Origin of the sequence: Streptomyces sp. NPDC049040, from assembly GCF_043197715.1 — a bacterium.
Taxonomy (GTDB): domain Bacteria; phylum Actinomycetota; class Actinomycetes; order Streptomycetales; family Streptomycetaceae; genus Actinacidiphila.
On the sequence record NZ_JBICTO010000006.1, the window covers coordinates 57,672 to 288,357 of the forward strand.

Below are 230,686 nucleotides of genomic sequence, written 5' to 3' on the forward strand. Positions count from 1 at the left end.
CCCTGATGACTTCGATGACCCTGCGCTGGCGTTCTGTGAGGCCGGAGCTGTCGGCGCGAATACCCGGGGGCCGTCCGGGAAGGGAGCGCGCGGGCTTCGGGCTGTTCTCTTCGTTCATCACGTCCAACGGGCCGATTCGATCCGGGGAGCGGTCACGGGCGTTCAATGTCCCTGCGGCACTCTCTGCGGTGGTGGTCACGGCGGCCCCTTTCGAGATGTTCTCCCACCGCATGAACTGCGGGAGGCCCGCTTCGCAGCCGCGGGCAGTTAGTACAACGGTAGTGGGTTTCGAAAGGTTGCGCCAAACACACGTTCGAGTGAATTTGCATAAATCCGCTGACGTGATCAAGGTACCGGGTGTATTGATCGAATGGAAGTTCGACCTCCGCTTGTGTCGGCGGGCGGTCGGTCCGGGGTGCCGAATGCCGGCGTGACGCTCCGGTGGTGCCGCGTCCCAGTGTGTCACCGCCGCCCGGGTGAGCGTCCCGGTACCGGGTGTGTGCGGCCGTGCACGGGCGCAGGCCTGCGACACGCTTGACGGGGAACGTGAATCCATCGCACCACATCTAGTGGTTGGATAGGACCCGGCCCCCACCGGTTGTGGTCGGAACGGGGACCCGGCGGGTTCAACGCCGAGGGAATCACCTATGCTTGGGGCTGCTTCACGGGGTCGTCCGACTCCACGGAAGCCCTGTTGTCGCGCGCTCACCACGGGGTGAGGGAGGGAGTAGGAACGATGCACTGCCCCTTCTGCCGACACCCCGACAGCCGTGTCGTCGACAGCCGCACCACCGATGACGGCGCCTCGATCCGCCGGCGCCGGCAGTGCCCCGACTGCGGTCGGCGGTTCACCACCGTGGAGACCGCGTCACTGATGGTGATCAAGCGAAGCGGCGTCACGGAGCCCTTCAGCCGCAGCAAGGTGATCGCCGGTGTGCGCAAGGCATGCCAGGGCCGCCCCGTCACCGAGGACGCACTCGCCCAGCTCGGGCAGCGGGTCGAAGAGGCGGTCAGGGCCACCGGCAGCGCGGAGCTGTCGACCCACGACGTGGGACTGGCCATACTCGGCCCGCTCCAGGACCTCGATCTCGTCGCGTATCTGCGGTTCGCCTCGGTCTACCGCGCGTTCGATTCGCTCGAGGACTTCGAGAGGGCCATCACGGAGCTGCGCGAGCAGCTGCCGCCCACCACTCCTGGCGGGCTCGACGAGGACCTCGGCGTCCCCGCGCCCGCGTCCGCCGCCGACTGAGCGGCGCACAGGACACCGGATTTCGCCGGAGCGCGACGCGCGCCGAGGCTGTGGACAACACCGTGCTGCGGGAAGAACCGCGCACATCAGGGCGTTTTCGCCCGTATAGGGAGGCGGAATGACAGAGACGACGAGCGGCCCGGCACGCGGTTCCCGCACCAAGGGGTCCAAGACGAGCAAGGGCCTGCGCATGGAGCGCATCCACACCACCCCCGGCGTGCATCCGTACGACGAGGTGGTCTGGCAGCACCGTGACGTCGTCATGACCAACTGGCGCGACGGTTCGATCAACTTCGAGCAGCGTGGCGTCGAGTTCCCCGACTTCTGGTCGGTGAACGCGGTCAACATCGTCACCAGCAAGTACTTCCGCGGCGCGGTGGGCAGTCCGCAGCGCGAGAAGAGCCTGAAGCAGCTGATCGACCGGGTGGTGCTCACCTATCGCAAGGCGGGCGAGAAGCACGGCTACTTCGGCTCGCCCGACGAGGCCGAGGTCTTCGAGCACGAGCTGACCTACGCGCTGCTGCACCAGGTCTTCAGCTTCAATTCGCCGGTCTGGTTCAACGTGGGCACCGCACAGCCCCAGCAGGTCTCCGCCTGCTTCATCCTGTCCGTCGACGACTCCATGGAGTCGATCCTCGACTGGTACAAGGAAGAGGGGATGATCTTCAAGGGCGGCTCGGGCGCAGGCCTGAACCTGTCCCGGATCCGCTCCTCGAAGGAGCTGCTCTCCTCCGGCGGCAACGCCTCGGGACCGGTCTCCTTCATGCGCGGCGCCGATGCCTCCGCAGGAACGATCAAGTCGGGCGGTGCCACCCGCCGCGCCGCCAAGATGGTCGTCCTGGACGTGGACCACCCGGACGTCGAGGCCTTCATCGAGACGAAGGTCAAGGAGGAGGAGAAGGTCCGCGCCCTGCGTGATGCGGGCTTCGACATGGACCTGGGCGGCGACGACATCACGTCCGTCCAGTACCAGAACGCCAACAACTCCGTCCGCGTCAACGACGAGTTCATGAAGGCGTACGAGTCGTCCGCGAAGTTCGGCCTGCGCGCCCGTATGACCGGCGAGGTCATCGAAGAGGTCGACGCGCGGTCGCTGTTCCGCAAGCTGGCCGAGGCCGCGTGGGCGTGCGCCGACCCCGGCATCCAGTACGACGACACGATCAACCACTGGCACACCTCGCCGGAAACCGGCAGGATCACCGCCTCCAACCCGTGCAGCGAGTACATGCACCTGGACAACTCCAGCTGCAACCTCGCCTCGCTGAACCTGCTCAAGTTCCTGCGCGACGATGGCGAGGGCAACCAGTCCTTCGACGCCGAGCGCTTCGCGAAGGTCGTCGAGCTGGTCATCACCGCGATGGACATCTCCATCTCCTTCGCGGACTTCCCGACCGAGAAGATCGGTGAGACCACCCGCGCGTTCCGCCAGCTGGGCATCGGATACGCCAACCTGGGTGCCCTGCTCATGGCCACAGGCCACGCCTACGACTCGGACGGCGGCCGTGGGCTCGCGGGAGCCATCACCTCGCTGATGACCGGAACCTCCTACCGGCGGTCCGCGGAACTGGCGGCGGTCGTGGGCGCCTACGACGGCTACGCCCGCAACGCGGACGCACACAAGCGCGTCATGAAGCAGCACGCCGATGCCAACGGCGCCGCCCGCAGGGTCGACGACCTGGACAGCCCCGTATGGGCGGCGGCGACCGAGGCCTGGCAGGACGTCGTCCGGCTCGGTGAGAAGAACGGCTTCCGCAACGCGCAGGCCTCCGTGCTCGCGCCGACCGGCACGATCGGCCTGATGATGGACTGCGACACCACGGGTGTCGAACCGGACCTTGCCCTGGTGAAGTTCAAGAAGCTCGTCGGCGGCGGCTCGATGCAGATCGTGAACAACACGGTCCCCACCGCGCTGCGCAGGCTCGGCTACCAGCCCGAGCAGATCGAGGCGATCGTCGCCCACATCGCCGAGCACGGCAATGTGATCGACGCTCCCGGCCTCAGCCACGAGCACTACGAGGTCTTCGACTGCGCCATGGGCGAGCGGGCGATCTCGGCGATGGGCCACGTGCGCATGATGGCGGCGGCACAGCCCTTCCTCTCCGGCGCCATCTCCAAGACGGTGAACCTGCCGGAGTCGGCCACCGTCGAGGAGGTCGAGGAGGTCTACTACGAGGGCTGGAAGCTCGGCCTGAAGGCGCTCGCGATCTACCGCGACAACTGCAAGGTCGGCCAGCCGCTGTCGGCCAAGAAGAAGGACGACACGAAGGCCGTCGCGGCTGGCGAGGCGCCCGCGCAGGTCGAGAAGGTCATCGAGTACCACCCGGTGCGCAAGCGCCTGCCCAAGGGCCGTCCCGGCATCACCACGTCCTTCACGGTCGGCGGCGCCGAGGGCTACATGACGGCGAACTCGTACCCCGACGACGGCCTCGGCGAGGTCTTCCTGAAGATGTCCAAGCAGGGTTCCACCCTCGCGGGCATGATGGACGCCTTCTCCATCGCCGTGTCGGTCGGCATGCAGTACGGCGTCCCGCTGGAGACGTACGTCTCGAAGTTCACCAACATGCGCTTCGAGCCGGCCGGACTCACCGACGACCCGGACGTGCGGATGGCGCAGTCGATCGTCGACTACATCTTCCGCCGTCTCGCGCTGGACTTCCTGCCCTTCGAGACCCGTTCCGCCCTCGGCATCCACTCGGCCGACGAGCGGCAGCGGCACCTGGACACCGGCTCGTACGAGGCCGGCGAGGACGAGGTCGACGTCGAGGGGCTGGCCCAGTCCGCACCGCGGCAGGTCGAACCCCGTGCGCCGCTGACGGTGGCAAAGGCCCCCGCGGCGGCCACCCCGGCGCCCAAGGAGGCCCACAACTCCACGGAGCTGCTGGAGATCCAGCTCGGCCTCAACGCCGACGCCCCGCTGTGCTTCTCCTGCGGCACCAAGATGCGCCGCGCCGGGAGCTGCTACCTCTGCGAGGGCTGCGGCTCGACCAGCGGGTGCAGCTGATCCGGGGCGCGCTGACCGGATGAACGGCAGCTGACAGCGGTGGGGAGCCGGCCTCGATGGCCGGCTCCCCACCGTTTTCGCGTGCCGCCCGTCGTGCGGCAGGGCGCTGCCGCGGCGGCGGCGGGCGGAACCGAGTAGCGGGTCGGCACGTCCGCCGGCCTCCGCGCCACTACGATGGCGCGGTGTTGGTGAAGTGGATACGCTGCGGCGTCCTCGACCGGGCCGGTTTCGACCGGGGGCAGCGCAAATGGGCGGCGCTCAGGGAGCAGCCCGGGTTCCACGGCCAGGGCGGCGGCTGGAGCCGCTCCCAGCCCGGCGTGGTCCACCTCTTCGCCTTCTGGGATCGGCAGGCGTCCTACGACTCCTTCATGGCGGGGCCCCACGACGCCGTGGCAGCGCCCCAGACCGGTACCTTCGAGATGCTGGCGGCGCGGACCTTCACCCGGCGGCTCGACGTCAAGGTCGGCTTCGAGCCGCGCTTCTCCGACGCCGATGTGCTCAGGGTGGCGCTGTGCAAGGTGCGCCCCGAACGCGTCGACCACTTCGTGCAGATGCAGGAGCGCGTCTGGAATCCCGCGATGGCCGGTTCACCCGGCATGCTGCGGGGTGTCTTCGCCGAGAGTCCCGAGAGCGACTTCCTGGTCATGTCGGCGTGGAATTCCGCCACGGAGCGCGGCAAGTACCGGGAGGGAGCGGTGGCACGGCTATCCGACCGGGCCGACCTCGACGGCGACGTGCTGTCCGTGGCGGGGGACGTGGTCGACGTGGTGCAGGACTGGACGGTGTGAAGGCGGCGGCTCGCTCAGCCGCCGCTGCCGGCTCGGGCCGCGGCGCCCGGGCGTAGCAAGGCCGCCAGCGCCGCGGTGATCTGCTCCGCCAGCCCGGTGTCCACCGGGGCGTGCCGGCTGATCAGCCGATACCACATGGTGCCGAAGGCGAAGTCGACCGCGAGGTCGAGAGTGACCGCCTCGTCCGAGAGGGTGCCGTCCGCGACGCCGCGGGCGAGCAGCAGGAGCAGGGCGTGCCGTCGCGGGCCGATGACGGTGGCCTGGAGCCGATGCGAGAGCTCCGGGTCGTGCTGCGCCTCTGCCATCAGCCCGACCAGCGCATTTCCTGTGAGCGCTGTGGTGAGCGTGAAGGTGGCGTCGAGCAGGGTCCGCACGTCGCGCAGCGTGTCGCCGGTCTCCGGGTCCAGATGCTCCGCCTTGCGCAGCCCCAGGTCGCGCAGGGCGTCGATCAGCACGTCCTGCTTCGCGGGCCACCAGCGGTAGACCGTCTGGCGCCCCACCCCCGCGGTCTCCGCGATGCCCTTCATCGTCAGCGCCTGGTATCCGCCGCTCTGGCACAGCGCCAGGGCCGCGTCGAGCACGGCGCGTCTGGCCGTCTCGCTGCGGGGCCTGCCGCGTGCGGGTGTCTCATCCATGAAGCCACTTTACAAGGCACCCTGTCTCGCATATGGTTAACGAGTCAGCCTGTCTCGTAAATGGAGTGCGCAATGCCCGCATCGTCAGAACGTGTCGTCGTCATCGGTGGCACATCGGGAATCGGCCTGGCCACCGCGGAAGAGCAGCTGCGAGCCGGCCGCGAAGTGATCGTCACCGGCCGGGACAAGACCAGGCTGGACGCGGCCCTCGCGCGGCTCGGAGAGGGCGCGACCGGTGTGTCGCTGGACGCGCTCGACGAGACGGCCACCCACGATTTCTTCTCCGGCCTGGACCCGGTCGACCACGTGGTGGTGGCCGTGACCGGCAGCACCGCCGCAGGTCCCTTCGAGGCCCTGCCGATAGCCGAACTGCGGGCCGCTGCGGAAGGCAAGCTGGTCGCCCAGACCGTCGCGGCACAGGCCGCCCTCAAGGCGCTGCGCCCCGGGGGGTCGATCACCTTCGTCACCGCGGGATCCGCCGGTTCCGCGCGTCCGGGCACCGCGGGACTCGCCGCGGTCAATGCGGCGGTGGAGGCGATGGTCCCGGTCCTCGCCGTCGAATTGGCCCCGATCCGGGTCAATGCCGTGTCGCCCGGCATCATCGACACCCCCTGGTGGGACTGGATGGACGCCGAGACCCGTCAGCAGGCGTTCGACAGCTTCGCGTCGACGGCGCCCGCCGGGCGGGTCGGCCGCCCTGAGGACATCGCCGGCGCGATCGGCTACCTGATAGGGGCGACGTTCACCACCGGAGTGGTGCTGTCGGTCGACGGAGGGTCGCGCCTGCGGCCTGCCGCACTGTGACCGGCGACGGCCGGCGGACCGTCCTGATCACCGGTTCCACCGATGGAATGGGTCGCTGGCTGGCCCTGCGGCTCGCAGAGGCGGGCGACCGCGTCCTCATCCACGGCAGGCATGCGGACCGCGCGGAGGAGGTGCGCGGCGCGATCCGCCAGGCCACCGGCGAGGACCGGGCCGAGGTGCTGCTCGCCGATCTCGCGCGATTGTCCGAGGTCGACCGGCTGGCAGATGAGGTGGCCGCCCGCGTCGACCGGCTCGATGTGCTGGTCAACAACGCGGGGATCGGCGGCGCCTCGCCCGGCGGCAGAAGGGAGGTCGACGCATACGGGATCGAGCGCCGCTTCGCCGTGAACTACCTGGCCGGATATCGGCTGACCCGCCGGCTCCTGCCGCTGCTCATCGCGTCAGCGCCGTCCCGGGTCGTCAATGTCGCCTCGGCGGGCCAGCATGCCATCGACTTCGCGGACCCGATGCTTGCGGCGGACTATGACCCGACCCGCGCGTATTCCCAGAGCAAGCTCGCACAGATCATGTTCACCTTCGACCTCGCGGAGGAAGTGAGCGGGACGGGTGTCACGGTGGACGCGCTGCACCCGGCCACATTCATGGACACCACGATGGTGCGGGAGGTCGGCATCAGCCCCTGGAGCACCGTGGAAGAGGGCGGTACGGCGACGCTGCGTTTCATCAATGCCATCGAGCCGGGAAGCGGGCGCTATTTCAACGGCCTCGGCGAGGCGCGCGCCGACCGGCAGGCCTATGACGCCGACGCCCGGCGGAAGCTCCGGCAGCTGACGGACGATCTCATAGCCGGGCAGGCGACCGCCCGGCACTGACCCCCCGCACCGCACCGTCGCGCGGCCTGGAAAGCGGCCCACCGGCGCGAACGGCGGCATGGCATGCGGCCGGGTCGGCGGCGTCGGCGAGCCACCGGTCCGGTCGCACCATAGGCTGATCGTCATGGGACGTCCGCACCGCATCGTGCTCATCCGGCACGGCGAGTCCCAGGGCAACCGCGATGACACCATTTACGAAAGGGTGCCGGACCACGCCCTGGAGCTCACCCCGACCGGCGTGCGCCAGGCCACCCTGGCCGGCGAGAAGCTGCGGCAGCTGTTCGGCGAGGAACGGGTCCAGGCCTTCGTCTCGCCCTACCGGCGGACGTGGCACACCTTCCGGGCACTGGGCCTTGACCCACGCCTCACCAGGGCCAAGGAGGAGCCGCGGCTCAGAGAGCAGGACTGGGGCAACTGGCAGGACGTCGAGGACATCCAGCGGCAGCGCAAGGCACGCGACGCGTACGGCCACTTCTTCTACCGCTTCGCGATGGGGGAGAGCGGCGCGGACGTCTACGACCGGGTCGGGGCCTTTCTCGAGACCCTCTACCGCGCTTTCGACAAGGAGGACTTCCCGCCGAACGTCCTGATAGTCACCCACGGGCTCACCATGCGCCTGTTCTGCATGCGCTGGTTCCACTGGACGGTCGAGGAGTTCGAGGCGCTGTCGAACCCGAACAACGCGGAGATGCGCACCCTGCTGCTCGCACCGTCGGGGCAGTACACGCTGGACCGGCCCTTCGAACGGTGGCGGACACCGGGGCCTCCCGGTGGCGGGGACTGGTGAGCTTCGGCCGCTCGCCGGGATCGGCGCTCCGGCGGCATCATGTGCGCACCGGCGAGCCGCCGGTGGGGCGCGGCAGTCGAAGCCGCGGTGATGGCAGGTTGGTGCGTTCTGGTGCAGCTTGCTTCCCGGCAGTCCCGACGGGCCCACTGCGGGACCCCGCGCGAATGCGGACTGCGGCGCCGGCGGAGTCCGGGGGAGGCGAAGCTCTCGGCCCGCATCGAGGGTGCGGCGGGTCCGGTCACCGGCTCCTCACGGTGGGGGTGTCCGTGGACGCCGCGACCTCGTCGAGCAGGCTGAGGGCGTCGGCAACCGAGCCGGCCGGGTCCTGGACGGGGTAGAGCACCCCGCGCACGGTCCGTTCCGCGTCCAGCAGCAGTGTCAGACGCTTGAGGCGGTCCGTACCGGCAGCGCGGAAGGTGGGGAGCCGCAGCGACGTCGTCAGCCGCAGTTCGGCGTCCGACAGCAGCGGGAATTGGATGCGCGCGTGTTCGGCGAACGCCGCAAGCTGGTCGGGCCGTTGGGTGCTGACGCCGTAGACGCGGGCACCGCGCTCCTCGAACTCCGGCAATCTGTCGCGATAGGCGCACGACTCCAGGGTGCACCCCGCGGCGCCGGGGATGTCGCCCCAACCGGGCGGATAGCCCTGGGTGTCAGGGGCGAAGGCGCCGGGGAAGCAGTAGAGGACCGTCCATGGCGTAGCCGCGACCGGGTCGACCTCCGCTTCGCCCGCCCGGTCGGTCGAGGTGGCCGCCGCCAGCGCCGTCTCCGGCAGCCGGGTGCCGACGAGCGCGTGCACGCGCCGGGTCTCTGCCGAGTCGGCGGGGCTGGTCGCCGAGAGCGCGCCGTCGCCCATGACGTAGCGGCCGCCCCAGTCCTGAAGCGCGACCAGGACCGGTAGCAGGCCCTGGCCGGCGGCCGTGAGGTGGTAGCTGTAGCGCGGCGGGTGCGGGTGGTAGAGCCGCTTCTCCAGGACTCCGTCCGCGACGAGGGTGACCAGCCGTTCCGAGAGGACCTTGCGGCTGATGCCCAGGCTCTCGCGCAGCGCGTCGAAGTGGCAGGTCCCGCCGGCGATGTCGCGTACGACGAGCAGTGTCCACCAGTCGCCGACGACCGCGAGCGCCTGGGCGATGGAGCAGTCCGGGTCCGCGACCCTCGAAGTGCGCATGCCTCCACCTTGCCATCCGGACAACGCCCACCTCTATAGTGAGTCTCCTTTAGAGACTGACTATCTCGGGGGGGATCACGATGCCCGGCACAGGGGTGCGCCGCGGTCGCGACGTGCGGCAGGGTCCGAAGCGCTCGGCAAGCGGAGGGAACGTCGGCGGAATCGGACGTGCGGAGGGCGCGGCGTCCCCGGCCGGTGGGCGTGCCGCGATGTTCTGGCGGTACTGGACGGCTTCGGCCGTCAGCGGCGCAGGCGACGCGGTCACCTCCGTCGCGCTGCCGCTTGTCGCGGTGGGCGTACTGGGCGCCGGGGGCTTCCAGGTCAGCCTCGTCACGGCGGCGGGATTCGCCGCCTGGATCCTGATCGGGCTTCCCGCGGGAGTGCTGGTCCAACGGCTGCCGCTGCGTGGCACCCAGGTGGCCATGGACCTGGTGCGCGCGGTGGCGATCGCCTCGGTGCCGGTTGCCGCCGCCTTCGACGTGGGCAACGCGACCTTCCTGCCCTCGGTGGTGGCCAAGGAGGAGCTCACCTCCCGAAACAGCCTCACCTCCGGCACGCAGGCGGTGAACCAGCTCGCCGGGCCGTCGCTGGGCGGTGTGCTGGTGCAGTTGCTCGGCGCGGCGGGCACCCTGGCCGTCGACGCGGTCAGCTACCTGGCCTCGGGGGCGCTGCTGCGCACGCTGCCCCGCCCCGAGGCCCGCCACGGCAGGGCGGCCCCATCCGGGACCGCGCCGAGGACGTCGGCGCTCATCAGGGAGGGCTGGCAGTACGTGGTCCGCCACCGGGTGGTGGGCCCGTGCGTGGCGATGGCCACCTCGGTCAACTTCGTCTGCGGCGGACTCACCGCGCTCATCCCGGTCTTCCTGGTCAGGACCCTGGACGCCCCCGTGGCGTCGGTGGGCGTGCTGATCGCCGCGGAAGGGGTCGGCAGCCTGATCGGAGCCGCCCTGACGCCCAGGCTGGCAAAGTCGGTCGGCAGCGCGCGGGCGCTGCTGGTCGCGTGCGGCCTCGGCGCGTGCGCGGCACTGCTGATGCCGCTGGCGGGCCGAGGCGCCGGCCTGCTGCTGTTCGCGCTGGGCAACGCCGGTTTCGGGGCCGGGGTGGTGGTGCTGAGCATCCTCACCCGCACGCACCGGCAGATGACGACGCCGCCCGACCTGCTTCCCCGGGTGATGGCGACGGTGCGCTTCGTGTCCTGGGGCGCGATCCCCTTCGGCGCGCTGGCGGCAGGCGCCGCGTCCACGCTCTGGGGAACCCGCGGGGCGCTGTGGCTCGTCTGCGGGCTGGCCTTCGTCCCGCCGGTGATCCTGCTGGCCGGGCCGCTCCGACGGGTCCGCCGACTGGAGGCACCGACCGGCGCCGGGTGACGCAGCCCCTCGTCGCGCCCCGGTGCCCGCTGATAGACAGTGATCCACTAGACGGTGATCCACTGGGATCCACCTGTACATGGGGGTGCGCACATGATCGGCATCGGCGGGCTCGAGGCGTCGGACCGGGACGACTGGGAGGCGCTGTTCCGCGCCTACATCGACTTCTACCAGCGTGTCGAGCCGCCCGAGATGTACGAGAGGGCCTGGCGTGAATTCCGTGTGGGAACGCGTATGCACGCCCTCGGCGCGAAGCTGGACGGCAGGCTCATCGGCATCGTGCACTTCCTCGTCCACCCCAGTACGTCAGGGCCTGACGTCTGCTATCTGCAGGACCTCTTCACCGCGCCGGACGTCCGCGGCAAGGGCACGGCTCGCGCGCTGATCGCCGCCGTGTCCGACTGGGCGCGGGCGCGGGAGTGCAGCCGTGTCTACTGGAACACCCACGAATCGAACAGCACGGCCCGCCACCTCTACGACAAGGTCGCGGAGAACCGCGGCTTCATCCGCTACCAGATCGAACTGCCGCATTGATCCCTGTCGCCCGCCCCGGCCTGCCCGCGGCGATCACTGTCAGTGATGTCCGTGGGCGGAGTCGGACGCGCCGCCGAAAAGTCGTGCGACGGCCCTGAAGGGCAGTGTGACGACCGTGGCGACGGCGCTTCCCACCTTGGCGAACACGTCGCCGATTGCCTTCAGCATGATGCTCCTCTCCCGAAGACTGCGGGCCGCTTCCGGGATGGTCCGGTAAAGGTGCCCCAGCCCCCTGTCCTTGCGCCTTCCCCGGGTGGCCCGCCGCATGGCTCGTGGGGGGCGCCGATCTCCGGTGACCCGGGACGACCGCGCTCTCCGGGATGCGGTTTGGCGGGATCGGACCAGACTGGGACAGGAGCGGGAGGGGCGTCGACGCTCCGACCCGTCGGCGTGCCGGGTCTCTCTCCGCGCATGAGTGCGCGACGGACCACCGCGCTGCCGGAGACGTCGCGACGGGAGAGGCCGGAGAACGCCTGGTACGGCGCCTGAACGTGGCACCGCATCTCGCTGCGAGCACGCGCATCCCACCATGAGAAGGCGAAGCGTGATGGATGAACCGAGGAACCTCGGCCTGGCGGCAGCCCTCGCAGGCGGCTACCTGCTCGGCCGCGCCAAGAAGAACCAGATGGCGCTCACCGCCGCCGCCGTACTGGCGGGCAGGGGCCTGAGGCCCGGCTCCGCCCTCGCCGCCGGCGCCCGCAGGGTGCCAGGGCTTCCGGGATCCAAGGACGACGGGGGTGATGGTGACGACGGCGGAGAGCAGGGCAGCGGCAGCCCCAGGCGAGGACTTGCCCGGAAGGCGGCGGACCGCGGGGTGAACGCCCTGACCGAGGCCCTCCGTCAACGCACGCGCAGCCTGTCGCCGGAGGGGGCGGACGAGCAGGAGAATCCGCCGGAGGAAGATGACGGCGACTCGGAGGACGCGGACGAGGACGCGGTCGCGGAGGAGGACGAGGACGCCGAGGAGGACGAGGCAGTGGCGCCTCGCAGGCCGGCGGGGCGGCCCGGGAAGAAGTCGGCGAAGACGCCCAAGGCGAAGAAGCCCGCGGCCGGGAAACCCGCCGCGAGGAAGGCCCGGGAGAGCGCCGAGGACGAGCCGGCTCCGGCGAAGAAGCCCAAGAAGCGGGCCGCCTCCGCGAAGCCTCCCGCCGGGCGCTCAGGAGCTGCCGGGAAGGCCGCACCCAAGGCGAAGCCCGCGGCCAGAGGCAGGCCCGCGAAGAAGACGGCTGCACGCTCGAAACGGGACAGGTGATCCTTGATGGCCACCGGCAAGAAGACCTCACAAGCAGAGCAGACCCCGCTCAGCCAGCTCAAGCAGGAACTCGGGCGCTATCTGACCGCCCGCGCCAAGAGCGCTGCGCATCGAACGGGCAGCAAATTGATGGACAAGGCCGGCCACATCGTCCAGGTCGACGAGGACAGCGGCGTCGTCCCGAAGATGGGAGCACGCCTTCTGCACGGGGAGTCACCCGTCAAGGCGATCACGGAAAAGGCGTCCTCGGGCGCCGGAGGTGTCGCGGGCAAGGTCAAGGACGCGGTGACCGGGGGCGGGGACGGCGGTGGCGGCGATGACGGCGGCGGTGGTGGCGGCGGAGGCGGAGGCACCTCCGACGTCAAGGCCACGGACATCGTCGAGATGATCGATGTGGGCGTGCCGCTGCGGACTGCCTACGACCACTGGACCGAGTACGAGAACTTCAGCGGTTTCACCAAGGGCGTGAAGCGGGCCGAGAGAGGGGACGAAGCCACCAGCGAGTGGACCGTCAAGGTCGGCCCTTCCACCCGGTCGTGGAAGGCGACGACCCAGGAGCAGTTGCCCGACGACCGGATCGTCTGGACCTCCGAGGGCACCGCGGGCAGCACGCAGGGAGCCGTCAGCTTCCACGAGATCACCCCGACGCTGACCCGGATCGTCCTCGTTCTGGTGTATTCGCCCAGCGGCCTCGTGGAGAAGACCGGCAACCTGTGGCGTGCGCAAGGCCGTAGGGCGCGGCTGGATTTCAAAGGTTTCCAGCGGTACGTGACCTTCGCGGAGGACGAGGCAGAAGGCTGGCGCGGTGAGATCCGCGACGGTCAGGTCGTCCGCACCCATGAGGAGGCCATGGCGGAGGAGAACGAGGAGGAAGACGAGGAAGACGAGGACGAGGAGGACGAGGAGGACAGCGAGTACGAGGACGACGACGAATACGAGGACGGGGAGGAAGACGGGGAGGAGGACGAGGAGGACGATGCCTGACGACGGAGGGACCGTTGTGCCGCGGTCGGCACCGGGGAACGACATGTCGCACGCAGACGGGGATCCGGACGTCCACCTGGACGTCCCCACCCTGAATGTCGATGAAATCGACCTGCACGTCGAGGACCTGCGGGCCAGGGTCTCCCTGCACGCCGAGGTGCTGGACCTGCTCAAGCTGGACGTGGGGGTGGACGTCGTCCTCGGCGAGGTCGAGCTGGACATCAAGGGAGTCGAGGCCCAGGCACTGCTGAACGTCCGCCTGGACAACGTGGCTGCGATCCTCCACGACGTCCTCGACACGATCGACCGCAATCCGCAGATCCTGGAGCAGATCACCGCGCCCGCCGGGGAGGCCGTCGCCGCCGCCGGTCAAGGCGCAGGCAGGGCCGTGGGCGAACTGGGACGCGGTGCGGGGGAAGCGGTGGAGGAAGTGGGCGGGGGCGCAGGCAAGGCAGTGGACTCCGCGGGACACGCCGTCGGCGAGGCCGCAGGAGACGTCGCCGACCACGCGGGACGTGCCGTCGAGGATGTCGGTTCCGACGCGACCGACGCCGTCACGGATGCGGGCGACGTCGTCGAGGGCGCAGCGGAGATGACCAGCGACGCAGCCGAATCAGCCGAGGATGCCGCGGACGACACAGCTGAGACAGTCGAGGATGCCGCGGACGACGCTGCCGGGACAGTCGAGGATGCCGCGGACGACGCTGCCGGAACGGCTGGTGACGGGGCCCAGACCTCGGAGGATGCCGAAACGGCAACTTCGGAGGATGCCGAAGCGCCGGCGGGAGGCGCCGATCAAGGCGGCGACGCGCGGGAGAACGCCCCGGCTGCGGAGGAGACTGCGAGCACCCCCGAAATGCCCGCCCGCCGCCACGGCAGGCGCAAGGGTGGCAAGTCGTCCTCCCGCGGCACGGGTGCGCGCCGTGGCCGCGGGCGGCCGAAGGTCCGTGGCGAGAGCGACGCCCGCCGCCATGCACCACGCTCGCGCCACACGACCGGATAGCCCCAGGACCGCGCGGCGACACCTCGCACACCGCAGGTTGGTGACAGGCCGTTCACCCCGACGGACGCGCCCGGAAGTCGGCGGGCGCGAGGCGGGGTGAGGATGGAAACGGCCCCGGACCCCCCTCCGCACCGCGGAGCGCCCGGTCCGGCGTCACCTGTGACCGCCCGCCAGGGGTCCCGCGTGCGAAGGAGAGCTATGACCGAGACCGGCTCCGAGGGGGCTACGACCGTCGCTGCGGGAAACGGGGGCGGCCGTCCTGCCGAGCACGGGCACCTGGACGCGATGGGCCTGCGGGACCTGCGGCGCGTGGGGCTGAACCCGGACTTCTGGCACCCCGTCGCCGTCTCGGGAAGCGTGCGTCGGGGCAAGGCCTTCGCCACGGCCTTCGCCGGTCAGCGCATCGCGCTCTACCGGGCGCAGAGCGGCACCGTGCACGCGCTGGAGGACCGCTGCGCGCACCGCCAGGTGCCGTTGAGCATGGGTGTCGTGGAGGGCGAGGTGCTCCGCTGCTGCTACCACGCGTGGGCCTACCGCGGTGACGGCCGCATCTCGCAGATCCCTTACCTGTCCAAGGGCGACGGCCGGCCGCCGCGCGGTGTGCGCGCGTATCCCGTCCGCGAGGCGTACGGCCTCGTCTTCGTCTTTCCCGGCGATCCGGCCAAGGCGGCGGCCACCGCGCTGCCCGAAGTACCGCTGTTCGGCTCGCCCCGGCACAAGACCATGACCTTCTCGCGGGTGGTGCGCTGCCACTACTCGTTCATGCACGAGAACCTGCTCGACATGAACCACCAGTTCCTGCACCGGGGCGTCGTCGGCAGGCTGCAACCGAAGCTGCTGGGCCACGAGACGCGCGCGTCCTCGGTCGAGGCCCGCTACCTGTTCACCCACGGCGGAGGCAAGCGGAACCGCGGAGCCGCCCTGCTGGCCGCGGAGGGCATCGGGGGCGGCGACTCGGCGGACGTCATGACCATCCGCACGGAATACCCGCACCAGCGGCTCGAGCTGGTCCCGGAGAACGCCGAGCGCCCGGCGTTCAGCCTGTGGGTGGCCTACGTGCCCGAGGACGCCGAGCAGCGCACCTGCCACGCCTACGGCCTGCTCACCATCGAGAAGCCGCGCATTCCCGGCGCCCTGCAGCTGGCCTGGCCGTTGATCCGGCGCTTCACCGAGCGGGTCTTCGCCGAGGACCGTACGGCCGTGGAGGCCGAGCAGCGGGCGTGGGACGAACAGGGCAGGGACCTCAACCACGAGGTCTTCCCGCTGATCATGAACGTCCGCGAGGTGCTCCGCTCCAACGGCGTCCCCATCCGCCCGCAGGCCGCCCTGTGCGGCACCGACCGCGCATGCGGCGACGCGGCGGACGCCGGCGCTGCATCGACCGGCTGTCCTTCCGCGGCGCCTGAGGTCCCGGCCGGCCAGGTGCTCGCCTCCCCGCCGCCGGCCGGCTGAGCGCCCGAGTTCCGCGGGCGACCCGGGCCCAACGGGCCTGACCCGCCACCGGGACCGGGCGGGCCAGCGCGTCCCGACCCGCCACCGGGACCGGGCGGGCCAGCGCGTCCCGACCCGCCGCCCGCGATCGAGTCCTCGCAGACCAAAGCCGGTGCGTGACCGGATCGGCGCAGGTCATTACGATATGCCGAATGAAGTCGTCGCCGGTCTCCCGTGCTCTCGCCAGCCTCCGGGGGCTGGCCGTGGGCGACGCCCTGGGTTCGCAGTTCTTCGTCCCGGCCCACTACCCGGCACTCCAGAACGGCGAACTGCCGCCAGGCACCTGGCAGTGGACCGACGACACCGAAATGGCCTGCTCCGTCGTGGCCGTCCTCGCCCGGCACGGGCGCGTCGACCAGGACGCGCTCGCGATGTCCTTCGCCGAGCACCATGACTTCGACCGGGGTTACGGCCCCGCCGTCAACCGCATGCTCCGGCTGATCCGCCAGGAAGGTGCCGACTGGCGGGAGCTGGCGGCAGGTCTCTTCAACGGCCAGGGATCGTGGGGCAACGGCGCCGCGATGCGGGTCGCCCCGCTCGGCGCCTGGTACGCGGGCGATCCGGTGCAGGCAAGCCACCAGGCGGAGATCTCCGCGTACACCACGCACCAGCACCGGGAGGCGGTCGCCGGAGCGATGGCGGTGGCCGCCGCCGCGGCGCTCGTCGCCGACCCCGGAGGACCGCAGGATCCGTCCGACCTGCTCGGCGCGGTCGTCGGTCTCGTGCCGCGCAGCGCCGTGCAGGCGGGCATCCGCCGCGCGCGCGACATGCTCGACTACGCGGACGTCGCCACCGTCGCGGCGGTGCTCGGCTGCGGCCGCAGGACCAGCGCCCACGACACCGTGCCCTTCGCCCTGTGGTCGGCCGCGCGCCACCTCGGTGACTACGAGCGGGCGTTCTGGACCACCGCGAAGGCGGGCGGCGATGTCGACACGACCTGCGCGATCGTCGGCGGCATCATCGCAGCACGGCCGGGCGGCGAACCGCCGGCGGCATGGACCGATCGGACCGAAGCACTGCCGGACTGGGCCGTGATGTCCTGATGGGCCCGTGGAAGCGGAGGGAGACCGGCGGGTAGGCTGGTGTCCGCCATGGCGTACCAACCACCCACACACAGCGTCGAACGCTCGATGCGAGCCACCCTCGGCGTGAAAACCGTCGCAGGCATCGACGAAGTGGGGCGCGGCGCCTGGGCAGGACCGGTCACCGTCTGCGCCGCCGTCACCGGCCTGCGCCGCCCGCCGGAAGGCCTCACCGACTCCAAGCTGATCACCCCCAAGCGCCGCACCCGGCTGGCAGCGCTGCTCACCGGCTGGGTGACGTGCTACGCGCTCGGCCAGGCCTCCTCCGAGGAGATCGACGAGCTGGGCATGACAGCCGCCCTGCGGCTCGCCGCGCTGCGCGCTCTCGACGGGCTGCCCGAGCCGCCGGAGGCGGTCATACTCGACGGCAAGCACAACTACCTGGGCGGCGGCGGGCCGTGGCAGGTCAGGACGGTGATCAAAGGCGACCAGTCGTGCGTGTCGGTCGCCGCGGCCTCCGTCATCGCCAAGGTGCAGCGCGACAGCGAGATGGCCGAACTGGGCACGGACTACGTCCCGTTCGCGTTCGACGACAACGCCGGCTACCCCTCACCCGTCCACCGCTCCGCACTCGAGGAGCTGGGGCCGACGCCGCTGCACCGGATGTCGTGGTCGTACCTTGACTCGATGCCGCGCTGGCAGCACTTGAAGAAGGTCCGCAATCCGGACGACACAGGGGAACAACTCGGTTTCGATTTCTGATCCAGCCCCCACCCCCCGCTGCGCATTCGGTGCGCGTTTGATAGACATCAACCCATGCCTCTCACCCCCGAGGAGCCTCAGATTCACGAGAGCGTCCCGGGTCCTCGCACTGCTCCGACCAGCGGTCGGAGTGCGTCGACCCCCCGTCCTGTCCCAGGTCCGCCCCGGCCCGCCGCGCCGCGGCCGGCGCCGCCGAGGGCAGTCGCCGCTGTCGGCTCGACTTCCGGCCACGCCGGAACCGGCCGCCAGATCGGCACCCCCGGACCCGCACCTGCGAACCAGCCGGTCATCCCTACCGCTGCCGCAGCGGTGCCCGCGCAGCGCCCGGCCACCACGCAGACCGCACAGATCCAGCTCATCCCCGCCCCGGCAGACGGTGCGCTGGACGCGGCCGAGGAGGCCGTCGACCTGCTGCTCGACACCGGTCGCGCGCCCGGCGAGATCCTGCTGCTCACCACCGGAGAGCAGCACCCGTGGGCCGCGCACGAGCTCAGCTTCGGCGAAGCGTCCTACTGGGCGCAGCACGACGCGGCCGACGACGTCTTCTACGCCGACATCACCGCCTCACGCGCCACCGGCCGACCGGTCGTGGTCGTTGCGCTCAACGGCGGAAGCGACGACACGCTGCCGCGGGAGCTGGCCACCGCGCTGGCCCGTGCCGGTGTCCTGCTGATCGTGTGCGGCGACCCGGCCCGTATCAACAGCGCGCTCGGCGCCAGCGCCTGAGCGTTCCCGGGCGGGGAGGTCCCGCCCGGGAACCGCTCAGCGCGCCGAGGCGTGGCGCAGCGTCTGCGGTGTGCCGTTGGCGACCACGGGGGCCGGGTCGGTCCTCGGGCGCGACCACGAGGTCGCGTTCGGCGTACGCCCGGCGCGGTTCTCACCGATGACATGCCAGCCGTCGCCGGTGAGCGTCACGTACGAGCCGCAGCGCAGCCCGTGCAGCGTGCAGGCGTCGCGCAGGCCCCACATCCAGGCGCCGTCCTCGGCGGTCCACCCCGGCGCTCCTTCGCGGCAGATCATCAGCACCGCGGTGCGTACGGGCTTGCGCAGACGCAGGTCGTGCGGAATGACGCGACGCAGGTGGGACAGCAGCGCGTTGCGCCGTTCCCACCCGTCAACGACGCCGCTGCGGGCGCCGAACGAGGCGCTGGCCCGGATCCGCCCGTCCGGGTCGTACACCGCGACCACCGCGGTGGACGGCGGCGGAAGGTGTCTCGCGTGCAGGTCCTTGACCACTTCGCGTGGATTCGCGAGCAGGGGCACACCGATGTCGGTCCACTCGGTGGGTTCCAGACTGCGGGTTGCGGGAGAAACGATGGCGGAGGACGTCTCCGGAACGAAGCCGATGGTCACGGTCCTCCCTTCACGGATGCACCCGTGGACCGGCCGCGGGCGTGCGCCGGTCAGGTGGCTCGGAGAGCCGTTCGGGGATCCGCCTCCAATTCTTCCCCGCGTATTGCCCTGCGGCAACGGGCAATTGGCGTCCGCGACCGGAATGGTCCCGTCCGTCGGATAGATCCCGGCCTTCGCCCGGCGGCCGGGCCGCTCACCCCTGAACGGCCAGGACCAGCGGGAACACCGCCGTGGCGCCGGCCCGGCGGAGCAGCCGGGCGATGACAGCCAGTGTCCAGCCGGTGTCCGAGAAATCGTCGACCAGCAGCACTGGTCCTGACGCCGCCTTCACAGCTTCAACCAATTCCGGCGGCAGGACCCATGCTGCGTGCAGTGCCCGTACGCGCTGGGCACTGTTGCTGCGCGGCACACCGCCGGGGTCCGCGCCGTCCGCGTATTCGGCCCTGCCGAGCAGCGGCATCCGGCCGACCTCGGCGATTCGGGCGCTCAGCGTCTCCACCAGCACGCCGTGACGGCGCGAGGCGACCGAGACCACCCCGACCGGACGCGCCGGTGCGTCCGGCGCGCCACTGGCCCAACCGCCCGGGCCCTTGGCCCAGTCGGCCAGGACCTGCACCACTGCTTCCACCGCTTCCGGCGGTACGGGCCGGTCGGCGGCCCCCTCGGCGAACAGCGGTCGCAGGCGGTTGCCCCAGCCGATGTCCGACAGCCGGCCCAGGGCCCGCCCGCCGGACGCCTGCTCGGTGGCCGGAATGCGCCCCTTGAACGGGACCCCGATCGCTTCAAGTCCCGTCGGCCACATCTTGCGCGGCTCCAACTCCACGCCGGGGCGCCCCAGCGCCTGCCGCGCGAGGTCGAGCGACCCGGCGGAGACCTCCGTGGGGAAGCGCGCTCCCGCGCAGTTGTCGCAGCGCCCGCACGGCTCGGCCAGCTCGTCGTCGAGCTGCCGGCGCAGGAATTCCATCCGGCACGCGGTACTTCCCGCGTAGTCGCGCATCGCCTGCTGCTCGGCCTCGCGCTGGCGCGCGACCCACGCGTAGCGCTCGGTGTCGTAGGCCCACGGTTCGCCGGTGGACGTCCAGCCACCGCGCACCCGGCGGACCGCGCCGTCCACGTCGAGCACCTTGAGCATGATCTCCAGCCGGGAGCGGCGCAGGTCGACCCGGGTCTCGAGCGCGGGCACCGACAGCGGCCTGTCAGCCGCCTCGAGCGCCGCCAGGGTGCGGCGGACCTGCTCCTCGGGCGGGAAGGCGAGGGACGCGAAATACCGCCAGATCGACTCGTCCTCGCGGCCCGGCAGCAGCAGCACCTCCGCGTGGTCGACACCGCGGCCCGCGCGGCCGACCTGCTGGTAGTAGGCGATCGGCGATGAGGGGGAACCGACATGGACCACGAAACCGAGATCCGGTTTGTCGAACCCCATGCCGAGCGCGGAGGTCGCCACCAGCGCCTTGACCCGGTTGGCCAGCAGGTCCGCCTCGGCGGCCTGCCGGTCGGCGTTCTCGGTGCGGCCGGAGTAGGAGGCCACCGGGTATCCGCGCTGCCGCAGGAAGGCGGTGATCTCGTCGGCTGCGGCCACCGTCAGGGTGTAGATGATGCCTGAACCGGGGAGGGTGTCGAGGTGGTCGGCGAGCCAGGCCAGCCGGTGCGCCGCGTCGGGCAGCCGCAGCACCCCGAGTGACAGGCTCTCGCGGTCCAGTGGGCCGCGCAGGACCAGGGTGCCCTCGTCGTCCGCCCCCGTGACGCCGGTGCCCAGCTGCTCGGCGACGTCGGCGGTCACCCGGGCGTTGGCGGTCGCGGTGGTCGCCAGCACGGGCACTCCCGGCGGGAGGTCGGCGAGCATCGTGCGCAGCCGCCGGTAGTCGGGACGGAAGTCGTGGCCCCAGTCGGAGATGCAGTGCGCTTCGTCCACGACCAGCAGGCCCGTCGTCGCGGCGAGCTTCGGCAGCACCTGGTCGCGGAAGTCGGGATTGTTGAGCCGTTCGGGGCTGACGAGCAGGACGTCCACCTCTCCTGCCGCCACCTCCGCCTCGATCCCGCCCCACTCCTCGGCGTTCGACGAGTTGATCGTGCGCGCCGTGATCCCGGCCCGCGCGGCGGCCTCGACCTGGTTGCGCATCAGCGCGAGCAGCGGCGAGACGATCACGGTCGGGCCCGCGCCCCGCCCGCGCAGCAGCGCGGTGGCCACGAAGTAGACCGCCGACTTGCCCCACCCGGTGCGCTGCACCACCAGCGTCCTGCGTGCGTGCGCCACCAGCGCTTCGACGGCGCGCCACTGGTCCTCGCGCAGCCGCGCGGCACCCGCTTCCGCACCGACCAGCCGGCTCAGGACGATGTCGGCCGCAGCGCGCAGTTCGGTGGTCGATTCAGTCATGCCCCCATGCAACAGGACAGCACCGACAGAGCGCCAACCCCGTTCCGTGACCTGTGGACAACTCGGGACCGAAAGTTATCCACAGGTTTTGAGGGGGTCTGGTGCGGAGTGTGGTGACTGCGGCAAGCTCGACTCATGACACAGAGCAACCGAATTGACCACGAAGAGTCATCAGCGCCCGCGGGTGAGATGAAGGTCGTCCTGCACGGGCCGGACGAACTCGCGGACGCCCTGCCGTTCTTGCTGGGATACCACCCGGACGACTCGATCGTCCTGCTGGCCCTGCACGGCGAGCACGGGCGACTCGGCGGCAGACTGCGACTGAGGCTCCCGGAGGAGCCGCAGGATCCCACCGAGTGGCCGGACCTGGCACGGCAGCTCGCGGACTGCCTGGTGACAGGCAGCATGCGGCGTGGCGGCCGGCCGACCTCCATCGTCGTCTTCCTCTGCCGGGATCCGCGCGTCGGCGAGCGGTCCTCCGAGGTGATGGAGCGCCTGCGGCCGCTCGCCCAGCAGCTCCGCATCGCCTGCGGCGAAATGGACGTCCCGGTGATCGAGGCGCTGTGCCTCTCGGGGGGCCGCTGGTGGTCATACTGCCGGCCCGGGTCCGGGGGCGCCGGGCCGGAGGATCCCGACGACGGCGTCCCGGTCGCGGAGCCCGGCGGATCCGAGCTCGCCGCCGCGGCCGCCTTCCACGGCATCCGGATGCCGTTGTCGCTGAGCGACCTGGAGTCCCGCCTCCGCCCGGCCGAGCCGCGCGACCCGGCGCACGAGACGGCGCTCGACCTGGCCTGCGCGAGATTGGTGCCGCGCATGCTCGACAGGAGCGCCGGCGCGTCCGTCACGCAGCGCACCGTCGAGCTGGCACGCGGCTCATTGGAGGTGTTCGCCTCCGTGCCGCTGATCAACGACCCGGTGCGGTCCGACAGGAGGGACGACGAACTCCTCGACCACGGCCAAGCAGCCGAGATGATCCTCGGTCTCCAGGATCACGGAGCGCGCGACCAGGTCGTGGAGTGGGCGGATCCGGTCAGGGCCGACGCGGCGATCCGGCTGTGGCGCGCGCTGGCAAGGCGCTGCGCGGGGGTGTACGCGGAGCACGCCGCCGCGCTGCTGGCCCTGACCGGCTGGGTGGCCTGGTGCTCGGGCGACGAGGCGGAGGCGCGGGTCGCCTTGTGCGCGGCCCTGGACCTCGAACCGCACTGCACCTTCGCCCGCCTGCTGCAGCACGCCGTCCGCCAGGGGCTGGACCCGGAAGCGGTGCGGCGGTCCTTGCGGAGCACCCGCCGCAGAAGGCTCATGGAGGCGACTACAGTTCGCCGCGGACCAGCCGGACCAGCCGGTCCAGGACCCGGCCGTCGCTCACCCGGAGGCCGTCGTGCTCGTATTCGTCGGTGACCCAGGTGCGCAGACCCCTGATCGCGCGAGCGGTCTCCAGCGAATCGGCAGTGTCGACGTACATGTCGTCGTGGTAGACGGCCGCCGTGACGGGCACCTTGTTGGCCGCCAGGCGGTCCGGGTCGTAGAGATCCGGCCACTGCTCGCGCTGTGCCAGCAGCTCGGCCGCCTCGCGCAATGGTGCAAGCGCCGGATCGGTCTCGAACATCCACGGGTGGATGGTCTCCCCGGTGAAGAGCACGGGTTCTTCGCCGTCCAGTGCGGCGTCCGCGTCGAAGGCGGGGAATTCGCCGCGGACGGTTTCGGCCGCCCACCGGGTGCCCTGCGCGGAGGCGGACTCCTGGCCGTAGCAGGCCTCGTGCAGCAGGGCGTAGAGAGGATTCGCGGCGAAGGAGAGATGCCCCTGGACCTCGAAGAGGAAGGAGTCGGACAGGACGCGCCCGGCAGGGCCGGTGACGAAGGCGTCCTCGATCAGGTAGTGCAGGACGTGGGAGCCGCTGCCCGAGCCCAGCATCAGGCCGAGGGACTGGAAGGCGCGAGGAGTGAGCACACCGCCGCCCGGAAGCGCGACGGGGCTGTCCCGCAGATGGCGGACGATGTCACGGACCGCCTCCACGTCCTCGGGGTAGCGGGCGTAGTGCGCGGTGTTCTTCCGCTGGATCCGCGGGTAGGCCGCTCGATAGACGTCCTCCGCGGTCACCCGCAGCCCCGGCAGGCCGCCGGTGATCAGTACTTCGCTGAGCGCGTCGGGCGCGAAGGACAGGTAGTTGACGGCGCAGAAGCCGCCGAAGCTCTGGCCGAGGACGCTCCACGGCCGGTCCTCGCCGAGCAGGCTGCGCCGGATGGACTCGCAGTCGCGCACGATCGCGTCGGCCCGGAAACGGGAGAGGTATTCCGCCTGCGCGGCCGCGTCGCCGCGCGCGGGCAGCGTCAGGCGGTTCGCCGGAGTGGAGAGCCCCGTGCCGCGCTGGTCGAGCAGCAGCACGCGGTAGTCGTCCAGGGCGCGTGCGAGCCAGCCGTCCTTGCCCAGCGGGCGCGGGCTGCGGTTGCCCGGCCCGCCCTGGAGGAAGAGCAGCCAGGGCAGCCGGTCGGGATCCTTGCCCGCTGCCACCACTTCCCGCGCGAAGATCTCGATGCGCTCGCCGTCGGGCTCCGCGTGGTCGAGCGGTACGCGGAATCGGTGATCTGTGACGACGGTGCCTGGCAGGCGGTGGACGGGCATGCTGCCTCTTCTCTGCTTCGCGGGCCTCCGGGCCCTGCGCGTGTGCTCTCTCGTTCAAGAACCGTAGACGGCCCCGCGTCCCGGAGGCTCGGCGCGCCGCCCGTCAGCGGTGCGGCGACCACCCGGTGCGACTGCCGAACCGCTCCCGGCCGCAAGCGGACGCGACCACCGGACCTGGCGCGCGCCCACGGGACCACCGGACCTGCCGCGTCGGCGTGGCAGCGGGCGGGCGGCCGTCCGCCGTGCCCTGCGCCTCGGCGTCACGGGTCGGTCGGCCGGGGCCGGCGAGGGGCAGGGGAAGGCCGCGACGAGGCCGCAACCCGGTGTCCGGGGGCGAGCCGGACACCGGGAGAACGTGATCGCGGAGCAGGTGTCGATCCTGCTGATTATCGTCAAGCAGACGACTAAGATCGCTGCATGTCGCCCTACGACCCGTCGGCCTTCCCGCCCTTCGCCGTCACCGTCGATCTGGTCGTGCTCACCGTGCGGGACCACGCGCTGTGTGCGCTGTCGGTACGCCGTGGCGAGCCTCCCTACCAGGGCAGATGGGCACTGCCCGGCGGCTTCGTACGGGCCGACGAGGATCTGTCGCAGGCGGCGGCACGCGAGCTGGCCGAGGAGACCGGGCTGCGCGCGCAGAGCGGGGCGCACCTCGAACAGCTCGCGACCTACGGCGACCCGCAGCGTGATCCGCGAATGCGGGTGGTGAGCGTCGCGCACCTCGTGCTCGCGCCCGACCTGCCGGCACCGCGGGCGGGCGGCGACGCCCGCAGCGCGCGCTGGGCGCCGGTCGGCACACTGCTGGCCGAGGGCGCCCAGGAGCACACCGGCGAAGCGGCGCCGCTGGCCTTCGACCACGCCCGGATCCTGGCGGACGGGGTGGAGCGGGCAAGGTCGAAGATCGAGTACTCGTCCCTGGCCACCGCCTTCTGCCCGCCCGAATTCACCGTGGGCGAGCTGCGCCGGGTCTACGAGGCGGTGTGGGGGGTGGCGCTCGACCCGCGCAACTTCCACCGCAAGGTGACCGGCACGGTGGGGTTCCTGGTGCCGACCGGGGGGACGACGACACGTCAGGGCGGTCGTCCCGCACAGTTGTTCAGGGCGGGAGGGGCCACCCTGCTCAATCCGCCGATGCTCCGGCCCGAGGTGTAGTTCGTAGGGCGATTTACCCCTTTTCCGGCGTTATGGTGCTGGGGTGATCCAGGCCATCGGATTGACCAGCGTCCCTCGCCGCAGCGCCCCGCCGACCGTCGCCGACCTCACCTTCGACATCCGCCCGGGTGAGGTCACCGGTCTGCTCGGACCGGCGCGGTCGGGCAAGTCCACCGCCCTGCGCCTGCTGCTCGGCCTGGAAGCAGGCAGGGGCGCCACTCTCGTCGACGGCCGCCCGCTGCACGAACTGGCCAGGCCTGCCCGCGCCATCGGCGCGGTCCTCGGCGACGTGCCAGGACACCCCCGCCGTACCGCGCGCGGCCATTTGCGGATGCTCTGCGCCGCCCACGGCCTCAGGGCCGCCCGTGCCGACGACCTGCTGGAGACCGTCGGCCTCGACGCGGTGGCCGACCGGCGCCTGGGCACCTACTCGCTCGGCATGGACCGCAGGCTGGCCTTCGCCGTGGCGCTGCTGCCCGACCCGCACACCCTCGTCCTTGACGACCCGGTCCGCGAGCTGCCGCCGCGCGAAGCGGCCTGGGTCCACTCCCTCGCCCGCCGGCACGCGGCCGCGGGCGGCGCCGTGCTGCTGACCGGCCGGGACCCCGGAGCCCTGGCCAGGACTGCGGACCGCGTGATCGCCCTCGCGGACGGCCGGGTCGTCGCCGACCAGCCGGCGGCGCTCTTCGCCGGCACCCGGCTGCGCCCGCACGTGGCCGTACGGTCGCCCTACGCCCAGCGGCTGGCAGGACTGCTGGCCGAGGACGGCGCCGAAGTCGTCACGACCAGCGGGAGCCGCATCGCGGTCTACGGCGCCACGTCGGCAGCCGTGGGGGAGGTCGCCTACCGGCACGGGATCCTGCTGCACCAGCTGGCCGACGAGACGGCCGCGGGAGGAGCCGGGGACACCGGCCCGTCCCGGGACGAGAAGGACACCGCGCCGCGACCGGCCCCGAGGAAGCGCCCCGCGCCCCGCCGTACACCGCACAACCCGCTGTATCCGGTGCGCTACGAGCTGCGCCGCTGCTTCGGTGTGCGCACCCCCTGGCCCGCGGCGGCAGCCGCCCTCGTCGTGTCCGTGATCAGCACGCTGCTGCTGGCGCGCGGCGGCGCCGCCCACGTCTCGCCGCTGCGCCTGCTGTCCGGCTGGCCGGCGGCGCTCCCGCTGCCCGCCGCCGCGATCGGCGCGGGGGCGCTGGGCGCGCTGTCGTACGGGCAGGAGTTCGCCTTCCCCGCCTTGACCCCCGGCTTCGGACCTGAACCCCGGGCGCCGCGGCTGCTCGCGGCCAAGCTCGCGGTGAGCGGCGCCCTGGCCGTGGTCCTCGCCGGCCTGGCGGCTCTGGTGGACACCGCCGCACTGCGGCTGACCCTCGGTCCCGGCCGCGCCCCCGACATGACGGTGCTGTCGGCCGGCACGGCAGGCTGGGCGGCATTGGCCGTCGGATGCGCCTGGACCGGGGTGCTCGCGGCGTGCGCGTTCCGTACCACCGCACTCGGACTGTCCGCGGTCCTGTCGGTGCCGCTGCTTGTCGCACCCGGCGTACGGGCGCTGCTCGGTGGGCGGCCGGGGCGCGAATTCCTCGACGCGGGCGGTGCGTTGTGGTCGGTGCTGACGGGGGCGCCGCGCGCCGACGACCGTGCGGCGCTCGAAGCGCTGCACTGGGCCGCCCAACCGCTCTTCGTCGCCCTGGCGTTGTCGCTGTCCGTCCTGGTCATCGCCTATCTGGCAGGCGGATTGCGCGGGCGCAGGCGCGACCGGACGCCAACTCCCGTCCGGTCCCGGGGAGCTGTCCGCGTCGAGGGCGAAGAGGGTTGATTCGCCCCGATAAAACGTCAATTATCAGGTGATGAGCGCTCACCCTTTCGTGTGCTTTTCAGCAAAGCCCTCAAGGCCCGCTCCGGCATCGCCGACAAAGGATGCGTGAGTACCCTTGCGCACACCATGATGACCGCGGCTCGATCCGCCGACTCCGGCATCGCCGGCCCGGGCGAGCTGGACCGCTATTCCTATGCCGACGCCCCCGGCGCCGACCGCCCGGGGCTGGGCTCCTGGGACGGCATGGACCCGGACATGGGCCGGGTCGGCCGCCGGGCGGGCGGCAGCCGGGGCCGGGGACTGCACGGCCAACTCGTCCAGCAGCTCGGACAGATGATCGTGTCCGGCGACCTCGGCGCCGACCGCCCGCTGGTTCCCGAGGAGATCGGCCAGCGCTTCGAGGTCTCCCGCACCGTGGTGCGCGAGTCCCTGCGGGTGCTCGAGGCCAAGGGCCTGGTCAGCGCCCGGCCCAATGTCGGTACCCGGGTCCGTCCGGTCAGCGACTGGAATCTGCTGGACCCCGACATCATCGAATGGCGAGCCTTCGGTCCGCAGCGCGACGAGCAGCGCCGCGAGCTGCTCGAGCTGCGCTGGACCATCGAGCCGCTCGCCGCCCGGCTCGCCGCGGGGCACGGCCGCGAGGACGTGCAGCAGCGGCTGGCGGACATGGCCGAGATCATGGCCCACGCCGCCGCCCAGGGCGACGCGCTCACCTTCACGCGCGCCGACGTGGAATTCCACACCCTGCTCCTCCAGGTCGCCGGCAACCGCATGCTCGAGCACCTGTCCGGCATCGTGTCCTCCGCTCTGCATGTCTCCGGCGGCCCCGTCACCGGCTGTGAGCGGCCCGGCGACACATCGGTGGGGCTGCACCACCGGATCGTCGAGGCGCTCGCCGAGGGCGACGGCGGCACTGCGGAGGCGGCGATGCGCCAGCTGCTCACCGTCCCGTCCGATCAGTCCGCGGCTCCCGCCGACCATGTCGTCCCGGCCCCCCGAGAGCACTGACCGCCCCGCCCGGCCGCCGCCGGCCCCTTTGTCAGGGGCTCGCGGCGGCTCGCGCGCGTCACATGTCCGACTTTGCCGCTGATCTGCACAATTTGGGGTGTGACTCGGGCCACGTAAGCTGGGCGTAACGCCAGGCGAGGCAGTGCGATGACTTAAGAGGTGGCGGCCGTACGAGGAATATTCAGCATCGAACTTGACGCTGAGTCGCTGTGCGGTTCCACCGAGTCGTTCCCATCGTTCCGAGAGGTTGTTCGTGTCGGCCAGCACATCCCGTACGCTCCCGTCCGAGATCGCCGAGTCCGAGTCTCTGATGGCGCTCATCGAGCAGGGTAAGGCCCAGGGGCAGATCGCAGGCGACGACGTGCGTCGGGCGTTCGAAGCGGACCAGATTCCGGCAACCCAGTGGAAGAACGTTCTGCGCAGCCTCAACCAGGTCCTCGACGAGGAGGGTGTGACGCTGATGGTGAGTGCCGCTGAGGCGCCCAAGCGCACCCGTAAGAGCGTCGCAGCCAAGAGCCCGGCGAAGCGTACTGCCACCAAGACGGTCGCCACCAAGGCGGCCCCTGCCAAGAAGACCGTAGCGCCCAAGGCTCCCGCTTCCGAGGCGGCGGCCGAGGCCGAGACCACGGTGGAGCCATCGGTGGAGGCGGAAAACCCAGCAGCCAAGAAGGCGCCTGCGAAGAAGGCCGCCGCCAAGAAGACAGCCGCCAAGAAGGCCCCCGCGAAGAAGGTGGCGGCCAAGAAGACCGCTGCTTCGGGCGAGGACGAGGCGGTCGAGGCGGAAGAGGCGATCGAGGACGCCGCTCCCGGCAAGGCCGGCGAGGAAGAGACCGAGAAGACGGAGTCCGAGAGCTTCGTGCTCTCCGACGACGACGAGGACGACGCGCCCGCACAGCAGGTCGCGGTCGCCGGCGCCACCGCCGACCCGGTCAAGGACTACCTCAAGCAGATCGGCAAGGTCCCGCTGCTCAATGCCGAGCAGGAGGTGGAGCTGGCCAAGCGCATCGAGGCCGGCCTCTTCGCCGAGGACAAGCTCGCCGCCGCCGACAAGCTCGCGCCCAAGCTCAAGCGCGAGCTGGAGATCATCGCCGAGGACGGCCGCTGGGCCAAGAACCACCTGCTGGAGGCCAACCTCCGGCTGGTCGTCTCGCTGGCCAAGCGCTACACCGGCCGCGGCATGCTCTTCCTCGACCTGATCCAGGAGGGCAACCTGGGCCTGATCCGTGCGGTCGAGAAGTTCGACTACACGAAGGGCTTCAAGTTCTCCACCTACGCCACGTGGTGGATCCGGCAGGCGATCACCCGCGCGATGGCCGACCAGGCCCGCACCATCCGTATCCCGGTGCACATGGTCGAGGTCATCAACAAGCTGGCCCGCGTCCAGCGCCAGATGCTCCAGGACCTGGGCCGCGAGCCCACCCCGGAGGAGCTGGCCAAGGAACTCGACATGACCCCGGAGAAGGTCATCGAGGTCCAGAAGTACGGCCGCGAGCCGATTTCGCTGCACACCCCGCTCGGCGAGGACGGCGACAGCGAGTTCGGTGACCTGATCGAGGACTCCGAGGCGGTCGTGCCCGCCGACGCGGTGAGCTTCACGCTCCTCCAGGAGCAGCTGCACTCGGTGCTCGACACCCTGTCCGAGCGCGAGGCGGGCGTGGTCTCCATGCGCTTCGGCCTGACCGACGGGCAGCCCAAGACGCTGGACGAGATCGGCAAGGTCTACGGCGTCACCCGGGAGCGGATCCGGCAGATCGAGTCCAAGACCATGTCCAAGCTGCGGCACCCGTCGCGCTCGCAGGTGCTCAGGGACTACCTCGACTGACGCTCCCCGATCCGCCGCCCTGCCCGGCAGGGCGGCGGATCTCTGCGGATGCGGCCTCCGGCCCGATGGATGACTCTGGGTGTCCAGAGAGATCCACAGGGTCAGGAGGCCGTATGCGTTCCCCCATCCACGCCCGCTTGTGCCGTCGTGCCGTGGGCGGCCGCCGCACACTGATAACCGTGGCGGCCCTGCTGCCCGCGTTCGCCATTCCCTTGGCGGCGCCCGCAGCTCCGGCCGCCGCCAACGGAGTCGTGGTGGGAGGGGCCCCGACCACGACCGACAGCGAGCCGTGGGTGGTGGCGCTCGGCAGCCGCGAGCGTTTCGGCACCGGCCGGTCGGGCCAGTTCTGCGGGGGTGTGGCCGTCGGGCCACGCACGGTCGTCACCGCGGCACACTGCTTCGGTGAGGAGGCGCTGGGCGTCGCCGACTGGCGCAGCCTGCCGGATCTGCGGGTCATCGCCGGGCGCACCGACCTCAGCGGGACTGCGGGGGAGGAGATCCCGCTCTCCGATGTGTGGGTCAACCCGGGTTTCGACGCGGCGACCAATGCCGGCGACGTCGCGGTGATCACGTTGCCGCAGGCGCTGCCGGAGGGATCCGTCATACCGATGGCGGCCCCGGGGGACACTGCTGCGTACACGGCGGGGACCCGGGCGCAGGTCTACGGGTGGGGTGACACGACCGGGCAGGGCTCCTATCCGCAGTCGCTGCGGACGGCCGCGGTGGACGTCCTCGCCGATTCGGTCTGCGAGAAGGCCTATCCGGGAAATGCCGACGGTACGTATCTGCGCGCATCCATGGTGTGCGCGGGGGTGGAAGGCGGCGGCAAGGACGCCTGCCAGGGGGACAGCGGCGGACCGCTGGTGGCGGCCGATCGACTGATCGGTCTCGTTTCTTGGGGAGCAGGCTGCGCTGACGCCGCCTACCCGGGGGTGTACACGCGCGTCTCCGCGGTGTCTGAGCTGGTCGCCCAGCACATGTGACGGAAGGCCTGCGGGCGGACACCCCCTCTTGGGGTCCGTCCGCCCGCAGGTCCGAGCCAGTCGCTGATGCGATGTGTCAGCGCTCGTCGTCTCCCGCCGACGCCGGGGGGTCGGTAAGCCGTCCGGTCTCGTCCTGTATTTCCGCAGCGATCTTCTTGAGCTCCGGCTCGAACTTGCGTCCGTGGTGTGCGCAGAAGAGCAGCTCACCGCCACTGGTGAGCACGACACGCAGGTAGGCCTGAGCGCCGCAACGGTCGCAGCGGTCTGCCGCAGTCAGCGGACTCGCGGGGGTCAGAACAGTAGTCACGTCGCCTCTTCTCTAGCTCGACGAGCTGTCGTACCAGGGTCAACATCCAACCAGGCCGAAAACGTTCCCGCTGACGACTTTTCCTCGAAAACGGGCCTCGGTGTGACTGGGTGTTACCGATTGGCGGCGAATGGGAGTCAATGCGCCGGATGTCGCTTTTAGGGCTTTTGGTGCGCTTGTCCAAGCTTGGCCCCGGCCGGCTTGCCGGAGTGTTGGTGAGGACGTGCCCGGAGCCTAAATGGTTCATGCGTCTTTGGGAACGTGACATGTGTATCACTCGCGAGAGTTATCGAACGCTTGCTCGAAAAGGACTAGGATGGGCGCTCGGATACCGGGTCGCGGCGTAGCCGCCCTCCCCGACCTCGGTACCCTCTCACCGATACGGCCGAAGACCTTCAGGCCGTCCAGATCGAGGAGTTGTCCGCGTGACCGCCGAAACATCCGTGCCGTCCTCCGCGCTGCTGACGGGCGCAGATCGCGACGGCTCCAATTACACAGCGCGGCACCTGCTCGTTCTCGAGGGGCTCGAAGCGGTCCGCAAACGCCCCGGCATGTACATCGGCTCAACCGACAGCCGCGGCCTCATGCACTGCGTCTGGGAGATCATCGACAATTCCGTCGACGAGGCTCTGGGCGGCCACTGCGACCACATCGAGGTGATCCTCCGCGAGGACTCCTCCATCGAGGTCCGTGACAACGGCCGCGGAATCCCGGTCGACGTCGAGCCCAAGACCGGCCTGTCCGGCGTCGAGGTCGTCATGACCAAGCTGCACGCGGGCGGCAAGTTCGGCGGCGGCTCCTACGCGGCCTCCGGCGGCCTGCACGGCGTCGGCGCGTCCGTCGTCAACGCGCTGTCGGCCCGCCTCGACGTCGAGGTCGACAGGAGCGGCCACACCCACGCCATCAGCTTCCGCCGCGGCGTGCCCGGCGCATTCGGCGGGCCGGGCCCCGACGCGCCCTTCGAGCCCGCCAGCGGCGTGAAGAAGGCCAAGAAGGTCCCCCGCACCCGCACCGGCACCCGCGTGCGCTACTGGGCGGACCGCCAGATCTTCCTCAAGGACGCCAAGCTCTCGCTCGAGACCCTGCACCAGCGGGCACGGCAGACCGCGTTCCTCGTCCCCGGGCTGACCATCGTGGTGCGCGACGAGCGCGGCATCGAGTCGGACAAACCCGTCGAGGAGGTCTTCCACTTCGACGGCGGCATCAGCGAGTTCTGCGAGTTCCTGGCCCCCGACAAGCCGATCTGCGACGTCCTGCGGCTCACCGGCAGCGGCACCTTCAAGGAGACCGTTCCGGTCCTCGACGACCGCGGCCACATGACACCGACCGAGGTCACCCGCGAACTGGGCGTCGACATCGCGCTGCGCTGGGGCACCGGCTACGACACCACCGCCAGGTCGTTCGTCAACATCATCGCCACGCCCAAGGGCGGCACCCACGTGACGGGCTTCGAGCGCTCCGTCACCAAGACGATGAACGAAGCGCTGCGGTCCGCCAAGCTGCTGCGGGTCGCCGAGGACGACATCGTCAAGGACGACGCCATGGAGGGCCTGACGGCGGTCGTCACCGTACGCCTCGCCGAGCCGCAGTTCGAGGGCCAGACCAAGGAGGTGCTCGGCACCTCGGCCGCCAACAGGATCGTGGCGACCGTGGTGGCCAAGGAGCTGAAGGAGTTCCTGACCTCCACCAAGCGGGACGCCAAGGCACAGGCCCGCGCGGTGCTGGAGAAGGCCGTTGCCGCCGCCAGGACCCGTATCGCGGCCCGCCAGCACAAGGAGGCACAGCGCAGGAAGACGGCGCTCGAGACCTCCTCGCTGCCGGCCAAGCTCGCCGACTGCCGCAGCGACGACGTGGACCGCAGCGAACTGTTCATCGTCGAGGGCGACTCGGCACTCGGCACCGCCAAACTGGCCCGCAATTCCGAGTTCCAGGCCCTGCTGCCCATCCGCGGCAAGATTCTCAACACCCAGAAGTCGTCGGTCTCCGACATGCTCAAGAACGCCGAATGCGGCGCCATCATCCAGGTGATAGGAGCCGGCTCCGGGCGCACCTTCGACATCGACCAGGCACGCTACGGCAAGGTGATCTTCCTGGCCGACGCCGATGTCGACGGCGCCCACATCCGCTGCCTGCTGCTCACCCTCTTCCAGCGCTACATGCGCCCGATGGTGGAACAGGGCCGGGTCTTCTCCGCGGTCCCCCCGCTGCACCGGATCGAGCTCGTCCAGCCCAAGAAGGGCCAGGACAAATACATCTACACCTACTCCGACAACGAACTGCGCCAGACCCTGCTCGACCTCCAGCGCCGCAACGTCCGCTACAAGGACGGCATCCAGCGCTACAAGGGCCTCGGCGAGATGGACGCCAACCAGCTGGCCGAAACCACGATGGACCCCCGCCACCGCACCCTGCGCCGCATCAACATCAGCGACATCGAAGCGGCCGAGCAGGCCTTCGACCTGCTGATGGGCAACGAGGTCGCGCCGCGCAAGGAGTTCATCACCAACTCTGCCACGACGCTCGACCGCTCGAAGATCGACGTCTGACGTGCCGCGGAGGCCCCGGGGCGCCCCTGCGGCCCGCGCACCGTCCGCAAGCGTACTGACGGAACGTCAGTACGGGCAGTGGTTGCGCCGCCGCCCGGGCCTCTGGGTCGCCCTCTTCGGGTGGTCTGCATATTCTTCGTTGCGCTTTGTGCGTGAATGTCGTATGTCAGCCTGATTTGGAAGGACAAACCCGCTTTCCCCGAGTGATCACATGCCTCATTGGCACGGGATCCGACCTGCGTCATGATGGCCCGTCGGTGACTGAGCCGATACGGTGACAGGCCGAGTTCTCCGGGGGGAGTTAATTGGTGGCCCCTACCCATGACATGTCAGGTCCACCGCTTCGCCGGCACCGGGTGGTCCCCGCGGCCGGACCGTCGAGAGTCGGACGGCTGGACGACGAGGTGCCCTTTCTCGCCCGGCTGGAGCAGAAGCAGCGGGTGCTTCTTCTGGAGCTCGGGCATCCCATGAAGTACGGGCCACGTGCCACCCTGGTCCAGCAGGACGAGCCATCCACCCACGTCATCATCATCCTCAGCGGTTGGACCAAGGTCACCCGCTCAGCGGCGAACGGCTACGAGGCTCTGCTTGCGCTGCGGGGCCCCGGCGACATCGTCGGGGAGGCCTCCGCCGTCAGCGGCCGGCCCCGTTCGGCAACGGTGACCGCGCTCGGGGAGATGGATGCAGTCACCATCGATCGAGACAGCTTCCTGACCCACCTCTCCGCCTCTCCCACCACCGCCCTCCAGCTTCTCGGTCTGACTGCGGACCGTACTCGGGCGAGCGACCGACATCGCGTGGAGCAGGGCGCGCTCGGCGTCCGTGAGCGGCTGGCGATCCTTCTGCTGGATCTGGCCCGGGCTCACGGCGAGCAGGACCCGGAAGGCGTGCGCCTGACTACCGGGCTGAGCCAGCACGAGCTGGCGGGCTCGGTTGGAGCGTCACGGGAGGCTGTGGCCCGGCTCCTGAAGGACCTACGGGAGCGCGGCATCGTCCGGACCAGCCGCCGGGGGCTCGTCATCGTGCGCCCCGACCAGCTGCGCCGGATCGCACACGGCAGCTAGCCGTCCGACGCGGGGGTCATCGGCGGACGGCGTCTGTGCACTCGGTCACAGACGAGGTGTGCCATCGTTCCTCCCCGGCTGTCAGACCTCTGGGGGATAGTGCTGCGGACCGAGCCGACCCCCCCGAGAGGCACGCATGTCCTTATCCCTTGCCGAACCCGTCAACCGTACGTTCCTGCTTGTCGACATCGAGAGTTTCAGCAACCGGGACAACGTCGAGCAGGCGGTTCTGCGCCGAGAACTGCACAACGTGGTGGAGGACGTCCTCGCCGGAGCGGGTGTGGAACCGAACCTGCAGTACCAGGAGGACCGCGGAGACGGGCTGATCATCCTGGTCAGTGCCGACATCCCGAAAGCCGCACTGCTGCGAGCGCTGTTGACGACAGCTCCGGACTCGTTGCGCGCGTACAACCGCGTGGCGTCGAGCAGTGCTCAGATGCGGCTGCGGACCGTCCTGGCCTCGGGGGAGGTCGCCTTCGACCCGCGTGAGGGGACGGTCGGCGGCCTCGTCGGCCACGATCTGAACCAGGCGTGCCGGCTGCTCGACGCCGACGTTCTACGCCGAGCGCTCGAGCAGCGGGCCACCGACTGCGTCCTGTGCGTCTCAACGCCCGTGTACGAAGGCGTCGTCCGCCATGGCTATCGCGGTCTGCGGCCGGAGGAGTTCCACCGGGTGCCTGTGTCGGTGAAGAAGGACCACCTGAGCGCGTGGCTACACGGCCCGCTCCCGCTGGATACGTCCGCCGCGGCTTCCGCGTCGGATGCGAACGGCAGCGGCGAACCCGGTGGAACAACCCCGCAGACCCCAGACACTCAGGGCGGATCGACCGGCCGAGGCGGGACGAGCCTCACAGTCAACGGCGGCTCCCTGACCTTCGGCGGCAGCCAGGTCGGAGGTGACCAGATCGGCGTGAGCGGCGGAAACGTCACCGGCGAAGTCATCATGGGGAGCGTCCGACACGAGGACCGGGGCGGCCCCCGGTGAGCGAGCAACCCGCCCAAGACAAGCCGGACCATCACGGCCCGGGAGAGCCCGAGACGGCAACTGGTCGGCAGGAGCAGCCTGGTGAAGAGCAGGCCAAGGACACGGAACAGGAGAACGACACCCCGCAGGACCCGTGGACGGCTCGGCGCGAGCTGATCAATCACGTACCGGCTGCCCTCGGAGGCAGCCTGGTCGGCGGCAACCAGACCGGAGTCAGCGGCGGCAGCGTCCTCGGCGATGTCGTCCTGGGTACAAAGATCGAGCAGACTTTCCGCCTCGGAGTATCCAGTCACGCGTCCGGCGACATCCCTGCCGCCGAGATCGAGGAACGCGCCAAAGTCTTCGCGGGATATGAGGAGCTGGTGCACCCGCTGCTCGAGCGGCTGCGCGACGAACGAGTCCTCGTACTGTCAGGCGCGCCCTTCACCGGCCGCCACAGTGCCGCCCTGATGCTGCTGCACGCGCTGGAGGCCGTACCCGTACGCGCCCTCGACCCCAAGACCAAGCCCACCGCGCTCAAGGAGGAGGTGGTGGGGGCGTCGCTGGGCTACCTCGTCACCGACCTGGTCACGAGCCGGGATGAGCCGCTGCGCGAGATCGACCTCTGGTCGGTGCGGGACGAGCTGCGGAAGAGGAACGCTTACCTCGTCATCACGGTCGACCTCTACGCCGTCCTGCACGGCGTCAGAGTCGTGGAGTGGCAGCCTCCGTCCCCGGAGGCCGTGTTGCGCTCGCATCTTCACGCTCTGGTCGACGACCCACCGCGGGAGAGGTATCTGCTCGCTCTGCCCGCAGCCTGCGACTTCCTTGCCCAGGGGGACCATCAGCTTCGCGAGGCGGCCGTTTTCGCGGAGGCCCTCGCCAGCCACGCGGACGGCGAGACCGGCCAAGAGAAGCTGGACGACGTCGGTAGGGCACTGCTTCGCAACCAGGTCCAGGAATGGTTCAGCGAGGAACGGACACTCCTGCGGGACAAGGCCTTCCTCCTCTCCCTCGCGGCGTTCGACGAGGCCGCGTACGCCCTTACCGCAGAACTCAGTGACGACCTGTTCGCCCTGTTCCAGCGAACCCAGGACGCGGGATCGAGTCCGCGTGTAGGGATCTTCGGCACGTCGATAACCCAACGCCTGACCCTCGCGCGCGCCACGGAGTACCTCAAGGAGGAGCACACCGAATGGGGGCCGGTGACGCAGCGCATGGTCCGCTTCCGTGAGCCCAGGACGGCAGGCGAGATCCTCCGCGAGGTGTGGACGGGCCACCCGTCCGCCCGTCCTGCACTGATCCGCTGGCTGGAGCGGCTAGCCGAGGACGGCCGGCCGCTGGTGCGGACCAGGGCCGCAATGACCGCGGCGGTGCTGGCCATCGCCGACCTGCCCTCGGCTATGGCGCTGCTCATTGAACGTTGGGCGGCTTCGAGGCGCTACCGGACCTGTCTGGTCGCCGCCAACGCCCTCGCGATGGCCCATACCGTGGGTGCACCCAACATCCCGGGAATCCTCCGGGCCTGGTGCGGCGAACCGCCCGAGTCCCGGCTGCGGTGGACCGCGATCCGCGTCTACGGGCTGATGGGCGCGAACATGCCGCGGGAGGCGCTGGAAGCGCTGGCGGATGCCGCCCGGGGCGAAGACGACGAGGCGCGGGTCATGCACATCGCCGAGTCCGTCGCCCTGCTGCTGACAGATCAGTCACCCGCTGTGCGGACGGAGGTCCTCTGCGATCTGGTTCAGCTGCTCAAGGAGACGCCACCGGTCTCCCAGCTGGCGATGCACGCCTTCGTCCTGGCATGTCTCCACACCGACGACCGGCTGCTCCTGCGGTGGTATGCCGAGGCCGCTGCCCAGCAAGGCACCGAGGATGCCCGGCACCTGGCTCATCTTTGGCGGACAGTACTCAGTGACATGCGCTTCACCAACGGCGCGCAGCGGGCGCTGGGCGGTTGGGTCCGCGCGGCGGAGGACGACCTCCGATGCGAGCGAGAGTTGGCCGTGTTGCTTCCCGCGCTCGCGACGACCGCCGAGGATCGCAAACGGCTCGGCTACATGCTGCGCACCCTGCGCGACAAGCATGACGAGCAACCTGCCGTGGCGAAGCGCCTGCTGGACACGTTGACGGATCCCACGAGCACCGGCCGCCATTCTGTGCGGTGAACGCACACGGAGCAAGGAGAGGTGAACCATGGCGGATTTCCGCCGCAAACCGGACTGGGACCAGGACGCACACCGGCACAGCGTCCTCGTCGACCCCGTTGTGACGGTGCGGCAGTTAAGGCGGTTCGACCACAGCAAGAACTACAGCCGGATCGACAACGCCCTGGTCTTCACGACGAACAAGGGTGAGTACGACGTCTACCTTCCGCCGCGGCGTCCGACCCGGTCGGAGCTGGCCACACGGCGGTACACCGCCGTCTACGAGGTCGACATAGGTATTCACTCATGCACCTGTTCGCTGTCGCTGCCGAGCGACAACGACGCCTTCGAGTTCAGCGCTGAACTCGCGATGACGTGGCAGGTGGCCCGGCCCGACATTTTTGTGACCAGCCGCGAGCGGGACGTGCCCGGGCTCGTCACCAGGCGGCTGGAGCAGCTGGCACGCGAGGTCGGCCGCAAGTTCCCCATCGACCGGAGCGCGGATGCCGAACGCGCCATGAGCGAGGCGGTTGCCGCGGGCGGGCCTTTGGCGGGCGATGCCGGACTGCGGGTGTCGTGGACGCTGCGGCTGCGGCAGGACGACGATGCCGTCGCCCAGCAGCGCGAGTTGCGCGAGATCCGCTACAGCGATGAGAGGCTCGGCTCCGCCCACGATCTTGCGATGCGTGAGGACCGGCTGCGAGCTGAGCGGGACCGGGTGCAGGCTGAGCAGCAGCACGAACTCGCCATGCGGCGCAGCCGTCAGGAGGCAGAGCTGCGTGAGCTCGAGGCGAAGAAGATCGAGTATTACCAGTTGCACCTCCAGCGTGGTGGTGTGGCGTCCTGGGCCCTCCATCTGAGTCAGCATCCGGAAGACTCCCAGCTGGTCATGGAGAACCTCCGCAAGGATCAACTGCTGCTGATCCAAAGCCAGAAAGAGGTCGCCCTGCAAGTTCTGAAGGGCGAGAGCAGCCTGGAGGACTACCAGCGTTCCCACGTGAACGACTCCGCGATACGCGTCATCGAGGAGTTCCTCACCCGCGGCCTCCCCGGCGCCGATCCGGCTCCCCCGGTAGCAGGATCGCTGCCCTGGCAGTCGGCGAAGAGCGCAGAAGTCGACTCGGACGACGGTCCCGAGGACCAGCGGTGAACGAGCGGGCCCCGGACGGTTCGATGACAGGTTCGCGCCTCTTGTCGGAACTGCGCGCGGAGACCGCGCATGCGGACAACAAGGCGTCCTTGCTTCTGGGCGCCCTGAGTATGACGGCCGGCCTGCTCGGCGGTCTGCTCGCCACCCGCCGCTGGTCGGTGTCAGATCTGTCTCCCACTGGAACGGTGCTGTGGTGGGGAGCCGTGACCGCCCTGGCCGGTTCCCTGCTCTCCTTGCTTCTCGCCGTACGTCCCAGGTACAGCACCAGTGCCTGGAGCCCAGGGCGCCCGCTGACGTACTTCGATGACATCCGCCGAGCGGCAGGGCAGGGTCTCCTTGCCGAGGCACTCGACCACACCAGGGCGAGCTCTGACACAGGCCTACTCAGCGCACTGGCAGAGAACAGCCGCATCGTGGCCAGCAAGCACTTCTGGATACGCGTCGGCCTGGACTTCTACTGCGCGGGAGTGCTCCTCTTGCCGGTCGCGCTCGCCCTGCACTGACTTCTCCCGCCTAACTGCTGCCGCGACCTGTCGGCACGGCCGAACGCACGTATAGGAATTCGTCATCATGGCCACCCCGTCCGACCCCCTGCGTGTCCCTCCCGACATTCCCCCGTACCCCACCAGCCTGGCCCCGCCCCCACCGCCGTACCCCGGCACAGTGCTTCCGGGCTGCCCACCGAGCACGCGCCTTCCCCCGCCCCGTCGGCCTTCCGGCGCGGGCGACACCGACATTCGACGCTCGGGACGGGTGCACCTTGCGAGCCGGCAGCGCAACGTCGATGCTGCCGCAGTGGGTCAACTGCTGCTGCATCTGCCCCCGTTCGTCATGAGTCTGCTGATCGTGGCCACGATCTCGTACGCCCTTCTTCCGAGCGCGGGATGGGTGGCTGTGCTCGTCTGGCTCAGCTCGGGCACCCTGGCGTTCCACCGGCCCACGGAAAGCGTTCTCGCCCGGCACCTGCTGAACCTTCGCTACCCGACCCCGCGAGAGCGCGCACGGCTGGAGCCGATCTGGCGGGAGGTGACCGCTCGGGCGGGTATCGAAGGACGCGCCTACGAACTGTGGGTTGAGGAGAGCGACGACCTCAACGCTCTCGCCGCGGCGGGCCACATCGTGAGCGTCACACGTTTCTCCCTAGAGAACCTGCCCAGTGGTCATCTCGCCGCGGTTCTCGCGCACGAACTGGCTCACCACGTCGGCGGCCATGCGTGGTCTTCCCTGCTGGGTGAGTGGTACGGCGTGCCGGGGCGGCTGGCGTGGGCCGCTGTGCGCAGCGTCGCCCGGCTCGGTGTCAAGCTCAGCCGTCGCCTCAACGGCTGTCTGGTGCTTTTCCTCCTCCTCGCGGCGGGCAGCGCCGTGCTCGCATTCGCGGTGTCCTACTGGGTCGTCATCCTGGCAGTGCTCGTGGCTCCCTATCCGTTGGCCGCTGTGGCACGCCGGGCGGAATTACGCGCGGACCAGCACGCGGCGGCGCTCGGTTTCGGGCCGCTGCTCGCCGAGGTGCTCCAGATCATGCACACGCAGGAACCCGGAAACAACGCCCTGGCCGCTTCCTTCGCCGCACGCGAGGAAACGGGCGCCTTCGGGACGATAGTCCCGGCGCACGGCGTACGCCCCGGCCGGCTGGGCAAGCTCCTTGCTTCGCACCCCGACTACCACACGCGCATGCACCGCTTGGCTCCCTACCTTGAGCCGACGCGCTGAACCGCTTCGTGGCGGGCGCCTGGCGTGCCCCGCCGTCGGAGGCGCATTGGGTAGCGCCACGCCACCTGGCGGCCCGCGTGGAGCGGTCCGCAAACAGTCCGCAGGACAGTCGAAAACGGCCGTCGGGGGCCAACGCTGGCCATCGGGAAAATGCCTGGTCAGCGCCGAATCGGCGGCTTCGCCGCAGGTCAGAAGGGTGGGTGATTGGTTCATCACCAATTCGGCCTCCACCCTGGACCGGGCGCGGATCGACGTGTGAGGCACGGCGGAGCAGAGGGCGGGCGCAGCGTTCCCTCTGCGTTCCGCACGCTGTCCGCAGGCGAACTGATGTCAGTTCGGGGGAGTGGTTACGCCGCCGTCTCGGCCTCTATGCCACCCCCCGTCCAAGCGGTCCGCGTAGGCCTCGTCGACGGGAGCTTGGGGTCCGCCCGTCGAAGTCGGGCCACAGGTGGGTACGGGTGTTGGCCGTCATGGCCGCGTTGGCGTGGCCGAGGTGCTCGGAGAGTCTGAAACGCCCTGCTGGTCGCGCTCCACGTGCACCATGACTTTCGTGCGGTTGGCGTCGACCCGTGGAAGGCGACGACGCCCGGCGCTGCGCCTCGCCTGCGACGGTCGTTCCGGTGACCCGCTCGTCGGATATCTGCGTGTCGAAGTCGCGCTTGACCCCACCACTCAAGTCGCCCGATGGCTGAGGGTGTGGCGCGCTACTCGATGCGCCCAATGCCGTCCTTGAACTGCGGGAACTCTTCGGAACTGGGTCACTGGTCGTCCGCCACGCGCACACGCAGGCACCTGGACCTCGGCCGGTTCGTCCATGGTGTGCATCGAATTCGTGTTGCAACTCAAGCGCCTGAATTCGCGAATACTGAGCACTCGGCGCCCCGAACCTGGGCATTCGTCGCGTGTCGGTTGGCGATCATTGCCTGGCCCTAACCGCAGGGCCGGACCTGGGAGACTAGTGATCATGACCGACCGTCGACCGCTCTCGCTGCCCGCCTCTCCGAGCCCGCTTCCGACGCTCTCGTACCCGCCCAGGCGGGTGGGCGCCGGCTGATGCCGGTCGAGCAGGGCGCCGACTTCCGCCAGCCGCCCGGCGAGACCGAGCCCGCACCCGCCCCGGCCCGACGTCCGCTCGCCCCCGGCGGCCTCACCTTCTCAAACCCGGACCGCCATATCTGATCGTTACCACCACGGGTTGCGCCACGTCCAGGACCAGCTCACCACCTAGCCCCACCGCCCGGTGTGCCAGTGCCTCCACCTGGACAGTGGTCGTAGCCGGCCCGGCTCCCGCCTCGGATACCGTGTTCCTCTACGGGGTGCCATAACGGATGTGACGCCCCCCACCGGAGGTAGTCAGCGTATGAGTTCAAAGCGCAGCAAGAATCCAGCCCTGCCCGTACTTGACGACGCATTCCGACTCGCGTCGGTCAAGGACGCCGAAGAGTCCACCCGTGACTTGGCCGCGCGGCTGGCCACCACCGAGCTGCGCCGCGTTTCCCACCCGGGCCGGGTCACCTGGGAGCCCACCGATCAGGCCGAGCCCGTACCGGTCCCGCCGACTGTGGTCGACGGTGACGGGGACCTGTGGCTGCGGGACCGGGGCACTGGCACCTGGACCATGCCCGAGTTCGACCCGAAGGAATTCTCGGCCCGCTGTGGCGAGGTTCTGACGTGGAACCAGCTTGCCCACGAGTTCGGCCCGCTGACTGCACTGGCCGACGACCGCCGCATCGGCGGCGGCCGGCGCTGACCGCGCAGCCTTCAGGGATGACCGCGCCCCTGAAGCGCCCGTTACGGGTAGCTGGGAGCTCCAGCTCACCGCCGAGCTCGACGATGGCGGCGAGCAGGTGAGCGTGGTGGTCGGTCACGATGTCTCCATGTTGCAGCCGGATACGTCGTCGCTGTCCGTGGGGTCGGGGTGGAAGAAGCAGGGGTAGTGGAGTCCGGTCTCCGGAGTGATGTTGAACACCGCGCATAGGTGCTGTGGGTCAGCGCCGGTGACGGCGGCCTCTTCGAGGATTCGGTCCTCGCGAAGTTGCTGGGCGGTGACCGGGAGGCCGCGCAGCAGAGGCTGCATCCAGCCGGCTGTGACCGGGGCCCGGGTGTGCGCGGTCTGCGAGCTGCCTCGCGGGTGCGATCGAGGCTGGCGAAGGCCGCATCACCCGCCGCGTTGGGTGGCACCTGTCCGCACCAAGGACACGGCGTTCACGCGATCAGCGCCTCGCGGATCTGCCGCTGCGTCACCTTGTTCCGGGCACGGACCGACAGCCGCTCCAGTTCGGGGTGGCCCCGTTTTTGAGGGACGCGCGCCAAAGCTCGTATGGCAGTGCCGGTCAGCCGGGTTCGCGAGGGTGGACATTCGACCAGGGCGCCCAGGGTGCGGATGGATGCGGGGTGCGGTGGGAGCAAGGAGAGCAGCCAGGTGAGCCCGGCGAGTGCGGGCAGGTTGTACGGGTCGTAGCCACCGTCGCGGCGTCCGCCGCCGTTGGTGGCGAGATTCAGCCAGGCGGTCATCGTGCGCCGGAGCACTTCAGTGTCGATCGGAGCGGTGAGGGCCAGAGCCCGGCGGTCCCAGGTGCGGGTGGGACGCGCCACCGGTGCGAGCTTGGCGTGGTCGATGAAGCCGAGCCAAGGGTCGCCTAGCGAGCGCGAGTCGGCAAGAACAGCGTCAGCCCATGGTTCACCGGGGTTGAGTACTGGTTCGTGAAGGCGGGTGAGTACGGGCGCCGTGCACTCCGGGTGCCAGTCGTGCTCCAGCGCGGAGCGCCGGAGCAAGCCGACGACTGCGTCGGGCAGGCGCCTGTCGGCGTCCAGCAGAGCGTGGCTGCACGTCCAGAGCTCGTCCGCGATGCCGCTGGACCAGAGCTGGTCCGCCATCTCCACCAGAAGCGACTCCCACGCCGCGCACCAGCTGGCGTCGGCGACCTCACGCGAGACAGCGGCGAGCAGCACCAGCCCGCGGTTGCCAACTTCGGCGTCGACCGGGTCTGCTGCTGCGTGCTCGACGAAGGACTGGGCAAGCGCGACTCGGTCCGGCTCCGGGAGACCGCGCAGCACAGTCGTCACGCCGAAGCCCTCGTGCCATGGGTCTCTCGCGAGGAGCAAGGCGCGCGACAGCTCGGCGAGGTCGCCCTTGCCGACCAGTTCCCGGACGTATTCAACCCGCTCAGCCGACTCCCACGGGGACGTCACCAGATCCATGGCGGTGAGACTACGGGCTGCCACTGACAGCGCACGGGATGCGCCTTGAAGGGCTCGCTTGGGGTGCCGACCCCGCCCCTCACGACTCGTGCGGCCCGCCGAGCCGGTTGTGTGCTGACCACTTGGAAGTGCGGCGTGGGAGGAGGCGAGACCAGTCCGCAAACGGTCCGCAGGAAAGTCGAAAACGGCCGTCGGGGGCCAACGCTGGCCATCGGGAAAACGCCTGGTCAGCACAGGATCGGCGGCTTCGCCGCAGGTCAGAAGGGTGACCGAATGGTTCATCACCAACTCGGCCACGACGCTCGACCGCTCGAAAATCGACGTCTGAGCCCCGGGCGGGTGGCCCCGTTCTCGCTGTGCCGAGGGCCGGCACCGCGCTGACGTTCGGACGGCGGGGGGCGTTTGCATGCCGGGGGGGACGGCGTTCGGGTCGTGCGTGAGATCCTCACCGCCATGGTGGGGAACCAGCGTGGGCAGCGGGCGGTGGGAAGTGTGGAGACCCACGTTCGGGGCTTCTTTCAGGGACATTCGGTCACTGGCGAGGACTGGGACCTCGGGCCCGGGCGCAGGGAAATGGTTCCTGGCTTGAGGATTCTCACCGTGAGCCCGGGGCCGCGTGCCGACAGTTGGGCCTACGTCACTGCGGGCTGCTGGTCGGTGGCCGAGCGGGACGGTCACGGGGTGGAGTTCGTCCTCACGGCGCCTGTTCGTGACGAGCGGTTCGTCGACCTTCTCGCGATGACCGCCTATTACCACGCCGTTCAGCACCTGGATCTTGCGCACAGCCTGCCCATCGGGGAGCCCTGGCAACCCGGGTCCGAGTGTGACCACCTGCTGGTCAGCCTGCCGTATCTCCACGGCCCGGACCTGGAACACTGCCGGTTGCCTGACGGCAGCGCGCGCATCCTGTGGCTCGTGCCGGTTACCGCGGCCGAGATGGCGTACCGACGGGAGCATGGTCACGAAGCACTCGAGCAGCTCTTCGACGAGCGCGCGATCATCCCGACCGATCCGATGAGACGATCCGTCGTCTGAGGCCTCCGGCCCAACCGGCCCAACCGGCCCAGAGCGCAGGGGCCCTGCTCGGGCATCCCTCGCGGAGGCGACGGGCGCCGGCGCTGTCACCTGTTGTCGGGCGCGCCCGACAAGCCGTTCCAATTCAGGGTGGCCCCGTTTGTGAGGGACGCGGGCCGGCGCGCGTATGACGGCGCCGGTCAGCCCGGCTCGTCGCGACGCGTGGGGCCAGCCGGGTCAGCCGAGTCCCCGCCACGCGGAATCGCACCGTCGGAGGACGTCCCGGCCGGTCCGCCAACGGTCCGAAGGGCGGGCGGGAGAAGGTATGTTCTGGTCCGTCATCGGCCGGCGCCGATGCCATTGCTTGGCTTTCGGGCCGGAAATCGGCGCCGTCGCCGTGGCGTTGGGGTCGGCCACGGATACACGGGCCCACGTGGTCGCCGGATCCCAGCAATCCTGACGGTGGACACCTGGAGGCCGTGATGTCGGAAGCCCATGGCGAGGACCGCGTCCCGCGGAGCACGTTCATGTTCGTCTTTCGGGGAGGTGCTGTTGCGCGCAATGACCTGTCGCCGTCGGAGCTTCAGGCCCATGTCCGGAAGTGGTACCGCTGGTCGGAGGAGTTGGCGGGACAGGGCAGGCGTAACACCGGGACCGCTCTCGACGGTCCGGGGGCCACGCTTCGCGGTCGTGAGGCGGTCACCGACGGACCGTACGCCGAGTCGAAGGATCTCGTGACCGGCAGCATGATCTTCGAGGCGGCCTCCCTGGAGGACGCCATCGAGGTCGCCCGCGGCTGCCCGACATACGAGTTCGGCGGGTCGGTCGAGGTGCGGCCGATCCAGGATTCCCGGAGCTGACGCTCGTGGACGAAGCGCCCGAGTCGGCGTCATCGGCGGAGCTGGTCGAGGACCTGTTCCGCAAGGAGTACGCGCACCTGGTCAGCGCGCTGACCCGGGTCCTGGGCCTGTCGAACATCCCGCTCGTCGAGGATGTCGTCCACGACGCGCTGGTGAGCGCCATGCAGGCGTGGCGCTTCGGGCTGCCGCAGGACCCGAAGGCGTGGATCCTCCGGGTGGCGCACAACCGGGCGATCGACATCATCCGCCGGGAGCAGCGGCGCCGCTCCTTCCTGCCGGAACTGGCGACGGCCACCGCGCTGACGGACACCATCGAGGCGGCCCTGGCTCCGGCTGCCGAGGGCGCGGGCAAGTTGGCGATGATGTTCGCTGTGTGCGACCCCGGCCTGAGCCGCGAGACGCACGTCACCCTGATCCTTCGCTGGCTGTGCGGGCTGTCGCCCAAGGAGATCGGTCAGGCCTTCCTCGTGGACACCCAGACCATCGACCGGCGCTTGCACCGTGGCCGCGGACGCCTGCGGGAACTGGGCCGGTTGCCCGACGTGGACGACCTGCCCGACATCGACACCCGGCGCGGCTCGGTCCTGCGAGCGCTCTATCTGCTGTTCAACGAGGGCTACCACGGCAGCAATCCCCGGAATCCGGTACGCCCCTTCCTGTGCAACGACGCTCTGGACCTGACCGAACTGCTGCTGCAGGCGAAGGCGACCGCGCATCCGGATGTGCACGCGCTGGCTGCCTTGTTCTGCTTCAACGCCGCTCGTCTGTCCACACGCATGGACGAGCGGGGTGTCTTCGTCCCCCTTGAGGACCAGGACCGGCGCCGCTGGGACCGGGCGCGCATCGAGCGCGGTCTGATCCATCTGGCCGACGCGGCCACCGGGGATCACATGTCTCGTTGGCACCTGGAGGCCGGCATCGCCTTCGAGCACGTGATCGCGCCGTCGGTCCGGGAGACGGACTGGGACAGGATCGTCGGCTTCTACGAGGCCCTCGCCGAACGGTCCCGGAGCCCCATCGTGGCGCTCAACCGTGCGCTGGCCGTGGCCGAACGGGACGGCGTCGACGAGGGCCGCCGCGAGCTGACCGCCCTGGCGGAGGAGCCCAAGCTGTCCCGGTACCCGTTCTACTGGGCGGCCCTTGCCGACCTGGAACGGCGGGCAGGCCGCCACGCCGCGGCCCGGGAGTCCTACGAGCAGGCGATCGCCCTCTCCCGCAGTACCGCCGAGCGTGCCGCCTTCGAGCGGCGGATCGAGAGCCTGGAAATCTCCTAGCGGCGTGTCCGGTTTCGGCGTCCGCCGTTCGTCTTCCTCCTGAGATCACCCGATCACACTAGGAGAGACCGATGCAGGATTCGTCAACGGACGTCGTGAAGGACCCTCGCCGCCGGCGGCGCGCCGGGGGCCCGGACCAGCGGAGGCAGCCGTGACCGCGGGGGGCCCCGGCAACGACCTCGGCGGCGGCAAGGCCGCTCACTCGGGCGACGCGCACAGGTGGCGGGCGTTCTCGCTGCTGGCCGTGGCGTACTTCATGACGGCGGTCGACATGCTGATCGTCAACGTCGCGCTGCCGACGATCGGCCGCAAGCTGGACTTCGCGCAGGCGGACCTGCAGTGGGTGGTGACCGCGTACGCGCTCACCTTCGGCGGCTTCCTGCTGCTGGGCGGCCGAGCCGCCGACCTGCTCGGGCGCAGGCGGGTGTTCACCGCCGGGCTGGCGCTGTTCACGGCGGCCTCGCTGGCCTGCGCGCTGGCCACCAGCGGCATCTTCCTGATCATCATGCGGAGCGTCCAGGGCCTGGGCGCAGCCATGGTGCTGCCCGCCGCGCTGTCGATCGTGATGAACATGTTCCCCGAGGGCACGGAACGCAACAAGGCGCTCGGCCTGTGGGGTGCCATCGGCGCCAGCGGCGCGACCGTGGGCGTACTGGCGGGCGGTGTCCTCACCCGCTATGCCGGCTGGCCGTACATTTTCCACCTGAACGTGGTCGTCGGCGGGGCCGCGCTGCTCCTGACCAGGCGTGTGGTGCCGGAAAGCAGGTTGCGCGGCGCACGCCGCCGCTACGACCCGTTCGGGGCCGTCACCGTGACCGCCGCTCTGGTGATCATGGTCTACGCCATCTCGCAGGCGCCGACCGCCGGGTGGACGGCCACCAGGACCCTGGGATTGATCGCGACGTCGGCGGCACTGCTGGCCGTATTCGTGGCCATCGAGGCCAGGGCGCAGGCGCCACTGCTGCCGCTGCGGCTCTTTCGGCTGAGCACCCTCGCCGGGTCCAACGCCGTCGGGTTCCTGCTGGGCGCCGCCTTCTACGGGTACATCTTCGTCGGCACCCTCTACATGCAGCAGGTGCTCCGGTACTCCGCGCTGAGCACCGGCCTTGCCTGGCTCACCGTCGGCCTGACCGGAGTGGTCCTCGCGGGGCCGGCGCAGATGCTCGTCACCCGCACCTCCATCAGCGTGGTGATGGCGGCCGGGCTCACCCTGACCGGCGCCGGGATCCTCTGGGCGAGCCAGGCGTCCGCCCACACCGGCTTCTGGGCGGGCCTGGCCGGCCCCTTCTTCCTCACCGGCACCGTCACCTGGATCTTCATCCCGGTATCGATCGGAGCCCTGGTCGGCGTCACAGAGCGCGACGCGGGAGTCGCCTCCGGCCTCATCGACTCATCCCAGCAACTCGGCGGCGCGATCGGGATCGCCGTCGCCTCCACCGTGGCGACCACACGCACCCGCGACCTGCACGCCCAGGGGTACGCCATCGCCGACGCGCTCTCCGGCGGCCTCCACACCGCCTTGTGGGTCTGCGGACTCACCGCCCTGTCCGCCATCCCCCTGGTCTTCCTCCTCGTCCGGCGCACCCACACCACCCAGGCTGCGACCCTCCCGCACAACCGGGTCCCGGAACCTGCCCCCTCCGACTGACCACCGCCGGGGCGGCCGCACGCCTCATCCCCTCAAGGCAAGGAGCATTCCCGTGCGCAAACTCATCGAGTCGACGCTCGTCACGCTGGACGGCGTCATCGAAGCCCCTGAACGCTGGGCCCTTTTCGACGCCGAGTCCTCGGCACTGTCGCTTGAACAGCTCGACAGACACGAGGCATTCGTCATGGGCCGTACGACCTACGAGAACTTCCACGCGAACTGGGGCCACGTCACCGGCAACCCCTACATCGACCGCATCAACGCCATGCCCAAGTACGTCGCCTCCCGCTCGCTGAAGGAGACGACATGGAATGCCACCCTGCTGGGTCCCGACCCGTCCGACGCGATCGCGAGGCTGAAGCGGCAGCCGGGCAAGGACCTCGTCAAATACGGCACCACCCGTTTCGACGCCACCCTCGTCAGAGACCACCTGATCGACGAATTCCGCTTCTGGTACATGCCCGTCGTGGCCGGCTCGGGGCAACGGCTCTTCGAACACGTGGACACCGCAGGCCTGGATCTCCGGCTCACCGACGAGAGGCGATTGCGGAACGGGTCGGTCATCCTCACCTATGTGCCGCGCTGAGCGGGCCCGCCGAGTCCGACGAGCAGGGCGGCGTGGCGGTGGTGGCGCGGTCAGCGTTCCGCAGCCAGTTCGTCGTCCACCTCGTGGGCCCGGCGGAGGTAGTCCGTGTGGCGGGGATCGCCCAGATCGCGCAGGGTGTCCGCGGCGTCGGCGAGGGCCGCGAACAGCAGGTAGGTGGGCTCGTCCCATTGCTCGCACAGGTCCACCAGGGGGAGCAGGATGTCCCTGGCCTCCTCCAGGCGGTGCAGGCGGCGCAGGGCGTCGGCGCGGTTGAGCAGGATCTGCTCGATGCCGTAGGCGTCGGGCCCGGTGAGTTGCTCCGCCTCCGCCAAGAGGACCAGTGCCCGCGTCGCCGCCTCGGAGCCCGAGCCGCCGTGGCGCATGAGGTGCGCGGCGTAGTCGTTGAGTACGGAGGCCAGTTCGGCGGCGTCCTCCTGGGTTCCGCCGGCCGCGTGGCACTCGCGGGCGACGGCAAGGGCGTGGCGGAACTCCTCGTCGGCGCGTTCCGGCTGTCCCGCCGTGGCCAGGAGCGAGGCGTACAGGTTGAGCGCACCGGCGTACTCGTCGTGCGGTGTGTGCGAGGCGAGTTCCACCCCTTCCCGCATGGGCGCGAGCGCCGCGTCGGCGCCTTGCGCCCGCTGCACGGCGAGCGCGTAGTTGATCAGGTACGTCGCGTGCAGGCGTTTGACGGGCACACCGGCGGTCTCGTAAAGCCGTACGGCCCGAGCGCCCGCGGCCAGTGCCGCCTCCGGGTCCGCGTCCCTGACCCGGTGGTAGACGGACAGCCGGTCCATGAGGTTGGCGGCCTCGGGCAGCCCTTCGCCGTACTCCTCGGCCTGGTCGACCAGCCTGAGCACGTGCGGCTCCGCGTCGCGCCACTCCGGCCAGGAGTCGTGGTCGTGGGTGTCCTCCCGGAGCGCGACGCTCAGGAAGCGCAGCGCGATGTTCGCCCACCGGCGCCGCTCGGCCGCGTCGAGCCGTTCGGCGGGGAGCGCGTGCATGGCGGCAGGCATCACGACCCGCGCCACGCCGTCGTCGCACGGCGGCGGCAGCAGCAGTCCGCGGTCGAGCAGTTCGCGCAGCACCCCCGCCAGCATCGCGGTGCTCGCGGCGAGTTCGCGCAGCGGTGGCGGCAGCGGCCCCCAGGCGGCGGACAGGAAGGAGACGCGCAGCGGCTCCGGCGCCAGCATGCTGAGCAGGGTCAGCAGGTCGGTGCCTGCCGGCGGCCCCATGTGCCGGGCCCGGTGCCACTCGTAGCCGAAGTGACCGCGGGCCAGTTCTTCGGCCTCGTCGGCAATCTCGGGCGCGACGGCTGCGGAGCGGGTCGGAAAGCGATTCCGCAGGGCGGCCTGCACCTCGTGGAACAGCGCGGCCAGGCCCGGCCGGGCCCGGCCCGTCGGCTTGGCGCTCAGCCACATCCGGCCCTCGATCTTCTGGTCCAGGTCCCGCCCTGCCAGCGGCGGCTCGATGTCGTTGCGCTGCGCCCCGGCCAGATCCTCCAGGCGGACGCCGAGTACGACATGCAGCCACCACAGCACCACGGCCTGCTCGGGGGAGCCCGCCAGACCGCCGCGGACGACGGAGGGCAGCGCGTCCCGGGCCTGCTCGACGCCGCGTGTCACCCGGTCCACCAGCCAGCGGCCGCGCGCGAGGTCCGGATCGTCCCCGCGTCTCGCACGCTGGGACGGGTCCGTCCGCCGCGCTCCTCCGGCCGGGCCGAAGACCGCGAACGCGGGGGAGGCCGCGACTGCTCGCAGGGCCTCGGCCTCCGCCTGCGAGTCGCCGCCGATCCGCTGCGCGGCCACGGTGTGCACCAGCCGCAGTCCGGCCCGGAACGAGCGCCAGTGGGCCTCGACCGCGGCAACGGGATCGGCGTCCTCGCCGGTGGCGGCCGTTTTCACCTCGGGGCCGTCGATTTCACCCGGACCCTCGCGGTTCGATCTGCCCATGAACACCTCACCCCTCGTTCCGATGCACGTCCGACCCGCGTCCGGCCGATCCGGCCCCCGCTTCTTCATCAACTACCGCACCAGTGACGAGCCGTTCGGAGCTGCCCTGATCGACACCGCCCTGTGCGGCCGCTTCGGCTCCGACGCGGTCTTCTTCGCGTCGCGCTCGCTCGCGCCCGGCAGGGATTTCTCGGCGGGCATCCTGGATGCCGTCACCGGGGCCTCGGTGGTGCTCGTCGTCATCGGGCCGCGCTGGCTCGAGGCGGTCGACCGTTGCGGGCGGTCCAGGCTGGAGGACCCGGGCGACTGGGTGCGCAGGGAGATCATCGAGGCGTTCCGCGGTGGCGCCCGCGTGGTGCCCGTACTGCTGAACTGCGACCTGCCCGCCGAGCACCGACTCCCGGTTCCGCTGGCCCGGTTGAGCACCCTGCAATATCTGCGGCTGCACCACAGGAACGCCGGCGCCGACCTCGAGCGGCTCATGCGCGAACTCGGTTCGATCGTCTCCCCCCTCGCCCAACGATCTGCCGAATAAATCGGAAATATCATAGGACAGCGGCTGTTCTTCCGGCTATGGTCGCACCGTCAACCAGCTCAGGGAGGCGATCCGCGATTACCGGTACCGACTTCGGGCGTGGGTTACGGGAGCGCCGGATGCGCGCGGGGCTGTCGCTGGCGCAGTTCGGCGCTCTCGTGCACTTCTCCCCGTCCTACCTGTCCCGTATCGAGGCGGGCGAGCGCCCCGTCGGCGGGCGGCTCGCCGGCGCGTGCGACCGGGTGCTCGGCGCCGACGGCGCACTCGCCGCACTCGCGCCGGCCCGCAAGCCCCGCGCCGGGACACGCCCACCGCGCGAGGGGGCGACCCCGGACGACGTCCCGGCACCGGACTACACGGCGGCGCCGCCGCGCGGACACGACGACGAGGACGACCTCCGGCACTTCGTCGCACACCTCACCCGACTGCGCGGACTCGCCCAGCGGCTGCCGCCGGCGCTGGTGATGGAGCAGCTCGTCCCGTCCGTCCGCACCCTGGAAGTGCTCGCCCGCGCGGCCCCCACTGCGAAAGGCCGCCTCGGATACCTGGAGACCTGCGCGTTCTACTGCGACTTCGCGGGCTGGATGAGCCAGGAGGCCGGCGACGCCCAGGCGGCCGACCGCTGGATCGGCCGGACCGAAGTCCTTGCCGCCGAAGCCGGTTCGGCCGAGCTCGCCGACCATGCGCTGGTCCGCAGGGCGGGCCTCGCCCTCTACCGCGGTGACGCCGAGACCGTGGTCCGCCTGGCGGTCGAGGCCGGCCGCCGGTCCACCGCGAGCCCGCGGGTCCGGGCACTGGCCGCCTATCGGGAGGCGCAGGGGCTGGCGTTGGCCGGCCAGGCGTCCGCGTGCGCATCGGCCCTCGACCGGGGTGCCGGACTGCTGGAGCGGGCCCGCAGCGGTCGGCCGAGGCGTAACGGACTCTTCGTCGGCTCCGCCTCGACGTCCGGGAGGCACGGTCTGATCAGCGGTTGGTGCTTGTACGACCTGGGGCAGCCGGACGAGGGCGCGGCCGCCATCTCGGCGGAGCTGGAGACCTTCCCCATGGCGTCACGGCGGGCGTGGGCCCTCTTCACGGCGCGACTGGCGCTGTGCCATGTCGCCGCCGATGATCCGGGCGCGGCGATCCGCACCGTCGGCGACCTCCTGCGGGAGAGCGCGGGGTTGTCTTCCCATACCGTCCTGAGCCAGCAGCGCCTGCTCGCGGCACAGCTCCGACGCCACCTGGGGCGACCGGAATTGCGCGAGGTCTACCTGTCCCTGACGACCGCGGGAGTCTGAGCGAGCCGGGGCACCGCCGGCCCCGAGGCCGACTGCCGGAGCCGGTGGCTTTTGGCAACAGGCAAGGGGATGGCAAGCGGGAACGGCCTGCCTAGGCTCATCGGCCACAGGGGGGCAGCACGGTGGCCGCACCGGAAGGGGCGCGCGCCGGGGGCCGTGCGGATGCCCGACACCACCTCGAGACGAGGGAAAGACATGGGCAGCAAACAAGCGAGTCTGAGCACCACGCTCACGGTCAAGCAGTGCGCGGAGGTCTTCCGTGAGGGCGCGTCACAGGCGCGGGGCATCGGTTCGATGCTCGGGGGCATCGCCGCCAAAGTCGCGGGCAACGACCAGAGCGGCTTCTTCACCCCGACCGACAACTCGCCCTTCGCGGCGCTGGACGACGACCCGCCGGCCTTCTCGGTGGGAGCGCTGATCCCGAAGTTCAGCGCGGGGGCGCAGGGGAACGGCACCGCGATCCACATGTACGTGTGGGACCGGGGGGCGACGCGGGCGGTGGAGTTGTTCTCGCCGCACGGGATCGGCGGAGGAATGCACGCGAGCAAGCTCGTCACCAAGGTCGGCGCGGCGTTCGAGGCCGCCGACCCCAGGTGCCGCCGCACCGCGGGCTAGGCCCCGCTGTGCGATTCTTCACCCGCCGCGCGGCGCTACCGCCCACCCGCTACGGCTACCAGCCGCCGCGGGGGGCGGTCGGGCTGCGCTGGATCTGCACCGCCGACGACTGCGGTCGCGGCGGCCCCGAGGCCCCCGGCGACCCTTGGCCGCGCCGCTGCCCGGGGTGCCACCGGACGGAGATCGCGACGTTCGAGCTGGCCGAGCCCTGGCAGCACGCGGCCAGGCGGGCCGAGATCGACGCCCGCCTCGGCGCGTACCCGGGGTACGGGGACCCGGTGGCGGCGCGGGCCGACGATCTCGTCTGGCAAGCGGAGGAGGCGCTGCTGTCGGACTCGGCCCAGCGCGCCGAGGACGCGCGCACCGCGCTCGACCACTTCGTGGCGGAACAGCCGGCCGCAGGCGCCTTCACCGGCCACGAAGCGCGCTTCCGGCTCGTCGACGTCGCGATGCGGCACGGCGCACACGGGCTGGCCGCCCGGGAGCTCGTCGCCTGGCACGAAGCCCGCCCGTTCGACAATCCCGAGTCGAACCAGGACCGGGCGGACTGCCGCTCCCTCGCCGACCGCCTGATCGAGTATCTGGAGGATCCGGCAACCGCCGGCTCCCCCTACCGGGCGGAACTCTGGACGCGGCTGCGCGACCTGATGCCCCGTATCGCCCAGGTGGCGACGGCCGGGAACACGGCCGGCTTCAACCGGTTGGGGAGGCAGCACACCACAGGGAACCGGGAGGAGGAGCTGATGGTGGTGGAGTTGCGCCGCCTGGCCGAGGCCGACAGGTCGGGGAGCGGCGGCGCGCGCACCGGGCTCCCGCCCCAGGCGGCGCGCCGACTGGAGATCCTGGGCCGGGACAGGATCGCCGGGCAGGACAGCGGGGTGGACGGATCGCTGATCTTCGAGGTGTGCCTTCAGCCCTTCATGTCCAGCGACCCCGAGGACATCGCTCAGGCGGTGCTGCCGATCGGCGGATGGCCCGTCTACGGCGCCTCGCGGATGCTCCAGGACCTGAGGTCGCACGACGACAGCTCGGCCGCCTATCTGCGGGTGCTGGACGCGGGGCTGGACTTCCTGCACACGTCAGGCGTCGGCGCCGAGCACCTCAATGGCTGGGACCACCAGCGGTGGAACGAGACCCGCGGTCCCGGGACATGGTGACCACGGGCACCGCTGACACGAGTCCTCCGCACGGGCGCGGCCCGTGCGGGGTTCCATCCGAAACACCGCGCCCCTGCCGGAAGGCCGGGGCGGGATCCGATCAGGAGGACAGCAACATGGCATGTGCGTGCGAGAAGGACCGGGGTGCGGGCAACAAGTGCGCCCACTGCAAGGAGGGCAACCACAGGGCCTGTTCGTCGTTCGGCAAGTGCTCCTGAGTCGACTTCCGTAGGGTGGTGGCAGAAGCACGCCAACGCCGCACAGCGCCGGTCACGGGCCTGACCAGGTGCCCTGGCGCCGGGGCGGGCGAGCGTCCTGCCGACCGTCCGCGGACGCGCGAGGCACCCGCACCGTCGAGGGAGACATCGGAAGTCTCCACTCGTCGGCGCGGGTGCCTCGCGTGCAGGGCGCGCCGCTTTGCCTGAACCACCAGGCGGGCGGTCCGCAGCGGAGCCGGGAGCGGGCGGCCGAAGGGCCGGACGCCGTCCACCGGGAGATCGCCGGCTGCGCCCGAGCGACGACTTCGCCGCAGGTCGGACGCCTGTCGGATCGGTCGTCCTCACCTCTGCCACCACCCGCCCCAGCCGGGCCCGGCGTGCCTCCGCCGGCCCGCGAAGGTCCGCGGCCCCGCTGACGCCGGGCCCGTGCGGACGACGCCGGTTTCACCACCGCGGGTATCCCTGAGAGCACCCTGAAACCGCGCTGAACGGGCGGTCCGCCATGCTCCGCGGCATGACGACGGCCCCTTCAGGGGTGGCGCACGGGGAGGGGATCACCATGGACGGCCTGCGATCGATCCGCCGGCACGCGGCGGCCTTCGGGCGCTTCGCCGGGCTGGGCAGCGGGGTCACGCTGGCGGCCTCTGCGGCCCTGGTCCTGCTGTCGCGGTGGATCCCGTGGATGGCGGCGAACGCGCTGACCACCGTCGTCTCCACCCTGGTCGCCACCGAACTGCACGCCCGCGTCTCCTTCGGCCACGGACGGCCCGGCCTGGCCGGCCACCTCAAGGGCGCCGCCACCATGGCCTTCGGCTGGCTGGTCACCTCCGCCGCGGTCGGCTCGCTGGCCGCGCTCTGTCCCGGTGCGGGGGTCGTCCTGGAGCAGGCGGTGTACCTGTCGGCCACCGCGCTGGTCGGACTCGGCCGCTACGTGGTGCTGCGCCTTGCGGTGTTCGCGGAGCGCCCCCCGAGGCCCAGGCCCGGTGGCGCCCGGGTGCGTGCCTCGTACGACGCGGCGGCGTGAGGGCCGGCCGGGTGGGGCAGCGGGGATCACTGTGCTCGCTCTGCCGCCGCCGTCCCGGACGTCCGGCCCGCGGCGGAGCAAGGGCGGCTCGGGGGAGCGGTCAGGCCTGACGGGCGCGGGACGCGAGGCGGTCGGCGAACGCGACGACGAGGTCGCGCAGCTCGGCGGGGCGTTCGATGACGAACGGCAGGTCGAGTGCGGCCAGTACGGGCGGCAGCCAGTCGAGCTCCTCCACTTTCAGCTCGGCGCGCAGCCAGGCCGCGGCCGCCGGATCCGAGCCCGCCGCGTGGTGCGGCTCTTCCAGGTTCGCCACCGTGGCCGGGAGGCGGGCGCGGATCTGCTCGACCGTCCCGTGGATCCGCAGGGTCACCTCATGGCGGTAGCCGGCCGTGGCGAATCCCGACAGCACACGCTGCGCCGGATCAGGTCCCGCGGGCACCTCGAACGATCCGGGCAGGGTCCTGGCGCCCGTGATGCGGTCGAGCCTGAAGGTCCGGTCCTCGCCGATCGCGGGGTCCGTGCCCGTGACGTACCACCGGCCCGAGTGGGCGACGATCCCGTACGTGTGCAGCGGGCGTTCGCTGTGGCGGCCGTCGCGGTCGGTGTATCGGATCGACAGCGGCCGCCGGTGGCGTACCGCGTCTGCGACGGTCAGCAGGACCTCGGCGTCCGGGTGGGCGAAGCCGCCGGGCGGAGTGGTGAACGCGAGGGATTCCAGGACCGTGTCGAGCCTGCGGGCCAGGGGTTTGGGCAGCACTCTGCGGATCTTGGCCGCCGCCGTCTCGCTCGCCGTGTCCGCCGTCGGCAGCAGCCCCGCCCGGCGGCCCGCCATCAGGCCGAGCAGCGCGGCGAGCGCTTCGTCGTCGCTGAACATGAGCGGGGGCAGGCGGTATCCCGGGGCCAGCCGGTACCCGCCGTGGCGTCCCCGCACCGCCTCCACCGGCACGTCGAGCTCGGTCAGCTGCTCCACGTACCGCCGCACGGTCCGCCCGTCGACGCCGAGCCGGTCGGCGAGTTCGGCCACCGTCCTGATGCCGCCCGACTGCAGCAGCTCCAGGAGGGTCAGCACGCGCACGGTGGGTCGGGACATATCCCGAGCCTAGCGCGAATACCGGGCCGATTCTGTCCTCTATTCGTCCTAGCCTGCGGAGTGCACCAGCTCCGTCAACCTGGGAGGAACACCATGAACCTCGTCTCGATCCGCATCATCACCGGCGATGTCGCGCGCCTCGTCGAGTTCTACGAGAAGGCCACGGGGGTGCCCGCGACCTGGGCCACCGAGGATTTCGCCGAGCTCGGCACACCCGGCGCCACCCTCGCGATCGCGGGCACCCGCACCGTCCCGCTGTTCGCCCCGGGTTCGGCCCGCCCGGCGGACAACCACAGCGTGATCATCGAATTCCTCGTCGACGACGTGGACCGCGTGCACGGGAACCTGGCCGGCTTCGTCGACGACTTCGTCAACGAGCCCACGACGATGCCCTGGGGCAACCGGTCCCTGCTCTTCCGCGACCCCGACGGCAATCTCGTCAACTTCTTCACCCCGGTGACCCCGGCGGCCATCGGGAAGTTCGCTCGCTGACCCCCGGTGCCGCCGCCCGCGCGGGCGCCCGGGGCGCTGGGCGGTCACCCGCCCGGCCTCGCGCGCCCGCCTTTGGTCCAGACCTATTGACGGGCCCGGCTGCCGCTCCTACGATCCCGACGGTCACAGCGCGCATGTTTCCACCTCACCCAGAGCCGGGCGTCAAGCCCCCCACACCTGCTCATGCCCATGGCGCGGCGAGAAGGCGGCGCAGCACGTCCGTCGGGAATCGCGTACTCGACGTCCGGCTGACGCCTGCCGCCCTCGTCCGGATCCCGGCCGCTGCCGCGGCGACGCACACGGGAGCGCGCCACTCCGAACTCCTTCCCCCCAGGAGGCAGCCGTGGAACGTGCATCACACGGGCATCACACGAGTAACGCCCAGCACAGATCGACCGTCCTGAAGCGCGTCATCGCCGGGATGAGCTCCGCCGCCGTCATCGGCGCCGGCCTCGCCCTCGCCGGCTCCGGCGCCGCCGGGGCCGCGACCACCAACCTCGTGGTCAACTCCGGCTTCGAGAGCGGACTGTCCGACTGGACCTGCTCAGGCAGCTCGGCCGTGGGCAGTCCCGTGCACTCCGGCACCTCGGCGCTCAAGGCCACACCATCCGGCCTGGACAACGCCCAGTGCACCCAGAGCATCAGTGTGCAGCCCAACTCCTCGTACACGTTGAGCGCCTACGTCCAGGGCAGCTACGTCTACCTGGGCGCCACCGGCACCGGCGCCGCCGCGGACCCGTCCACCTGGACGCCGAGCGCCTCGTCGTACACCCGGCTCAGCCTCGACTTCACCACCGGCGCGAGCACCCACTCGGTGACCGTCTACCTGCACGGCTGGTACGGGCAGCCCACGTACTACGCCGACGACGTCTCGCTCACCGGCCCCGGCGGCACCACCACCACGCCGCCCACGACCACGCCGCCGACGACCACCCCGCCCACCAGCACCCCGCCGACCACGACCCCGCCCACCAGCACCCCGCCGACCACGACCCCGCCCACCAGCACCCCGCCGACCACGACCCCGCCGGGCGGCACCTGCGCCCCGAAGCCCAAGCCGTCGGGCAAGGTTTTGCAGGGGTACTGGGAGAACTGGGACGGCGCCGCGAACGGCGTGCACCCCGGCCTCGGCTGGACCCCCATCACCGACAGCCGGATCGCCCAGCACGGCTACAACGTCATCAACGCCGCCTTCCCCGTCATCCTCCCGGACGGCACCGTCGAGTGGCAGGACGGCATGGACAGCGGCGTCAAGGTCGCCACGCCCGCCGAGATGTGCCAGGCCAAGGCGGCAGGGGCCACGATCCTGATGTCCATCGGCGGCGCGACCGCCAGCGTCGACCTGAGCTCCAGCACCGTCGCCGACCGGTTCGTCGCGACCATCGTCCCGATCCTCAAGAAGTACAACTTCGACGGGATCGACATCGACATCGAGAGCGGCCTCGTCGGCAGCGGCAACATCAACACGCTGTCCACCTCCCAGGCCAACCTCGAGCGCGTCATCGACGGCGTGCTGGCGCAGATGCCCGCGGGCTTCGGCCTCACCATGGCGCCCGAGACCGCGTACGTCACGGGCGGCAGCGTCGTCTACGGGTCGATCTGGGGCGCCTACCTGCCGATCGTGAAGAAGTACGCGGACAACGGCCGCCTGTGGTGGCTGAACATGCAGTACTACAACGGCAGCATGTACGGCTGCTCCGGCGACTCGTACGAGGCGGGCACCGTGGCGGGCTTCACCACCCAGACCACCTGTCTGAACAACGGGCTGGTCGTCCAGGGCACCACGGTCAAGGTGCCCTACGACAAGCAGGTGCCGGGGCTGCCGGCCCAACCCGGCGCGGGCGGCGGCTACATGACGCCCGCCCTGGTCGGCCAATCGTGGAACGCCTTCGGCGGCGCGCTGAAGGGCCTCATGACGTGGTCGGTCAACTGGGACGGCTCGAAGGGCTGGACCTTCGGCAACAACGTCAAGTCACTACAGGGGCGTTGACGCCCAGGGCCTTCGGCTCGTCACATCGCAAGGCGGGCGGGCGGCACGGCCGTCAGTAAGGTGACAGGTCCAGCGCGGCCAGCCCGGCGCGGACGGCCTCGGCGATGAGCGTGTCGTCCGGGGCGGTCCGCTGCCGGGTGCGGTCGGTCAGGACCGCGACGACGATCGGCGCGCCCGCGCCCGGCCAGACCACCCCGACGTCATTGCGGGTGCCCTGGCCGCCGCTGCCCGTCTTGTCCGCGGCCTTCCAGCCCTTGGGCAGCGCCGCCCTGATGTAGTGGCCGCCGGTGGTGTTGCCCGGCATCCAGTCCGTGAGCAGCGCCCGGTGGGCGGCGGGAAGGGCCGCCACGAGCCCGGCGGGGCGAGCGCCGACGCCGGCAGGGCGAGCGCCGGCCCGATGCTCCGAGCCGGTTCGCCGTGCGGGAAAGCACATGTCAGGCAGCCTTCTCCCGGGTGCGGGTGATGTCACAGAGGCAGGGACGGCACTTCCGGCGGAATGCCCGGGTCGCGGGGGAGCCGCCGCCAGGTGGCGTTGCCGCCCGGTCCCCGGGCGGTCCGCGGGGCGACCGGGAAGGCCGTCGGACGCCCGCTGTCCACCCCACGCCGTGCCGGTCGCGCTCCTGACGTGGCGCCTGAGGTGAAGTTACGCTGCCGGGACTGTCGTTGAGTGGAGGCTCCGTAATGGGACGCAACCGTCGCAGGCACCCAGACGCGCATTCAACCAGGCCTGACCCACGGCGCCGGGCGGTGCGGGCGATGTCCGCACTCGCCGTCACCGCGGTGGTCGGCGCCCTCACCGCGGCCGCGCCGGCGCACCACGATCCGGGGTCGCCGCCCGCCAAGTCCCCGGTCGCCGTCGGCTACGGAGGGGCCGTCTCCAGCGTGGACGCCGACGCCACCGCGGCAGGCGTCGAGGTGCTGCGGCACGGCGGGAACGCGGTGGACGCCGCCGTGGCCACCGCCGCGGCGCTCGGCGTCACCGAGCCGTACTCCTCAGGTATCGGCGGTGGCGGCTACTTCGTGTACTACAGCGCCCGCCAGCACAAGGTGTTCACCATCGACGGCCGCGAGACCGCGCCGCACAGTGCCACCGACCAGCTGTTCGTTGAGGACGGCCGGCCGCTGGCCTTCGCCGACGCGGTCACCAGCGGCCGCAGCGTCGGGGTGCCGGGCACCGCCGCGACCTGGCAGACGGCACTCGACTCGTGGGGCTCACGGTCGCTGGGCGAGGTGCTGCGGCCCGCGGAGAAGATCGCTCGCGACGGCTTCACGGTGGACGCGACCTTCAACTCCCAGACCGCGGCCAACCAGGACCGGTTCAAGGACTTCCCGGCCACCGCCGCGCTCTTCCTGCCTGGCGGGCAGCCCCCGGCCGTCGGCTCCACCCTGCGCAACCCGCAACTCGCCCGCACCTACCAGGAACTGGGCGCCAAGGGGATCCGCGCGATCTACCGCGGCGACATCGGTGCGGACATCGTCAGCACGGTGCGCAAGCCCCCGGTCGACCCCGCCGCCACCCGCGTGGTGCGCACCGGCGACCTGACCGCAGCGGACCTGGCGGCCTACACCGCGAAGAAGCAGGCGCCGACGCACACCGGCTACCGCGGCCTGGACGTGTACGGGCCCGCGCCGTCCTCGTCGGGCGGCACCACGGTGGCCGAGGCGCTGAACGTGCTGGAGCACACCGACCTCAAGGACGCCTCGCAGGCCCAGTATCTGCACCACTACATCGAGGCGAGCCGGATCGCGTTCGCCGACCGCGGCCGCTGGGTCGGCGACCCCGCCTTCGAGCAGGTGCCGACCGCCGGGCTGACGTCGCAGCGGTTCGCCGACTCGCGCGCCTGCCTGATCAAGGACGACGCGGTGCTGACCAGCCCGCTGGCCCCGGGCGATCCCGCGCACCCCGCCGCGTGCGGTGGCACGGGAACGGCCGCGCCGACCACGTACGAGGGCGAGAACACCACGCATCTGACGGTGGCCGACAAGTGGGGCGACGTCGTCGCCTACACCCTGACCATCGAGCAGACCGGCGGCAGCGCGATCACCGTGCCGGGCCGCGGCTTCCTGCTCAACAACGAGCTGACCGACTTCTCCTTCGTGCCCGCCAATCCGGCCGTGCACGACCCGAACCTGCCGGGTCCTGGCAAGCGGCCGCGCTCGTCGATCTCCCCGACCATCGTTCTCAAGGACGGCCGCCCGGACTTCGCGATCGGCTCGCCCGGCGGCGCGACGATCATCACCACCGTGCTCCAGGTCCTCACCGAACACGTCGACCGCGGCCTGCCCCTGGTCGACGCGATCGCCGCCCCCCGCGCCAGCCAGCGCAACGCGGCGAACACCGAGCTCGAACCCGCCTTGTGGGACAGCCCGTTGAAGACCGACCTGGAGGGCATCGGCCACCACTTCGTCCAGAACCCCGAGATCGGCGCGGCCACCGGGGTCCAACGCCTCCCGGACGGGCGCTGGCTGGCCGCGGCCGAGCCGGTGCGCAGGGGCGGCGGGTCCGCGGCGGTGGTGGTTCCGGCGGGGTAGCGGGCCTTCGCCGTTCCCGCGTGCCGGAGGCGGGCGGGCCGGCGTGAGCGGTGCGGGAGGGCAGGAGATCGGCTGCCCTCCCGCAGGCATGCCCTGGTGGGGGCGGCGCCATCGCACGGGTCGCGGGCCGGCGGTGCGGCGCCGTCGCACGGGTCGCGGGCGGCCCGCCCGCCACAGGCGCCCCACCCTCCCCGGCCTCGCGGACCGGGGAAGGCGCATGCACCCGTGCCGGCGACCGCTCCTACGGCACATTCTCCGCTCGGATCTCTTGACAACGTTGTCGGCGCGAGTGACGCTAGCGGCGCTTTCCTTCCGGGCGCGCCAGCGTGCGAGCCCTTACCCGCGCGTGGAGTTGTCGTATGGCCAGAGAGCTTTGCCCCTGCTTATGACGGTGGCCGCCCCACGACCACGGCCGAGGTCCCGTACGACGGCCGTCGACGTCGAGGCGACCGGACCGGCGGACGCGGAGCGAGAACCGCACCAGCGACGCGAACTCCGCCCGAAGCGGGCGGAAGACGCCACCGGGATCACCCCTCGCGGCAGGCGACGGCCGCGACACCACTCCCACCGAAAGGCTCTGTTGTGTCACATCCCCCTCACGCCCACCTGCTGTCCTTGAGACGGTGGGTGAGCGCGGCCGCGGCGCTGATGCTGCCCGTGCTGACGCTCGCCGTGTCACCGGCGGCGCAGGCGGCGGACGGCAACGCCACGGCGGCGGGCGGCTTCGGCTCCTCGTTCGAGTCGGCCGACCCGCAACCCGCAACGAACACCGTCGAGGTCGACGCGCACGGCGACCCCGTCCAGCACAACCTCAGCGGAACGAGCCCCTCCGGCCTGCCCGGCAGCCTGCTCGGCAAGGTCGACGCGGTGACCGCGAGCGCGGAGAACCCGCCGGGCGAGGTCGCGGTGAACCTCAAGGACGGCAATCCGTCGACCAAGTGGCTGGACTTCCACTCCACCGGCTGGGCCGCCTACCACCTGGCCGAGCCCGCCGCCGCGGTCACCTACTCGCTGACCTCCGCCAACGACTCGCCCACCCGCGACCCCAAGGACTTCACCCTCCAGGGATCCGACGACGGCAGCGGCTGGGTGGACCTGGACAAGCGGACCGGGGTGACCTTCAGCAGCCGCTTCGCCACCAACACCTACGACTTCGCCAACACGACGGCGTACGCGTACTACCGGCTGAACATCACCGCGAACTCCGGTGACTCGATCATCCAGCTCGCCGACTGGGACATCAGCGACGGTACGAACGTGCAGCCGCCGGCCACCCCGATGGTCACCACCCCCGGGACCGGCCCGGTCAGCGGATACAACATGAAGGCGAGCGCCGGCTTCACCGGGGTCGCCTCGCTGCGCTACTCGGGCGGCGCGCAGGCCGCCGGCGAATCGTCCGCCACCAACCGGCTGTTCGACGTCGACATCCCGGTCGGTCCCAAGACCCGGCTGTCCTACCGGATCTTCCCCGAGTTCACCGGCCGCGACGCCCAGTACCCGTCGACGTACGCCGCCGTGGACCTGCACTTCACCGACGGGACCTACCTGAGCCGGCGCTCGCCCGTCGACCAGCACGGCTACCCGCTCACGGCCGCGGGCCAGGGCGCGTCGAAGGTGCTCTACGCCGACCAGTGGAACGCCGTCGAGTCGGAGATCGGCAAGGTCGCCGCGGGCAAGACGATCGACCGCATCCTGCTCGCCTACGACGACCCGCAGGCCAAGGCGGCGACCCGCTTCCAGGGCTGGCTCGACGATGTGACCGTCACGGGCACCCCGACGCCGATCGATGCCTCGAGCCTGACGAACTACGTCGACACCCGCCGCGGGACCAACGCCTCCGGCTCGTTCTCGCGCGGCAACAACCTGCCCATCGCGGCGGTGCCGAACGGCTTCAACTTCTTCACCCCGGTCACCGACGCGTCGTCCCAGTCGTGGGAGTACTCCTACCAGCAGGCGAACAACGCGGCCAACCTGCCCATGCTCCAGGGACTCGCCATCTCGCACGAGCCGAGCCCGTGGATGGGCGACCGTGACCAGATGTCGGTCATGCCCGTACCGGCCGGCGGATCGCTGACCGGGTCGCCGAGCACCCGCGCACTCGCCTTCAGCCACGACGACGAGACCGCGCGGCCCGACCTGTACCAGGTCACCCTGCAGGACGGCCTGGTCGCGCGCATGGCGCCGACCGACCACGGCGGCATCATGCAGTTCACCTTCCCCTCCGGGCAGGCCACCGGCAGCCTCGTCTTCTTCAACGGCACCTTCACCATCGGCACCGACGGCACCTTCACCGGCTGGGTGGACAACGGCAGCGGGTTGTCGGCCGGGCACACCAGGATGTTCGTGGCCGGCGCCTTCGACCGGGCACCGACGGCGTCCTCCGGCACCTCCGCGACCTTCGACACCTCGTCGGAGGCGCAGGTGACGATGCGCATAGCCACGTCGTTCATCTCGACCGACCAGGCGCACAGGAATCTCGACATGGAGGTCACCGGGCGCAGCTTCGACCAGATACGCACCGCGGCCACCGCGGCATGGAACGAGCGGCTCGGCCGTATCTCGGTGGCGGGCGCCACCCAGACCCAGCAGGTGACGCTGTACTCCAACCTGTACCGGCTGAACCTCTACCCGAACTCGCAGTCGGAGAACACCGGCACCGCGTCCGCGCCGCACTGGCAGTACGCCAGCCCGGTGTCACCGGCGACCGGCACGACGACCGCCACCACCACCGGCGCGAAGCTCGTCGACGGACAGCTCTACGTGAACAACGGCTTCTGGGACACCTACCGCACCGTGTGGCCCGCCTACTCGCTGCTGTACCCGGACGTCGCGGCCAAGATCGCGGACGGCTTCGTCCAGCAGTACCGTGACGGCGGCTGGATAGCCCGCTGGTCCTCCCCCGGCTACGCCGACCTGATGACCGGCACCAGCGCGGACAACGCGCTGGCCGAGGCGTACCTCAACGGCGTGAAGCTGCCGGACCCGCTCGCCGCGTACGACGCGGTGGTCAAGGACGCCACGGTCGCCTCCGGGCGCAGCGAGGTCGGCCGCAAGGGGATCGAGTCCTCGCTCTTCCTCGGCTACACCCCGACCTCCACCGGCGAGTCGGTGTCCTGGGCGCTGGAAGGCTTCATCAGCGACTACGGCATCGGCAACATGGGCGCGGCCCTGGCGAAGGACCCGAAGACACCGAAGGCGGAGCGCGGCCGGCTCAAGGAGGAGTCCGCCTACTTCCTGGAGCGTGCCCGCGACTACGTCAACCTCTTCGACACCAAGACGAAGTTCTTCGAAGGACGCAGCGCGGCAGGCGACTTCCAGGCGGGCGACCCGCTGGACTGGGGCGGCGTCTACACCGAGACCGACGGGTGGAACTACGCCTTCACCGCCCAGCAGGACGGCCAGGGCCTGGCCAACCTGTACGGCGGCAAGAAGGGCCTCGAGCAGAAGCTCGACCAGTTCTTCGCCACCCCGGAGAACGCCGACCACCCCGGCGGCTACGGCGGCACCATCCACGAGATGATCGAGGCGCAGGCGGTCCGGCTGGGCCAGCTCGGCATGAGCAACCAGCCGTCGCACCACATCCCCTACATGTACGACTACGCCGGCGCGCCCGCCAAGACCCAGGCGCTCGTCCGGGAGATCATGCAGCGGCTCTACGTCGGTGACGAGATCGGCCAGGGCTACCCGGGCGACGAGGACAACGGCGAGTCGTCGTCGTGGTACATCCTCAGTTCGCTGGGCATCTACCCGCTCCAGGTCGGCTCCTCCAACTGGGCCATCGGTTCTCCGCAGTTCACCAAGATGACCGTCCACAGGAGCACCGGCGACATCGTCGTCAACGCGCCGGACAACAGCACCGGGAACGTCTACGTGCAGGGCGTGAAGGTCAACGGCAAGACGCAGCGCTCGGTGTCCATCGACTCCTCCGTGCTCGCGCACGGCGGCACGATCGACTTCCGGATGGGCCCGAAGCCGTCGACGTGGGGCACCGGCGGCAACGACGCCCCGCCGTCCCTGACCAAGGGCAGCGCGGCACCCCAGCCGCTGCAGGACACCACGGGCCCCGGGCTCGGCACCGCCACCGCCGACAACGGGCAGGACGCCTCGAAGCTCTTCGACGACACGTCGACGACGCAGGTGACCTTCGCCACCGGCACCCCGCGGATCACCTGGGCCTACCGCGGCGGCAAGCAGACGCCGACCACCTACACCCTCACCTCGGGGGCGGCCACGGGTGACCCGGCGGACTGGAAGCTCCAGGGTTCCGACGACGGGATCACCTGGACCACGGTGGACTCCCGCAGCGGCGAGGTCTTCCCGTGGCGGGACCAGACCCGGCCGTTCACCATCGCCAGGCCGGGCAAGTTCGCGCAGTTCCGCCTGGTGGTGACGAAGACCGCGGGAGCCGCACAGGCGAACCTCGCCGAGGTCGAGCTGCTCGCGGGCGGGGACGTCCGGCTCGGCGGCAAGACGGTCGGTGTCGACGCGGCGCAGAACCCGGTGCACGCGACGGCCGGTGTGGCCGTGTCGACGCCGCTGGCGACGATCGCCGGCGGTACCGCGAGCGGCTACCGTGCCACGATCGACTGGGGCGACGGGTCGCCGGCCGCGACCGGGGTGGTCTCCGCGAGCTCGCGCGGCGTGTACAGCGTCTCCGGGTCGCACACCTACGCCAAGCCCGGCTACTACCAGGCGAGCGTCCAGGCGACCGACGGCGCGAGCCAGGGGTCCGCGACCGTCGGTGTCGACGTGTCGTTCGCTCCGGAGTCAGGGCTCACGGCGGCCTTCGACACCGTCTGCGTCGGCGACGACGGAGTGCTGGCGGCGAACTGCGACGCGGTGGGCTACGGCTTCTCGCGCAGCGCCCTGGCGGACGCCGGTGTGACAGCCGGGAAGCAGACCGAAGTCCCGGGCACGGCACTGCACTTCACCCTTCCGGTGACCGGTGCGGGCGCGCCTGACGACGCGACGGGCAACGGCAGCACGATCGTGCTGAACCTGCCGGACGACGCGAAGGACATCTCCTTCGTCGGCACCGGCACCGAGGGCAACCAGAGCACGACCGGCACCGCGACCTTCAGCGACGGCAGCACAGCCGCCATCCCGATCCAGATGAGCGACTGGACGCTGGGCGGCAACGCCCAGGGCACACCCGCCTACGGCAACATCGTCGTCGCCAAGTCCGCCTACCGGCTGAGGGGCGCGAGCAAGGACAGCGCGCAGCCCTTCCTCTTCGCCACCGCCCCCTACCGGATCCCGGAGGGCAAGAAGCTCGTCTCGGTCACCCTGCCGGCACAGACCGGCGACCCGGGCAAGGTGGGCAGGATCCACGTGTTCGCCATCGCCGACGACGGCACGGCGGCCGCCGCGCTGACCACCACCGCCGGGCAGGACGCGACGGCCACCGCGGGCAACGCCCTCTCGGCGCAGCTCGGTTCCGTGGCCGGCGGGGTCACCGACGCGACCGGTTACCACGCGCGGGTCCAGTGGGGCGACGGCACGGTGCCCCAGGACGTCACGGTCGACGCGTCCGGTGCGATGAGCGGACAGCACACCTACCAGCAGCCGGGCACCTACACCGTGCGCGTCACCGCCTGGGACACGCTGTCCAGCGCCACCGGGACGTTCACCGTCACCGTGGCGCGGCAGGCGGCGCATCCGTCCATCACGGCAGCGGTGGTCTCCGGGGGCCACGACAAGGATTCGGTCGCCGTCACCGGCACCGGGTTCACGCCGGGGGAGCGGGTGACCGTCAGGCTCGGCACCAAGCCCGCCACCGACCTCACGGTGACGGCCTCCTCCGGCGGCGCGGTCCACGCCACGGTCGAGGTGCCCAGGGGCACGCGGCCCGGACGCTACGCGGTCACCGCCACCGGTGCGTCCTCGCGGACGCCGGCGACGGCCACGGTGCAGGTGGGCGACCACTGATGAGAACCGCCGCGGGGCACCCGGTGGATCCCTCGACCGCCAGGGCGCCGGGGGGTGCGGCTGCCTGACGGTTTCGGTGCCCGGCTCGTACCAGCGAGCCGGGCACCGCCATGTCCGGGGGCTTTCACGCGCGGCGCCGGGCGGGGAGGGGGTCATCGCGAGCCCGCGCCGTCGCGGTGCGGGCCGCTCCCAGGAGCGCGGGGCGGGGCGGCCGCGGCCCCTGGAGGCGACTGCGTGGCGGAGCCGCCCGCCGAGGCCTCGCCCGCGTCCTCGGCGTCGGCCATGGCCGCCTCATAGGCCCGCAGGGTCCTGACGAACATCCGCCGCTGCTCGGGGGTCAGGGGATCGAGTGCCTGACGCCAGGCGTGCGCCCCCCGCGCCAGCCAGCCGTCGATGGACGGCCGCCGGTCATCGGTGATGCTGACGATGCGCCGGCGCCGGTCCGACTCGTCCTCGCGCCGCTCCAGGATCCCCTTCCGGCTCAGCTCGCCGACCATGAGGCTGACGGTGGTCGGGGCGACCTCCAGACGCGCCGCGAGATCGTTCACGGTCATCGGGCCGTCGAACAGCAGGCAGGACAGCAGCGACAGGTGCCGCGGCGCCAGTGCGAGCGACTGCAGTTCCTCAGGCACCGGGATCCGCTTCGCGCGTCCGGCCATGCGGGGCATGAGCAGCAGCAGTGCCCTGATCGCCTCGTCGACCCCCGGCCCGGGTCCTTCCGGGTCCGCCGTGCGGCCCTGGCTCTCGATTGACATCGGCCATCCGTCCATTTACCTTTAGAGTCAAAGATATTTCGCTTGCAAAGCAAAACTGTTGTGATGATAGCGACCCATCCGGACGGAGCTGTGATGCCGCACTTCGAGGTACGGATCCACGAGGAGGAGCTCGACGGGAAAGTCGAGGCGAAGCTCGTCCTCGCCCTGACCGACGCGCTGGTCAGGGTCTACGGAGAGCGAGCGCGCCCCATGGCGGTCGTCGAGCTGTTCGGCATCCCGCGCCACCGGTGGGGAACCGGCGGCGAAACCGGCACGGTGAACGCCCCGATCGTCTCGCTCAACCTGCGGGAAGTCGCCCTGAATCTGCCGGGAACGCCCCACGCCTCCGAGCGGCTGATCGCGTCGATCACCGACGCCGTGGCGGAGGTCTTCGGCGAGTCCGTCAGGCGCAAGGTGACGGTCCACATCGTCGGCGTCCCCGCCGGGCGCTCCGGTGTCGGCGGCGAGGTCGATCCGCCCCCGGCAGGCTGAGCATCCCGGTCACGGCGACGAGGACCGGGCCGGAGGCGGTCCGGCCTGCCGGTCGAGGAATTCGATCAGCCGCCTCTCGGAGGCCCCGACGTACTCGCGCCGCTCAGGGGGGAGCAAGGCCAGGGCGTCCACGAGGACCTGCTGCCGGGGGACGTGCACCATCGCCCCGCAGTAGATCCGGCAGCAAGGGCACCAGGCGAGTCCGACGCAGTGCTCGAACATGGCGGACCCGGGGGGATGGAAACGGTGGCGGTACGAGCGGACAGGGGTCCCGCAGATGCCGCAGACCGGCACGTCCCCGTCGAGGACCGTCTCCCAGATCCCGACCTTGCGCCAGTGCGGGGGACCGGCCGGTGCTCTTCATGTCGTCATGCCGCCCATTGTGCGGGAAGCCTGTCCGGTCGCGAGGCGAAACGGGGGATGGCGCGTGGCGGGCGCTCGTGCGCGCTCTGCCCGGCTGCGCGGCGTGCGGTGCGGGTGGCCGGTACGCGCCGCGTGGTGCGCGTGGTCCGCTGCCCGCACCCGCCCGGCAGGCGAGGGGCGGAGGGAGGCGTGAGAATCGGGAGGGGGCTGACACCGGGAGGTGGGAGATGGCGGGCATCGAAGGCCAGACCGTCGTACTGATCGGCGCCAGTGCCGGGATCGGGCTGGAGACCGGGCGCCAGGTGAAGGCAGGCGGCGGCCGGCTGGTCATGGTCGGCCGCAATCCGGAGCGGCTGCAGGAGGCCGCCCGCGAACTCGACCCGGTGAGCACGGCGGCGTTCGACGCCACCGACACCGAACGCCTCAAGCGCTTCTTCGATGAGCTGCCAGGCCCGGTGGACCACGTGCTGGTCACGGCGGGCCGGCCGTCCTACATTCCGCTGGCGGACATGGACCTCGCCGCCGCCCGCGGCGACGTCGACCAGCGGATCGCGATGAATCTGGGGGTCGCGCTCCACAGCAGGGGCAAGGTCAGGGCCGGCGGGACGCTGCTGTTCATCGGCGGCACCGGAGGGCGGCGGCCCGGGGTCGGGATGACGCTGATGTCCACCGTCACCGCGATGCTGCCCGCGCTGACGGCGAACCTGGCGCTGGAGATGGCGCCGATCCGGGTGAACCTCATCGCCGCGGGCTTCGTGGACACGCCTCTGTCGGCCTCGCTGCTTGGCGATGAGCTGGAGGCCCGGCGCGAGGAGCTGCGCAGCACGCTGCCGATCCGGCGGGTCGTCGTCGCCGCCGACGTCGCCGCGCTTGCCCTCCACCTCATGAGCAACGAGGCCCTCACCGGGGGCACCTACGACATCGACGGCGGACAGCAGCTGCTCTCCTGATTTTCAGTGCCCCCAGGGTGTGTCGGACGTCGGCAGCCAGCCGGTCGTCGTCACGTCACACGCGGGAGGGGCGGGGGTGCGTGACCGTGCCCGGGCGGTCGGATACGCCTGCCGGCAGGGGATCACCTGATGGGGTGAACGTTTGTGGTTGTTGGACCGGGATCTTCCCGCTCTGTCCATGATTGGGCATACGGCCCATCCGGCCGTGGAACGAGGAGAGTTCGGTGGACAAGCACGACGGCGGCGACCCCCTGGCCCTGCGGGTGGACGACCCGTGGCGGGATGCCGGAGGAGCAGAGCTCTGGGTGCCCGATCAGGGGGCGCCGGCCGCGCCACCTGTCGCGGCGCCACCGGCTGCCGCGGGGGCGGCCGGGGACCGGGGAGCGATCTACAAGGAGGTCCAGGACAGCGCGGCGTTCCAGGAGGTGAGAGGCCGTTATCGCGGGTTCGCGTTCCCCGCGGCGGCGGCCTTCGTCGCCTGGTATCTGCTCTATGTCGTGCTGGCCACCACAGCTCCCGGGCTGATGGGGCGCCGGGTGGTCGGGGAGGTGAATGTGGCGTTGGTCGCCGGACTGGCGCAGTTCGCCACGACCTTCTTGTTGACCTGGGCGTATGTCAGACACGCGAGGGTGCACAGGGATCGGGCGGCGCTGGACCTGCGCTGGACGCTGGCGACCAGGACCGGACAGGAGCGGGTGCGTTGAGCGGCGGGCGCATGATGGTGGCCGACCGCTTCCTGGCGAATTCGGCCGGGGAGCACCAGGGCCTGGCGGTGGTGCTGTTCACGGTGTTCGTGTCGGTGACACTCGCGATCACCGCGTGGGCGGGCCGGCGGCGCAGTTCGTCGGAGGAGTTCTTCGTCGGCGGGCGGATGTTCTCCCCGATGCAGAACGGCTTCGCCATCGCGGGCGACTACATGTCGGCGGCGTCCTTCCTCGGCATCTCGGGGCTGATCGCGCTGTTCGGCTACGACGGGCTGCTGTACTCGGTGGGCTTCCTGGTGGCGTGGCTCGTGGTGCTCATGCTGGTCGCGGAGCTGGTGCGCAACTGCGGGCGCTACACGCTGGCCGATGTGCTGTCCGCGCGGATGCGGCAGCGGCCGGTGCGGCTCGCGGCGGGCACCTCGTCCGTCGTGGTGTCGGTGCTCTACCTGGTGGCGCAGATGGTCGGCGCGGGCAGCCTGGTCGGATTGCTGATCGGCGGTCAGGGGACCGCGGCGAAGACCTGGGCGGTGATCGGGGTCGGGGCGCTGATGGTGTTCTACGTGTCCTTCGGCGGGATGCGGGCCACCACCTGGATCCAGATCGTCAAGACCGTGCTGCTGATCGGCGGCACGGTCCTGCTCACCGTGATGGTGCTGGTGCGCTTCCACGGCAATGTCGACGACCTGCTGCACTCGGCGGCCGCCGGCAGCGGGCGCGGGGAGTCCTTCCTCGCCCCCGGGCTGAGGTACGGCGGGAGCTGGACATCCCGGCTGGACTTCATCAGCCTCGGGCTCGCGCTGGTGCTGGGGACCGCGGGGCTGCCGCACATCCTTTCGCGCTTCTACACCGTGCCGACCGCGCGCTCGGCACGGCGGTCCGTGGTGTGGGCGATCGGGCTGATCGGGGCTTTCTACCTGATGACGATCGTGCTCGGCTTCGGTGCCGCGGCGGTGGTCGGCTCCGGCACGGTGCGGGAGTCCAACGCGGCCGGCAACACGGCGGTGCCGCTGCTCGCCGAGGCACTGGGCGGCGGGTCGGGGACGACCTGGGGCACCGTGCTGTTCGCGGTGGTCGGCGCGGTCGCCTTCGCCACGATCCTGGCGGTGGTCGCCGGAATCACCCTGGCCTCGTCGGCCTCCGTGGCCCACGACCTCTACACCGCGGTTCGGCGGCCGGCCGCCAGGCACGGGCGGCGCGACCCTGCCGAGGAGGCGATGGAGCAGGACGAGGTGCGGGTGGCGCGCTACGCGGCGGTGGGCATCGGCGCGGTGGCGATCGGCCTGAGCCTGCTGGCGCAGGACCAGAACATCGCGTTCCTGGTCGGCCTCGCCTTCGCGGTGGCCGCGTCCGCGAACCTGCCCGCGCTGCTCTACTCGCTGTTCTGGCGGCGCTTCACGACCCGCGGCTCGGTGTGGGCGATCTACGGCGGGCTGGTCCCCGCGCTGCTGCTTGTGGTGCTGTCGCCGGTGGTGTCGGGACGCCCGGACGCGCTCTTCCCCGGCGTCGACTTCCATCTCTTCCCGCTGGAGAACCCGGGCCTGATCTCGATTCCGCTGGGCTTCCTCGCCGGATGGCTCGGCACGGTGCTCTCGCCCGAGCCGGCCGACCCGGGGCGCTACGCCGAGACCGAGGTCAGGTCGCTCACCGGGGCGGGCGCGGTGTAGGGCGGGCGCGGTGGAGGCGGGTACGGCGGCGGAGGGCCGTCAGGTCGCCTGCGCCCAGGCGTAGCGGTGCTCGGGGCGGCCGGTGTCGCCGTACTTCAGGGTGAGCCGGAGCCGCCCCGCCTGCTCCAGGTGCTTGAGGTAGCGCTGGGCGGTGGACCTGCTCAACCCGGCGCGCTCCGCCACCTCATGGGCGGACAGCGGGTGCGGCGCCGCCCGCAGCACCCGGCGGATCAGGTCGGCGGTGGGCGCGGAGTGGCCCTTGGGCAGGGTGGCGGGCGCCGCGGACGCCGTACGCAGCGCGCCGAAGATCCGGTCGACCTGCTCCTGGCCCGCCTCACCGCCGCCGCCACCGACCACCCCGTCCAGGGTGCGGCGCAGCGCCGCGTAGCCGTCGAGCTTGGCCCGCAGCCCCGCGAAGCCGAACGGCTTGACGAGGTACTGCAGCACGCCGAATCGCATCGCGGCCTGCACCGTCGCGACATCCCTGGCAGCCGTCACCATGATCACGTCGGCGGAGTGGCCCAGCTGCCGCATCCGGCGGACCAGCGTCAGACCGGTCTCGTCCGGCAGATAGTGGTCGAGCAGCACCAGGTCGATCCGGTCGCGCTCCAGGGTGGCGAGCGCCTGCGCCGCGGTGTGCGCACGGGCGGCCACCCGGAAGCCGGGGACCTTGCCGACGTAGGCCGAGTTGATCTCGGCGACCCGGAAGTCGTCGTCCACGACCAGCACGTCGATCATCGGACACCTCCGGTGAGCGCGAGGGCGTCGGCGCCGCATTCGGCCATGTCCGCGCCGAGCAGCGACTCGGGCAGCACCACGGTGAAGACCGCGCCGCCCCCGGCCCTGGCGGCGACCCTGGCGGTGCCGCCGTAGCGTTCCGCGAGCCGGCGCACCAGGGCGAGGCCCAGGCCGCGGCCGCGGTGGGACGGCGGCTCCTTGGTGGTCCAGCCCTCGTCGAAGATCCGCCCGCGCAGGTCGGGAGGCACCCCGGGCCCGTCGTCGCCCACCCGCAGCAGCACCGTGGCCCCCTCGGGGCGCAGCTCCACCTCGACCTCGGAGGCGGCGGCGTCCAGCGCGTTGTCCACGAGGTTGCCCAGCACCGTCACCAGGTCGCGCGGGTCGACCACCCGGTCGGGCAGCAGCGTGCCCGGCGCGATCCGCAGGGTCACCCCGCGTTCGGCCGCGATGGCCGCCTTCCCCACCAGCAGCGCCGCCACCAGCGGGTCGCGCACCCGGTCCGAGACCTCCTCGGCCGAGGCCCTGTGGGTGTCCGCCACCTCGGCCACGTAGTCCACGGCGGCCTCGTGCAGACCGAGTTCGAGCAGCCCCAGCAGGGTGTGCAGCCGGTTGGCGTGCTCGTGGTCCTGGGCCCGCAGCGCGTCGAGCAGGCCGTGGGTGGAGTCCAGTTCGCGGCCCAGCAGTTCGAGTTCCGTGCGGTCCCGCAGGGTGACCACCGCGCCGCCGCCCTCGGTCGGCATCCGGTTGGCGACCAGCACCCGCCCGCCGCTGACGGTCAGCAGGTCCTTGCCCTCGGCCCGTCCCGCCAGCACGTCGGTGGTCCGCCCCGCAGGCAGCACCCCGTCGAGCGGGCGCCCCGCGGCGTCGCCGTCGAGCCCGAGCAGCCGCTGCGCCTCGTCGTTGACCAGCCGGATCCTGCCGTGCGGGTCGAGCGCCACGACGCCCTCGCGGATGCCGTGCAGCATCGCCTCCCGCTCGTCGAGCAGCGCCGAGATGTCGGCGAAGGCCAGCCCGTGGGTGGCCCTTTGCAGCCGCCGCGACGCCCACAGCGCCGCCAGTACGCCGACCGCGAGCGCCGCGCCCGCGTAGCGCAGCAGCGGCACCACGGCCAGCAGCCTGGCCCGCACCCCCGTGTAGGCGAAGCCGACCGACACCGCGCCGACGATCCTCCCGTGCGCGTCGCGCAGCGGCACCTTGCCGCGCGCGCTGCGTCCCAGCGTGCCGCTGTCGATCTGCATGATGTCGCGGCCGCCGAGGGCGACGCTCGGATCGGTCGAGACGTGCTCGCCGATCCTGGCGGTGTCGGTGTGCGACCAGCGGGTGCCGCGGGTGTCCATCACCACGATGTAGCTGGCGTCGGTGGCCACCCTGATCCGCTCCGCCTCGGCCTGCACCGGTCCTTCCGGGGTCGGCGGGGTGGTCAGCAGCGACTGCGCCACCTGCGGTTCCGCGGCCACCGTCTGCGCGATGGCCAGCGCCCTGTGCATGGACTGTTCGTCCAGCTGGCGGCTGAGCGGCGCCAGGAAGAGGCCGATCGCCAGGGCGGTCACCCCGCCGGTGATCATCAGCTGTATCAGCAGCACCTGCGCCGAGACACGGCGCGGCCATCCGATCCGCATCATCAGCTCCTCCGGCTCCGGGCCCCCGACCTGCCGGCATCCGCCGACGTCCGTGTCGTCAACGCAACGTAAACGCTGCACGCCCGGATGGGCAGAGTCCGTTTCCCATTCGTTGTCCCTGCGGTGCGCAAAACGAGCAGAAGGCCTGCTTGTGCGCACAAGGAGGCCTTGCGCTCACAAGGCTGCCGGGGCCCGCCGGCCGCTCGTAGCGTCCAGCGCCATGACCCATGACACGAGCCCCGCCATCGAGCTGCGGGGGGCGGGCAAGGCGTTCAGGACCCCGTCCGGCGCCCTGCACACCGCCGTAAGGGAACTGGACCTGACGGTGGAGCGCGGCGAGTTCGTCGCGGTCGTCGGCCCCACCGGCTGCGGCAAGTCCACCACGCTGACCCTGGTCAGCGGCCTCGAGGAGCCCACGCAGGGCGAGGTGCTCGTCGGCGGTGAGCCGGTGCGCGGCATCGGCACCGACGTCGGCTTCGTCTTCCAGCAGGACGCCGTCTTCCCCTGGCGGACGGTGCTGTCCAACGTCATGGCCGGGCCGCGCTTCCGCGGGGCGGCCAAGGCCGAGGCGCGGGAGCGGGCCAGGGACTGGCTGGCCAGGGTGGGCCTGACGGCGTTCGAGGACCGCTACCCGCACCAGCTCTCCGGCGGGCAGCGCAAGCGCGTCGCGCTCGCCGCCACCTTCGTCAACGACCCGTCGATCCTGCTCATGGACGAGCCCTTCTCCGCGCTCGACGTGCAGACCAGGGCGCTGATGTCGGACCAGCTGCTCGACCTGTGGGCGGGCACCGGATCCTCCGTGGTCTTCGTCACGCACGACCTGGAGGAGTCGATCGCGCTCGCCGACAAGGTCGTGGTGATGACGGCGGGCCCGGCCACCGTCAAGGAGGTCTTCACGATCGACCTGCCGCGCCCCCGCAAGGTCGAGGAGGTCCGGCTCGAACCCCGCTTCATCGAGATCTACCGGGAGATCTGGTCCTCGCTCGGCCAAGAGGTCCGCATCACCCGTGAAAGGGGCACCGGAAATGCCGCCTGAGTCCGCCGTACTGCCGCAGCCGGCCGCCAAGCCCACCGACCGCACGGCGGCCCGCGCCCGCGCCGTACGCAACCGCACCCTGCTGGTCAACGGATGCCGGCTGCTGGTGCTCGTCGTCGTGCTCGGCCTGTGGGAGTGGTCCGCCCGAGCAGGCGTCATCGACCCGTTCAACTTCTCGATGCCCAGCAGGATCTGGGACCAGATCCAGACCTGGACGACCCATGGCACGGCCCAGGGCTCGCTGGGCGCGCAGGTCTGGGCCACCCTCTACGAGGCCCTGTACGGCTGGGTGATCGGGGTGGCGGCCGGTGTGCTGCTGGGCATCGCCCTGGGCCGGGTGCGCTTCCTCGCCGATGTCTTCGGGCCGTACGTGAAGATCCTCAACGCGATGCCGAGGATCGTGCTCGCCCCGATCTTCCTCATCTGGTTCGGCCTCGGCCCGGCCTCCAAGATCGCCTCCGCGGTCGTCCTGGTCTTCTTCCCGGTCTTCTTCAACGCCTTCCAGGGCGCCCGCGAGGTCGACCGCAACCTGGTCGCCAACGCCCGCATCCTGGGCGCGAGCAACCGCCGGGTCACCCTGCAGGTGGTCATCCCCTCGGCCACCTCGTGGATCTTCACCAGCCTGCACATCAGCTTCGGCTTCGCGCTGATCGGCGCGATCGTCGGCGAGTACATCGGCGCGACGAAGGGCATCGGCCTGCTCGTCGCGAACTCGCAGGGCACCCTCAACTCCGCCGGGGTCTACGCCGCCATGGTGATCCTCGCCGTGGTCGCCCTGGCCGCCGAGGGGCTCCTGACGCTCGTGGAGAAGCGGCTCTTCCGCTGGAAGCCGGTCCAGCCCGGCGCCGAGCGCTGACCACCGCGGCACCTCCTGCCGCTTCCCGACCCCCGCCCGACCCTCACAAGGACGTGACCATGCGCAAGAACACCCGGATCGCCGCGCTGACCCTCGCCGGAACCCTGGCCCTGACCACCCTGACCGCCTGCGCCGACGACGCCTCCTCAGGCGGCTCCGGCTCCGACACCGCCGCCGGCTCCGGGCCGGCCGCGGGCTCCGGCAAGACCACCAAGGTCAAGATCATGGTCGGCGGCCTCGACAAGGTCATCTACATGCCGGCGATGCTCTCCGAGAGACTCGGCTACTTCAAGGCCGAGGGCCTGGACGTCACGCTGCTGACCGAGCCCGCGGGCGTGGACGCCACCACCGCCCTGGTCGCAGGTGAGGTGCAGGGCGCCGTCGGCTTCTACGACCACACCCTGGACCTGCAGACCAAGGGCAAGCACGTGGAGTCGGTGGTGCAGTTCGCCCAGGCGCCCGGCGAGGTCGAGGTCGTGTCCACCAAGGCGGCGGGCGACATCGCCTCGGCCGAGGACTTCAAGGGCAAGCACCTGGGCATCACCGGCCTGGGCTCGTCCACCGACTTCCTCACCAAGTACCTCGCGGTGCACAACGGCCTGAAGGTCAGCGACATCACCCCGGTCGCCGTCGGCGCCGGCCAGACCTTCATCGCCGCACTCCAGCACGGCTCCATCCAGGCCGGCATGACCACCGACCCGACCGTCGCGCAGATCCTGGACAAGGGCGCGGGCAAGGTGCTCTACGACATGCGCACGCCCGAGGGCTCGCGCCAGGCGCTCGGCGGCCTCTACCCGTCCTCCAGCCTCTACATGAACACCGACTGGGTGGACAGCCACAAGGACACCGTCCAGAAGCTGGCCGACGCCTTCGTGAAGACCCTCCGCTGGATGTCGGCGCACACCCCGGAGGAGATCGCCGCGAAGATGCCCGCGGACTACGCGCAGGGCGGGGCGAAGCTGTACGCGGAGTCGATCAAGGCGACGCTGCCGATGTTCACCACTGACGGTGTGATGCCTGCCGACGGCCCGGCCACCGTGGAGAACGTGCTGAAGGCCTTCAACCCCAACCTCCAGCACACCACCGTGGACCTCAGCCGGACCTTCACCACGGAATTCGTCAAGAACGTCCACTGAAAGGTCCGTCGACCGCGGCCACCCCGGTCGCCGTCAGCCCTGCCGGGGTGCCCAGCGGGCCGTCGCAGCTCTCCGGCCGCGGCGGCCGCGCCGCGCGCTGCGCCACCGCCACCTCCCAGGCCCTGCCGTCGGTGTGGGTGACCAGCACCGACCAGCCGCCGCCGGGTTCCGCGGCGGTACGCCGCACCGTCAGCGCGCCCTCCAGGTCGACACCCGCGAGGGCGCGCACGGCCAGGTCCGCCGCCTGCCCCGGGCGGTCCCACGCGGACCGGCCGCGGCAGCCTTCGAGGACCACCCGGCCGGTCCGTGCCGCCGCGAGCACCTCCTTGGCCAGCCGGCCGTCCACCCGGCCGTAGGTGTAGCCGTAAGGCAGCACCAGCATGGTGGGGGAGAAGCGGTGGCCGCCCAGATGCGTGATCTCCCAGGCGTCCGCGTCCCCTGAGGCGGCCAGTTCCGCGGCGAGCGGGCGGCCGTACACCGCGCAGCAGCGGTCCCGCCTGCCGTTGGTGCACACCAGCGCCAGCGGCGGGCCCACGTGGGCCCGGCCGAAGCCGCCGTGCGCGCCCTGGCCGAGGGCCGTGAAGTCGAGTTCCGCCAGCTCCGCGGGGTCGGTGAGCGAGTCCGTGCGGATCCAGGCGTCGCCCGGCGCGGTGTGCGCGAGGTAGACGCGGTGCCTGGCGGCCGTGTGCAGGTCGGCGTGCCGACCGGGCCTGCGGATCAGCGCGACCCGCACCCCCGTGCCGTCGGCGGCCCGGTCGAGCGCCCGGCCCAGCGCCGGGTCCAGCCGGCTCCCGGTCAGCGCCTTGCGTCCCCACGGCCCTGGCTGCTCGACCAGCAGCCAGGTCCTGGCGGTGGACGCGGTGGCGCCCACCGGCTCGCCGAGCTCCGCCGACGCCGTCGTACACGTACTCACGAAGGTGAGCCTAACCTCCGCCGGGGGGCCGCCGGGACGGCACCCGGCCGCCGTGCGGCTACACCGGGCCCGCCACCACCGCCACCGGCTTGGCCAGCGGGACGCCCGAGCCGTCGCGGCGCGGGTCCTTGGGCGGGAGTTCGGCCGCCGCGCCGGTCGCGGTCGCGGCCCTGGCCGGCGCGGCGCCCGCCCAGGCGAAGGCCAGGCCCGTCTCGCCGCGCAGGAAGCGCTGGCAGCGCACCCCGCCGGTGGCGCGGCCCTTGCGCGGATACTGGTCGAACGGGGTGAGCTTCGCGGTGCCCTCGCCCGTCCCGTCCAGCGTGTCCTCGGCGCGGGCCACCGTGAAGACCACCGCGTCCACCGCCGGGTCGACCGCGGTGAAGGAGATCACCTTGACCCCGTCGGCGAGCTTGACGCCCGCCATGCCGCCGGCGGGGCGGCCCTGCGGGCGCACCTGCGCGGCCGGATACCGCAGCAGCTGGGCGTCGTCGGTGATGAAGACCAGGTCCTCCTCGCCGGTGCGCAGCTCCACCGCGCCGACCACGGTGTCGCCTTCCTTGAGGCCGATGACCTCCAGGTCGTCCTTGTTCGCCGGGTAGTCGGGCACCACCCGCTTGACCACACCCTGCTCGGTGCCCAGCGCCAGGCCAGGCGAGGACTCGTCGAGCGTGGTCAGGCACAGCACCCGCTCGCCGTCCTCGAGCGAGAGGAATTCGCCCAGCGGCGCACCCCCTGCCAGCGAGGGCGCGCCCGAGGTGGGCGGCAGCATCGGCAGGTCGATGACCGTGATCCGCAGCAGCCGGCCGTACGAGGTGACCGCGCCGACATCCGCGCGCGCCGTGGTCGGCACCGCGGAGACGATCACGTCGTGCTTGGCCCGCCGGCCCCCGCTCTCGCCCGGCTCCGCACCCTCGGATGTGCGGGCCAGCAGCCCGGTCGAGGACAGCATCACCCGGCAGGGGTCGTCGGCGACCTCCAGCGGCACCGCGGCGACCGGCGTGTCCGCCGACTCCAGCAGCACGGTCCTGCGCTCGGTGCCGTACTGCTTGGCCACGGCGGCCAATTCCGACGACACCAGCTTGCGCAGCTCCGCGTCCGACTCCAGGATCCGGGTCAGCTCGGAGATCTCCTCGGTGAGCTTGTCGCGCTCCGCCTCCAGCTCGATCCGGTCGAAGCGGGTCAGCCGGCGCAGCGGGGTGTCCAGGATGTACTGCGTCTGGATCTCGGACAGCCCGAAGCGCTGCATCAGGCCGTCCTTGGCCTGGGCGGCGTTGTCGCTGGCCCGGATGATCGCGATGACCTCGTCGATGTCGACGAGCGCGACCAGCAGGCCGTCCACCAGGTGCAGCCGGTCGCGGCGCTTGGTGCGGCGGAATTCGCTGCGCCTGCGCACGACGTCGAAGCGGTGGTCGACGTAGACCTGGAGCAGCTCGCGCAGGCCCAGGGTGAGCGGCTGGCCGTCCACCAGCGCCACGTTGTTGATGCCGAAGGAGTCCTCCATCGGCGTGAGCTTGTAGAGCTGCTCGAGCACGGCCTCCGGGTTGAAGCCGTTCTTGATCTCGATGACCAGCCGCAGGCCGTGCTCGCGGTCGGTGAGGTCCTTGACGTCGGCGATGCCCTGGAGCTTCTTCGCGCCGACCATGTCCTTGATCTTGGCGATGACCTTCTCGGGCCCGACGGTGAAGGGCAGTTCGGTGACGACCAGGCCCTTGCGGCGCGGTGTGACGTCCTCCACCGAGACGGTGGCGCGGATCTTGAAGGTGCCGCGGCCGCTCTCGTACGCGTCCCTGATGCCGGTCAGCCCGATGATCCGGCCGCCGGTGGGCAGGTCGGGTCCTGGGATGTGCCGCATCAGGGCGTCCAGGTCCGCGTTGGGGTAGCGGATCAGGTGCCGGGCGGCGGCGATGACCTCGCCCAGGTTGTGCGGAGGCATGTTGGTGGCCATGCCGACGGCGATCCCGGAGGCGCCGTTGACCAGCAGGTTCGGATACGCCGACGGCAGGACGGCGGGCTCCTGCTCCTGGCCGTCGTAGTTGGGCGCGAAGTCGACGGTGTCCTCGTCGATCGACTCGACCATCAGGCGCGCGGGACCCGACATGCGGGCCTCGGTATAGCGCATCGCGGCCGGCATGTCGTCGAGCGAGCCGAAGTTCCCGTGCCCGTCGACCAGCGGGAGGCGCTGCGAGAACGGCTGCGCCATCCGCACCATGGCGTCGTAGATCGACGCGTCGCCGTGCGGGTGCAGCTTGCCCATCACCTCGCCGACGACCCGGGCGCACTTGACGAAGGCGCGGTCGGGGCGCAGGCCCATCTCGTTCATCTGGTAGACGATGCGGCGGTGCACCGGCTTCATGCCGTCACGGGCGTCTGGCAGGGCGCGCGCGTAGATCACCGAGTAGGCGTACTCAAGATACGAGGCCTGCATCTCGTCCACGACGTCGATGTCGAGGATGCGCTCCTCGAAGCCGTCGTCGGGCGGCGGGGACTTCGTCGTGCGGCGGGCCATCTCGGCGGCGCTCCTTCGTCTGGACCGGAAGGTCGTTCGGCTGGACCGGTGAACTGACGCGGACCATTGTGGACCGCGCCACGGACAACGCCGACCACGACCCGGCACGAGCGCGCCCGCGACCGGGAACTTCGCCGCCCGCCGACTCGCTTGCCTAGAGTGGCAGCACTCTACGCAGTCACGAGCACGCGACCGGAAGGACAGCTTGCCCATGGGTCACACGGCCACGCCGGAGGCACACTCCAGCGGCCTGACAGCCACCGAGCACCGCCTGGCGAACGGCCTGCGGGTGGTGCTCTCAGAGGACCACCTCACCCCGGTCGCGGCGGTCTGCCTCTGGTACGACGTCGGTTCGCGGCACGAGGTCAAGGGCCGCACCGGCCTCGCCCACCTCTTCGAGCACCTGATGTTCCAGGGTTCGGCCAGCGTCCAGGGCAACGGCCACTTCGAACTGGTCCAGGGTGCGGGCGGCTCCCTCAACGGCACCACCAGCTTCGAGCGCACCAACTACTTCGAGACGATGCCCGCCCACCAGGTGGAACTGGCCCTGTGGCTGGAGGCCGACCGGATGGGCAGCCTGCTGGACGCCCTGGACCAGGAGAGCCTGGACAACCAGCGGGACGTGGTGAAGAACGAGCGCCGCCAGCGGTACGACAACGTGCCCTACGGCACCGCCTTCGAGCGCCTCACCGCCCTCGCCTACCCCGACGGCCACCCCTACCACCACACCCCGATCGGCTCGATGGCCGACCTGGACGCCGCCTCCCTCGAGGACGCCAGGGCCTTCTTCAGGACGTACTACGCCCCGGGGAACGCGGTGCTCTCCGTCGTCGGCGACATCGACCCCGAGCAGACGCTGGCCTGGGTGGAGAAGTACTTCGGCACCATCCCCGCGCACGACGGCAAGCCCGCGCCGCGGGACGGCGCGCTGCCCGAGGTGATGGGCGGTCAGCTGCGCGAGGTCGTCGAGGAGGATGTGCCCTCGCGGGCCCTCATGGCGGCCTACCGGCTGCCCGAGGACGGCACTCGTGCGGGTGATGCCGCGGATCTGGCGCTGACGGTGCTGGGCGGCGGCGAGTCGTCCCGGCTGCACAACCGGCTGGTGCGGCGCGACCGTACGGCGGTCACCGCCGGATTCGGGCTGCTGCGGCTGGCCGGGGCGCCGTCGCTCGGCTGGCTGGACGTCAAGGCGTCCAGTGGCGTCGAACTGGGCGACATCGAGGCCTCGGTGGACGAGGAGCTGGCGCGCTTCGCCGCCGAGGGCCCGACGCCCGAGGAGATGGAGCGGGCGCAGGCCCAGCTGGAGCGCGAGTGGCTTGACCGGCTGGCGACGGTCGGCGGCCGGGCGGACGAACTGTGCCGCTTCGCGGTCCTGTTCGGCGACCCGCAGCTGGCGCTGACCGCGGTGCAGCGGGTGCTCTCGATCACGCCGGAGGAGGTCAAGGAGGTGGCCGCGGCCCGGCTGCGTCCCGACAACAGGGCGGTGCTCGTCTACGAGCCCACCGGCAACAGCCAGCAGGACGACTCGGACGACGAGGCAGACGAGGAAGAGGGCGAGCTGTGAGCGACACCGCTGCCGTCATGACGTTCCACCCGCAGCCGCAGGCGGGCGACCCCAAGCCGTGGGCCTTCCCGGCCCCGGAGCGCGGCGCCCTCGGCAACGGCCTGACCCTGCTGACCAGCCACCGCCCAGGCCAGCAGGTCGTCGCCGTCGAGGTGCTGCTGGCCGCGCCGCTGGACGCCGAGCCCGAGGGCCTCGACGGCGTCGGCACCATCATGGCCAGGGCGCTGTCGGAGGGCACCGACGAGCACAGCGCGGAGGAGTTCGCGGCCGAGCTCGAGCGCTGCGGCGCCACCTTGGACGCGCACGCCGACCACCCCGGGGTGCGGGTCTCGCTCGAGGTGCCCGCCTCCCGGCTCGACAGGGCGCTCGCGCTGCTCGCGCAGGCACTGCGGGCGCCGGCCTTCCCCGAGGACGAGATCAAGCGGCTGGTCGCCAACCGGCTCGACGAGATCCCGCACGAGCTGGCCAATCCGGGCCGGCGCGCCGCCATGGCGCTGTCCAAGGAGCTCTTCCCGGCCACCCTGCGCTGCTCCCGGCCGCGGCAGGGCACGGAGGAGACGGTCCGCAGGATCGACGCCGCGGCGGTGCGCGCCTTCTACGCAGCCCATGTGCGGCCCGCGACGTCCACCGCGGTCGTGGTGGGCGACCTGACCGGCATCGACCTGCCCGCGCTGCTCGACGACACGCTCGGCCGCTGGACCGGTTCCAAGGCCGAGGCGCGTCCCCGTCCCGCGATCACCGCGGACGACAGCGCCAGGGTGGTCATCGTCGACCGGCCGGGCGCGGTGCAGACCCAGCTGCTGATCGGGCGCACGGGCGCGGACCGCCACGACCCGGTGTGGGCCGCGCAGGTGATCGGCACCTACTGCCTCGGCGGCACCCTGACCTCCCGGCTCGACCGGGTGCTGCGCGAGGAGAAGGGCTACACCTACGGGGTGCGGGCCTTCGGCCAGGTGCTGCTGGGGTCGGCCGACGGCACGGGAGCGGCGCTGCTGGCGATCAGCGGCTCGGTGGCCACCGAGGTGACCGGCGAGGCGCTGGCCGACCTCCGGCAGGTGATCCGCACCGTTGCCGACGGCGGCCTGACCGACGACGAGCGGGACGTCGCGGTGCAGAACCTGGTCGGGGTGGCGCCGCTGCGCTACGAGACCGCCGCCGCGGTGGCCGGCACCCTCACCGACCAGGTGGAGCAGCAGCTGCCCGACGACTTCCAGGCCCGGCTCTACGCCCGCCTCGCGGCGACCGGCACCGTGGAGGCGACCGCGGCCGCGGTGAGCGCCTTCCCGCTCGACCGCCTGGTGGTGGTCCTGGTCGGCGACGCCTCGGTGATCGCCGACCCGGTGCGCGAGCTGGGCATCGGCCCGGTGCGCGTCACCAGCTGAGCCCGCATCCGCAGCACCGTGCCACCCGGAACCCCGGCGCCCGCCAAGGCGCCGGGGTTCCGTGCATATCGGGCCGAATTCCGGGACCGCATTCCCTTTTCCTTCCGTACTGGAATAGAGTCGCTGCAGAATACGGGGAAAGAACGGAGTCCTGCGATGCGGAATCGGATGTGAACGGGACGGAAGGCACGGCGAGGCGTATCTCCGCCGAGGTGGTGTGTACGGCCATCCGCGACGACATCGTCGCCGGTTACTTCCCGCCGGGCAGCCGGCTGACCGAGGACCTGCTCGCGCAGCGCTACGGCGTCTCGCGGGTGCCGGTGCGCGAGGCGCTGCGCACCCTGGAGTCCGAGGGGTTCGTCAGGACCCGCAAGCATGCGGGCGCCTCGGTCGCGGAGCCCACCGAGCAGGAGGCGGCCGACCTGCTCGACATCCGCGGGCTGCTGGAGCCGCTGGGCACCGCGCGTGCCGCGCAGCGGCGCACCGACGCCCACCTCAAGGTGCTGCGCGGGCTGGTGCGGCTCGGGCAGGAGCGGGCGGTGCAGGGGCAGTTGTCGGATCTCCCGTCGCTGAGCGGCTGGTTCCACGAGACCCTGGCCCAGGCGTCGGGCAGCCCGACCCTCGCCGCGCTGCTGATCCAGCTGCGGCACAAGATCTCCTGGGTCTACGCCGACGGCGGCTCCGCCAGGGCCGCGGAGGCGTGGGAGGAGCACGCCGCGATCGTGGACGCGGTCGCCCGCGGCGACGCGGAGCGGGCCCGCAGGCTCGCCGCCGTCCATGTCGAGCACGCCGCCGCGGTGAGGACCCTGAAACACCGCGTAAACGCGGTGCGCCGCCGAAATTAACAATCGCACCGTATACAAGAGTCGTGAATTGCCGCACCGGCGTCGCCCTCGGCAATTGCAGAAAAGCGGGCCCCCGCGATCCGTGAGGACTGCGGGGACCCGCTGAATTCCGCGTGCGCACATGTGCGCAGACGGGTGGGAAATGCGGTGCCGGGCGCGGGCGGTGCCTGCGGGGAATCCGGCGGAAGGTCGCTCAGACGGTCTCGGGAAGCTCTTCGAGGCCTTCCGCGACCAGCTTCGCCAGCCGGTCGAGCGCGGCCGCCGCCTGCTGGGCGTCCTCGGCGTCCGAGGCCAGTACGACCTCCTCGCCGCCCTGTGCGCCCAGGCTCAGCACCGCGAGCATGGAGGCGGCGTTCACCGGGCCGCCGTCCGCCTTGGCGATGGTCACCGGCACCCCGGCGGCGGTCGCCGCGCGGACGAAGATGGACGCGGGGCGGGCGTGCAGGCCTTCCGCCCAGCCGACGTTGACGCGGCGCTCAACCATGGTGTTGCCCCTCAATGTGTGTCAGGTCGTGCAAGTTGTCTAGACCATTTTTGCACGACCGGAGTGCTGCTCCCGCACGCCGGTACGCTGAGCCAAGACTGCCCCTTGCGCCTGCCCGCCGCGAACCGGGCACGCCGCATACGCTGGGACCATGACCGACCCGCAGGACCCGCAGGACCCGCAGGACACCGGGCGCCGGCCCTACCCCGTCCACTGGGAGGCCGACGTCGTGCTGCGGGACGGCGGCATCGCGCACATCCGGCCGATCGGTCCCGACGACGCGGGACGGCTCGTGGACTTCTACGAGCAGGTCTCCGACGAGTCGAAGTACTACCGCTTCTTCGCCCCCTACCCGCGGCTGTCCGACCGGGACGTGCACCGCTTCACGCACCACGACTACGACGACCGGGTCGGCCTGGCCGCGACCGTCGGCGGCGAGTTCATCGCCACCGTCCGCTACGACCGCACCGACGAGGCCGGCCGGTCGGTCTCCGGCAGGACCGGCACCCGCGCCGAGGTCGCCTTCCTGGTGCAGGACGCCCACCAGGGCCGCGGGGTCGCCTCCGCGCTGCTCGAACACATCGCCGCCGTCGCCCGCGAGCGCGGCATCCTGCACTTCACCGCGGAGGTCCTGCCCGCCAACCGCAAGATGGTCAAGGTCTTCACCGACGCGGGCTACACCCAGCAGCGCAGCTTCGCCGACGGCGTCGTCCACCTCGATCTGGACCTGGAGCCCACCACCGAGTCCGTGCAGGTCATGCGGTCGAGGGAGCACCGAGCCGAGGCCAGGTCGGTGCAGCGGCTGCTGCGCCCAGAATCCGTCGCGGTGGTCGGTGCGGGCCGCAGGCCCGGCGGGGTCGGCCGAACCGTGCTCCGCAACATCCTCGCGGGCGGCTTCACCGGCAGGCTCTACGCCGTCAACGACTCCTTCCCGCCCGCGGGCACCGACCTCGACGGCGTCCCCGGGCACCCTTCCGTGCGCGGGATCACCGAGGCCGGGGGGAGCGTCGACCTCGCGGTGGTCGCCGTGCCCGCCGAGCGGGTGCCGCAGGCCGTCGCGGACTGCGGGGAGGCCGGCGTACGCGGCCTGGTGGTGGTCGCGGCCGGCTACTCCGAGACCGGCCCCGAGGGCAGGGAGCGGCAGCGCGACCTCGTACGGCAGGCCCGCAGCCACGGGATGCGCGTCATCGGGCCGAACGCCTTCGGGGTGTTGAACACCGCACCCGCGGTCCGGCTCAACGCCTCGCTCTCGCCCGGGATGCCGCACCAGGGGCGGCTCGGACTCTTCACCCAGTCCGGGGCGATCGGCATCGCGCTGCTGTCCGGGCTGCACCGGCGGGGCGCCGGGCCCTCCACCTTCGTCTCGGCGGGCAACCGGGCCGACGTCTCGGGCAACGACCTGCTCCAGTTCTGGCAAGACGACCCGGACACCGACGCGGTGCTGATGTACCTCGAATCCTTCGGCAATCCGCGCAAATTCACCCGGCTCGCCCGGCGCACCGCGGCCGCCAAGCCCGTCGTGGTGGTCAAGGGCGCGCTGCACACCGGCTCGGTGCCCGCGGGGCACAGCGTGCCGGTCGCCCGCATCCCCGACAGCACGGTGGACGCCCTCTTCCGGCAGGCCGGGGTGATCCGGGTCGACACCGTCACGGAACTGCTCGACGCCGGGCTCTTCCTCGCCCTCCAGCCGCTGCCGGCCGGCGACCGGGTCGCGATCCTGGGCAATTCCGAATCGCTCGGCCTGCTCACCTACGACGCCGCGCTCACCGCGGGGCTGCGCCCCGCCGCCCCGCTCGACCTCACCACCTCGGCCACCCCCGCGGACTTCGCCGCCGCGCTCACCCGGGCGCTCGCCGACCCGGGCACGGACGCGGTGGTGGTCACCGCGATCCCCCGGGTCGGCACGGAGGAGCCGGAGGAGCCGGGAGACCCGGCGTCCGCAGAGCCCACTCTCGCCGCCGGTGCGCAGGCCGGTGCGCAGGCCGGTGCCGAGACCGAGGACGATCCGCCCCTGGCCGACGCCCTGCGGCGGGCGGCGGGGGGCGACAAGCCGGTGGTCGTGGTCCACCTGGCCCTGGACGCCTTCGCCGACCGGCTCGGCGCCCCCGGCGGGCCCGGCGCCCGCATCCCCGCCTACCGGGCCCCCGACCGGGCGGTCAGCGCCCTGGCGGAGGCCGCCGGATACGCGGCGTGGCGGGCGGCCGCGGCCGAGCCGGGCCGGGTGCCGCAGTTCGACGACATCCAGGAGGCGGCGGCCGCGGCCGACGTGCGCCGGCTGCTGCCCGACGGCTCACCGCCGGTGGAGACCACCCTGTCCGACCAGGACGCGGCGACCCTGCTCGGGCGCTACGGCATCACCGTCCGCCGCGCGCTGCCTGCTCCCGACCCCGACGCCGCGGCCGCCGCGGCCGTCGCACTCGGCTACCCGGTCGCGCTCAAGACCACCGCACCGCACCTGCGGCACCGCGCCGACCTCGGCGGTGTGCGGCTCGACCTCGCCGACGAGGCCGACCTGCGGCGGGCCTACGCGGAGCTCACCGCCAGGCTCGGCGGGCCCGCGGAGCTGCTGCCCGTCGTGCAGGCGATGGCGCCCCGCGGCGTCGACACGGTGGTGCGGGCCGGCATGGACCCCGGCGCGGGGGCCGTGCTGTCCTTCGGCCTGGCCGGGCCGCCGTCGGAATTGCTCGGGGACGTCGCGCACCGGCTCGTTCCGGCCACCGACCGGGACGTCGCGGAGCTCGTCCGCTCCATCAAGGCGGCCCCGCTGCTTTTCGGCTGGCGCGGGGCGGAGCCGGTCGACACGGGGGCGCTCGAGGCGCTGCTGCTGCGGGTGTCGATGCTGGCCGACGACCTTCCCGAGGTCGTCGGGGTCCGCCTGGACCCGGTGGTCGTCGCCCCCCACGGGCTCACCGTCCTGGGTGCCGTGGTGCGGCTGGCCCCGCCGCCGGCCCGTACCGACCTCGGGCCGCGCGCCCTGTCCTCCTTCTGACCCCGGCGGGCCGCCGCGCCGCAACCGGGAGAAAACGGCGTCGCACCCCGCAGGGGGTGCCCGGTGACGCGATTAGGATGGGCGGCATGGCGAAGACCGGGACCACGACGCAGGGCCTGCGCACGGCGATCGAGCGCAGCGGCTACTACCCGACGCTGGTGTCGGAGGCCGTGGAGGCCGCGGTCGGGCAGGAGCCGGTCGCGTCGTACCTGGTCCACCAGGAGACGACGTTCGACGCGAACGAGGTGCGGCGCCATGTCACCGTGCTGGTGCTGACCGAGGGGCGCTTCATCGTCAGCCACACCGACGAGCAGGCCGCGGACGACACCTCGCCGACCCCGTACGCCACCACGTCGACCGAGTCGGTGAAGATCGGCCGGATCTCATCGGTCGTGGTGAGCCGGGTGGTGGCGAACCCGGAGTCGTACACACCGGGCACCCTGCCGCGCGAGGTGGTGCTGACGATCGGCTGGGGGGCGGTCTCCCGGCTCGACCTGGAGCCGGCCGCCTGCGGCGACCCGAACTGCGAGGCCGACCACGGGTACACCGGCTCCTCCACCGCGGACGACCTGTCGCTGCGGGTGAGCGAGGCGGGCGACGGGCCCGACACCGTACGGCAGACCCTGGCCTTCGCGCAGGCGCTCTCCGAGGCGACCGCGGCCGTCGACTGATGGGCCATCCGTTCCACGCAGGCGCCGACCCGGTGCCGCTCGACCCGCGCGACGCCCCCGTGCCCGGCTACGGCAAGACCGCGCTGTGCGACGTGATCCCGGCCGCCGTCGCGGGCTTCGGCATCCCCGGCATGCCCGCGACCGGGCTCGAACTGGCCCACGCCGACCGGGTGTGCGTCTTCCTGGTCGACGGCCTCGGCTGGGAGCTGATAAGGCGGCACCCGCAGGAGGCGCCGTATCTGTCCTCCCTGCTGCCGACGTCGCTCGGCGGCACCGGCCGGCCGCTGACCGCGGGCTTCCCAGCGACCACCGCCACCTCGCTGGCCTCGGTCGGCACCGGGCTGCCGCCCGGCGCGCACGGTCTGGCCGGCTACACCACGCTGAACCCGGCCACCGGCGAGCTGATGAACCAGCTGCGCTGGCAGCCCTGGACGTCGCCCACGGCCTGGCAGCCGTATCCGACGGTCTTCCGGCTGGCCGACGCCGCGGGTGTCGCGACCTGCCAGGTGTCCTCGCCGACCTTCCAGAACACCCCGCTGACCAAGGTGGCGCTGTCCGGCGGCACCTTCCACGGGCGGCTCACCGGCGAGGAGCGCGTCGACCTGGCCGCCGACCGGCTGGCCGCCGCTGACCGGACCCTGGTCTACACCTACTACAGCGAGCTGGACGGGATGGGTCACCGGCACGGCGTGGACTCCGACGCGTGGCGCGGGCAGCTGATGATGGTGGACCGCCTCGCGCAGCGGCTCGCCGAGCAGCTGCCGCCGCGGGCCGTCATGTACGTGACCGCGGACCACGGCATGATCGACATCCCCTTCGACGAGGACTCGCGGATCGACTTCGACGAGGACTGGGAGCTGCGGGCCGGCGTCGCGGTGCTGGGCGGCGAGGGCAGGGCGCGGCACGTCTACGCGGTGCCGGGCGCCGCCGCAGACGTGCACGCGGTGTGGAGCGAGGTGCTGGGGGACCGGATGTGGGTGGCGGCCAGGGACGAGGCGGTCGAGGCCGGCTGGTTCGGGCCCGACCCGGATCCCCGGGTGCTCGCCAGGATCGGCGACGTGGTCGCCGCCGCGAGCGACGACATCGCGATCGTGGCCTCCCGCACCGAGCCGGGGGAGTCCAGGATGACGGGCCTGCACGGCTCGATGACCCCCGTGGAACAGCTCGTGCCGCTGCTCGAAGTACGCTCCTGACGTCCTCGTCCCTCCCACGTCCCCCAGCGAAAGGCCGCCGTCCCACCCATGTCCGAGCTGGTCTTCTTCTCCGGAACGATGGACTGCGGCAAGAGCACGCTCGCCCTCCAGATCGTCCACAACCGCACCTCCCGCGGCCTGCAGGCGGTGATCTTCACCCGCGACGACCGGGCAGGGGAGGGCAAGCTGTCGTCCCGGCTCGGCCTGGTCACCGACGCGGTCGAGGTGACCGACGGCATGGACCTCCACGGCCATCTGGTCGGATTGATAAGCCGCGGCGGCCGGGTGGACTACGCGGTCGTGGACGAGGCGCAGTTCCTGGCACCCGACCAGATCGACCAGCTGGCCAGGGCGGTGGACGAACTCGACGTGGACGTCTTCGCCTTCGGCATCACCACCGACTTCCGCACCCGGCTCTTCCCCGGCTCCCAGCGGCTGATCGAACTCGCCGACCGCATCGAGGCGTTGCAGGTCGAGGCGCTGTGCTGGTGCGGCGCGCGGGCCACCCACAACGCCCGCACGGTCGACGGGGTGATGGTCGTGGAGGGCGCGCAGGTGGTGATCGGGGACGTCGACGGCAGGTCGGCCGATGTGGGCTACGAGGTGCTGTGCCGCCGCCACCACCGGCGCAGGACGACCAGCGTGAGCGCGGCCGCCGGTGCGCTGTCGCCCGACGTGCTGCCGGTGACGCCTTCGTAGGGCGGGACCCGGCGGCCGCCAGGAGCGGCGGCCGCCGGGTCCTGCTGCCGGTCAGCCGGCCGAGGCCGGACCGAACCTGGCGACGACCGTGCGGTCCGCCGTCACCGTGACGGCGGTCGTCGGCGCGGTGCTGCCGAGGTCGGTGCCGTCCACCGTCCAGCCGAGCAGCCGGAAGCCGCGCGCCGGCACCGCGGTGACCTTCACCGTGTCGCCCTTCTCGTAGCGGCCGGGTTCGGTCGCGTTGCCGGTGACCCGGACGGTGCCGCCGGTCGCCGGGTCCGCGGTGGCCGTCACCGACTGCTGCACCATGTTGATCGCCATGATGTTGTGCAGCCTCACGGGACCGGTGTACGTGGTGCCGTTGTAGCGCAGCACGTTGACCGCCTCCACGTCCGCTGAAGGACCGGCCTTGACGGTGTAGCCGCCGTCGCCGAGGTTGTCCGTGCCCAGGTTGAAGGCGCGGACGTCACCGGAGTCGACGGCCAGACCGTCGTGCATGCCGTATCCGAAGACGTCGAGGACCGTCAGGTGCCGGGCCCCGTCGACATGCACCAGGTCGGTGTTCTTGCGGGTGTAGCCGTCGATGGTCTGCGCGAACAGGTTGCTTCCCAGACCCCAGTTCGGCAGGTCGAAACCGGTCCTGTTCACCGCGTTGCCGTTGCTGAGCACGCCGTCGATCGACCCGTGGTCGGCGGCGCCGACCGTGATGCCCCGGTTCAGGAACACGCCGCCCACCTTGTGCACCACGAAGCCGTCGTTGCGGTCCGACGTCAGGTCGATGCCGTTCCACGAGTCGGTCATGGTGACGTCGACGACGTAGGTGCCCGGTGCGGTGCCCCTGATGTCGTAGGGGTAGGGGACGTATCCGGTGGCCGGGTTGTTCTCCGGGTGGAAGACCCGCAGGCCGCGGACCCCGGCGCCGTTGCCCGCGAGGGTGACGAGCGCGGTGGCGGTGGCGGGCTCCGCGGTGTCGCGACCCTCGTAGGCGAACAGCACGGTGCCGCCGCTGTTCCCGCCCTCGTCCCGGTTCGGGGACGCGGCTGCCCCCCGCAGCTCGACGCCGGCCGGGACCTTCACATGGGTCCCGACGCGATACCAGCCCGCGGGCAGGTAGACGGTGCCGCCGCCCTGGGCGCCCGCCCGGTCGAGCAGGCGCTGGAGCGGGGCGGTGGCGTCGGCCGCCGGCAGGTAGCCGACGCCGTGCGGTACACCGTCCGCGACGTAGAGCGCCTGTCGCGCGGGTGCCGGGTCGGCGGCCGCGGACGGGGCTGCCGGGACCGTGCCGGGCATCTTCACGACGGTGCCGGAGGTGGGCCCGTCCACCGTGGTGCCGGTGACCTTCACGTAGCCCGCGGAGGCGTTGCGGATCGAGGCGGCGCTGCCCTGGAGGGTGCCGCCCGCGAAGGACATGCCCCAGCGGTTGTCGATGTCGTCCACCTGGAGGGCGACGTCGGTACGCACCACCGTGGTGCGCAGGAACGCGCCCACGAACGCGGCCCGCTGGCCCTTGACCACCTGGATCCCGAGGTGGAGGTCGGACAGCGAGATCCCGGAGAACTGGTCCCACTCCAGGTCACCGAGCACGAGACCGGTGGCGTTGGCCCGCGTCCAGCGGTCCAGTTCGGCCCGCTTCGGCGGCTTGTACGCCGAAGGCGCCTTCGCCCAGTAGGAGTTGGAGAAGGTGATGTCGTTCCAGGTGCCGACGTCGGAGCCGTTGAAGGCGGTGACGCCGTCGGACAGCACCGTGCCCCTGACGTCGTCGACCGTCGCCGACTCGTGCACCTGGCCCTGCACCGCGGGCCTGCCGCGGTCGTCGGCCTTGGTGGAGACGCCGATGCCCTTGTACGAGTTGAGCATCGTGACGTGCGAGACCGTGCCCATCATGAAGTTCGCGTCGCTCTGCCAGGCGGAGCCCGGGATCTCGAAGGTGTAGCCGTACGGCACCGGGTCGGTGGCGCTCTGCCGGGGGTAGTAGGTCGTCAGGCCCTGCACCGAGGCGCTGCCGCCGATCCGGAAGAGTACGGGGCCGTCCGCGCCGGCCGGCAGGTCGGCGCTGATCACGGTGCCGTAGGAGCCGGAGCCGTGGTCCGGGTCGCGCCGGTCGCCGCGCAGCGAGCAGAAGGCCGGGATCTCCACGGTGGTGGTGATCCGGTAGGTGCCCGCGCCCATCCACACGGTTCCGCCGCCCGCGTCCTGGCAGTCGTAGAGCGCCGCCTGCACCGCGGCGGTCGCGTCCCGGTGGCCGGTGGCGTCGGCGCCGTGGTCGCGCACGTCGAAGTCCGCGACCACCGGATCGCCGGTGGGGTAGCGGGTGTGGACCAGGACCGGCTCGGGCGTGACCGCCTTGCGCAGGTGCACTTCGAGGTCGGCGAGCGACACCTTGCTCGCGCCGGGCGCGTAGCCGGTGACCGCGAGGCGGACCCAGCGTGCGGTGGTCGCGGGGAAGGCGGTGCCGGTCACCGAGTCGGGACCGGTGCTGCCGTTGCGGCCCACGTCGCGGAAGTGGGTGCCGTCGGTGGAGAGCTGGACGGTGTAGTCCCAGGCGAAGGTGCTCTGCCAGGTCGTCTGCACCTGGTCGAAGCGCTTGGCGGCGCCCAGGTCGAGGGTGAAGGTCTCGCCCTTGCCGCCGTCACCGCTGACCCAGGCGGTGGAGCTGTCGCCGTCGATGGCGGCGGCGGCCGAGGACCCGGCGGCGCTGCTCGACGCGGAGGCCGTGCCCAGGTGCGCCAGGTCGGTGTCCACGGCCAGCGCGTGGAAGCCGTCAAGGGCGGTCTGCAGGGCGTGGAAGGCGGCGCGGGCCTGCTCGTCGGTGACGCCGCTGCCGTTCGCGACCGACCGGGCCGCGTCCGCGGCCTGCTTCAGCGCGTCCTTGGCACCCGCCGGGTACTGCCCGTCGCGGGTGCCCTCGCGGGCCGCCAGGTAGGCCAGATCCGCCTGTGCCACCAGCTGCTTCAGCCCGGTCGTCGGGTCGAGCGCCTTGGGCAGCGCGGTCACCGAGACCCGTGCCACCTTCAGCTCACCGGCGCCGCCACCGGTGGTGATGCGGAAGTCGGAGCCGTTGGAGCGGTTGGTGAGGATCGCGTCGTCCAGCAGGAAGGTGTGGGTCTTCCAGGTTCCCGAGTCGCCGTAGGTGAAGACCGGGGACTGCTTGAACATCTGCGGGATGGTGTCGCCGGGGGAGTCGTACTCGAGCTGGATGGATCCGTTGCCCCGGTCGAAGTAGTCGATGCTGACGGCGACCGGGTCGCGGTTGTCGTAGATCGTGGCGTCGTCGGCGTTCATGTAGAAGAAGCCGGTCTCCGCGCCGGGGTTGCTGTGGTCGGTGCCCCAGTAGCCGCGGCCGTCCTGCACACCGGTGACCAGGTGGGTCTCGTTGTCGCCGGCCCGCGGGGTGACGCCGTGCACGTCGACGGCGGTGCCGAGGTCCACGGAGAGGCCGGCCGCGATCCGGACCGCGGCGACCGTGACGTCGGCAGGCGCGTCGCCCTGGACGCCGGATATCCGCAGCTGCCGGCCGGCGGAGAAGTCCGCTGGGATCGTGAAGGCCTCGGTCCTGAAGGCCCCCGAGCCGCCGAGCGCGGCACTGCCCAGCACCTCGCCCGTACCCCGGGTCAGCCGCAGGGCGCCGCCGCCCGCGTCCTGGTAGGTGACGGCGACGGTCAGCTGATCCGCCGTCACCGTGTCGGTGTACTCCTGGTCGAGGTCGAACGCCAGGTAGCCGGCGCCGGCCGCGACATCGGTGCGCCAGTACGGGGTGCCGTCCTGCGTCCCGGTCTTCAGGGCCGCGGGGTCGTCACCCGCGGCCGCGGTCAGCCCGAGGGTGAAGGGCCGGGGGCCGAGGTCGGCGCCGATCCCCAGCGGGTAGAGCGCGGGTGCGGCCGCCGACGCCGGCAGCGAGGCCGGCAGCAGCAGGGCGACGGCGGCGAGCAGCAGCAGGGCGGGCGCGCGCAGCAGCGCCCGGATACGCGTACGTCTGGGTGGCACGGACAACCTCCGAATATCACGATGGGACGTGCGGGTCAGGGGGTCGTACGGGTGGGGCGGCAGACGGCAGGCGCTCCGGCCGCCTCCGCAGGCCGGGCGGCGGGCGGCGCGCGGACGTCGCCCGCCGCCAGGAGCGGACGGCGGTGGCGGTGCGGAGAAAAGGGCCGGTGCCGCTGCGCGGCGGCAGGACCCGCGGGTCCTGCCGCGTGCTCAGGCCAGGCGCAGCCGGAGCGTGAGGATCTGGAAAGGGCGCAGGTCGAGCGGCAGCCCGCCGCCGGCCTCCGGTGCGAGCCGCTCCACCGGGTTCTCCAGCAGGTCGGTGACCTCGGCACCGGACACCGCGAAGTCGGTGCGCAGCACCCCGCGGGCGGAGCCGCCGCGCGACTCGTACAGCCGCACCACGACGTCGCCCGACCGGTCGTCCGCGAGCTTGACCGTCTCGACGGTGATGTCCGGGTTGTCCACGGTGATCAGGGCGGCGCCGCCGGCCGGCGCCTCGCCCGCCGGGCGCAGCGGCAGGTTGAGGGCGTAGCCCGCCGCGACGGCGTCGCCGATGTCGGCGCCGACGACCAGTGCGTAGGTGAAGCGGTGCCGGCCGCGGTCGGCCTGCGGGTCGGGGCTGTGCGGGGAGCGCAGCAGCGACAGCCGCAGGGTGGTCGTGGTGCCGCCGTCGCCGCGGGTCTGCCGGGACACGTCGTGGCCGTAGGTGGAGTCGTTGACGACCGCCGCGCCCCAGCCGTGCTCGCCGATGTGCACCCAGCGGTGCGCCCACAGCTCGAAACGGGCCGCGTCCCAGCTGGTGTTCTCATGCGTGGGGCGCCGTACGTGGCCGAACTGGATCTCCGCGCTCTCGGTGTCCGCGTGCACGTTGACCGGCCAGGCGGCCTTGAGCAGGGTGTCCCGCTCCTGCCAGTCGATGTCGGTCCTGACCGTGAGCCGGTCGCTGCCCGCGGTCAGTTCCAGGTGCTGCACCAGGTGCGAGGCGCCGAAGGCCCGCTCCACCCGGACGGCGGCCAGCAGCGGCCCCGACTCGGCCACCTCCACCGACACCGCCTCGGTGAGGTCCTTGACGGTGTCCCGGTAGTAGCCGTCGATGTTCCAGGCGCTCCACAGGTTCGGGTCGTCGGGGTGCAGCTGGAGCAGGTTGCCCGCGCTGCCGGGCGCGATGGCCTCCCGGCCCGCCCGCAGGTCGCGGACGGAGCGCACCAGTCCCTCCGCGTCGATCCGAACCCGCAGCACCCCGTTGTCCAGCACGGTCGCGCCGTCCTCGGTGCTCGCGGTGACCGGCGGCAGCCCGGAGGCCACCGCCCGCCCGGTGCCCAGCGGCGGTGCCTCCACCAGCACCGCCTGCCGCCCGTCGGAGAGCGGCTGGCCGCCCTCGGCGCGCGGCTGCGCCGGCACCACGGCCACTTCGCGGCGGGCGTAGGGACCGGCGTTGAAGAAGGCCAGGCCCTCGCCGCCGTCCAGCGCGGCACCGATCACCTCGGCGAGCTCCGCCTGCAGTTCCGCGTGCACGGCTTCGGCCTCCTGGTGGACCCAGGCGATGGAGGAGCCCGGCAGGATGTCGTGGAACTGGTGCAGCAGGACCCGCTGCCAGATCGACTCCAGGCGCTCGTACGGGTAAGGGGCGCCGCGGCGCACCGCCGCGGCCACCGACCACAGTTCCGCCTCCCGCAGCAGCGCCTCCGCCCGCCGGTTGCCGCGCTTGGTGCGGGCCTGGCTGGTGTAGGTGCCGCGGTGGTTCTCCAGGTACAGCTCGCCGCGCCAGACCGGCAGCCGGTCGTACTCCGCGCGGGCCGCCGCGAAGAAGTCCGCGGGGTCGCCGACCTCCACCCGGGTGGATCCCTCCAGGTTGCGCAGCCTGCGGGCCTTCTCCAGCATCTCCCGGGTGGGGCCGCCGCCGCCGTCGCCGAAGCCGAAGGGGGCAAGGGACCGGGTCGCGGCGCCCTTGTCGGCGAAGTTGTCCTCGGCGTGGGCCAGTTCCGCGCCGGTCAGGCTCGCGTTGTAGGTGTCGACCGGCGGGAAGTGGGTGAAGATCCGGGTGCCGTCGATGCCCTCCCAGTCGAAGGTGTGGTGCGGCAGCCGGTTGGTCTCGTTCCACGACAGCTTCTGGGTGAGGAACCAGCTCGCCCCCGCCAGCTTCGCCAGCTGCGGGTAGGCGGCGGTGTAGCCGAAGGAGTCCGGCAGCCACACCCCTTCCTGCGCGATGCCGAACTCCTCGGCGAAGAAGCGCCGGCCGAAGACCAGCTGCCTGGCCAGCGCCTCACCGCCGGGCAGGTTGCCGTCGGCCTCGACCCACATGCCGCCGACCGGCGCCCAGTTGCCCTCGCTGACGGCCTTCTTGATCCGCTCGAAGATCTCCGGACGGCGCTCCTTGATCCAGGCGTACTGCTGCGCGGAGGAGCAGGCGAAGACCAGCTCGGGGTACTCCTCGGCGAGTGTCGTCATGTTGGTGAAGGTGCGGGCGCACTTGCGCACCGTCTCCCGGATCGGCCACAGCCACGCGGAGTCGATGTGGGCGTGGCCGACCGCGGTGACGGTGTGCGCGGAGGCGTAGGCGGGCCTGGACAGCACGTCGGCCAGCAGGTCGCGGGCGGTCTGCGCGGTGCCGGGGACGTCTCTGACGTCGACGGCGTCGATCGCGTGCGCGAGCGCCCGCAGGATCTCGTGCCGGCGCGAACCGCCCACCGGCAGCTGCCGCATCAGCTCGTCGAGCACCTCCATGTCGTGCAGCAGGTGCCACACCGCGCCGTGGCGGACCGCGAGGTGCGCGGCACGCAGCCGGTAGAGGTGCCCGGTGCCCGCCGTCTCCCGGGACCCGAAGTGGGTGCCGACGGACTTCGCGCCCTCGATCATCGGGTTGGCGGCCAGCTCCACCAGCAGGTCCACCGGCTCCCCGCCGGCCGCGGGCTCGGCGAGCAGCACGCTGCGGTGGTGCGGGTGCAGCCCCTGGAGCGGTGAGCCGGCGGCGTCGTGCACGAAGCCCTCGGCCTGGCCGCCGGGACCCATGGACAGGTCGAAGCCCAGGTCGAAGACCGCCTCGACGCGCTGCCCCGCCCACTCCCGCGGGATGCGCCCGGTGACCTTGAGCCAGCTGGTCGACCAGGGGCCGCCCCAGGTGTCGCCGATCGCGATCGGTTCGTAGGCCGCGGTCAGGGCGTCGGCCACCGGGACGGGTTCGCCGGGGACGTGCCAGGCGGCGAGAGCGAGGTCCACGGGGTCCCCGTGGAGCGCCGGTCTGACCACCTGCGCCAGGAATTTGGTGATCCGCTCTTCGACGATGTGCCGGTCGTCATGCACTGGTGTGCTCTTTCTGCTGGATGGTCTGCCGGGTCGTGCGCCGGTCCTAGGCGGTGCGCCAGGTGCGCCGGGGGACGAACCCCAGCAGATCGGTACATGCGGTCGTGTCGAACAGGCTGCCGTGCCCGGCCACCGATGCGGGTACGGGCACGCCGGGATGGTGGGCGGCCATCAGCTCGGCGGACGGCACGGCGGACGTGGTGTCGGCCGCGGTGACGTTGACGACGTGGCAGCCGTGTATGTCGCCCTCGACCGCGAGGCGGATCGCCCGCGCCGCGTCGAGGGTGTGCAGCCAGCCCCACAGGTCGTGACGTTGCCCGGCGGGGTCGGCCGCGCACGCGGCGAGGAAGTGGTCGAGGCGCTCACCGGTGCCGGTGAAGGGGAAGCGCATGCAGACCGCGTCGAGCCCCCAGCGCCGGTGCGCCGTCGCGGCGACCTCTTCGAGCACCACCTTGGACAGCCCGTAGGGGTCACGGACCAGGCTGGGATGCGCCTCGTCCAGCGGTACGTACGCGGGCGAGACCGGTACGGGGGACCAGGCGAGGCCGGCCGCCGCCATGCTGGAGGCGGCCACCACCCGGCGCACCCCCGCCGCGCCCGCCTCGTCGAAGACCCGGTGCGCGGTGTGGCAGTTGGCGGCGAACATCGCGCTGCGGTCGTCCACGTTGGGGTGCGGGATCGCCCCCAGGTGCACCACCGCCTCGACGCCTTCCATCGCCTTGCCCACCAGGTCGCGGTCCTGGAGGTCGCCGATGTGCACCCGCTCGGCCCGGGGTTCGTCGGTGGGCACCAGGTCGGTCAGCACCAACCGGTGCCCGGCCGCCAGGAGTTCCTCGGTGACATGGGAGCCGATGTGGCCCGCGGCCCCCGTCACCAGGATCCGCATCAGCCCTTCACCGCCCCGACCAGGCCGTTGACGAAGTAGCGCTGCAGGCTCAGGAACAGCAGGATCACCGGGACCACCACGATCAGCGCGCCGGCCATCAGGTTGTTGTAGTGCGGCACGTTCTCCGCCGCGAGGCTCTGCAGGCCGAGCGGCAGGGTGTAGGTGGTCTCGTTGTTCAGCGACACCCTGGTGAGCAGGTACTCGTTCCAGGTGGGGATCGCGGTGATCAGCGCCACCGTGATCAGCGCCGGCCGGGTCAGCGGCAGGTAGATGCGGGTGAAGATGTGGAATTCGTTGGCGCCGTCGACCCGCGCCGACTCCCGCAGCTCTTTCGGCACCGCGGTGAAGGCGCCGGTCATCAGCAGTACCGACAGCGGCGCCCCGCCGTTGACGAAGGGCAGCACCAGGCCCATGTGGGTGCCCAGGATGCCCATCTTGTCCTCCAGCAGCACGATGGGCAGCATCACCGTGACACCGGGGACGAAGAGCAGCGCCACGAAGAGCTTCTGCAGCGCCCCGCGGCCGGGGAAGTCCAGCACCGCGAAGGCGTAGCCGGCGGCCGCGTAGACCACCAGCGTCAGCACCACGGTCAGCGCGGAGACTTCGAGGCTGTTCATGAAGTAGCGGAAGAAGTGCAGCTGGTTCCAGGTGTCGGCCAGCGTGCCGAGGGTGGGGTGGTGCGGGATCAGATGGCCGCCGCGCACCACCTCGACCTGGTTCTTGAAGGCCGCGGAGACCATCCACAAGAAGGGGTAGATGCTGATCACGCCGTAGAGCGCGAGCAGCGCGCCGACCAGCACCCGGGCGCTGATCCTGCGGGCCCGCACTGCTCCTGAGCCGGTGGGCCCCGGCGTGTGCGGGGGCCGCGAGGCGAGGGGAATCGTTGTCATGTTTTGCTCCGCATGACTCGCAGGTTGATCAGCGCGATGACCAGCGCGGCGGCGAAGAGGATCCAGCCGAGCGCGCTGGCGAGCCCGAGGGTCGGCGCGAGATCCTTGAGGAAGGCCAGCCGGTAGGCCTCGAGGCCCAGCACGTTGGTGTGGTCGCCGGGGCCGCCGTTGGTCATCACCAGGAAGGTCTGGAAGCCCTGCAGCGAGTCGCGCAGGTTGAGCAGCACCACGATCGAGGTGATCGGGCGTACCAGCGGCCACACCACGGAGACGTTGGTGCGCCACCAGCCGGCGCCGTCCAGCTGGGAGGCTTCCAGCACGCTGCGGTCGATGCCCTGGAGCCCGGTCAGGTACAGCAGCATCGCCACCGGCACCGCACCCCACACGGTCACCACGATCATGGTGGGCAGCGCGGTGGCCGGGTTGCCGAGCCAGCCCTGCGGCTGGGACAGCGAACCCATGCCGAGGCTGCCGAGCACGGTGTTGATCGCGCCGTCCGGCTGGAGGATGTACTGCCAGGCGAAGAAGACCGCGATGCCGCTGGTCACGTACGGCACGAAGTAGACCGAGCGCAGCACGCCCTGCATCCGCTTGGCCGAGTTGAGCAGCACCGCCAGCGGGAAGGACACCAGGACGGTCAGCAGCGGGACGGCGATCATCACGTACAGCGTGTGGATCGCCGCGTGGTGCAGCCGGGGGGCGTAGGCCGGGTTCTGCCAGAGCAGGTCCTTGTAGTTCTGCAGGCCGACCCAGTCCCAGTGCGGCGCGAAGCCGTTCCACCGGGCGAAGCTCAGCAGGAAGCCGTAGCCGACCGTGTACAGGCCCATGACCGCGAAGAGGATCACGGCGGGGGCGACGAAGAGATAGCCGGAGACTGCCTCGTAGCCGCGGCGGCGCAGGACGCGCCGGCCGCTTCCGGGGTCGGCCGCGCCGGCCGGCCGGGGACGCGGTCCCCGGCCGGGGGCGGCCGTCTCCGTCAGTGCGGGACGGGGTGCCGTGGTCACTTGGACGTCGCCCAGAAGGAGTTGTCCAGCTTGGCCATGGCCTTGCCGGTGGCGTCCGCGTCCTTCTGCTTGAGCGGCGTCAGGTCGGCAAGGATCTCCGCCATGGAGTCCTGGTCGTAGCTCGCGGGCCGGAAGTCGTTGACGCTCGGGTCGTAGGTGTTCTCCGGGGTGCCGGTGAAGGCCTTGGTCATGTCGGCCAGCGTCGCGCCCATCACCGTGGCGGCGTCCGCTCCCAGTTCGGTGGAGGGCACCTCGGTGGCGTCCTTGGCGAACTTCGAGGCCACGTCGGGCTGCGCCAGGAACTTCATCCACTTCTCGGCGTTCTCGGGGTGGCTGCTGGTCGCCGAGACACTCAGGCCGGTGAGCGCCAGCGGGGCCAGGGCCGGCTTGGGCACCGCGCCGCCCGCCGGGCCGGGGAAGCCGAAGGCCATGACGTCCTCGGGGTTCATGGCGTTCTGCTGGAGGAAGGCCAGCGTGAAGGTGCCGCCGATGTCCCATGCGGACTTGCCCTGGGCGAAGGCCTGGTCGGCCGCGTCGATGTCCAGGGACTGGGTGCCGGGCATCCAGTACGGCTGCATCTGCGAGTACAGCCCGAGCACCTTGCGGCCGTCGGGCGAGGCGAAGTCGGCGGAGGCGTCCTGGCCCCAGAGCGCCTGGTACTTCTCCTTGCCCAACTGGCCGAAGGCCAGCGGCTGGAGTGCCCAGGTCAGACCGGTGGCCTTGACCTTCAGGCCGAGGCTGACACCGCCGTTCTTCGGGTCCTTGTCCGTGGTGGCCTTGAGGTCGGCGAGGAATTCCTCGTAGCTGGCCGGGGGCTTGGTGATGCCGGCCGCGGCCAGCATCTTCTTGTTGCCCATCACGATGCCGAAGGTGCCCGAGGTCAGCGGCACGCTGAAGCGCTGGCCCTCCTTGACGCCGTGCGACTTGGAGTCGGCCGGGATGGACTCCTTGTAGTGCGCGGGTGTCACCGTGCCCGAGGCCTGGACGGCCTTCTGGTACAGGCCGCTCCAGTCGCTGCCGACGTCCTTGGCGATGTCGCGCGCGATCCCGGTGGCGCCGAGTGCGAAGTCCTCGCCGTCGGAGTGGACTTCGAGCACGTCGGGCAGGTCGTGGGTCTTGGCCGCCGCCTGCACCTTGGTGGTGTAGGCGTCGTCGGGGCCGTAGGCCTGCACCGTGACCGTGATGCCGGTCTGCTTCTTGAACTCGGCGGCGGCGTTCTTGAGGCCCGCGACATGCGACTGCTTGAAGGTCCACATGGTCAGCGACTTGGCGTCCCCCGAGTTCGAGGAGCCACCGCCGCCGCAGGCGGCCAGCGGGCTCAGCGACAGGACCGTCGCCACCGCCGTCGCGGCAAGTCTGGTTTTCGGGGTAAAACGTGCGAATGGTGTGCGCATGGGCCCCTACCTAGGCTTCGGCCGTTCAGAAGACCGAATGACGTTGGAGTGACTGAACTTAGGGTCGCGTTTGGTATAGCGTCAAGACGCGCGCTGCGGTGAGATGGGCACAGCGCGGCCGTGAGGCGTCGGCGCGGGGAGCGGAGGATCAGTGGAATCGGTGGCAGAAGCGGCGCGCGGGCGGAAGCCCGAAGAGGTCAAGTCCGCGGCTCGCGTGCTGGAGGTGCTCGAACTGCTCGGCGTGCAGGGAGCCCGGCTCTCGCTCGCGGAGATGGCCGCGGCCATGGCCGTGCCCAAGAGCAGCCTGCACGCGATCCTGCGGACCATGGAGGCCCGCAGATGGGTCGATCTGGACCCCTCGGGCACGCGGTACGGCATCGGCCTTAAGGCGCTGCTGACCGGAACGGCCTACCTGGAGGGCGACGACGTCACCAGCCTCGCGGGACCCGTGCTCGACGCGCTCGCGGAGGAGACGGGCGAGGCCGTGCACCTGGGCAGGCTGGACGGCACACACGTCGTCTACCTGGCAAAACGCGAGTCCCGCCATGCCCTTCGGATGTATTCCGCGGTCGGCCGCAGGCTGCCGGCGCACGCCACGGGACTGGGCAAGGCGGTGCTCTCGCAGTTCGACCACGCCGATGTGCAGCGGCGGCTCGACTGGCCGCTCGAGCGGCTGACCCCGAGCACCGTGACGGACCCCGACGCCTTCCTCGCCCAGCTCGCCGAGACCCGGCTGCGCGGCTGGGCGGTGGACGACGGCGAGAACTCGGTCGACATCCGCTGTGTCGCGGTGGCGCTCGGCGGCGGCCAGGGCATGGACGCGATCAGCTGCTCCGCCCCCAAGAGCCGGATGGGCGACGCCAGGGTCGAGGAGGTCGCGCAGGCCGTGACCGAGGCCGCGCACAGCCTGAGCACCCTGCTCAAACGCCTCGGGCAGCACTGAGCCCGACGCCCCGTTCCCCCGGCCGGTCCCGGTTTGTCATATGCGTTGACAAACTCGGACCGGCCTCCATACGTTCGGGAGACGGTACGTCATTCCGCTATCTGTACGTGGGAGTCACCCATGGCATTGCCTGATGCCGGCCTCGCGCCGCTCGCGCCCGCACCCTGGGTCGAGGAGCGTGGTGCCACCCTCCGCATCACGGCCGTCCGCACCTTCCTGACAGCCCCGCACGGCTGTCCCCACCTCATCGTCCGGGTCGAGACCAGTGACCCGGGACTCTACGGCCTCGGCTGCGCGAGCGACCCCCAGCGTACGCTCGCCGTCCGTTCCGTCCTCGACGACTACGTCGCCCCGCTGCTGGTCGGCAGGGATCCCGACGACATCGAGGACATCCACCGGCTGCTGCTCAACAGCGCCTACTGGCGCGGCGGTTCGATCACCGGCAACGCCCTCGGCGGCGTCGACGTCGCCCTGTGGGACCTCAAGGCCAAGCGCCTCGGGGTGCCGCTGCACTCGCTGTTCGGCGGCCGGGTCCGCACCTTCGCCGAGGCCTACACCCATGTCGACGGGCGCGACGCCGCCGAGATCGCCGACAAGGTGCTGGCCGCCGTCGAACGCGGCTACCGGCACGTCAGGATCCAGGCCGCGGTCCCCGGCGCCGACACCTACGGCGCGGCCGGCGGCGGCACCGCGGACCCGGAGGCGGTACGCACCCGGCGCGCGCCCTGGGACAGCGCCGGCTACCTGAAGCACGTGCCCGCGGTGCTCACCCGGGTCCGGGAGATCGTCGGCGACGGCGTCGAGCTGCTGCACGACGTGCACGAGCGCCTCGACCCGCGGCAGGCGAGGGACTTCCTGCGGCGGATCGAGGACGCCGCTCTGTACTTCGTCGAGGACCTGCTCGCCCCCGAGGACGCCGGCCACTTCAAGCGGCTGCACGACGCCTCGCCCGTACCGCTGGCGGTCGGCGAACTCTTCCACGACCCGGCCCAGTTCACCGCCCTGCTGGCGGGGCCCGACATCGACTTCGCCCGGATCAGGGTGCCCACCCTCGGCGGGCTGACCCCGGCGCGAAAGATCGCGGCACTGTGCGAGCTGCGCGGCGTACGCCTGGCGCCGCACGGGCCGGCCGACGTCAGCCCGGTCGCGCAGGCCGCGACCCTGGCGATGGACGTCTCGAGCCACGCCTTCGGGGTGCAGGAGGCGGCCGCCTTCAAGCCGCCGGTGCACGAGGTCTTCCCCGGTACGGTCACCGCCAGGGACGGCGGTCTGCACCCCAACACCACTCCGGGCCACGGCGTCGACTTCGACGAGGCCGCGGCGGGGAAGTATCCGGTGCCGGAACCGCTGGCCCACGACCGCTGGGCCCTGCTGCGCAACACCGATGGGAGCGTGCAACGCCCGTGACCGATCCGATTCGGAAGGCCCTCGTCGTCCGCGGCGGCTGGGAGGGGCATTCGCCGGTGGAGATCACCGACCTGTTCCTGCCCTTCCTCAAGGACCAGGGCTTCACCGTCGAGATCTCCGACACCCTCGACGTCTACGCCGACGCCGGACTGCTGGCCGCGACCGACCTGATCGTGCAGTGCTGGACGATGGGCTCGATCACCGCGGAGCAGAGCCGGGGGCTGGCAGACGCCGTCCGCGCCGGCACCGGCTTCGCCGGCTGGCACGGCGGGATCATCGACTCCTTCCGCGGGGACGTGGACTACCTGCGGCTGACCGGCGGGCAGTTCCTGATGCACCCGCCGGGCTTCGTGGACTACACCGTGAACATCGCCCCGGGGAGCCACCCGATCACCGAGGGCCTGGCGGACTTCGCCGTGCACACCGAGCACTACTGGGTCGCCACCGATCCGGCGGGCGAGGTGCTGGCCTCCACGGTCTTCCCGGCCGGCGGCGACCGGGCGCGGGACGTGGTGATGCCCCAGGTGTGGACCAGGACCTGCGGCGCGGGGCGGGTCTTCGTCTCCGCCATCGGCCACAAGGCCGACGACTTCGACGTGCCCGAGGTGCGGGCCATCACCGAGAGGGGCCTGATGTGGGCGAGCCGCTGAGGATCGGCATGGTGGGCGCGGGCAAGATCAGCGGCCAGTACCTGGACACGATCGCGCGCTCCGAGGGGCTGCGGCTGACCGTGGTCACCGACCTGGACCCCGCCCGCGCCAAGGAGGCCGCGGGCAGGGCGGGCGCCGAGGTGTCGGGCAGCGTCGAGGCGCTGGTCGCGAGGGACGACGTGGACGCGGTGCTCAACCTGACCGTGCCCGCGGTCCACGCCCAGGTCGCGCTGGCCGCGATAGGCGCGGGCAAGCACGTCTACGGTGAGAAGCCGCTGGCCGCCACCCGCGCGGAGGCCACCGCGGTCCTGGCCGCCGCGCGCGCCGCGGGCGTACGCGTCGGCAGCGCCCCCGACACGGTGCTGGGCACCGGGACCCAGACCGCGCGCAAGGCGGTCGACGACGGGCTGATCGGCACGCCGGTCGCGGCCACCGCCTTCATGACGACCGCGGGGCACGAGGCCTGGCACCCCGACCCGGAGTTCTACTACCGCCCGGGCGGCGGGCCGCTGCTCGACATGGGTCCCTACTACCTGTCCGCGCTGGTGCACCTGCTCGGACCGGTCGTCAGGGTCACCGGCGCCGCCTCGACTCCGCGGGCCGAGCGGGAGATCGGCAGCGGGCCGCGGGCGGGGCAGCGCTTCGCCGTCGAGGTGGACACCCATGTGACGGGCGTGCTCGAACACGCGGGCGGCGCGCTGTCCACGCTGGTCATGAGCTTCGACATCCATGCCGCCCACCTGCCGCGGATCGAGGTGCACGGGACCGCGGGCTCGCTCGGTGTACCCGACCCGAACGGCTTCGAGGGCCTGGTGGAGCTGTTCACGGCCGGGTCGTGGCAGCCGCTGCCGGTCTCGGCCGGCCACCAGGGCGCGGGGCGCGGCACCGGGCTCGCCGACCTGGCCGCCGCGGTGGCACAGGAGCGCCCGCACCACGCCTCGGCAGAACTGGCCGAGCACGTTCTCGACGTGATGCTCACACTGCTCGACGCCGCACACGGCGGCAGGTCGCTGCCGGTGGCGAGCAGGTGCGAGCGGCCCGCGCCGGTGCCGCTCACCGGGTGACCGCGGCCGCCCGGGCCGGCTGAACCGGGCGGGCGCAGGCGGCGGAAAGGGCCGGTCACGGGGTCGGCCCTTTCCGCCGCCTTTTTCGTCGCTGACGTCAGTTCAATTAATGGACGAAGAATGCCCATTGCGGCGGGAAATTCACCTGACAAAGGTGTTCTCGCAGGTCACGACCAGCAGGAAAGTCGAATTCGGCACAAGCGTTGACTTGATAACACACATGGTTTTACATAGCGGTCACTGGCTGGACAGGAAGGGCTGCCCATGCATGACCGGATCACGTCCGGGGAAGAGCGGACCGCCGCCTTCCTCGCCGAACGGCTGCGCCCCGCGCTGTACCCGCAGCGACTGCCCATGGACGTCGGCGCCTGGCACATCGCGGGCGAACCGGTGCCCGCCGAGGTGGCCCTGCGTGCCGACTACCTGCCCTTCAGCGTGGGCGACCCATGGGGCCGCCCCTGGGCGACCAGCTGGTTCGACGTCCGCGCGACCGTACCGGAGCGGTGGGCGGGGCGCCGGGTCGAGGCACTGATCGACCTCGGCTCAGACGACGGCGCCGGCGGCCTCGGCGGCGCGGCGGAAGGACTGGTCCACGACGAGCACGGCATCCCGCTCCAGGGTCTGCACCCGCACCTCGGCGCAGTCCTGCTGCACCGCTCCGCGGCCGGCGGCGAGACCGTCAGGCTGCTGGTCGAGGCTGCGGCCAACCCCCGCATCGAGGGCGGCACCGGCGCCGGGACCCGCTACGGCGACCCCGCCACCGCGGGCGACACCCCGCTCTACCGGCTGCGCCGCGCCGACCTCGCGGTACGCGACGAGACCGTCTGGCAGCTCATCCACGACTTCGAGACGCTCGGCGGCCTGATGCGGGCGCTGCCCGCCGACACCCCCCGCAGGCACGAGATACGCGTCGCGCTGGAGCGGGCCGTCGCCGCCGTCGACCCGCGCGCCGTCGGCAGGACCGCCGCCCGCGCGCGCACCGTGCTCGCCCCGCTGCTGGCCCGCCGCGCCCACGAGTCCGCACACCGCATCGACGCCGTCGGCCACGCGCACATCGACTCCGCCTGGCTGTGGCCGGTCCGCGAGACCGTGCGCAAATGCGCCCGCACCTTCAGCACCATGGCCGCGCTCGCCGACGAGTACCCGGAACTGATCGTCGCGGCGTCGGCCGCCCAGCACTACGCCTGGACCAAAGAGCACCAGCCGCACGTCTTCGAGCGGATCCGCAAGGCCGTGGCCCACGGCAACTGGGCACCGGTCGGCGGCATGTGGGTCGAGGCCGACGCCGAGATGCCCGGCGGCGAGTCGCTGGTGCGGCAGTTCGTCTACGGGCGGCGCTTCTTCCGCGACGAACTCGGTGTGGAGAGCGACGGTGTGTGGCTGCCCGACGCCTCAGGCGCCTCGGCCGCCTTCCCGCAACTGGCCGCGCTGTCCGGCGCCAAGTGGGTCCTCAGCAGGCGCCCCGACCCCGGATCGGGACCGGCCCACCACACCTTCCGCTGGGAAGGCATCGACGGCACCCGGCTGTTCACCCACCTCGCGCCGGGCGGCCCCGAGGGCAGTGCCCTGACCGGCGGCGATGTCACGGGCGCGGTCGCGGACTTCGCCGAGATGGGCGCCGCCACCCGCTCGCTGCTGCCGTTCGGCCGCAGCGACGGCGGCCCCGACCGGGACATGATGGAACGCGCCCGCCGGCTCGCCGACCTCGAAGGCGCCCCGCGCGTCGCGCTGCGCCCGCCCGCGCACTTCTTCCGCGACGCCGAGGCCGAATACGCCGCCGCCCCGGTGTGGCGCGGCGAGATCGACCTCGCACCGCACGGCGGCTCCTACACCAGCCAGGCCCGCACCAAGCGCGGCAACCGGCGCAGCGAGGCGCTGCTGCACGAGGCGGAGCTGTGGTCGGCGACCGCTGCGGTGCGCCACGCAATCCCCTACCCCTACGAGGAGTTGGAGCGGCTGTGGAAGCGGGTGCTGCTCCAGCAGTGCCACGACATCCTGCCCGGCACCTCGATCGCCTGGGTGCACGGAGAGGCGGAGCTGACCCACCGCGACGTGCAGCGCCGCCTCGACCGGCTCATCCGGCGGGCCGCGGGCGACCCGGAGGGCGCGAGCGTGCTCAACTCCGCCCCGCACGCGCGCCGCGAGGTCGTCGTGCTCGACGCGCCCGAGGCGGGCGCCGGGTCGCCGCCCGCCCACTGCCAGCCGCTGCCGGACGGCCGGACAGCGGTCCTCGCTCAGGCACCCGCGCACGGCGGAGGGCCCGCGGGACTGCCGCTCGACGGCACCGCGCCGGTCACCGTCACACCCGCACGGGACGGCGGCCACCTGCTGGACAACGGCCTGCTGCGGGTGCACATCGACCCGCGGGGCCTGGTGCGCTCCGCCGTCGAACTGGCCACCGGGCGCGACGCGGTGGCCCCCGGCGAGGCGGGCAATCTGCTCCAGCTGCACCGCGACGAGCCCGCCGGCTGGAGCGCCCTGCACTTCGACCCCGACTACCGCAGCACCTGCCGCGACCTGGACACCGCGGACCGCGTCGAGGTCACCGCGGCAGGACCGCTGCTCGCCGTGGTCAGGGTCTCCCGCGGCACCGGCCGCTCCACCGTCGTGCAGGAACTGAGCCTCGGCGCAGGCAGCCGGGTGCTGGCCGTCGACACCGAGGTCGACTGGCGCGAGCAGGACACCGTGCTCAAAGCCGCCTGGCCGCTGGACGTGCACGCCGAGAACAGCAGCGCCGAGGTCCAGTTCGGGCATGTCGCCCGGCCCACCCACGAGAACACCGCGGGGGACGCCGCCCGCCAGGAGGCCGCCGCCCACCGCTGGATCCACGTCGGCGAGCACGGCTTCGGCGTCGCCCTGGCCTGCGACGCGACCTACGGCTACGACGTCACCCGGCACACCCGCGCCGACGGTGGCACCACCACCGTGGTCCGCAGCACCCTGCTGCGCGCCCCGCACAGCCCCGACCCGTACGCCGACCGGGGCGCCCAGCGCTTCCGGCACACCCTGCGGCCGGGAGCCGACATCGGCGACGCCGTCGCCGAGGGGTACGCGCTCAGCCTCCCGCTGCGCCCGGGCCCCGGCACACCGGCGCCGCCCCCGCTGGTCGCCGTCGACCACCCGGGCGTGCTGGTCGAGACCGTCAAACTCGCCGACGACCGCAGCGGCGACGTGGTCGTCAGGCTCTACGAATCCCGCGGCGGCCGCGCCCGGCTCACCCTGGCCGCCGGCTTCCCCGTCACCGCCGTCCACGAGACCGACCTGCTGGAGTCCCCGCTGACCGCCCACCCGCACGACGCCGGCCGCGTAGGGCTGACCCTGCGCCCCTTCCAGATCCTCACCCTGCGCCTGGCCCCGGCCGCCGTGCGGGACGGGGCGAGCCGTGGCTGACCTCCAGCCCGCGCCGGGCACGGAGCCCGGCACGGCCGGGGCCGGCGGCCGCGAGAAGCTGCTCGGCTGGGCCACAGGCGACGGGCCGATGGCCGTGCGCGCCCGGGTCGTGCTGCTCGCCGAGGAAGGCGTGCGGGACGCCGAGATCGCCCGGCGGCTCGGCATCTCCCGGCAGACCGTGGGCACCTGGCGGCACCGCTGGCAGAGCGCGGGCCTGCCAGGGCTCGAACAGCGGCCGCGCACCGGCAGGCCCGCCACCGTGGACGAGGCGGAGGTCGTCACCCGCGCCCTGCTCGCCCCCGGCGGCAGCGGTGCGGGACGGGCGATCGCCCGCGAACTTGGCCTGTCCCACGCCACCGTCGCCGCGATCCGCCGCCGCTGGCGGCTCACCGCCGAGGCCGGTCCAGGACCCGTCGTGCCGACCGTGCCGCCGCTGCCGGGCCCCGACGTGTGGGTACTCGGCCTCTACGCGGACGCCGGCCGCGCGGTGCTGCTGGCCGGCACCCGGCAGAGCGCCGCCGCCGCGGCGGCGCCGGCCGCCACCGTGATCGGCGAGGACGTGCTCGCCGGGCTGGGCCGCGCGCTCGACGCCCTGCGCCCCCCGGGCTCCGCGGCCGCGCGGGACCACCCGGCGCCCGACGGCCTGACCGGCTTCCTGGCCGCGGCCGCCGAGCACCACCCGGACATCGCGCTGCACGCGGTCACCTTGTGGGACGACGGCGACGCCCGCCCGCCCGCGGCCGCCTGGGACGGCGGCCCCAGCGTCCACCTGCTGCCGGCCAGGTCGTCCTGGCGCGGCTTCCTGCGGGCGATGGTGGCGCTGGACAGCACCAGCCACCCCGAGTCGTCCCGCCGGGTCTACCTGGACCTGATCGCCGCCCTCCAGCAGGCCGAAGGGCCGGTCGGCTGGCTGCGGGAGAGCGTCGCCGGCCATCTGCGGACGCCGCGCGGCGCGGTGCCGGAGGGGGGCACCGCGGGCGCGGCCGCGCATCCGCCGTCGTCGAGCGGCGTCAACCAGATCGACCTGGGCTCCTTCAACGAGTGCGTGGTCATCGAGTCGGTGCGGCTGTCCGGCACGATCACCCGCGGTGAGATCGCCCACCGCACCGGCCTGACCCAGCAGTCGGTCTCCAGGATCGCCCGCTCGCTGCTCGACCGGGGCATCCTGGTCGAGGACGCGCAGCGCCGGGCGACCTCGGGCAAGCCCCGCACCCCGGTCCGGCTGTGCGGCACCGCGGCCCACGCGCTGGGTCTGCACATCGACCCCGAGGTGCTGACCGCGGTGGTCATCGACCTGGACGGCGCGATCGTGTGCACCTGCACCCGGCCGGTCAGCGCCGACATCGACCCGGGCGAGTTCGTCGCCCAGGTCGTCGCGCTGGGACAGGAGGCGCTGGAGAAGGCGCGCGGAGCGGTGCGAGAGGACGGCTTCCTCGGCATCGGCGTCGCGGTGCCCGGCCCGGTGGACATCGCCTCGGGCACGGTGCTCGACCCGCCGCTGATGTCGGCGTGGAACGACCTGCCGCTGCTGTACCTGCTCCAGGACCACTTCCCGTGCCCGGTGATCATCGAGAAGGACTCGCTGGCCGCGGCGGCGGGGGAGCGGTGGATCGGGCGTGACCGCAGGGCCCGCGACTTCGCCTACCTCTACCTGGGCACAGGGGTGGGCTCCGGGCTCTACCTCAACGGCGACCTCTACCGCGGGGTGAGCGCCAACGCGGGGGAGTTCGGCCAGCTCTGCGCCATCGCGCTGGGCCGGGTCGGCGAGGACGGCAGGCCCGAGGTGCTGCCCGAGTGCAATCCGCCGGTCTCGGTGCCGGACTTCGCCGCCCGCCGAGGCCTCACGGCGGCGGGCGCCGCAGGCGGCAGCACGGCCGCCTACCGGGCGGTGGGCCGGGCCGCGGCAGCCGGCGACCCGGCGGCGGCGGGGGCGCTGCGCGAGGTCGCGGGCGCGATCGGGCGCGGCGCGCTGGGTCTGGTCGACCTGCTGGACATCGACCTGATCGTGCTCGGCGGCCCGTTCTTCACCGACGACGCCGCACCCTTCTACCTGGAGGAGATCGGCCGGGTGGTGAACGACTTCCCGCAGGCGCGCCGGTTGCGCCAGGTGGAGGTGGAGCCCGCGGTGCTCAGCGCGGAGGCGGCGGCAGTCGGCGCCGCCTCGACCATCTTCCACGCCACCTTCACCCCACGGCTGCGCGGCAGGGACCGCCCCTGACTTGTGCAGGTGTCGAGCCGAATCGTCCTGTGAGTCCGGGCGTCACTCTTGACCCTGCGTCAAAGGTGGCCACACACTGCCCAGTTGTTACCGCAATCCCCGGAACTTTCTTCGGACTTGCACAGAAGTCCGCCGATCGTCCGGGTCCCTGCTCGATGACGACGGAGGCAGGATGGACCAGCGAAAGCGCCGGCGCGCGGGACTGGCCGCGGCGAGCGCCATGGCGTGCGCGGCGGCGATGACCGCGGGCTACGGGGGCACGGCCGCGGCCGACACCCCCCGCGCCACGGCCGCGGCCACCCCGATCTACCTGGACACCCACCACTCCTTCCAGGAGCGCGCCGCGGACCTGGTGTCCCGGATGACCCTTCAGGAGAAGGTCCAGCAGCTCAGTACGAACAGCGGCCCGGCCATCCCGCGGCTCGGTGTCCAGCAGTACACCTACTGGAGCGAGGGCCAGCACGGCATCAACCAGCTCGGCGCCGACCAGCACAACGGCGGCGTCCAGGGCGGTGTCCACGCCACCAGCTTCCCCACCAACTTCGCCTCGTCGATGTCCTGGGACCGGGACCTGCTGTACCGGGAGAGCACCGCGATCTCCGACGAGGTGCGCGGCTTCCTCGACAAGTCGCTCTTCGACAAGGGCCAGAACAACCTCGGCCCGTCCGCCGACGACTACGGCTCGCTCACCTACTGGGCGCCCACCGTCAACCTCGACCGCGACCCGCGCTGGGGGCGTACCGACGAGGCCTTCGGCGAGGACCCGTACTTCGTCGGGCAGATGGCCGGCCAGTTCATCGACGGCTACCAGGGCAACAACCAGGACGGCAGCTCGCAGACCGGCTACCTCAAGGTCGCGGCCACCGCCAAGCACTACGCCCTGAACAACGTCGAGGACAACCGCACCGGCATCAGCTCCGACGTCGACGACACCGACCTGCGCGACTACTACACCGCGCAGTTCCGCGACCTGATCGAGCAGGCCCACGTGTCGGGCCTGATGACGTCGTACAACGCGATCAACGGCACCCCCTCGGTGTCGGACACCTACACCACCAACGAACTCGCCCAGCGCACCTACGGCTTCGACGGCTACATCACCTCGGACTGCGGCGCGGTGGGCACCAACTGGCGGCTCTTCCCCGGCGGCCACGACTGGGCCCCGCCCGGCTGGACCACCGACCACAAGGACAACCCGACCTGGACCGAGACCGCGACAGGCAAGACCATGTCGGGGCAGGCCGGCGGCCAGGCGTACGCGCTGCGGGCCGGCACCGACCTGAACTGCACCGGTGACGAGGCCACCACCGCGAACATCACCGACGCCATCGCGGCCGGCGCCCTGAGCGAGGGCGTCATCGACACCGCGCTGGTGAAGGTCTTCACCGTACGGATGGCCACCGGCGAGTTCGACCCGGCGGGATCCGTGCCGTACACCGCGATCACCAAGGACCAGGTCGAGAGCCCGGCACACCAGGCGCTGGCGGCCGAGGTCGCAGACAACTCCCTGGTGCTGCTCAAGAACGCCAAGCCGGCCACGGCCAAGGCCCCGCTGCTGCCGGTCGACCCGGCCAAGGCCAGGAAGATCGTGGTGCTCGGCGATCTCGCGGGCACCACCTCGCTCGGCCTCTACTCCGGCGAGCCCACGCACACCACCAGCCCGCTCGAAGGCGTGCTCGACGAGGTGCACGCGGCCGATCCGACCGCCTCCGTCGTCTACGACGCGGCAGGCACCTCGTCCACCGCCACCGGGGCGGCGACGCTGAGCGACAGCACCAAGGCCGACATCAAGGCCGCCGACCTCGTGGTGCTCTTCGTCGGCACCACCAAGGCCAACGGCGACGAGGGCAACGACCGCGACAACCTCGCGATGCCCGGCAACTACGACTCGCTCATCGACCAGACCGCCGCCCTCGGCAACGACCGGCTGGCGCTGGTCATCCAGTCCGACGGCCCGGTGAAGATCGACGACGAGCAGGCCAAGGTGTCCTCGATCGTCTTCAGCGGCTACAACGGCCAGGCCCAGGGCACCGCTCTCGCCGATGTGCTCTTCGGCGCCAAGAACCCCTCGGGCCATCTCAACTTCACGTGGTACAAGGACGACTCGCAGCTGCCCGACAAGCAGAACTACGGCCTGACCCCCGGTGAGACCGGCGGACTCGGCCGCACCTACCAGTACTTCACCGGCACCCCGACCTACCCCTTCGGCTACGGGCTGAGCTACACGGACTTCTCGTACACGAACGTCTCCGCGAACAAGCAGCAGATCACCGCGGACGGCACCGTGAAGATCGGGGTCGACGTCACCAACACCGGCAAGACCGCGGGCGCCGCCGTCGCCCAGCTCTACGCGGCCACGCCCTTCACCGTGCCCGGGGCGGAGATGCCCAAGGAGCGGCTGGCCGGATTCGCCAAGACCAAGGTCCTCAAGCCGGGGAGGACCCAGCACCTCACCATGACCGTCAAGGCCGCCGACCTGTCCTCCTGGGACGCCTCCGCGTCCCGCCAGGCGGTGCCGAGCGGCAGCTACCGCTTCCAGGTCGGCCCGGACTCCGCCCACCCGGCGGGCAGCGCCAAGGTGGCGATCAGCGGCACCCTCACACCGAAGGTGCAGACCGTCACGGTCCAGCCGGAGGACGTCGTCCTCGACGCGGGCGACACCTTCGGGCTCACCGGCAAGAACCGGTGGATCAAGGACGACACCGACCACACCAGGGAGCAGCGCGACACCTCCCTCACCGCGGACGGGGTCGTCGTGGCGGTCGACAACGACCAGTCCTTCGTGGACCTGGCCAAGACCAAGGTCACCTACCGCAGCAGCGACCCGGCGGTGGCCACCGTCGACAAGGACGGCACCGTCCACGCCGTCGCCGACGGCGTCGCCACCCTCTCGGCGACCGTCGGCGGGGTCACCGGCTCAGCGCCGATCGTGGTCCGCAACTCGCTGACCCTCAAGGCGCTGCCGATCGCCAAGGCGGGCAGCACCCTGACCGCGACCACCACCTACACCAACGGCAGCGCGTCGGCCGTGGACGGCATCACCGTCTCGCTCACCGCCCCCGACGGCTGGACGGCGACCGCCACCACACCCGCGGCCTTCGACCGGGTCGGCGCCGGCGCGTCGGTCACCACCAGCTGGTCGGTCACCGTCCCCGAAGGCGCCGACCCCGACAACTACGCCCTGGACGCCTCCGTCGCCACCCCGGCCGGCGCCCACGGCGCCGAGGCACCGGTCAGCGTGCCGTACGCCTCGGTGGCCGCCGCCTACAACAACTCGGGCATCAGCGACGACGCCCACACCACCACCGGCAGCATCGACGCCGAGGGCGCCAGCTTCTCGCTGCAGGCGCTGGCCGCGCAGGGCTGGCACGCCGGGCAGAGCACCGACCACGACGGGGTGTCCTTCCCCTGGCCCGCCACCGCGGGCACCGGGCAGCCGGACAACATCGTCGCGGGCGGCCAGGCGGTCGAGATCACCGGCAGCGGCGCCAGGCTGGGCTTCGTCGGCACCAGCACCTTCGGCAGCACCTCGGGCACCGGCACCATCGTCTACACCGACGGCACCGTGCAGACCTACGCCCTGGCGCTCTCGGACTGGTGGGCCGGATCGCCCACCCAGGGCAGCGACTTCGCCGCCACCACGCCGTACCTGAACAACGGCGGCGGACAGCAGACCCAGGCCGTGCACATCTCCGCGGCGACCGTGGACCTGCTGCCGGGCAGGACCGTGCAGGCGATCACCCTGCCGGACGTCAGCAAGACCCAGGTCGACCACCAGGTGGGCATGCACCTGTTCTCGGTGGCGATCGGCGGCTGACCCGCACGGCACGACGGCGCCGGCCGCCCACCCCGACGTATCGGGGAGGGCGGCCGGCGCCGGTCGGGCCCGCGGTCAGGAGGAGGAGCTGAACGCCGAGTCGAAGGAGGCGGCGGGCGGCTCGATCGCGGCCAGCGCCCGGACGTGCGCGAGCGCGGCGGGCGCGCCCAGCAGCCGGTCCATGCCCGCGTCCTCCCACTCCACGGAGATCGGCCCGGCGTAGCCGATGCTGTTGAGCATCCGGAAGACCGGCTCCCACGGCACATCGCCGTGCCCGGTCGAGACGAAGTCCCAGCCGCGCCGCGGGTCGCCCCACGGCAGGTGCGAACCGAGCCGCCCGTTGCGCCCGTTCAGCTGCTTGACCGACTCCTTGCAGTCGACGTGGTAGATGCGGTCCTTGAAGTCGTAGAGGAAGCCGACCGGATCCAGGTCCTGCCACACGAAGTGGCTGGGGTCGAAGTTCAGCCCGAAGGCCGGGCGGTGGCCGATCGCCTCGAGAGTGCGCACCGTCGTCCAGTAGTCGTACGCGATCTCGCTGGGGTGCACCTCGTGCGCGAAACGCACCCCGACCTCGTCGAAGACGTCCAGGATCGGATTCCAGCGGTCGGCGAAGTCCTGGTAGCCGCGGTCGATCATCTCCGGCGGCACCGGTGGGAACATCGCCACCGTGTGCCAGATCGACGACCCGGTGAATCCGACCACGGTGTCCACGCCGAAGGCCGCCGCGGCCCGCGCGGTGTTCTTGATCTCCTCCGCCGCCCGGGTGCGCACCCCCTCGGGCTCGCCGTCGCCCCAGATCCTGGACGGCAGGATGCCCTTGTGCCGCTCGTCGATCGGGTGGTCGCAGACCGCCTGCCCGGTCAGGTGGCAGGAGATCGTCCAGCAGCTCAGCCCGTGCTTGTCGAGGGTGTCGCGCAGCCGCGGCAGGTAGCTGTCGTCGCTGAGCGCCGCCTCGACGTCGAAGTGATCGCCCCAGCAGGCGATCTCCAGGCCGTCGTAGCCCCACTGCGAGGCCAGCCGGCAGACCTCGGTGAAGGGCAGATCGGCGAACTGGCCGGTGAAGAGGGTGACGGGTCGTGCCATGTGCGTCCTCCTGGGGCAGGCGGGTGGGCGGGAACGGGGCGGTACTCGTCCGAGCGGGTCCTACGGGGGTGCGGCGGCTCAGGTCCTCGCAGCGGGAGACTGCACCGGGATGTGGACGCCGAGCGCGGCGGCGCTCGACTCGACGGCCTCGAGCACCTTCTGCACCTGCAGCCCGTCGCCGAACGACGGGCGCGGATCCGTACCCTCCGCGACCGCCGTGACGAAGTCCCGCACCTGGTGGGTGAAGGTGTGCTCGTAGCCGATCAGGTGGCCGGGCGGCCACCAGGCGTCCAGGTACGGGTGGGTCGGCTCGGTCACCAGGATGCGGCGGAAGCCGGCGGTGGCGGAGTCCTCCGAGCGGTCGTGGAAGGCGAGTTCGTTCATCGACTCGGCGTCGAAGGCCAGCGAGCCCGCGGAGCCGCTGATCTCGATCCGCATCGCGTTCTTGTGCCCGGTGGCGAAGCGCGTCGCCTCGAACACGCCGATCGCGCCGCCGTCGAAGCGGGCGGTGAACAGCGCCGCGTCGTCCACGGTCACCGCGCCGCGCTCGCTGCCCGCCGTGCCGGAAAGGCCGCTGGAGCTGGCCGGCAGCGGACGCTCGGTCACGAACGTCTCCAGCAGCGCGCCCACCGAGGAGATCCGCTGGCCGGTCAGGTACTGCGCCACGTCGATGCTGTGCGCGCCCAGGTCGCCGAGCGCGCCCGAGCCGGCCCGGTCCTTGCGCAGCCGCCAGGCCAGCGGGAATTCCGGGTCCACCAGCCAGTCCTGGAGGTACTCCGCCCGCACCTGGTGGATCGTGCCCAGCCTGCCCTGCTCGACCAGCTGCCTGGCCAGCGCCAGCGCGGGCACCCTGCGGTAGTTGAAGGCCACCATGGAGCGGACGCCGTCCGCCGCGGCCTTCTGCGCCGCCGCCGCCATCTCCTCGGCCTCGCGGACCGAGTTGGCCAGCGGCTTCTCGCACAGCACGTGCTTGCCCGCGGCCAGCGCCGCGATCGCGATCTCGGCGTGGCTGTCGCCTGGCGTGCAGATGTCCACCACGTCGATGTCCGGGCGGGCGACGAGCTCACGCCAGTCGGTCTCCGCGGACTGCCAGCCGTACCGCGCCGCGGCCTCCCGCACGCGTTCCGCGGACCGGCCGCAGACCGCGGTCATCTCGACCCGCAGCGGCAGGTCGAAGAAGCGTCCTGCGGTGCGCCACGCGTGCGAATGCGCCGCCCCCATGAAGGCATGGCCCACCATGCCGATGCGCAGGGCCTGCGGTGCTGTCTCCGTCACGTGCGTCCTCCTCGGGCGGCACTGGGCCGTGAATCGTTATTCATCCGGCATCGACTGAAACTCATGCGGTTGGATAGAACAGTTCGCGAGTTTCTGCCTGAACTTCGGCATAAGTCAAGGCTCTTGACCGGGCCGGGCGCAAGAGGGACGCGGCGCGCGGAGCCGATACCGCCGCCGACATGCACACACCCCCGGGGGTAACGATCGACACACCAGTGAACCTGCGCGAGGTCGGAAGGCTGCGGGTCCTCGAAGCCCTGCACGCCACACCGCGCAGCAGCCGTCCCGAACTGGTACGGGTCACCGGCCTGTCCCGGGCCACCGTCTCGTCACTGATCACCGACCTCATCGCGGTCGGCCTGGTCACCGAGGAGGAGCCGGACACCGACGACCCGGAACCGCGCCGCACCGGGCGCCCCGCCCAGTCGCTGTCCCTGGTGCCGACCGCCGGCTACGCGATCGGCGCGGACATCGGGCACCAGCACGTCAGGGTGAACCTCTGCGACCTGTTCGGCACCGTGCTGTGGGAGCACTGGGTGGCCAAGGACGTCGACCGCGCTCCCGCCGAGACGCTCGACCTGGTCGCCGTGCTCGTCGGGCGCGCCCTCCAGGAGACCGGCGTGGCCAGGGAACGGGTGCTCGGCATCGGCGCCGGCATCGCCTCACCGGTCGAGAAGGGCAGCGGCGAACTCGGAGCCGAGGGCATCATGCCGGGCTGGGTCGGCCTGCACCTCACCGACGAACTGCGGCGCCGCACCGCACTGCCGGTCCGCGTCACCAACGACGCGAACGCCGGCGCGCTCGCCGAGCTGATGTACGGCGCCGGGCGGCAGGTCGGCGACATGGTCTACGTACGGCTGTCCGCCGGTATCGGCGCCGGCATCGTCAGCAACGGCCAGCTGCTGCTGGGGGCACGCGGGCTCGCCGGCGAGATAGGCCACCTGCCGCTGATCGCCGACGGCCTCATCTGCCGCTGCGGCAACCGCGGCTGCCTGGAGACGGTGGCCAGCCCCGTCGCCATCGCCCGGCTGCTGACCCAGAGCTGGGGCCGGCAGATCGCCGCGCGCGACCTGCCCGCGCTGATCAAGCAGCGCAACACCGGTGCGCTGCGCGCCGTCAGGGACGCGGGGGACGCCGTCGGGCGCGCGCTGTCCACGCTGGTCACCCTGCTCAACCCGCGGCTCATCGTGGTCGGCGGCGACCTCGCGAGCGCCGGCGAGGACCTCCTCGAACCGCTCCGCGCCGGTGTCAGGAGGCACACCCTGCCGTCCGCCGCACGAGGGGTCGAGATCGTCACGGGCGGCCTCGGCGACGGCGCCGAGGTCCGCGGAGCAGCAGGCCTGGTCCTCGCGGGCGCACCCCACCTGCTGTCCGCGGCCTCCTCGGCCGACGTCGCCTAGCGGGCGAGCCCCGGCCCCGCGGCGGGGGTTCGCACTCCGGTGCGCCGGACGTTCGGAGCGGGCGGGGATGCGGCGGCGGACCGCCTCAACGGGCGGCCGGGACGCCCCGGCACCGGGAAGCGGTCACGACTGGATGGCCAGGAGGGAGAAGGCGGCGCCCTCAGGATCGGCCACCGTGGCGGTGAGGCCCCGCGGACCGGGGTGCGGAGGTTCGAGCACCCGGCCGCCGAGCCGGGAGGCGAGGCCGGCCGCGTCCTCGACATCGGCCACGGCGAAGGTCGTCATCCAGTGCGCGCCGCGATCCCGCGGCAGTTGCCGGCCGACCCCGTGGACACCGGCCACCGCGCGTCCGTCCACCAGGAGTTCGGCCCGGTCGCCGTCCCCCGCGGTTTCCAGCCCGAAGCCGAAGACGGCCTCGTAGAACTTGCCGACCAGGGCCGACTCGTGCGTGACGAGTTCGCTCCACGCGACACTGCCCGGTACGCCGGTGACATCCGCGCCGCTGAACGTCCCGCCCTGCCAGATGCCGAAGACCGCACCCGAAGGGTCCACGGCGATGGCCAGCCGGCCGTCCTCGCCGGCGTTGAGCGGGCCGATGCCGACGGTGCCGCCGCACTCCCTCACCGACTCGGCGGCATGGTCGACGTCGTCGGCGGCGAGCATGGTGGTCCAGGACACCGGCCGGTGAGCCCCCGGCGCCCCTTCGCCGATTCCGGCGACCCGCAGGCCGCCCGCCTGCGCGAGCATGTAGGAGCCGAGCTGCGGCGGCCCCGGGGTGAACTCCCAGCCGAACAGCGTCCCGTAGAAATCCCGGGCCAGGTCGGCCCGGTGTGCCATGAGACTGGCCCAGCAGGGTGTGCCGGGCGCGCGCCGATCGGGTGCATCGGTGGTCATGCGAACGTTCTCCTCGTGGGCAGCCCGCTGCCTGCCCGGCTTCCGCGGGGGTTGGCACAGCCGATCGTCGCACCGAAGGTGGCGGTGCGCGTGGGGCCGCGCCGGGTACAACTGCCGTGCCTCCACAATAGGTGCATGGAATTTCTCATCACCGCCGCCGAGCTGGCCGCCGCGCCCGTACGGCCGGTCCTGCTGGACGTGCGCTACCGGATGGGCGGGCCGCCCGGACACGGGGAGTACGCCAAGGGCCACATCCCTGGCGCGCGTTACGTCGACCTGGACGCGGAGCTGGCCGCCGCGCCCGGAGCGGGCGGGCGGCACCCGCTGCCCGGCGCCGAGGAGTTCGGTGCGGCCATGCGGCGCGCCGGGGTGGGCGAGGACACCGACGTGGTCGCCTACGACGACGGGAACGGGTGGGGGCCGGCCCGAGCCTGGTGGCTGCTGCGCTGGGCCGGCCACCGGCGGGTCAGGGTGCTGGACGGCGGGCTCGCGGCCTGGCGGGCCGCGGGACAGCCGCTGAGCACCGAGGAACCGCCCCCGGGCGCGGGCGACTTCGTCCCACGGCCCGGCGGCATGCCGGTGGTGGACGCGGAGGGCGCTGCCGCGCTGGCCCGCCGGGGCCTGCTGCTCGACGCCCGCGCCGCGGAGCGCTACCGCGGCGAGGTCGAGCCCATCGACCCCGTGGCCGGCCACATCCCCGGCGCCGTCAACGCCCCCACCACGGCCAACGCCGCCCCGGACGGCACGTTCCTGCCCGCCGCCGAGCTGGCCGCCCGTTTCGCGGCCCTGGGCGCCGGGGGCTCCACCGAGGTCGGCGTCTACTGCGGCTCCGGCGTCTCCGCCGCCCACCAGATCCTCGCCCTGGCCGAGGCGGGCATCCCCGCCACCCTCTACCCCGGCTCCTGGAGCGAATGGGTCGCCGACCCGACCCACCCCATCGCCACCGGCCCCACCCCGTCCTGACCCCCGGGGACCCCCGCCACCGCCCCGGGGGCACCCCCGTGCCCGCGCATGAGCGTTTTGGGGGGCGGTCAGCCCCCACCGGGGCAGCGGGTCGCCCGCGTCCGGCGGGGGCTGCCCGTTCCGATCGCTCCCACCGGCGGCAGGCCGCCCAACCGCCCCCCGAGGGCACCGCACCGCGAAGGGCAAACACCCCCCGGAGGGACTATTCCTGCTTCTTGCGCCGGCTGCCGAAGACGATCTCGTCCCAGCTCGGGACCGTCGCCCGGCGGCCGGGCCGGACGCCGTCGGCCTCCGCCTGGCGGTCGGTGGTGCCGACCAGCCGGTCGCGGTGGCCCGCGACCGCCCGCGGCATGAGGACGTCGGCGTAGGCGGACCCGGCGCTGGCGGCCGGGGCCGCCGTCTCCTGCTCGATCTCGGCCGCGGGCTCCTGCACCGCGGGTACCGGGTCCGGGGGAGCCGTCGGCGGTGCGGGCACGACCATGTCGCCGCGGAAGCTCGGCACCGCCTCCAGCAGGCTGGTCAGCGAGTCGCGCTCCTCGGTCTCGGCGACGGCGGCCCGCTCCTCGGCGCGCGCCTCGCGCACCTCCCTGGCCTCCCGCGGATCGCGGACCTCGCGGTCCTGCCGGTCCAACTGCCGGTCGAGGGCCCGGTCCAGCGGGCGGTCCCTGGGCAGCCGGGCGATCCGCGGCACGAAGGGAAAGCTCGGCTCCTGCGCCTGCGACTGCGCCTGGGTGGTCTCGCCGATCAGCGACCTGGCCTCGTCGTCCACGGCCTGCACCAGCCGGCGCGGCGGGTCGTAGGTCCAGCTCGCCGAGTGCGGTTCACCGGCCACCCGGTAGACGAGCAGCACCTCCCAGGTGCCGTCGTCGCGCCGCCAGGAGTCCCACAGCACGGTCTCCTTCTCCGCGCCGCGCAGCAGCAGCCGTTCGGCCACCGCCTCGCCCAGCTGGGGTCCGGTGCTCTCGCCCTGGCGCCTGACCGGGGTCTTCCTTGCCCGCTCGGCCATGAAGGCACGCTCGGCCAGCACGGGGCCCTCGAAGCGGCGGACCCGCTCCACCGGGATGCCGGCCATCTGGGCGACTTCCTCGGCGGAGGCACCCGAGCGTATCCGCGCCTGGATGTCACGCGGCCGCAGATGGCTCTCGACTTCGATCTCGATCTGGCCGAGCCTGGCCCGGTCGTTGCGGACGGCGGCACGCAGCCGCTCGTCGATCGGGAGCGTGTATTCCGTGCTGTCGGCAGCTTTGAGCACCAGTCGTGTGCCGTCGTTGCTGACGGCCACGACCCGCAGTTCGGGCACGATTACCTCCCGGGTGGTGCCTGCCGACGTCAGTTGCGTCGCTGCTCCCGTTGGACGAGTGTGGCCTGCCCGGGTGCAGCGTGCCACAACCTTGCAGAGTTACCCGGCGTGTCGGCACTGCCTGGTGACACGCCGTTATGGGACGGTAGTCGATTGGCCACTCAGTGTGACCGATCAGCGTACACCGGGACGAGCGCCGTCGAGGCTTCCTCCCGTTCGTCCGGGCGACCGGACGGGCAACCGGGAGCACGGATTCGTCACGGTACTCCATTTGGGCCAGCGGGGGGCGGCTGCCGCGCCGCCGAATGTCGTACGCGGAGCGGGAGTTGAGTGACCGGGGTCACTCGTTCGTGGCGCGCGCCGGGGGCAAATGGGGGCGAAGGGTCACGAACCAAGCACTCTTCTGAGGTAGTCGTTGGCGAACAGCCGTCCGGGGTCCAACTGGTCGCGCAACTCGGTGAACTCGGTGAACCGCGGATAGACAGTACGGAAATACTCCGCATCCCGGGTGTGCATCTTGCCCCAGTGCGGCCGCCCGCCCCGCTCGGTCATGATCTTCTCCACCGCGGTGAAATACTCCTGGTATCGGCTGCCCCGGTACATGTGCACCGCGATGTACGCACTGTCCCGCCCGGAGGCCGTCGACAGCGCGATGTCGTCGGCGGGCGCGACCCGTACCTCCACCGGGAAGCTGATCCGCAGGGAGGACCGCTCCACCATCGACTTGAGCGCCCTGATCGCGTCGACCGCCGCCTCCCGCGGCACCGCGTACTCCATCTCCACGAAGCGCACCCGGCGCGGGCTGGTGAAGACCTTGTAGGGGATGTCGGTGTAACTGCGGGCCGACAGCGCCCTGCTGGAGATCCGCGCGATGCCGGGGATGGCGGCGGGCGCGGCCCTGCCCAGCGCGCAGGCGGCCTGGAAGACCCCGTTGGACAGCAGTTCGTCGTCGATCCAGCCGCGCAGCGCGGGAAGCGGCGCCGCGGGGCCCTGACTGCGGTTGTTGCGCTTGGTGTTGCAGCTGTCGGTGTGCGGGAACCAGTAGAACTCGAAGTGCTCGTTCTCCGCGGCCAGCGCGTCGAACTCGGACATCACCCGGTCGAAGGCCATCGGCTCCTCGCGCGCGGCCAGCAGGAAGACCGGTTCCACCGCGAAGGTGACCGCGCTGATGACGCCGAGCGCGCCGAGGCCGACGCGGGCCGCGGCGAAGACCTCGGGCCGCTCGTCGGCCGAGCAGGTGAGGACGGAGCCGTCCGCGGTGACCATCTCGAGCGCGGTGATCTGCGCGGCGATCGACCCCGAGTCCCGCCCGGTGCCGTGGGTGCCGGTGCTGATCGCGCCGGCCACCGTCTGCTCCATGATGTCGCCCATGTTGGTCAGCGACAGGCCCTCGGCGGCCAGTGCCGCGTTGAGCTGCCTGAGCTGCACCCCGGCCTCGGCCGTCACGGTGCCCGCGGCACGGTCGACCGAGCGGATCGCGGTCAGCCGCTCGGGGCGGATCAGCACGCCCCTGGTGGCGGCGGTGGAGGTGAAGGAGTGCCCCGAGCCGACCGCCTTGGCCGTCAGCCCGTCGGCCGCGGCCGCGCGCAGCACCTCGGCCAGTTCGTCGGCCGATGCCGGCGTCGCGGTGCGTGCCGGCCGGGCGGCGACATTGCCCGCCCAGTTACGCCACACCTTCGCGTCCGTCGACCGTGTCGACCGCGCCATGCCCGTCGTCGTACCCACCGCGCCGCTCCTTCCGCTCCGGCGCCGGCCGCAGCCGGCGATACCCGAGTACCGCCACCACCACGGCGAGGAACGCCGCGCCGGCGGGCACCGCGAAGGCCGTCGAGGCGCCGTGCGCGTCGGTCATCCGACCGGCGAGCGCTGCCCCCAGGGCGACCCCGACCGCGAGGCCCGTGGATGTCCACGTCATGCCCTCGGTCAGCCGTGCCCGCGGTACCAGCCGTTCGACCAGGTTCATCGATGTCACCATTGTCGGTGCGATCGTCAGACCGGAGAAGAACAGCGCCACGGCCAGGAACACCAGGTTTCCGACCAGTAGTGGCGGGATCATACTCACCGCCATCAGGCCGACTCCCAGCAGGAACCTGCCAGGTGCGGTCCCGCGCGGTCTGACCAGCCCGAACACCAGTCCGGCCAGGCATGAGCCGAGGGCGTACGTCGCCAGCACCAGGCTCGCGGCCGCCTTGTGGCCGCGCTCGTCGGCGAACGCGAGGGTGATCACGTCCACGGAGCCGAAGACCGCGCCGACCCCGACGAACACCGCGATGAGCACCGGCATGCCGGGAGCCCGCAGAGCCGAGCCGCCCGAGAACTGCGAGCGCGGATGCGGCTGCGGCTCGGTGCTTCTCTGCGCGGTCAGCAGCAGCACGCCGGCCCCCAGGAAGACGGCGGCAAGCAGCGGCCCCGCCTCGGCGAACCACACCGTGCACAGCCCGATCGAAAGGATCGGGCCGAGGATGAACACGATCTCGTCCACCACCGACTCGAACGAATAGGCGGCGTGCAGAAGTTCCGGCGTGCCCCGGTGTATCGCCGCCCAGCGGGCCCGCACCATCGCGCCCAGGCTCGGCGTGGCCCCGACGCCCACCGCGCACACGAAGTAGAGCCAGTGCGGAGCCCCGGTCTTGACCGCGGCCAGCAGCGTCAGCACCGAGAGCACGGTGACCGCGGCGGCAGGGCGCAGCACCCGGGCCTGGCCGTACCTGTCCACCAGCCGCGACACCTGCGGCCCGGCCGCCGCGCCGGAGAGCCCGGTGGTCGCGGAGAGCGCGCCCGCGAGCCCGTACTGCCCGGTGACCTGGGAGATCATCGTCACGATGCCGACCCCCAGCATCGACAGCGGCATCCGCCCGACCAGACCCGCGGCGGAGAAGGCCCTGCTGCCGGGCGCCGCGAATATCGCGCGATACGGGCTGGTCACGAGGGGCGCTCCCGGTAAGGACTCTGCTGGGTCCTTACAGCTTACGAACGGTGGCAACCGGATATGCCCGCACGTCACGGCCGGGGCCGGTAGGGGAAGGGGGGCGCCGGGTGGCAGGATCGGACGTATGCCAGAGCAGTCACCCAAGACCGACGCCCGCGTGCCGGGGACCGCAGCGACGGGCACCGACCCGGCCCCCTACGACGCGCTGCTGCTGCTGTCCTTCGGCGGCCCCGAAGGACCCGACGACGTGGTGCCGTTCCTGGAGAACGTCACCCGCGGCCGGGGCATCCCCCGCGAACGCCTCAAGGAGGTCGGCCGGCACTACTTCCTCTTCGGCGGTGTCAGCCCGATCAACGCGCAGAACCGCGACCTGCTCGACGCGCTGCGCAAGGACTTCGCACACGGCGGCCTCGACCTGCCGGTCTTCTGGGGCAACCGCAACTGGGCGCCGTATCTGACCGACACCCTGCGGGAGATGTCCGACGCGGGCCACCGCCGCGTCCTGGTGCTGGCCACCAGCGCCTACGCCTCCTACTCCGGCTGCCGGCAGTACCGCGAGAACCTGGCCGCCTCCCTCGCCGAGCTCGCCGCCGAGGGCCGCGCGGTGCCGCGGGTCGACAAGCTGCGGCACTACTTCAACCACCCCGGCTTCATCGAGCCGATGGCCGAGGCGACGCTCGCCGCGCTGGCCGCCCTGCCGCCCGCGGTCCGCACCGGTGCCCGGCTGGCCTTCACCACCCACTCGATCCCGACGGCCGCCGCCGACACCTCAGGCCCGGTGCCCGGCCACGGCGACGGCGGCGCCTACGTCGCCCAGCACCTGGAGACGGCCCGGCTGGTCGCCGACGCGGTGCGGGCCGCGGACGGCGTCGAGCGCGACTGGCAGCTGGTCTACCAGTCCCGCAGCGGCAGCCCGCAGATCCCCTGGCTCGAACCCGACATCTGCGACCACCTGGAAGCGGTGAAGGACGAGGGCGCGCCCGCGGTCGTCATGGTGCCGATCGGCTTCGTCTCCGACCACATGGAGGTGAAGTACGACCTGGACACCGAGGCGGCGGCCAAGGCCGCGGAGCTGGACCTGCCGGTCAGCAGGGCCGCCACCGTCGGGGCCGACCCGCGGTTCGCCGCGGCGGTGCGCGAGCTGGTGATCGAGCGGGCCGCCACCGAGAGCGGCGCGGCCCCCCGGCGGTGCGCGCTCGGCGCGCTCGGCCCGAGCCACGATGTCTGCCCCGTGGGGTGCTGTCCTGCCAGGACCCCGCTGCCCGCCGCCGCAGGAATGGACTGAGGAGTCACGTGAGCACCCATGCGTCACCGTCCGACCGCAAGGCGGAACTCGCCGAACTGCTGGAGGTCGCCCTGGACGCGGCCCGCAGCGCCGGCGCCCTGCTGCGGGACGGACGCCCGGCCGACCTCGGCGTCGCCGCCACCAAGAGCAGCCCCATCGACGTGGTCACCGAGATGGACATCGCCGCCGAGAAGCTGATCACCACCGGAATCGCCAGGGTCCGCCCCGATGACGGCTTCCTCGGCGAGGAGGGCGCGAGCCGCGAGGGCACCAGCGGGGTGCGGTGGGTCATCGACCCGCTGGACGGCACCGTGAACTACCTCTACGGCCTGCCCTCCTGGGCGGTCAGCATCGCCGCGGAGAAGGACGGCGAGGTGGTCGTGGGCGTCGTGGAGGCCCCGATGCGCGGCGAGACCTACCAGGCCGTCCTGGGCGGCGGCGCGCTCGTCAACGGCGCTCCCACCCGCCGCAGGCCGGCACCCGAGCTCTCGCACGCCCTGGTCGGCACCGGCTTCGGCTACCTCACCGAGCGGCGCGCCGCCCAGGCGGAGGTGGTGCGCGCCCTGCTGCCGCAGGTGCGCGACATCCGGCGCGGCGGGTCGGCCGCCATCGACCTCGTCGACGTCGGCTGCGGGCGGCTGGACGCGTACTACGAGCGCGGCCTGAACCCCTGGGACCTCGCCGCGGGCGATCTCTTCGCCCGCGAGGCCGGCCTGCTCACCGGCGGCAGGCCCGGCGAGCGCGCCTCCGGCGACCTGGTCGTCGCGGCCCCCACCGGCCTCTTCGAGCCGCTCCAGCAGCGCCTGGAGGACCTGGGCGCCTGGCACGACTGACGTCCGTGCGCGGCCTGCTCCCGGCGCCCTGAAGGGGCCGCTGGGGCGGGCCAGGACATGCGAACGCCCCGGCGCCCCTCAGGGGCCGGGGCGTGCGGCTTCGGGGTCAGGCGACCTTGGGCCGTACGTCCACGCCGTGCTCCGCTGCGAGCCTGCGCAGGTCGTCCAGCTCGCCCTGCTCGACCTCGGCGAGGAATTCGTCGCCCGTCTCCCGCGCTTTCCGCAGGTCGGACTCCGTGGTGTGTATGCGCTGCAGGATTCCGGTGGTGAACGCGTCCATGTGGCGCCCCCTCGTCGTCTCCGTTGACACGGGGAATGTGTCAAGCCAGATGCCGCGCGCGACAACGCGCGACAGGCGTGGTGGGTGGGTGTGCAGTCGTCCTCCCCGCCGTGCCGGCAGCGGAAACCTCATCGGCCTCGGGGAAATTCCGCGGCCCGCGCACTTACCGCCGATTTACCGGTGCCAGGTGCAGGATGGAGGAGCATTCCCACAGCTCATGGAAGGAAAGCGCCTTGCGCGTACTGGTCGTCGAGGACGAGCAACTGCTCGCTGACGCAGTTGCCACCGGCCTCCGTCGCGAGGCCATGGCCGTCGATGTGGTCTACGACGGCGGCGCCGCCTTGGAGCGGGTCGGCGTCAACGACTACGACGTGGTCGTACTCGACCGTGACCTTCCGGTCGTGCACGGTGACGACGTGTGCCGGCAGATCGTCGAGCTGGGGCTGCCCACCCGGGTGTTGATGCTCACCGCCGCCGGCGACGTCAGCGACCGGGTTGAGGGCCTGGAGCTGGGCGCCGACGACTACCTGCCCAAGCCCTTCGCCTTCACCGAGCTGACCGCCAGGGTCCGCGCGCTCGGCCGCCGTACGACCGCGGCCCTGCCGCCGGTGCTCGAGCGCTCCGGCATCAGGCTCGACCCGAACCGGAGGGAGGTGACCAGGGACGGCGCCGAGGTGCACCTGGCGCCCAAGGAGTTCGCGGTGCTCGAGGTGCTGATGCGCAGCGAGGGCTCCGTGGTCTCGGCCGAGCAGCTGCTGGAGAAGGCCTGGGACGAGAACACCGACCCGTTCACCAACGTGGTGCGGGTCACCGTGATGACGCTGCGCCGCAAGCTCGGCGAGCCGCCGGTGATCGTCACCGTGCCCGGCTCGGGCTACCGGATCTGATCGCGTGGCCACCGCCTCCTCCGCTTCCCCGCCGCCCCCCGCCCCGCAGGCCCCGCCGCGTCCGCCGTGGGACCCGCAGAGCGCCGAGCACCAGCCGCCGTGGCTGCGGCCGACCATCCGGATACGGCTGACCGTGCTCTACGGCGGCATGTTCCTGATCGCCGGCGTGCTGCTGCTGTGGATCATCTACCTGCTCGCCGCGCAGGCCATAAGGCAGGGCAGCGAGATCCCGTTCACCTTCGTCGATGCCACGATCCGGTCGACGAACTGCTCCGCACTGCCGGCGGGCAACATCACGCCCGACCAGTTCAACCAGGCGTTGAACGTCTGCATGCAGCACCAGCGCGATGTCGCGCTGAACACCCTGCTCAAACGCTCCCTGCTGGCGCTCATCGGGCTCGCGGTCGTCGCCTTCGCCTTCGGCTACGTGATGGCCGGCCGGGTGCTGGCCCCGCTCGGGCGGATCACCAGGACCGCCCGCAGCGTCGTCGGCACCGACCTCAAGCGCCGGATCGAGCTGGACGGCCCCGACGACGAGCTCAAGGAGCTCGCCGACACCTTCGACGAGATGCTGGACCGCCTGGAGCGCTCCTTCGACGCGCAGCGGCGCTTCGTGGCGAACGCCTCGCACGAGCTGCGTACCCCGCTGGCCATCAACCGCACCCTGCTCGAGGTCCAGCTCTCCGACCCCGAGGCCTCGGCCGACCTGCAACAGCTCGGCAAGACGCTGCTGGCCACCAACGAGCGCAGCGAGCAGCTGGTGGAGGGCTTGCTGCTGCTGGCCCGCAGCGACAACGAGATCGTCGACCGCAAGCCGGTGGACCTGGCCGAGGCGGCCTCCCAGGCGCTGGAGCAGACCCGCGGCGAGGGCAAGGCCAAGGGCGTGGAGCTGCGCGCCGCCCTGGAGTCCGCGGTGGTGCAGGGCAACGGGGTGCTGCTGGAGCGCATCGCGCTGAACCTGGTGCAGAACGCGGTGCGCTACAACGTGCCGGAGGGCGGCTGGGTCGAGGTCGGCACCGAGGTGCGCAACGGCCATGCGCTGATCGTGGTCGCCAACACAGGTCCGGTCGTCCCGGCATATGAGATCGACAACCTTTTCGAGCCTTTCCGGCGGCTGCGCACCGAGCGCACCGGCAGCGACAAGGGCGTCGGCCTCGGCCTGTCCATCGCCCGCTCGGTCGCGAGGGCACACGGCGGTGTGATCACTGCGGAGCCGCGCGAGGGCGGTGGCCTGGTCATGCGGGTCGCGATCCCGGTCTGAGCGACCGCGGCGGGGGCCGCCGTGCGGTGTGAACCGCGTCACGCGGATGATCATCCGCCGCCGCGGCCCGCCCGGTGCCGTGTTCGCTTTGCGAGTAATTTTGGGATCTGTACCGCGTCCGGATGGGTTGTGATCGATCGCACACACGATTTCCCCATCGCCTACACTCAGTGATCAAGACATTGGGGAAAAGACCGGAAAATCCATGTTTCCGCAGGTCATGATCACGGGAAGTACACGTACTGGCGGCTGCGGTGGATACGTTCCCGGCCCTCGCAGACCATGATCGGCCACCTGTGCGATCACCCCTTCGGGGGTGTGGCTGGGTGTCGATTGAGTAACAGGCCTTGATGTGAGGCAAAATCTCGGCCTCAGGTCGGGCACAAGTCCGGCCTCCCGCGCGTTACGTGCGCTGGAGACACCGCAGAAACCCACAGGGGGAGAGCGACAAATGGCTACGGATTACGACACACCACGCAAGACCGACGATGATGTCAACGAGGACAGCATCGAAGAACTGAAGGCCCGGCGGAACGAGAAGTCCACCTCCGCGGTGGACGTCGACGAGTTCGACCAGGCCGAGTCCCTGGAGCTGCCCGGTGCCGACCTCTCCAACGAGGAGCTGTCGGTCCGCGTGCTGCCCCGCCAGGCGGACGAGTTCACCTGCATGAGCTGCTTCCTGGTCCACCACAGGAGCCAGCTCGCCACGGAGAAGAACGGCAACCCGATCTGCCGCGACTGCGCGGCCTGATCGGTGTGACCGGCACGCCGGAAGGCCGTGAGGGCGCTGAGCGGGGCCGTGCGGCCTCGCTCGCGGCCATGACCGCCCGCGGCCTCGGCCGGGGCGTCAGGCACGGAGTGAGCGGTGTGAGCGGCGGAGCCCGCAGGGGCGGCAGCGCCGCAAGAGCCGGCATCGGCAGCGTCGCCGAGCGGCTCATCGAGGTGGCACCCCGCATTCCGGTGCGGGACCTGGCCGCCCTGCGCAGGCAGTTCCCCGGGCTCGGCCCCGAGGAGCTCGCGGACCGGCTGATCGCCACCGCGGTCAAGGGCACGATGACGGTCGGTGCCGGGATCGGCGCGGCCGCGATGCTGCCCACCCCGCCGGCCATGCCGGCCGAGCTCGTGACCGAGACGCTGGGCGTCGCGGCCATCGAGTACAAACTCATCGCCGAGCTGCACGAGGTCTACGGACTGCGCGTCCCCGGCGGCGCCCGCGAGCGGGCGACCGCCTATCTGTGGTCCTGGACCGAGCAGCGCGGCATCGATGTGCTGAAGCTGTCCACCGTGAACGTGGCGCTGGGCAGCAGCATGAAGCGGGAGATGCGGCAGCGGCTGCTGCGGCGCACCCTGCGCAACGCCCCGGTCCTGACCCCTTTCATGATCGGGGCGGCCGTCGGCGCGGTGATGAACCGGCGTGACACCCGCAAGCTCGCCGAGCGGGTCCGCCGCGACCTGCGCGCCGCGCAGTTCCCCTGGCCCGAACTCCCCGTGGCGGAGGCAGGCCCCGGTCCCTACCCGGGCCACGCCATCGGCGACAGCGCCGTCGAGGGCGACCCCGAGGACGAGGAAAGACCCTGAGGGCCGCTGCCCGCCCGGCCGCCGTCAGGCGCACCACGACGACCACGGCAGGTCGCCGCGTCGCGGGCCGACAGGCTGCCTCCTTCATGGACGGGCGGCGCCGTCCACTTCCCTGACCGCTTCGAGCGCGGCCGCGAGCCGCTGCGGGGAGCGGGTCGACAGGTAGACGTAGGGCGTCGGGTCCGCGGGGTCGGACACGTCGACCTTGAGCGCGGTGGGCACGTAGGAGCGCAGCAGCATGAAGGCCCGCGGGTCTGCCTTGCTCGACCGCCAGGCGATCGTCTCCTCGCGGTCGAGCACCGTCGCCTCGCCGAGCGCCGTCACCGGGATCCTGGCCTTGCCCGCGACGAGCGAACCGGCCACCACCCTGATCCTGGCCGACCCGTAGGAGCTGACCGCCATCAGCGCCAGCGCCGCCCCGCCGACCAGGCCGGCCAGCAGCGGCAGCGGGCCGAAGGGGAGCAGGATCAGGGCCATCGCCACACCCACGGCGATGGCGAGGAACCACCAGGAACGCGGGACGGTGAGGCGTTCGTCGTAAGGCTGCATGCCACCAGACTGCCATGTGCCGCGGGGAGAGCCGCGGGCACTGCGGGAAGGGGTGGCGCAGGGGGGTAGGGTCTCGGGCGTGAGTGCAGCCACGACATCCCCGGGCGAAGGACGGCAGGGCCTGACGCCGCCGCCCGACGCCGCAGCCCCGGTACGGCATCCCGACGCCCCGGCGCCGGGCGAACTGCTGGGCGCGCACTACGACCAGTGCTTCGGCTGCGGCGGGACCCAGCCGCACGGGCTGCACCTGGCGACCAGGGCGGGCGAGGGTGTCAGCGTCACCGCCGAGTTCACCGTGCAGGCCGCCCACCAGGGCGCGCCTGGGCTCGCGCACGGCGGAGTGCTGGTGTCCGCGCTCGACGAGACGCTCGGCTCGCTCAGCTGGCTGCTGCGGGTCATCGCGGTCACCGGCAGGCTGGAGTCGGACTTCGTCCGCCCGGTACCGGTCGGCGCCACCCTGCACCTGTCGGCCCGCTGCACCGCGGTGGCCGGCCGGAAGATCTACAGCAGTGCCGAGGGCCGGATCGGCGGACCCGGGGGACCCGTGGCGGTCCGCGCCGACGCCCTCTTCGTCGAGGTCAAACTCGACCACTTCACGGCCAACGGCAGGCCCGCCGAGATCGAGGCCGCGATGGCCGACCCCGACCAGGTCAAGGTCGCCCGCGCCTTCGAGGTGAACCCGTGACCCGGCCCCCGGTGGACGTGCTGCTGCGCCGTCTCGACGACTCCGTGCCGGTACCCTCCTACGGGCATCCCGGGGACGCCGGCGCGGACCTGATCACCACCGAGGCCGCCGAGTTGGCCCCCGGCGAGCGGGCCGTGCTGCCCACCGGGATCTCCATCGCGCTGCCCGACGGCTACGCGGCCTTCGTCCACCCGCGCTCCGGACTTGCCGCACGCTGCGGTGTGGCTCTGGTGAATGCCCCGGGAACGGTGGATGCCGGGTACCGTGGAGAGATCAAGGTGATCGTGGTCAATCTGGACCCGCGCGAGACCGTGCGGTTCGGCAAGGGCGACCGGATCGCCCAACTGGTCGTCCAGCAGGTCGAACGGGTCCGCTTCCACGAAGTGGCGGAGCTGCCCGGCTCTGCCAGGGCCGCGGGGGGCTTCGGCTCCACGGGGGGTCATGCCGCGGTGGAGACGCCGTCGGCTGACACGTCCAGATACGGATACGCATCGGTCGTAGCAGACCGGGAAGGACAGTGACCGTGTTCCGTCGTCGCAAGGAGCGCGAAGACGCCCTCGACGAGCTCGATGAGGCCGTCGAGGCCGAAGAAGAGCTGGCCGAAGACGCCGAGGAGTCGGACGACTCCGGTGACTCCAACCGGTACAACCTTCCGCCCGCCCCGCGGCCCGACGGCCCGTGGGACCTGAGCGAGGTCAGGGAGCCCGGCGACGGCCGGGTGGATCTCGGCGGACTGTTCGTGCCCGGGGTCGAGGGCATGGAGCTGCGCGTGGAGGTCGCGGGCGAGTCGATCGTCGCCGCCACCGTGGTGCTGCGGGACAGTGCCGTCCAGCTCCAGGCGTTCGCCGCACCGAAGTCCGAGGGGATCTGGGGCGAGGTGCGCGAGGAGATCGCCTCCGGTATCACCCAGCAGGGCGGTGTCGTCGACGAGGTCGAGGGCCCGCTGGGCTGGGAGTTGCGCGCCCAGGTGCCGGTTCAGCTGCCGGACGGCACCAACGGGGTGCAGCTGGTGCGCTTCGTCGGCTGCGACGGCCCGCGCTGGTTCCTGCGCGGGGTGATCTCGGGGCAGGGCGCGGTGCAGCCCGCCGCGGCGGGTGTGCTGGAGTCGGTCTTCCGCGACACCGTGGTGCTGCGCGGCGACTCGCCGATGGCGCCGCGCGACCCGATCGTGCTCAAGCTGCCCAACGACGCGCAGATGGTGCCGGACGGCGCCACGACCGAGCAGCAGGAGCCTTCGAAGTTCGGTGACGGCATCGACCCGATGCGCCGCGGCCCGGAGATCACCGAGCTGCACTGACCCGGCAGCCGTCCCACACCGGCCCGGACCTCTCCGCGGACAGGTCCGGGCCGTGCTGTGTCCGGCTCCGGGCCATGACGGCCATGACGGCGATACGCAAGATTACGGCAAGAAACTTGCGGTAAGCGGAAATTGTCCTACCGGTTCGCCGAAACTCTTGCACAGCTCTGACGGCGCCACTAGCGTCGGCGCCCGGCGGTCGCACGGCCTCCGGAGGTTCCACGGGGGTGGCGCGGTACATGGCGACGGACGTACGACCGCGGCGGCGACAGGGCGACGGCGCTCCAGCCGCTCCGGCGGCCGTCCGCAGCGGCATCCACCACCTGGTCGTCCTGGTCGCCGCCGCGCTCGCGATCCTGCTGTCCGCCACGGTGCTCTCCGCGCTCGCCGCCCTGGCCGACCACTCCGTCGAGAACGCCATCCAGCAGCGGCTGCGCGGGGACCCCGGCACCGCGGTCGACGTGATGGGCCGCTACCGGGCGCAGGACATGGCGGGCGGCGACAAGGCCGTACGCGCCGCGCTCGACCGGGTCTTCGGCGATGTGCCGCACCGCACCTACACCGCGCTGCGCGCCCCCGCCTCGCTGTCCTCCGAATACTCCGTCATCGACGACGACGGCACCGTCACCGGCACCTCGGCCGTGATCGTCGCGCTGCCCGACCCGGCGGGGCACGCCCGGCTGACGGTCGGCGGCTGGCCGAAGGCGAAAGGCGGCGGGCCCGTACAGGTCGCGCTCACCCAGGTCGCCGCCGCCCGCCTCGGTCTTGACGTCGGCGACACCTTCCGGCTCCAGGTCGGCCTGGCGCGCGTGACGATGCAGCTGTCCGGCGCCTACGCCCCGGCGGCCGACGACCCCGGCGTACTGGCCGGGCTGTCCAGCTCGTTCGGCACCGCCGACAGCCTCGCGATGATCGCCCCCGACGCCTTCACCGCACTGCCCGGCGTCAGGGCCGACGCGGTCGCCGCCTGGTTCGGCGCCCTCGACACCTCAGGACTGCACCTCGACCGGATCGGCGGCCTGCGCGACCGGGTCGGCCGCTTCTCCAGCAGCGACACCGCCATCTCCGTCTTCGAGAACCGGCCGCCCGCCATGAGCCGGGTGTTCGCCACCTCGGGACTGCCCGACGTCCTCGACGCGCTGTCCGCGCCGATGGCCGTCGCGCGGGCCGGGATGTACATCCCCGCGGCCCTGCTGGCCGCCCTGGCCACCGCCGCGCTGGTGCTGACCGCCCGCCAGCTCGCCCAGGCCAGGGCGACCGAGGTCGCCCTGATGGGCGCCCGGGGCGCGGGCACCGCACGGCTGCTCGGCGCCTGCGCCGCACAGTGGGCACTGGTCGCCGTGCCCGCGGCGGTGGCCGCGCCCTTCCTCGCGGGACCGCTGCTCGCCGGGCTGCACCGCACCGGCCTGCTCGACGGCGACATACCGTCATCGGGTGCCACCGCCGTCGGCTGGACCGCGGCACTGGCGGCGCTCGCGGTACACGGCATCGCGCTGCTGGTGCCCACCGCCCGCCAGGCCGCCGACCGGCGGCCCGGCATGCGGCTGCGGCTGCGCGGCGCCAAGGCCGCGGCCTTCCAGCGGGCCGGCACCGACGTGGCGCTCGCCGCCGTCGCGGTGGCCGGCTGGCTCGAACTGCGGCACTACAAGACCCCGGTGGCCAGCGGGGGAGTCAGCGGCACCTCCGTCGACCCGGTGCTGATCCTCACCCCGGTCCTGATGACCGCCGCCGCGACACTGCTGTCGCTGCGGCTGCTGCCCCTGGCCGCGCCGCTGATCGACCGCGCCGCCCGGCGCGCCGCCGGCTTCGTCCTGCCGCTCGGCGGCTGGCAGATCGGCCGCAGGGCCGCCCGGCACACCGGCCCCGCCCTGCTGATGACCCTGGCGCTGGCGGTCGGCGCGCTGGGGGTGACCGCGCTGGCCATCCTCGACCGCAGCGCGGCCGACCAGGCCGCCTTCGACGTCGGCGGCGACCTGCGGATCGCCGCGCCCCTCCAGAGCGTCGGCAAGGTCCCGCCGACCTCGCAGCGGCACGACGTCTACGCGGCGCTGCCCGGCACCGCCGCGGTCACCCCGGTCACCGACCTGCCGCTGAACCGCGGGCAGTCGGGGCTCTCCGCCGAGGGCGTGAACACCTCAGCGGTCGCTGCCACCCAGGGCTCGGCGGACAGCGGCCCCGTACCGGCGATCCGCTCCGACCTGACCGGCGAGCCGGCCGCCGGGCTGCTGGCAGGGCTCGGCGCCGCCGTACCCGACCACGGCTGGACCGTCCCCGGGCGGCCCACCCGGCTGCCGCTGACCATCCGGCTGTCCGCGAGCGGCAAGGGGCCCTACGTCCCGGTGATCCTGGGCGTGACCTTCGAGGACGCGGACGGCCTGCCCGCCGTGCGCACCGTGTCGCTGCCGGTCACCGACGGCACCCCGTACACCGTCGAGGTGCCGCTCACCTTCACCGGGCACCCGGGCGCCGGCTGGCACTACCCGCTGCGGGTCATCGGCCTGTCCATGAGCATCCGCTTCCCGCACGTCCGCCGCGACTACCGGTTGCGGATCGGCTCTGACGCCGCGCCGCAGGGCGCCCTGTGGCGGGACCTGAGCAACCCCGCCTACTCGCGGGCCGGCTGCAACGGCCACCAGATGGACATGGAGTCCGCCCAGGGACCGCACCTGTGCACCAACGAGCGGGTGCCGGGGCAGCTGTTCTCCGGCACGCTGCGCGGCCCCGACCTCCTGGCGTGGCCGCCCCGCTGGGACATGGCGCTGGGCCCGGTGCCCGCCCTCCACCAGCCGCCGGTGCCCGCGCTGGCCGACGCCACCCTCCAGGCCACCGGCGAGTTCGCCACCGGAGCGGTGGTCGCGCTCGACGGCGGCCCCGGAGTCGGCATCAAGGTCAAGGTGATCGGCGCGATCACCGCGGTGCCAGGCTTCGACCACGCGCACGGCCGGCTGCTCGTCGACTCCCGGGCGCTGGCCGCGGCGATGGTCGCGACCGGCAACGACCCGCCGCCCGACGACTTCTGGCTGCTGTCCACCCGGCACGGCGACGCCACCGCCGCCGCGGCCGCCCTGCGCCGCGACCCGGCGGCGGGCGTCGGCACGACCGTGCCGCAGGCCGCCCGCCGGATCGCCGGCGACCCGCTCCAGCGCGGCACCCACGCGGCGCTCGTGCTCGCCCTGGTGCTGGCCCCGGCGTTCGCGGTGATCGGCTTCACCCTGCACACCGCGATGTCGGCCCGGCTGCGGCGCGGCGAGTTCGCCCTGCTGCGCGCCCTCGGGGTGCGAAAACGCCAACTCGCCGCGCTGCTGTGGACGGAGCAGCTGGGTCTCGCCCTGCTCGCGGTCCTGGTCGGCACCGCGCTGGGCACGGCGCTGGCGGTCGTGGTCACCCCGCTGGTCAGCGTGGACGGCACCGGAGCGCCGATCATCCCCGGCCTGGCGGTGACCGTCCCGTGGCTGGAGGTGGCCGCGGTCGCCGTCGGGACCGCGCTGCTGATCGTCGCCGCGGTCACCGCACTGGCGAGGACCTTCGCCCGGGTGGATCTCGTACGCGTGCTCAGGGCGGGGGACGAAGGATGACACACCACGACGCCGGTGAGCGGCGCCCCGGGCGCGGTCGCTTCCGTCCTGGCACCGGGCTGCGCGACCCCGGGCTGCGCCGCGAGGCCCGCGGCGAACTGCCGCTGCTGGCCTGCCTGACGGTCGTGGTCGCGCTGCTCGCGCTGATCACCGCCGCGGGCCCGCCGCTGCTCGACCGCTGGGCGGGCGACGCGCTGCGCGCCCGCCTCGCCACCGCCCGGCTGGCCGACGCCGAGATCCGGCACAGCGTCAGCCTGCACCGCGACGAGACCGTACCGCCGCCCGACCCGTCCACCGCGACCGTCGGCCGCGACCTCGCCAAGGCCACCGCGGGCCTGCTCGCCACGGCGAAGCCGCCGCTGTCCTCCTTCCTCGTGCACGACTCCACCCGGGTCGAGGTCCCGGTGCTCTCCAGCCGCACCGCGGCGGGCCGGCTGGAGATCGGGCTGCTCTACGCCGACGACGCGCCCGCGGCATCGACGTACGCGCAGGGAGCGCCGCCCGGCCCGCCGAACCGGACCTCCCCGATCCCGGTCGCCTTCTCCACCTTCGCCCGCGACGCCCTCCACCTGGCCGTCGGGCAGCGCCTCCATCTGTCCCCAGCGGTCGGCGGCATCGACACCGACGCCGTGGTGAGCGGCTTCTTCACCCCGCCCGCGGGCACCGCCGCGCCGCTGTGGCACGAGGAGGGCCTGCTGGAGCGCCCGGCCAGGACCGACGGCCTCTGGCGGGCACAGGCCGTGATGAACGCCGCCTCGATCGACGCGCTCCAGCAGATGACCCGCGGCCCCGGCCGCGACCTTGTGGTGCAGTGGCGCAGCTCGATCCGGATGACCGCGGCCCAGGCCACCCGCTTCGCCACCGGCGACGGGCTGCGGCGGCTGCAGGACGCCGCCGACAGCTACGCCGCGGCCGTCGGCGACGACTACTGCCCCCAGCAGGCCGACTACATGGCGGTCGAGTGCCTGATCGGCCGGCACACCACCACGGTGCTGGTCACCACCGACGAGATCCCCGACCTGATCGCGCCCTTCGCCAGGGCCCGCGGGCAGGCCCGCACCCTGGAGTCCTTCGCGCTCGCGGGACTGATCGCGGTGGGCCTGGCCACCGTCGTGGTCACCGCCCGCCTCGCGGTCCACCGCAGGGCCGCCGCGCAGGCCCTGCAACGCGCCCGCGGCGCCTCGGCCGCCGACCTGGCGCTCGTACGCCTGCTGCAGACCTCGCCCGCCGCGGCAGTCGGCGCGGCGCTCGGCCTCGGCGCCGCCCGGTGGGCCGGGCCACCGGGCGGCGCAGCGGGCTCCCTGGCACCCGCGGTCGCCGTCGCCGTCGCCGCCTGGCTCACCCTGCCGGCGCTCACCCTGGCCGCGGCCGGGGACCGCGGCGGCCGCACGGGCCGCGGGCCGGCCGTCCGCAGGCTCGGCGTCGAGGCGGCCGTGCTGCTGCTCGCGGCCGCCGGAGTGCTGATGCTGCGGGCGCACGGCGCCGGCGCCGGCGGCCTCGATGTGCAGCTGGCGGTGGTGCCCGCGCTGCTCGGCACCGCCACCGTGGTGCTGCTGATCCGCCTCTACCCGCTGCCGCTGCGGCTGCTGTCCCGTGCCGCGGGCGCCCGCCGCGGCACCGTGCCCCTCGTCGCGCTCTCCCGCGCCGCCCGGGAGGCGCCCGGCCACGCCCTGGCCCTGCTGGTCCTGGTCACCACGCTGTCCACCGCCGTCTTCGGCGGCCTGGTGGCCCGTACCGTCGCCGACGGCAGCAGGACCGCGGCCGTGTGGAGTTCAGGCGCGGACGCCGTGGTGATCGGAGCGGGCAGGGAGGGCACCGTCGATCCGACGCTGGCGGACACCACGGGTGTCCGGCGGACCACCGTCGTGCGCAGCCTGGTCAACCAGCTCACCAGCGACAGCGACGGCGCCCGCTACGGCGCGACCCGGCTGGTCGGCGTCGACGCCCGCGTGGTCGGCGCCGAGGCCCCCGGCTCAGCCGCCGCGCGCGCCCTCACCGCGGCCGGCCTCGCGGGCCGCCCGGCGCCCGCACCGGTGCGCGGCCGCTACGTGCTGACCGCGCTGGCCACCGGTGACTTCGCCGGCGGCCGGGTCGGCGACACCTACGCCACGACCCTCCACAACGGCACCGTCGCCGTGAAGGTCGTCGGCACCCTGCCCGACGCCACCCGGCGCGACCCGGCGATCGGGCCGCTGCTCAGCGTCCAGCAGCGCGACGCGGGGCGCGGCGAGAGCACGGGCAGTGCCACCGCGGTCGCCGCCGACAGCCCGCTGCTGCTGGTGGACTCGGCCCAACTCACGATGCTCGGCGTCAACGAGTTCTACGACTCCGCCGTCCTGGTCTACGGTCCGCACCTGGACGCCGCCTCGCTGCGGGCGTCGGGACGGCGGGTGACGGGGCCCGCGGGCGAGGTGCGGATCAAGGCCGCCGAACTCGCGCTGGCCTCGAACGACGGCCTGCTGCGCGGGGTCCGGCGCGCCTACGCGGCCGCCACGGCGCTCGCCGTGCTGCTCGCCCTGGCCGCGCTGGTGCTCGAACTGCTGCTGTCGTCGAGGGACCGCGGGCGCACCGCCTCCCGGCTGCGCACCCTGGGCCTGCCGACCCGGGGCATCGCGGCGATGAACATCCTGGAACTGCTCCCGATGGCGCTGGCCGCCGTCACGGGCGGCGTCGCGCTCGGCCTGGTGCTGCCCGGCATCCTCGGCCCCGCCCTGACGCTGCAGGAGTTCACCGGCGGGCCCGGCGCGCCCGCCCTGCACACCGACTACGCGCTGACGGCCGGCCTGGGCCTCGGGCTGGCCGCCCTGATCGCGGCGGCCGTCGCCGTCGAGACCTGGGCGGGCCGCCGCCGCGGGCTCGGCAGCGTCCTGCGCCTGGGGGACGCCGTATGAGCGCACCGCACGACCGGACCGCAGGCACACCACGGGGAGACCGTATGACCGACCTCGCCGCCCTCCAGGCCCGCGCCCTGGCGAAGTCCGCGCCCGAGCCGGACGAGGGCCTGATCGTGTGCGACAACCTGGTGCGCGTCTACCGCACCGAGGGCGTCGAGGTGCAGGCCCTCCAGGGCCTGGACCTGACCGTGGAGGCCGGCGAGGTGCTGGCCGTGGTCGGCGCCTCGGGGTCCGGCAAGTCCACCCTGCTGGGCATACTCTCCGGCCTCGACCTGCCGACGGCCGGCCGGGCCAGGGTCGCCCACCACGACCTGCTCACCATGAAGCGCCGCGAACGCCTGGACTACCGGCGCAGCACCGTCGGCTTCGTCTGGCAGCAGACAGGGCGCAACCTGCTGCCGTACCTGACGGCGATGGAGAACGTGGCGCTGCCGATGGGCTACGCCCGCATCCCGCGCAGGCAGCGCGCCGGGCGGGCCATGGAGCTGCTGGACCTGCTGGGCATCGCCGACTGCCGCAACCGCCGCCCGGGCGAGCTGTCCGGCGGCCAGCAGCAGCGGGTCGCCATCGCCGTCGCCGGCGCCAACACCCCGCGGGTGCTCTTCGCCGACGAGCCGACCGGCGAACTCGACACCGTGAGCGGCGAGGAGGTCTTCGCCGCCCTGCGGCGCGCCAACGCGGAACTCGGGGTCACGGTCCTGATCGTTACCCACGACCCCGCGGTCTCGGAACAGGTCAGGCGTACGGTACGGATACGCGACGGCCGCACCGCGACCGAAGTGCTGCGCCCGTCCGCGGGCGGGGCGGGCCGGGAAGCGGGCGTCGCCGAGGAGTACGCGGTCCTCGACCGGGTGGGGCGGCTCCAGCTGCCGCGGGAGTACACCGAGCGCTACGGGCTTCACCGCCGCGTCCGGCTGACGGCGGAAAGCGGCCACATCGGGGTGTGGCCCGACAACGGTGCCGAGCGGGCGGCGCCCGGCACCGGCGCCGGGCAGGACGGGCAGGACCCCGCCCGGCGGGAGGGGGATGACGGATGAGTGGAGAGGAAGGGGGCTCGCGGATGACCGAGCAGTCCGCCACGGCTGTGGCGACGTCGCCGAAGACCGGCGAGATGGTGGTGGTCGAGGATCTGCGGCGCACCTACGGCAGCGGCGAGACCGCCGTGCACGCGTTGCGCGGGGTGTCTTTCTCGGTGCCGCGGGGCGAACTGGTCGCGCTCAAGGGCCGCTCGGGTTCCGGCAAGACCACCGTGCTGAACCTGGTGGGCGGCCTGGACAGCCCCGACAGCGGCCGGATATCGCTGGACGGCACCGACCTGGCCGGCCTCGGCGACGACGACCTGCTGGCGCTGCGCAGGGACCGGATCGGATTCGTCTTCCAGTCCTTCGGGCTGATCCCCATCCTCACCGCGGCCGAGAACGTCGGGGTGCCGATGCGGCTGCGCAAGACGCCGCCGCGCGAGCGCGAGGAGCGCGTCGAGCTGCTGCTCGCGCTGGTCGGCCTCGCCGACCACGCCGCCCAGCGACCCGGCGAGCTGTCCGGCGGCCAGCAGCAGCGGGTCGCCATCGCCCGCGCGCTCGCCAACCGGCCCGCCCTGCTCATCGCCGACGAGCCCACCGGGCAGCTCGACGCCGACACCGGCCTGGCCGTGATGGAGCTGCTGCGGGCCGTGGTCCGCAGCGAGGGCGTGACCGCCTTGGTCGCCACCCACGACAACCAGCTGCTCGCGCTGGCCGACCGGGTGCTGGAACTGCGCGACGGCAGGATCGTCTCGGACACCTGAACCGCGCCACGGGCGCCGCGCGGCCCGCTCCCCACGGGGGGAGCGGGCCGCGGCGCGCGGCACCCCGCACGCTGCGTGACCGGAGGTGCGGGAAACCGCCGCCTGCCGCCGGTCAGCGCCGCGCCGAGGCGGCCTGCGCCGTCAAGACGGCGTCAAGGTGTCCCCGGACGGACTCCCGTGTCCGATGCGTCCGCTTCGGTCGTTCTATGGTCATAGACATGGCACGCGGCACATTGCGGATCTACCTGGGGGCGGCCCCCGGCGTCGGCAAGACCTACGCCATGCTCTCCGAGGCCCACCGTCGGCTGGAGCGCGGTACGGACCTGGTCATCGGCTATGTCGAGCACCACGGCAGGCCGCGCACCGAGGTGATGATGCACGGCCTGGAGGAGGTCGGCCGCCGCGAGCACGAGTACCGCGGGACCGCCTTCACCGAGATGGACGTCGACGCGGTCCTGCGCAGGGCACCGGAAGTGGTGCTGGTCGACGAGCTGGCCCACACCAACGTGCCGGGATCGCGCAACGCCAAGCGCTGGCAGGACGTCGAGGAGTTGCTGCGGGCGGGCATCGACGTGGTGTCCAACGTCAACATCCAGCACCTGGAGTCACTCGGCGACGTCGTCGAGTCGATCACCGGGGTGCGGCAGCGCGAGACCGTGCCCGACGAGGTGGTCAGGCACGCCGACCAGATCGAACTCGTCGACATGTCACCGCAGGCGCTGCGCCGCCGGATGGCGCACGGCAACATCTACGCCCCCGACAAGGTCGACGCGGCCCTGTCCAACTACTTCCGGCCCGGCAACCTCACCGCGCTGCGCGAGCTCGCCCTGCTGTGGACCGCGGACCGGGTGGACGAATACCTCAGGGAATACCGCGCCGACCACCGCATATCGGCGGCCTGGCAGGCCCGCGAGCGGATCGTGGTCGGCCTGACCGGCGGCCCCGAGGGCCGCACCCTGATCCGGCGCGCCGCCCGGCTGGCCGCCAAGGGCTCGGGCAGCGAGATCCTGGCCGTGCACATCGTGCGCAGCGAGGGCCCGGTGTCGGGGTCGGCCAAGGAGCTGGCCGTGCAGCGCACCCTGGTCGAGGACCTGGGCGGCTCCTTCCACCACGTCGTCGGGGACGAGGTGCCCGACGCGCTGCTGGACTTCGCCCGCGGCGCCGACGCCACGCAGATCGTGCTCGGCGGCAGCCGCCGCAAGACCTGGCAGTACGCCTTCGGGCCCGGTGTCGGCACCACGGTCGCCCGCGAGTCGGGCGACATCGACGTGCACATCGTCACGCACGACCAGGTCGCCAAGGGCCGCGGCCTGCCCGCCGCCCGAGGCGCCACGCTGGGCCGCTCCCGGGTCGCGGCGGGCTGGCTGACCGGCGTGGCGGGCCCGGTCCTGCTCACGGTGCTGCTCGCCCAGTGGCACCCCGGCACCGGCCAGGCCACCGACATGCTGCTCTTCCTCACCCTCACGGTGGCCGCGGCGCTGGTCGGCGGCCTGCTGCCGGCCCTGGCGTCCGCCGTGCTCGGCTCGCTGCTGCTGAACTACTACTTCACCCGGCCCACGCACTCCTTCACCATCGCGGCGCCGGAGAACATCATCGCGATCGTGATCTTCGTGCTGGTCGGTGCCGCGGTCGCCTCCGTGGTCGACCTGGCGGCCCGGCGCACCCAGCAGGCCGCGAGGCTGCGGGTCGAGGCGGAGATCCTCTCGCACCTGGCAGGCAGCGTGCTGCGCGGCGAGAGCTCGCTCGACGCGCTGCTGGAGCGGGTCAGGGAGACCTTCGGGATGGAGTCGGTGGTGCTGCTGGAGCGGGAGGGCGACCACGGGGCCTGGCAGTGCGCCGCGGCCGTCGGCTCCCGGCCCTGCGTACGCCCGGAGGACGCCGACGTGGAGGTGGCCGTCAACGACCGGCTCTCGCTCGCGCTGCTCGGCCGGGTGCTGCCCGCCTCCGACCGCCGGGTGCTGTCGGCGTTCGCGGCGCAGGCCGCCGTCGTCCTGGACCGCAGGCGGCTCGCCGACGAGGCCGGCAGGGCCAGGGAGCTGGCCGAGGGCAACCGGATCCGCACCGCGCTGCTCGCCGCCGTCTCGCACGACCTGCGCACCCCGCTGGCCGGCATCAAGGCGTCGGTGTCCTCGCTGCGCTCGGGCGACGTGGCCTGGTCCGCGGAGGACGAGGCGGAGCTGCTGGCCGGCATCGAGGACGGCGCCGACCGGCTGGACCACCTGGTGGGCAACCTGCTGGACATGTCCCGGCTCCAGACCGGCACCGTCAACCCGCTGATCCGCGAGCTGGACCTCGACGAGGTGGTGCCGATGGCGCTGGGCGGCGTCCCCGAGCGGAGCGTCACCCTGGACATCCCCGAGACGCTGCCCATGGTCGCGGTGGACCCCGGCCTGCTGGAGCGCAGCGTCGCCAACGTGGTGGAGAACGCCGTCAAGTACAGCCCCCCGCACGAGACGGTCCTGGTGGCCGCCAGCGCCCTCGGCGACCGGGTCGAGGTCCGGGTGGCCGACCGCGGACCCGGCGTCCCGGAGAGCGCCAAGGAGCAGATCTTCGAGCCCTTCCAGCGCTACGGCGACGCGCCGCGCGGCACCGGTGTGGGCCTCGGCCTCGCGGTCGCCCGCGGCTTCGCCGAGGCCATGGGCGGCACCCTGGTCGCCGAGGACACCCCGGGCGGCGGCCTGACGATGGTGCTCACCCTGCGGGCCGCGCCGGGCGGCAGGCAGGGCCGGCCCGGCCTTCCCGCGACGGCGGCCACATGAGCCGGCCGGCGCAGGACGGGCCCGCGGGCGGCGGCGGGCAGGAGCACGGGGAGCACGGGGATGCGAAAGGGCGGCGGATGTACCGGGTGCTTGTGGTGGATGACGAACCGCAGATCGTCAGGGCGCTGGTGATCAACCTGCGGGCGCGGTCCTACGAGGTCGACGCGGCGCACGACGGCGCCGCGGCGCTGCGGGTGGCCGCGGCCAGGCACCCCGACGTGGTCGTGCTCGACCTCGGGCTGCCCGACATGGACGGGGTCGAGGTGATCCGCGGGCTGCGCGGCTGGACCCGGGTGCCGATCATCGTGCTGTCGGCCCGGCACGCCTCCGACGAGAAGGTCGACGCGCTGGACGCGGGCGCCGACGACTACGTGACGAAGCCCTTCGGCATGGACGAGCTGCTGGCCCGGCTGCGGGCCGCGGTCCGACGCGCCGCGCCGAGCGGGCCCGAGGACGACGTCTCGACGGTCGAGACCGAGAGCTTCACCGTGGACCTGGCGGCCCGCAAGGTCCACCGCGGCGGCGCCGACGTGCGCCTGACCCCCACCGAGTGGCACCTGCTCGAGGTGCTGGTGCGCAACCCCGGCCGGCTGGTGTCGCAGAAGCAGCTCCTCCAGGAGGTCTGGGGCCCCGCCTACGGCACGGAGAGCAACTACCTGCGGGTCTACATGGCCCAGCTGCGGCGGAAACTGGAGGCCGACCCGGCCAGGCCCCGGCACTTCATCACGGAACCCGGCATGGGCTACCGCTTCGAGGCGTGAGTCCCGGCCGGTACGCTGGATCGTATGAGTGGTTCCCTCCGTTCAGAGCGCCCCGCGGGTCGCTTCCGCCGCATGCTCGACAGGCTGTCCTCCTCCCAGGAGGAGCTGCACTCCGAGGAGCTCCAGGAGGAGACCAGGGCCGTCGGCTGCACCCGGATCAAGGACTGCTCCGACCGCCAGATCGTCTCGGTTACCGGTACGCTGCGTACGGTCACGCTGCGTCCCCGGGCGGGCGTGCCCGCACTGGAGGCGGAGCTCTTCGACGGGTCGGCCGCGCTGGACGTGGTCTGGCTCGGCCGCCGCAGCATCACCGGTATCGAACCCGGCCGCCGGATCATCGCCTCCGGCCGGATCTCCATGAACCGTGGCCGTCCGGTGCTGTTCAACCCCAAGTACGAACTGCGTCCGGTCGGACAGGAGTAGCTGGTGGCGTCGATCGACAACACGGATCACGGCAAGGACCCCGCAAGGGAGCCCGACACGAAGGGCGGCCCGCAGGGGTCCGAGGACGAGGCCCAGGTGCGGGCCGCCACCGAGGCGGCCCTGCTCGACGCCTTCGGCGGCGTGCTCGGCATGGTGGAGACCACCGTGCCGGGACTGATCTTCGTGGTGATCTACACGATCAACCACGACATCAAGACGTCCGCCTTCGCCGCGCTGGCCCTGTCCGTGGTGCTCGGCGTGACCCGGCTGGCCCGCAAGGACACCCTCAAGCACGCCTTCAGCGGTGTCTTCGGCATCGCCTTCGGCGCGCTGTTCGCGATGATCTCGGGCAACGCCAAGAACTTCTACCTGCCCGGCATGCTCTACACCCTGGGCCTCGGCGTCGCCTACGTGGTCTCCGCGCTGGTCCGCTTCCCGCTGCTCGGCCTGATCCTCGGCCCGGTGTTCAAGGAGAACCTGTCCTGGCGCACCCGCAACCCCGGCCGGCTGCGCGCGTACACCCAGGCCAGCTGGGCCTGGGGCCTGATCCTGCTGGCGAAGTCGGCGATCCTCTTCCCGCTCTACTGGTGGGGCAACGCCACCCAGCTGGGCTGGGTCAAGGTCGCGCTCGGCATCCCGCCCTTCCTGCTGTCGGTCTACCTCACCTGGATCTTCCTGGTGAAGGCGCCGGCCCCGATCGATGTGATCGCGGAGATGGAGGCGGCCGAGGAGGAGCGCAAGGCCGAGAAGGAGCGGGCCAAGGCCGCAAAGGAGGCCGAGCAGGCGGTCAAGTAGCGAAGGCCCCCTCGGGCCTCCGCCGACCGGCCTGCCCGGCCCCTCCCTCAGCTCTGGCCGCCGGCGCCGTCCTGGAGCGACAGCAGGTCCTCCAGCTGTTCCTCCCGGTGCGGAGCGGCCACGAACAGCAGCTCGTCACCGGCCTCCAGCGCGTCGTCCTTCGACGGCGTGAGCACCCGGTTGCCGCGGATGATGGTGACCAGCGAGGTGTCCTGCGGCCAGTCCACGTCACCGACCCTGGTGCCCACCAGCGCGGCCTCCTCGGGCAGCGTCAACTCGACGAGGTTGGCGTCACCCTGGCTGAAGCGCAGCAGCCGGACCAGGTCGCCGACGCTCACCGCCTCCTCGACCAGGGCCGACATCAGCCGCGGCGTCGACACGGCGACGTCCACGCCCCACGACTCGTTGAACAGCCACTCGTTCTTCGGGTTGTTCACCCGGGCGACGACCCGCGGCACGCCGTACTCGGTCTTGGCGAGCAGCGACACCACCAGGTTGACCTTGTCGTCACCCGTCGCGGCGATCACCACGTTGCACCGCTGGAGCGCGGCCTCGTCGAGCGAGGTGATCTCGCACGCGTCGGCCAGCAGCCACTCGGCCTGCGGCACCCGCTCCACCGAGATGGAGGTGGGGTTCTTGTCGACGAGCAGCACCTCGTGCCCGTTCTCCAGCAGCTCGGCCGCGATCGACCGGCCGACCGCGCCGGCCCCGGCGATGGCCACCCTCATGAGTGAGCCTCCTCAGGTCCCTTGGCGAAGGCCGCCTCGACGTCCGCGACCTCGTCGGTGCGCAGCATCACATGCACCAGGTCGCCCTCCTGGAGCACGGTCTGGGCGCTGGGCAGGATCGCCTCGCCGAGCCGGGTGAGAAACGCCACCCTGGCGCCGGTCTCCTCCTGGAGCCTGCTGATCTTGTGCCCGATCCAGCCGGGCGAGGTGTGCACCTCGGCGAGCTGCACCCCGCCGCTGGGGTCGCGCCACAGCGGCTCGGCGCCGGACGGGAGCAGCCTGCGCAGCATCTGGTCGGCGGTCCACCGCACGGTCGCCACGGTCGGGATGCCGAGGCGCTGGTAGACCTCGGCTCGACGCGGGTCGTAGATCCTGGCCGCCACATTCTCGATGCCGAACATCTCGCGGGCCACCCGGGCCGCGATGATGTTGGAGTTGTCGCCGCTGCTGACGGCCGCGAACGCGCCCGCCTCCTCGATACCGGCCTCACGCAGCGTGTCCTGGTCGAACCCGACTCCGGTCACCCGGCGCCCGCCGAAACCGGAGCCCAGCCGGCGGAACGCCTTCGGGTCCTGATCGATCACCGCGACCGTATGACCTTGCTGTTCGAGGGAGTGCGCGAGAGTGGAGCCCACCCGCCCGCATCCCATAATCACGACGTGCACGACCGTCCTTCCGGCTGCCAACGTTTTTCCGACTGAGACTGTGTGCTGAGTCGTAAAGGTCGTTCCAAGCGTCTCAGACCGCGGCCAAAGCTACACACGCGCATGGCAGGGCAGAAGGTTGCGAAGGGGCGGCCTCACAAGTTCGTCACACTCCATGGGGGACTGGGGCACCCGCACGTATGGCCGATCCCTTAACATCGCGGGGTGTCCAAACTGACCGACCTGCCGAAACGGATCCTCATCGGCCGGGCGCTGCGCAGCGACAGGCTGGGCGAGACGCTGCTCCCCAAGCGGCTCGCGCTCCCCGTCTTCGCGTCCGACCCGCTGTCATCCGTGGCGTACGCGCCGGGCGAGGTGCTCCTCGTCCTGTCCATCGCGGGAGTGTCGGCCTACCACTTCAGCCCGTGGATCGCGGGCGCCGTCGTGGTGCTGATGTTCACGGTGGTCGCCTCCTACCGGCAGAACGTGCACGCCTACCCCTCGGGCGGCGGCGACTACGAGGTCGCCACCACCAACCTGGGGCCCAAGGCGGGGCTCACCGTGGCCAGCGCGCTGCTGGTCGACTACGTGCTCACCGTGGCGGTCTCGGTCGCCTCCGGAATCGAGAACCTGGGTTCCGCGGTGCCGTTCTTCGCCACGCACAAGGTGCTCGGCGCGGTCGGCATGATCGTGATCCTGATGCTGATGAACCTGCGCGGGGTCCGCGAGTCGGGCAACATCTTCGCGGTCCCGACGTACGCGTTCGTGTTCGGCGTCTTCTGCATGATCGCGTGGGGCATCTTCAAGATCGCCACTGGGCATGACATGCACGCGCCTACCGCCGGCTTCACGATCCACGCCGAGTCCTCCGGCATCGGCGGCTTCGCGCTGATCTTCCTGCTGCTGCGCGCCTTCTCCTCCGGCTGCGCCGCCCTCACCGGCGTCGAGGCGATCAGCAACGGTGTACCGGCCTTCAAGAAGCCCAAGTCCAAGAACGCCGCCACCACGCTGGCCGCGATGGGCCTGCTCGCCGTCACCATGTTCTGCGGCATCATCGCGCTGGCGATAAACACCCATGTGCGGATGGCCGAGAACCCCGCCACCGACCTGCTCGACCACGGCAGGCCGGTCGGCTCCGGCTTCACCCAGGACCCGGTGATCGCCCAGGTCGCCGAGGCGGTCTTCGGCAACAACTCGATCCCCTTCATCTTCCTGGCCGCCGTCACCGCCCTGGTGCTCTTCCTGGCCGCCAACACCGCCTACAACGGCTTCCCGGTCCTCGGCTCGATCCTCGCCCAGGACCGCTACCTGCCCCGCCAGCTGCACACCCGCGGCGACCGGCTGGCCTTCTCCAACGGCATCGTGGTGCTCGCCGGCTTCGCCTGCGTCCTGGTCTTCGTCTACGGCGCCGACTCGACCCGGCTGATCCAGCTGTACATCGTCGGCGTCTTCGTGTCCTTCACGCTGAGCCAGACCGGCATGGTCAGGCACTGGAACCGCCACCTGCGCACCGAGACCGACCAGGCCAAGCGCCGCCACATGCTCAGGTCCCGGGCCATCAACACCTTCGGCGCCTTCCTCACCGGCCTGGTGCTGGTCATCGTGCTGCTCACCAAGTTCACCCACGGCGCCTGGGTCGCGGTGCTCGGCATGGTCGTCTTCTACGCCACGATGACCGCGATCCGCCGCCACTACACCCGGGTCTCCGACGAGATCGCCGCCGACGACGAGCCGGGCGACGACTACGTGCGCCCCTCCCGGGTGCACTCCATCGTGCTGGTCTCCAAGCTCCACAAGCCCACCCTGCGGGCGCTGTCCTACGCCAAGCTGATGCGCTCCGACACCCTCGAGGCGCTCAGCATCAACGTCGACCCGGACGACACCAAGGCCCTCCAGGCGGACTGGCAGCGCCGTGGCATAGATGTGCCGCTCAAGGTCCTCGACTCGCCCTACCGTGAGATCACCCGGCCGATCATCGACTACGTCAAGGGGCTGCGCCGCAACAGCCCGCGCGACGTGGTCAGCGTCTACATCCCCGAATACGTCGTCGGGCACTGGTACGAGCACCTGCTGCACAACCAGAGCGCACTGCGGCTCAAGGGCCGGCTGCTCTTCACCCCCGGCGTGATGGTCACCTCCGTGCCCTACCAGCTGGAGTCCTCCGAGGTCGCCAGGGCCCGCGCCCGCCGCCGCGCCGACTGGAACGCGCCCGGCTCCATCCGCCGCGGCCCGGTCGGGGGGCCGCAGCGCGAGAAGGAACGCGAGCACTGAGCGCCGCCGCCCGGCCACCGTGCCGCCGGGCGCGGCGCGGCGCCGTAGAGTGGGCTGTCGCGCACCCCGAGAAGAGCCCAGGAGCACCACCGACATGCAGACCGAGCCCGCCCCGTCACTGGTCGGCCAGGAGTACGAGGTAGAGATCGGCCCGGTGGCGCACGGCGGCCACTGCCTGGCGCGGACCGACGAGGGGCAGGTGCTCTTCGTCCGGCACACGCTCCCCGGCGAGCGGGTGGTCGCCAGGGTCACCCACGGCGAGGTCGGCGCCAGCTTCCTGCGAGCCGACGCGGTGCGGGTGCTGACCGCATCCAAGGACCGCGTCGAGGCCCCCTGCCCCTTCTCCGGCCCCGGCCGCTGCGGCGGCTGCGACTGGCAGCACGCCGCCCCCGGCGCCCAGCGCCGCCTCAAGGCCGCGGTCATCACCGAGCAGCTTGCCAGGCTCGCCGGGCTCACTCCTGAGGAGGCCGGCTGGGACGGCACCGTGGAGCCTGCGCCCGGCGACAAGGTCGCCAAGGGCGAGGTGCCCGCCTGGCGGACCCGGGTGCAGTACGCCGTGGACGGCGAAGGGCGCGCGGGACTGCGCAGGCACCGCTCGCACGACGTCGAGGTCATCGACCACTGCATGATCGCCGCGCCCGAGGTCAGCGAACTCGGCGTCGAGGCCCGCCGCTGGCCGCAGATCGCCGCGGTCGAGGCGATCGCCGCCACCGGGTCGAGCGACCGGCAGGTCGTGCTCACCCCGCAGCCGGGCGGCCGGCTGCCCATCGTCGAGCTGGACCGGCCGGTGTCCGTCCTGCGCATCGGCGAGCGCGACAAGGCCGTCCACCGCGTCCACGGCCGCGACTTCGTCCGCGAGCGCGCCGACGGCCGCACCTGGCGGGTCGGCGACGGCGGCTTCTGGCAGGTCCACCCGAAGGCCGCGGACCTGCTGGTCGAGGCGGTCATGAAGGGCCTGATGCCGCGCAAGGGCGACATGGCCCTCGACCTCTACTGCGGGGTCGGCCTCTTCGCCGGCGCGCTGGCGGAGCGGGTCGGCGAACGCGGCGCCGTCCTCGGCGTCGAGTCGGGCAAGCGTGCCGTCCAGGACGCCCGGCACAACCTCCAGGACCTCGACCGGGTCCGTATCGAGCACGGCAAGGTCGAGCAGGTCCTGCCGCGCACCGGCATCACCGAGGTCGACCTGATCGTCCTCGACCCGCCCCGCACCGGCGCACGCCTTCCCACCGTCCGCCACCTCGCCTCCCTCGGCGCCCGCCGCATCGCCTACGTCGCCTGCGACCCGGCCGCCCTCGCCCGCGACCTGGGCTACTTCGCCCAGGAGGGCTACCACCCGGTCACCCTGCGCGCCTTCGACCTCTTCCCGATGACCCACCACGTGGAGTGCGTGGCGATCCTCCAGCCCGCGGGGCAGGCACGCTGACCCGCCGCCTCGCGCGGGCCCGGGACGTCCCGGCCCGCCCCGACCTGCCCCGGGGCGTTCCGGCAGGTCAGGACGTACGTTCGCGGTGGGCCGGTACCACCCCTGTGCGGCCACTCACGGCACCTGTCACCGACTGGTGGCCGGAATCCGTCACACTGGACATGGCGTGATTCTGTATAACTGGACTTAGACAGGATGGTCGCGGGATCAGGACAGAGGAGGTGCCGTGGCCGGGAGCGTGCTCGCCAAGCCCCAGGACGTGGTCGACCGGGACCGGGAGTGGGGTCTGCTGACCGACTTCGTCACGGACCCGGATCCGGCGATGCGACTCGGGATCGTGTCCGGGCGCAGACGGCACGGGAAGTCGTATCTGCTGCAGGCGCTGTCCGAGCGGGTCGGCGGCCTCTACGTCACCGCGGTGCGGGAGGAGGGGCGGCTGCCGGCGATCCAGCGCTTCGGTGACGCCATCGCGGCCCACGCGGGTCTGCGGCCCGGCACACTGCGGTTGGCCGACTGGCGCGACGTGCTGTCCAACGCCCTCGACCTCACGGCCCGTTCGCGGATCCCGCTGCTGGTCGTCGACGAGCTGCCGTACCTCCTCCAGCACTCGCCCGAGATCCCGGGGCTGCTCCAGCAGCTCTACGACGAGCGCCAGCGCCACACCGGCGCGGGTGCGGGCCCCGGGCCACGGGTGATCCTCTGCGGGTCGGCGATGAGCGTCATGCACGAACTGCTCTCGGGCACCAAGCCGTTGCGGGGTCGTGCGGTCGTCGATCTGCGGCTGGGCGCCTTCGACTACCGGGCCGCACGTGACTTCTGGCAGATCGAGGATCCTCTGACCGCCCTCCAGGTGCACGCCGTGCTCGGCGGCGCTCCCGGGTATCGCCCGGTGGCGGCCCGTCCCCACCCGGACGACGGCTTCGTCCACTGGCTGACCCGCACCCTGCTGGACCCGGGCCGTGCGGTCTACTCGCGCACCGAGACCGAGTACCTGCTCCGCGAGGACCCGCGCATCACCCAGCACACCCTCTACTACGACATCCTCACCGCCATCGCCCAGGGCGCCTCCACGCCCACCAGGATCGGTGCCGCCCTGGAGCGGCAGCGCAATGCGGTCACCCATCCACTCGGCGTGCTGGAGTCGACCGGCTACATCCAGCGTGAGCAGGACATCCTGCGCCCCCGCCATCCGGCGATCACCCTGGCCGACCCCGTCATCCGCTTCAACCAGCTCATCACCCTGCCGCAGGCCGCCACCGTCGAGCAGGGCTTCGCGGAACAGGCATGGCAGGCCGCCGCGCCCACCTTCAACTCCGGGATCCTCGGCCCGCACTTCGAGGACATCGCCCGCACCTTCACCCGCCGCTACGCCCACACCCTCCTCCCGGGAGGTCTGCCGGGGCCGGTCGGCACCACCGAGGTCGCCGACCCGGCGGCCCGCACCAAGCACGAGGTGGACGTCGTCGCCCTTGCCCTCGGGGAGCGCCCGCAGGCGCCGCGCGCCAGGATCGCCCTCATCGGCGAGGCCAAGGCCACCGCAGCCCGCCGAGGCACCGGCGATCTCCGTCGCCTGGAGCGCATCCGGGACCTGCTCGCCGACCAGGGGTACGACATCGCGCCCACCACGCTGGCTCTGTTCTCCCTGCACGGCTTCCATCCCGACCTGGTCGAGTCGGCGGGGCGGCGTGACGATCTCCTGCTGGTCGACCTGCCCGGTCTCTACGGGATCCGGTAGCCGCGCGCCTGCCGGATCCAAGGCAGGCCCGTCCTCTTGCCGAAGACCCACCACGTGGCGTGCGTGGCGATCCAGCCCGCGGGGCAGGGCGGCTCAGGCGCCCCGCCCGTCCGCAGGGCCGGGTCAGAAGACCCGGATCGGGATCTCGGCGGGCTCGGCCAGCAGGTCGGAGATCTCGTCGTCGAGACGGACCAGGGTGACCGAGGCGCCTGCCATGTCGAGCGAGGTGCAGTACTCGCCCACGTAGCTGCGGCGGATCTCGATGCCGCGGTCGGCCAGCTGCCGGTGTGCGCGGCCGTACACGAGGTAGAGCTCGCCGATCGGGGTGCCGCCGAGGCCGTTGACCATCAGCGCCACGCCGTCGCCCGAGACGTACGGCAGGTCGTCCACGACCGCGCTGACCAGCTCGCCGATCATCGCGTCGGCCGGCTGGAGCTTCTCCCGCTTGCGGCCGGGCTCGCCGTGGATGCCCACGCCCATCTCGACCGCGTCGTCCGGCAGGTCGAACAGCGGCGAGCCCTTGGCCGGCGGGGTGCAGGCGGTGAGCGCCATGCCCATGGTCCGGGTGACGGAGTTGACCTTCTCGCCGATCCGGTACAGCTCGTCGAGGTCCGCGCCGCGTTCCGCGGCCGCCCCCACGGCCTTCATCACGAAGAAGTTGCCTGCCACACCGCGGCGGCCGACGGTGTACGTCGAGTCCTGCACCGCCACGTCGTCGTCGATGAACAGGGTGCGGACGGTCACCCCGTCGGCCTCGGACAGCTCCTCGGCCATCTCGAAGGCCATCCGGTCCCCGGTGTAGTTGTTCACCAGCAGCAGCACGCCCTTGGCGGAGGCGACCCGCTTGACCGTCTCGTAGACGAAGTCGGTCGGCGGCGCGGAGAAGACGTCGCCGGGACAGGCCGCGTCCAGCATGCCCTTGCCGACGCTCATGACGTGCGCCGGCTCGTGGCCCGACCCGGACCCCTGGACGATGGACACCTTGCTGTCCCGCGGGGCGTCGGCACGCATGATCAGGTTGTACTCGGGGACGTACTTCAGCGTGTCGGGATTGGCCAGCGCCAGCCCCTCCAGCATCTGCGAGACGTAGTCCTTCGGGTCGTTGACGAACTTCTTCATGCGCTCGCTCCTCGTGGTCGTGCCCCTGCCCGCTTCGGTGCGGGGACGAAGGTGCCGGGCCGCCCGCGGTCAGCCGCGCGCCTCCCACTCGGCGGCGACGCGCTCCGCCATGACCGCGACCGCCACCGCGCCCGGGTCGGGCGAGCCGATGCTGCGCTCCCCTGTGTAGCTCTGGCGGCCGCGTCTGGCCTGCATGGGCGTCGTCGCGTCCGCCGCGCCGCGGGCGGTGCCGGCCGCGAGCGCGGCGAGTTCCGGCGCGGTGGCGGGGCCGCCGTCGGCGAGGCGCTGCTCCAGGGCGTCGGTCATCGGGATCAGCGCGTCCAGCAGCGTCTTGTCGCCGACGTCGGACTTGCCGCGCACCTTGATCCCCTCCGCCGCGGCCCGCAGCATCGCCACCGCGTCCGCCGAGCCCAGCTCTGTCCTGCCCTTCACGGCCCCCGCGGCCCGCAGGAAGGCGGTGCCCCACAGCGGCCCCGAGGTGCCGCCGACCCGCTTGGAGATCACCAGGGCGACCTTCTTCAGGAATTCGGCCGGCTCGGGCGAGCTCTCGTCGAGGGTGTCCCAGTCGGCGAGCACGATCTCGAAGCCGCGGGCGAGTGAGAAACCGAAGTCGCCGTCACCCGCGACGGCGTCGAGGTCGCCGAAGGCCCCCTCGTTGTCGACCGCGGTCCTGGCGATGGTCCGGACGACGAAGGCGAGGTCGGCGGCTGATGTCGACGGTGATGACATGGCTCTCCAGACTGGCGCGGCGTCAGTTCCGACCGGGATCGGAAGCGGGGCCGGACCCGTCGGCGGATCCGGAATCGGGTGGACGGGACGTGGCGTCTTCCGCGCCGAGGAGGCCGGACAGGTCCGCGAACTCCACCAGCGGGCCCGGCCGCACGCCGAACGGGTCGCTCAGCACCTCGGTGGCGGTCCCGTCCGGCGGCGGGTCCCCGAGCGAGGAGACCACCAGGGCCGCCCCGGTGAAGTCCTCCTCGCCGGTGTAGGCGCTGACGGTGACCACGCAGGTCAGTCCGGCGCCGAGTGCGGCCAGCATGCCGTTGCGGCTGTCCTCGACGGCGATCGCGTCCTCGGGTTCGACGCCGAGCCGGTCGACGGCGTACGTGTAGATGTCGGGGGCGGGCTTCTTGCGCGGGACCACGTCGCCGGCGAACACCGCGAAGCGCGAGGCCAGTTCCGGCCCCATGGCCAATTCGAGCACGCTGCGTACGGACGCCTCGGCGGAGGTGGAGGCGACCGCGAGGGTCCATCCGGCCCGCTGCGCGGCCTCGGCGACCCGCCGCACGCCGGCCCGGGGCGGGATGGTCCCGCCCCGGATGATCCCCGTGTAGACCTCCGTCTTGCGCCGGTGCCAGGCGGCGACCTGCTCGTCGAGCGCGTCGGGGTCGGAGGGCAGGCCCGCGGAGGCGACGAAGTCGGGGGTCAGCATCGCCCGCATCCGCTCCTTGCCGCCGCCGACCTTCACCTTCTCTGCGTACTCCGCGTCGCTCCACCGCACCGGCAGGCCGAACTCCTCGAAGGTCGTGTTGAACGCGGGCAGGTGGCCGTAGCGCTCGGTGTCGGCGAGGACGCCGTCGCAGTCGAAGACCAGCGCGGGCACCGGTATCAGCCCGCCCGGCCGGCGCTGCCGAACAGCGTCATCAGGGAGCCGGTCATCTCCATCACGTCCTTGCGGACGGACCGGAAGAGCGACGGCGGGTCCCACTTCTGCCGCTCCGCCGCCGATTCGAGGAAGGCCAGGTTCGACTTCATGAACGTCTCCTTCAGGGCGGTCGAGATGTTGACCTTCGCGCACCCCCGGGAGATCAGGTCGCGGAACTGCTCGTCCGACAGCCCGCTGCCGCCGTGCAGCGCGATCGGCAGCGGGTGGGCGGCCACGATGTCGGACACCCGCTGGGCGTCGAGCACCGGCGCCTTCTTGTACGACCCGTGGGCGTTCCCGATCGCGGGCGCGAAGACGTCGACCCCGGTGGTCCGCAGGAATTCCAGCGCGACGGCCAGGGACTGCTGCTCGGCCGCGGTGTCGCTGCCGACGTCGTCCTCCACACCGGTGATCGACTCGATCTCGCCCTCGACCGCGGCCCCGTACCCGCGGGCCTCCGCGACGACCTCGACGGTCTGCCGCATGTTCTCCTCGACCGGCAGCTTGGAGGCGTCGAACAGCACCGAGTTCCAGCCCCGCCGCAGGCACTCGGTGATGACGTCGCGGTCGGGGCAGTGGTCGAGGTGCAGGGTGACCGGCACCTCGATGCCGGCGGTCATCGACGTCCACATGGCGTACAGCACGTCGCTGCCGAGGGACCTGACCGTCTTCACGGAGGTCTGCACGATGAGCGGGGACCTGTTCTCCACGGCGGCCGCCAGCACCGCCTCGAGGGTGAGGTCGTTGAACACGTTGATCGCGGGTACTGCGTACCGCTCCTCGAAGGGGTCGGCAAGGATCTCGGTCAGCGGTGCAACAGCCACGGCGCCTCCACGGTTCCGCCCCCGCCCCTCCATTCCACGCCCGCGGACCGCGCCGCGCCACTTGTGGCCCGGCGGGTGGCGGCGGCCCCGGGCCGGCGGGTGGCGGCAGGGCCGCGGCCCGACGGCGACCGGCGGACCGCCCGAGGAGTGCGGGGGTCCTGTGAGGTTCCCCCGGGTGGGCGTCCGGCATCCCGGGCGCATCGGCTGCGGCATGGCTCCCGCTCGGGCGTGGCTCCGCGCGGGCACGCCTCCGCAACGGACGTGGGCGCGGCACCGTGTCCTGAGGGCGGACCCGGCCGTGGACGGTCCCAGCGTACGAGCCGGTGGGGCGGCCGTGCGGCGGCGCGCCGAACCAACCCCGTCCGCCGCATCCGCCTCATCCGCACGGGCGGGGCGGTCCGCCGCCGTCAGCCGTCGCTGATCTCCAGCAGCTTCGTGACCGTGTTCCAGTTGCGGTTGGTGGCCGGCATGCCGAGGCCGCGGTCGGTGAGCAGTCCGGCGAGCTTGGAGTCGCGGATCGAGTCGGGGAAGTGGGCGTAGATCTCCCGCTCACCGGGCCGGAACTCGTCCGGGGCGTAGGCCGCCACGTCGATCCGGGCGAGCCGGTCGAGCGGCACGGGCCCCGCGAGGAAGACCACCAGGAAGCGCGAGCCGTTCACCCCGGCCATGTCGAACGGGTTGGCCGCCACGACCCGCCGCAGGTCCTCGGCCGTGCGCACCATGCAGGTGATGTTCAGGCCCAACTCGTCGTCGAGCGCCTGCCGGAGGGCTTCGGCCAGCCGTCGCGGATCGGTGTCCTCGTGGGTGAAGACGGCATTGCCGCTCTGGAGGTGGGTGCGGATGCCGGTGCCGCCGATGGCGGCCAGCAGCTCGCGCAGGGTCTGCATCGGGACTTTGGCCTTGCCCCCGACGTTGATCCCGCGCAGCAGAGCGACATACCTGGTGCTGGTCGTGGTCACACCGCCACCGTAGCCGCAGGCACCGACAGCGCCCGGGTGGTCGAGAGGGGCCGCGGGTGGTCGGGAGGTCGCGGGAGATCGCGGGAGGCCGCGGCGCGTCGAGCAGGGTATGTGATTTCCGGATATCCGCAGATCATGCACGATGTCCCTCGTTCGAGTTACCCAGGGCCGCTGGAACGGTTCGCCACCCCGGACGCTGACTACCTTCGCGGCCATGAGCACCAGTGCGCCCAAGGACGCCGGTCACGACCGCCCCGTCGTCACCGAACTGCGGCTGTCCGCCTTCAAGTCACACCGCGGGGCCACCTTCGCGCTCGGCCCGCTCACCCTGCTCACCGGCGGCAGCGGCACCGGCAAGTCGAGCGTGCTCGAAGGGCTCGCCGCACTCGGCCGGCTGGCCTGCGGCGCGGAACTCGCCGAGGTCTTCGGATCCGTGGTGCGCGGCGGCGCGGCGGCCTGCGTGCCGCAGGGCGCGCAGCCGGACGCGCAGGGGCGGCGCGGCTTCCGAATCGGCTGCACGGTGACCGGCCCGGTCGGCCCGGTGCGGCTCGACGTCGCGGTGCAGGCGGAGCCGACGCTGCGCATTGTCGGCGAACGGCTGACCGGCGCCGGCGAGACCCTGCTGACCACGGCGCTGCGCGACCCGGCCCGGCGCACCGTGCAGGCCGCCTGGCACACCGCGGGCGAGGTCTCGGTGACGCGGGCTCCGCTGCCGGACAGCGTGCTGGCCAGCGCGCTGCTGCCGCTGCGGGTCTCCGGGCGCACCGACGGGCAGCGGCTGGTGCTCGCCGCCGCCGAGCAACTGGTGGTGGCGCTGCGCGGGGTCTTCCCCGTGGCGCCGCGGCCCGAGCTGATGCGGTTCCCCGTGCCGGTGGGCGACGGGCGGCTGCGGGCGGCGTGCGACAACCTCTCCGCGGTGCTGGCCAGGACCGAGGGCGAGTGCGGCACGCGGCACGCGGCCCTGGTCAACGCGGTGCGTGCGGTGTGCAGTCCGCCGGTGGAGGGGCTCACGGTGCTGCCTGCGATGCTGCCGTCGCCGGGCGACGGGCGCACCGTGCGTGACGCGGTGATCGCCGCGGTGGACCGCGGCCCGCTGGGCATGGTGCCGGTCGACCGGCTCGGCGACGGCGAACTGCGCTTCGTGGCCCTGGCGCTGGTGCTGCTCACCGGCCCCGGCGTGCTGGATGTCGACACCAGTACGGAGCTGCTGCCGGCCGGCCAGGTGCTGACGGTGCTGGGCGACGGCCTCGATCTGGGCCTTGATCGCAGGCAGCTGCGGGAGCTGCTGCGGCTCGCCGGGGTCGCCGCGGCGCGCGGGCACATCCGGTTGCTCGGCACCGTCCAGGACCCGGACTGCGTGGAGGGGCTCGGCGGCGTGACCGTCGCCAGGCTCGGCGACCCGCGGCGGGTGCCGGCGCAGGACGCGGGGGAGCCGGGGGGGGGGGGGGGGGGGGGGGGGGGGGGCGCGGCCCCGCGGCGCCGGGCCGCCCCCCCCCCCCCCCCCGCCCCCCCCCCCGCCCCCCGCGGGGGGGGGCCGCCCCCGCCCGCGGGGGCGGGCCGGGGGGGGGGGGGCCCGGGCCCCCCCCCCCCGCGGCGGGAGGCGTCGCCAGGCGCCGGGCGCGTCGGCGGGGAGGGGGCCGGCCGGGGCGGGGAGCGCGGTGAGCGGGTCGGCGGTGCGGGTCCCGGCGCCGATGACGGTACGCGCGGGGTCGGCCGGACGGCAGAGGGGGCGGGCCGGGAGGAGGAGGGCTGCGGCGATGCGGTAGACCAGTCGGGGTGACAGGACAACCACCCGACCTCGCGGCTCTGCAGCGCCGCCTGCTCGAATTCGCCGCCGCCCGTGACTGGGAGCCCTTCCACACCCCGAAGAACCTGGCCGCGGCGCTGAGCGTCGAGGCGGCCGAGCTGCTGGAGATCTTCCAGTGGCTGACGCCCGAGCAGGCCTCGGCGGTGATGGCCGACCCGGAGTCCGCCTTCCGGGTGCGCGACGAGGTCGCGGACGTGCTGGCCTACCTGCTGCAGTTCTGCGCGGCGCTCGACGTCGACGTGCTGGCCGCGCTCGCGGCCAAGATCGACAGGAACGAGGACCGTTTCCCGCGGCCCGGCCGGGCGGGCCCGGCCGAGGCCGGCGGCGGGCCGCCGGGGGCCGCATCCGGGTGACGGGTCCGGGGGCCGCGTCCGGGTGACGGGTCCGGGGGCCGCGTCCGGATGACGGGTTTTCCACAGGTGCGGGGTTTTCCACAGGCTTCACGGCCGGCCTCTCCGCGGCTGTGCGTCTTCTGTCACGCTGAGTGATGTCGGCAGGTGGTGAAGGGTTCACCACCCCGGCGTCGAGGGGGTGCGGAGATGGACGCGGCACGGCTGGTGGCGGAGTCGGAGCGGGTGATGCGGGGGGCGCCGCAGCCGGAGGACGTCATCGAGGAGGCCTGGCAGGCAGGCGAGCTGGTCGAGGCGGTGGGCCGGCTGCTGACGGCGGTGGGGCATCCGTCGGCGGCGCGCACCGGCGCGCCGGGGTTCGGCGGCCGGACGGGACCGGTGGTCGTGGCGGCGGGGGCGGGGCCGCCGCGGGCGGCCCGGCTGACGGCGGTCCGAGATCCGGCCGGGACGCTGCGGGCCCTGCGGGTGCTGCTCGGCGAGATCACCCATGCCCTGGTGGGGCTGACCCGCGCGGTGCACGACGAGGGGGCCTACTGGCAGTGCATCGAGGCGCTGGACGCGGTGGACGAGGCCAAGGACCGGGTGCGGGCACTGGCCCGCGGCGAGCGGATGCCGGGGGAGCACGGGGGAGAGGGGCTGTCATGCGCCGATTGACCGGGGGGCGTGCGATGAGTGCAGGATGGGGGAATGGATCTGCGAATCTTCACCGAGCCCCAGCAGGGGGCCGACTACGACACGCTTCTCGCGGTCGCCAAGGCCACGGAAGACCTCGGTTTCGACGCCTTCTTCCGGTCGGACCACTACCTGACGATGAGCGGCGACGGGCTGCCGGGACCCACGGACGCGTGGATCACGCTGGCGGGCCTCGCACGGGAGACCAGCCGGATCAAGCTCGGCACCCTGATGACGGCAGGCACCTTCCGGCTGCCCGGTGTGCTGGCGATCCAGGTGGCGCAGGTCGACGCGATGTCGGGCGGCAGGATCGAGTTCGGCCTGGGGGCCGGCTGGTTCGAGGCGGAGCACACGGCGTACGGGATCCCCTTCCCGAAGGAGAAGATCGGCCGGCTCGCCGAGCAGCTGGCGGTGATCACCGGGCTGTGGGCCACCCCGGTCGGCAAGACCTTCGACTTCGACGGCGAGTTCTACCAGCTCAAGGACTCCCCTGCGCTGCCGAAGCCCGCGCAGGCCAAGGTGCCGGTGCTCATCGGCGGCATGGGCGCCAAGCGCACCCCGGAGCTGGCGGCCCGTTATGCCGACGAGTTCAACGTGCCCTTCGCGTCGATGGAGGACTCCGGCCGGCAGATCGGGCGGGTCCGCGACGCGGTGCAGGCGGCCGGGCGCCCGGCCGACAGCATGGTCTACTCGAACGCGCTGGTGGTCTGTGTCGGCAGGGACGATGCGGAGGTGGCCCGGCGGGCGGCGGCGATCGGCCGCGAGGTCGAGGAGCTGAAGGAGAACGGGCTCGCCGGCTCCCCCGCGGAGGTCGTCGAGAAGATCGGGCGGTATGCCGAGCAGGGCGCCACCCGCTTCTACCTGCAGACCCTGGACCTCGGCGATCTGGACCACCTGGAGCTGATCGCCTCCCAGGTCAAGCCGCAGCTGGGCTGAGGCACGACCATGCCGGAGACGTCCGCCGTCCCGCCGCCTCCCGCAGGGGGCCCCGGAGCGTTGTTCGCCTCCGGCGGCACCCTGGTGCTGGACGGCGGGCTGTCCAACCAGCTCGCCGCCCAGGGCTGCGACCTGTCCGACCCGCTCTGGACGGCCCGGCTGCTCGCCGACGACCCCGGGCAGATCCAGGCGGCCCACCGTGCCTACGTAAGGGCAGGGGCGGATGTGCTGATCACCGCGGGCTACCAGGCCAGTCACCAGGGCTTCGCCCGACGGGGCATCGGGCGGGCCGAGGCCTCCGCGCTGCTGCGCCGCAGCGTGGACCTGGCCCGCCGGGCGGCGGCGGCCCGGCCCGGGGTGCGGGTGGCCGCCTCGGTCGGCCCCTACGGCGCGGTGCTCGCCGACGGCAGCGAATACCGCGGGCGGTACGGCCTGACGGTGCGGGAGCTGACGGAATTCCACCGGCCGCGGATCGAGGCGGTGGCCGCCGCGGCGCCCGACGTCCTCGCGCTGGAGACGGTGCCCGACATCGACGAGGCCGAGGCGATGCTGCGGGCCGCGGCGCCCACGGGGCTGCCGGTGTGGCTGTCCTACACGATCGACGGCGTGTCGACCCGGGCCGGCCAGCCGCTGTCCGAGGCGTTCGCCCTGGCCGCGGGCCGCGACGAGGTGGTCGCGGTCGGCGTCAACTGCTGCGCGCCGCGGGACGTCACGGCGGCGGTCGAGCTGGCGGCGGCCACCGGCAAGCCCGCCGTGGCCTACCCCAACAGCGGTGAGCGCTGGAATGCCGCGGCCCGCCGCTGGGAGGGCGCCCCGGCCTTCTCGCCGGCCCTCGCGACCGCCTGGCAGGCCTCGGGTGCCCGCCTGATAGGCGGCTGCTGCCGCATCGGCCCACCGGCCATCACCGCCCTCCGCGCAGCCCTGAGGGGCGCCGCCTGACGGCATTCCCCGACCCCTGGCCCGCGTCGGGAAAACGCCTGGCCGGGGGCGGGGCGGCGGGGAATACTCGGGCAGGTGTTCCTGACGATCTCCACCACAGGCAGCGCCGCGGGTCCGGCCACGGACCTCGGGTTCCTGCTGCACAAGCACCCGGACCGGGCCCAGGTCTTCGCCACCTCCTACGGTGACGCCCACGTCTTCTACCCCGAGGCGAGCGCGGAGCGCTGCACCGCCGCGCTGCTGCTCGAGGTCGATCCGCCGGCGCTCGTGCGGCGCGGCCGGGGCAAGGGCAGGGGCGGGGCGCCCGACGCGGCGCTGGCGCAGTATGTCAACGACCGGCCGTATGCCGCGTCGTCGCTGCTGGCCGTGGCGCTGCGGACGGTGTTCGCGAGCGCGCTGCGCGGCGAGTGCCGCGCGCTGCCCGAGCGGGCCGCGGCGCCGCTGCCGCTGCGGATCGAGGTGCCCGCGCTGCCCGCCCGCGGTGGAGCGGCGCTGGTCGCCCGGCTGTTCGAGCCGCTCGGCTGGCAGGTGGCGGCCGAGCCCGTGCGGCTGGACGAGCGGTTCCCCGAGTGGGGCGACTCGCGCTACGTGCGGCTGGTGCTGGAGGGCGAGCTGCGGCTGTCCGACGCGCTGCGGCACCTGTACGTCCTGCTGCCGGTGCTGGACGACGCCAAGCACTACTGGGTGTCGGCCGACGAGGTGGACAAGCTGCTGCGGTTCGGCGAGGGCTGGCTCGCGGGGCACCCCGAGCAGCACCTGATCACCCGGCGCTACCTGGCCAGGCGCTGGTCGCTCACCCGGGAGGCGAACGAGCGGCTGGAGCTGGTACGGCTGGCCGACGCCGACGACGTGGAGGTCGAGGAGATCGACAACGCCGTCGAGGCCGAGCAGCCGGAGGGCACGGAGGAACGCCCCGCGCCGCTCGCCGTGCAGCGCCGGGAGGCGATCCTGGCCGGGCTGCGTGCGGCGGGGGCCGCCCGGGTGCTCGACCTGGGCTGCGGGCAGGGCCAGTTGGTGGCCGCGCTGCTCAAGGAGCCGCGCTTCACCGAGATCGTCGGCGTCGACGTGTCCGTGCGCGCGCTGGAGATGGCGGCCCGCCGGCTGCGGCTCGACCGGATGGGCGAGCGGCAGTCCTCCCGCATCACCCTGCTCCAGGGTTCGCTGGCTTACACCGACAAGCGGCTCAAGGGATATGACGCGGCGGTTCTCAGCGAGGTCGTCGAGCACCTCGACCCGCCGCGGCTGCCCGCGCTCGAATACGCCGTCTTCGGCGCCGCCCGTCCGCGGACGGTGATCGTCACGACGCCGAACGTCGAGTACAACGTCCGCTGGGAGACGCTGCCGGCCGGCCACCGCAGGCACGCCGACCACCGGTTCGAGTGGACCAGGCGGGAGTTCCGCGACTGGGCCGAAGCGGTGGCCGCCCGCCACGGCTACGACGTGGAGTTCCACCCGGTGGGTCCCGACGACCCGGAGGTCGGCCCGCCCACCCAGCTCGCACATTTCACCGGCACCGGCACGGGTACGGGCCCCGCAAGCGACGCCCCGCGGCAGAAGAAGGAGGACGCGGCATGACCGAGAACGACCGTGACGGCACCCTGGGAACACCCCGCACCCTCGCCGTCACCGACCTGTCCCTCGTGGTGCTGATCGGCGCCACCGGCTCCGGCAAGTCCACCTTCGCCGCCCGGCACTTCGCACCCACCGAGGTGATCTCCTCCGACTTCTGCCGCGGCCTGGTCAGCGACGACGAGAACGACCAGAGCGCGACCAGGGACGCCTTCGACGTCCTGCACTACATCGCGGGCAAGCGGCTCGCGGCCGGCCGCCGCACCGTCGTGGACGCCACCAGCGTCCAGCAGGAGGCCCGCAAGCAGCTCATCGGGCTGGCCAGGGAGCACGACGTGCTGCCCATCGCCATCGTGCTCGACGTCCCCGAGCAGGTGTGCGCCGAGCGCAACGCGGCACGCCCGGAACGCGCCGCCCTGCCCCGGCACGTCATCCAGCGCCACCAGCGCGAGCTGCGCCGCTCGCTGCGCGGCCTTGAGCGCGAGGGCTTCCGCAAGGTGCACATCCTGCGCGGCACCGCGGAGATCGACGCGGCCCGGGTCGTCGACGAGCCGAGCTACAACAACCTGCGCCACCTCACCGGGCCCTTCGACATCATCGGCGACGTCCACGGGTGCAGTTCGGAGCTGGAGTCGCTGCTCGCCAAGCTCGGCTACGACGACGGCCGGCACCCGGCCGGCCGTACCGCGGTCTTCGTCGGCGACCTGGTCGACCGCGGCCCCGACAGCCCCGGCGTGCTGCGCCGCGTCATGGGCATGGTCGAGGCGGGCACCGCCCTGTGCGTGTCCGGAAACCACGAGAACAAGCTGAGCCGCCACCTCAAGGGCCGCCGGGTGCAGCCCACCCACGGCCTGGCGGAGACCATCGAGCAGTTCGCCCGCGAGGACGAGCGCGACCCGGACTTCCGCGGCCGGGCCGCCGAGTTCATCGGCGGCCTGATCAGCCACTTCGTGCTGGACGGCGGCCGGCTGGTGGTCTGCCACGCAGGCCTGCCGGAGAAGTACCACGGCCGCGCCTCGGGGCGGGTGCGCTCGCACGCGCTCTACGGGGACACCACAGGCGAGACCGACGAGTTCGGCCTGCCGGTCCGCTATCCCTGGGCGGAGGAGTACCGCGGCAGCGCCGCCGTCGTGTACGGGCACACCCCGGTGCCCACCACCTCCTGGATCAACAACACGCTGTGCCTGGACACCGGCGCCGTCTTCGGCGGCCGGCTGACCGCCCTGCGCTGGCCTGAGCGCGAGGTCGTGGACGTGCCGGCGGAGCGGGTCTGGTACGAGCCGGTCAAGCCGCTGCTGGCCGAGGCACCCGGCGGCCGCGAGGGACGCCCGCTGGACCTGGACGACGTCACGGGGCGCAGGATCGTCGAGACGGCCCTGATGGGGCGTCTGGCGGTACGCGAGCAGAACGCGGCGGCGGCCCTCGAAGTGATGAGCCGCTTCGCGGTCGACCCGCGGCTGCTGTGCTATCTGCCGCCGACCATGGCGCCGTGCGCCACGTCCACCGAGGACGGCTACCTGGAGCACCCGGCGGAGGCCTTCGCCTCCTACCGCGCCGACGGGGTGCGGCAGGTCGTGTGCGAGGAGAAGCACATGGGCTCCCGCGCGGTCGCCCTGGTCTGCCGCGACGAGGCGGCCGCCGCCGAGCGGTTCGGCACCGCCGCGGGGGTGACCGGCGTGCTGCACACCCGCACCGGCCGGCCGTTCTTCGACGACCCCGCCGTCATGGAGGAGGTGCTCGCCCGGGTCCGTGACGCGGTCACGGCGGCGGGCCTGTGGGAGGAGCTGGACACCGACTGGCTGCTGCTCGACGCCGAGCTGCTGCCGTGGTCGCTGAAGGCGTCCGGGCTGCTGCGCAAGCAGTACGCCGCGGTCGGCGCGGCCGCGGGCGCCGCCTTCCCGCCGGCGCTGGCCGCGCTCGAAGCGGCGGCCGGCCGGGGCTCCGACGTCGGCGCGCTGCTGGCGCGGCAGCACGAGCGGGCGGCGGACGCGCAGGCGTTCACCGACGCCTACCGCCGCTACTGCTGGACCACCGACGGCCTGGACGGCGTCCACCTCGCGCCCTTCCAGCTGCTGGCGGCCCGCGACCGCAACCTGGCGGGCGAGCTGCCGCAGGACCGGCAGCTTGCGCTCATCGACCGGATGGTCGACGCCGACCCCACAGGGCTGCTGCGGACCACCAGGCGGCTGGTCGTCGACACCGGCGACGAGGCGTCGGTCGCGGCCGGCACCGACTGGTGGCTGGAGCTGACCGCGGCCGGCGGCGAGGGCATGGTCGTCAAGCCGCTGGACGCGCTGGCACGCGACCAGAAGGGCGGCCTGGTCCAGCCGGGTGTGAAGTGCCGCGGCCGCGAGTATCTGCGGATCATCTACGGCGCCGAGTACACCCGTCCCGGCCACCTGGACCGGCTGCGGCAGCGTGCGCTGGGCCACAAGCGGTCCCTCGCGCTGCGCGAGTTCGCGCTCGGCCAGGAGGCCCTGGACCGCATCGCGACGGGGGCGCCACTCTTCCGGGTCCACGAGGCCGTCTTCGCGGTCCTGGCCCTGGAGTCGGAACCCGTCGACCCCCGGCTGTGACCCCGGCCCCGCCGCGGCGCCCCGTCTGCCAGGGCGCGCCGCGGTGGGGAGGGTCACAGACGGGATATCGGGCGCGGGTCGTGGGAAGCTCTGCTTCCATGGGATTTCACGTGGACTCCGAGACCGGGCGGCTGCGCCGCGTCATCCTGCACCGGCCGGATCTGGAGTTGAAGCGGCTGACCCCCACGAACAAGGACGCGCTGCTGTTCGACGACGTCCTGTGGGTGCGCAGGGCGCGCGCGGAGCACGACGGCTTCGCGGACGTGCTCCGCGACCGCGGTGTCGAGGTGCACCTGTTCGGGGACCTGCTGACCGAGGCGCTGGAGACGGCCGCCGCGAAGGACCTGGTGCTCGACCGGGTCTTCGACGAGAAGGAGTACGGTCCGCTGGCCACCGGGCCGCTGCGGGAGGCCTTCGACCGGCTGCCCGCCGCCGAGCTGACCGAGGCGCTGGTCGGGGGGATGACCAAGCGGGAGTTCCTGGACCGTTTCGCGGAGCCGGTCTCGGTCCGCTTCCACGCCATGGACCTGGACGACTTCCTGCTGGCGCCGCTGCCGAACCACATCTTCACCCGCGACACCTCCGCCTGGGTCTACGACGGGGTCAGCATCAACGCGATGCGCTGGCCCGCCCGGCAACGCGAGACCGTGCACTTCGAGGCGATCTACCGGCACCATCCGCTCTTCGCCGGCGGCGGCTTCCACGTCTGGTCGGAGGGCCAGAGCGCCTATCCCTCGACGATCGAGGGCGGCGACGTGCTGGTCATCGGGGCGGGCGCGGTGCTGATCGGGATGAGCGAGCGGACCACACCGCAGGCCGTGGAGATGCTGGCCCGCGGGATGTTCGCGGCGGGCTCCGCGCGGACCATCGTGGCGCTCGACATGCCCAAGCGCCGTGCGTTCATGCACCTGGACACGGTGATGACGATGGTCGACGGCGACACCTTCACGCAGTACGCGGGGCTGGGGATGCTGCCGTCCTACACGATCGAGCCCGGTGGCGAGGAGGGCGAGCTCAAGGTCACCGACCATCCGCCCGAGCACATGCACCGCGCCATCGCCGCCGCGCTCGGCCTGGACTCGGTCAAGGTGCTGACCGCGACGCAGGACGTGCACGCGGCCGAGCGGGAGCAGTGGGACGACGGGTGCAACGTGCTGGCGGTGGAGCCGGGCGTGGTGGTGGCCTACGAGCGCAACGCGACCACCAACACCTTCCTGCGCAAGCGGGGTCTGGAGGTGATCGAGATTCCGGGCAGCGAGCTGGGCCGGGGGCGTGGCGGGCCGCGCTGCATGAGCTGCCCGATCGAGCGGGACGCGGTGTGAGCTGCGCCGCTGCCGGGAATCCCGGAGGAGGGGGCCCGTACGGAAGCGGAAAGGGCGTACGGGAAAGAGCTGTATAAGAATGCCTATCTTCGTATAGACTTCCATGGTTCCGGATGAACCACCGACCGAGGAGTCCCCGCATGGCCGTCGATCTCAAGGGTCGCCACTTCGTCAAGGAGCTGGACTTCACGCCCGAGGAGTTCCTGGGTCTGGTGGAGCTGGCCGCCGACCTGAAGGCCGCCAAGCGGGCCGGCGCGGAGGAGCCGCGGCTGCGCGGCCGCACCATCGCGCTGATCTTCGAGAAGACCTCCACCAGGACCCGCTGCGCCTTCGAGGTCGCCGCTGCCGACCAGGGTGCGCGCACCACCTACCTGGACCCGGCGGGCTCGCAGATCGGACACAAGGAGTCGGTCAAGGACACCGCCCGGGTGCTCGGCCGGATGTTCGACGCCATCGAATACCGCGGCTCCAGCCAGGCCGCGGTCGAGGAACTGGCCCTGCACGCCGGTGTGCCGGTCTACAACGGGCTCACCGACGACTGGCACCCCACCCAGATGCTCGCCGACGTGCTCACCATGGCCGAGCACACCGGCGGCGTCGCGGAACTGGCCTCCCGCGGGACGGCCTTCGCCTACCTCGGCGACGCCCGGTTCAACATGGGCAACTCCTATCTGATCACCGGCGCCCTGCTGGGCCTGGACGTGCGGATCGTCGCGCCGAAGGCGTACTGGCCAGGCGAGGAGGTCGTCGCCCGCGCGCACCGGCTCGCCGAGAGCACTGGCGCGGCCATCACCCTGACCGAGGACATCGCCGAGGGCGTCAGCGGCTGCGACTTCGTGGTGACCGACGTCTGGGTCTCCATGGGCGAGCCCAAGGAGGTCTGGGCCGAGCGGATCACCGCGCTCGCGCCGTACGCGGTCACGATGGACGTGCTGCGGGCCACGGGCAAGCCGGACGTGAAGTTCCTGCACTGCCTGCCCGCCTACCACGACCTCGGCACCGAGGTCGGGCGGCTGATCCACAACCAGTACGGCCTGACCGAACTCGAGGTCACCGACGAGGTCTTCGAGTCCTCCCACTCGGTGGTCTTCGACCAGGCGGAGAACCGCATGCACACCATCAAGGCCGTCCTGGTCGCCACCCTGGCCTGACGCCGGGCCGACCGCCCGGCCCGGCGTCAGAGCCGCGGGTCAGACCCGGTCGGCCACGATCATGAGGTACTGGAAACTGCCGTTCTTGTACGCGGTGAGGAAGGTGTCCTCGATACCTGTGACCAGGTGTTCCGCGGTCTTGCGCAGCTCCCAGTACGGGATGGTGGCCTGCGTCAGGTCCTCGACGTGGACCGGGACCAGCCGGTGGCGGGCCATCGCGCGGAAGTACTCCGAGCGCGGGTGGATGTCGCAGATGTAGTGGGCGTTGATCAGGGACACCTCGCGGGAGGCCTGGCCGTAGGTGTCGTTGTAGCAGCCGGTGATCACCACGTAGCGCCCGCCGCGCCGCAGCAGCCGGGCGTGCTCGGCGAACAGCAGGTCCAGCTCGACGTACATGGTGGACTCGTTGTTCCATGACGCCGCGTAGGAGCCGGTCGGGAAGCCGGTGTCCAGCATGTTCCGGTGGTGGTAGCGCACCTTGCCGTCGATGCCTCGCGCGCGGGCCTGCCCGTTGGCGAAGTCGGCCTGCTTGGTGGACAGGGTCACCCCGTCCGCGTGGCACTCGTACTGCTGGTGCGCCACCACGCTGCCGCCGCCGCGCCCGCAGCCGGCGTCGAAGACCCGGTCCGCGGGGGAGAGCGGCCCGAGGCGGGAGGCGAGGAGTTCGGCCTGGGCGTGTTCGAGGCGGTGCAGTTCCGCGGTGACCCGCTCGGCGCGCCGGACGGGGTCGGCCTCGTCGAGTACGGACCACTTGACGTCGCCGACGCCGTAGTGGTGGTGGTAAAGGTCGTCGATCCCGCCGAGTTCGAGGTTGACCGGGTTCTTCTCGGCGTTCCAGTAGTCCGCGACACGGCTCTGGTACGTGGACTGGGCGGGCAGCGATGCTGTGACGCCGGACTGGGGGATGGGCAACGGTGGCTCCTTGCGGTGCTGGTACTGGTGCTGGTCGTCGCGCTGTTCTGCGCACTGGCGCGATCGGTTCGCGGTGCCGGTGCGCACCACGAAGCGGAGGTCCGCGTATGCCCGTGGGCGGCCCTGGACTCACCAGTAGTTGGGCAGGTGGTAGCGGTGGCTGTTGGTCGCGTGCCACTCGTGGTTGCCTGCCACCCAGTCGGACAGGCTGCGGGCGTAGCGCTCGATGAGCGGCGAGGTCGCCGACAGCGCGGCCGCCTCCTCCTCGAAGGCCGCCATGACCTCGTTGTGGATCTCGACGCTGCGCAGGTAGCCGGCCCTCAGCCCGCGCCCCTCGTTGGCCGCCACCACCTGCGGCAGGTTGAGGTGGTCCGGGTCGCTCTCCATCTCCCTGGTGAAGGAGTAGAGGTCGTTGACGATGGTCGTCGCGTTGCAGGCCAGGGCCGTGATCCGCTGGATCTCGGGACGGGCGTAGAGCACCTCGGGCAGCTCGTAGCCGTCGACGGCGTCGACGATCGACAGGCACGGGCGGAAGTTGTTGAACTGCCGCATGACCAGGTACTCCCACACCTTGGGCGCGTACCGGGTCTCCGCCCAGGCGGCCTCGGCGAGGTAGCCCAGGTGGAGGCGGGCGATGTCGTGCACGAAGCGGCCGGTCTGGCTGGGGGTCGCGAAGGCCGCGTAGTCCTTCATCGCCCAGCGGTAGGAGCGCAGCGGGCCGTCGGCCTGCACGCCGTGCTGCCACTGGGCTTCCAGCTCCGGCGTGCCGTGGAAGGGGTCGATCGCGGACTGGGCCATGATCAGCGGGCCCCCCAGCCCGCGGTGCGATCCGCCCCGCCCCTCGTCCTCCTCGCAGTAGCAGCTGTCGACCAGGTTCTCGGCGAGCAGCAGTTCGCCCGCGGCGGTCAGCCGGTCCAGGTCGACCGCGGCCGGGTGCTGGAGCACCACGGCCCGGCCGAACTGGAACCCGGCGAAGTCGCCCTTCCAGGCCGGCGGGAAGAGGTCGAGCTCCCGTGCCCAGGCCTCCAGCCTGCGGTCGACCTCCTCGACCTTCCCCGGGTCGGCGGGCACGGCGGGCCGGTGCATGAGCCCGGGGACCGCTCCACTGCGCCGGGCGGGGGAGAGGGTCGGCGGTCCGGGCAGCAGGCGGGGTGCGCCGGCGTTCGCGGGAGCGCTCATTGCGTACTCCACTCGTTCACTCGGCCGCTCGGCCGATCTGGACGTTCTCCAAGATCCCGGCCGCGTCGGGGACCAGGATCGCCAGCGAGTAGTAGGCGGTGACGAGGTAGTTGACGACCGCGGTGGTGTCGATGCCCATGAAGCGCACGCTCAGGCCGGGCTGGTGCTCCTCGGGCAGACCGGTCCTGTGCAGGCCGATCACCCCCTGGTCCGCCTCACCGGTACGCAGCGCGATGATGCTGCTGGTGGACTGCGCGCTGACCGGGATCTTGCCGCACGAGAAGATCGGGACGCCGCGCCAGGCCGGCACCTGGTGGCCGTCGACGGTCGCTGTACCGGGCACAAGGCCGTGCTTGCTGCACTGCCGGAAGAAGGCCGCGATCGCCTTGGGATGCGCGAGGAGGAGCCGGGTCCCGCGCCGCATGGACAGCAACTCGTCGAGGTCGTCGGGCGTCGGCGGACCCGACCAGGTGCTGACGCGCTGGCCGTAGTCGGTGCTGTGCAGCAGCCCGAACTCCCGGTTGTTGACCAGCTCCCACTCCTGGCGCTCGCGGATCGCCTCCACCGTCAGCCGGAGCTGCTGCTCGGTCTGGTCCATCGGGTCGCCGTAGAGGTCGGCGACCCTGCTGTGCACCCGCAGCACCGTCTGCGCGAGGGACAGCTCGTGCTCGCGCGGCGCGAGCTCGTAGTCGACGAAGCCCGCGGGGATCGCCTGCTCGCCCCTGTGGCCTGCCCGCATCGGGACATCCGCCTCGCCCTTGCGGTTCACGGGCAGCCGCTGCCGCTCGGCGTGACCGGCCAGGTGTGCGGCGAGCGAGGGTGCGCGCTCGGTGAACCCCATGAGGTCCTGCCACGGCATGGACAGCACCACACCCGCGGTCTCGGCCCGCGCCGAGACCGGCCACAGCGGGTCAGGCCGGCCGATGGCCTCGTCCCCCAAGTGGTCGCCGTCACCGGCGAGGCCGACGACCGCCTCCTCGCCGTACCTGCCGGCCGTGAAGCGGGTGAAGCGGCCGTGCACCACCAGGTGGGCCTCGGTGACCGGCCGGCCCTCCTCGAACAGCAGCTCGCCTGGCCGTACCTCCCGGACCGTGAAGCGGGAGGCGATCTCCTTCAGGACGTCGTCGTCTCCGTACCCGCGCAGCGCGGGCAGTTCGGTGAGCGTCCGGGGGATGACCCGGATGTCGTCGGCGCCGTTGTGCTCGAACTGCACCCGGCCCCGGCCGGTGCGGAGCTGGAGGCGCCGGTTGACCCGGTAGGTGCCGCCCTCGACGTCGACCCAGGGCAGAGCCTTGAGCAGCCACCGTGAGCTGATCGCCTGCATCTGCGGTTTCGACTTGGTGGTGGTGGCGAGCAGGCGTGCCGCCGTGGTGCCGAGGCTGGTGCGTTGTTCGCCGACGGCGGGTTCGGGGACCGGTTCGTCGACGGCTGGGCCGGCGGCGGCTTCCGGTGTGGACACGTTTCCTCCCGGCGGATGGACACAGGTGCACGACCCGGTCGCCGAGGGACAGGCGACCCGACCGCGGACCAAGCCAATCAGCGGGCGGCGCGACCCGGTATGGCGTGAAGGGGGTGCTTTCATGCACTGGTGGTGCAAACCTCCCCTTGGGGGCAGTGCGCGGGCGCGCGGATCTTCGCGCGCCCGCGCACTGCCTCGCGCCCCCCCACGCGCGGGGTTTCGGAGGCCGCACCCCGATGCCGTACCCGATGCCGGCCCCGTCGCCGGGCGCCCCGGGAGCGGCAGGGCATCCCGGGGCGCCCGGCCCCGGCCATCCCCGGGGCCAGGCCGCATCGCGGCGGTCCCCCGCCGAGGGAACGCAAAGCGGCGCCGCACCCCGTCAGCTCGGGTGCGGCGCCGCTCCTTCGTCGGACGCCGGGCCGGAACCGGACGACGGACCTCCGGATGCCGGGTGCCGGACGTCAGGCCCGCAGCGCGGGCACGGGACGTCAGATGTCGCGGAAGATCTCGATCTGCGCGCCGATGGTGTTCAGCCGCTCCGCCAGGTCCTCGTAACCGCGGTTGATGACGTAGACGTTGCGCAGCACCGAGGTGCCCTCGGCCGCCATCATGGCCAGCAGGACGACCACCGCGGGGCGCAGTGCCGGCGGGCACATCATCTCCGATGCGCGCCAGCGGGTCGGGCCCTCGACCATGATCCGGTGCGGGTCGAGGAGTTTGACGGCGGCGCCCAGCCGGGTGAGCTCCGTGAGGTAGATCGCCCGGTTGTCGTAGACCCAGTCGTGGATGAGGGTCGAGCCCTGTGCGGTGGCGGCGATGGCCGCGAAGAAGGGCACGTTGTCGATGTTGAGCCCGGGGAAGGGCATCGGGTGGATCTTGTCGATGGGCGAGCGCAGCTTGGACGGGCGGACGGTGAGGTCCACCAGGCGGGTGCGGCCGTTGTCCGCGCGGTATTCCGGGGTGGCCTCGAAGTCCAGGCCCATCTCCTCGAGCACCGCGAGCTCGATCTCCAGGAACTCGATCGGCGCCCGGCGGATGGTCAGCTCGGACTCGGTGACCACGGCCGCGGCCAGCAGGCTCATCGCCTCGACCGGGTCCTCGGACGGGGCGTAGTCGACGTCGCGGTCGATGTGCGCCACGCCGTGCACGGTCAGCGTCGTGGTGCCGATGCCCTCGACCCGTACACCCAGCTCCTCCAGGAAGAAGCACAGGTCCTGGACCATGTAGTTGGAGCTGGCGTTGCGGATGACGGTGACGCCCTCGTAGCGGGCGGCGGCCAGCAGCGCGTTCTCGGTCACGGTGTCGCCGCGCTCGGTCAGGACGATCGGGCGGTGCGGGGCGACGCCGCCGGTCACCTCGGCGTGGTAGGACCCGTCGGTCGCGGTGACGTCGAGGCCGAAGTGCCGCAACGCGTTCATGTGCGGCTGGACCGTACGGGTGCCGAGGTCGCAGCCGCCGGCGTACGGGATCCTGAAGCGGTCGGTGCGGTGCAGCAGCGGGCCGAGGAACATGATCACGCTGCGGGTGCGGCGGGCCGCCTCGGTGTCCATGGCGGCCAGGTCCAGCGTGGCGGGCGGCACGATCTCCAGGTCGTTGCCGTCGTTGATCCACCGGGTGCGCACACCGATGCTGCCGAGCACTTCGAGGATGCGGTAGACCTCCTCGATCCTGGCGACCCGGCGCAGCGTGGTGCGCCCCGCGTTGAGCAGGGTCGCGCAGAGCAGCGCCACGCAGGCGTTCTTGCTGGTCTTGACGTCTATGGCCCCGGACAGCCGGCGGCCGCCGACCACCCGCAGGTGCATGGGTCCCGAGTAGCCGAGCGAGACGATCTCGCTGTCCAGGGCCTCGCCGATCCTGGCGATCATCTCAAGGCTGATGTTCTGGTTGCCCCGCTCGATCCGGTTCACCGCGCTCTGGCTGGTGCCGAGCGCGTCCGCGAGATGGGTCTGTGTCCAGCCCCGATGCTGTCGGGCGTCCCTGATGAGTCTGCCGATACGTGCGAGGTAGTCGTCGGTCATATTAGTGACCCTATCTCATATATGAGATAGGGCAACGCGGGTACCGCCATCCGTGGCGCGCATCGCCGTGACCCGTACGGCCCCGCGGAGAGCATCGCCGACGCACTTCACCGTACCCACTGCGGCCCGTCGCGCAACCCCTGCCACACAGGTCACAGCCGGGCTGACCAGGTGCGGCGTCGCGGCACCGCGTCCGAGGGCCGCTTGACCCGCGGCACGATCACCGCCATCAGACAGGACACCGCCATCCCGATCAGGCCGACGACCACGCCCAGTTTGGCCGCGAGCGACACCTGCGGCAGCACGAAGACGGCGATGTCGAGACCGAAGGACGCGGCGCTGACCACGGCCAGAGCCGCCGCGACCCGGTTGAGCCGGGTGTCGAGTGCCTCGGAGCGCTGCGAGGAGGCGGCAAGCAGCGAGTTGCTCACATAGCTGAGCAGCTTGTCCGCCCGCTCCTGCGTGTCGTCGAGCCCGATCACCTGCCGCGCGGACAGGTAGCTGGCCCGGTGGGCCTGGGTCGACTCGATGCGATAGCCGTCGAGATGGTGGAAGTCGGCCCACAGGCCGTCGAGGAAGCGGCGGAAGGCGTGCACATCGGTGCTCTCCGGGTGGCCGTGCGCCAGGTCGCCGAGCACCCAGCGCCCGGCGATCAGCGCGCCGACCAGCAGGGACTGCTGCGCCACCGCGATGTCGGTCGGCTCGGTCATGGTCAGCAGCTCCATCAGCGGAGTCGCCGGGTCGCAGTCCCAGGCGTAGGTGTACGGCAGGAGTATCCGGCAGTCGGGCCCCGAGATCAGCGCGGGCACCCGGGCGTCGGACTCCCATGGCGGGTCCTCGGTGACGAAGTGGCAGTTGTAGCGCGCCGACTGGCGGTCGATCGGCGACTGCGAGCCGTTGAGTGCCAGGTCCGGCCGCAGTGCGATGCCCTGCACCAGGCCGCTGGTCACCGAGGCGCTCAGCACCGCGGCCAGGATCGCGGCGTCGGCCTCCCGCAGCGTCCTGTTGACCTCGGAGTCCAGCGCGTCGAGGTCCGGCAGCGCCAGCTCCCGCAGGTCCTGCTCGTGCCGCAGCGCGTAGATCACCAGGACGGTGCCCGCGGTCAGGATCCTGGCATGGCAGGCCAGGATCTCCGTGCCCGGCAGTGAGACCGAGCCGATGACCACGGCGGTCAGGTCCAGCTCGATGGTGCTGTCGGGGTTGTAGGCCAGCGACTTCAGGCCGCCGACGACCGGTTGCAGCTCACCGTGGCCGGGCACCGCGACCAATTCCATCGCGGTCGCCGGGGAGCGGTGGTGCAGCGGGTACGCACGGCTCTGGAGGTGCAGCACCTCCCGCGGACCGCGGCTCACCGCGCCACCGCCACGTACTCGGGGATCAGCTCGGACTCGGGCACGGTCACCGCGCCCAGGTAGCGGCGCTGGAGGTCCTCGGGGCCGAGGTCGAGCAGCGGCCTGCCCAGCAGCGAGGTCAGCTCCCCGTTGGTCAGGTACGAGGCCTCCGGCGGTATCGCGCGGCTGCGGAACCAGTCCCGCTGCCCGGCCAGCACCGTGCTGCCCGACGCGGCGGCGGGCCAGTAGCTCACCGCGGTGACCGCGGTGCCGCCGAAGCCGGCGCCCAGCGCGGCCACCGCCAGCGCGTCGTCCGGCGGCAGATAGAAAAGGACGCCCTCCACCACGTAGGCCACCGGGCGCCCTGCGGCCAGCTCGCGCACCGCCGCGGCCACCCGGTCGCGGTCGGCGGCGCTGCCCAGGTCCGCCGCGAGGTGCCGGACGTCGCGCGGCGGGAGCGTCCCGGCGGCCGCCAGCTCCGCCGCCCGCCGCTGCTTGGCCTGCGCCATCCCGGGCAGGTCGACCTCCAGGGCGACGGGGAAGGGCAGCAGCCAGGGATACGAGGAGAAGCCCGCGCCGCAGACCACGAGCACGGTGTCGGGGTCCGCCTCGAGCGCCGTGCCCAGCACGTCGGCGATGAAGCGGCCGCGCAGCGCGACGACGAGGTCGTCGTGCGGGTAGACGGCGTCGGCGTACTCCTGCCAGAGCTCCTTGACCCCCGGCCGATCGCCCTGCGGGATCCAGGCCGCGGCGAGCGGGTCGGCGGCGAGGTCGGGCCTGCGGGCCCGTGACTCGTTGACGAGATAGGCGGTGAGTGCGACTCCACCGTGCATGGTGCGAGAACCCCCGTGGGTGCTTGGTCGACGGCATTGACGTCCCGTCATCCCCCTTGGTACCACCGCCCCACGGGACCCGCGCAAGTCCCGCCCTGGCGCACTCAGGGCGCGCAGGACCGGCGGGCGCGGGAGGGCCCGCAGCGGCGGCCGCCGGGAGCGCCGGTGCCGGGTGGGCCGGCCGGCCCCGTGGCCGCCGGGGGGAGGTCCGGGCCGTCGCGGAGACAGGACACCGGCCTCCGCACATGAACCTCGGGCCGTCATGTACTAGAGTTATCTCGACATCGAGATATCTGCCGAGGCGTACCGCGACCGCGCTTGCAGCGGGCAGCGGGGATGCGCGCGCAAGGACGCAGGACGACGCATGAAGGAGACTGCCGTGTCGGCGAACAGCTTCGACGCCCGCAGCACACTGCAGGTGGGCGACGAGTCGTACGAGATCTTCCGGCTGGACAAGGTGGAGGGCTCAGCCCGGCTGCCGTACAGCCTGAAGGTGCTGCTGGAGAATCTGCTCCGCACGGAGGACGGCGCGAACATCACCGCCGGGCACATCCGCGCGGTCGGCGGCTGGGACTCCCAGGCGCAGCCGAGCCAGGAGATCCAGTTCACGCCGGCCCGGGTGATCATGCAGGACTTCACCGGTGTGCCGTGCGTGGTGGACCTGGCCACCATGCGCGAGGCGGTGAAGGAGCTGGGCGGCGACCCGGCCCGTATCAACCCGCTGGCGCCGGCCGAGCTGGTCATCGACCACTCGGTGATCGCCGACCGCTTCGGCACCCCCGACTCGTTCGCGCAGAACGTCGAGCTGGAGTACGGCCGGAACAAGGAGCGCTACCAGTTCCTGCGCTGGGGCCAGACCGCCTTCGACGAGTTCAAGGTGGTCCCGCCCGGCACCGGGATCGTCCACCAGGTGAACATCGAGCACCTGGCCCGCACCGTCATGGTCAGGAACGGCCAGGCGTACCCCGACACCCTGGTCGGCACCGACTCCCACACCACCATGGTCAACGGCCTCGGCGTGCTCGGCTGGGGCGTCGGCGGCATCGAGGCCGAGGCCGCGATGCTCGGCCAGCCGGTGTCGATGCTCATCCCGCGGGTGGTCGGCTTCAAGCTGACCGGCGAGCTGCCCACCGGCACCACCGCCACCGACCTGGTGCTCACCATCACCGAGATGCTGCGCAAGCACGGGGTGGTCGGCAAGTTCGTCGAGTTCTACGGCGAGGGCGTCGGCGCCACCTCGCTCGCCAACCGCGCCACGATCGGCAACATGTCGCCGGAGTTCGGCTCCACCGCGGCGATCTTCCCGATCGACGCCGAGACGATCAGCTACCTCAAGCTGACCGGCAGGTCCGAGCAGCAGGTGGCGCTGGTCGAGGCGTACGCCAAGGAGCAGGGCCTGTGGCTCGACCCGGCCGCGGAGCCCGACTACTCGGAGAAGCTGGAGCTCGACCTGTCCACGGTCGTGCCCTCCATCGCCGGGCCCAAGCGCCCGCAGGACCGGATCGTGCTGGCGAAGGCCGCCCAGCAGTTCGCCGTCGACGTGCGCAACTACGTCACCGACGACGAGGAGGCGGGCAAGGAGTCCTTCCCGGCCTCCGACTCCCCGGCCACCCACAACGGGGTGCCCGCGAAGCCGACCCTGGTCACGGCGGAGGACGGCAGCACCTACGAGCTCGACCACGGCGCCGTCACCGTGGCCGCCATCACCTCCTGCACGAACACCTCGAACCCGTACGTGATGGTGGCCGCCGCGCTGGTGGCCAAGAAGGCCGTCGAGAAGGGCCTGACCCGCAAGCCGTGGGTCAAGACCACCCTGGCCCCCGGCTCGAAGGTCGTCACCGACTACTTCGACCGGGCCGGCCTGACCCCGTACCTGGACAAGCTCGGCTTCAACCTGGTCGGATACGGGTGCACCACCTGCATCGGCAACTCCGGGCCGCTGCCCGAGGAGGTCTCCAAGGCGGTCAACGAGGCCGACCTGGCGGTCGCCGCGGTGCTGTCGGGCAACCGCAACTTCGAGGGCCGGATCAACCCGGACGTCAAGATGAACTACCTGGCGTCCCCGCCGCTGGTCGTCGCGTACGCCATCGCGGGCTCGATGAAGCTGGACATCACCCGGGACGCGCTGGGGATCGACCAGGACGGCAAGCCGGTCCACCTGGACGACATCTGGCCGACCGAGGCCGAGGTCAACGACGTGGTCGCGTCCGCGATCGGCGAGGACATGTTCCGCAGCTCCTACAGCGACGTCTTCGCGGGCGACGCCCAGTGGCAGGCGCTGCCGATCCCGACGGGCAACACCTTCGAGTGGGACCCGCAGTCCACCTATGTCCGCAAGCCCCCGTACTTCGAGGGCATGGCCATGGACCCCGAGCCGGTCACCGACATCAGCGGTGCCCGGGTGCTCGCCAGGCTCGGCGACTCGGTCACCACCGACCACATCTCGCCGGCCGGTGCGATCAAGGCCGACACCCCGGCCGGGCAGTACCTGACCGAGCACGGCGTGGAGCGCCGCGACTTCAACAGCTACGGCTCCCGCCGCGGCAACCACGAGGTCATGATCCGCGGCACCTTCGCCAACATCCGGCTGCGCAACCAGATCGCCCCGGGCACGGAGGGCGGCTTCACCCGCGACTTCACCCTCCCGGACGCACCGGTGGCGTTCATCTACGACGCCTCGCGCAACTACATCGAGCAGGGCATCCCGCTGGTGGTCCTGGCGGGCAAGGAGTACGGCTCGGGCTCGTCGCGCGACTGGGCCGCCAAGGGCACCGCGCTGCTCGGCGTCAAGGCGGTCATCGCCGAGTCCTACGAGCGCATCCACCGCTCCAACCTGATCGGCATGGGGGTGCTGCCCCTGCAGTTCCCCGAAGGCGCCACAGCGGCCACGCTGGGGCTCACCGGCGAGGAGGCGTACTCCTTCACCGGGGTCACCGCACTCAACGACGGCACCACTCCGAGCACCGTGAAGGTCAGCACGGACACCGGCGTGGAGTTCGACGCCGTGGTCCGTATCGACACACCGGGCGAAGCGGACTATTACCGCAACGGCGGCATCATGCAGTACGTGCTCCGCTCGCTCATCCGGCAGTAGCCGGCCCGCTGGTGACTCACCAGTAGCACGGACCGCGTCTCCCCGTAAGGGGGGGCGCGGTCCGTCCGTTTTGTGCGAGACGATCCGTCGATCGTCGGCCATCGCCTCACGGGGGTCGCTCTGACCTGCGGTTTTGTCGTCCCACATTTCGGACAGGTCTCAACTCGGGAAAGCTTGCCGACCAAACGCGCTCTTGATCTTGCCCTGCCGGAGAGAAGTGGACTATACCTGTCGGCGTCCAGGGAACCTGCTGGAGCACGGGGTCAGGCGGGTCAAATCGGCAGGGTGGCACTGCCGGTCGTCGGATATCGTTCCCTGCCTCACTGGATGCACGGCATCACTCAAGCTTCAACTGTTCGCGGGCGTCGGCGGATTCCGCTGCACCGCATGAGTCCTGGAGAAGGCGAGGACTTGAGCATGGGATCCGAGTTCAACCGGCGCGATGCAATCAAGCGGGCAATGGCGATCGGCGTGGTGGCGATTCCGTCGGCTTCGCTGCTGTCGGCGTGTGCATCGTCCAGTGGCGGGGACAAGAACAAGCCGGTCGCGACCGGCACCAAGTCGGCGGCCAACCCGCTCGGCGTCAAGAACGGCGCGCCGCTGGAGGCCTTCGTCTTCAAGGGCGGTTTCGGTGACGACTACATCAAGTCCGCCGAGGCCGAGTACAACAAGACCTTCGGCACCACGGTCAAGCACACCGGCACCCAGGCCATCGGCCCGAAGCTGCAGCCGCGCTTCGCCAACAACACGCCGCCGGACTTCATGGACAACTCCGGCGCCGACAACCTCGACACCGCGGCCCTCGCCAAGGAGGGCAAGCTGCTCGACCTGACGCCGCTGCTGGACGCCGCCACCATCGACGACCCGTCGAAGAAGATCCGCGACGTCCTGGTCGCCGGCACCGTCGAGCAGGGCCAGTTCGGCTCGCAGGCGATGTACGCGCTGAACTACGCCTTCACGGTCTACGGCAGCTGGTACTCCAACAAGCTCTTCCAGGAGAAGGGCTGGACCTACCCCAAGACCTTCGACGAGATGATCGCGCTCGGCGCCAAGACCAAGGCCGCCGGCATCGCGCTGTTCACGTACCCGGGCAAGTACCCGTACTACGTGCACTTCGACCTGCTGGCCCAGATCGGCAAGGTCGGCGGCAAGGAGGCGCTCAACGCCATCGACGACCTGGAGGACGGCGCCTTCCAGGTCGACGCGGTCAAGCAGGTCGTCGGCTACTACGAGGAGCTGGCGGCCAAGAAGTACTTCCTGGCCGGTTCCGAGGGCAAGACCCACATCCAGATGCAGACCGACTGGACCAAGGGCAAGGCCGCCCTGGTGGCGGACGGCTCCTGGGTGGAGAACGAGGCCGCGCCCACCATGCCCAAGGACTTCGACCTGGCGGTCGGCCCCCTGGTCGGCGGCGGCGACAGCGACAAGATGCCCTTCGGCACCGTCTACGCGGCCGCAGGCGAGCCCTTCATCGTGGCCGCCAACGGAAAGAACCCGTCCGGCGGTATGGAACTGCTGCGGATCATGCTCGCCAAGAAGCAGACCGACAACTTCACCAACACCATCAAGTCGCTCACCTGCGTCGCGAACTCGGCCGAGGGCCTGACCCTCACCCCGGGCCTCGCCTCGGCGAACGCCGCGCTGAAGGCCGCCGGCACCAATGTGCTCAACGCGCGCATCCAGGACTGGTACAAGAAACTCAACAACGAGACCATCGGCAACCTGACCGCTCAGCTCCTCACCGGACAGATCAACGCCGCCAAGTGGATCGAGGAGGCCCAGAAGGCCTCGGACGCCACCAAGAAGGACTCGTCCGTGCCCAAGTTCAAGCACAGCGTCTGATCCGCATTCCCCCTAACGGCTGAGACGAGAGCGACCGGCGACATGCGACACGGCAAGTACCGGTTCATCATCGGCTTTCTGGCAATTCCCCTGGCGCTGTACGGGGTCCTCGTGATCTCGCCCTTCGTCCAGGACTTCCAGATCTCCATGACGGACTGGACAGGACTCACCCCCGACAAGCACTACATCGGGTTCGACAACTACCGGAAGATCATTCACAACCATCTCTTCTGGCAGTCGCTGTGGCACAACATCCTGCTGCTCCTGATCGTGCCTGTCGTGACGCTGGCGCTCGGTCTGTTCTTCGCTTTCATGCTCAACGTCGGCGGCCGGCGCAAAGGCAGCGCGTCGGTCGCCGGTGTGTGGGGTTCCAGCGGCTACAAGATCATCTTCTTCTTCCCGCAGGTGCTGTCCGTCGCGGTGATCGCCATCCTGTGGCAGCAGATCTACAACCCCGACCCCGACGAGGGCGTGCTGAACGTCGTCCTGCACGGCATCGGGCTGGGGTCGCAGACCCAGTCCTGGCTGGGTGACCCGAAGCTCGCACTGGCCTGCATCATGGCCGTGATGGTCTGGGCGAACGTCGGCTTCTACGTGGTGCTGTTCTCGGCCGGCATGTCGTCCATCCCGACCGAGATCTACGAGGCCTCGCTGCTGGACGGCGCCAACCGGTCGACCACCTTCTTCCGGGTGACGCTGCCGCTGCTGGCCGACACCGTGGCCACCGGCTGGGTCTACATGGGCATCATCGCCATGGACGCCTTCGCCTACGTGCAGCTGATGTCGGTCAACAACGGCGGTCCCAACGAGAAGACCGACGTCGTCCCGCTGCTGCTGTTCAAGACGGCCTTCCGGGACAACAGCCAGTACGGCCTGGCGGCGGCCATGGGTGTCGCCATGCTGCTCGTGACACTGGTGTTCGCCGTACTGACGCTGCGGCTGTCGCGCCGCGAGCGTATCGAGTTCTAGGGGTGCCGCGATGACAACCGAGACGATCGACGGGGCCCCCGGCTCCGCACCCCGCAAGTCCGGCACACCCGCCTCGGACGCGGCCCGCTGGAAGTGGCGGCGCAGCGAGGGCGGCGTGCTGAACGCCTTCAGCCACGTCTTCCTGGCCGTATGGGCCCTCATGGTGGGCCTGCCGCTGCTGTGGGCGCTGTGGAGCTCCTTCAAGAGTTCGGGGGACATCCTCAGCCACCCGCTGTCGCTGCCCACGCACCTGCACTTCGAGAACTGGTCGCACGCCTGGTCGAAGGCGAACATGGGCCAGTACTTCATCAACACCATCATCGTGGTCGGCTTCTCGACCGCCGGCACCATGCTCTTCGGCTCGATGGCGGCCTACGTGCTGGCCCGCTTCGAGTTCCCCGGCAACCGGCTGATCTACTTCACCTTCGTGGCGGGCATGGCCTTCCCCGTGGTGATGGTGCTGGTGCCGCTGTTCTTCGTGACCACCAACCTCGGCATCATCAACACCCTGCCGGGGCTGATCCTGGTCTACATCGCCTACTCGCTGCCCTTCACCGTCTTCTTCATGACGTCCTTCTTCCGCACCCTGCCGACCTCGGTGGCGGAGGCGGCGCTGGTGGACGGCGCGTCCCACACCAGGACGTTCTTCCAGATCATGGTGCCGATGGCCAAGCCGGGCATCATCAGCATCGGGATCTTCAACGTGCTCGGGCAGTGGAACCAGTACCTGCTGCCGCTGGTGCTGAACCAGGGCGACACCGACAAATGGGTCCTCACCCAGGGTCTGGCCGACCTCGCGGTCCAGCAGGGCTACCAGGGAGACTGGGGCGGCCTCTTCGCCGGACTGTCGATCGCCATGCTCCCGGTGCTTGCCGTCTACATCGTCTTCCAGCGCCAAGTGCAGGCAGGACTCACCGCGGGGGCGCTCAAGTAGTCCCCGGCAGGCCCGCGCGGCCACGCGCCCGCAAGGGCCGTCCGACGCCCGGCGGCTCCGCTTCGAGCGGAGCCGCTGCTCGGCGTTGGCGGACCCGTTTCGCATAACGGTGTGGTTCTGCCCCTTGACGGGACATCACCCCAAACACTCAACTTAGAGTTCACATGTTGTAGACGACGGGGTCTCGCTGGTGTGCTGCATCTGCATCAGGGTCGGCCCCGTCCCGTGCGGGCAAGCGGACACGGGCCGCCTGCCGGGCAGGAGTGGATGTCGTGGAGACTCCGGGATCGCAGTCGTCACTGCACCGGGCCAATCTCGAACGCGTGGTGCGCGCCGTCCGGCTGGCCGGATCACTCACCCAGGCGGAGATCGCCCGCAGTACGGGTCTGTCGGCCGCGACCGTGTCCAATATCGTGCGCGAGCTGCGGGACAACGGAACGGTGCAGGTCACGCCGACCTCCTCGGGGGGTCGGCGGGCGCGCAGCGTGGCGCTGTCCGGTGACGCCGGCATCGTGGTCGGGGTCGACTTCGGCCACTCCCACCTGCGGGTGGCGGTCGGCAACCTGGCCCACCAGGTGCTGGCCGAGCAGTCGGAGCCGATCGACGTGGACGCCTCCGCGTCCCAGGGCTTCGACCGGGCCGAGCAGCTGGTGGCCAGGCTGGTGGAGTCCACCGGCATCAGCGCCGAGAAGGTGCTGGGCGTCGGCCTCGGGGTGCCGGGGCCGATCGACGTGGAGACGGGGGCGCTCGGCTCGACGGCGATCCTGCCGGGCTGGAGCGGTATCAACCCGCGCCAGGAGATGTCCGATCGGCTGGGCGTGCCGGTCCAGGTGGACAACGACGCCAACCTCGGCGCGCTCGGCGAGCTGGTCTGGGGCGGCGGCCGCGGGGTCAAGGACCTGGCCTACATCAAGGTGGCCAGCGGTGTCGGCGCCGGCCTGGTGATAGACGGCCGGATCTACCGCGGCCCCGGTGGCACGGCCGGTGAGATCGGTCACATCACGCTCGACGAGTCGGGTCCCGTCTGCCGCTGCGGCAACCGCGGCTGCCTGGAGACCTTCACCGCGGCGCGCTACGTGCTCGAGCTCCTGCGGGGCAGCCACGGCGACGGCTTGACGGTGCCGCGGATGGTCCAGCTGGCCCGTGAGGGCGACCCGGGCTGCCGCCGGGTGACGGGTGACGTCGGGCGGCATATCGGGATGGGCGTGGCCAGTCTGTGCAATCTTCTCAACCCCAGCCGGATCGTCCTGGGCGGCGATCTGGCGGAGGCGGGGGAGCTGGTGCTCGGCCCGATAAGGGAGTCGGTGTCCCGCTACGCCATCCCCAGCGCCGCCCAGCGGCTGTCCGTGGTGCCGGGTGCGCTGGGCGCACGGGCGGAGGTTCTGGGAGCACTTGCCCTGGTTTTGAGCGAAATGGGCGATTCGACCCTTCTGGACGGTAATCATGCAGTTGACACACCGGTCTTTTCGGCATAACTGAGCGTTCACACAGCTAACGAAACGCGCCGTTGCCATCTCGTTAAGTGTTTACTTCTTGACGACAGGCCGTCAGCCGGAGTTGACTCACAGCACCTCGGCCGCGGTGTTGCGGCCCTGTCAGGGAGGCAACCTCACATGCACGCAATGACGCGTCGAATCGTCGTCGGGACGGCAGCTGTTTCCATCGCGCTCACCATGGCCGCCTGCGGTAAGGCCGGCGGTGACGACAAGGGTTCCTCCAGCAGTGGTGACAAGGCCAACAAGTCCATCGGCCTGCTGCTGCCGGAGAACGCCACGACCCGGTACGAGAAGTTCGACAAGCCGCTGATCGAGAAGAAGATCGCCGAGCTGTGCCCCGACTGCAACGTGCAGTACGACAACGCGGCCGGTGACCCCGCCAAGCAGGCGCAGCAGGTCAGCAGCATGATCGCCAAGGGTGTGAAGGTCCTCATCCTGGACGCCCAGGACTCGACCGGCATCAAGTCGTCCGTCCAGGCCGCCGTGGACAAGGGCATCAAGGTCGTCGCCTACGACCGCCTCGCCGAGGGCCCGATCTCCGCCTACGTCAGCTACGACAACGAGAAGATCGGTGAGCTGCAGGGCCAGGCGCTGCTCGACGCCATGGGCCCGAAGGCCACGCCGTCCGCCAACGTTGTCATGATCAATGGCGACCCGGCCGACCCGAACGCCGCCATGTTCAAGGCCGGCGCCCACAAGATCCTCGACGGCAAGGTGAAGATCGCCTACGAGCAGTCGGGTCTGTGGAAGGACACCGTCGCGGCGCAGAAGATGTCCGCGGCGATCACCCAGCTCGGCAAGAACAACATCGCCGGCGTCTACTCCGCCAACGACGGAATGGCCGGTGGTATCGCCACCTCGCTCAAGGGCCAGGGCATCAACCCGCCGCTGACCGGTCAGGACGCCGAGCTCGCGGGTGTCCAGCGGCTGCTCTCCGGCACCCAGACCAGCACGATCTACAAGCCCTACGCGCCTGAGGCCGACGCCACCGCCGAGATCGCGGTCGACCTGGTCAACGGCAAGGACTTCAAGTCCGTCGCGGACACCACCGCCAAGCAGGTCGGCGGTGCCGAGATCCCGGCGAAGCTGCTGCCCGCCTTCTCGGTGACCAAGGCCAACATCAAGGACACCGTGGTCAAGGACGGTCTGTACACCAAGGACCAGATCTGCACCACGGACTTCGCCTCGGCCTGCGCCGCCGCCGGCATCTCCTAGTCCGGCAACCGCGGATCGGGCCGGTTCCACGGCCTGAACCGCAACCGTGAGCCTGTCCGGCGCCCCACCCCGACAAAACACCCCGCTAGGGGCGGGGCGCCGGACGGAAACGCTTGCGGAAGCACCACTCGGGGCAGGGGGTCTACCCCTTCCCCGTTCACTTTGTAATCCTGTGCTTCTTGCACTAACTCCGCGGCTGTTCAGTTCAGTTCAGTACGCGGCATCCCCGCCGGTCAGGCGGCGAAGGAGATGGTTCACGTGTCCGCTACGCCCGTGCTGGCGTTGCGCGGAGTCTCCAAGCGATTCGGTGCGGTCCAGGCCCTCACCGATGTCGAGTTGGAGGTCCACGCCGGAGAAGTCGTCGCCCTCGTTGGTGACAACGGAGCCGGTAAGTCGACCCTGGTCAAGACCATCGCGGGCGTTCACCCCGTCGACGAGGGCATCATCGAGTGGGAAGGCCGGCCGGTGCACATCAACCGGCCGCAGGACGCCCAGGGTCTCGGTATCGCCACCGTCTACCAGGACCTCGCGTTGTGCGACAACCTCGACGTTGTCGGCAATCTCTACCTCGGCCGCGAGCTGCTGCGCTACGGCAGCCTCGACGAGGTCACGATGGAAAAGCGCTCCCGCGAACTTCTGAACACGCTGTCGATCCGCATCCCCAGCGTCAGAATCCCGATAGCCAGCCTTTCCGGCGGCCAGCGCCAGGTGGTGGCCATCGCCCGCGCGCTGATCGGCGACCCGAAGGTCGTCATCCTCGACGAGCCGACCGCCGCCCTCGGTGTCGAGCAGACCGCCCAGGTGCTCGACCTGGTCGAGCGGCTGCGCGAGCGCCGCCTCGGCGTGATCCTGATCAGCCACAACATGGCCGATGTCACGGCCGTCGCCGACACCGTCCACGTGTTGCGCCTCGGCAGGAACAACGGTGCCTTCCCGGTCAAGGGCACCACCAACGAACAGATCATCGCCGCGATCACCGGTGCCACGGACAACGCCGTGACCCGCCGGCTGTCGCGTAACGCGGAGGCAACCCAGTGAGCGACAAGACCACGACGCGCCGCAGGCCGCGGGACGAGATGCCGCCGCCGGCCGTTGCAGCGGTCGACCCCCGACTGCTGGTACGTGAGGAGGGCTTCAAGGGCTACCTCACCGAGTTCAAGCGCAAGCTCAAGGGCGGCGAGCTGGGCTCGATGCCGGTCATCATCGCGCTGATCATCATCTGGACCATCTTCCAGCTCAAGGACAGCCTGTTCCTGAGCTCGGCGAACATGGTCAACATCGTCTACTTCATGTCCGGCACCGGCATGCTCGCGGTCGGCCTGGTCTTCGTGCTGCTGCTCGGCGAGATCGACCTGTCGGTGGCCTCGGTCAGCGGTCTCGCCTCGGCGGTCTTCGCCAGCCTCAGCGTCACCCACGGCATGAACGCCTGGGTGGCCGTGGTGCTGACGGTCCTCACCGGTATCGCGATCGGCGCCATCCACGGCTTCTTCTTCGCCAAGATAGGCGTGCCCGCGTTCGTCGTGACCCTGGCGGGCTTCCTCGGCTGGACCGGTCTGATGCAGTACCTGCTGCGCGGCACCGGCAGCCTCACGATCCAGGACAAGGGCCTGCTCCACATCCTGGGCCAGCGCTCCTTCTTCATGGACCAGAGCATCGCCGGCGCCTACATCCTGGCCACCCTGGGCGTCGCCGCCCTGCTGATCAGCTCGCTGATCGACCAGGGCCGCCGCCGGGGCGCGGGTGTGCCCTACCGGCCCACCAGCGAGATCCTGGTGCGCACCGTCGCGCTGGCCGTCGTGGCCTACGTCGCCGCGTACGTGCTCAACAAGTCGGCCGGTGTGCCGAACGCCCTGGTGATCTTCCTCGCCACCCTGGTGATCTGCGACTTCGTGCTGCGCCGCACCACCTTCGGCCGCAAGGTCTTCGCGGTCGGCGGCAGCATCGAGGCGGCCCGCCGCGCCGGTATCAACGTCGCCATGATCCGTATCGTGGTCTTCGCGATCTCCGGCGGCTTCGCGGCCATCGGCGGCCTGTTCCTGGCCGGCCAGACCTACACCGCGACCCTCCAGGCCGGTACCGGCAACCTGCTGATGCTCGCCATCGCCGCAGCCGTCATCGGCGGTACGAGCCTGTTCGGCGGCCGCGGCAACGTCTGGTCCGCCCTGCTCGGCATGCTGGTCATCCAGTCCATCCAGACCGGTCTCGACCTGCTGAACATGGACCAGTCGATCCAGTACATGATCACCGGCGCGGTCCTGCTCGCCGCCGTGGTCGTCGACTCGGTGTCCCGCCGTACCCAGCGGTCCTCCGGCCGGGCGTAACACCCCGCCGGTGCGCGGCGGTTCGCCGCCGCGCCCACCGCAAGGACAACCGCACGCACGTCCCGCACCGCCGGGCGGACCTGGACCTCCAGGACCGCCCGGCGGTTTGGCGTGCGCGGGCGCGCGGAAAGAGGGCAGGCATCGCGGTGACGGACGTCATCGCCGGGGGCGCCCGACGCGCCGGTAACCGGAACATTAGACTCGTCCAAGGCCAGATCGGCCGGGATCGACAGGCAGAGGAGGAACGGGTGGCAGTGCTGACCCGTATCAACGGACCCCGTGACCTCGACCGGCTCGGCCAGCAGGAGCTCGTGGAGCTGGCGGCCGAGATCCGCTCCTTCCTCGTCGAGGCGGTCTCCAAGACCGGCGGCCACCTCGGCCCCAACCTCGGCGTGGTGGAGCTGACGATCGCCCTGCACCGGGTCTTCCACTCGCCGCAGGACCGCATCCTTTTCGACACCGGGCACCAGACCTACGTCCACAAGCTGCTGACCGGCCGCCAGGACTTCGCCAGGCTCAAGAGCACCGGCGGCCTGTCCGGCTACCCCTCACGCGCCGAGTCCGACCACGACGTGATCGAGAACAGCCACGCCTCGACCGTGCTGGGCTGGGCCGACGGACTGGCCAAGGCCAACGAGATCCAGGACCGCGACGACCACGTCGTCGCCGTCATCGGCGACGGTGCGCTGACCGGCGGCATGGCCTGGGAGGCGCTGAACAACATCGCCGCCGCCAAGGACCGGCCGCTGGTGATCGTGGTCAACGACAACGAGTGGTCGTACTCGCCGACGATCGGCGGCCTCGCCAACCACCTGGCCACCCTGCGCACCACGGACGGCTACGAGCAGTTCCTGGCCCGCACCAAGGAGGTCCTGGAGCGCACGCCGCTCATCGGCCGCCCGCTCTACGAGACCCTGCACGGCGCCAAGAAGGGCCTGAAGGACTTCATCACCCCGCAGGGGATGTTCGAGGACCTGGGCCTGAAGTACGTCGGCCCCATCGACGGGCACGACATCGAGGCCGTGGAGTCCGCGCTCCAGCGCGCGCGGCGCTTCGGCGGCCCCGTGATCGTGCACTGCATCACCGAGAAGGGCCGCGGCTACACCCCGGCCGAGCGCGACGAGACCGACCGCTTCCACGGTATCGGCCCGATCCACCCCGACACCGGGCTGCCCATCGCCGCCGGCGGCGCCGACTGGACCTCGGTCTTCGGCGACGAGATGCTGGAGCTGGGCAAGGAGCGCTCCGACATCGTGGCCATCACCGCCGCGATGCTGCACCCGGTGGGCCTGACCAAGTTCGCCGCCGCCTTCCCCGACCGGGTCTTCGACGTCGGCATCGCCGAGCAGCACGGAGCCGTCTCGGCCGCGGGCCTTGCCACGGGCGGCCTGCACCCGGTGTTCGCCGTCTACGCGACCTTCCTCAACCGGGCCTTCGACCAGGTGCTGATGGACGTGGCCCTGCACAAGTGCGGTGTCACCTTCGTCCTCGACCGGGCAGGCGTGACCGGCAGCGACGGCCCCAGCCACAACGGCATGTGGGACATGTCGCTCCTGCAGATCGTGCCCGGCCTGCGGATGGCCGCGCCGCGCGACGCCGACCAGGTCAGGGCGCAGCTGCGGGAGGCCGTCGAGGTCGAGGACGCCCCCACCGTGGTCCGCTACTCCAAGGGCGCGGTCGGACCCGCCGTCGCCGCGGTCCGCCGGATCGGCGGCATGGACGTGCTGCGCGAGCCGGCCGGCGACGGGCAGCCCGATGTGCTGCTGGTCTCGGTCGGCGCGCTGGCCCCGATGTGCCTGGAGATCGCCGCGCTGCTCGACGCGCAGGGCATCACCAGCACCGTGGTCGACCCGCGCTGGGTCAAGCCGGTGGACGCCGAGCTGCCGGGCCTCGCGGCCAGGCACCGGCTGGTCGTCACCGTCGAGGACAACGGCAGGGTCGGCGGCGTCGGCTCGACCATCGCCCAGACACTGCGTGACGCCGAGGTGGACGTCCCGCTGCGCGACTTCGGCATCCCGCCGGAGTTCCTGGCGCACGGCTCGCGCAAGGACGTCATGGCCTCGATCGGCCTGACGGCGCCGGACATCGCCCGCCAGGTCACCGGCGTGGTCGCCACCATCGACGGCCGCTTCGCCGACGAGGCGTCCGGTCCCGCCGGCGCGTCGGCGGACGCGGAGAGCACCACCGCCGGGCTCGCACAGGACTGACAGGAGCACGCCGGGCCGCTCGCCCGGGCGAGCGGCCCGCCGCGTCGGCCGAACCGCCGTGCGTGCTTTCGCCGCGGCCCGGGAGCCCCGTTAACGGGGCTCCCGGGACCGATGGTAGAAATGCGCGAGAGCAGTGCGGATGATCGAGGTGGCGTAGCAATGACGGAGTCCAAGGGACCCGACACTCCGGGCGGTTCGGCGGCCCCGAAGAAGAAGCGCAAGACCCTGTTCGACCGGCTGCGCCCTTACACGATCGGTGTGGTGGCGATGGTCGTGGTCTTCGGCGGGTCGGCGGTGATCGGCGCGCACGTCCGCGGCAACAAGGACACCAAGGTCTCGGAGCCGAGCGGCGCCGTGGCCGCCGCGCAGCCGCCGACCGCGCCCCCGGCCGACGGCGCGTCCCCGAGCCCCACGGCCCCCGCGGGCCCCAAGCTCGCAGTCCCGGTGCGCCCGTCGGTCCCGGTCACCGTCACGGTCTACGAGGACCTGCGCAGCCCCGACTCCAAGGCCTTCCAGGAGGAGTACGCGGCGACCTTCGCGCAGCTGCTGACGACCGGCCAGGTGCAGTTCGAATACCGCCTGGTGACCGCGTCCGACAAGCAGTACGGCGGGTCCGGCGCCCTGGTGGCGGCTAACGCCGCGGCCTGCGCCCAGGACCAGAGCCGCTTCACCGCCTTCGTCGACGAGGTGTGGAAGAACCAGCCCACCGACCCCAAGAGCGACGCGCTGGCGAGCGAGAAGCTGATGAAGAGGCTGGCCGCCAAGGCGGGCAAGATCAAGACCGCCAGCTTCGACCCGTGCATCGAGCAGCGCGACCACGAGGGCTGGGTGGACAAGTCGCAGCAGGACTTCGCGGCTGCGGGACTCGGCACGGTCCCGGTCGTCCAGGTCAACGGCGTCACGGTGAAGGACGTGCACTCCTCGCTGACCCCGGCGAAGCTGCGCGACCAGATCACCAAGGAGGCCAAGCGGGTCATCGCGCTCCAGGCCACCCCGACGGAGACCCCGGCGCTGGCCGGCTGACGCCCCTTCGGTTCCCCGCCGCTCCCCGCGGTCGGCAGTCACTCCTTTTTGCTCGCGTCTGCCCGGGTTCGTCAACTTTTTGGCGAAACCGGGTAGTAAGAGCATGTGACGCCCGATCACGGAGGAGTGGTTTGCCATGCCGGTACCGGTGTTCGAGGACGTCGAACCGCCGCCCGGGTGCGGCTGCGAGGGCTGTGCCCGGCAGCGGCTCGCCGAGTCCATGGCCCGTGACACCCGCGGAGTGGGCAGCACCGTCGCCACCAGGGCGCTGGTGGTGGCCGCCGCGGCCGGCACCGCGCTGGGCGGCGCCTCCGCGGCCGTCGCCGCCGTGCCCCGCCCCGCAGGGGTCACCGGCCACGCCACGGGCCGGGGCACCCACGCCGTGGCAGCGGCCGCCGCACCGCTGCGGCTGACCCGTGCCCGGATCCTGCAAAGGGCCAGGACCTGGGTGACGGCCAGGGTGCCCTACAGCATGACCGATCACTGGAAGGACGGTTACCGGCAGGACTGCTCCGGCTTCGTCTCCATGGCGTGGGGCCTCGGCTTCAGCGCCTGGACCGGGAACCTGCCCGACTACGGGGTGCGCATCACCCGCGCCCAGCTGCGCCCAGGCGACATCCTGCTCTTCCACAACAGGGCCGACCCGCAGAAGGGCTCCCACACCCTGATCTTCACGGGCTGGGCGAACGCCGCCCACACCCGCTACACCGCCTACGAGCAGACCGCCCCGGGCACCAGGGCCAAGACCACGCCCTACGCCTACTGGGACCACTCGGCGAAGTACATCCCGTACCGCTACCGCTATCTGGCCGGCAGGCACGCTGCCACGACGGGCGGCCCGGCCGGTGCCCGCCACCCGGGCGGGGCGGCTCCCGGCGGCGGCCGCGCCGACACCACGGTCACCCGGCTGGGCACCCTGCTGATCGGCCGCGGCGCCGGCGCCTACTACCGGGTCGGTCCGGGCCCTTCGTGGTCCTCGGCGGACCGCGACGCCACCGCCGCCTTCCAGCGCGCCCAGGGCTGGAAGGGCAGCGCCGCCGACGGCGTGCCGGGACCCACCACCTGGTCCTACCTGCTCCACCACAAGGGCCACGACATCGCGAACGGTTCCAGCCCCACCCGTACGCATACCGGCCCTGACACCGGCGCGGGCGGCTCCCGCCACACCGGCACCCACACCGGCCCTGGCGGCTCCCGCCACACCCGTACGCGTACCAGCGCGGCCGCGGACACCGGCGCGGGCGGCTCCCGCCGCTCCGGCACCCACACGGGAGCGGGCCAGGACACCGGCGGCGGTACGTCCGCGGTCCCGCCCTACCCCGAAGCCGGTGCCTTCCGGCCCGGGGCCCGCAACGACAGCGTCCTGGCGCTCGGGCGCCGGCTGGTCGCCAAGGGCTTCGGCGCCGGCTACCGCCCCAGCGGCACCTGGCGCGAGACGGACCGGCGCGAGGTCGAGGCCTTCCAGCGGGCCCAGGGCTGGACAGGACGCGCCGCCGACGGACATCCCGGCCCCGAGACGTGGAGGCGACTGTTCTCGTGACAGCACCCGGCACCGCCGCACACACCGGCCACCCCGAGCCACCCCCCGGCTCCGCACACCCCGAGCCGACCGACCGCTCCGACAGGACCGGGCGGTCCGCGGGCCCCGACCGGTCCGGGGACGCCGCTCGGTCCGGGGACGCCGATCGCGCTGACCGGCCGGAGCCGGCCGGCCTCGGCCCGAGCCCCCGTCCGGCTGCGGCCGCGGGCCCCGACCGGACCCGGTCCCGGGCCGCCGACGACGCGCCCGCAGAGCCCGGCCAGCCCGCGCCCGCAGAAGGCGCCGACCCGGCGGCCGGACCTGGTCGCGCAGGGCAGGCCGAGGTGCCCGGTCAGGCCGTGGGGTCCGCGGCCGACCAGACGTTGCTGATGCCGCGCGTCCTGGCGCCCGCCGACGCCGTCACCGAGCGGCCGGGGCCGTGCCTGCCGGGCTGGACGGCGGGCGTCGCCCTGCTCACCGCAGTCCTGGCCGCGGCCTGGCTGCTGTGGCGGGCCGCCCTGCTGCCGCTGCCGCCGCTCGGCGGCCTGCTCCCCGACCCGCCGGGTGACGCGGCCCGAGGGAGCGGCCTGTGGAGCGGCCTGGTCCTCATCGGCACGGTCGCAGCCCTCGCGGGCAGCGGCCTGGTGCGCGGCAGGCCGGGCAGCGTGTGGATGCTCACCCGGTGCGGCGGCTACCGCGGGACGGTGCGCCGCACCGGACTGCTCTGGATCAGCCCGCTGATCCGGCGCCGCCGGATGGACGTGTCGCTCCGGCATTGGCGCAGCCGCCCGATCGACGCCGTCGACGCGCACGGCACGCCGGTCCAGGTCACCGTGCTGCTGGTGTGGCGGATCAGGGAGACAGCGCGGGCCGCCTTCGCGGTGGACGACTGCACCAGGCTGCTGCGCGAGGAGGTCGAGGCGGCGGTCGCGCGTGCGGTGTCGCGGCGCCCCGCCGACGACTTCCGCGGCAACGCGGGGACGCTGCGGGACTGCGACCGGCTCGGCGACGACCTCGGGCGGCTGGTGTCCGCGTCGATGCGCGAGGTGGGCGTGGAGGTCTTCTCGGTGACCCCGGTCCGGCTGGAGTACGCACCCGATGTCGCGGCGGCGATGCGCCGGGCCAGGATCGCGACCCTGGAGGCCAGGCAGCGCAAGGCGGTGCTCGACGACGTGCTGACCGCGGTGGCGGACACCCTGCGCGGGATCACCGAGCGCGGACTCGTGGAGCTGGACGACTACGAGCGCAAGTCGCTGGTCCGGGATCTGACGGTGGCCCTGCTGGCGACTCCGGAGCCCGCGGGCCGGCCGCACTAGGCCCTGGACATGCGGAAGGGGGGCGGGGCCGATGCGGCCCCGCCCCCCTTCGCGCGGCCGCGTCAGGCCGGAACGCTCGCCACGCCGGGGGCGAGGAAGGGCTTGCCGTTCACCCGCTGCGAGACGCCCTCACGGTCGAGGTAGGGGGTCACACCGCCCAGGTGGAACGGCCAGCCGGCACCGGTGATCAGGCACAGGTCGATGTCCTGCGCCTCGGCGACCACACCCTCGTCCAGCATCAGCCCGATCTCCTGGGCCACCGCGTCCAGCACCCGGTCGCGCACCTGCTGCTCGGTCAGCACGCTGTCGCCCTGCACGAGCAGCGCGGCGACCTCCGGGTCCAGTTCGGGGCGGCCGGAGTCGTAGACGTAGAAGCCGCGCTTGCCGGCCTTGACGACCGCCGCCAGGTTCTCCGAGACGGTGAAGCGGTCGGGGAAGGCGCCGTGCAGGGTCTGCGAGACGTGCAGGCCGATGGCGGGGCCGACCAGTTCGAGCAGCACCAGCGGGGACATCGGCAGGCCCAGCGGCTCGATGGCCTTCTCGGCGACCGCCACCGGGGTGCCCTCGTCGATGACGTTCTGGATCTCGCCCATGAAGCGGGTCAGGATCCTGTTGACGACGAAGGCCGGGGCGTCCTTGACCAGCACCGCGGTCTTGCGGAGCTTCTTGGCCACCGCGAAGGCCGTGGCCAGGGACGGGTCGTCGGTGCCCGCGCCGCGGACGATCTCCAGCAGCGGCAGCACCGCGACCGGGTTGAAGAAGTGGAAGCCGACCACCCGCTCGGGGTGCTCCAGCTTCGCGGCCATCTCGGTCACCGACAGGGACGAGGTGTTGGTGGCCAGGATCGCGTCCGGGCGGACCACCGCCTCCAGTTCTGCGAAGACCTTCTGCTTGACGCCCAGTTCCTCGAAGACCGCCTCGATGACGAAGTCCGCGTCACCGAAGGCCGTGGCCTTGTCGAGGTGCCCGGTCACCAGCCCCTTGAGCCGGTTGGCCTGGTCCTGGCCGATCCGGCCCTTGGCGAGCAGCTTGTCGACCTCGCCGTGGACGTAGCCCACGCCCTTGTCGATCCGCTCCTGGTCGATGTCGGTCAGCACCACGGGCACTTCGAGGCGGCGGGCGAACAGCAGTGCCAGCTGGGAGGCCATCAGCCCCGCGCCGACCACGCCGACCTTGCCCACCGGGCGGGCCAGTGCCTTGTCGGGGGCGCCGACCGGGCGCTTGCCGCGCCGCTGCACCAGGTTGAAGGCGTAGATGCCGCTGCGCAGCTCGCCGCCCATGATGAGGTCGGCGAGGGCGGCGTCCTCGGCGTCGAAGCCCCTGCCCAGGTCGCCGTCCTTGGCCGCCGCGATGATGTCGAGCGCGCGGTAGGCGGCGGGGGCCGCACCGTGCACCTTGCCGTCGGCGATGAAGCGCCCGCGGGCGACGGCCTGGTCCCAGGCCTCGCCGCGGTCCACCTCGGGGCGTACGACCTCGATCTCGCCCTTGAGCACGGCCGCGGTCCACACCAGCGACTGCTCGAGGAAGTCCGCGGCCTCGAAGAGGGCGTCCGCGATGCCGAGGTCGAGGACCTGCGCGCCCTTGAGCTGGCGGTTCTGGTTGAGGGAGTTCTCGATGATCACGGTGACCGCGCGGTCCGCGCCGATCAGGTTGGGCAGCAGCGCGCAGCCGCCCCAGCCGGGCACCAGGCCGAGGAAGACCTCGGGCAGCGAGAAGGCCGGCACCGAGGCGGAGACGGTGCGGTAGGTGCAGTGCAGGCCGACCTCGACGCCGCCGCCCATCGCGGCACCGTTGTAGTAGGCGAACGTGGGCACCGCGAGCGAGGACAGCCGCCGGAAGACGTCGTGGCCGCCCTTGCCGATGGCGAGCGCGTCCTCGTGGCGCTTCAGCAGTTCCACGCCTTTGAGGTCGGCGCCGACCGCGAAGATGAAGGGCTTGCCGGTGATGCCGGCGCCGGTGATCGCGCCGTCCGCCGCCTCCTTCTCGACCTGGTCGATCGCCGCGTCCAGGTTGGCGAGGGACTGCGGGCCGAAGGTGGTGGGCTTGGTGTGGTCCAGGCCGTTGTCCAGCGTGATCAGTGCGAAGCGGCCCGCGCCCGGCAGCTCGATGTGCCGCACGTGCGCGCTGGTGACGACCTCGCCGGGGAACAGCTCGGCCGCGCCCTTGAGAAGTTCGGTGGTCGTGGTCACTTGCTGCCTCCGTCGAAGTGCGGGTTCTCCCAGACGACCGTGCCGCCCATGCCGAAGCCGACGCACATCGTGGTGATGCCGTAGCGCACCTGCGGCTGCTCCTCGAACTGCCGGGCCAGCTGCGTCATCAGCCGTACCCCGGAGGAGGCCAGCGGGTGGCCGAACGCGATGGCGCCGCCGTACTGGTTGACCCGGGGGTCGTCGTCGGCGATGCCGTAGTGGTCGAGCAGCGACAGCACCTGGACCGCGAAGGCCTCGTTGACCTCGAAGAGCCCGATGTCGTCGATGCCGAGGCCCGCCTTGGCGAGCGCCTTCTCGGTGGCCGGGATCGGGCCGATGCCCATCACCTCGGGCTCGACGCCCGCGAAGGCGTACGACACCAGGCGCATCCGCACCGGCAGGTCCAGTTCGCGGGCGACGTCCTCGGCGGCGAGCAGCGAGGCGGTCGCACCATCGTTGAGGCCTGCCGCGTTGCCCGCGGTGACCCGGCCGTGCGCGCGGAAGGGCGTCTTGAGCCCGGCCAGCTGCTCCCGCGTGGTGCCGGGCCGCATCGGCTCGTCGGCGGTGGCAAGGCCCCAACCGGTCTCCCCGGCCTCGGGGCTGGTGCGGCGGATCGCGATGGGCACCAGGTCCTGCTGGATCCGGCCGTTGGCGTACGCCTTCGCCGCCTTCTCCTGGCTGCGGACCGCGAACTCGTCGGCCCGCTCCCTGGTCAGCTGCGGGAAGCGGTCGTGCAGGTTCTCCGCGGTCATGCCCATGAACATCGCGGACTCGTCGACCAGCTTCTCCGAGACGAACCGCGGGTTCGGGTCCACGCCCTCGCCCATCGGGTGCCGGCCCATGTGCTCGACGCCGCCTGCGACCACCACGTCGTACGCGCCGAAGGCGATGCCGCCGGCCGTCGTGGTCACCGCGGTCATCGCGCCGGCGCACATCCGGTCGATGGAGAAGCCGGGCACGGTCGTGGGCAGCCCTGCCAGGATCCCGGCGGTCCGGCCCAGGGTCAGCCCCTGGTCGCCGATCTGCGTCGTCGCGGCGACCGCGACCTCGTCGACACGGGCCGGGTCGAGGTCCGGGTTCCGCCGCAGCAGCTCACGGATGCACTTGATCACCAGGTCGTCGGCGCGGGTCTCGTGATAGATGCCCTTCGGGCCCGCTTTGCCGAACGGGGTGCGGACGCCGTCGACGAAGACGACATCCCTCGCAGTACGGGGCACGAGGTACTCCCTCTTGATTGTGTTCGCTCGCCTCCGGGCTTGCACCCGGTGTCGACAGTCGACCGTGCTCGGCCCCTCGTTGCTCGGGGCCTCCGCGCGCTCTCCCTTGCGGCACCGCCGCGCCCTCCGGCTCGCTCACCTGCCCGGGGGCATGGCGGACGAGAGGGCGCGGGCAGCGCGAGAGGGGAACGCGGCTCACACGGTCATGCTACTCATGGGTAACCGCGGAGGACAGCGCAACTCGGCGAAGCGGCGTAGGTCACACCGGCGGCGTATCCGAGTGCTGCTCGCCCGCGGCCGGGCGCGCGGTGAGGGACTTGGTCAGCAGCGGCGTGGTCAGCTCGATCTGCCACGGGCGGGCGCCCAGCGAGGCGAGCGCCTCGGCGACCGCCTCGGGGGACCGGTCACCGGGCGGCGACCAGCACACCCGCCGGACGGTGTCCGGGGTGATCAGATTCTCCTGCGGGAGATTCAGCTCCTCCGCCAGGGCACTGACGGCAGCCCGCGCCGCCGACAGGCGTGCGGCGGCGGCCGGGTCCTTGTCGGCCCAGGCGCGCGGCGGCGGCGGGCCGGTGTACGCGGCCGTCGGCTGCGGCAGCTCGCGCTCCGGCAGCCCCCTGGCCTTGTCGACCGCGGCCTGCCACTGGTCGAGCTGCTTGCGGCCCATCCGGTGCCCGAAACCGGGCAGCGCGGCCAGGGCGTGCACGTTCGGCGGGTTCTCCAGCGCGGCGGCCACGATCGCCGCGTCGCTCAGCACCCGGCCGGGGGAGACGTCCCGCTCGCGGGCGGTGCGGTCGCGGGCCAGCCACAGTTCGCGCACCACGCCGATCTGCCGCCGCCTGCGCACCTTGTGCATGCCGGACGTCCGGCGCCACGGGTCCACCCTGGGCGCCGGCGGAGGGGCGGCGGCGATGGCCGCGAACTCCTGGAGCGCCCAGTCCAGCTTGCCCTGGGTGCGCAGCTCCTCCTCCAGCGCGTCGCGCAGGTCGACCAGCAGCTCGACGTCGAGCGCGGCGTAGCGCAGCCAGGGCTCGGGGAGCGGGCGGGTGGACCAGTCGACCGCCGAGTGGCCCTTCTCCAGGGCGAAGCCGAGCACCTGCTCGACCATGGCGCCGAGGCCGACCCGCGGGAAGCCGGCCAGCCGGCCGGCCAGCTCGGTGTCGAAGAGCGCGGCCGGGCGCATGCCCAGCTCGGCGAGGCAGGGAAGGTCCTGGGTGGCCGCGTGCAGCACCCACTCGGTGCCGCCGAGCGCGGCGTCCAGGGTGGAGAGGTCGGGGCAGCCGACGGGGTCGATCAGCGCGGTCCCGGCTCCGGCGCGGCGCAGCTGGACCAGGTAGGCCCGCTGCCCGTAGCGGTAGCCGGAGGCGCGCTCGGCGTCGACGGCGACCGGGCCGGTGCCCGCGGCGAACGCCGCGACGACGGCTGCGAGAGCCTCCGGGTCCGCGGTCACCGGAGGGATGCCCTCCCGCGGGTCCAGCAGCGGAACCGGCGCCGCGTCTTCTTCCGGGGGTGCGGTGTCTCTGGCGTCGGTCACCAGTCAAGGGTAGCCGTGCCAGGCCCTCAGGGGGTTCGCCGAGGCCGACCCGGTTGCCCCGCCCCTCCCGCGGGCGAGGGAAGAGGGGCGGAACGTTACGCCCCTCTTCCCTCGAAGCGGATCAGTGGATGATGCCCGTGCGCAGCGCGACCGCCACCATGCCGGCCCGGTCGCCCGTGCCGAGCTTGCGGGCGATCCGGGCCAGATGGCTTTTCACGGTCAGTGCCGACAAGCCCATCGACACACCGATCGCCTTGTTGGACTGGCCTTCCGCGACCAGCCGCAGCACCTCCACCTCGCGCCCCGACAGCTCGCGGTAGCCGCTGCCGGGGTGGCCGGAGGCGCCCGGCGGGCGGCGCTGCATGCGGGCGGCGGTGGCACCGAGGGGGGCGAGGCCGGGGCGGCCGGCCATCGACCCCGGGCTGTTGCGGGTGCCGGTGACGACGTAGCCCTTCACGCCGCCGGCCAGCGCGTTGCGTACCGCGCCGATGTCGTCGGCGGCGGACAGCGCCAGGCCGTTGGGCCAACCCGCCGCCCGGGTCTCGGCGAGCAGGGTGAGCCCGGAGCCGTCGGGGAGATGGACGTCGGCGACGCAGATGTCGCGGGGATTACCGACCCGGGGACGGGCCTCGGCGATGGACGAGGCCTCGATCACGTCGCGAACCCCGAGAGCCCACAGGTGTCGGGTGACAGTGGAGCGGACGCGGGGGTCGGCTACGACGACCATGGCCGTCGGCTTGCTGGGACGGTAGGCGACCAGGCTCGTGGGCTGCTCGAGAAGAACGGACACCGGGCCTCCTGTGGCAAAGGGGACTGGAACGGTCACAGTTTCCTTCGGCAGCAATTGCTCCGGGCTTTAGGGAAAGATCACGTTTTATTGGGGATTAATTCCGGCAAATCGGACGGTCGATCGAACGCCAGAGCAACGGGGGCACAGCTGTGCCCCGGACGCCTCGGTACTGCGCCCGGGACCGGGTGCGCTCAGGTCCGCCGCTTCGGCAGCGGCACCACGCCGGCCGTGCCCCGTCCCGCCGCGTCCGCGCCCTCGACGGGGGGCAGGCCCGCACAGGTGCACAGCAGATCGCACCAGGCCGCCAGATGCGTCGCCACGTCGATCACCCCGCCGGTCCGCTCGCGCGGTGACCACGAGGCGCGCAGTTCGATCCTGGTCTCGTCGGGCCGGTCGGCGAGACCGCCGAAGAAGTGCGAGGACGCGCGCGAGACCGTACCGCTCGGCTCGTCGTGGTCGGCGCCGCGGGAGTCCAGCGCCCCGATCAGCCAGGACCAGCTCACCTCGGGGAGCAGCGGGTCGCCCGCCATCTCCGGTTCCAGGTCGGCCCTGGCCAGGGTCACCAGCCGGAAGGTGCCCTGCCAGGCCTCGTGTCCCGCGGGTTCGTGCAGCAGCACCACCCGCCCGTCGGCCAGTTCCTCGCCGTCGGCCACCACCGTCGCCTCCAGTGCGTACGCGTACGAGGCCAGCCGGCGCGGAGCCGTCACCTCCTCGATCCGCACCTCGGACCGGACCCGCGCCCCCCGCAGAGCGTCCACCGCATGCCGAAAGGGAAACGGGACCCCGTCGTCCTCGCCGAGTTGCCCATGCACCGCTGCCATGCCCGGAAGACTAGGCCGCCGACGCCCCTCGCGTGCGCAACAACACCCGAGGCCCCGGAACTGGTGCCCGGTCCCGCCGTGGGAGGATGCCGGATGTGAGTGCGCACCAGCAGACCGCTGCTTCCCCCTTCATCCGTGCCTGCCGGAACGAACCGGTGCCGCACACCCCCGTCTGGTTCATGCGGCAGGCCGGGCGGTCGCTGCCCGAGTACCTGAAGCTGCGCGAGGGCATCCCGATGCTGGAGTCCTGCACGCGGCCCGACCTGATCACCGAGATCACCCTCCAGCCGGTCAGGCGGCACGGGGTGGACGCGGCGGTCTACTTCAGCGACATCGTGGTGCCGCTCAAGGCGATCGGCATCGACCTGGACATCAAGCCGGGCGTCGGCCCGGTCGTCGCCGACCCGATCCGCACCCGGCAGGACCTGGCCCGGCTGCGCGACCTGGACCCCTCCGACGTCGGCTACGTCACCGAGGCCGTCGGGATGCTCACCGCCGAGCTGGGCGGCACCCCGCTGATCGGCTTCACCGGCGCCCCCTTCACCCTGGCCAGCTACCTCGTCGAAGGCGGGCCGTCCCGCAACCACGAGCGCACCAAGGCGCTGATGTACGGCGACCCCGAGCTGTGGCACGACCTGCTCGACCGGCTCGCCGACATCGCCGCCTCCTTCCTCAAGGTGCAGATCGAGGCGGGCGCGAGTGCGGTGCAGGTGTTCGACTCCTGGGTCGGCGCGCTGTCCCCGGCCGACTACCGGCGGTACGCGATGCCGGCCTCCGCGAAGGTCTTCGAGGCCGTCGCGGGCCACGGGGTGCCCCGCATCCACTTCGGCGTCGGCACCGGTGAACTGCTCGGCCTGATGGGCGAGGCGGGCGCCGACGTCATGGGCGTCGACTGGCGGGTGCCGCTGGACGAGGCCGCCCGGCGGGTCGGCCCCGGCAAGGCCCTGCAGGGCAACCTCGACCCTGCGGTGCTCTTCGCCCCGACCGCTGCCGTCGAGGCGAAGGCCCGCGAGGTGCTGGACGCCGCGGCCGCGACCGGCACCGGCCACATCTTCAACCTCGGCCACGGCGTCCTGCCCAGCACCGACCCGGACGCGCTCAGCCGCCTCGTGGACTTCGTCCACCGCACCACGCAGGCGGCCTGAGACCCCCGCCGCCGGTCAGGCCGGCGGGTCCTGGTCCCGCGGCTCGGCTTGCGGCGGCACGGGAGGAGCGGTCGGCGCCACGGTCGCGTGTGGCGCCTCGCGCGACGCCGACCGCGACGCCGTCGAGGGCTCTCCGTCCGGGCCCTCCCGCTCCGGCTGCCTTCCCTCCGGCTCCTGGGCATCCGGCTCCTGGGCGTCCGGGTGCCTCGGCAGCCGGCCGGTGCGCTCGGGCAGCGTCGGTGACACCGCCTGCCCTGCCGCCGGCCACCACCGGCGCTGCAGCCGCCAGGCCACCCAGACCAGCGCCCCCAGCGCCAGGAAGGGCAGTATCGCGGACAGCACGACGAGCACAGCCCGGACCGTCACGTAGAAGGCGTGCCAGCCGCCGCCCAGCGCGTGGCCGACCGTCGTCCAGAAGCCGTCCTTCTTCTGCTTCTTCTCCACCGCCTTGTGCGGGGCGGCCTTCACCGGCGGCTCGCTCAGCCGCAGTGTGATCGTCGCCAGCCCGGCCTGCGCCCGCAGCGACGCCTGCTGGGCCTCCAGCGCCTCGAGCGCCGACTCGCGGCTGCTCAGCTCGCTCTCCAGCGAGACCACGTCCGAGAGCCCCGACGCCTGGTCCATCAGCTTGCGCACCCGGTCGACGCTGGCCTGCTGGGACTTCACCCGGCTCTGCACGTCCACCACCTGACTGGTGACGTCGTCCACGCTCACCTTGCGCCCGAGCAGGGTGCCGAGCCCGCCGAGGTCGTCGAGCAGCCCGTCGTACGCCGCCGGCGGCACCCGCAGCTGGACGGTCGAGGTGGCGTGGCCCGCCGCGTCCACCGCGGTGTCCTCGTCGCCCGCGTAGCCGCCCGCGCGGGCCGCCAGCGTCCTGGCCCGCTCCAGCGCGTCGGCGACATGCGGGGTGCGGATGCTCAGCTCCGCGGTGCGCACCAGATACGTCGGAGCGAGCGGCGGGGTCTTGGCGTCCGCGGCCCCCTTCGACGGTGCGCTGCCGGCGGCCGCGCTGCCGTCGGTGGCATTGCCGCTGCCCTCCGCTGCGGCGCCGCTCCCGGCGCCGCTGTCGCTGTCGCTGTTGCCCGAGCCGGCGTCCGGCGCGCTGCGGGCGTCGTTCAGGGCCGGGCCCGCGGCCTTGTCGGAGGCCGCGGAGCTGTTGTCGGACGACGCGCCGCACCCGGCGACGCCGAGCGCTCCGGCGAGCAGCAGCGCCGCGAAGGCGGCCGCCCCGCGTCGTCTGCGGCGGGTGCCGGGCGCGGGCTGTCTCCTGCTGAGTCTCATCTCAATTCCCCCCAAGGGCAGGGCCGTTGTGCATTGCCGCCAATTTGACGGCCGAGGCACCGATCCCGTTGCCGCTCCGCGGTACCGAAGGAGTCACGGTCGGAACTCGATCCGGCGTCTGAGACAGTGGACGCATGAGCCACACGCACAGCGGCAGGGGCGCGGCAGCCGCCCACGACCGGGCAGCAGGACCTTCGGCGGGACCCGCCGGGGGACATGTGGTGGTCGTCGGCGGCGGCATCTCGGGACTCGCCGCGGCCCACCGCCTCGCGGGCGCGGGCGTCCGGGTGACGCTGCTCGAAGCCTCGCCGCGGCTCGGCGGCAAGCTGCACGCGGACGAGATCGCCGGGGTGCCGGTCGACCTCGGTGCCGAATCGATTCTGGCCCGCCGCCCGGAAGCGGTGGAGCTCGCCCGCGAGGTCGGCCTCGGCGACGACCTGGAGCCGCCCGCCGTGCTCGGCGCCACGCTGTGGACCCGTGGCCGGCTGCGCCCCATGCCGCAGGGCCATGTGATGGGCGTCCCCGGCGACCTCGGGCCGCTCGCCGCGTCCGGCGTGCTCTCGGCCGCGGGCCTGGCCAGGCTGCCGCTCGACCACGTGCTGCCGCGCACCGGGATCGACGGCGACGTGGCGGTCGGCGCCTTCGTCGCCGCCCGGCTCGGCCGCGAGGTCGTCGACCGGCTGGTCGAGCCGCTGCTCGGCGGCGTGTACGCGGGGAACGCCTACGAGATCTCGCTGCGCGCCGCGGTGCCGCAGCTCTTCGCCGCGGCCGCCGCGCAGCGCTCGCTGATCGAGGCGGCCCGCGGCGTCCAACGCCGTGCCGCCGCCGCGGCCGGCACCGGGCCGGTCTTCAACGGCATCCGCGGCGGCATCGGCCGGCTGCCGCTCGCGGTGGCCGACGCCTGCCGGGCAGCGGGCGCCGTCATCGAGACCGGTGCGCCGGTGCGCGAGCTGCGCAGGAACGGGCCGCACGGCTGGCAGGTGCGGCTTGACGACCGGGTGCTCGACGCCGACGCGGTGGTCCTCGCCGCCCCCGCGCCCGCCGCGGCCCGGCTGCTCGACGCCGAGTCACCGGCGGCCGCCGCCGAACTCGGCAGCGTCGACTACGCCGGCATGGCCCTGGTCACCATGGCCTACCGCCGCAGCGACCTGGCCCGGCTGCCGCAGTCGAGCGGCTTCCTGGTACCGCCGGTCGACGGCCGGACGATCAAGGCGTCGACCTTCTCCAGCCGCAAGTGGGGCTGGCTGGACGCGGCCGGCGGCGACACGATGGTGCTGCGCACCTCGGTCGGCCGGTACGGCGACGAGGCCGACCTGGCCTGGGAGGACACCGACCTGGTGCGGCTCTCCCGGGAGGACCTGGCGGAGGCCGTCGGCCTGCGGGCCGCGCCCGTGGCCGCCCGGGTCACCCGCTGGGAAGCGGGGCTGCCGCAGTATCCGGTCGGCCACCTCGACCGGGTCGCCCGCATCCGCGAGCAGGTCGGCAAGCTCCCGGGCCTCGCGCTCTGCGGCGCCCTCTACGACGGCGTCGGCATCCCGGCCTGCGTCGGCAGCGGCCGACGGGCGGCGGCCGAGGTGCTGGGCACCCTGGTGCCGGGCGGCGCGGGCGGCGCGGGAGAATAGCCGCATGACCGATTCGACCGCCGACCACGCCCCCGACGCCGCCGCCGCGGCGCACGCCAGGGCCGCCAATGCCGGCAAGAAGGCCAAGGACCTCAACGAGGTCATCCGCTACACGCTCTGGTCGGTCTTCCGGCTGCGCGCCCCGCTGCCCGAGGACCGGACCGGCTACGCGGACGAGGTCGACGAGTTGTTCGCGCAGCTCGCCGCCAAGGACGTCACCGTCCGCGGCACCTACGACGTCTCCGGGCTGCGCGCCGACGCCGACCTGATGATCTGGTGGCACAGCGAGACCGCGGAGGCGCTCCAGGAAGCGTACAACCTCTTCCGCCGCACCCGGCTGGGCCGCGCGCTGGAGCCGGTGTGGTCGAACATGGCACTGCACCGCCCGGCCGAGTTCAACAAGTCGCACGTCCCGGCCTTCCTGGCCGACGAGACGCCCCGCGACTACATCAGCGTCTACCCCTTCGTGCGCTCGTACGACTGGTACCTGCTGCCCGACGAGGACCGCCGCCGGATGCTCGCCGACCACGGCAAGCTGGCCCGCGGCTACCCGGACGTGCGCGCCAACACCGTCGCGTCCTTCTCGCTCGGCGACTACGAGTGGATCCTCGCCTTCGAGGCCGACGAGCTCTACCGCATCGTCGACCTCATGCGCCTGCTGCGGGCCTCCGAGGCGCGGATGCACGTGCGCGAGGAGGTGCCCTTCTTCACCGGACGGCGCCGCGCGGTCGCCGACCTGGTCGCAGGACTCGCCTGACGCCGCGAAGGCCCGGCCTTGCGGCCGGGCCCGGTCAGAACCCGGCCGCCCGCCGCCCGAGGACGGGTTCGGCGAGCAGCCTCGCCGGGCCGCACAGGGTCTGGCCGTGCCGGCCGAAGAGCTCGTCGCGCGAGTCGAAGTACCCGAGGTCGGCGAGCAGGTAGGCCGACAGGTCGCAGGGGCCGCCCGCGGGGCAGGCGGCGGTGCCGTCCCAGTCGACACTCGTCCTGGACAGGGCCTCGAAGAGCGTCTCGGGACCGGCGTTCGTGAATCCGCCGCCGCCGCGTCCCGCCACCTCGCCCGCGACGGTGAAGAGCTCGGAGACGGGCAGCCAGGGGGCGACGGCGTGACCGGCTTCCGGTAGCCCGTCGAGACGGAACTCCGGCCACGCCAGGATTACTTGGCCGGGCACGAGCCCGCGCAGCCGGGGGAAGCGCGGATACCAGAAGCTGCCGTCGACGACCAGGCCGCGTACCCGGGACGGCACGCCCCAGGCGCGCGCGACAGCTTCCAGTACGGCCATCCGCTGGCTGCATGAGCCGCTGCCGCGCCGCAGGACCCGCGACACCGGCCGGGCCTCCGTCACCGAGTACACCGGGCGGACCTCCGCGGAGATCCACCGGTGGGCGCGGCGCAGTGCCGCCGCCTTCGCCGCGGGCCCCGCGCCTTCCGCGGGTGCGGTCCCGATGCTCCGCACCGCGGACAGGACGCGCGGGTCGTCCCAGTCGAGTATCCGGGTGGGCGCGGTTGCGCCGCGGGCTCCGCGGGCGCCGGCCGCGCCCTGCCGGTCCCGCCGGCACGGCATCAGCAGCGTACTCACCATGATCGGCCCCTCCCCGTTCCCGATGGCGCCTCAAGTCTCCCAGTTTTTTGAACACGTTCAAGTCTGATGGGCGCGCTCTGCCGCCGGACTCGGCTACGTCTCGGCAGGGAGGGCCGCCCCGGCCGGGCGGGGGACCCAGCGGGCCGTCAGGGACGCCGCCGCGAGCAGTGCGGCGGCGGCGATCAGCAGGGAAAGGCGCAGTCCGGGCAGGAAGTCGCCGGCCACCAGCGTGCCGAAGAGGGCCACGCCGACCGCGCCGCCGACCTGGCGCGCGGTGTTCAGCCCGGCAGCGGCGACACCGGCGTGGCCTGCGGGTGCCGCGTCGAGGACGGCGCTGGTCATGGCGGGGACCGCGGCCCCGCCGCCGAGGCCGACCAGGAGCGTGACCGGGCAGACCGCCCACAGCGGTGCGCCGGGGCCGACCGCGAGCAGGGTGAGCAGGCCCGCGGCGAAGAGGAGTTGGCCGCCGACCAGCGGCACCCGCGGGCCGCGGGCCGCGGTCAGCCGCCCGCCGTAGAGGTTGGCCGCCATCGAGGCCAGGCTCATCGGCAGGAAGGCCAGCCCGGTCAGCAGCGCGGAATGCCCCTGCTCGTCCTGCAGGAACAGGCTGAGCAGGAAGACGATGCCGTAGTAGGCGAGATTCTGCACGAAGCCCGCCGCGGTGGCGGCGGACACCGCCGGGCAGGCGAACAGCCGCGGCGGCAGCATCGGCTCCGCCGCGCGCCGCTCCCACCACACGAAGGCCGTCCCCGCCGCCGCGGCCAGCGCGAGCGCGGCCGTCACCGGCGGGGACGCCCAGCCGAGGGAGCCGCCCTCGATCAGCGCGAAGGTCAGCGCGCCGAGGGCCGCGAGCACGGCCGCCTGCCCCGGTAGGTCGACGCGGCGGGGCCCGCCGGGCACCGGTTGCGCGCGGCCCGCGGCCGCCAGCCCGACCGCGCCGATCAGCAGGTTGACCAGGAAGAGCGACCGCCAGCCGAGCCAGGCCAGCAGCAGGCCGCCCACGACGGGTCCCGCCGCCACGGCCGCGCCGCCGGCGGCCGCCCACACGCCGACCGCACGGTTCCGCGCGTCGGCGTCGGTGTAGGCGTGCCGCACCATGGCGAGCGAGGCGGGCAGTTGCACCGCGGCGCCGACGCCCTGCACGAAGCGTGCGGCGATCAGCATGCCGGGGGAGACGGCCAGCCCGCAGGCCAGCGACGCGGCCATGAACAGGCCGAGCCCCGAGGTGAAGGCCAGCCGCGCCCCGAGGCGGTCGCCGAGCGAGCCGCCGATCAGCTGGAAGGCGGCGAACGTCAGCACGTAGCCGTCCACCACCCACTGCAGCCCGGTGAGGCCTGCGCCCAGGTCGCGGCCGAGGGTGGGCAGGGCGACGTTCACGATGGTGGCGTCGAGGCTGACCATCAGGAAGCCGAAGGACGCGGCGAAGAGGGTCAGTCGCGGGCGGGCGGGAGCGGCCCCCGCGGGCCGGGTGGCGGTGATGATCACTGTTCCAGGCTGGCGCGGGCGCCCGCCGGGCGGAAGCCGCCAGGGTGTACCCGACAGGGCTACGCTGACCGGCGGTGCCCCGCGCGCCACCAGGGGCGGGGTCCGTCCCGGTGGTGCGGACGGCGGTCGTCCGCGAGGGCCGGCGGGCCTACGGCAGCCGGTCGGGGCAGGACGCGGCAGTGGCGAGGGGCGGTTGCGATGGCCGGGCGGAACGATCTACGGGCGCGTGAGCTGGGCGCCTTCCTGCGCTCCCGGCGTACGCTGCTGGCCCCCGGCGCCGTGGGACTGCCGGGCGGCGAGGGAGTACGCCGCACCCCCGGCCTGCGCAGGGCCGAGGTCGCGCGGGTGGCCGGTGTGAGCGAGGGCTACTACACCCGGCTGGAACAGGGCCGCGCGCCACACCCGTCGGCCGCGGTGCTGGGCGCGCTCGCCCGGGCGCTGCGGCTCACCCCGCAGGAGGCCGGCCACCTCTTCGCGCTGGCCGCCGACCGGGCGGGCCCGGCGGCCGAGGCCGCGCCGCCCGCGCCGGGCCTGCCGGCCGCCTCGGGCGCGCGGCGCATGCTCGACCTGCTCGCGCCACCCACCGCCGGCTACGTGATCGACGCCCGCAGCGACGTACTGGCGTGGAACACCGCGGCTGCCGCGCTCTTCGCGCACCTCGTCGAAGGGCCGCGCCGCCCCAACAACGTGCGCTACGTCTTCACCGACCCGGCGGCAAGGTCGCTTTTCGCCGACTGGCCGGAGATCGCGGCCGACTCGGTGGCGCACCTGCGTGCCGAGACCGGGCACCGCCCCGACGACCCCGCACTCGCCGCGCTGGTCGCGGAACTCACCGCGGCCAGCCCCGACTTCCGCCGGCTGTGGACGGCCCGCGCCCTGCGCCACAAGGCCGACGGCCGCAAGCACCTGAACCACCCCGAGGCGGGACCGCTCGCCCTGGACTACGTCGTCCTGTCCACCCCCCTCCCGCCGCCGCACCGCCTCGTCGCGTACTCGGCCGACCCCGGCACCCCGGCGTTCGCGGCCCTGACCCGGCTGAGCCGGATCCCGAAGGGCCGCCCGGAGGACGCCGGTTAGTGCCGTGACGGGAGGGTTCACGGGAAGCTCGCGGCCCATGCGCGGTGCGTGGCAGGGCGGCCGGATCGGCCTCGTGGCGGCCCTGCCGGGCCGGTCCGGCAGCGCCGCGTGGCGGCACCCCGGGACGGAGTCCGGGGGGAGTGCCGCCCAGAACATCGGGAGCCGGTGGACCTACCCGGTCATCACTGCACTAGGGCCGCAGGGCGGGGTGATCGGCGATGACCGTGGGGGAGTCCGGGGGGATCTCGGTGAAGCCGGCGTCACGGACGACCGGGAGGTCCGAGGTGGTGAGCCGCGCCCAGGCGCCCGGGGACGGGGTGCGGACCGCGAGCGCGAAGCCCGCCGCCCGCCAGGCCGCCCTGGCGGCGCCGTCCAGCTCCCACCAGGCCAGCTGGGCCCCGTGCCCGGCCTGGGCCATCGCCTTGCCCGCCGACATCGTGATGCCGGGGTTGGTCCAGAGCACCGGCTCCCCCGGGCCGGGCGGAGCCACGGGGTCGGGGTCGTCGAGTTCGGTGCCCGACACCTGGAGCTTGGCCAGCTCCTTGGGCCAGCCGTCCAGCGGCACCGGCGGGAAGACCCGGACCTCCGCGGCCTTCCCGGTGACGGTGATGCCGGGCAGTGCCTCGGCCCGCCGCCACTCCGCGCCCCGGGCGCGCCGTACGACCTTCCTGATCCTGGCGTCCTGCCAGTCGTTCACCGCCTGCGTCCACTCGCCGTCCTCGGCGGTGGCGCGTTCGTCGGACAGCAGGGTCAGTACGGCACGGGCCGCGGTCTCCAGCGCGTCGGTGCGCGGCGGCGGGGCGTCCCGCTCGATGCGCACCACGAGCGGCAGGACGAACTGCGGTGCCGCGTCCCGCTCGGCGGCAGTGTGCTGGAAGGGGCTGGTCACCCCCCAAGTCTGCCACCGGGGCCTGGCGCCCCCCGCGGGGGTGGTCCAGGATGAGGGCCGTGCGCGACAAGGGACTGCTGCGGCTCGACGGCGTGGGGCGGCGTTACGGACTGCGGGGGCCGTGGGTGCTGCGGGGCGTCACGCTGGACGTGCCGGCCGGGGCGCTGGTGCGGGTGGAGGGCGTGAACGGCAGCGGCAAGTCGACGCTGCTGCGGATCCTGGCGGGGGTGGACGCACCCGACGCGGGCCGGCTGGCGGGCCGCCCCGCCGCTTCCACCGCCTACGTACCGGAGCGCTTTCCCGCCGCGCTGCCTTTTCCGGTGCTGCGGTATCTCACCCACCTCGGCGCGGTCCGCGGCCTGCCCGCGGACACCGCACGGGAGCGGGCCGGCCACTGGCTCGACCGCTTCGGCATTGCCGGATACGCCCGCACCCCGCTGGACGAGCTGTCGAAAGGGACCTGCCAGAAGGTCGCGGTGGCGCAGGCACTGCTGGCCGACCCCGAGTTGCTGGTGCTGGACGAGGCGTGGACCGGGCTCGACACCGCCGCCCGCGAGACCCTCGACGCGGCGGTCCGCGCCCGGGTGGCGGCGGGCGGCACCGTCGTCTTCGTCGACCACGACCCGCGCCGGCTGGCCGGCGAGGCGACCCTCACGGTGACGGTGCCCGCCGGGTCCGGGCCGGTGACCGCGGTCCGCACCGCTGCCGCGCCGCCGCCGCCCGAAGGCGTCGTCATCGAGGCGCGGGGCGGGGGAGACCTGCCGGAGGAGGTACGGCCCTTCGCGGAACCGGACGGGGCGGGAGTACGGCTGGTGGTCCCGGCCGGCGGGTCGGACGCGGCGCTGCGGGCACTGCTCCAGGCGGATCCGGCGTGGCACGTCACCGGTGTACGCACCCAGGCCCCCGCCGCGGGTCCTGCCGGGGCGGACCTCCCCGCGGTCGCTCCCGGGCCGCGCAGGACCGCGGCACTGCTGCGCTACCAGGCCGACCTGCTGGCCCGCTCGCACCGCTGGCTGCCGCAGCTGCTCTGCTACGGCGCCGTCATGGCGATCGGCGTCACCGGCGGCCAGCCGCTGCTCGGCTCGCTGGGTTACGCCGCCGCGCTGCTGCTGCCGGTCGCCGCGTGGATGGTGCGGGTCTGCGTGGGAACCGAGCCCGCGGCCGCACGGGCCTGCGTGGCCTCCGCGGTGGGCGCGCGGCGCGCGCAGGCCGGCGCGCTGACGACCGCGCTGCTGGCGTCGTCGCTGGTCGGCGCGGTCGGTACGGGAGTCGTGGCGGTGATCAGCAGCGCGCGCTCCGACGACATGAGCACGGCGGTCCCGGTGGGCGCGGCGACCGTGGCGGGCCTGCTGGCCGCGGCCGTCTCGGTGCTGCTCGGCACGGCTGTGGGCGCGCTGACGAATCCGCCGCTGGTGCGCGGCGGCGGGTGGTCGCTGCTGGTGACCGGGGTGGGCGCGGGTGCCGTGCTGATCGTCTCGGGGTCGCCCGCGCAGGCCGCGGTGACCGGTCTCATGACCGGTTCCCGTACCGGGGCCGTCCACTACCCGGTCCCGGCCCTGCTGGTCGCGGCCCCGCTCGCAGCGCTGGCCGCGGCCCTTTCGGTCCGCGGCGCCCGCCACACGGCGGGGTCCTGAGGGTCGCGCCGGGTCCCGGCTCCGGTGGCCGGGCCCCGCGCGGGCCGTACGGTGCTACTCCTTCGGGCTGAGCCGCAGCGAGATCGAGTTGATGCAGTAGCGCTGGTCGGTCGGGGTGCCGTACCCCTCGCCCTCGAAGACGTGGCCGAGGTGGGAGCCGCAGCGCGCGCAGCGCACCTCCACCCGCACCATGCCCATGGTGCGGTCCTCGATCAGCTCGACGGCGTCGCTGTCGGCCGGGTCGTAGAAGGACGGCCAGCCGCAGTGCGACTCGAACTTCGTGTCGGAGCGGAAAAGCTCGGCGCCGCACGCACGGCACGCGTAGACGCCCTCGGTCTTGACGTCGGTGTACTCACCGGTGAAGGGACGCTCGGTGCCGGCCTTGCGCAGGACCGCGTACTCCTGCGGTGACAGCTCCTCGCGCCACTGCTCGTCGGTCTTGTTCACTTCATACGACATGGAGGTCCTCTCAGCTGCCGAGACGGGCGAGAATCCGTGGTCCGAGGTCGGTCACGTCGCCCGCTCCCATGGTGAGAACGAGATCACCCGGCTTCGCCATTCCTGCCACCAGCCCGGCCACCGCGTCCCGGTCGGACTCGGCGGTCACGTCGGCGCCCGCAGCCCTCGCCGCGTCGACGATGACGGCGCTGGTCACCCCGGGGATCGGGTCCTCGCGGGCCGGGTAGATGTCCAGCACCACCGAGGCGTCCGCGAGGCCGAGCGCGCCGCCCATCTCGACGCCCAGCTCCCGGGTGCGGCTGAACAGGTGCGGCTGGAAGACCACCAGCACCCGGCCGCCCTCCGCGGCGCCGCGGATCGCCTCCAGGTCGGCGGCCATCTCGGTCGGGTGGTGCGCGTAGGAGTCGATCACCTGCACCCCGGCCGCCTCGCCCTTGAGCTGCAGCCGCCGCTTGACGCCGGTGTAATTCGCCAGTGCCGACGCCAGGTTGCGGGCCGGGGCGCCGATCGCGATACCGGCGGCCAGCGCCGCGACCGCGTTGAGTGCGTAGTGCCTGCCGGGCACCGACACGGTGAAGGTCATCATCCGGCCGTCGAGCAGCACGGTGACCTCGCTGGTCAGGCCGCGCGGGTTGATCTTCACGACCCGGACGTCCGCGCCCTCCGCCTCGCCGACCGTCACGATGCGCAGGCCGCCGATGTCGCGGACCCGGGAGGTCAGCTCCACCGCGCCCGCCTGGTCGGCAGAGACCACCAGGGTGCCGCCCGGCCGCACCTTGCCGACGAAGGTCTCGAAGGACTCGTGGATCTCTTCGAGCGAGGCGTAGTTGGCGTGGTGGTCCAGCTCCACGTTCAGCACGATCGCCACCTCGGGGGCGTACGTGTGGAAGCTGCGGTCGCTCTCGTCGGCCTCGGCGACGAAGACGTCGCCCTCGCCGTGCCGGGCGTTCGACCCGGGCTCGTCCAGGTCGCCGCCGATCGCGTACGACGGGTCGAGGCCGAGCGCGGTCAGCGCGACCGCCAGCATCGAGGTGGTGGTCGTCTTGCCGTGCGTACCGGCGACCGCGATCGGCCTGGTGCCGTCCATGAGGGCGGCCAGCGCGTCGCTGCGGTGCACCACCGGCACCCCGCGCTCGCGCGCCGCCGCCAGTTCCGGGTTCTCGGCCCGGATCGCGCTGGAGACGACCACGGCGGTGGCGTCCTGCGCCAGGTGCGCGGCGTCGTGCCCGATGTGCACGGTCACGCCCAGCGCGCGCAGCGCCGCTGCCGTCTCCGAGTCACGCGAGTCGCTGCCGGCCACCCGCGCGCCGCGCTGGGCGAGGATCTTCGCGATCCCCGACATCCCGGCGCCGCCGATACCGATGAAGTGCGGTCGGTCCATGGTGGGCGGAACGGACGGGCTCATACGCGGATCTCCCCAGGGGCGGGCCGTTGACGGGTCAGCCGATTCTCGCACTGCCCGAAGCTGCCGGAGCTCACGTCCCCGGTGGCTACCCCTGGTCGTCCTGCTGTGCGAACAGCTTGAGCACGGGCACCCCCACCTTGTGGCGGGCGCGGGAGGTCCAGTCGCGGTGGAAGAACTCCTCCACGAAGTGCGGCGCGGTCAGCACGATGACCTCGTCGGCGCCGGTGCGCTCCACCACCTTCCGCAGCACGTCGAGCGGGTGCCGCTGGACGATCTCGCCGACCGCGTCGGCCCCCGACTTGCGCAGCGCCTCGATGGAGTGGGCCAGCGCGCGTTCCGCCGGTCCGAAGGCGTCGTCGCCCTCGGGCACCTCGTTCTCCCGGGCGGCGTCGTCCAGATGGCCCAGTGCCACGTCGTCCACGGCCCGCAGCAGGCGGTCCTGGTCCCCCCGGGGCTGCATCAGCACCACGAAGGAGACCTGCTCCTCGCCGTGCAGGGTCGTGACCAGCTCCACGTCCGCCGGAGCGAGCGGCTTCTCGATCATGAGTACGGTCGTGAACACGGACACGTCCTTCTTTCTCGCGGGCGAATCGGCCGTCACAGAGACCATCCTGCCCCGATCTTCACGGGGCACCGCTGTAAGTGTTCCCTGGCGGCGCCAAGCGGAACGAAGCAGTCCGGTTTTTTGCGGGCTCATCCTTGCCCCGGGCCGGTCCCGGTCGGCCGCGGCGCCCGGACGTACCGGGTGAACAGGTAGCCGTCCTCCTCCAGGATCGACGCCGGTAGGAAGCGGGCCGGGCCCTCGGGCACCGAGGGGCCGTTCATGACGCGCGGCGCGTCACCGCCCACCAGCAGCGGCGCCACCGTCAGGCACAGCTCGTCGAGGACGCCGGCCGCCGCGAACTGGGCGAGCAGCCGGGGACCGCCCTCGTGCAGCAGCCGGGTGTGGCCGAGCGCCGCGAGCTCCGCGACCGCGCGGGCCGGGTCCACTCCCTCGTCCCCTGCGACGACCACCCGGGCGCCGGCCGCCTCGGCCGCCGCGAGCCCGGCCCCGGGCGCCGACGCGCAGGTCAGGATCACCGTCGGAACGGCCGCCTCGCGGAAGAGCGGTGTGTCGAAGTCCAGGTCGAGCCTGCGGCTCACCACCGCGATCACCGGGGCGGGCGCCTGGCCGTCGGCGGCACGCTGTCCGGCGAAGTCCTTGCGTGCCTTGGCCGGGCGGTAGCCCTCGCGGCGGACGGTCTCCGCGCCCACGACGATCGCGTCGGCGAGAGCGCGCAGCGTGCCGAAGACGCGCATGTCGGCGGGGGAGGACAGGGGGGCCGACCTGCCGTCCGCGTGGGCGGCGCCGTCGAGCGACCCGACCATGTTCGCCCGCAGGTACGGGCGGTCCCTGCCCCCGGCCGCCGGGTAGGCGTAGGCGGCCGCCAGGCCGTGCGGGGTGTCGAGCGCGGGGCCGTCGTCCGCCGTCCCGGCGGGTGGGTGCAGGCGGTGCATGCCGTGCAGTCTTCCACGGGGCACCGCGGCACGCCCGGGGGCGCGCTTCCGGCCGCCGGGCGCGCCGCCGCCGCGCCGGAGCGCGTCCGGGCCCGGGGCCGCGAGGGGGGCGGGCAAGCCCCGCGCCGCCGGGCGCCGCGGCCACGCACTACGCTAAGGAGCCGTGTCGTCCTCCGCCCTGATCAGACCCGTCGCCCTCAGCGAGCGCAGCCCGCACGTCGAGACCGGGCGGCTCGTCGGGGAGATGGTCCCGCCGCCGAGGTTCGACGGCGTGCGGTTCGAGACCTACCAGGCGGACCCGTCCCAGCCGAGCCAGGCCGCGGCGGTGGCCCGGCTGCGGGCCTTCGCGGACCGGCCCGCACCGCAGGCGAGGCGGCGCTGGTTCAGGAGCGAGCCCGCGGCACCGGCCGGCGGGGTGTACCTGGACGGCGGCTACGGCGTCGGCAAGACCCACCTGCTGGCCTCCCTGTGGCACGCCACGCCCGCTCCCCGCGAGCGCAAGGCCTTCGGCACCTTCGTGGAGCTGACCAACCTGGTCGGGGCGCTGGGCTTCCAGCCCGCGGTGCACGCGCTGAAGGACCACCTGCTGCTGTGCATCGACGAGTTCGAGCTGGACGACCCGGGCGACACGGTCCTGGTCTCCACGCTGCTCGGCAAGCTCGCGGACGCGGGCGTACGGCTGGCGGCGACGTCCAACACGCTGCCGGGGAAGCTGGGCGAGGGGCGCTTCGCCGCGGCGGACTTCATGCGGGAGATCCAGGGCCTGTCCGGCCGGTTCACCAGCGTGCGGATCGACGGTGAGGACTTCAGGCACCGCGGGCTGCCGCAGGCGCCGGAGCCGTCCACGGACGAGCAGGTCACGCGGGCCGCGCTGCGGACGCCCGGGTCGGCGCTCGACGACTTCGACACTCTGGCCGCGCACCTGGCGACGGTCCACCCCAGCAGGTACGGGGCGCTGTGCGACGGGGTGGAGGCGGTCTTCCTGCGCGGGGTCACCGAGGTCACCGACCAGGCCGCGGCGCTGCGCCTGGTGGTGCTGGCCGACCGGTTCTACGACCGGGAGATACCGGTGACCGCCTCAGGCGTGCCCTTCGACCGGCTGTTCGGGGCGGAGCTGCTGGCAGGCGGTTACCGGAAGAAGTACTTCCGCGCGGTGTCCCGGCTGACCGCGCTCGCCCGCGACGCCGGGCGGCCGTCCGGGGCTGGCGGGGCGGCCTGAACGGGCGCAGGATCGCTGCATGGGCAAGGACAGGCACAAGAAGGCGAAGGGCGGCCTCCGGTCGCTGCTGCGGGTGCCGCAGGGCGGGGTGAGCCTGGCGTCGTACGACACCAGGGCGACCCCCGGCAGCCCCGGCGGCAAGGCGAAGGCGCTGGCCGAGACCGAGCAGGTGCGCGAACGGCTGGCCGCGTTGCAGGAGAGGCTGTTCGCACAGAGCACGTCGGGCGACCCGCGGTGCCTGCTGCTGGTGCTCCAGGGCATGGACACCTCGGGCAAGGGCGGCACCGTCAAGCATGTGGCCTCCGGGCTGAACCCGACGGGCGTGCGAGTGACGGCCTTCAAGACGCCCACCGGCGAGGAGCGGCAGCACCCCTTCCTCTGGCGGATCCGCAAGGCGCTGCCCGCGCCGGGCGAGATCGGGGTCTTCGACCGCTCGCACTACGAGGACGTGCTCATCACCCGGGTGCGCGACCTGGTGCCGCGGGCCACCTGGAGCCGGCGGTACGGGGTGATCAACCGCTTCGAGCAGTCGCTGGCCGACGACGGCGTCACGGTGCTGAAGATCTTCCTGCACATCGGCCACGAGGAGCAGCGCGAGCGGCTGGTGGCCCGCCTGGACAACCCCGCCAAGCACTGGAAGTTCAACGAGGGCGACATCGCCGAGCGCGCGCTGTGGCCCGCCTACCAGGAGGCGTACGAGGCCGCTCTCGACCGCTGTTCGACCGACAGCGCGCCCTGGTACCTGGTGCCCGCCGACCGCAAGTGGTATCGCAACTGGGCGGTCGCCAAGCTGCTGCTCGAACACCTGGAGCTGATCGGGCCGAAGTACCCGGAGGCGGACTTCGACGTGGCCGCGAGCCGGGCCGCCCTGCTGAAGACCTGAAGCGCTCGGCAGGCCTGAAGCGCTCGGCAGGGCGGCCGCGCGCTCAGTGCCGGCGGCCGGTGACCAGGAAGACCCGGTAGACGTCCGGCTGGTCGCGCGGCGGCACCGGTTCAGGCCAGCGGCCGAACTCGGCGCCCAGCCCACCGGGCTGCGTCACGTCGGCCTTGAAGCCGTGCTGCTCGAACAGCTCCTCCGGCTCGTCGCAGCCGAAAAGCCACGGGCACCCCCAGCTCGCGAACACCTCGAGCAGGGCACGCTGGCTCGGCATCGTCAGCGCGGCCGCGTTCACCAGGTCGGCCGCGATCCGGCTGCCGGGGGCCGACAGCTCGGCGACCTGGTCGAGCACCCGGTGCACCCCGGCCTCAGGGATGTAGAACAGCAGGCCCTCGAGCAGCCAGGCCGACGGCTGGTCCGCCCGGTAGCCGGCGTCGGCCAGGGCGTCCGGCCAGGACGGCGAGGTGAGGTCCACGGGGACGGGGCGGTGGTCCGCGGCGGGTGCCACGGCGGCCAGCCGCTCGCGCTTGTAGTCCAGCACCGCGGGCTGGTCGACCTCGAAGTAGCGGACCGTGTCGGGCCAGCGCATGCGGTAGGGACGGGAGTCCACGCCGGCGCCCGCGACCACGATCTGGTTCATGCCGGGCTCCTGGGCGGCGGTGCGCAGGAATCCGTCGAAGAAGCGGGTGCGGATGGCGTTGACGGCCCGCCGGTCGGTGCCGCCGGCGCCGGGCCGCGGCCCGCCGGACGGGGCGGGCGGCGCCTGCGCCGCGGCCGCGGCCGCGGCCAGCAGCTCGGCGAGCAGCGCGGGGCCGAGCTCGCCCGCGAGGGCCGCCGCGTACGGGTCCTGGTGGAGCGCGTCGGGCCTGGCCGTCTCCGCGGCCCGCATGGCGGCGGTGACCAGGGCCGTGCGGCCGACCGCGTCCAGGTTCACTGCGTGGGTCATCGAAGGTCCCCTTCTCACCCGGTGGCGCGGGGCGCCGCGATCACCGCGGTGGTCTCGGAGGGCAGGGCGGCGACCCGCTCCACGTCGAGACCGGCGCGGTCGAGCATCCCGGTGAACCTCTCGAGGGTGCGGTGCCGGCCGCCGTTGGTCATCAGCAGGTGCAGGTCCCACAGCGCGGGCAGCACGGTGGAGTCCTCGTCCACGACGACGCGTTCCAGGATCACCAGGCGCGACGACGAGTCGGGCATGGCCTCGCGGCAGTTCCTGAACACCTTGACGACCTCGTCGTCGCTCCAGCCCGCGAGCACCCGGCACAGCAGGTAGATGTCCTTGCCCTGCGGCACCGCCTCGAACATGTTCCCGCCGACCAGTTCGACGCGGTCGAGCCCCACGCCGGCGCCGATGTTCGCGGCCGCGACCGGCACCACGTGCTCGCGGTCCAGCAGCGTGCCGTGCGCGTCCGGCACGGCGGCCAGGATCGCTGCGGTCAGCTGGCCGATGCCGCCGCCGACGTCGGCGAACGTCTTGCCCGCGAAGTCGATGGCCTCGGGAACGTGGTCGAAGAAGAGGTTGCCGGCCTTCATGGCCAGCTGGAAGCGCTCGTTCACGTCGTCGTCGTGGCTGAGGTAGCGGTAGAGCGGTTCGCCGTACGCGATCTCGAAACCGGCGCTCACCGTGCTGATGGCCTCGTGCGCGTGGCCCCACGCGGTGTAGAACTCCTCGCCGTAGAGCAGGCACATGTTCCGCAGCGAGTCCGGCTCGTCGAGCAGGACGCCGCTGAGCGCGGTGTTGCGGTAGCCGCGCTGCCCGTCACCGTCGAACACGCCCATCGCGACCAGCAGCCGCATCAGGCGGTGCACGCCCTCCTCCTTGGCGCCGGTCGCGTCGGCGAGCGCGCTGTCGGTGGTCCTGCCGGCCGCGATGTGGTCCGGTATCCCCATCTTCAGCGCGGTGTGGAGGCACTGGGCGCGCCAGCCGCCCGTGATCAGCTCGACCGCCTCCTGGGCCGCCTTCAGGTCGATCTTCACTGCGGAACCTCCCTGTCGGGGCGGCATTCCCCACCGGGGATGCCGCCTCGGTTGATGACCGGAATCCCGGGAAAAGAATGTGCCCCTCACTGTCGCATTCCGTCCCTGTTTCTACTGCTGCGACCGGGAGGGGGGATTTCATTGCGCAACGCTGGAAGACGAGCCGAAGACCGAAAATAGCTCCCACCAGTGGAGCCGAGTGGGCGCCCCGGTGTCAAGGCCGTCCGGTAACAAGCCTTCGCGGCGGCCGGGAAAACACCGGCGCAAAGGGTTAATTGCATTCGATTCCGGTTCTTCCCGGATATGTTTATCGGTCAACGGAAAGGGGTGGTGCCACCTTTTCGGCCAACTGAACTCCGGGCCGGTGGCGGGCTGCCGGCCGTGTGCGATGCGGCCGCCCGGGGAATTCCGCAGCTGGCGGCGCCGGCAGTGCCAGGCGCCCGTATGTCAAGTACGCCTCCTTCTCGCCACAGGCCGATCACAGAAATGGTAGGGCCGTGTGGACGCTCCATGCGGGCCGTCGTTAAGCTGATCAGTCTGCCGGCACTCGGTATCGCCGGCGCATGGTGAACAAACGACGCGGATCTTCGACGCCCAGGAACCGATCACCTTTTCTGGTGGGCTGTAAATGCGCAGCAGACGGGGTAGGACCCGATCTGAATGCAGTCTCCGAGTCCTTCTCCATGTTCACGGCGAAAGAGTCCACCCATGACTGGCTTGCTGCGCCATGCACGTTGACATCGCGTGGTGGGACCTGGACCGGTCCACCGCGACCGTCGACTCCCTGCGCGACCACCTGCGGGACGGCACCGTCGACCAGTGGGCGGCCGTCGAGGGGCTGCGGCTCAAATTCTGGATGGCCGACCGGGACCGCAACCGCTGGGGCGCGGTGATGCTGTGGGAGGCCGGCCGGCCCGACGACCTCCCCAGGAACAGGGCTGCGGAACTCATCGGCTACCCGCCCACCCACCGCTTCGGCTTCGAGGTCGAGGCCATGGTCGAGGGCGAGTACGCGGTGGCGGCCCTGCACGGGCTCGGGCCGGTGTTCATCCCCTGAGGCCCGTCCCGCCGGCGGTCTTCCGGGCGCCGCCCCGGGGCGGCCTCAGCCGGAGCAGGCGGTGCGCTGGGCCTCCTGCCACTCGCACACCGGGCAGTGGGTGGCGCCGCGGGTGCTTGCCGGGTACTCGGTCGGCTCGCCGCACAGCACGCAGTCCGCGACCGGGGCGCTGTCGGGGGAGGGCGGGGTCTGTGTCGTCATGCCTCCACCGTAGCGCCCGCGGTCCGCAGTACGGCGGCCCCGCGGGCGGGCAGCTGGACGGCGGGACCGGCCAGCAGCGCGCAGCCGGGGCGGGCCAGCACCATGGTGCAGGCGGCGTCGAGCGGCACCCTGGCGGGGGCGTCGGAGAAGTTGGCGATGACACGGAAGGGGCCGCGGGCCACCCGCAGTGTGCGGCCGCCCGCGACGGCGGTCACGGCGTCCAGCTGCGGGTCGGTCAGCGCGGGCTCCGCCCGCCGCAGGGCGATCAGCGCGCGGTACCAGTCCAGGAGTTCGCGGTGCTCCGGCTTGTCGGGCTCCGCCCAGTCCAGGCAGGAGCGGTCCCTGGTGGCCGGGTCCTGCGGGTCGGGCACGTCCTGCTCCGCCCAGCCGTGCCCGGCGAACTCGCGCCGCCTGCCACGGGTGATGGCCTCGCCGAGCTCCCGGTCGTGGTGGTCGGTGAAGAATTGCCAGGGGGTGGTCGCGCCCCACTCCTCACCCATGAACAGCATCGGGGTGAAGGGCGAGGTGAGCACGAGTGCCGCGGCGGCGGCGAGCTGGGAGGTGGTGAGCCGGTCGCCGGTGGCCCGGTTGCCGATCTGGTCGTGGGTCTGCGCGTAGCCGATCAGCCGGTGGCCGGGGGTGGTGCCGGCGTCGAGCGGGCGGCCGTGGCGGCGGCCGCGGAAGGAGGAGTGGCTGCCGTCGTGGAAGAAGCCGTGGCCGAGGGTCTTGGCGACGGCGGCCGGTCCTGCCGCGGCGAAGTCGGCGTAGTAGGCCTGGGACTCGCCGGTCACCGCGGTGTGCAGGGCGTGGTGGAAGTCGTCGTTCCACTGGGCGTGCAGGCCCATGCCGCCGGCCTCGCGCGGGGCGGTGGTGCGCGGGTCGTTGAGGTCGGACTCGGCGATCAGGAACAGCGGGCGGCCGAGCGCGGCGGACAGCCCGTCGACGGCGGTGGACAGCTCTTCGAGGAAGTGCAGCGCGCGGGTGTCGACCAGCGCGTGGACCGCGTCGAGCCGCAGCCCGTCGAGCCGGTAGTCCCGCAGCCAGGCCAGGGCGCTGCCGGTCAGGAAGTCCCTGACCTCGTCGGAGCCCGGCGCGTCCAGGTTCACCGCGTCGCCCCACGGAGTGTGGTGCCGGTCGGTGAAGTACGGGCCGAACGGCGGCAGATGGTTGCCCGAGGGGCCGAGGTGGTTGTGCACCACGTCCAGGACCACGCCGAGGCCGTGCCGATGCGCCGAGTCGACAAAGCGCTTCATTGCCTCGGGGCCGCCGTAGGGTTCGTGCACCGCCCACAGCGACACCCCTTCGTAGCCCCAGCCGTTGGTGCCGGGGAAGGGGCAGACCGGCATCAGCTGGACGTGGGTGATGCCCAGCCTGGCCAGGTGCGGCAGCCGTTCCGCGGCCGCGTCGAAGGTGCCGGCCGCGGTGAAGGTGCCGACGTGCAGCTCGTAGAGGACCGCGCCGGGCAGCCCGCGGCCCGGCCAGGGCGCCGACCAGGCGAAGGCGTCCTGTTCGACGACCGCGCTCGGCCCGTCGGGCCCCTCAGGCTGCCGCCGCGAGCGCGGGTCGGGCAGCGGCGGGCCGCCGTCCAGCAGGTAGGCGTAGCGGGTGCCGTCCGGCGCCGGCAGCTCCGTACGCCACCAGCCCTCGCGCGACGGGTCGGGGCCGAGCCGGTGGGCGCGCTCGTCGATCAGGATCTCCACCCGCTGGGCATGGGGCGCCCACACTTCGAACAGCACGCATGTCTCCCGTCCGGTCCCCGACACTCGGTCCCGGCCAGATGCATGCCCGCGGACCGGGCGGCTCAGACGAAGTTCACTCGCCGCACTTGCCTGGGCGGGGTGTGCCGCCGGTCACACCGACTGGTGCAGCCCGCGGCCGGCGAGGGTCAAGAACACCTCGCCGACCGCCTCGGACAGCGTCGGATGCGGGTGGATGTGCCAGGCCACGTCGGCCGGCTCCGCCTCCCAGCCGACGATCAGCTGGCTCTCCGCGATCATCTCCGAGACATGCGGTCCGACCAGGTGGACGCCGAGCACGGGACCGCCGCCGCGCGCCGCGACCACCTTCACGGTGCCGCCCTGCCCGTGCACCATGCCCTTGGCCACCGCGGTCAGCGGCATCGAGTTCACCACCACCTCCAGGCCCCGCTCGCGGGCCTGGGCCTCGGTCAGGCCGACCGAGGCGGTCTGCGGGCTCGAATACGTCACCCGCGGTACTGCCGGGTAGTCGATCGCCCGCGGGGCGCCGCCGGCCAGCACCTCGGCGACCAGCATCCCCTCGGCGAACGAGGCGTGCGCCAGGCCCGGCGACGGCGGCGGCAGCAGGTCGCCCACCACGTGGACGCCCGGCACCGCGGTCTCCAGCCGGGACCAGTCGGCGGGCGCCACGAAGCCGCGCGCGTCAGTCCCGAGCCCCGCCGCGGCCAGGCCGAGCCCGTCGGTGACCGGCTCGCGGCCGACCGCGACGAGCAGCCGGGCCACGTCGTGGACCCGCGTCCCGCCGCGATCCGCCGCCACGGTCACCCGCACCCCGCCGCCGTCCCCGGTCCCGTACGGCTCGGCCGCTGTCATCCGCGCCCCGGTCAGCACCTCGACACCGCGCCTGCGCAGGCCCCTGCCGAGGTGCCGCGAGACATCGGCGTCCTCCAGCGGCAGCAGCCGGTCTGCGGCCTCCACCAGCACCACCCGGGCGCCCATCGACCGGTGCAGCGAGGCGTACTCGACGCCGATCGCGCCGCCGCCCAGCACCAGCACGGATTCCGGCAGGCCCGGCGCGAACAGCGCGTCGTCGCTGGTGACCACCCGCTTCCCGTCGGGAACCGTCCCCGGCAGCAGCCGGGGACGCGACCCGGTCGCCAGCACGATCCCGCGCCGCGCCGCGTACTCCTGCCCGCCGGCCGCCACGGAGCGCGGTCCGGTCAGCCGGGCCGCCGCCCGCACCACCCGCACTCCCGCGCTCGCCAAGTGGCTCTCCACGCCTCGGTGGTTGCGGGCCACGATGTCGTCACGGGTCGCGGTCAGCGCCGGCCAGTCCACCGCGTCGAGGGTGGCCTTCACCCCCCACCGCTCACGTGCCTCGACGATCCCGTCGACCAGTTCCGCCGCGTGCAGCATCGCCTTGCTGGGGATGCAGCCGCGGTGCAGACAGGTGCCGCCGACCAGGTCCCGCTCCATCAGCAGCACGTCGAGGCCGAGGGCCGCGGCCCGCAGCGCGGTGCTGTAACCGCCCGTGCCGCCGCCGATCACGATGACGTCCGCCGTGCCCGGTTCGTTTCCGCTCGTCATGCGACCAGTCTCCGGCGCCCGATGCCATGAGTCCAAGGCCTAATCTGTGTACGTGCCATGCAGAATGTTCATGGGAGGAGTCGGATGAGCCTGCGGCAGATGGAGTACTTCGTGACCGTGGTGGACGCCGGGTCCTTCACCCGCGCCGCCGAGATCCTGCACGTCACGCAGCCCGCGCTGTCCCACCAGATCAAGGCGTTCGAGCGGCACATAGGCGGTCCGCTGCTGGAGCGCCTGCCGCGCGGGGTGCGGCTCACCCCTATGGGCCGGGCCTTCCTGCCGCACGCGGAGGTCGCCGTACGCAGCGCCGCCCGCGCAGAACGCGCCGCCAGGGCCGCCGCCGGGGTGCTCGGCGGTGAACTGCACGTCGCCGCGGTCCACTCGGTGGCGGCCGGGCTGCTGCCGCCGGTCTTCGCCCGCTGGCGGCGCGAACGGCCGGGCGTGGAGCTGATCCTGCACGAGTACGGGCGGGACGAGGATCTGGACGACGGCATGGATCGCGGTGTGGCCGACCTCGCCGTCGGCCACGGCGGGGCCGGCGCCGCGGCCCGGGTCCCGCTCGGTGACGAGGAGGTCGTCGTGGTGCTGCCGCCCGGCGACCCGCTGGTCGGCGGCGGCCCGATCGCGCTGGCCGATCTCGCGGGGCGGGACTGGATCCGCTGCGCCATGGAACCGGTCGTCGAGGGGCGGCCCTTCATCGACCTCGCCTGCGAGCGTGCCGGGTTCGCGCCCAGGACCGCGGTGCGCACCGAGCACACGACCACGGCCGTGTCGATGGCCGCCGCCGGGGCCGGCGTCGCCGCCGTCCCCTCCTACGCACTGCCCCCCGGCACCGCCTCGGTCACCCTCGCCCCGCCCTGGCGCCGCCCGCTCTTCGCCTGGTCCCGCACCCCGCTCGCGGGACCCGCCGCCGCCCTCGTCGACCTGCTCGCATGAACCGGGGCCGCTCCCGGCGCGGGCACCCCGGGGGAAGTGCGGGAAGCGCGGCCTACGCACCCGTGGTGAGGACCGCGTTGCCCGCGACGCGCCGGTCGTGCAGGTCCGCCAGGACGGCGGCGGTGTCGTCCCACCCGGCGAGCCGCCCGATCTCCGGGTGCAGCCGCCCGCCGGCGACGAGCCGTACGAGTGCGGCGAGGTCGGCGGCGTAGGACTCGGGGAAGTCCTCGTAGTGGAAGTGCCGGATCGTCGCCGACGAGGGGCCTTCGAAGAAGGCGAAGAAGTCCAGCGCTGCGGGCTGCCGCGAGGCCTGGCCGAACCAGACGAGCTCGCCGCGCGGGCGCAGCAGGGCCAGGGCTCGGGCCGTCGTGTCGCCCCCGACGGACTCCATCACGGTGTCGAAAGGGCCGCCCGCCGCTGCCACGTCGTGCACCACGGCGGCCCCGAACTCCGCAAGCCGCCGCCCGCGTTCCGGTGTGGCGCTGACCGCGGTCACCTCCGCCCCCGCGGCGACGGCGAGTTCGGTCACATAGTGGCCGACGCCGCCCGACGCGCCCGTGACGAGCAGCGAGCGCCCGCCCATGGCGCCCGCGGTCCGCAGCAGCCGCAGCGCGGTCAGGCCGGCCAGCGGAAGCGCCGCCGCGGTGACCGCGGAGACGCTGTCGGGCAGCACCGCGAGCCGGTCGGTGTCGACGGCCGCGTACTGCGCCCAGCCGCCGCCCGGCGGGTGGCCGACCACCCGCTGCCCGGCCCGCGGCCCGCTGCCGTCGGCCGCGGCCTGGACGACCAGGCCCGCCACGTCCTTGCCCGGCCGCAGGCCGACGCCGGGCAGGCCGCCGTGCAGCCGGAAGACCTCACCGCGGTTGACGGAGAAGGCCTCGACCTTGACCAGCGCCTGGCCCGGTCCCGGCCGCGGCTGTTCCACCTCGCCGAACGCGACCAGCTTCGCCGGGTCCCCCGTGGGCAGCAGTGCCTTCATCGTCAGCTCCTCGATCCGGTGCGGCGGCTCGCTCACCGAGCCCGCCCGATCAAGGAGAACCGCAGGCCGGGACATGCGTCCAACAACCTTCCAGCGGCCTCGACAACCGCCCGTTGTCAGCCCTGGCGGGAGGCGTCCGCGTCCGCGGAGCGCGGGCCGGCACTCCAACTGGCGAGAACCGCAAGGCGTTCCGCGGAGGCGGAGCCGGGCGGCGCGGTGTAGACGACGACGGTCAGGTCGGCGTCACCCGGCAGCGCCAGCGTCTCGTAGGCGAGTCGCAGCTCACCGGCGACGGGATGGTCGATCGCCTTGACGCCGTGGGTCTTCTCGCTGACCAGGTGGTCGGCCCACAGCCGGCGGAAGTGCTCGCTCTTCATGGACAGTTCGCCGATCAGCGCGGTGAGCCGCCCGTCGTCGGGGTGGCGTCCGGCGCCCAGCCTGAGGTAGGCGACGGTCTCGGCCGCGACGGCCGCCCAGTCCGGGTAGAGGGCCGCGGCGCGCGGGTCGAGGAAGACGCGGCGCGGCATGTTGCGGTCGGCCGGGTCGCTCGCGAAGTCGTGCACGGCGTCGCCGAGGGCGTTCCAGGCCAGCACCTCCATCCGGTGGTCGATGACCATGGCCGGGCAGTCGGCCATGCCGTCGAGCAGCAGCCGCACCCCGGGGCGCACGCGGGCGGCGGGCGCGGGGGCCGCCGTCCGGCCGGGCCTTGCCAGGTCCCGCAGGTGCGCGTGCTCGGTCGGGTCGAGCCGCAGCACCCGGGCGACGGCGTCCAGGACGGCGTCGGAGACGTTCTTGCCGCGGCCCTGTTCGAGCCGGATGTAGTAGTCGACGCTGACCCCGGCGAGCTGGGCGACCTCCTCCCGGCGCAGCCCCGGCACCCGCCGCCTGCCGTACGGCGGCAGGCCGACGTCCTCGGGCTGGATCCGGGCCCGCCGGGACTGCAGGAAACCGCCGAGCGTGTTGTCCATGCCCACGAGCCTACGGGCTGTCCCCTGCTCCCCGGCCCGTACGGGCTCCGCCGAACGCAGGCAACGCCAGCCTGGTACTGCCGGACCCAGGTTGAGCGCAGCCCTGGGTGGCGGCCGCGGGCCGCAGCACAGTGGGGACATCACCACGGCAGCGCCCGCCACGCGGGCCACCTCAGGGAGTCGGACATCATGAGCACCACGCTTTACGGGAACCTCGCCGGCCGCACCGCGGTCGTCACCGGTGCGGCGAGCGGCATGGGCGAGGCCACCGCCCGCCTGCTGGCCGCGCAGGGCGCGAAGGTCGCGCTGCTGGCCCGCCGCACCGAGCGGCTTGACACCCTGGCCGGGAAGATCACCGCCGACGGCGGCCGAGCGCTGGCCGTCACCGCCGACGTCACCGACCAGGCCTCGGTCAGGGCCGCGGCCGACCGGATCAGGGAGGCCTACGGGCCCGCCGACCTGGTGGTCAACGCCGCCGGCGTCATGCTGCCCAACCCGATCGACGCGGGCCGCAGCGACGAGTGGGCGCGGATGGTGGACACCAACCTCACCGGCGCGCTGCGGATCATCGACGCCTTCCGCGACGACCTGCTCGCGGCGGGCGCCGCGGGCCGGGTCGCCGACCTCGTCAACGTCTCGTCGATCGGCGCGCACCTGACCTTCCCCGGATACGCCGTCTACAGCGCCACCAAGGCCGCGCTGACCCACCTGTCGGCCTCGCTGCGGGCCGAGTTCGGGCCGCGCGGGGTCAGGGTCACCAATGTCGAGCCCGGTCTGACCGACACCGAGCTGGGCGGCCACATCGACAACGCCGAGCTGTCGGCGCAGCTCGACGGGATGTTCCAGGCCTTCCCCGAGTCGCTGACGTCCGACGACATCGCGGACCTGATCGCGTACGTCACCAGCCGTCCCGCGCACGTTAACCTGCGGCAGGTGATCGTCCTGCCGACCGGGCAGGCGTGAAGGACGGGGGCTCTGCGGTGGATCTCGACCTGGCGCAGGTGCGGGCCTTCGTGGTCACCGCCGACCGGCTGCACTTCGGGCAGGCCGCAGCCGAGCTGTACCTGACCCAGCAGGCGCTGTCCAAGCGGGTCGCCCGGCTGGAGGACGCGCTCGGCCGCAAGCTCTTCGACCGCACCGGACACGGCGTCGAACTCACCGACGCCGGGCGCCGGTTCGTCGAACCGGCCCGCGAGCTGGTGCGGGCGGGTGAGGCGGCGGTGGCCGCCGCGCGGCACGAGGAGCGGCCGCTGCGGGTCAGCGTGTGGGGCCATATGTTCGTGCCGCTGCGCACGGTCCGCGAGGTCGTCGACCACGACCCCGACCTCGACATCGAGCTGAGCCTGCGGCCCGGCTTCCTCGCGGCGCTGGCGGACCTGCGCGACGGCGGGATCGACTTCGCGCTCGGCCGCACCCACGCGCTGGACGAGCCGTGGCCGCCCGGCGTGACCCGGCGGCTGGTCAGGCTGGAGCCGGTCAAGGCCGTGATGAGCCGGAAGGCCGAGCTGGCCGGTGCCGCCGTCCTCACCCCGGCGCGGCTGCGCGAGGCGCGGCTGTGGTTCCCCGCGCCGCGCGCGAAGGTGGAATTCCTGCGGGCCTTCACCGAGCGCTTCGGGGTGCCGGGCGACTTCGGCGGCATCAACCTGGGCCTCGACCCCTTCCTCGCCCACCTCGCCGGCCACCCGGAGCTCTTCTCGCTGCTGTGCGCCGACGTCGAGGTGCCGGCCGGCAGCGGCCTGCGCGAGATCCCGGTCACGGGACCCACCCCGCTCTACGCCTGGCACGCCGTCTGGCGCACCGGCGAGCAGCACGCGGTGCTGCCCCGGCTGCTCGCCGCCTTCGCCGCCGCGGCCGCCGAGGAGTCCTGGCTCGACTACGACCCCGCCGAGCACTGGCTGCCCGAGGCCGACCAGGCCGCGCTGCCGCAGGCGTGACGCGGCGGCGCGCCCGGCGGCCCGCGCTCAGCGCGTGAGCAGGGCCACGGGGGAGTGGGCGAACAGCTCGGCCAGCGGCACCCGGCCGCTCCGAGTGCCGCCGCCGAGCCGATCGTGCCAGTCGCCGGGCGGCAGTTGCAGGGCGGTGTCCCGCCAGCCGCCCGCCTGTTCGAGCCGGCGGGACAGCCGGGTCACCGCGGTCAGCGCGCCGCCGCC

General features: G+C 72.3%; 184 protein-coding genes and 2 pseudogenes (2 of these 186 only partly in view). 118 read left to right on the forward strand and 68 right to left on the reverse strand.

The features are described from left to right. Positions 1-199: the beginning of a transcriptional repressor LexA gene (gene lexA / locus ACGFMP_RS17975; protein WP_393673392.1), read on the reverse strand. Its footprint begins 581 nt before the window's first position; 199 of the gene's 780 nt are visible here — the first part of the coding sequence; it begins with the start codon at positions 197-199; its stop codon lies off the left edge, out of view. Between the two features lie 537 nt (positions 200-736). On the opposite strand from lexA, the gene nrdR reads away from it, so the two are divergent. The 3 genes from nrdR to ACGFMP_RS17990 all read left to right on the forward strand — a co-directional run bounded on the left by nrdR (position 737) and on the right by ACGFMP_RS17990 (position 5,038). Then, positions 737-1,249, forward strand: coding sequence for a transcriptional regulator NrdR (gene nrdR, locus ACGFMP_RS17980; protein WP_033173865.1), 513 nt, complete (start codon positions 737-739; stop codon positions 1,247-1,249). Positions 1,250-1,367: 118 nt separating this feature from the next. Further along, positions 1,368-4,250: a vitamin B12-dependent ribonucleotide reductase gene (locus tag ACGFMP_RS17985; protein ID WP_393673393.1), complete on the forward strand. Its 2,883-nt coding sequence runs from the start codon at positions 1,368-1,370 to the stop codon at positions 4,248-4,250. Between the two features lie 182 nt (positions 4,251-4,432). Then, entirely contained in the window at positions 4,433-5,038 is a 606-nt protein-coding gene (locus ACGFMP_RS17990; protein WP_393673394.1) for a YdbC family protein, read from the forward strand. A gap of 14 nt (positions 5,039-5,052) precedes the next feature. Here the strand turns inward: ACGFMP_RS17990 and ACGFMP_RS17995 are convergent, their stop codons facing one another. Beyond that, positions 5,053-5,673 (reverse strand): TetR/AcrR family transcriptional regulator, encoded by a 621-nt coding sequence (locus ACGFMP_RS17995; RefSeq protein ID WP_393673396.1) that lies wholly within the window; start codon positions 5,671-5,673, stop codon positions 5,053-5,055. A gap of 72 nt (positions 5,674-5,745) precedes the next feature. Here ACGFMP_RS17995 and ACGFMP_RS18000 point away from each other — a divergent pair, with 72 nt between their 5' ends. From ACGFMP_RS18000 to ACGFMP_RS18010, 3 genes are all read left to right on the forward strand, one after another. Next, a complete protein-coding gene (locus tag ACGFMP_RS18000; protein ID WP_393673398.1) occupies positions 5,746-6,477 on the forward strand; it encodes an SDR family oxidoreductase in 732 nt (243 codons plus the stop codon). Continuing rightward, the gene (locus tag ACGFMP_RS18005) at positions 6,474-7,310 is read left to right on the forward strand and encodes an SDR family NAD(P)-dependent oxidoreductase (RefSeq protein WP_393673400.1); all 837 of its coding nucleotides are present in this window, start codon (positions 6,474-6,476) and stop codon (positions 7,308-7,310) included. The genes ACGFMP_RS18000 and ACGFMP_RS18005 overlap by 4 nt, the downstream gene beginning before the upstream one ends. Before the next feature lie 124 nt (positions 7,311-7,434). Next, a complete protein-coding gene (locus ACGFMP_RS18010; protein ID WP_393673402.1) occupies positions 7,435-8,097 on the forward strand; it encodes a histidine phosphatase family protein in 663 nt (220 codons plus the stop codon). A gap of 238 nt (positions 8,098-8,335) precedes the next feature. Here ACGFMP_RS18010 and ACGFMP_RS18015 read toward each other — a convergent pair whose 3' ends face one another. Continuing rightward, entirely contained in the window at positions 8,336-9,262 is a 927-nt protein-coding gene (locus ACGFMP_RS18015; RefSeq protein WP_393673403.1) for a winged helix-turn-helix transcriptional regulator, read from the reverse strand. A 209-nt stretch (positions 9,263-9,471) separates the two neighbouring features. On the opposite strand from ACGFMP_RS18015, the gene ACGFMP_RS18020 reads away from it, so the two are divergent. Further along, positions 9,472-10,629: an MFS transporter gene (locus tag ACGFMP_RS18020; protein ID WP_393673404.1), complete on the forward strand. Its 1,158-nt coding sequence runs from the start codon at positions 9,472-9,474 to the stop codon at positions 10,627-10,629. 93 nt (positions 10,630-10,722) lie between these two features. Beyond that, on the forward strand, positions 10,723-11,163 hold the full coding sequence (locus tag ACGFMP_RS18025) for a GNAT family N-acetyltransferase (protein WP_393673405.1): 441 nt from the start codon (positions 10,723-10,725) through the stop codon (positions 11,161-11,163). A 39-nt stretch (positions 11,164-11,202) separates the two neighbouring features. Here the strand turns inward: ACGFMP_RS18025 and ACGFMP_RS18030 are convergent, their stop codons facing one another. Continuing rightward, the gene (locus ACGFMP_RS18030) at positions 11,203-11,331 is read right to left on the reverse strand and encodes an LPFR motif small protein (RefSeq protein WP_393673406.1); all 129 of its coding nucleotides are present in this window, start codon (positions 11,329-11,331) and stop codon (positions 11,203-11,205) included. A 379-nt stretch (positions 11,332-11,710) separates the two neighbouring features. On the opposite strand from ACGFMP_RS18030, the gene ACGFMP_RS18035 reads away from it, so the two are divergent. From ACGFMP_RS18035 to ACGFMP_RS18065, 7 genes are all read left to right on the forward strand, one after another. Continuing rightward, a complete protein-coding gene (locus tag ACGFMP_RS18035; protein ID WP_393673407.1) occupies positions 11,711-12,415 on the forward strand; it encodes a hypothetical protein in 705 nt (234 codons plus the stop codon). Between the two features lie 6 nt (positions 12,416-12,421). Beyond that, the gene (locus tag ACGFMP_RS18040; RefSeq protein WP_393673408.1) at positions 12,422-13,399 is read left to right on the forward strand and encodes an SRPBCC family protein; all 978 of its coding nucleotides are present in this window, start codon (positions 12,422-12,424) and stop codon (positions 13,397-13,399) included. Positions 13,400-13,442: 43 nt separating this feature from the next. Further along, complete coding sequence (locus ACGFMP_RS18045; RefSeq protein WP_393673409.1) at positions 13,443-14,402, forward strand: hypothetical protein; 960 nt, start codon at positions 13,443-13,445, stop codon at positions 14,400-14,402. A gap of 198 nt (positions 14,403-14,600) precedes the next feature. Then, positions 14,601-15,854 carry a Rieske 2Fe-2S domain-containing protein gene (locus ACGFMP_RS18050; RefSeq protein ID WP_393673410.1) on the forward strand — a complete coding sequence of 418 codons (1,254 nt, stop codon included), beginning with the start codon at positions 14,601-14,603 and terminating at the stop codon, positions 15,852-15,854. A 191-nt stretch (positions 15,855-16,045) separates the two neighbouring features. Further along, on the forward strand, positions 16,046-16,936 hold the full coding sequence (locus ACGFMP_RS18055; RefSeq protein ID WP_393673411.1) for an ADP-ribosylglycohydrolase family protein: 891 nt from the start codon (positions 16,046-16,048) through the stop codon (positions 16,934-16,936). A gap of 48 nt (positions 16,937-16,984) precedes the next feature. Then, positions 16,985-17,677, forward strand: coding sequence for a ribonuclease HII (locus ACGFMP_RS18060; RefSeq protein WP_393673412.1), 693 nt, complete (start codon positions 16,985-16,987; stop codon positions 17,675-17,677). 54 nt (positions 17,678-17,731) lie between these two features. Then, positions 17,732-18,403: a hypothetical protein gene (locus ACGFMP_RS18065; RefSeq protein WP_393673413.1), complete on the forward strand. Its 672-nt coding sequence runs from the start codon at positions 17,732-17,734 to the stop codon at positions 18,401-18,403. 36 nt (positions 18,404-18,439) lie between these two features. On the opposite strand, the gene ACGFMP_RS18070 is transcribed toward ACGFMP_RS18065, so the two are convergent. Together ACGFMP_RS18070 and ACGFMP_RS18075 are read right to left on the reverse strand one after the other, a co-directional pair. After that, positions 18,440-19,030 carry a hypothetical protein gene (locus tag ACGFMP_RS18070; RefSeq protein WP_393673414.1) on the reverse strand — a complete coding sequence of 197 codons (591 nt, stop codon included), beginning with the start codon at positions 19,028-19,030 and terminating at the stop codon, positions 18,440-18,442. Positions 19,031-19,223: 193 nt separating this feature from the next. Next, positions 19,224-21,404: a DEAD/DEAH box helicase gene (locus ACGFMP_RS18075; RefSeq protein WP_393673415.1), complete on the reverse strand. Its 2,181-nt coding sequence runs from the start codon at positions 21,402-21,404 to the stop codon at positions 19,224-19,226. A 135-nt stretch (positions 21,405-21,539) separates the two neighbouring features. Here ACGFMP_RS18075 and ACGFMP_RS18080 point away from each other — a divergent pair, with 135 nt between their 5' ends. Further along, positions 21,540-22,802, forward strand: coding sequence for a DUF4192 domain-containing protein (locus tag ACGFMP_RS18080; RefSeq protein WP_393673416.1), 1,263 nt, complete (start codon positions 21,540-21,542; stop codon positions 22,800-22,802). Here the strand turns inward: ACGFMP_RS18080 and ACGFMP_RS18085 are convergent. Next, complete coding sequence (locus ACGFMP_RS18085) at positions 22,714-24,024, reverse strand: alpha/beta fold hydrolase (protein WP_393673417.1); 1,311 nt, start codon at positions 24,022-24,024, stop codon at positions 22,714-22,716. The genes ACGFMP_RS18080 and ACGFMP_RS18085 overlap by 89 nt on opposite strands. A gap of 417 nt (positions 24,025-24,441) precedes the next feature. On the opposite strand from ACGFMP_RS18085, the gene ACGFMP_RS18090 reads away from it, so the two are divergent. The 5 genes from ACGFMP_RS18090 (at position 24,442) to ACGFMP_RS18110 (ending at position 30,805) form a co-directional block, all read left to right on the forward strand. Next, positions 24,442-25,176: an NUDIX domain-containing protein gene (locus ACGFMP_RS18090; protein WP_393673418.1), complete on the forward strand. Its 735-nt coding sequence runs from the start codon at positions 24,442-24,444 to the stop codon at positions 25,174-25,176. A gap of 43 nt (positions 25,177-25,219) precedes the next feature. After that, positions 25,220-26,992: an ATP-binding cassette domain-containing protein gene (locus ACGFMP_RS18095; protein WP_393673419.1), complete on the forward strand. Its 1,773-nt coding sequence runs from the start codon at positions 25,220-25,222 to the stop codon at positions 26,990-26,992. Positions 26,993-27,097: 105 nt separating this feature from the next. Then, positions 27,098-28,000 carry a FadR/GntR family transcriptional regulator gene (locus ACGFMP_RS18100; protein ID WP_393673420.1) on the forward strand — a complete coding sequence of 301 codons (903 nt, stop codon included), beginning with the start codon at positions 27,098-27,100 and terminating at the stop codon, positions 27,998-28,000. A 253-nt stretch (positions 28,001-28,253) separates the two neighbouring features. Then, entirely contained in the window at positions 28,254-29,822 is a 1,569-nt protein-coding gene (locus tag ACGFMP_RS18105; protein WP_393673421.1) for an RNA polymerase sigma factor, read from the forward strand. Positions 29,823-29,935: 113 nt separating this feature from the next. Next, on the forward strand, positions 29,936-30,805 hold the full coding sequence (locus ACGFMP_RS18110; RefSeq protein ID WP_393673422.1) for a S1 family serine peptidase: 870 nt from the start codon (positions 29,936-29,938) through the stop codon (positions 30,803-30,805). Positions 30,806-30,881: 76 nt separating this feature from the next. Here the strand turns inward: ACGFMP_RS18110 and ACGFMP_RS18115 are convergent, their stop codons facing one another. Further along, positions 30,882-31,112 carry a hypothetical protein gene (locus tag ACGFMP_RS18115; RefSeq protein ID WP_073502243.1) on the reverse strand — a complete coding sequence of 77 codons (231 nt, stop codon included), beginning with the start codon at positions 31,110-31,112 and terminating at the stop codon, positions 30,882-30,884. A gap of 425 nt (positions 31,113-31,537) precedes the next feature. On the opposite strand from ACGFMP_RS18115, the gene ACGFMP_RS18120 reads away from it, so the two are divergent. The 8 genes from ACGFMP_RS18120 to ACGFMP_RS18155 all read left to right on the forward strand — a co-directional run bounded on the left by ACGFMP_RS18120 (position 31,538) and on the right by ACGFMP_RS18155 (position 42,443). Next, positions 31,538-33,658 (forward strand): type IIA DNA topoisomerase subunit B, encoded by a 2,121-nt coding sequence (locus tag ACGFMP_RS18120; RefSeq protein ID WP_393673423.1) that lies wholly within the window; start codon positions 31,538-31,540, stop codon positions 33,656-33,658. A 326-nt stretch (positions 33,659-33,984) separates the two neighbouring features. Further along, complete coding sequence (locus tag ACGFMP_RS18125) at positions 33,985-34,722, forward strand: Crp/Fnr family transcriptional regulator (RefSeq protein WP_393673766.1); 738 nt, start codon at positions 33,985-33,987, stop codon at positions 34,720-34,722. Between the two features lie 136 nt (positions 34,723-34,858). Continuing rightward, a complete protein-coding gene (locus ACGFMP_RS18130) occupies positions 34,859-35,707 on the forward strand; it encodes a hypothetical protein (RefSeq protein WP_393673424.1) in 849 nt (282 codons plus the stop codon). Then, positions 35,704-37,854, forward strand: a complete 2,151-nt coding sequence (locus ACGFMP_RS18135) for a hypothetical protein (protein WP_393673425.1) — start codon at positions 35,704-35,706, stop codon at positions 37,852-37,854. Before ACGFMP_RS18130 ends, ACGFMP_RS18135 begins: the two co-directional genes overlap by 4 nt. A 28-nt stretch (positions 37,855-37,882) precedes the next feature. Continuing rightward, positions 37,883-38,983, forward strand: coding sequence for a PE-PGRS family protein (locus ACGFMP_RS18140; RefSeq protein WP_393673426.1), 1,101 nt, complete (start codon positions 37,883-37,885; stop codon positions 38,981-38,983). 23 nt (positions 38,984-39,006) lie between these two features. Continuing rightward, positions 39,007-39,486: a Pycsar system effector family protein gene (locus ACGFMP_RS18145; protein WP_393673427.1), complete on the forward strand. Its 480-nt coding sequence runs from the start codon at positions 39,007-39,009 to the stop codon at positions 39,484-39,486. Between the two features lie 292 nt (positions 39,487-39,778). Continuing rightward, positions 39,779-40,693: a M48 family metalloprotease gene (locus ACGFMP_RS18150; RefSeq protein ID WP_393673429.1), complete on the forward strand. Its 915-nt coding sequence runs from the start codon at positions 39,779-39,781 to the stop codon at positions 40,691-40,693. Between the two features lie 1,360 nt (positions 40,694-42,053). Further along, positions 42,054-42,443 carry a hypothetical protein gene (locus ACGFMP_RS18155; RefSeq protein WP_393673430.1) on the forward strand — a complete coding sequence of 130 codons (390 nt, stop codon included), beginning with the start codon at positions 42,054-42,056 and terminating at the stop codon, positions 42,441-42,443. 114 nt (positions 42,444-42,557) lie between these two features. Here ACGFMP_RS18155 and ACGFMP_RS18160 read toward each other — a convergent pair whose 3' ends face one another. Both ACGFMP_RS18160 and ACGFMP_RS18165 read right to left on the reverse strand, forming a co-directional pair. Further along, positions 42,558-42,770 carry a hypothetical protein gene (locus tag ACGFMP_RS18160; RefSeq protein ID WP_393673431.1) on the reverse strand — a complete coding sequence of 71 codons (213 nt, stop codon included), beginning with the start codon at positions 42,768-42,770 and terminating at the stop codon, positions 42,558-42,560. Positions 42,771-42,898: 128 nt separating this feature from the next. Beyond that, a complete protein-coding gene (locus ACGFMP_RS18165) occupies positions 42,899-43,894 on the reverse strand; it encodes a hypothetical protein (RefSeq protein WP_393673432.1) in 996 nt (331 codons plus the stop codon). A gap of 432 nt (positions 43,895-44,326) precedes the next feature. Here ACGFMP_RS18165 and ACGFMP_RS18170 point away from each other — a divergent pair, with 432 nt between their 5' ends. The 5 genes from ACGFMP_RS18170 to ACGFMP_RS18190 all read left to right on the forward strand — a co-directional run bounded on the left by ACGFMP_RS18170 (position 44,327) and on the right by ACGFMP_RS18190 (position 49,276). Continuing rightward, positions 44,327-44,929 carry a suppressor of fused domain protein gene (locus tag ACGFMP_RS18170; RefSeq protein WP_393673433.1) on the forward strand — a complete coding sequence of 201 codons (603 nt, stop codon included), beginning with the start codon at positions 44,327-44,329 and terminating at the stop codon, positions 44,927-44,929. A gap of 506 nt (positions 44,930-45,435) precedes the next feature. Continuing rightward, positions 45,436-45,768 carry a YciI family protein gene (locus tag ACGFMP_RS18175; RefSeq protein ID WP_393673767.1) on the forward strand — a complete coding sequence of 111 codons (333 nt, stop codon included), beginning with the start codon at positions 45,436-45,438 and terminating at the stop codon, positions 45,766-45,768. Positions 45,769-45,773: 5 nt separating this feature from the next. Next, positions 45,774-47,042: an RNA polymerase sigma factor gene (locus ACGFMP_RS18180; protein ID WP_393673435.1), complete on the forward strand. Its 1,269-nt coding sequence runs from the start codon at positions 45,774-45,776 to the stop codon at positions 47,040-47,042. A 151-nt stretch (positions 47,043-47,193) separates the two neighbouring features. Further along, positions 47,194-48,690, forward strand: a complete 1,497-nt coding sequence (locus ACGFMP_RS18185) for an MFS transporter (protein WP_393673436.1) — start codon at positions 47,194-47,196, stop codon at positions 48,688-48,690. Positions 48,691-48,742: 52 nt separating this feature from the next. Then, positions 48,743-49,276 carry a dihydrofolate reductase family protein gene (locus ACGFMP_RS18190; protein ID WP_393673437.1) on the forward strand — a complete coding sequence of 178 codons (534 nt, stop codon included), beginning with the start codon at positions 48,743-48,745 and terminating at the stop codon, positions 49,274-49,276. 50 nt (positions 49,277-49,326) lie between these two features. On the opposite strand, the gene ACGFMP_RS18195 is transcribed toward ACGFMP_RS18190, so the two are convergent. Further along, entirely contained in the window at positions 49,327-51,225 is a 1,899-nt protein-coding gene (locus ACGFMP_RS18195) for a hypothetical protein (RefSeq protein ID WP_393673438.1), read from the reverse strand. Between ACGFMP_RS18195 and ACGFMP_RS18200 the strand changes: the two genes are divergently transcribed. The 5 genes from ACGFMP_RS18200 (at position 51,224) to ACGFMP_RS18220 (ending at position 56,054) form a co-directional block, all read left to right on the forward strand. After that, positions 51,224-51,760 (forward strand): toll/interleukin-1 receptor domain-containing protein, encoded by a 537-nt coding sequence (locus tag ACGFMP_RS18200; protein WP_393673439.1) that lies wholly within the window; start codon positions 51,224-51,226, stop codon positions 51,758-51,760. The genes ACGFMP_RS18195 and ACGFMP_RS18200 overlap by 2 nt on opposite strands. Before the next feature lie 38 nt (positions 51,761-51,798). Beyond that, positions 51,799-53,040 (forward strand): multiprotein-bridging factor 1 family protein, encoded by a 1,242-nt coding sequence (locus tag ACGFMP_RS18205; protein ID WP_393673441.1) that lies wholly within the window; start codon positions 51,799-51,801, stop codon positions 53,038-53,040. Positions 53,041-53,235: 195 nt separating this feature from the next. Then, entirely contained in the window at positions 53,236-53,655 is a 420-nt protein-coding gene (locus ACGFMP_RS18210; RefSeq protein ID WP_393673442.1) for a hypothetical protein, read from the forward strand. 8 nt (positions 53,656-53,663) lie between these two features. Beyond that, positions 53,664-54,812, forward strand: coding sequence for a hypothetical protein (locus tag ACGFMP_RS18215; protein WP_393673443.1), 1,149 nt, complete (start codon positions 53,664-53,666; stop codon positions 54,810-54,812). A 777-nt stretch (positions 54,813-55,589) separates the two neighbouring features. After that, positions 55,590-56,054, forward strand: a complete 465-nt coding sequence (locus ACGFMP_RS18220; RefSeq protein ID WP_393673768.1) for a hypothetical protein — start codon at positions 55,590-55,592, stop codon at positions 56,052-56,054. A gap of 100 nt (positions 56,055-56,154) precedes the next feature. Here the strand turns inward: ACGFMP_RS18220 and ACGFMP_RS18225 are convergent, their stop codons facing one another. Then, positions 56,155-57,144 carry a helix-turn-helix transcriptional regulator gene (locus ACGFMP_RS18225; protein WP_393673444.1) on the reverse strand — a complete coding sequence of 330 codons (990 nt, stop codon included), beginning with the start codon at positions 57,142-57,144 and terminating at the stop codon, positions 56,155-56,157. 93 nt (positions 57,145-57,237) lie between these two features. Between ACGFMP_RS18225 and ACGFMP_RS18230 the strand changes: the two genes are divergently transcribed. Together ACGFMP_RS18230 and ACGFMP_RS18235 are read left to right on the forward strand one after the other, a co-directional pair. Continuing rightward, positions 57,238-57,636 carry a VOC family protein gene (locus tag ACGFMP_RS18230; protein ID WP_393673445.1) on the forward strand — a complete coding sequence of 133 codons (399 nt, stop codon included), beginning with the start codon at positions 57,238-57,240 and terminating at the stop codon, positions 57,634-57,636. A gap of 421 nt (positions 57,637-58,057) precedes the next feature. Beyond that, a complete protein-coding gene (locus ACGFMP_RS18235) occupies positions 58,058-59,626 on the forward strand; it encodes a carbohydrate binding domain-containing protein (protein ID WP_393673446.1) in 1,569 nt (522 codons plus the stop codon). Positions 59,627-59,678: 52 nt separating this feature from the next. Here ACGFMP_RS18235 and ACGFMP_RS18240 read toward each other — a convergent pair whose 3' ends face one another. Continuing rightward, positions 59,679-59,975 carry a serine hydrolase gene (locus ACGFMP_RS18240; RefSeq protein WP_393673447.1) on the reverse strand — a complete coding sequence of 99 codons (297 nt, stop codon included), beginning with the start codon at positions 59,973-59,975 and terminating at the stop codon, positions 59,679-59,681. 407 nt (positions 59,976-60,382) lie between these two features. Between ACGFMP_RS18240 and ggt the strand changes: the two genes are divergently transcribed. Both ggt and ACGFMP_RS18250 read left to right on the forward strand, forming a co-directional pair. Then, a complete protein-coding gene (gene ggt / locus ACGFMP_RS18245; RefSeq protein WP_393673448.1) occupies positions 60,383-62,158 on the forward strand; it encodes a gamma-glutamyltransferase in 1,776 nt (591 codons plus the stop codon). A 648-nt stretch (positions 62,159-62,806) separates the two neighbouring features. Further along, a complete protein-coding gene (locus tag ACGFMP_RS18250; RefSeq protein WP_393673769.1) occupies positions 62,807-68,086 on the forward strand; it encodes a GH92 family glycosyl hydrolase in 5,280 nt (1,759 codons plus the stop codon). A gap of 266 nt (positions 68,087-68,352) precedes the next feature. Here the strand turns inward: ACGFMP_RS18250 and ACGFMP_RS18255 are convergent. Then, positions 68,353-68,841 (reverse strand): annotated as a pseudogene (locus tag ACGFMP_RS18255) (MarR family winged helix-turn-helix transcriptional regulator); the annotation flags it as partial. Between the two features lie 93 nt (positions 68,842-68,934). Between ACGFMP_RS18255 and ACGFMP_RS18260 the strand changes: the two are divergent. Then, a complete protein-coding gene (locus tag ACGFMP_RS18260) occupies positions 68,935-69,333 on the forward strand; it encodes a 4-oxalocrotonate tautomerase family protein (RefSeq protein ID WP_393673449.1) in 399 nt (132 codons plus the stop codon). 9 nt (positions 69,334-69,342) lie between these two features. Here ACGFMP_RS18260 and ACGFMP_RS18265 read toward each other — a convergent pair whose 3' ends face one another. After that, positions 69,343-69,555: a hypothetical protein gene (locus ACGFMP_RS18265; protein WP_393673450.1), complete on the reverse strand. Its 213-nt coding sequence runs from the start codon at positions 69,553-69,555 to the stop codon at positions 69,343-69,345. Positions 69,556-69,923: 368 nt separating this feature from the next. Between ACGFMP_RS18265 and ACGFMP_RS18270 the strand changes: the two genes are divergently transcribed. From ACGFMP_RS18270 to ACGFMP_RS18280, 3 genes are all read left to right on the forward strand, one after another. Continuing rightward, on the forward strand, positions 69,924-70,646 hold the full coding sequence (locus tag ACGFMP_RS18270; RefSeq protein ID WP_393673451.1) for an SDR family oxidoreductase: 723 nt from the start codon (positions 69,924-69,926) through the stop codon (positions 70,644-70,646). 224 nt (positions 70,647-70,870) lie between these two features. Beyond that, a complete protein-coding gene (locus ACGFMP_RS18275; protein WP_393673452.1) occupies positions 70,871-71,350 on the forward strand; it encodes a DUF485 domain-containing protein in 480 nt (159 codons plus the stop codon). A 14-nt stretch (positions 71,351-71,364) separates the two neighbouring features. Continuing rightward, positions 71,365-73,014, forward strand: coding sequence for a cation acetate symporter (locus ACGFMP_RS18280; protein ID WP_393673770.1), 1,650 nt, complete (start codon positions 71,365-71,367; stop codon positions 73,012-73,014). A gap of 39 nt (positions 73,015-73,053) precedes the next feature. Here ACGFMP_RS18280 and ACGFMP_RS18285 read toward each other — a convergent pair whose 3' ends face one another. Both ACGFMP_RS18285 and ACGFMP_RS18290 read right to left on the reverse strand, forming a co-directional pair. Continuing rightward, positions 73,054-73,752, reverse strand: a complete 699-nt coding sequence (locus ACGFMP_RS18285) for a response regulator (protein ID WP_393673453.1) — start codon at positions 73,750-73,752, stop codon at positions 73,054-73,056. Continuing rightward, positions 73,749-75,371, reverse strand: coding sequence for an ATP-binding protein (locus ACGFMP_RS18290; RefSeq protein WP_393673455.1), 1,623 nt, complete (start codon positions 75,369-75,371; stop codon positions 73,749-73,751). The genes ACGFMP_RS18285 and ACGFMP_RS18290 overlap by 4 nt, the downstream gene beginning before the upstream one ends. 220 nt (positions 75,372-75,591) lie before the next feature. Here ACGFMP_RS18290 and ACGFMP_RS18295 point away from each other — a divergent pair, with 220 nt between their 5' ends. Genes ACGFMP_RS18295 through ACGFMP_RS18305 form a run of 3 tightly spaced genes read left to right on the forward strand, consistent with a single transcriptional unit; the run spans position 75,592 to position 78,399 of the window. After that, entirely contained in the window at positions 75,592-76,407 is an 816-nt protein-coding gene (locus ACGFMP_RS18295) for an ABC transporter ATP-binding protein (RefSeq protein ID WP_393673456.1), read from the forward strand. Next, on the forward strand, positions 76,397-77,263 hold the full coding sequence (locus ACGFMP_RS18300) for an ABC transporter permease (protein ID WP_393673457.1): 867 nt from the start codon (positions 76,397-76,399) through the stop codon (positions 77,261-77,263). Before ACGFMP_RS18295 ends, ACGFMP_RS18300 begins: the two co-directional genes overlap by 11 nt. 59 nt (positions 77,264-77,322) lie before the next feature. Continuing rightward, positions 77,323-78,399, forward strand: coding sequence for an ABC transporter substrate-binding protein (locus ACGFMP_RS18305; RefSeq protein ID WP_393673458.1), 1,077 nt, complete (start codon positions 77,323-77,325; stop codon positions 78,397-78,399). On the opposite strand, the gene ACGFMP_RS18310 is transcribed toward ACGFMP_RS18305, so the two are convergent. After that, positions 78,383-79,312, reverse strand: a complete 930-nt coding sequence (locus tag ACGFMP_RS18310; RefSeq protein ID WP_393673459.1) for a sucrase ferredoxin — start codon at positions 79,310-79,312, stop codon at positions 78,383-78,385. The two genes, ACGFMP_RS18305 and ACGFMP_RS18310, sit on opposite strands and share 17 nt — an antisense overlap. 58 nt (positions 79,313-79,370) lie before the next feature. Continuing rightward, positions 79,371-81,818 carry a DNA topoisomerase (ATP-hydrolyzing) subunit A gene (locus tag ACGFMP_RS18315; protein WP_393673461.1) on the reverse strand — a complete coding sequence of 816 codons (2,448 nt, stop codon included), beginning with the start codon at positions 81,816-81,818 and terminating at the stop codon, positions 79,371-79,373. 211 nt (positions 81,819-82,029) lie between these two features. On the opposite strand from ACGFMP_RS18315, the gene ACGFMP_RS18320 reads away from it, so the two are divergent. From ACGFMP_RS18320 to ACGFMP_RS18330, 3 genes are all read left to right on the forward strand, one after another. Beyond that, a complete protein-coding gene (locus ACGFMP_RS18320; protein WP_393673462.1) occupies positions 82,030-83,382 on the forward strand; it encodes a M16 family metallopeptidase in 1,353 nt (450 codons plus the stop codon). Positions 83,383-83,399: 17 nt separating this feature from the next. Beyond that, a complete protein-coding gene (locus tag ACGFMP_RS18325) occupies positions 83,400-84,764 on the forward strand; it encodes a M16 family metallopeptidase (RefSeq protein WP_393673771.1) in 1,365 nt (454 codons plus the stop codon). A 170-nt stretch (positions 84,765-84,934) separates the two neighbouring features. Further along, positions 84,935-85,609, forward strand: coding sequence for a GntR family transcriptional regulator (locus ACGFMP_RS18330; protein ID WP_393673463.1), 675 nt, complete (start codon positions 84,935-84,937; stop codon positions 85,607-85,609). A 193-nt stretch (positions 85,610-85,802) separates the two neighbouring features. On the opposite strand, the gene ACGFMP_RS18335 is transcribed toward ACGFMP_RS18330, so the two are convergent. Beyond that, a complete protein-coding gene (locus ACGFMP_RS18335; protein WP_393673465.1) occupies positions 85,803-86,093 on the reverse strand; it encodes an HPr family phosphocarrier protein in 291 nt (96 codons plus the stop codon). A gap of 151 nt (positions 86,094-86,244) precedes the next feature. Between ACGFMP_RS18335 and ACGFMP_RS18340 the strand changes: the two genes are divergently transcribed. The 4 genes from ACGFMP_RS18340 to ACGFMP_RS18355 all read left to right on the forward strand — a co-directional run bounded on the left by ACGFMP_RS18340 (position 86,245) and on the right by ACGFMP_RS18355 (position 91,645). Further along, a complete protein-coding gene (locus tag ACGFMP_RS18340) occupies positions 86,245-89,082 on the forward strand; it encodes a GNAT family N-acetyltransferase (RefSeq protein ID WP_393673466.1) in 2,838 nt (945 codons plus the stop codon). A gap of 86 nt (positions 89,083-89,168) precedes the next feature. Next, on the forward strand, positions 89,169-89,753 hold the full coding sequence (locus ACGFMP_RS18345; RefSeq protein WP_033173900.1) for a DUF5998 family protein: 585 nt from the start codon (positions 89,169-89,171) through the stop codon (positions 89,751-89,753). After that, positions 89,753-90,946 carry an alkaline phosphatase family protein gene (locus tag ACGFMP_RS18350; protein ID WP_393673467.1) on the forward strand — a complete coding sequence of 398 codons (1,194 nt, stop codon included), beginning with the start codon at positions 89,753-89,755 and terminating at the stop codon, positions 90,944-90,946. The genes ACGFMP_RS18345 and ACGFMP_RS18350 overlap by 1 nt, the downstream gene beginning before the upstream one ends. A 48-nt stretch (positions 90,947-90,994) precedes the next feature. Further along, positions 90,995-91,645 carry a thymidine kinase gene (locus ACGFMP_RS18355; RefSeq protein WP_393673468.1) on the forward strand — a complete coding sequence of 217 codons (651 nt, stop codon included), beginning with the start codon at positions 90,995-90,997 and terminating at the stop codon, positions 91,643-91,645. Positions 91,646-91,696: 51 nt separating this feature from the next. Here the strand turns inward: ACGFMP_RS18355 and ACGFMP_RS18360 are convergent, their stop codons facing one another. The 6 genes from ACGFMP_RS18360 to ACGFMP_RS18385 form a co-directional block, all read right to left on the reverse strand. Next, positions 91,697-95,629, reverse strand: coding sequence for a discoidin domain-containing protein (locus ACGFMP_RS18360; protein WP_393673469.1), 3,933 nt, complete (start codon positions 95,627-95,629; stop codon positions 91,697-91,699). 210 nt (positions 95,630-95,839) lie between these two features. Continuing rightward, positions 95,840-98,929: an alpha-mannosidase gene (locus tag ACGFMP_RS18365; protein ID WP_393673470.1), complete on the reverse strand. Its 3,090-nt coding sequence runs from the start codon at positions 98,927-98,929 to the stop codon at positions 95,840-95,842. A 46-nt stretch (positions 98,930-98,975) separates the two neighbouring features. After that, the gene (locus ACGFMP_RS18370) at positions 98,976-99,815 is read right to left on the reverse strand and encodes an NAD-dependent epimerase/dehydratase family protein (protein WP_393673471.1); all 840 of its coding nucleotides are present in this window, start codon (positions 99,813-99,815) and stop codon (positions 98,976-98,978) included. Then, entirely contained in the window at positions 99,815-100,705 is an 891-nt protein-coding gene (locus ACGFMP_RS18375) for a carbohydrate ABC transporter permease (protein WP_393673473.1), read from the reverse strand. Before ACGFMP_RS18375 ends, ACGFMP_RS18370 begins: the two co-directional genes overlap by 1 nt. Continuing rightward, a complete protein-coding gene (locus tag ACGFMP_RS18380) occupies positions 100,702-101,709 on the reverse strand; it encodes a carbohydrate ABC transporter permease (RefSeq protein WP_393673474.1) in 1,008 nt (335 codons plus the stop codon). Before ACGFMP_RS18380 ends, ACGFMP_RS18375 begins: the two co-directional genes overlap by 4 nt. Continuing rightward, a complete protein-coding gene (locus tag ACGFMP_RS18385) occupies positions 101,706-103,049 on the reverse strand; it encodes an ABC transporter substrate-binding protein (RefSeq protein ID WP_393673475.1) in 1,344 nt (447 codons plus the stop codon). Before ACGFMP_RS18385 ends, ACGFMP_RS18380 begins: the two co-directional genes overlap by 4 nt. 214 nt (positions 103,050-103,263) lie before the next feature. Between ACGFMP_RS18385 and ACGFMP_RS18390 the strand changes: the two genes are divergently transcribed. The 7 genes from ACGFMP_RS18390 to ACGFMP_RS18420 all read left to right on the forward strand — a co-directional run bounded on the left by ACGFMP_RS18390 (position 103,264) and on the right by ACGFMP_RS18420 (position 116,592). Continuing rightward, complete coding sequence (locus tag ACGFMP_RS18390; RefSeq protein ID WP_393673477.1) at positions 103,264-104,046, forward strand: IclR family transcriptional regulator; 783 nt, start codon at positions 103,264-103,266, stop codon at positions 104,044-104,046. A 120-nt stretch (positions 104,047-104,166) separates the two neighbouring features. Continuing rightward, positions 104,167-105,453, forward strand: coding sequence for an enolase C-terminal domain-like protein (locus ACGFMP_RS18395; protein ID WP_393673478.1), 1,287 nt, complete (start codon positions 104,167-104,169; stop codon positions 105,451-105,453). After that, positions 105,450-106,103 (forward strand): ThuA domain-containing protein, encoded by a 654-nt coding sequence (locus ACGFMP_RS18400; protein WP_393673480.1) that lies wholly within the window; start codon positions 105,450-105,452, stop codon positions 106,101-106,103. Before ACGFMP_RS18395 ends, ACGFMP_RS18400 begins: the two co-directional genes overlap by 4 nt. Further along, positions 106,088-107,167 (forward strand): Gfo/Idh/MocA family protein, encoded by a 1,080-nt coding sequence (locus ACGFMP_RS18405; RefSeq protein WP_393673481.1) that lies wholly within the window; start codon positions 106,088-106,090, stop codon positions 107,165-107,167. The genes ACGFMP_RS18400 and ACGFMP_RS18405 overlap by 16 nt, the downstream gene beginning before the upstream one ends. Before the next feature lie 264 nt (positions 107,168-107,431). After that, on the forward strand, positions 107,432-110,557 hold the full coding sequence (locus ACGFMP_RS18410; RefSeq protein WP_393673482.1) for an alpha-mannosidase: 3,126 nt from the start codon (positions 107,432-107,434) through the stop codon (positions 110,555-110,557). After that, positions 110,550-112,775, forward strand: coding sequence for an ROK family protein (locus ACGFMP_RS18415; RefSeq protein WP_393673483.1), 2,226 nt, complete (start codon positions 110,550-110,552; stop codon positions 112,773-112,775). Before ACGFMP_RS18410 ends, ACGFMP_RS18415 begins: the two co-directional genes overlap by 8 nt. Positions 112,776-112,947: 172 nt before the next feature. After that, a complete protein-coding gene (locus ACGFMP_RS18420) occupies positions 112,948-116,592 on the forward strand; it encodes a glycoside hydrolase family 3 C-terminal domain-containing protein (RefSeq protein ID WP_393673484.1) in 3,645 nt (1,214 codons plus the stop codon). A gap of 75 nt (positions 116,593-116,667) precedes the next feature. Here ACGFMP_RS18420 and ACGFMP_RS18425 read toward each other — a convergent pair whose 3' ends face one another. Both ACGFMP_RS18425 and ACGFMP_RS18430 read right to left on the reverse strand, forming a co-directional pair. After that, positions 116,668-117,675 (reverse strand): sugar phosphate isomerase/epimerase family protein, encoded by a 1,008-nt coding sequence (locus ACGFMP_RS18425; RefSeq protein WP_393673485.1) that lies wholly within the window; start codon positions 117,673-117,675, stop codon positions 116,668-116,670. Positions 117,676-117,753: 78 nt separating this feature from the next. Beyond that, positions 117,754-118,914 carry a Gfo/Idh/MocA family protein gene (locus tag ACGFMP_RS18430; protein ID WP_393673772.1) on the reverse strand — a complete coding sequence of 387 codons (1,161 nt, stop codon included), beginning with the start codon at positions 118,912-118,914 and terminating at the stop codon, positions 117,754-117,756. 251 nt (positions 118,915-119,165) lie between these two features. Here ACGFMP_RS18430 and ACGFMP_RS18435 point away from each other — a divergent pair, with 251 nt between their 5' ends. Continuing rightward, positions 119,166-120,350, forward strand: a complete 1,185-nt coding sequence (locus ACGFMP_RS18435) for an ROK family transcriptional regulator (protein WP_393673486.1) — start codon at positions 119,166-119,168, stop codon at positions 120,348-120,350. A 123-nt stretch (positions 120,351-120,473) separates the two neighbouring features. Here ACGFMP_RS18435 and ACGFMP_RS18440 read toward each other — a convergent pair whose 3' ends face one another. Further along, the gene (locus tag ACGFMP_RS18440) at positions 120,474-121,244 is read right to left on the reverse strand and encodes a VOC family protein (RefSeq protein ID WP_393673487.1); all 771 of its coding nucleotides are present in this window, start codon (positions 121,242-121,244) and stop codon (positions 120,474-120,476) included. A gap of 135 nt (positions 121,245-121,379) precedes the next feature. Here ACGFMP_RS18440 and ACGFMP_RS18445 point away from each other — a divergent pair, with 135 nt between their 5' ends. Further along, positions 121,380-122,207: a sulfurtransferase gene (locus ACGFMP_RS18445; protein ID WP_393673488.1), complete on the forward strand. Its 828-nt coding sequence runs from the start codon at positions 121,380-121,382 to the stop codon at positions 122,205-122,207. Positions 122,208-122,409: 202 nt separating this feature from the next. Here ACGFMP_RS18445 and sepH read toward each other — a convergent pair whose 3' ends face one another. The 3 genes from sepH to ACGFMP_RS18460 form a co-directional block, all read right to left on the reverse strand. Next, positions 122,410-123,507, reverse strand: a complete 1,098-nt coding sequence (sepH, locus tag ACGFMP_RS18450) for a septation protein SepH (RefSeq protein ID WP_393673489.1) — start codon at positions 123,505-123,507, stop codon at positions 122,410-122,412. A gap of 384 nt (positions 123,508-123,891) precedes the next feature. After that, positions 123,892-125,214 carry a D-arabinono-1,4-lactone oxidase gene (locus tag ACGFMP_RS18455; protein WP_393673773.1) on the reverse strand — a complete coding sequence of 441 codons (1,323 nt, stop codon included), beginning with the start codon at positions 125,212-125,214 and terminating at the stop codon, positions 123,892-123,894. Beyond that, positions 125,171-126,433 (reverse strand): MFS transporter, encoded by a 1,263-nt coding sequence (locus tag ACGFMP_RS18460; protein WP_393673491.1) that lies wholly within the window; start codon positions 126,431-126,433, stop codon positions 125,171-125,173. The genes ACGFMP_RS18455 and ACGFMP_RS18460 overlap by 44 nt, the downstream gene beginning before the upstream one ends. A gap of 127 nt (positions 126,434-126,560) precedes the next feature. On the opposite strand from ACGFMP_RS18460, the gene ACGFMP_RS18465 reads away from it, so the two are divergent. Both ACGFMP_RS18465 and ACGFMP_RS18470 read left to right on the forward strand, forming a co-directional pair. Continuing rightward, on the forward strand, positions 126,561-127,721 hold the full coding sequence (locus ACGFMP_RS18465) for a ferrochelatase (protein ID WP_393673492.1): 1,161 nt from the start codon (positions 126,561-126,563) through the stop codon (positions 127,719-127,721). A gap of 8 nt (positions 127,722-127,729) precedes the next feature. Then, positions 127,730-128,554, forward strand: coding sequence for an inositol monophosphatase family protein (locus tag ACGFMP_RS18470; protein WP_393673493.1), 825 nt, complete (start codon positions 127,730-127,732; stop codon positions 128,552-128,554). A 106-nt stretch (positions 128,555-128,660) separates the two neighbouring features. On the opposite strand, the gene ACGFMP_RS18475 is transcribed toward ACGFMP_RS18470, so the two are convergent. Continuing rightward, positions 128,661-128,834, reverse strand: coding sequence for a hypothetical protein (locus ACGFMP_RS18475; protein ID WP_198535727.1), 174 nt, complete (start codon positions 128,832-128,834; stop codon positions 128,661-128,663). 233 nt (positions 128,835-129,067) lie between these two features. On the opposite strand from ACGFMP_RS18475, the gene ACGFMP_RS18480 reads away from it, so the two are divergent. The 4 genes from ACGFMP_RS18480 to ACGFMP_RS18495 all read left to right on the forward strand — a co-directional run bounded on the left by ACGFMP_RS18480 (position 129,068) and on the right by ACGFMP_RS18495 (position 132,560). Continuing rightward, positions 129,068-129,721, forward strand: coding sequence for a response regulator transcription factor (locus tag ACGFMP_RS18480; protein ID WP_393673495.1), 654 nt, complete (start codon positions 129,068-129,070; stop codon positions 129,719-129,721). A gap of 4 nt (positions 129,722-129,725) precedes the next feature. Next, a complete protein-coding gene (locus ACGFMP_RS18485) occupies positions 129,726-130,982 on the forward strand; it encodes a sensor histidine kinase (RefSeq protein ID WP_393673496.1) in 1,257 nt (418 codons plus the stop codon). Positions 130,983-131,433: 451 nt separating this feature from the next. After that, entirely contained in the window at positions 131,434-131,733 is a 300-nt protein-coding gene (locus tag ACGFMP_RS18490) for a DUF4193 domain-containing protein (protein ID WP_136725752.1), read from the forward strand. A 116-nt stretch (positions 131,734-131,849) separates the two neighbouring features. Continuing rightward, the gene (locus tag ACGFMP_RS18495) at positions 131,850-132,560 is read left to right on the forward strand and encodes a hypothetical protein (RefSeq protein WP_393673498.1); all 711 of its coding nucleotides are present in this window, start codon (positions 131,850-131,852) and stop codon (positions 132,558-132,560) included. Positions 132,561-132,644: 84 nt separating this feature from the next. On the opposite strand, the gene ACGFMP_RS18500 is transcribed toward ACGFMP_RS18495, so the two are convergent. Further along, complete coding sequence (locus tag ACGFMP_RS18500; RefSeq protein WP_393673500.1) at positions 132,645-133,109, reverse strand: DUF3093 domain-containing protein; 465 nt, start codon at positions 133,107-133,109, stop codon at positions 132,645-132,647. A 79-nt stretch (positions 133,110-133,188) separates the two neighbouring features. Here ACGFMP_RS18500 and ACGFMP_RS18505 point away from each other — a divergent pair, with 79 nt between their 5' ends. The 11 genes from ACGFMP_RS18505 to ACGFMP_RS18555 all read left to right on the forward strand — a co-directional run bounded on the left by ACGFMP_RS18505 (position 133,189) and on the right by ACGFMP_RS18555 (position 148,081). After that, on the forward strand, positions 133,189-133,794 hold the full coding sequence (locus ACGFMP_RS18505) for a PaaI family thioesterase (RefSeq protein ID WP_393673501.1): 606 nt from the start codon (positions 133,189-133,191) through the stop codon (positions 133,792-133,794). Then, positions 133,791-134,315 carry a dUTP diphosphatase gene (gene dut, locus ACGFMP_RS18510; RefSeq protein ID WP_393673503.1) on the forward strand — a complete coding sequence of 175 codons (525 nt, stop codon included), beginning with the start codon at positions 133,791-133,793 and terminating at the stop codon, positions 134,313-134,315. Before ACGFMP_RS18505 ends, dut begins: the two co-directional genes overlap by 4 nt. Before the next feature lie 2 nt (positions 134,316-134,317). Further along, complete coding sequence (locus tag ACGFMP_RS18515) at positions 134,318-135,091, forward strand: DUF3710 domain-containing protein (RefSeq protein WP_393673504.1); 774 nt, start codon at positions 134,318-134,320, stop codon at positions 135,089-135,091. A 239-nt stretch (positions 135,092-135,330) separates the two neighbouring features. Further along, positions 135,331-138,666, forward strand: coding sequence for an FtsX-like permease family protein (locus ACGFMP_RS18520; RefSeq protein ID WP_393673505.1), 3,336 nt, complete (start codon positions 135,331-135,333; stop codon positions 138,664-138,666). Next, positions 138,663-141,557 carry an FtsX-like permease family protein gene (locus ACGFMP_RS18525; protein WP_393673507.1) on the forward strand — a complete coding sequence of 965 codons (2,895 nt, stop codon included), beginning with the start codon at positions 138,663-138,665 and terminating at the stop codon, positions 141,555-141,557. Before ACGFMP_RS18520 ends, ACGFMP_RS18525 begins: the two co-directional genes overlap by 4 nt. A 44-nt stretch (positions 141,558-141,601) precedes the next feature. Beyond that, positions 141,602-142,597, forward strand: a complete 996-nt coding sequence (locus ACGFMP_RS18530; protein WP_393673509.1) for an ABC transporter ATP-binding protein — start codon at positions 141,602-141,604, stop codon at positions 142,595-142,597. A gap of 23 nt (positions 142,598-142,620) precedes the next feature. Beyond that, a complete protein-coding gene (locus ACGFMP_RS18535; RefSeq protein ID WP_393673510.1) occupies positions 142,621-143,343 on the forward strand; it encodes an ABC transporter ATP-binding protein in 723 nt (240 codons plus the stop codon). A gap of 218 nt (positions 143,344-143,561) precedes the next feature. Beyond that, complete coding sequence (locus ACGFMP_RS18540; protein ID WP_393673511.1) at positions 143,562-146,102, forward strand: DUF4118 domain-containing protein; 2,541 nt, start codon at positions 143,562-143,564, stop codon at positions 146,100-146,102. 77 nt (positions 146,103-146,179) lie between these two features. Next, entirely contained in the window at positions 146,180-146,863 is a 684-nt protein-coding gene (locus ACGFMP_RS18545; RefSeq protein ID WP_393673513.1) for a response regulator, read from the forward strand. A 24-nt stretch (positions 146,864-146,887) separates the two neighbouring features. Then, positions 146,888-147,286 (forward strand): OB-fold nucleic acid binding domain-containing protein, encoded by a 399-nt coding sequence (locus tag ACGFMP_RS18550; RefSeq protein WP_393673514.1) that lies wholly within the window; start codon positions 146,888-146,890, stop codon positions 147,284-147,286. Positions 147,287-147,382: 96 nt separating this feature from the next. Further along, entirely contained in the window at positions 147,383-148,081 is a 699-nt protein-coding gene (locus ACGFMP_RS18555) for a DUF3159 domain-containing protein (protein WP_393673774.1), read from the forward strand. Positions 148,082-148,128: 47 nt separating this feature from the next. Here ACGFMP_RS18555 and ACGFMP_RS18560 read toward each other — a convergent pair whose 3' ends face one another. Both ACGFMP_RS18560 and ACGFMP_RS18565 read right to left on the reverse strand, forming a co-directional pair. Further along, positions 148,129-148,809 (reverse strand): potassium channel family protein, encoded by a 681-nt coding sequence (locus ACGFMP_RS18560; RefSeq protein WP_393673516.1) that lies wholly within the window; start codon positions 148,807-148,809, stop codon positions 148,129-148,131. Beyond that, a complete protein-coding gene (locus ACGFMP_RS18565; protein ID WP_393673518.1) occupies positions 148,806-149,474 on the reverse strand; it encodes a potassium channel family protein in 669 nt (222 codons plus the stop codon). The genes ACGFMP_RS18560 and ACGFMP_RS18565 overlap by 4 nt, the downstream gene beginning before the upstream one ends. A gap of 204 nt (positions 149,475-149,678) precedes the next feature. Between ACGFMP_RS18565 and ACGFMP_RS18570 the strand changes: the two genes are divergently transcribed. From ACGFMP_RS18570 to ACGFMP_RS18580, 3 genes are all read left to right on the forward strand, one after another. After that, positions 149,679-151,724 carry an APC family permease gene (locus ACGFMP_RS18570; protein ID WP_393673520.1) on the forward strand — a complete coding sequence of 682 codons (2,046 nt, stop codon included), beginning with the start codon at positions 149,679-149,681 and terminating at the stop codon, positions 151,722-151,724. 94 nt (positions 151,725-151,818) lie between these two features. After that, complete coding sequence (locus ACGFMP_RS18575) at positions 151,819-153,147, forward strand: class I SAM-dependent RNA methyltransferase (RefSeq protein WP_393673521.1); 1,329 nt, start codon at positions 151,819-151,821, stop codon at positions 153,145-153,147. A gap of 322 nt (positions 153,148-153,469) precedes the next feature. After that, positions 153,470-154,882: an ATP-binding protein gene (locus tag ACGFMP_RS18580; protein WP_393673775.1), complete on the forward strand. Its 1,413-nt coding sequence runs from the start codon at positions 153,470-153,472 to the stop codon at positions 154,880-154,882. A 123-nt stretch (positions 154,883-155,005) separates the two neighbouring features. Here ACGFMP_RS18580 and dhaK read toward each other — a convergent pair whose 3' ends face one another. From dhaK to ACGFMP_RS18605, 5 genes are all read right to left on the reverse strand, one after another. Then, positions 155,006-156,001 (reverse strand): dihydroxyacetone kinase subunit DhaK, encoded by a 996-nt coding sequence (gene dhaK / locus ACGFMP_RS18585; RefSeq protein ID WP_393673523.1) that lies wholly within the window; start codon positions 155,999-156,001, stop codon positions 155,006-155,008. 69 nt (positions 156,002-156,070) lie between these two features. Then, on the reverse strand, positions 156,071-156,730 hold the full coding sequence (gene dhaL, locus ACGFMP_RS18590) for a dihydroxyacetone kinase subunit DhaL (protein ID WP_393673525.1): 660 nt from the start codon (positions 156,728-156,730) through the stop codon (positions 156,071-156,073). 22 nt (positions 156,731-156,752) lie between these two features. Then, positions 156,753-157,604: an HAD-IA family hydrolase gene (locus tag ACGFMP_RS18595; RefSeq protein ID WP_393673526.1), complete on the reverse strand. Its 852-nt coding sequence runs from the start codon at positions 157,602-157,604 to the stop codon at positions 156,753-156,755. A 5-nt stretch (positions 157,605-157,609) separates the two neighbouring features. Continuing rightward, positions 157,610-158,470 (reverse strand): ketose-bisphosphate aldolase, encoded by an 861-nt coding sequence (locus ACGFMP_RS18600; protein ID WP_393673527.1) that lies wholly within the window; start codon positions 158,468-158,470, stop codon positions 157,610-157,612. Positions 158,471-158,877: 407 nt separating this feature from the next. Beyond that, the gene (locus ACGFMP_RS18605) at positions 158,878-159,429 is read right to left on the reverse strand and encodes a DUF1697 domain-containing protein (RefSeq protein ID WP_393673529.1); all 552 of its coding nucleotides are present in this window, start codon (positions 159,427-159,429) and stop codon (positions 158,878-158,880) included. A gap of 214 nt (positions 159,430-159,643) precedes the next feature. Here ACGFMP_RS18605 and ACGFMP_RS18610 point away from each other — a divergent pair. The 9 genes and pseudogenes from ACGFMP_RS18610 to argF all read left to right on the forward strand — a co-directional run. Continuing rightward, positions 159,644-160,822: pseudogene (locus tag ACGFMP_RS18610) on the forward strand (AAA family ATPase); the annotation flags it as partial. Between the two features lie 383 nt (positions 160,823-161,205). Next, positions 161,206-161,589 carry a nucleotide pyrophosphohydrolase gene (locus ACGFMP_RS18615; RefSeq protein WP_393673530.1) on the forward strand — a complete coding sequence of 128 codons (384 nt, stop codon included), beginning with the start codon at positions 161,206-161,208 and terminating at the stop codon, positions 161,587-161,589. Between the two features lie 186 nt (positions 161,590-161,775). Continuing rightward, a complete protein-coding gene (locus tag ACGFMP_RS18620) occupies positions 161,776-162,240 on the forward strand; it encodes a DUF6099 family protein (protein WP_393673532.1) in 465 nt (154 codons plus the stop codon). Positions 162,241-162,273: 33 nt separating this feature from the next. Continuing rightward, positions 162,274-163,194 (forward strand): LLM class F420-dependent oxidoreductase, encoded by a 921-nt coding sequence (locus tag ACGFMP_RS18625; protein WP_393673534.1) that lies wholly within the window; start codon positions 162,274-162,276, stop codon positions 163,192-163,194. Positions 163,195-163,203: 9 nt separating this feature from the next. Then, complete coding sequence (gene mmuM / locus ACGFMP_RS18630; protein WP_393673536.1) at positions 163,204-164,133, forward strand: homocysteine S-methyltransferase; 930 nt, start codon at positions 163,204-163,206, stop codon at positions 164,131-164,133. Between the two features lie 75 nt (positions 164,134-164,208). Further along, positions 164,209-165,708 carry a 3' terminal RNA ribose 2'-O-methyltransferase Hen1 gene (locus ACGFMP_RS18635; protein WP_393673538.1) on the forward strand — a complete coding sequence of 500 codons (1,500 nt, stop codon included), beginning with the start codon at positions 164,209-164,211 and terminating at the stop codon, positions 165,706-165,708. Next, the gene (locus tag ACGFMP_RS18640) at positions 165,705-168,278 is read left to right on the forward strand and encodes a polynucleotide kinase-phosphatase (RefSeq protein WP_393673540.1); all 2,574 of its coding nucleotides are present in this window, start codon (positions 165,705-165,707) and stop codon (positions 168,276-168,278) included. Before ACGFMP_RS18635 ends, ACGFMP_RS18640 begins: the two co-directional genes overlap by 4 nt. A gap of 98 nt (positions 168,279-168,376) precedes the next feature. Further along, positions 168,377-169,600 carry an arginine deiminase gene (locus ACGFMP_RS18645; protein ID WP_393673541.1) on the forward strand — a complete coding sequence of 408 codons (1,224 nt, stop codon included), beginning with the start codon at positions 168,377-168,379 and terminating at the stop codon, positions 169,598-169,600. Positions 169,601-169,740: 140 nt separating this feature from the next. Continuing rightward, entirely contained in the window at positions 169,741-170,751 is a 1,011-nt protein-coding gene (argF, locus tag ACGFMP_RS18650) for an ornithine carbamoyltransferase (RefSeq protein ID WP_393673543.1), read from the forward strand. Positions 170,752-170,790: 39 nt separating this feature from the next. Here the strand turns inward: argF and ACGFMP_RS18655 are convergent, their stop codons facing one another. The 6 genes from ACGFMP_RS18655 to ACGFMP_RS18680 form a co-directional block, all read right to left on the reverse strand. After that, the gene (locus ACGFMP_RS18655) at positions 170,791-171,663 is read right to left on the reverse strand and encodes a geranyl diphosphate 2-C-methyltransferase (RefSeq protein WP_393673544.1); all 873 of its coding nucleotides are present in this window, start codon (positions 171,661-171,663) and stop codon (positions 170,791-170,793) included. A gap of 129 nt (positions 171,664-171,792) precedes the next feature. Next, complete coding sequence (locus tag ACGFMP_RS18660; protein WP_393673546.1) at positions 171,793-172,842, reverse strand: family 2 encapsulin nanocompartment cargo protein terpene cyclase; 1,050 nt, start codon at positions 172,840-172,842, stop codon at positions 171,793-171,795. Positions 172,843-172,858: 16 nt separating this feature from the next. Then, the gene (locus tag ACGFMP_RS18665; protein WP_393673548.1) at positions 172,859-174,301 is read right to left on the reverse strand and encodes a family 2B encapsulin nanocompartment shell protein; all 1,443 of its coding nucleotides are present in this window, start codon (positions 174,299-174,301) and stop codon (positions 172,859-172,861) included. Positions 174,302-174,789: 488 nt separating this feature from the next. After that, positions 174,790-176,319: a helix-turn-helix domain-containing protein gene (locus tag ACGFMP_RS18670; protein ID WP_393673550.1), complete on the reverse strand. Its 1,530-nt coding sequence runs from the start codon at positions 176,317-176,319 to the stop codon at positions 174,790-174,792. A 152-nt stretch (positions 176,320-176,471) separates the two neighbouring features. Next, complete coding sequence (locus tag ACGFMP_RS18675; RefSeq protein ID WP_393673552.1) at positions 176,472-177,671, reverse strand: hypothetical protein; 1,200 nt, start codon at positions 177,669-177,671, stop codon at positions 176,472-176,474. Next, positions 177,668-178,483: a class I SAM-dependent methyltransferase gene (locus ACGFMP_RS18680; RefSeq protein WP_393673554.1), complete on the reverse strand. Its 816-nt coding sequence runs from the start codon at positions 178,481-178,483 to the stop codon at positions 177,668-177,670. The genes ACGFMP_RS18675 and ACGFMP_RS18680 overlap by 4 nt, the downstream gene beginning before the upstream one ends. A 379-nt stretch (positions 178,484-178,862) precedes the next feature. On the opposite strand from ACGFMP_RS18680, the gene acnA reads away from it, so the two are divergent. The 12 genes from acnA to ACGFMP_RS18740 all read left to right on the forward strand — a co-directional run bounded on the left by acnA (position 178,863) and on the right by ACGFMP_RS18740 (position 196,419). Next, on the forward strand, positions 178,863-181,577 hold the full coding sequence (gene acnA, locus ACGFMP_RS18685; RefSeq protein ID WP_393673777.1) for an aconitate hydratase AcnA: 2,715 nt from the start codon (positions 178,863-178,865) through the stop codon (positions 181,575-181,577). A gap of 417 nt (positions 181,578-181,994) precedes the next feature. Then, on the forward strand, positions 181,995-183,419 hold the full coding sequence (gene ngcE / locus ACGFMP_RS18690) for an N-acetylglucosamine/diacetylchitobiose ABC transporter substrate-binding protein (RefSeq protein ID WP_393673556.1): 1,425 nt from the start codon (positions 181,995-181,997) through the stop codon (positions 183,417-183,419). 42 nt (positions 183,420-183,461) lie between these two features. Beyond that, positions 183,462-184,388 (forward strand): carbohydrate ABC transporter permease, encoded by a 927-nt coding sequence (locus ACGFMP_RS18695; RefSeq protein ID WP_393673558.1) that lies wholly within the window; start codon positions 183,462-183,464, stop codon positions 184,386-184,388. 10 nt (positions 184,389-184,398) lie between these two features. Then, positions 184,399-185,322 carry a carbohydrate ABC transporter permease gene (locus tag ACGFMP_RS18700; protein WP_393673560.1) on the forward strand — a complete coding sequence of 308 codons (924 nt, stop codon included), beginning with the start codon at positions 184,399-184,401 and terminating at the stop codon, positions 185,320-185,322. A 272-nt stretch (positions 185,323-185,594) separates the two neighbouring features. Next, positions 185,595-186,797, forward strand: a complete 1,203-nt coding sequence (locus ACGFMP_RS18705) for an ROK family protein (protein ID WP_393673561.1) — start codon at positions 185,595-185,597, stop codon at positions 186,795-186,797. A gap of 138 nt (positions 186,798-186,935) precedes the next feature. Continuing rightward, complete coding sequence (locus ACGFMP_RS18710; RefSeq protein ID WP_393673562.1) at positions 186,936-188,033, forward strand: sugar ABC transporter substrate-binding protein; 1,098 nt, start codon at positions 186,936-186,938, stop codon at positions 188,031-188,033. Between the two features lie 249 nt (positions 188,034-188,282). Further along, positions 188,283-189,071: an ATP-binding cassette domain-containing protein gene (locus tag ACGFMP_RS18715; RefSeq protein WP_393673563.1), complete on the forward strand. Its 789-nt coding sequence runs from the start codon at positions 188,283-188,285 to the stop codon at positions 189,069-189,071. 38 nt (positions 189,072-189,109) lie between these two features. Beyond that, positions 189,110-190,354 (forward strand): sugar ABC transporter permease, encoded by a 1,245-nt coding sequence (locus ACGFMP_RS18720; protein ID WP_393673778.1) that lies wholly within the window; start codon positions 189,110-189,112, stop codon positions 190,352-190,354. Between the two features lie 248 nt (positions 190,355-190,602). Further along, complete coding sequence (gene dxs, locus ACGFMP_RS18725; RefSeq protein ID WP_393673565.1) at positions 190,603-192,561, forward strand: 1-deoxy-D-xylulose-5-phosphate synthase; 1,959 nt, start codon at positions 190,603-190,605, stop codon at positions 192,559-192,561. A 159-nt stretch (positions 192,562-192,720) separates the two neighbouring features. Continuing rightward, entirely contained in the window at positions 192,721-193,584 is an 864-nt protein-coding gene (locus tag ACGFMP_RS18730) for a DsbA family protein (protein WP_393673566.1), read from the forward strand. A gap of 136 nt (positions 193,585-193,720) precedes the next feature. Continuing rightward, a complete protein-coding gene (locus ACGFMP_RS18735; protein ID WP_393673568.1) occupies positions 193,721-195,124 on the forward strand; it encodes a peptidoglycan-binding protein in 1,404 nt (467 codons plus the stop codon). Positions 195,125-195,462: 338 nt separating this feature from the next. After that, entirely contained in the window at positions 195,463-196,419 is a 957-nt protein-coding gene (locus ACGFMP_RS18740) for an SPFH domain-containing protein (protein ID WP_393673570.1), read from the forward strand. Between the two features lie 62 nt (positions 196,420-196,481). On the opposite strand, the gene ACGFMP_RS18745 is transcribed toward ACGFMP_RS18740, so the two are convergent. The 5 genes from ACGFMP_RS18745 to ACGFMP_RS18765 all read right to left on the reverse strand — a co-directional run bounded on the left by ACGFMP_RS18745 (position 196,482) and on the right by ACGFMP_RS18765 (position 202,970). Then, on the reverse strand, positions 196,482-198,608 hold the full coding sequence (locus ACGFMP_RS18745) for a 3-hydroxyacyl-CoA dehydrogenase NAD-binding domain-containing protein (RefSeq protein ID WP_393673572.1): 2,127 nt from the start codon (positions 198,606-198,608) through the stop codon (positions 196,482-196,484). Continuing rightward, positions 198,605-199,825 (reverse strand): thiolase family protein, encoded by a 1,221-nt coding sequence (locus ACGFMP_RS18750; RefSeq protein WP_393673574.1) that lies wholly within the window; start codon positions 199,823-199,825, stop codon positions 198,605-198,607. The genes ACGFMP_RS18745 and ACGFMP_RS18750 overlap by 4 nt, the downstream gene beginning before the upstream one ends. Before the next feature lie 259 nt (positions 199,826-200,084). Next, positions 200,085-201,359 carry an HRDC domain-containing protein gene (locus ACGFMP_RS18755; protein ID WP_393673576.1) on the reverse strand — a complete coding sequence of 425 codons (1,275 nt, stop codon included), beginning with the start codon at positions 201,357-201,359 and terminating at the stop codon, positions 200,085-200,087. Between the two features lie 121 nt (positions 201,360-201,480). Then, positions 201,481-202,149 carry a response regulator transcription factor gene (locus tag ACGFMP_RS18760; RefSeq protein ID WP_033177087.1) on the reverse strand — a complete coding sequence of 223 codons (669 nt, stop codon included), beginning with the start codon at positions 202,147-202,149 and terminating at the stop codon, positions 201,481-201,483. Positions 202,150-202,340: 191 nt separating this feature from the next. After that, positions 202,341-202,970, reverse strand: a complete 630-nt coding sequence (locus tag ACGFMP_RS18765) for a DUF3000 domain-containing protein (RefSeq protein ID WP_393673578.1) — start codon at positions 202,968-202,970, stop codon at positions 202,341-202,343. An 86-nt stretch (positions 202,971-203,056) separates the two neighbouring features. On the opposite strand from ACGFMP_RS18765, the gene hemE reads away from it, so the two are divergent. Then, complete coding sequence (hemE, locus tag ACGFMP_RS18770) at positions 203,057-204,115, forward strand: uroporphyrinogen decarboxylase (protein ID WP_393673580.1); 1,059 nt, start codon at positions 203,057-203,059, stop codon at positions 204,113-204,115. Positions 204,116-204,130: 15 nt separating this feature from the next. Here hemE and ACGFMP_RS18775 read toward each other — a convergent pair whose 3' ends face one another. Continuing rightward, positions 204,131-205,393: a DUF4349 domain-containing protein gene (locus ACGFMP_RS18775; protein ID WP_393673582.1), complete on the reverse strand. Its 1,263-nt coding sequence runs from the start codon at positions 205,391-205,393 to the stop codon at positions 204,131-204,133. 134 nt (positions 205,394-205,527) lie between these two features. Here ACGFMP_RS18775 and hemG point away from each other — a divergent pair, with 134 nt between their 5' ends. Together hemG and hemQ are read left to right on the forward strand one after the other, a co-directional pair. Then, positions 205,528-207,015 carry a protoporphyrinogen oxidase gene (hemG, locus tag ACGFMP_RS18780; protein WP_393673584.1) on the forward strand — a complete coding sequence of 496 codons (1,488 nt, stop codon included), beginning with the start codon at positions 205,528-205,530 and terminating at the stop codon, positions 207,013-207,015. Positions 207,016-207,019: 4 nt separating this feature from the next. Beyond that, positions 207,020-207,772 (forward strand): hydrogen peroxide-dependent heme synthase, encoded by a 753-nt coding sequence (hemQ, locus tag ACGFMP_RS18785; protein WP_393673585.1) that lies wholly within the window; start codon positions 207,020-207,022, stop codon positions 207,770-207,772. Between the two features lie 34 nt (positions 207,773-207,806). Here hemQ and ACGFMP_RS18790 read toward each other — a convergent pair whose 3' ends face one another. Continuing rightward, positions 207,807-208,595, reverse strand: a complete 789-nt coding sequence (locus ACGFMP_RS18790; protein WP_393673587.1) for a transglutaminase domain-containing protein — start codon at positions 208,593-208,595, stop codon at positions 207,807-207,809. Positions 208,596-208,688: 93 nt separating this feature from the next. Further along, positions 208,689-210,080: an MFS transporter gene (locus ACGFMP_RS18795; RefSeq protein ID WP_393673589.1), complete on the reverse strand. Its 1,392-nt coding sequence runs from the start codon at positions 210,078-210,080 to the stop codon at positions 208,689-208,691. Positions 210,081-210,278: 198 nt separating this feature from the next. Between ACGFMP_RS18795 and ACGFMP_RS18800 the strand changes: the two genes are divergently transcribed. Beyond that, positions 210,279-211,157: a helix-turn-helix transcriptional regulator gene (locus ACGFMP_RS18800; RefSeq protein ID WP_393673590.1), complete on the forward strand. Its 879-nt coding sequence runs from the start codon at positions 210,279-210,281 to the stop codon at positions 211,155-211,157. A 190-nt stretch (positions 211,158-211,347) separates the two neighbouring features. Here the strand turns inward: ACGFMP_RS18800 and ACGFMP_RS18805 are convergent, their stop codons facing one another. Continuing rightward, a complete protein-coding gene (locus ACGFMP_RS18805) occupies positions 211,348-212,046 on the reverse strand; it encodes a peptidyl-tRNA hydrolase (RefSeq protein WP_393673592.1) in 699 nt (232 codons plus the stop codon). A gap of 59 nt (positions 212,047-212,105) precedes the next feature. Between ACGFMP_RS18805 and ACGFMP_RS18810 the strand changes: the two genes are divergently transcribed. After that, complete coding sequence (locus ACGFMP_RS18810) at positions 212,106-213,680, forward strand: ATP-binding cassette domain-containing protein (protein WP_393673594.1); 1,575 nt, start codon at positions 212,106-212,108, stop codon at positions 213,678-213,680. Positions 213,681-213,734: 54 nt separating this feature from the next. Here ACGFMP_RS18810 and msrB read toward each other — a convergent pair whose 3' ends face one another. From msrB to ACGFMP_RS18830, 4 genes are all read right to left on the reverse strand, one after another. Continuing rightward, complete coding sequence (msrB, locus tag ACGFMP_RS18815) at positions 213,735-214,139, reverse strand: peptide-methionine (R)-S-oxide reductase MsrB (RefSeq protein WP_393673596.1); 405 nt, start codon at positions 214,137-214,139, stop codon at positions 213,735-213,737. A 10-nt stretch (positions 214,140-214,149) separates the two neighbouring features. Next, positions 214,150-215,544, reverse strand: a complete 1,395-nt coding sequence (gene murC / locus ACGFMP_RS18820; RefSeq protein WP_393673598.1) for a UDP-N-acetylmuramate--L-alanine ligase — start codon at positions 215,542-215,544, stop codon at positions 214,150-214,152. Between the two features lie 85 nt (positions 215,545-215,629). Then, entirely contained in the window at positions 215,630-216,106 is a 477-nt protein-coding gene (locus tag ACGFMP_RS18825; protein WP_393673599.1) for an indole-3-glycerol phosphate synthase, read from the reverse strand. Between the two features lie 131 nt (positions 216,107-216,237). Continuing rightward, positions 216,238-217,041: a pyrimidine reductase family protein gene (locus tag ACGFMP_RS18830; RefSeq protein ID WP_393673601.1), complete on the reverse strand. Its 804-nt coding sequence runs from the start codon at positions 217,039-217,041 to the stop codon at positions 216,238-216,240. A 244-nt stretch (positions 217,042-217,285) separates the two neighbouring features. On the opposite strand from ACGFMP_RS18830, the gene zapE reads away from it, so the two are divergent. Both zapE and ACGFMP_RS18840 read left to right on the forward strand, forming a co-directional pair. Next, positions 217,286-218,260, forward strand: a complete 975-nt coding sequence (zapE, locus tag ACGFMP_RS18835) for a cell division protein ZapE (protein WP_393673779.1) — start codon at positions 217,286-217,288, stop codon at positions 218,258-218,260. Positions 218,261-218,279: 19 nt separating this feature from the next. After that, entirely contained in the window at positions 218,280-219,143 is an 864-nt protein-coding gene (locus ACGFMP_RS18840; protein ID WP_393673603.1) for a polyphosphate kinase 2 family protein, read from the forward strand. A 43-nt stretch (positions 219,144-219,186) separates the two neighbouring features. Here ACGFMP_RS18840 and ACGFMP_RS18845 read toward each other — a convergent pair whose 3' ends face one another. Then, on the reverse strand, positions 219,187-220,083 hold the full coding sequence (locus ACGFMP_RS18845; protein ID WP_393673605.1) for an SAM-dependent methyltransferase: 897 nt from the start codon (positions 220,081-220,083) through the stop codon (positions 219,187-219,189). Positions 220,084-220,097: 14 nt separating this feature from the next. Then, complete coding sequence (locus tag ACGFMP_RS18850; protein WP_393673607.1) at positions 220,098-221,111, reverse strand: methyltransferase; 1,014 nt, start codon at positions 221,109-221,111, stop codon at positions 220,098-220,100. A 727-nt stretch (positions 221,112-221,838) separates the two neighbouring features. On the opposite strand from ACGFMP_RS18850, the gene ACGFMP_RS18855 reads away from it, so the two are divergent. Next, a complete protein-coding gene (locus ACGFMP_RS18855) occupies positions 221,839-222,168 on the forward strand; it encodes a hypothetical protein (RefSeq protein ID WP_393673609.1) in 330 nt (109 codons plus the stop codon). 45 nt (positions 222,169-222,213) lie between these two features. Here ACGFMP_RS18855 and ACGFMP_RS18860 read toward each other — a convergent pair whose 3' ends face one another. The 3 genes from ACGFMP_RS18860 to ACGFMP_RS18870 form a co-directional block, all read right to left on the reverse strand. After that, on the reverse strand, positions 222,214-222,369 hold the full coding sequence (locus ACGFMP_RS18860; protein ID WP_393673610.1) for a hypothetical protein: 156 nt from the start codon (positions 222,367-222,369) through the stop codon (positions 222,214-222,216). Continuing rightward, the gene (gene treZ, locus ACGFMP_RS18865; RefSeq protein WP_393673612.1) at positions 222,366-224,105 is read right to left on the reverse strand and encodes a malto-oligosyltrehalose trehalohydrolase; all 1,740 of its coding nucleotides are present in this window, start codon (positions 224,103-224,105) and stop codon (positions 222,366-222,368) included. The genes ACGFMP_RS18860 and treZ overlap by 4 nt, the downstream gene beginning before the upstream one ends. A 114-nt stretch (positions 224,106-224,219) precedes the next feature. Further along, positions 224,220-225,653 (reverse strand): FAD-dependent oxidoreductase, encoded by a 1,434-nt coding sequence (locus ACGFMP_RS18870; RefSeq protein WP_393673614.1) that lies wholly within the window; start codon positions 225,651-225,653, stop codon positions 224,220-224,222. A gap of 84 nt (positions 225,654-225,737) precedes the next feature. Here ACGFMP_RS18870 and ACGFMP_RS18875 point away from each other — a divergent pair, with 84 nt between their 5' ends. Beyond that, positions 225,738-226,589: a LysR substrate-binding domain-containing protein gene (locus tag ACGFMP_RS18875; RefSeq protein ID WP_393673615.1), complete on the forward strand. Its 852-nt coding sequence runs from the start codon at positions 225,738-225,740 to the stop codon at positions 226,587-226,589. A gap of 52 nt (positions 226,590-226,641) precedes the next feature. Here ACGFMP_RS18875 and ACGFMP_RS18880 read toward each other — a convergent pair whose 3' ends face one another. Together ACGFMP_RS18880 and ACGFMP_RS18885 are read right to left on the reverse strand one after the other, a co-directional pair. After that, positions 226,642-227,568: a zinc-binding dehydrogenase gene (locus ACGFMP_RS18880; RefSeq protein ID WP_393673780.1), complete on the reverse strand. Its 927-nt coding sequence runs from the start codon at positions 227,566-227,568 to the stop codon at positions 226,642-226,644. A gap of 116 nt (positions 227,569-227,684) precedes the next feature. Further along, on the reverse strand, positions 227,685-228,536 hold the full coding sequence (locus ACGFMP_RS18885; RefSeq protein ID WP_393673617.1) for a helix-turn-helix transcriptional regulator: 852 nt from the start codon (positions 228,534-228,536) through the stop codon (positions 227,685-227,687). 189 nt (positions 228,537-228,725) lie between these two features. Here ACGFMP_RS18885 and ACGFMP_RS18890 point away from each other — a divergent pair, with 189 nt between their 5' ends. After that, positions 228,726-229,499 (forward strand): SDR family oxidoreductase, encoded by a 774-nt coding sequence (locus ACGFMP_RS18890; RefSeq protein WP_393673619.1) that lies wholly within the window; start codon positions 228,726-228,728, stop codon positions 229,497-229,499. Positions 229,500-229,516: 17 nt separating this feature from the next. Then, entirely contained in the window at positions 229,517-230,470 is a 954-nt protein-coding gene (locus ACGFMP_RS18895; protein WP_393673620.1) for a LysR family transcriptional regulator, read from the forward strand. Positions 230,471-230,497: 27 nt separating this feature from the next. Here ACGFMP_RS18895 and treY read toward each other — a convergent pair whose 3' ends face one another. Further along, positions 230,498-230,686, reverse strand: the 3' portion of a protein-coding gene (gene treY, locus ACGFMP_RS18900) for a malto-oligosyltrehalose synthase (RefSeq protein WP_393673622.1). The gene runs 2,238 nt beyond the window's last position; 189 of the gene's 2,427 nt are visible here — the last part of the coding sequence; its start codon lies off the right edge, out of view; it ends in the stop codon at positions 230,498-230,500.

Bases quoted from the DNA above. Each gene is read 5' to 3' on its own strand.
- ACGFMP_RS18285 (WP_393673453.1), bottom strand. From the start codon at position 73,752: ATGATCGACGTGCTGGTCGTGGACGACGACTTCCGGGTCGCCGAGATC.
- ngcE (WP_393673556.1), top strand. From the start codon at position 181,995: ATGGGATCCGAGTTCAACCGGCGCGATGCAATCAAGCGGGCAATGGCG.
- ACGFMP_RS18230 (WP_393673445.1), top strand. From the start codon at position 57,238: ATGAACCTCGTCTCGATCCGCATCATCACCGGCGATGTCGCGCGCCTC.
- ACGFMP_RS18455 (WP_393673773.1), bottom strand. From the start codon at position 125,214: ATGGCGCGGTCGACACGGTCGACGGACGCGAAGGTGTGGCGTAACTGG.
- zapE (WP_393673779.1), top strand. From the start codon at position 217,286: ATGGTCCCGCCGCCGAGGTTCGACGGCGTGCGGTTCGAGACCTACCAG.
- ACGFMP_RS18735 (WP_393673568.1), top strand. From the start codon at position 193,721: ATGCCGGTACCGGTGTTCGAGGACGTCGAACCGCCGCCCGGGTGCGGC.
- ACGFMP_RS18860 (WP_393673610.1), bottom strand. From the start codon at position 222,369: ATGACGACACAGACCCCGCCCTCCCCCGACAGCGCCCCGGTCGCGGAC.
- ACGFMP_RS18430 (WP_393673772.1), bottom strand. From the start codon at position 118,914: ATGGTGGGCCATGCCTTCATGGGGGCGGCGCATTCGCACGCGTGGCGC.
- ACGFMP_RS18545 (WP_393673513.1), top strand. From the start codon at position 146,180: ATGTACCGGGTGCTTGTGGTGGATGACGAACCGCAGATCGTCAGGGCG.
- msrB (WP_393673596.1), bottom strand. From the start codon at position 214,139: ATGTCGTATGAAGTGAACAAGACCGACGAGCAGTGGCGCGAGGAGCTG.
- ACGFMP_RS18560 (WP_393673516.1), bottom strand. From the start codon at position 148,809: ATGAGGGTGGCCATCGCCGGGGCCGGCGCGGTCGGCCGGTCGATCGCG.
- ACGFMP_RS18260 (WP_393673449.1), top strand. From the start codon at position 68,935: ATGCCGCACTTCGAGGTACGGATCCACGAGGAGGAGCTCGACGGGAAA.
- ACGFMP_RS18700 (WP_393673560.1), top strand. From the start codon at position 184,399: ATGACAACCGAGACGATCGACGGGGCCCCCGGCTCCGCACCCCGCAAG.
- ACGFMP_RS18090 (WP_393673418.1), top strand. From the start codon at position 24,442: ATGTCGCCCTACGACCCGTCGGCCTTCCCGCCCTTCGCCGTCACCGTC.
- ACGFMP_RS18140 (WP_393673426.1), top strand. From the start codon at position 37,883: ATGGCGGATTTCCGCCGCAAACCGGACTGGGACCAGGACGCACACCGG.
- ACGFMP_RS18205 (WP_393673441.1), top strand. From the start codon at position 51,799: ATGGTCGCACCGTCAACCAGCTCAGGGAGGCGATCCGCGATTACCGGT.
- ggt (WP_393673448.1), top strand. From the start codon at position 60,383: ATGTCCGCACTCGCCGTCACCGCGGTGGTCGGCGCCCTCACCGCGGCC.
- ACGFMP_RS18710 (WP_393673562.1), top strand. From the start codon at position 186,936: ATGCACGCAATGACGCGTCGAATCGTCGTCGGGACGGCAGCTGTTTCC.
- ACGFMP_RS18640 (WP_393673540.1), top strand. From the start codon at position 165,705: ATGACCGAGAACGACCGTGACGGCACCCTGGGAACACCCCGCACCCTC.
- ACGFMP_RS18155 (WP_393673430.1), top strand. From the start codon at position 42,054: ATGAGTTCAAAGCGCAGCAAGAATCCAGCCCTGCCCGTACTTGACGAC.
- ACGFMP_RS18295 (WP_393673456.1), top strand. From the start codon at position 75,592: ATGACCCATGACACGAGCCCCGCCATCGAGCTGCGGGGGGCGGGCAAG.
- ACGFMP_RS18110 (WP_393673422.1), top strand. From the start codon at position 29,936: ATGCGTTCCCCCATCCACGCCCGCTTGTGCCGTCGTGCCGTGGGCGGC.
- ACGFMP_RS18015 (WP_393673403.1), bottom strand. From the start codon at position 9,262: ATGCGCACTTCGAGGGTCGCGGACCCGGACTGCTCCATCGCCCAGGCG.
- dhaK (WP_393673523.1), bottom strand. From the start codon at position 156,001: ATGAAGAAGTTCGTCAACGACCCGAAGGACTACGTCTCGCAGATGCTG.
- ACGFMP_RS18125 (WP_393673766.1), top strand. From the start codon at position 33,985: ATGTCAGGTCCACCGCTTCGCCGGCACCGGGTGGTCCCCGCGGCCGGA.
- ACGFMP_RS18050 (WP_393673410.1), top strand. From the start codon at position 14,601: ATGACCGAGACCGGCTCCGAGGGGGCTACGACCGTCGCTGCGGGAAAC.
- ACGFMP_RS18420 (WP_393673484.1), top strand. From the start codon at position 112,948: ATGGACCAGCGAAAGCGCCGGCGCGCGGGACTGGCCGCGGCGAGCGCC.
- ACGFMP_RS18445 (WP_393673488.1), top strand. From the start codon at position 121,380: ATGGAATTTCTCATCACCGCCGCCGAGCTGGCCGCCGCGCCCGTACGG.
- ACGFMP_RS18165 (WP_393673432.1), bottom strand. From the start codon at position 43,894: ATGGATCTGGTGACGTCCCCGTGGGAGTCGGCTGAGCGGGTTGAATAC.
- ACGFMP_RS18225 (WP_393673444.1), bottom strand. From the start codon at position 57,144: ATGTCCCGACCCACCGTGCGCGTGCTGACCCTCCTGGAGCTGCTGCAG.
- ACGFMP_RS18080 (WP_393673416.1), top strand. From the start codon at position 21,540: ATGACACAGAGCAACCGAATTGACCACGAAGAGTCATCAGCGCCCGCG.
- ACGFMP_RS18055 (WP_393673411.1), top strand. From the start codon at position 16,046: ATGAAGTCGTCGCCGGTCTCCCGTGCTCTCGCCAGCCTCCGGGGGCTG.
- mmuM (WP_393673536.1), top strand. From the start codon at position 163,204: ATGCCGGAGACGTCCGCCGTCCCGCCGCCTCCCGCAGGGGGCCCCGGA.
- ACGFMP_RS18075 (WP_393673415.1), bottom strand. From the start codon at position 21,404: ATGACTGAATCGACCACCGAACTGCGCGCTGCGGCCGACATCGTCCTG.
- ACGFMP_RS18425 (WP_393673485.1), bottom strand. From the start codon at position 117,675: ATGGCACGACCCGTCACCCTCTTCACCGGCCAGTTCGCCGATCTGCCC.
- ACGFMP_RS18325 (WP_393673771.1), top strand. From the start codon at position 83,400: ATGACGTTCCACCCGCAGCCGCAGGCGGGCGACCCCAAGCCGTGGGCC.
- ACGFMP_RS18670 (WP_393673550.1), bottom strand. From the start codon at position 176,319: ATGACCGACGACTACCTCGCACGTATCGGCAGACTCATCAGGGACGCC.
- hemQ (WP_393673585.1), top strand. From the start codon at position 207,020: ATGACCGATTCGACCGCCGACCACGCCCCCGACGCCGCCGCCGCGGCG.
- ACGFMP_RS18875 (WP_393673615.1), top strand. From the start codon at position 225,738: ATGAGCCTGCGGCAGATGGAGTACTTCGTGACCGTGGTGGACGCCGGG.
- ACGFMP_RS18315 (WP_393673461.1), bottom strand. From the start codon at position 81,818: ATGGCCCGCCGCACGACGAAGTCCCCGCCGCCCGACGACGGCTTCGAG.
- ACGFMP_RS18345 (WP_033173900.1), top strand. From the start codon at position 89,169: ATGGCGAAGACCGGGACCACGACGCAGGGCCTGCGCACGGCGATCGAG.
- ACGFMP_RS18210 (WP_393673442.1), top strand. From the start codon at position 53,236: ATGGGCAGCAAACAAGCGAGTCTGAGCACCACGCTCACGGTCAAGCAG.
- ACGFMP_RS18535 (WP_393673510.1), top strand. From the start codon at position 142,621: ATGACCGAGCAGTCCGCCACGGCTGTGGCGACGTCGCCGAAGACCGGC.
- ACGFMP_RS18040 (WP_393673408.1), top strand. From the start codon at position 12,422: ATGGCCACCGGCAAGAAGACCTCACAAGCAGAGCAGACCCCGCTCAGC.
- ACGFMP_RS18060 (WP_393673412.1), top strand. From the start codon at position 16,985: ATGGCGTACCAACCACCCACACACAGCGTCGAACGCTCGATGCGAGCC.
- ACGFMP_RS18320 (WP_393673462.1), top strand. From the start codon at position 82,030: ATGGGTCACACGGCCACGCCGGAGGCACACTCCAGCGGCCTGACAGCC.
- ACGFMP_RS18520 (WP_393673505.1), top strand. From the start codon at position 135,331: ATGGCGACGGACGTACGACCGCGGCGGCGACAGGGCGACGGCGCTCCA.
- ACGFMP_RS18715 (WP_393673563.1), top strand. From the start codon at position 188,283: ATGGTTCACGTGTCCGCTACGCCCGTGCTGGCGTTGCGCGGAGTCTCC.
- ACGFMP_RS18020 (WP_393673404.1), top strand. From the start codon at position 9,472: ATGTTCTGGCGGTACTGGACGGCTTCGGCCGTCAGCGGCGCAGGCGAC.
- ACGFMP_RS18200 (WP_393673439.1), top strand. From the start codon at position 51,224: ATGAACACCTCACCCCTCGTTCCGATGCACGTCCGACCCGCGTCCGGC.
- ACGFMP_RS18550 (WP_393673514.1), top strand. From the start codon at position 146,888: ATGAGTGGTTCCCTCCGTTCAGAGCGCCCCGCGGGTCGCTTCCGCCGC.
- ACGFMP_RS18220 (WP_393673768.1), top strand. From the start codon at position 55,590: ATGGACGGCCTGCGATCGATCCGCCGGCACGCGGCGGCCTTCGGGCGC.
- ACGFMP_RS18025 (WP_393673405.1), top strand. From the start codon at position 10,723: ATGATCGGCATCGGCGGGCTCGAGGCGTCGGACCGGGACGACTGGGAG.
- ACGFMP_RS18340 (WP_393673466.1), top strand. From the start codon at position 86,245: ATGACCGACCCGCAGGACCCGCAGGACCCGCAGGACACCGGGCGCCGG.
- nrdR (WP_033173865.1), top strand. From the start codon at position 737: ATGCACTGCCCCTTCTGCCGACACCCCGACAGCCGTGTCGTCGACAGC.
- ACGFMP_RS18620 (WP_393673532.1), top strand. From the start codon at position 161,776: ATGGACGCGGCACGGCTGGTGGCGGAGTCGGAGCGGGTGATGCGGGGG.
- hemG (WP_393673584.1), top strand. From the start codon at position 205,528: ATGAGCCACACGCACAGCGGCAGGGGCGCGGCAGCCGCCCACGACCGG.
- ACGFMP_RS18855 (WP_393673609.1), top strand. From the start codon at position 221,839: ATGCACGTTGACATCGCGTGGTGGGACCTGGACCGGTCCACCGCGACC.
- ACGFMP_RS18840 (WP_393673603.1), top strand. From the start codon at position 218,280: ATGGGCAAGGACAGGCACAAGAAGGCGAAGGGCGGCCTCCGGTCGCTG.
- ACGFMP_RS18010 (WP_393673402.1), top strand. From the start codon at position 7,435: ATGGGACGTCCGCACCGCATCGTGCTCATCCGGCACGGCGAGTCCCAG.
- ACGFMP_RS18265 (WP_393673450.1), bottom strand. From the start codon at position 69,555: ATGTTCGAGCACTGCGTCGGACTCGCCTGGTGCCCTTGCTGCCGGATC.
- ACGFMP_RS18300 (WP_393673457.1), top strand. From the start codon at position 76,397: ATGCCGCCTGAGTCCGCCGTACTGCCGCAGCCGGCCGCCAAGCCCACC.
- ACGFMP_RS18035 (WP_393673407.1), top strand. From the start codon at position 11,711: ATGGATGAACCGAGGAACCTCGGCCTGGCGGCAGCCCTCGCAGGCGGC.
- ACGFMP_RS18660 (WP_393673546.1), bottom strand. From the start codon at position 172,842: ATGAGCGCTCCCGCGAACGCCGGCGCACCCCGCCTGCTGCCCGGACCG.
- ACGFMP_RS18235 (WP_393673446.1), top strand. From the start codon at position 58,058: ATGAGCTCCGCCGCCGTCATCGGCGCCGGCCTCGCCCTCGCCGGCTCC.
- ACGFMP_RS18000 (WP_393673398.1), top strand. From the start codon at position 5,746: ATGCCCGCATCGTCAGAACGTGTCGTCGTCATCGGTGGCACATCGGGA.
- ACGFMP_RS18045 (WP_393673409.1), top strand. From the start codon at position 13,443: ATGTCGCACGCAGACGGGGATCCGGACGTCCACCTGGACGTCCCCACC.
- ACGFMP_RS18350 (WP_393673467.1), top strand. From the start codon at position 89,753: ATGGGCCATCCGTTCCACGCAGGCGCCGACCCGGTGCCGCTCGACCCG.
- ACGFMP_RS18130 (WP_393673424.1), top strand. From the start codon at position 34,859: ATGTCCTTATCCCTTGCCGAACCCGTCAACCGTACGTTCCTGCTTGTC.
- ACGFMP_RS18575 (WP_393673521.1), top strand. From the start codon at position 151,819: ATGCAGACCGAGCCCGCCCCGTCACTGGTCGGCCAGGAGTACGAGGTA.
- ACGFMP_RS18845 (WP_393673605.1), bottom strand. From the start codon at position 220,083: ATGACCCACGCAGTGAACCTGGACGCGGTCGGCCGCACGGCCCTGGTC.
- ACGFMP_RS18775 (WP_393673582.1), bottom strand. From the start codon at position 205,393: ATGAGACTCAGCAGGAGACAGCCCGCGCCCGGCACCCGCCGCAGACGA.
- ACGFMP_RS18065 (WP_393673413.1), top strand. From the start codon at position 17,732: ATGCCTCTCACCCCCGAGGAGCCTCAGATTCACGAGAGCGTCCCGGGT.
- ACGFMP_RS18335 (WP_393673465.1), bottom strand. From the start codon at position 86,093: ATGGTTGAGCGCCGCGTCAACGTCGGCTGGGCGGAAGGCCTGCACGCC.
- ACGFMP_RS18525 (WP_393673507.1), top strand. From the start codon at position 138,663: ATGACACACCACGACGCCGGTGAGCGGCGCCCCGGGCGCGGTCGCTTC.
- ACGFMP_RS18500 (WP_393673500.1), bottom strand. From the start codon at position 133,109: ATGCAGCCTTACGACGAACGCCTCACCGTCCCGCGTTCCTGGTGGTTC.
- ACGFMP_RS18800 (WP_393673590.1), top strand. From the start codon at position 210,279: ATGGCCGGGCGGAACGATCTACGGGCGCGTGAGCTGGGCGCCTTCCTG.
- ACGFMP_RS18475 (WP_198535727.1), bottom strand. From the start codon at position 128,834: ATGGACGCGTTCACCACCGGAATCCTGCAGCGCATACACACCACGGAG.
- ACGFMP_RS18465 (WP_393673492.1), top strand. From the start codon at position 126,561: ATGCCAGAGCAGTCACCCAAGACCGACGCCCGCGTGCCGGGGACCGCA.
- ACGFMP_RS18355 (WP_393673468.1), top strand. From the start codon at position 90,995: ATGTCCGAGCTGGTCTTCTTCTCCGGAACGATGGACTGCGGCAAGAGC.
- hemE (WP_393673580.1), top strand. From the start codon at position 203,057: ATGCCGGATGTGAGTGCGCACCAGCAGACCGCTGCTTCCCCCTTCATC.
- ACGFMP_RS18695 (WP_393673558.1), top strand. From the start codon at position 183,462: ATGCGACACGGCAAGTACCGGTTCATCATCGGCTTTCTGGCAATTCCC.
- ACGFMP_RS18395 (WP_393673478.1), top strand. From the start codon at position 104,167: ATGGCATTGCCTGATGCCGGCCTCGCGCCGCTCGCGCCCGCACCCTGG.
- ACGFMP_RS18160 (WP_393673431.1), bottom strand. From the start codon at position 42,770: ATGCAGCCTCTGCTGCGCGGCCTCCCGGTCACCGCCCAGCAACTTCGC.
- ACGFMP_RS18305 (WP_393673458.1), top strand. From the start codon at position 77,323: ATGCGCAAGAACACCCGGATCGCCGCGCTGACCCTCGCCGGAACCCTG.
- ACGFMP_RS18195 (WP_393673438.1), bottom strand. From the start codon at position 51,225: ATGGGCAGATCGAACCGCGAGGGTCCGGGTGAAATCGACGGCCCCGAG.
- ACGFMP_RS18730 (WP_393673566.1), top strand. From the start codon at position 192,721: ATGACGGAGTCCAAGGGACCCGACACTCCGGGCGGTTCGGCGGCCCCG.
- ACGFMP_RS18370 (WP_393673471.1), bottom strand. From the start codon at position 99,815: ATGCGGATCCTGGTGACGGGGGCCGCGGGCCACATCGGCTCCCATGTC.
- ACGFMP_RS18280 (WP_393673770.1), top strand. From the start codon at position 71,365: ATGGTGGCCGACCGCTTCCTGGCGAATTCGGCCGGGGAGCACCAGGGC.
- ACGFMP_RS18440 (WP_393673487.1), bottom strand. From the start codon at position 121,244: ATGACCACCGATGCACCCGATCGGCGCGCGCCCGGCACACCCTGCTGG.
- ACGFMP_RS18375 (WP_393673473.1), bottom strand. From the start codon at position 100,705: ATGACAACGATTCCCCTCGCCTCGCGGCCCCCGCACACGCCGGGGCCC.
- ACGFMP_RS18625 (WP_393673534.1), top strand. From the start codon at position 162,274: ATGGATCTGCGAATCTTCACCGAGCCCCAGCAGGGGGCCGACTACGAC.
- ACGFMP_RS18720 (WP_393673778.1), top strand. From the start codon at position 189,110: ATGCCGCCGCCGGCCGTTGCAGCGGTCGACCCCCGACTGCTGGTACGT.
- ACGFMP_RS18410 (WP_393673482.1), top strand. From the start codon at position 107,432: ATGCATGACCGGATCACGTCCGGGGAAGAGCGGACCGCCGCCTTCCTC.
- ACGFMP_RS18175 (WP_393673767.1), top strand. From the start codon at position 45,436: ATGTTCGTCTTTCGGGGAGGTGCTGTTGCGCGCAATGACCTGTCGCCG.
- ACGFMP_RS18250 (WP_393673769.1), top strand. From the start codon at position 62,807: ATGCTGCCCGTGCTGACGCTCGCCGTGTCACCGGCGGCGCAGGCGGCG.
- dhaL (WP_393673525.1), bottom strand. From the start codon at position 156,730: ATGTCATCACCGTCGACATCAGCCGCCGACCTCGCCTTCGTCGTCCGG.
- argF (WP_393673543.1), top strand. From the start codon at position 169,741: ATGGCCGTCGATCTCAAGGGTCGCCACTTCGTCAAGGAGCTGGACTTC.
- ACGFMP_RS18880 (WP_393673780.1), bottom strand. From the start codon at position 227,568: ATGAAGGCACTGCTGCCCACGGGGGACCCGGCGAAGCTGGTCGCGTTC.
- murC (WP_393673598.1), bottom strand. From the start codon at position 215,544: ATGAGCCCGTCCGTTCCGCCCACCATGGACCGACCGCACTTCATCGGT.
- ACGFMP_RS18890 (WP_393673619.1), top strand. From the start codon at position 228,726: ATGAGCACCACGCTTTACGGGAACCTCGCCGGCCGCACCGCGGTCGTC.
- ACGFMP_RS17995 (WP_393673396.1), bottom strand. From the start codon at position 5,673: ATGGATGAGACACCCGCACGCGGCAGGCCCCGCAGCGAGACGGCCAGA.
- ACGFMP_RS17985 (WP_393673393.1), top strand. From the start codon at position 1,368: ATGACAGAGACGACGAGCGGCCCGGCACGCGGTTCCCGCACCAAGGGG.
- ACGFMP_RS18765 (WP_393673578.1), bottom strand. From the start codon at position 202,970: ATGGCAGCGGTGCATGGGCAACTCGGCGAGGACGACGGGGTCCCGTTT.
- ACGFMP_RS18290 (WP_393673455.1), bottom strand. From the start codon at position 75,371: ATGCGGATCGGATGGCCGCGCCGTGTCTCGGCGCAGGTGCTGCTGATA.
- ACGFMP_RS18085 (WP_393673417.1), bottom strand. From the start codon at position 24,024: ATGCCCGTCCACCGCCTGCCAGGCACCGTCGTCACAGATCACCGATTC.
- ACGFMP_RS18870 (WP_393673614.1), bottom strand. From the start codon at position 225,653: ATGACGAGCGGAAACGAACCGGGCACGGCGGACGTCATCGTGATCGGC.
- ACGFMP_RS18270 (WP_393673451.1), top strand. From the start codon at position 69,924: ATGGCGGGCATCGAAGGCCAGACCGTCGTACTGATCGGCGCCAGTGCC.
- ACGFMP_RS18030 (WP_393673406.1), bottom strand. From the start codon at position 11,331: ATGCTGAAGGCAATCGGCGACGTGTTCGCCAAGGTGGGAAGCGCCGTC.
- ACGFMP_RS18645 (WP_393673541.1), top strand. From the start codon at position 168,377: ATGGGATTTCACGTGGACTCCGAGACCGGGCGGCTGCGCCGCGTCATC.
- ACGFMP_RS18540 (WP_393673511.1), top strand. From the start codon at position 143,562: ATGGCACGCGGCACATTGCGGATCTACCTGGGGGCGGCCCCCGGCGTC.
- ACGFMP_RS18490 (WP_136725752.1), top strand. From the start codon at position 131,434: ATGGCTACGGATTACGACACACCACGCAAGACCGACGATGATGTCAAC.
- ACGFMP_RS18580 (WP_393673775.1), top strand. From the start codon at position 153,470: ATGCGACTCGGGATCGTGTCCGGGCGCAGACGGCACGGGAAGTCGTAT.
- ACGFMP_RS18680 (WP_393673554.1), bottom strand. From the start codon at position 178,483: ATGCACGGTGGAGTCGCACTCACCGCCTATCTCGTCAACGAGTCACGG.
- ACGFMP_RS18145 (WP_393673427.1), top strand. From the start codon at position 39,007: ATGACAGGTTCGCGCCTCTTGTCGGAACTGCGCGCGGAGACCGCGCAT.
- ACGFMP_RS18830 (WP_393673601.1), bottom strand. From the start codon at position 217,041: ATGCACCGCCTGCACCCACCCGCCGGGACGGCGGACGACGGCCCCGCG.
- ACGFMP_RS18530 (WP_393673509.1), top strand. From the start codon at position 141,602: ATGACCGACCTCGCCGCCCTCCAGGCCCGCGCCCTGGCGAAGTCCGCG.
- ACGFMP_RS18790 (WP_393673587.1), bottom strand. From the start codon at position 208,595: ATGGTGAGTACGCTGCTGATGCCGTGCCGGCGGGACCGGCAGGGCGCG.
- ACGFMP_RS18885 (WP_393673617.1), bottom strand. From the start codon at position 228,536: ATGGACAACACGCTCGGCGGTTTCCTGCAGTCCCGGCGGGCCCGGATC.